Here is a 221,272-nt window from a genome sequence, read left to right as displayed (position 1 = left end):
TACGAACCATCAGGTGCCCTGGGGCTCCGGGTCCATCCCGCCGCTTTCCTTGGTGGTCGGCACCGACGGGCGACGGCCCGAGGTCGGGGTCGGCTGCTTCGGCGGGGCCGGAGAGAAACCTTCCCGCTCGTCGTTGCGGATCAGCGGCTCGCCGCGCAACAGGCGGGCAATGTCCTCACCGCTCAGGGTCTCATACTCCAGCAGGCCTTTGGCGATCGTGTGGAGCTGGTCGATGTTCTCCGTCAGGATGCGGCGGGCCTCGCCGTACGCCTCGTCGACGATCCGGCGGATTTCCTCGTCCACCGTGCGGGCCGTGGCGTCGGACATGTTCTTGTGCTGGGTGACGGAGTGGCCAAGGAAGACCTCCTGCGTCGGCTCGCCATAGAGCAGCGGGCCCAGCTTGTCGCTCATGCCCCATTCGGTGACCATGCGGCGCGACATGTCGGTCGCCATCTTGATGTCGCCCGACGCGCCCGTGGTCACGCGCTCCTTGCCGAAGATCAGCTCTTCCGCGATGCGGCCACCCATGGCGACGCGCAGGTCGGCGTGCAGCTTGGCCTGGGACAGCGAGATGCGGTCGCCTTCCGGCAGGCGCATCACCATGCCGAGCGCGCGGCCGCGCGGGATGATGGTGGCCTTGTGCACCGGATCGCTGTCCGGTTGGTGGATGGCGACGATGGCGTGACCGGCCTCGTGGTAGGCGGTCAGCTTCTTCTCGTCCTCGGTCATGACCATGGAGCGGCGTTCCGCGCCCATCATGACCTTGTCCTTGGCGGCCTCGAACTCGGCCATGCCGACGACGCGCTTGCCGATGCGGGCGGCGAGCAGCGCGGCCTCGTTGACGAGGTTGGCGAGGTCGGCGCCCGAGAAGCCCGGGGTGCCGCGCGCGATGACCTTGGCGTCGACGTCCGGGGACAGCGGCACCTTGCGCATGTGGACCTTGAGGATCTTCTCGCGGCCCAGCACGTCCGGGTTCGGCACGACGACCTGACGGTCGAAGCGGCCCGGACGCAGCAGCGCGGGGTCGAGCACGTCCGGACGGTTGGTCGCGGCGATGAGGATGACGCCCTCGTTCGCCTCGAAGCCGTCCATCTCGACCAGCAACTGGTTCAGGGTCTGCTCGCGCTCGTCGTTGCCGCCGCCCAGGCCGGCGCCACGATGGCGGCCGACGGCGTCGATTTCGTCGATGAAGATGATGCAGGGAGCGTTCTTCTTGCCCTGCTCGAACATGTCGCGGACGCGGCTGGCGCCGACACCCACGAACATCTCGACGAAGTCGGAGCCGGAGATGGTGAAGAAGGGCACGTTGGCTTCACCCGCCACGGCGCGCGCGGTCAGGGTCTTGCCGGTGCCCGGCGGGCCGACGAGCAGCACGCCCTTCGGAATCTTGCCGCCCAGACGCTGGAACTTCTGCGGGTCCTTCAGGAACTCGACGATTTCCGCCAGTTCCTGCTTGGCCTCGTCGATGCCGGCGACGTCGTCGAAGGTGACCCGGCCGACCTTCTCCGTCAGCAGGCGCGCGCGGGACTTGCCAAAGCCCATGGCCTTGCCGCCGCCCGACTGCATCTGACGCATGAAGAAGATCCAGACGCCGATCAGCAGCAGCATCGGGAACCAGGACAGCAGGACGGAGAACAGCGACGGCACGTTGCTGTCGTCCGGAACGGCGCTGATGCGCACGTTCTTCTGCGTCAGCCGCTCGACCAGCCCGGCTTCGGGCGGGACGTAGGTGCTGAAGGACCGGCCGTCGGTGAAGTGGCCGGAGACCTGGTTTCCTTTGATGGTGACGTCGGCCACTTGGCCGCGGTCCACTTCGGCGAGAAGCTCGCTGAACGGAACCGTCGTCTGCGGGCTGCGCGTGGAAGAGCTCTGGAACAGGTTGAACAGGGCCACCAGCAGCAGCCCGATGATGATCCAGAGCGCGAGATTCTTGCCGAAATTGTTCACGTCGAAAGCCTTTCTGCGAACCCTGCGCGGAAAGGTAGGCTGATGCGGAGCCACCCCTCCCGGGCTTACGGGCACGTTCCCAGATTAAATAATGCCGACACGGTCCGAAACAACCGGAAAAGCTGGGCCGGCCAACACCACCCCGGGTGCGTGCAAAGCGACCGCCGAAAGGGGGAATCCGGGCCGCGAAAAGCCCAGATGCGGCACCGCCGCCAGCCCGTTTCCGTCCCAAAGCGCCGGCAGCGTCTCGCGGACCGGTTCGGGCAGGCCGATGCGGCCCGAATCCGGGCCTGAGGACCGCACCATTTGCCACCCCTCCCGACCCAATTTTGCCACCGTGACCGCGCCTCCGGCGTCCGCCCCCAGCCGAACGGCGAATCGGCGATCCCACCAGACCTCTCCGCCAGAGGTAAGGCCCAGCCGTTCGGTCACCCCGGCCGGCTCCCGTGCGATGACCAAATGCCCCTGCCCCACAGCCCCTTTTCGCGGGACGATGCGGCAGCCGCCCAGCGTGCGTCCCCGGAAGGTTCCCCCCGCGATCTCGGCGAACAGGCGCTCCACCGCCTCGTCCTTCGGCGGGTAAGCGGCTCCCCCCGTCGCGGCGATGCAGCGGACCAGAGCGCGCAGACCAAGCTCCTCGGGCGCCGCCAGCAACGGCCTCGGGTCGAGCCGCAGCCAGCCCTCCGGGAAAACCTCCACGGCTTCGGCCAGCAGGGCGGCGGTCCCGGCCTCCAGCGCGTTGCGGGCGCGGGCGGCGCGGCGGGCAAGGTCGGCCAGACGCGGCGCGTCCAGCCCCTCGGCGGCCAACGTGTCCCCCGCCGCGCGCAGGCGGGCGCGAGCGAAACGGGGGTTGCGGTTGGAGGGGTCCTCGACCCATTCCTGACCGAAGGCGCGGCAGGTCGCCACCAGCCGCTCGTGAGGCAGGTCGAGCAGCGGCCGGATCACCCGCACCGCGCCGCCCGCGCGCACCGGCGCCATGCCGGCCAGCCCGTCGATTCCGGAGCCGCGGGCAAAGCGCAGAAGCACCGTCTCGGCCTGATCGTCGCGGTGATGGGCGAGCGCCAGATGGAGGATGCCCTCCTCGCGGCAGCGCTCGGCCAGCAGACGGTGGCGCGCCGCGCGGGCGGCCTCCTGGATGCCGGTCGCCGGCTTCTCGCCGTCCCAGCGCAGAACGGCGGGAACAACGCCGCGGGCCTGGAGCCAGCCGCCCACCCGCTCGGCTTCCGCCGCGGATTCCGCGCGCAGCCCATGATCGACGATCAGGGCGAGGACGGCGCCGCCCCGCTCCGCCGCCCACCGTTGAACGAGCAGGGCCAGCCCGAGGCTGTCGGCCCCGCCGGACACGCCCACGGCCACGCGCGGCCGCGTCTCGAAGCCGCCCAGCCGGTCCATACGGGCGGCGAACTCATTCGCGGAGATCGGCCCCGCGGAGATCGGCCCGGCCGGATCGGACGCGTTCACCGCACCCGTCAGGCGCAGTTCAGGCGGCGCCGCTCGGTGTCGGCGCGGCGCTTCACGCTGGCCGAGGCTTCGGGGAACTTGTTGATCAACTGGTTGAAGGCCGTGCAGGCGTCCTTCTTCTGGTTGAGCTGCTGCAGCGACATGCCGAGCTTCAGCAGGTTGTCGGCCGCCTTGTTGTTCTTCGGGTACCTCTGCACGCCCTCGGCGAAGGCGACGGCGGCGTCCTGGAACTTGTTGCGGACATAGTAGGTCTCACCCAGCCAGTACTGGGCGTTGCCGGCGAGCTGGTGGGTCTTGTTCTTCGCCAGGAAGTCGCTGAAGGCCTTTTCCGCCTTGTCGTAGTCGGACTGGCGCAGCAGTTCGAAGGCGTGCTCGTACTGCTTTTCCGGGGTCGAGTTGGCGGGCAGCGGCGCCACGGCGGCGGTCTGCGCCGGCTTGTCGGCCGCCTTCTCCGGCGCCTTGGCGGCGCTGGGCGCCGCGGCCGGAGCCGCCGCGCTGGGCTTGGCCGGGGCGCCGAACGGGTCGCTGGCCGCCCCGCCGCCCTTGCTCTCCAGCTCCTTCAGGCGGAAATCGATGTCGCTGTTGACCCGCTCCAGCCGGTCCTTCATCTGCGAGATCTGATAGGTCGCCTCTTCGTAGCGCCCGGTCAGCTCCGACAGCGCGCGCTCCAGCTTCTGCAGGCGCACCTCGAAGTCCGCGGCCAGGGACGGTTGGATCTCGGCCGTCTGCCCCCGCGTGTAGCCGCTGCCCGGATAGGCCTGGGCCACCTCGACGCGCCCGCCCAGCGCTTCCACCCCCGACTCCAGCCGGTCCAGACGGTCCTGCAGCGAAGCCGTCTGCGCGAGGACGGAACCGCTGCACAGCAGGCCGCCAAGCAGCAGGGCGGCGAAAGAAGTGGTCTTGGTCATGCGTCGAGGGTCCTGTCCGGGCGGGGAATGCCGTCGTGGGAGGGTGGCGGCCCAAGCGGGCGAAACTATGGCGGCTGTTTACCAGAAGCGCGTACGCCTTGCACGGTGGTGATTTGGAAATCTCCCCGCGACGGGCGCAATCTCGAAAGAGACCACAGAAAAAAGCCCCTTCCCGGTGTCCCGGAAAGGGGCCTTTCCCTCATAAGGTCCTTAAGAGCGTCTTAGGCCTTGAGGATGCCGCGGCCGGCGTAGCGGGAGGCGGTGCCGAGCATCTCCTCGATGCGGATGAGCTGGTTGTACTTGGCCAGACGGTCGGAGCGCGACAGCGAGCCGGTCTTGATCTGGCCGCAGTTGGTGGCGACCGCCAGATCGGCGATGGTGCTGTCCTCGGTCTCGCCGGATCGGTGCGACATGACCGCCGTGTAGCCGGCCTTGTGCGCCATGTCCACGGCTTCCAGCGTCTCCGACAGCGTGCCGATCTGGTTGACCTTGACCAGGATCGAGTTGCCCACGCCCTTCTTGATGCCGTCGGCCAGGCGCGCCGGGTTGGTCACGAACAGGTCGTCGCCGACCAGCTGCACCTTGTTGCCGATGGCGTCGGTCAGCGCCTTCCAGCCCTCCCAGTCGTCTTCCGACATGCCGTCCTCGATCGAGATGATCGGGTAGCGGCCGACCAGATCGGCCCAGTAGGACACCATCTGCTCCGGCGCCAGCGACTTGCCCTCGCCGGCCAGCTCGTACTTGCCGTTCTTGAAGAACTCGGTCGAGGCGGCGTCGATCGCCAGCATGACGTCGTCGCCCGGCTTGTAGCCGGCGGACTCGATGGCCTTCATGATGAAGCCCAGAGCATCCTCGGTCGAGGCGAGGTTGGGGGCGAAGCCGCCCTCGTCGCCGACGTTGGTGTTGTGGCCGGCGTCCTTGAGCTTCTTCTTGAGCGCCTGGAAGATTTCCGAGCCCATGCGGATGGCCTCGGCGCCGGTCTCGGCGCCGACCGGCATGACCATGAACTCCTGGATGTCGATCGGGTTGTCGGCGTGGGCGCCGCCGTTGATGATGTTCATCATCGGCACCGGCAACAGGTTGGCAAAGGCGCCGCCGACGTAGCGGAACAGCGGCAGGGCCGCCTCTTCCGCCGAGGCCTTGGCGACGGCGAGCGAGACGCCGAGGATGGCGTTGGCGCCGAGGCGGCCCTTGTTGGGGGTGCCGTCCAGCTCGATCATGGCGAGGTCGAGGGCGCGCTGGTTGGAGCCGTCGAGGCCGGCGATGGCGTCGAAGATCTCGCCGTTGACCGACTCCACGGCCTTCAGCACGCCCTTGCCGCCGTAGCGGTCCTTGTCGCCGTCGCGCAGCTCCACCGCCTCGTGCGCGCCGGTCGAGGCGCCCGACGGGACGGCGGCGCGGCCGAAGGCGCCGGATTCGAGCAGGACGTCCACCTCGACGGTCGGGTTCCCACGGCTGTCGAGGATCTCGCGGGCGTGGATTTCGGTAATGGCGCTCATGTTTGTCCTTCCTCCGCGTTGCGCGCGTCCACTGGATGATCTTTCCAGGTGGATGATCTTTCCAGGCGAAAAAGAAGCGCGCGGGCTTGATAGCCCTGCGTGCGGGGGGATGCAAGGCCGCTGGGGCGCAACAACGCGCGGAAGGACGCCCGGACGGTGGAGCACCCCTATCCGGTTGTGCAGCGCACCTGCTTCCAAAGTCGCATAGACCGCCCTTGTCCCGTACCCGTAGCGTTCTAACGTTCGCTAGCGGGGCCGCCCGCGGCGGGCGGCAACAGCCCCCGGGAATCATCCCAAGGCCAATCCAAGCGCGGAGGACCCACCCATGAAGACCTGGCGCAAGCCCCAGATCGTCGAAATCGCCGTCGGCACCGAAATCAACGCCTACGCCTGCGCCCGCCTCTGAGCGCCGGCCGGTTCCCATGCGTGACGACCGCCGCCTGATTCGGGCCGCCTTGATTAGGAAAGGCACCCCATGCTGACGATCCTGGTCCTTGGCTCCGCCGCGGGCGGCGGTTTTCCTCAATGGAACTGCAACTGCGCGGGCTGCCGCCGCGCCCGCTCCGGCGACCCGGCGGCCCGCCCGCGCACCCAATCCTCGCTCGCGGTCAGCGGCGACGACGGGCGCTGGCTGCTGCTGAACGCCTCGCCGGACATCGGCCAGCAGATCCTCGCCAATCCGGCGCTGCACCCGCAGACCGCCGTGCGCCACAGCCCTATCGCCGCAGCGGTGCTGACCAACGCCGACATCGACCATGTGGCGGGCCTGCTGACCCTGCGCGAATCCCAGCCGCTGGCCGTCTACGCCACCGATCGGGTTCACCGTGTGCTGGAGGCGAACGCCGTCTTCCGCGTGGTCAACCCGGAGTTGGCGCCGCGCCGCGCCATGGCGCTGGACCGGCCCTGGGTTCCCGCCGACGCCGCCGGAACCCCCTTCCCTTTCGAGATAGAAGCCTTCGCCGTACCCGGCAAGGTCGCGCTCTATCTGGAGGACCCGTCCGCCGCCGGCTTCGGTTCGGTGGCGGAGGACACGGTGGCGTTGCGCATCCGCGACCGCAACGGCGATGGGGAATTTTTCTACATCCCCGGCTGCTCGGCCATGCCGGGCTGGCTGGCCGACCGGCTGCGCGGGGCGCCGTTGGTGCTGTTCGACGGTACGACCTGGACCGACGACGAGATGATCCGCGCCGGCACCGGCAGCAAGACCGGCCAGCGCATGGGCCACATGGCGATGTCCGGTCCGGACGGCTCCATCGCCGCCTTCGCGGGGCTGGGCGTGCGGCGCAAGGTCTTTGTCCACATCAACAACACCAACCCGGCCCTGCTGGACGACTCGCCCGAACGGGCCGCCGCCGCCGCCGAAGGTTGGGAGATCGCCCACGACGGGATGGAGTTCACGCTATGACGTCAGCGCTGTCGCGCGAGGAGTTGGAACGCGAGCTGCGCGCCATCGGCGAGCGCCAGTACCACGACCTCCACCCCTTCCACAAACTGCTGCACGGCGGGAAGCTGAAGCGCGGGCAGGTCCAGGCCTGGGCGCTGAACCGCTTCTACTATCAGGTCTGCATCCCCAAGAAGGATCTGGCCCTGATGGCGCGGATGGACGATCCGGCGCTGCGCCGCATCTGGATCCAGCGCGTGCTCGACCATGACGGTTTCGGCGAGAGCCGGGAGCGCGAGGAGGGCAAGGTCGGCGGGATCGAGCGCTGGCTGCGCCTGACCGACGGGCTGGGGCTGGACCGCGATTACGTCACCTCGCTGAGGGGCATCCTGCCGGCGACCCGCTACGCCGTCGATTCCTACGTCAACTTCGTGTCGAGCAAATCGACGCTGGAGGCCGTCGCCTCGTCCCTGACCGAGCTGTTCGCCCCGGCCATCCACCGCGAGCGCATCGCCGGGTTCGAGGCCTATTACGCCTTCGCCAACGACGCCACCCTGTCCTACTTCCGCAAGCGGCTGGACGAGGCGCCGCGCGACGTCGAGTTCGGGCTCGATTACGTGCTCGACAACGCCCGCACGCCGGAGCAGCAGCAGCAGGTGATCGCCGCGCTGCGCCACAAGGCGGAGCTTCTCTGGGCGCAGTTGGACGCGCTGCACCACGCCTATGTGTCGCCCGGCCTGATCCCGCCCGGCGCCTTCGTGCCGGAGGACATGGAACCGACGGTCTACCGGCGATGACGGACGGCGTGAGCGAGGAGGACCGGGTTCGGCTGGCCCCCGGCGTCATGCTCCGCCAGGACCGGGTGCGCGGCCACTGGCAGCTTCTGGGTCCGGAGCGCGTGCTGATCCTGGACGAGGTGGCGCTGGAGGTCGTGCGGGCCGTGACCACCAAACCTCCGGCGACGGTGGGCACGGCCATTGCCGCGCTGGCCGCGCAATTCGACGCGCCGCGGGAGGAGATCGCCGCGGATGTGTTGGAACTGTTGGGCGACATGATCACGAAGGGGTTCCTGACCCGATGACCGTCTGTGGCGCCACGACCGGACTCGAACCGCCGCTGGCCCTGCTGGCGGAACTGACGCACCGCTGCCCGCTGCGCTGCGCCTACTGCTCCAACCCGCTGGCGCTCGACCCGGCCAGCCGCGAGTTGGACACCGCTGCGTGGTGCCGCGTGCTCGACGAGGCGGCGGACCTCGGCATCATCCAGGTGCATTTCTCCGGCGGCGAGCCGACGGCGCGCAAGGACCTGGAGGCGCTGATCGCCCACGCCACCACGGCCGGGCTCTACGCCAACCTCATCACCTCGGCGGTGCTGCTCGACCGGGCGCGGCTGGAGCGGCTGCGCGACGCCGGGCTCCAGCATGTGCAGATCGGCTTTCAGGACACGGTGCCAGCCAAGGCCGAACTGATCAGCGGCTTCCCCGGCGGCCAGCCGAAGAAGCTGGAGGTGGCGCGCGCGGTCACCGACGTCGGCATGGCGCTGACCGTCAACGCCATCGTGCAGCGCCACAACATCGACCGGGTGGACGATTTCATCGACATGGCGCTGGAGCTGAAGGCCGGCCGGATCGAGATCGCCAACGTCCAGTATTACGGCTGGGCGCTGAAGAACCGGGCCGCCCTGATGCCGACCCGCGAGCAGCTGATCCGCATGGACGAGCGGGTGCGCGCCCGTCTGCCGGAGCTGAAGGGCCGGCTTGTGGTCGACTATGTGGTGCCCGACTACTACGCCAAGCGCCCCAAGGCCTGCATGGGCGGCTGGGGCCGCAAGTTTCTGAACGTGACGCCCAGCGGCTCGGTCCTGCCCTGCCACGCCGCCGAGACGATTCCCGGCATGGCCTTCGACCGGGTGACGGAGCGCCCGCTGGCCGACATCTGGGCCAACTCCGCCGCCTTCCAGCGCTACCGCGGCACCGACTGGATGCCGCAACCCTGCCGGAGTTGCGACCAGAAGGAGATCGACTGGGGCGGCTGCCGCTGTCAGGCGCTGGCGCTGACCGGAAGCGCCGACAACACCGACCCGGTGTGCGATCTGTCGGAGCATCACGCCCTTTTGGGCGACATCGCCGCGACGGACGGAGGCACGGCCGAGGCGCCGATCACCTACCGGAGCTTCAGCCTGTAGAGGCCGGTTCCCAAGGGTCTGTAGCCCTCTCCCCTCCGGGGAGAGGGTGGCCCGCAGGGCCGGTGAGGGGGATGCGCTTGTGCCGAACGTAACGACACGCGCCCCCCTCACCCTAACCCTCTCCCCGGAGGGGAGAGGGAAGTGGCTCACTTCTTCGGGTGGGTCGCCGATGCGCTGGTTTTCGAACCACCGACCGCGGCGATGCGGCCCTTGATGTCGTCGTAGACGTTCTGCGGCACGATCTTCTTGCTGACCAGCTCGTCCTTGGACCGGTAAGGGCGGTTCTTGACGATCGCCTCGGACCGCGCCTCGCCGATTCCCGGCAAGGTCTGAAGCTCGTCCTTGCCGGCGGTGTTGAGGTCGATGACCTTGGCTTTCGCCGTCGACGATGACGACCCGCTGCCCATCGGCGGCGCGGTGGTGGTGCCGCTGTGGCCCGGCGGCATGGCCGGCTTCGCCTGCGGCATCGGCGTGGTCGAAGGCATTGCGGACGGCGCGGTCGATTGCGCGACGGCGGGAACGGCGATCATCGCGCCAAGGCTGGCGACGGCGGCGATGGCGCACAGGCGGATCGGCTTCATGGCGTTGCTCCATGGCTCAACCCGCGGGCGCTCCAGCGGAAGCGCGGCGCCCGCGGTGTCTGGGCAACGCCGGGACCGGTACGCCGTTCCCGAACCTGTCCTTTCGTCAGCCTTTTGCGAGCCGATCGAAGGCCTGGAGCCGCGCCAGCAGGGCCGGCATCTCCTTCAGAGGGACCATGTTCGGGCCGTCGCTGGGCGCGCAGTCCGGATTCTCATGGGTTTCCATGAAGACGGCGGCGACGCCCACGGCGATGGCGGCGCGGGCCAGCACCGGAACGAACTCGCGCTGTCCGCCGGAGGTGGTGCCCTGCCCGCCCGGCTGCTGCACGGAATGGGTGGCGTCGAAGACCACCGGGAAGCCGGTCTCGGCCATGATCGGCAGGGACCGCATGTCCGACACCAGCGTGTTGTAGCCGAAGCTGGCGCCGCGCTCGCACAACAGCACCTTGTCGTTGCCCGACGCCACCAGCTTCGCCGCGACGTTCTTCATGTCCCAAGGGGCAAGGAACTGGCCCTTCTTGACGTTGACCGCCCGGCCCGTCTTGGCGGCGGCGATCAGCAGGTCGGTCTGGCGGCACAGGAAGGCGGGAATCTGCAGGACGTCCATCACCTCGGCCACCGCGGCGCACTGGTCGGCCTCGTGGACATCGGTGATCACCGGACAGCCGAACCGCTCTTTGATCTCGGCGAAGATCGGCAGCGCCTTGTCCATGCCGAGGCCGCGCATCGTGCTGATGGAGGTGCGGTTGGCCTTGTCGAAGGACGACTTGTAGATCAGCCCGATGCCCAGCGCGCCGGTCATCTCCACCAGCGCCGCCGCCGTCTCCAGCGCGTGGTCGCGGCTTTCCATCTGGCACGGGCCGGCGATCAGGGTGAAGGGCCGGTCGTTGGCGATGGTCAGGGTGCCGATCTGGACGGTCTTGGCGGTGGTCATCCCGTGCTCTCCAAAAAGCAATGCGAGGGGACGCATGCCGAAGGCCCCCTCGCGCTGCTCCTTCCTTCCCAGATATCGGCGATCCCGGTCAACCGGAATGGCGTCAACCCAGATGCTGCTTGAAGAAGGCTGCCGTGCGCCCGTTGGCCAGCTCCGCCGTCTCGGCGTCGAAATGGGCGCCGCCGGCGCGGGCAAAGGCGTGATCGACGCCGGGGTAGACGTGGGCGGTGACGTTCGGGTTGCCCTTCACCGCGGCCAGGATGGTCTCCCGCGCCTCCGCCGGGACGAACTGGTCCTTCTCGGCGATGTGCATCAGCAGCGGCTTGGTGATGCTCGCCGCCTCGCCGGCCAGACCGTCGAGACCGACGCCGTAATAGCTGACGTTGGCGTCAGAATCGGAGCGCGCCGCCATCATGAAGGCCAGCCGCCCGCCCAGGCAGTACCCGACCGACCCCGCCTTGCCGGTGCAATCCGGATTCTGGCGCAGCCACGCGAGCGTGGCCTTGAGGTCGTCCACCGCCTTGTCCTGATCCATGCCGTTCATCAGGGCGAAGGCGCGGTTCCACTCCTCCTGGGTCTTGTCGGTGATCTGTACGCCCGGCTCCTGCCGCCAGAACAGGTCCGGGCAGACGGCCAGCCAACCCTGGGCGGCGAAGCCGTCGCACAGGTCGCGCATGACCTTGTTGACCCCGAAGATCTCTTGGATGACGACGAGTCCCGGCGCCGGCCCGCCGCCCGCCGGCTTGGCCACATAGGCGGAAAAGCTGCCGCCGTCGCCGGCGGGGATGCTGATGTCGGTCATGGTTGTGTCCCTTCCCTTGGTTTTTTCCCGGACCCGAAACGCAAAAGCGGCGGCCGTTGGCTCGGCCGCCGCTGTCACTATACCCACCGGAAACCCGGAACCGGAACACGCGGGGGAGGAATGCCCTCCCCCGTATGGTCACATCAGACCAGCCGGCTCTGCTCGATCGCCGCCTTGATGAAGGAGGTGAAGAGCGGGTGCGGGTCGAAGGGCTTGGACTTCAGCTCCGGGTGGAACTGCACGCCGATGAACCAGGGATGCTCCGGGATCTCGACGATCTCGGGCAGCTCGCCGTCCGGCGACAGGCCGGAGAACAGCAGGCCGACCTTCTCCAGGCGCTCCTTGTAGTAGACGTTCACCTCATAGCGGTGGCGGTGCCGCTCGGTGATGTCGGTGGTGCCGTAGACCTCCGCGACCTTGCTGCCGGGGACCAGCTTCGCCGGGTAGGTGCCGAGCCGCATGGTGCCGCCGAGGTCGGTGCCCTCGGTGCGCTTCTCCAGGCTGTTGCCGCGCATCCACTCGGTCATCAGGCCGACGACCGGGTTGCCCGGCTTGCCCAGCTCGGTCGAGCCGGCGTCGACGATGCCGGCCATGTTGCGGGCCGACTCGATCACCGCCATCTGCATGCCGAAGCAGATGCCGAAATACGGCACCTTGCGCTCGCGGGCGAACTGGGCGGCGCGGATCTTGCCCTCCGTGCCGCGCGATCCGAAGCCGCCCGGCACCAGGATGCCGTGGACGTTCTCCAGCCGCTGGACGGCGGTGTCGTCCTCGAAGATTTCCGAGTCGATCCAGTCCAGCTTGACCTTCACGTTGTTGGCGATGCCGCCGTGGGTCAGCGCTTCGGCCAGCGACTTGTAGCTGTCGAGCAGGCTGGTGTACTTGCCGACGACAGCGATGGTCACCTCGCCCTGCGGCTTGCGCACACGCTCGACGATGCTGGTCCAGCGCGACAGGTCCGGCTTGCCCTCGGTCGGCAGGCCGAAATAGGCCAGCACCTGGGTGTCGAAGCCTTCCTCGTGGTAGCTGACCGGCACCTGGTAGATCGAATCGACGTCCAGGGCGGCGATGACGCGCTCCGGACGGATGTTGCAGAACAGCGCGATCTTGCGGCGCTCGTTGTCCGGGATCGGGCGGTCGGCGCGGCAGAGCAGGATGTTCGCCTGGATGCCCATGCCCAGCAGCTCCTTCACGGAATGCTGGGTCGGCTTGGTCTTCAGCTCGCCCGCCGTCGGGATGTAGGGCAGCAGGGTCAGGTGGATGAACAGGGCGTTCTCCGGACCGACCTCGTTGCCGAACTGGCGGATGGCTTCCAGGAAGGGGGTCGACTCGATGTCGCCCACCGTGCCGCCGATCTCGCAGAGGATGAAGTCCTCGTCGGTCGTGTCGGCGCGGATGAAGTCCTTGATCTGGTCGGTGACGTGCGGAATCACCTGCACGGTGGCGCCCAGATAGTCGCCGCGGCGCTCCTTGGCGATCACGGTCGAATAGATGCGGCCCGTGGTGATGTTGTCGCCACGGCGCGCGGCCACGCCGGTGAAGCGCTCGTAATGGCCGAGGTCGAGGTCGGTCTCAGCGCCGTCGTCGGTCACATAGACCTCGCCGTGCTGGTACGGGCTCATCGTGCCGGGGTCCACGTTCAGGTACGGGTCCAGCTTGCGAAGCCGCACCTTGTAGCCGCGCGCCTGAAGAAGCGCCCCAAGCGCCGCCGACGCCAGACCTTTGCCCAGCGAGGAAACGACGCCACCGGTGATGAAGATGTAGCGAGTCATGTCCGTCCGAAGACCTTCAGAGCCTGATCCGTTCCCCGAATTCGGACCGTCCCCCGGGCGATGCCCAGATCGACGATCCTCAAAAGAAAGAGGCGGCTTCGGGGGAGGCCGCCTCACGTCAGACCCGGCCGGAGCCGCGTCGCGTTTTGCCGGGCCGCTGTTACTGGGCGACCGGCGGAGCGGGCTGCGCCGGCGTCGCCGGCTGGGCGGGAGCCGCCGGAGCCACGGGCTGGGCCGGCATCGTGTCGATGATCGAGGTCGGCGCCCTGTGCGCGCCCGCCAGGACCGCCAGGACCAGGCTGGTCGCCATGAAGCAGCCCGCCAGGATGCCGGTGGTCCGCGTCAGCAGGTTGGCGGTGCCGCGGGTGGACATCATGCCGCCCATGTTGCCGCCGCCGATGCCGAGACCGCCGCCTTCCGACCGCTGGATCAGGATGACCCCGACCAGCGCCAGGGCGATCAGCAGGTGAATGACCAGAAGCACCGATTCCATGCAGCCTGTTCCCTTGATCCCTTCCCGGAGCGATCCGCAGGGACCGCCCAAACCAACAGCGCGCCACGGACCTTGGCAAGGGCCCGTGGCGCGCGCCCACTGTTTTTAACGCGGTCCTGCGCGATATGCTAGCGGCAACTGGTGGCGATCGCCCAGAAATCGTCCGCCTTCAGCGCGGCCCCGCCGACCAGCGCGCCGTCCACATTCTCCACCGCCATCAGTTCCGCCGCGTTGCCCGGCTTGACCGAGCCGCCGTAGAGCACGCGCACCGCCTCGGGATCGGCGGTCTTGCCGGCCAGCTCCGCCCGGATGTGGGCGTGCATCGCCTTGACGTCGTCGGGAGTCGCGGTCTTGCCGGTGCCGATGGCCCAGACCGGCTCGTAGGCGATGACGGTGTTCGCCGCGGTGGCGCCCTCCGGGATCGAGCCCTTGAGCTGGCTGGCGACGACGCTGTTCGCCTGCCCGGCGTCGCGCTGGGCCTCCGTCTCGCCGACGCAGATGATGGCGATCAGGCCCGCCTTGTGGGCGGCGGCGGCCTTTGCGGCGACCTGCGCGTCGGATTCGGCGTGGTCGGCGCGGCGCTCCGAATGGCCCAGGATGACGTAGCGGCAGCCGGCGTCGGTCAGCATGGCCGGGCTGACGTCGCCGGTGTGCGCGCCGGAGGTCTTGGCGTGGCAATCCTGCGCGCCCAGCGCCAGCGGGCTGCCGGAAATGGCGTCGCCCACCGGGAACAGCAGCGGGAAGGGCGGGCACACCAGCATGTCGAAGGCGACCGTCCCGGCCCCCGTCAGGCGCCCGGCGAGGTCGGAGGCAAGGTCGAGCCCGTCGGCCTTCAGCCCGTTCATCTTCCAGTTCCCGGCAATCAGTTTGCGGCGTGCGGCCATGGCGTTTTCGTCCTCCGGCTCTCGTTTGTTGATGTGGGCGTTGTCGCGGGTGTTCGTTTTCAAAGTGCGCCCCCTGTCTAGCAAGGAGTGCTTGGCATTTCCACCCGTCCAACGGGTTCTTTCCGATGGGGAATCGCGAGGGAAATGGGGTGTTGCCGGGCTTTCGCGGGGTGCCTATGATGCCGCCCCGGCCGCAGGGCCGCCCTTTGCGCACTCACTTCGGGTCCCATGCTTCAGTTCATCCGCACTTACGCCGGTTCGTGGGTCGTCAAGATCCTGTTCGTGCTCCTCATCGTCAGCTTTGCGGCCTGGGGCATCGGCGACATGATCCGCACAGGCGGGATCTCCAGCACCGTGGCCTCCGTCGGCAAGGTGGACATCGACCGGGCGGAGCTGGACCAGGAGTTCCGCCGTCAGATGGAGCGGCTGCGCCCGATGATGGGCGGCAACCTGACGACGGAGCAGGCGCGCCAGTTCGGCCTGCTCGACCAGTCGCTGTCGGCGCTGGTGCAGCGCGCGCTCTACGATCAGGCGGCGCGCGACGCCGGGATCTCGGTCGGCCCGGACGTGGTGCGCCAGCGCATCGCCGAGGAGCCGGCCTTCCGCAACGCGCAGAACCAGTTCGACCCGAACCAGTTCCGCAGCGTGCTGCGCAACAACCAGCTGACCGAGGACGGCTACGTCGCCCTGCTGCGCCGCGAGACCGCGCGCGAGCTGGTGGCCGGCGCGGTCGGCGCCGGGGTAACCCCGCCGAAGCCGCTGGTCCAGGACCTCTACCGCTTCCGCGGGGAGCGCCGCGTGGCCGAGGTGGTCACCCTGCCCAACGCCGCCATCGGCGACGTCGGCGTGCCCGACGAGGCGGAACTGACCCGCTATTACGAGGACCATCAGGTCCGCTTCACCGCGCCGGAATACCGGTCGCTGAGCATCGCCCAGCTCTCCGCCGACGAGATCGCCAAGGACCTCCAGATCCCCGACAACGAGTTGCGCGCCGCCTACGACGAGCGTGCCGACGAGCTCGGCACGCCGGAGCGCCGGACGGTGGAGATGGTCCTGGCCGACGACGAGGCGAAGGCGAAGCAGATCGCCGAGGCCGCCAAGACCAAGGGCCTGACCGCCGCCGCTAAGGACGCCGGGACCGACGTCATCACCCTCGACAACGTCACCCGCAACGAGCTGCCGGAGATCGGCGACGCCGCCTTCGCCCTGGCTCAGGGCGCGGTCAGCGACGCGGTGCGCAGCGGGCTGGGCTGGCACGTCCTGACGGTCACCGCCATCCAGCCGGGCGCCACCAAGAGCTTCGAGGAGGCCCGCGACCAGCTCCTGGCCGAGCTGCGCAAGGAGAAGGCGATGGACTCGCTCTACTCCATCGCCAACCGGGTCGAGGACCAGCTCGCCAGCGGCGCCCCGCTGGAGGAGGTCGCCCAGGCCCAGTCGCTGCCCATCACCAAGATCGCCGCGGTGGACAGCAGCGGCAAGGCGCCGGACGGCAAGGACGCCGCTCCCGGCCGCCCGAACTTCGCCGCCATGGTGCAGACCGCCTTCCAGCTCGCCTCCGGCGCCACCTCGAACCTGACCGAGGCGCCCAACAACGTCTTCTACGCCGTGCGCGTCGACGGCGTGACGCCGGCCGCGCCGAAGCCGCTGGCCGAGGTGCGCGATCAGGCCGTCGCCGGCTGGCAGGACGACAAGCGCGCCACGCTGGCCGCCGAAAAGGCCCAGGACATCGCCGCCAAGCTGAAGCAGGGTTCGGAAGCCGCGGCGCAGGACGTCGCCAGCCAGTCCGGTGCCAGCTTCGCCATGACCACGCCCTTCACCCGCGACGCCCGCTCGGTCGAAGGGCTGCCGGGCGAGCTGGTGCGCAAGCTGTTCGAGGTCGCTCCCGGCGAGACGGTGACCGGCGCCACCGCCGACAGCCAGGTCGTCGCCCGCCTGAAGGAGATCATCCCGGCGGACCCGGCGGCCAGCGACGCCACGCTGGCGACCGTGGAGAGCACCGTCGCCCAGGGGCTGGAAAGCGACATCATGGCCCAGTTCGGCAACGCGCTGCGCAACAGCTACCCGGTCGAGGTTCACCGCAACCGCATCGACCAGTTCTTCGCCAGCGGCAACTAACCCCACTCAATCGCCCCACTCAGCCGAGGCCCGTCCCGTGAAGGTTCAGCCGGAATTCGCCGCCTTCCACACCGCTTATGAGGCCGGCAAGCCGCAGGTGGTGTGGACCACGCTGGTCAGCGATCTGGAGACCCCGGTCTCCGCCTACATGAAGCTGGCCGACGGGCGGCCCTTCGGCTTCCTCTTCGAGTCGGCGGAGCGCGGGGCGGGGTCGCGGCGCGACCGCTACTCGGTGATCGGCTTCAAGCCCGATCTGGTGTGGCGCTGCCGCCGCGACCGGGCGGAGGTGAACCGCAACGCCCTGCACGACCGCGACGCCTACGAGCCCATCGACGCCGCCCCGCTGGAGTCGCTGCGCGCCCTCATCAACGAGAGCCGCATCGACCTGCCGGACGCCCTGCCGCCGATGGCCGCCGGCCTGTTCGGCTACCTGACCTACGACATGGTCCGGCTGATGGAGCGGCTGCCGGACGACAACCCGGACGAGCTGGGCATCCCCGACGCCATCCTGTCGCGGCCGAGCATCGTCGCCATCTTCGACAGCCACACCGATTCGGTGACTCTGGTCACCCCGGTCTGGCCGAAGCCGGGGGTGGACGGCGCCGCCGCCTACGGCGACGCCCGCGAGCGTCTGATGGACGCGGTGGCCGATCTGGAGCGCCCCCTGCCCTACCGGCGGGAGCCGCGGACCAAGGACGGGCTGCCGCTCGCCTGGACGTCCAACACGACGCGCGAGGAGTATCACGCGATCGTCGAGCGGGCGAAGGAGTACATCCGGGCCGGCGACATCTTCCAGGTCGTGCCGTCCCAGCGCATCCGCTTCCCCTTCAAGCCGTCGCCGCTGGCGCTCTACCGCACGCTGCGCCGCCTGAACCCGTCGCCCTTCCTGTTCCACTGCGACTTCGGCGAGCTGTCGGTCGTCGGCTCCAGCCCGGAGATCCTGGTGCGCGTGCGCGACGGCAAGGTGACCGTCCGCCCCATCGCCGGCACCCGCAAGCGCGGCGCCACGGCGGCGGAGGATCAGGCGCTGGCCGAGGATCTGCTGAGCGATCCGAAGGAGCTGGCCGAGCATCTGATGCTGCTTGATCTCGGCCGCAACGACGTGGGCCGCGTGGCGCGCACCGGCACCGTCAAGGTGACGCAGAAGATGATCGTGGAGCTGTACAGCCACGTCATGCACATCGTCTCCAACGTCGAGGGCGACCTCGACCCGAAGCACGATGCGCTGGACGCCCTGGTCGCCGGTTTCCCGGCCGGCACCGTCTCCGGTGCGCCGAAGGTCCGCGCCATGCAGATCATCGACGAGCTGGAGAAGGCCCGCCGCGGCGTCTACGCCGGCTGCGTCGGTTACTTCGGCGCGTCGGGCGCCATGGACACCTGCATCGCGCTGCGCACCGCCGTCCTCAAGGACGGCATGATGTATGTCCAGGCGGGCGGCGGCGTGGTCGCCGACAGCGATCCCGAGGCCGAGTACCAGGAGACCGTCAACAAGTCGATGGCCCTGATCCGCGCCGCGGAGGAAACCGTTCGCGAGACCTCCGCCCGGTAAGGACCGCATGCCCCTCGATGCGCTGCTGCTGCCGCTGATCGTCAAGATCGCGGCGGCGGCCCTGGTCGTCGTCGCCGCCTCGCTGGCGGCGGAGAAGGCCGGCCCCTTCTATGGCGGCATGATCACCGCCCTGCCCGTCTCGACCGGCCCGGCCTTCGTGATGCTCGCGATGGAGCATGGCGACGGCTTCGTCGCCGACGCCGCCCTGTCGGGAATGGTCGGCAACGCGACGATCGTCCTCTATCTGGCGCTTCTCGTGCGGATCGCGCCACGCTGGAGCATGCCGGCGACGGTCATCACCAGCTCGGCCTTCTGGATCGTCGTGGCGGCCACCCTGCGCTCCGCCGTCGACTGGACGCTGCCGCTGGCGCTGCTGCTGACGCTGGCCTGCTACGGGATCGCCGCCTGGGCGGTGTCGGCGCCGATTCCGCAGGACGGCGTGGTCCGGGGGGCGCGGTCGCGCTGGTACGACATCCCGGCGCGCGCCGGTCTCGTCGGCCTGCTGGTCGCCACCGTGACCACGCTCAGCCACAGCATCGGACCGGCGGCCACCGGCATCGCCGCCGTGTTCCCAATCGCCCTGACCAGCCTGACGGTGATCCTGCACGGCCGCCTGGGCGGCGGCGTGGTCGCCGCGGCGATGCGCAGCGCGCTGCTGACCAACCCCGGCCTCGCCCTGGCGCTGACCACCGCCCATCTGCTGGCCGAGCCCGCCGGACGGTTCGTCGCGCTCGGCGTCGCTCTGGCGGTGTCGCTGTCCTGGGCCGGCGGCCTGCTGGTGTGGCGGCTGCGCCGACCGGCCTGAGTACTCTAACCGGCCGGACCGCCGAAGTCGAAGCCGGCGCCTTCCACGGCCTTCCTCACCGTCTCCGGGGCGACTCCGCCCTCCACCGCCACGGTGCCGGCGTCGAGGTCCACCGTCACGGCGGCGCCCGGCGCCAGCTTGCCGATGGCGTTGGTGACGGAGCGGGCGCAGCCGCCGCAGGTCATGCCGCCGACCTTGTAGGTATCAGCCATGAAACTCTCCTCAAGCCGAGCCAGCGGTCACCCGCCGGTGTGATGGGCGCGCACGACGGCGCTGACCGGAACCAGGACGAAGCCGCGTTTCTGCACCTCCGGCATCCAGGAGGCCAGTGCGTCGATTGTCGCATCGTGCGGGTGGCCGATGGCGATGGCGTAGCCCTGCTTGCGCGCCACCTGCTCCGTCTTGGCGAGCTGTCCGCGCACCGCCGACACGGTCATCTCGTTGTCGAGGAAGATGTCGCGGCCGGCGAAGGGCATCTGAAACTCCCGCGCGAGGGTCAGGCCGGCGCTCTTCGCGGTGGTCCGGCTGTCCAGCCACAACAGGCCGCGCCGCGCGATCTCCCCCAGCACGGGCGCCATGGCCGCGGAATCGGCGGTGAACCGGCTGCCCATGTGGTTGTTCACCCCGACATAGCCGTCGAAGCTGTCCAGCGCCGCCTTGGTCCGGCGCAGGATCTCCCCCTTGTCGAGCGACACGCGCAGCGCCTGTGGCCCCGGATCGGCCGAGCCGCTGGGCTCCATGGGCAGGTGCAGCATCAGCTCGTGCCCGGCGGCACGGGCAGCACGGGCCTGGGCCGGCAGCTCGTGGGCGTAGGGCAGCCACGCCAGCGTCAGCGGCGCCGGCAGCGACACAGCGCGGTTCGAGCGCTTGCGGTCCACCCCCATGTCGTCAATGACGATGGCGATGGCCGGCTTTCCCGGTGGGGCGCGGAAGGGCAGCGCGTTCTTCTTCCACAGCGGCGATCCCGGCGCCACCTTCGGCGGGTCCAGCGGGGCGACGGGAGGCGGCAGCATCGCCACCACCGGCTTCGGCGTCATGGCCGGCGGCGGGGGCGGTGCGGGAACCGGAACGGGGGCCGGGGCCTCGGTCACCTGGGGAGGCGGTGCCGGAACGGGCGCCGGAGCGGGTTCGGCCTCGCGAACCGGCGGAGGCGGAGGTGGCGCTTCGGCGACCTTGGGGGGTGGGGGCGCCTTGATCGGCGCGGCCGGGGCGATGACCGGCGCCTCCCGCTCAACCACGCTCTCCGTCTCCGGTGCATCGCGCCCGATGATGAAGCGCGCGCCGAGCGCCACCGCGAAGACCGCGATCACACCGGCCAGCGCCAGGAGGACCGGCGAGACGGCACGTCCGGACGTGGCGGCGGGCGTTTTCGGCGATGGCTTCCGTGCCGCGGCTTTCTGGGGCTTGCGCGGCGTTTTCTTGGCCATGGGAAGGAATCTCGAGCCCTGGTTTCCGGTTTGCGCGCAAGGTGGCACCCCCGCACCGTCCCTGCAACAGCGGAGCGGGGTGGAGGTGCCCGCCGGCTGGGACTATGCTGTGACCGCCATGCTCCGCGCCCTCCCCCTCCTGGCGGTCCTCGTCGCCGCCATCGCGCCCCCGGCCTTCGCCGAGGAGGTCCGCTGCCCGCCCAGCCTGAACGTGCAGGCCCAGCCGGAGGCGCCCGGCGGCTGGTCGCCCTACCCGGCGAAGGACCAGCACGCCTTCGCCGGCGCCGCGCTGGTCGAGGGCGACCGGGTGGCGCAGATGGCTTCTCCGTCCCTGGCCGCCGCCCCGCCGGCGCTGGAGCCGGACCGCAGCCTGCGGCGGGGCCGCTCGGAGGTCCGGCAATGGGACTTCCCCGCCGCCCGGCGCGGCAACGTCTTCCTGATCTGCCGCTACACCGGGACGCAGGCCACGCTGGCCATGGACCTGCCGCGCACCGTGCGGCGCTGCCAGATCACCGAGGAGACCGACGCACGCGGCGTGATCCTGGACAGGCCCGCGGCGCCGCCCCAATTCCTCTGCCGCTGACACTCCACCGGATCGAAGCTCGGACGGGCTGGAAATCCACCGCTTCAGCCGCTAGGGTACCCGCCTCGGAACGAGGCCGGAACGCGATTCCGGGACGACAGGCCGGAAGGATGCCGGGGGCGCCCCATGCTGCTGCTCATCGATAATTACGACAGCTTCACCTACAACCTCGTCCATTACCTGGGCGAACTGGGCGCCGAACTGGACGTCCGCCGCAACGACAGCCTGACGGTGGAGGAGGCCATGGCGCTCCGCCCCGAAGGGATCGTGCTGTCGCCCGGCCCCTGCGACCCGGACAAGGCGGGCATCTGTCTGCCGCTGATCGACGCCGCCGCCAAGACCGGCGTTCCGCTGATGGGCGTGTGCCTGGGCCATCAGGCCATCGGGCAGGCCTTCGGCGGGACGGTGCTGCGCGCGCCGGTGCCGATGCACGGCAAGGTCGACCGCATGTTCCACCAGGGGCGCGGCGTCCTGAAGGACCTGCCCTCGCCCTTCCGGGCCACCCGCTACCACTCGCTGATCGTCGAACGCGCCACCCTGCCCGCCTGCCTGGAGGTCACCGGCGAGACGGAGGACGGCCTGATCATGGCGCTGTCCCACCGCGAGCTGCCGATCCACGGCGTGCAGTTCCACCCGGAAAGCATCGAGAGCGAGCACGGGCACAAGATCCTGGAAAACTTCCTGAACACGACCCGCCGGCTGGAGACCGCCGCATGAGCACGCCGTCCGCGCCGCACGGCGACCTGACCGACATGAAGGCGATCCTCGCCAAGGTCGCCGCCGGCAATGCCCTGAACGAAGCGGAGGCCTCGCTGGCCTTCGACATCATCATGTCGGGCAACGCCACCCCGTCGCAGATGGGCGGCTTCCTGATGGCGCTGCGCGTGCGCGGCGAGACGGTGGATGAGATCACCGGCGCCGCCCGCGTCATGCGCGCCAAGGCGATCCCGGTGGAGGCACCGGACGGCACCATCGACACCTGCGGCACCGGCGGCGACGGCTCGGGCACCTACAACATCTCCACCGCCGCCGCGGTGGTCATCGCGGCCTGCGGCGTGCCGGTGGCCAAGCACGGCAACCGCGCCATGTCGTCCAAGTCGGGCGCCGCCGACGTGCTGGGCGCGCTGGGCGTCAACCTGGACTGCGACATGGGTCTGGTGCGCAAGGCCCTGTGGGACGCCCGCATCGGCTTCCTGATGGCGCCGCGCCACCACCTCGCCATGCGCAACGTCGGCCCGACCCGCGTCGAGCTGGGCACCCGCACCATCTTCAACCTGCTCGGCCCGCTGTCCAACCCGGCCAGCGCCAAGCGCCAGCTTCTCGGCGTCTACGCCAGGCAGTGGGTGGAGCCGCTGGCCCATGTTCTGAAGCGTCTGGGGTCGGAGGCCGCCTGGGTGGTCCATGGCTCCGACGGGCTGGACGAGATCACCACCACCGGCCCGACCACCGTCGCCCAGTTGAAGGACGGCGAGGTCACGGTGTTCGAGATCGAACCGGAGCAGGCCGGCATCTTCCGCGCCCGGCCGGAGCTGCTGAAGGGCGGCGACGCCCATGTGAACGCCGAGGCCATCCGCGCGCTGTTCGACGGGGCGCAGGGCGCCTATCGCGACATCGTGCTGCTGAACGCCGCCGCAGCGCTCCATGTGGCGGGCAAGGCCGGCGACCTGAAGGAGGGTGTCGAGCAGGCCCGCCACGCCATCGACAGCGGCGGCGCCCGCGCCGTGCTCCAGCACCTCGTCTCCATCACCAATTCGTCCATCACCAACGAACCGGTTGCCGCGCCATGAGCGACGTCCTGACCCGCATCTGCGACGACAAGCGCGCGCTGGTCCAAGCCCGCAAGTCCGCCCGCCCGCTGTCCGCGGTGGAGGATGCCGCCCGCGCCGCCGACCCGGCGCGCGGCTTCATCCGTGCGCTGCGCCGCACGGTCGACGGCGGCCGCTACGGCCTGATCGCCGAGATCAAGAAGGCCAGCCCGTCCAAGGGCCTGATCCGCCCGGATTTCGACCCGCCGTCGCTGGCCCGCGCCTACCGCGAGGGCGGCGCCACCTGCCTGTCGGTGCTGACCGACGAGCCCTATTTCCAGGGCTGCGACGATTATCTGCTGGCCGCCCGCGCCGCGGTGGACCTGCCGGTGCTGCGCAAGGACTTCATGGTCGATCCCTACCAGATCGCCGAATCCCGCGCGCTGGGCGCCGACTGCATCCTGATCATCATGGCCGCGCTGAGCGACGCGCAGGCGGCCGAGATCGAGGAAACCGCCATCGCCTGGGGCCTCGACGTGCTGGTCGAGGTGCACAACCGCGAGGAGCTGGACCGCGCGCTGGCGCTGAAGACCCCGCTTCTGGGCGTGAACAACCGGAACCTCAAGACCCTGGCGGTGGACATCGCCACGACCGAGGAACTGGCGGCCCATGTGCCCGCCGACCGGATGCTGGTCGCCGAAAGCGGACTCTACAGCCCGGCGGACCTGTCGCGCATGGCGGCGGTCGGCGCGCGTTGTTTCCTGGTCGGTGAATCGCTGATGCGGCAGGAGGATGTGAGCGCGGCCACCCGCGCCCTGCTCGCCTGACACCAAATAAAAAGCAATGGGGAGGAACGACGCCGTGCCGAACGTGACCATTGCCCGTGAAAGCCCGCTCCAGGACGAGGTGGTCCAGCTCATCGAAGAGCTGGACCGCTATCTGGGTGACCTCTACCCGGCCGAGAGCAACCATCTGCTCGACCTGCAATCGCTGGCGAAGCCGGACATCCGTTTCCTGGTCGCCCGGCGGTCGGGAACCGTGGTCGGCTGCGGCGCCATGCGCATCGACGCCGACGGCGGCTATGGCGAGGTCAAGCGGATGTTCGTCCAGCCGACCGCGCGCGGCGGCCAGATCGGTCGCCGCCTTCTGGAGCGCATCGAGGACGAGGCGCGCGCCGCCGGTCTGTCGGCGTTGTTGTTGGAAACCGGCGTCTATCAGGACGAAGCCATCGCCCTCTACCGCAAGCAGGGCTTCGCCGACCGCGGCCCGTTCGGCCCCTACGGTCCGGACCCGCTGAGCCTGTTCATGGAGAAACCCCTATGACCGACCAGCCCGCAAGCGGCTTCACCCATTTCGACGCCGAAGGCCGCGCGGTCATGGTGGACGTGTCCGGCAAGGCCGACACGGAGCGCTCGGCGACCGCCCGCGGCTCCGTGCTGATGCAGCCGGAAACGTTGGCGCTCATCCTCCAGGGCGGCGTCAAGAAGGGCGATGTCCTGTCGGTGGCCCGGCTGGCCGGCATCATGGGGGCCAAGCGCACGCCGGACCTGATCCCGCTGTGCCACCCGCTGATGCTGACCTCGGTCAAGGTCGACCTGACCTGCGATCCCGAGCGCAACGCCGTGGACATCACCGCCACCTGCAAGCTGAGGGGCCAGACGGGCGTGGAGATGGAGGCGCTGACCGCCGTGTCGGTCGCGGCGCTGACCGTCTACGACATGTGCAAGGCGGTGGACCGCGGCATGACCATCACCGAGGTGAAGCTGCTGCACAAGGCCGGCGGCAAGAGCGGCGACTGGGGGAGCGCGGTCTGATGCTGCAGGTCAGCGAAGCCCGCGCCCGCATCCTCGCCGCCTTCACCGCCCTGCCGGCGGAAACGGTGGCCCTGCCCGACGCGCTGGGACGCGTCCTGGCGGAGCCCGCGGTCGCCCGCCTGACCCAGCCGCCCTTCGCCGCCGCCGCCATGGACGGCTGGGCCGTCCGCGCCGCCGACATCGTTCAGGCGTCGGCGGAGTCGCCGGTCACCCTGCGCCGCATCGGCGAGTCCGCCGCCGGCCACGCCTTCGCCGGATCGCTCGGCGCTGGCGAGGCCGTGCGCATCTTCACCGGCGCTCCCCTGCCCGCCGGGGCCGACGCCGTTGTGATGCAGGAGGATTGCGAGGACTCCGGCGACCGCGTGCATGTCGGTCGGGCCATGCCCACCGGGCGCTTCATCCGCCCCGCCGGCCTGGACTTCACCGCGGGGGAGGATGTCCTTCCCAAGGGGCGCCTGCTCACCGCCCGCGACGTCGCCCTGGCCGCGGCGGCCAACCTGCCCTGGCTGCGCGTCCACCGCCGCCCGCGGGTCGCCGTGCTCGCCACCGGAGACGAGATCGCCCTGCCCGGCGATCCGCTGGGGCCGAGCCAGATCGTCAGCTCCAACGCGCTCGGCCTCTGCGCGCTGGTCGCCAGCCAAGGCGGCCTCGCCCACAATCTCGGCGTGGCCAAGGACGATCCGGAGCATCTCGCCGCCATGGCCGCCGGGGCGGCGGGCTGCGACCTGCTGGTGACCACGGGCGGCGCCTCGCAAGGCGAACACGATCATGTGCGCAACGTGCTGGGCGGGCTATCGCTCGACTTCCACCGGGTCGCCATGAAGCCCGGCAAACCGTTGGTTTTCGGGACGGCGAACGGCGTGCCGCTGCTCGGCCTGCCCGGCAACCCGGTGTCCACGGGCGTGGCCGCCCTGCTGTTCCTGGTGCCTGTCCTCCGCCGTCTCCAGGGACTGCCCGCCGAGAACGCCACGCTCACGGCCCGGCTCGGCGCGCCGCTGAAGGCGAACGACGACCGCACCGACTTCCTGCGCGCCACGCTGTCCACCGGACCGGTCGGCGAACCGATCGCCACCCCCTTCCCCCGCCAGGACAGCGCGATGATGTCCCGGCTGGCCCAGGCCGACGCCCTGATCGTCCGCGAGCCGCAGGACCCTGCCGCCACTGCGGGCGACCGCGTGACGGTGATCCCGCTGAGTGGCGGTGTGCTGTCGCTTTAATCCCTTCCGCACCCGCCAACCCGGTGACGATCCTTTCGGGAGTCCTGTCCGTCGATTTGCGGTTGATTTCGTCCGTAGGGCTTGACGGGGGTTAAGAACCAAACTAGAACAAGATGGAACGTTTTGCTTTTGTTCCATATCTAGTGCGGAACCGGCCGGGAGGCACAAATGCTCACGCGCAAGCAGCATGAATTGCTGCTTTTCATCAACGAGCGGCTCGGGCAGGGCGGTGTGTCCCCTTCCTTCGACGAAATGAAGGACGCTCTCAACCTGAAGTCCAAGTCGGGCATCCACCGCCTGATCACCGGATTGGAGGAGCGCGGCTTCATCCGCCGCCTGCCCCACCGCGCCCGCGCGCTGGAGGTGCTGCGTCTGCCGGAGGGGCTGGAGACCGCCCGCCCGCGGCCGCCGCGCGCCAAGTTCCAGCCCAACGTCATCAAGGGCGACTTCAGCTTCGCGGGGCGGGAGGCGAACCCGGCGTCGGAGTCGGTGCAGCTTCCGCTCTACGGCCGCATCGCCGCCGGCACGCCGATCGAGGCGCTGCGCGACGCGTCAGCCTTCGTGGACATTCCCGCCGCCATGCTCGGCATGGGTGACCACTACGCGCTGGAGGTCGCCGGCGATTCGATGGTGGAGGCCGGCATCCTCGACCATGACACGGTGGTCATCCAGCGTTGCGACAGCGCGGACAACGGCTCGATCGTCGTCGCCCTGGTCGATGACGCCGAGGTCACGCTGAAGCGCCTGCGCCGCAAGGGCAACACCGTGGCGCTTGAACCCGCCAACGCCGCCTACGAAACCCGCATCTTCGGCGCCGACCGCGTCCGGGTGCAGGGCCGCCTCGTCGGTCTGGTGCGCAAGTACTGACGGCAGGATGCTCCGGGGCGACGGTTCAGCGCGCCCCGGTCTTTTTATCGGGCAGCTTTCCCCCCATTGTCCAAGGGCGGTCGCCGCGCTGGTTGCGCACGCTCTCGACCCGGATGCCCTTGTTCGACAGGTAAAGGGCTTGCGCGCCCTCCCGACGCAGGCGCCAACGGTCGATGACCAGCGGCGCCCGGCACCCGCGCGACGGGCTCGCGATCACCACCGCATCGGCCACCGCGCAATCCTCGGGCAAGGCGTCCGGCTGGCGCAGCAGCGCCACGGTCTTTCCCTGCGCGCGGTACAGGCATCCCAGAGCGTCGCAGCGCAGCCGCCCGTCCAGGCTGACCCCGGCAAGCGGCCAGACATCCTGACCGGCCGTCTCCTCCGGCTTCTCCATGCCGTCGCGCCGCCTCCACGTGTTGGCGACCCGACCGTCGCTGGCGGTGGACAGGCTGAGAATCCCCTCAGCACCGCGCACGGCCATCAGTTTTCCGTCCTCCGACACCAGGATGTCGGGTCGCAGCGCGACGGCCGGAGCAACCAGCCCGCCCACCACCGCGACCACCCCCAACCAGCGCCAGCGCCTTGTCCAGATGGCCAGCCACAGCCCGCCCGATGTGATGGCGGCGATGGCCGCGTCCGGCATGGCTGGAAGGAACGCCGTCGCTCCGGGCAGCGCGGCGGTCCGCTCCGCCGTCTCGATGACCAGCCGGACGCCCCAGCTCATCGCCGTCACCGCCGGCCCCTCCAGCCCGAAGGGCAGCAGCAGGTAGGACAGCAGGCTGAAGGGCATGATCCACACCGTCGTGATGGGGATCGCCACCATGTTGGACAGCACGCCGTAAAAGGCGACCTGTTGGAAATGGTAGAGCCCGTAGGGCGTCGTCGCGACCGTCGCCACCACGCTGGAAAAGACGATTCCGCCCAGCGCCATCACCCCCTTGCCGAGCCAGCCCATCTCGCGCCGCCGGCTCACCGCCCAGGGCGTGAAACGTTCGAAGGCGGCGATCAGGGCGACGACCGCCGCGAAGGACATCTGGAAGCTCGGCCCCAGCATCCCCTCCGGGTCGTAGAGGACGGTGACGATGCCGGCAAAGGCGACCAGACGCATGCTGATCGGCGACCGGTCGGCGATCACCGCTCCCATGACGAGGCCGGTCATCAGCACCGACCGCAGCGTCGGCAGTGGCGCCCCCACCAGCAGCGTGTAGAGGATCGCCGACAGGATGCCGGCCAGCGCCGCGATCTTCTTGATCGGCCAGCGCAGCGCGATCCAGGGAACCAGCGCCAACAACGCCCGCACCACCCAGAAGACGATGCCCGCGGCGATGCCCACATGCAGGCCTGAAATGGACAGGAGATGCGCCAGACCGCTGTCGCGGAAGGCGTCCATCATCGGTTCGGGAATCGCCGCCGCGTCGCCGTTCAGCAAGGCGGCGGTGACGCTGGCCTCCGCGGAGTCGGCCACGATGGCGCGCACCCGCTCGGCGATGGCGGCGCGCGCGCGCTCGAAGGCCACGGTCACCCGGCGCCAGCCACTGGGCGGCGGCGCCTCCTGAGCGACGGGGGCGCCCATGACGAAGCCGACCGCGCCGAAGCCCTCGAAATAGGCGCGCCGCTGCAGGTCGAAGGCCCCCGGCTCCGCCGGAGCGGCCGGCGGGTGGAGCATGGCGCGCAGCCGGACCACCGTCCCGGCCTCCGGCGGTGCCACCTTGGCCGGCAGATGCAGGCGGACCCGCTCCGGCGTCGCCTCCGGGGCCAGCCGCTCCACCGTCGGCTCCCCGATCATCAGCCGCGTGCCGGTGGGCTGCCGCTCGACCGCCAGCACCCGCCCGGTGACCTGCACCGGCCCAAGCTCGCGCGTCAGCATCGGCGCCATCGCCGCCACGCTGTGGAGTTGCGCCGCGGCGAAGCCCAGAGCGACGCTCAACAGCGCCAGCAGCAGAACCACCGGCGCCAGACGCCGCCGCGCCAGCCAGAGCAGAGGCAGACAACCGACCGCCGCGCCCGGCCCCAGCCAGAGCGGCGGCTCGGCGGGCAGGCCGAAATACAGCGCCACGCCCGCCCCGGTCCCCACCGGCAGCCACAGCGCCCAGCGCTCCCGCTCCGCGGCGAGACACTCCACCGCCGCCGTGGAAAGGCGCGCGCCGACGCCGCGACGGACAGGGGCGGCATCGCCCTCCTCCGCCGCCAAACCTCCGGCTACGCCCTCTTCAACCCCGTGGGCCATACTGTCGCCTATGCGCGCAAGGCAAATGCCTCCGGCGCCGTTAATGTGTTACACCACCGCACCACCGCAGTCGCACCGCAGCAGCCACAGCGCGGCGGCCGCAGCACTGTAGCAGCGCCGAACCTGGAATTGAGCCACCCATGACCGTCGTCACCCGTTTCGCCCCGTCGCCCACCGGCTTTCTCCACATCGGCGGTGCCCGCACCGCGCTGTTCAACTGGCTGTACGCCCGCCGCAACGGCGGCACGTACCTGCTGCGCATCGAGGACACCGACCGCCAGCGCTCGACGGACGCCGCGGTGGACGCCATCCTCGACGGTCTGTCCTGGCTCGGCCTCGACTGGGACGGCGACGCGGTCAGCCAGTTCGCCCGCAAGGACCGCCACGCCGAGGTGGCGCAGCAGATGCTGGCCGCCGGCCGCGCCTATTACTGCTACGCGAGCCCCGAGGAGCTGGAGGAGATGCGCGCCGCCCAGAAGGCCGCCGGCCAGCCGGTGCGCTACGACGGGCGCTGGCGCGACCGCGACCCGTCGGAGGCGCCGGCGGGCGTGAAGCCGGTGATCCGCCTGAAAGCGCCGCAGGAGGGCGAAACGGTCCTGAAGGACCGCGTCCAGGGCGAGGTGACGGTGCAGAACGCCCAGCTCGACGACCTGATCCTGCTGCGCGCCGACGGCACCCCGACCTATCTGCTGGCGGTGGTGGTGGACGACCACGACATGGGCGTGACCCACGTCATCCGCGGCGACGACCATCTGACCAACACCTTCCGCCAGATCCAGATCTTCAACGCCATGGGCTGGGACCTGCCGGAGTTCGGCCACATCCCGCTGATCCACGGTCCGGACGGCGCGAAGCTGTCGAAGCGCCACGGCGCGCTCGGCGTCGACGCCTACCGCGACATGGGTTACCTGCCGGAGGCGATCCGCAACTACCTGCTGCGGCTCGGCTGGGGACACGGCGACGACGAGATCATCTCGACCGAACAGGCCGTGGAGTGGTTCAACCTGGAGGGCATCGGGCGCTCCCCCTCGCGCTTCGATTTCGCCAAGCTGGAGAACCTGAACGCCCATTACATGCGGCAGGCCGACGACGCCCGCCTCGTGGGTCTGGCCGCCCCGCGGCTGGAGGCCGAGCTTGGCCGCGCGCTGACCGAGTCGGAACGCGACCTGCTGACCCGCGCCATGAACGGGCTGAAGCAGCGCGCCCGCACCGTGGTCGATCTCGCCCAGAGCGCCCGCTTCTACCTCGCCGCGCGTCCGCTGGCGATGGACGAGAAGGCCGCGGCGCTGTTGGACGAGAAGGGCCGCGGCGTCCTGACCGACCTTGCCGCCCGCTTCGAGGCGGAGGCCGACTTCACCGCCGCCGCGCTGGAGGGTCTGGTCCGCGCCTTCGCCGAGGAGCGGGGCGAGAAGCTGGGCAAGATCGCCCAGCCGCTGCGCGCCGCGCTCACCGGTTCCACCGTGTCGCCGCCCATCTTTGAGGTGGCCGAGATCCTCGGCCGCGCGGAAACGCTGGCCCGGATGAAGGATGCCGCAACTGCAGCACGGGGATAACTTCCGTGCGTTGATATCCGCCCGGCATAGAACTATGCTGCGCGCATTCGAAAAGGGCGTTAAGCCCCAACCCTAAAGATAAGGACGTGCCGAGATGACCCAAACCGCGGACAAGGCCGATACCTTCACCCTGATCGACAACCGGACTGGCAAGCAGGTCAGCCTGCCCGTGATGAAGGGAAGCACGGGTCCGGACGTGATCGACATCCGCAAGCTCTACGCCGAGACCGGTTGTTTCACCTACGATCCGGGTTTCACTTCGACGGGCAGCTGCGAGTCCAAGATCACCTACATCGACGGTGATGAGGGTATCCTGCTGCACCGCGGTTACGCCATCGACGACCTCGCCGAGCACGCGACCTTCCCGGAGGTCTGCTTCCTCCTCCTCAACAACCACCTGCCGAACGCCGCCGAGAAGGAAGAGTTCGAGGGCATCCTGCGCGGCCACTCGATGGTGCACGAGCAGCTGACCCGCTTCTACAGCGGCTTCCGCCGCGACGCCCACCCGATGGCGGTTCTCTGCGGCGTGGTCGGCGCGCTGTCGGCCTTCTACCACGACTCGACGGACATCGAGGACCCGGTGCAGCGCAAGATCGCCGCGCACCGCCTGATCGCCAAGATCCCGGCGATCGCCGCGATGGCCTACAAGTACTCGGTCGGCCAGCCGTTCATGTACCCGCGCAACGACCTGTCCTACGCCGAGAACTTCCTCTACATGACCTTCGGCACGCCGTGCGAGCCGTACAAGGTCAACCCGGTCCTGTCCAAGGCCATGGACAAGATCTTCATCCTGCACGCCGACCACGAGCAGAACGCCTCGACCTCGACCGTCCGTCTGGCCGGTTCGTCGGGCGCCAACCCGTTCGCCTGCATCGCCGCCGGCATCGCCTCGCTGTGGGGTCCGGCCCATGGCGGCGCCAACGAGGCCGTGCTGAAGATGCTGGAGGAGATCGGCTCGGTCGATCGCATCCCGGAGATCGTCCGCCGCGCCAAGGACAAGAACGACAACTTCCGCCTGATGGGCTTCGGCCACCGGGTCTACAAGAACTACGACCCGCGCGCCCAGGTCATGCGCAAGACCTGCCATGAGGTTCTGGCCGAACTGGGCATCAAGGACGAGCCGCTCCTCGACATCGCGATGGAGCTGGAGAAGATCGCCCTCGAGGACCCGTACTTCGTCGAGAAGAAGCTGTACCCGAACGTCGACTTCTACTCGGGCATCATCCTGAAGGCGATGGGCTTCCCGACCAGCATGTTCACCGTGCTGTTCGCCGTGGCGCGCACCGTCGGCTGGATCTCCCAGTGGAAGGAGATGATCGAGGACCCGGTCCAGAAGATCGGCCGTCCGCGTCAGCTCTACACCGGTGCGACCAAGCGGGACTTCATCCCGCTGGCCGAGCGTGGCTAACCGGCCGACAGCACACATCGGGACGGGCGGCTCCGACGGAGCCGCCCGCAGCCCGGCTGCGTTCATCGTTCCGGCGCGGCGGGTCCGTCAGGGCCAGCCCGCCGCGAACGACAACAAGCCGCCGCTCTCGCGGCGGCTTCGCCGCATCGTCTTCTATGCGGTGATTGTGGCGATGATCGCCGCGGTGGTGCTGATCTGACCGTCTAGCCCTGGGTGATCGGGATGTGCGGCCCTTCCGCCGCCACACGCTCCATCCATGTGCGCACCGCCGGATAGCCGGACAGGTCGAACCCACCCTCCTCCGCCACATGCGTGTAGGCATAGAGCGCGATGTCGGCGATGCTGAAGCGATCGCCCACGAAAAAGCGGCGCTCCGCCAGATGCCCCTCCATGACGCCCAGCGCGTCGTAGCCGAGCCGGCGCTTGGTCACCAGCCCCAGCTTGCGCTCCTCCGTCATCTCCACATGGTGCGTGATCCAGAAGCGCACCGTCGCGACGTTCGGTTCGTGGCTGTACTGCTCGAAGAACATCCATTGCAGGACCCGCGCGCGTCCCTCCCGGTCGTCGGGCAGGTAAGGCGTGCCCTCCGCCAGATACCAGAGGATGGCGTTGGATTCCGGCAGATGGCTGCCGTCTTCCAATTGCAGCGTCGGAATGCGGCCGTTCGGATTGCGGGCCAGGAATTCCGGTGTGCGGGTCTCCGCCCGGTCGATGTCCAGCTCGATCCGTTCATAGGCGATGCCCAGCTTGTGCAGCAGAAGCCGGCACTTGTAGCCGTTTCCGGAAGACAGGTTGTCGTAAAGGCGCAGCATGGGGGCGTGTCTCCGCTCCAAATCCATCCGATGGCGGATATAAACACGAAACGGAATCAGGCGCCAGCGCGGCCCTGCGGAAGCGGTACGCCGAGCCGTTCCAACCGCGCCCGATCCGTTGCGGCTTCTGCCAGCAACCAGTGCCGGAAGGCGCGGAGCACGCCGCGCCCGCGCCCTTCAGCCGGGGCGGTCAGCACATAGCGGTCGCCGCAAGACACCGCCGGCCCAAAGGGGACGACGAGCCGTCCGGCCTCCAGGGCCTCCAGCACCAGCGATGGGCGCCCCAGCGCGATCCCCTGCCCGGCCATCGCCGCCTGGATCACCATCACCGATTCCGAAAAGCTCAGGCTGCCTGCTCCATCCAGACTGAGCCCACTGCCAGCGCGCCACAGACTCCAGTCCGGCGACGCCTGATAATGCAGCAGCGTCTGTCGGGACAGGTCGGCCGGGCCGGACAGCTGCTCGGCCAGCGACGGCGCGCAGACCGGGATCAGCGACTCCTCCGACAGAAGCGCCCCTTCCGGGCCCGGATCGCCGCCGCGCACGTAGCGGATGACGGCCCAGCCGGCCTCGGCTTCCGACACACGGTCGGTGTTGCCACCCTCGATGTCCAGCCGCAGGTCCGGCCGGTGGTCCAGGAAGCGCCCCAGCCGCGGCACCAGCCACAAGGCGGCCCAGGTGCGCGGAGCGGCAACGCGCAGCCGCTCCGGCCCTTGCCCGGCGATGCGGTCCCAGCTCTCCTGAACCCGGCCCAAACCGGCGGTGCAGGCCTGCGCGAGATCGCGTCCGGCGTCGGTCAAAAGAAGCCCCTGCGGGGTGCGCTCGAACAGACGGACCCTCAGCCGCTTCTCCAGATCGCCCACCTGACGGCTGATCGCCCCATGGGTCAGGCCAAGCTCGTCGGCGGCGCGGGTCATGCTGCCGTGCCGGGACGCCGCCTCGAAGGCGGCCAGGGCGGTGAAGGGAAGACGCGGCATCGGTGAGACGGCTGGGTTTCGCTGTGAGGATTCCTCACACCCCTGCCCTGCGAAGTCAATTGTGGACCGATGAAGCGGCGGGCAGGCTTGGGGCACGAACAGAACCATCCCGGCGCTTCCCATGACGACCCACTTGGCCATCACCGACGTCTCCGCCCTCGACAATCACCGCCTGCGGGTGGAGCTTGAAACCCTTCTGGAAGACGCTGTGAACAGCGGCGCCTCGGTCGGCTACCACGCCCCGCTGGAACCGCACTGGAGGCGGGCGTTCTGGGACGGGGTGGCCGCCCAGCTTTCCGGTGGCGCGCACCGTCTGCTGATCGCCCGCGGGACGGAGGGAGAGTTGCTGGGAAGCGTTCAGTTGGCGCTCTGCACCAAGCCGAATGGCGCGCACCGCGCCGAGGTGCAGAAGCTGCTCGTCTTCACCCGTCACCGGCGGAACGGAGTCGCGCGGCGGCTGATGGCGGCGGTGGAGGAGACCGCCCGCTTATTGGGGCGGTCGCTGCTGGTGCTCGACACGCTGAAGGGCGACCGTGGCGAGCCCTTTTATGAAGCGACGGGCTGGCGGCGCGCCGGGCTGATCCCGGGCTACACCGTGGAAGCGGACGGCGCCTTCCATGACACCGTCCTCTTCTACAAAACGCTGTAAGACCGCTTACTTCGTCTCGATCAGCTCAACCTTGTAGCCGTCCGGGTCCTCGATGAAGGCGATCACGGTGGTGCCATGCTTCATCGGGCCGGGCGGACGCGGAATCTTGACGCCTTCCTTGGCGAGCTGCTCACAGGTGGCATAGATGTCCGGCACGCCCAGCGCGATGTGGCCGTAGGCGGTGCCAATCTCATAGGGCTCCGCCTGGTCCCAGTTGTGGGTCAGTTCCAGGACAGCGGTGTCCTTCTCGTCGCCGTAGCCAACGAAGGCCAGCGTGAAGCGCCCGCCTTCATAGTCGTTGCGGCGCAGCAGCTTCATGCCGAGCAGGCGGGTGTAGAAGTCCAGCGACTTCTCCAGATCATAGACCCGGAGCATCGTGTGCAGCAGGCGGAATTGGCTCATGGTCTCTTCTCCCAAGCGGGTTCTTGCGCTCTCGTCTTTTCCGGATTCGTCCGGCCCGACCGACCGGCGGCAACCTCCAGCACGACCTGGGCGGCGCGTTCGCTGGGTGGCGTTCCGCCCTGCCCCAGCCAGCGCGCCACCTCCGCCACCCCGTCGATCTGCGTCGCGCGGGCGGCGGGATCGTCGAGCAGGCGGCCCAATTCGGACGCCAGCCGGTCGGGACGGCAGTCCTGCTGAAGCAGTTCCGGCACCAGCATGCGGTCGAGCATCAGATTGACCAGATTGACGTATTTGACCCGGATCAGCCGCCGGTACAAGGCCACCGTCACCGGGTTGAGGCGGTAGGCGATCACCGTCGGCAGGCGGGCCAGCGCCAGCTCCAGCGCCACCGTTCCGGATGCCGCCAGCGCGGCCTCCGCCGCCGCGAAGGCGTCGTACTTCGGACCGTCACCTTCGACGAGGATGGTGCGCAGCGGCCAACCCGCCACCTCCGACGCGACGCGGTCGCGCACCGTTGCCACGGTCGGCACAACGGCGACCAGTTCCGGATGAGACGGCAGCAAGCGCTCCAGCGTGGCGCGGAAATCGGGGAGGAGGCGGGACACCTCGCCCTTCCGGCTCCCCGGCAGGACGGCGACGATCCGCGCATCCGGTGCCAGCCCGTGGGCCTCGCGGAAGCGCCGCGCGTCGCCATGCCCGGCGCCGCTCTCCACCACCGAATGGCCGACGAAGGTGCAGGGAAGCCCCTCCTTCTCGAAATAGGGCGGCTCGAAGGGCAGGATGGCCAGCAGGTGATCGTAGATCGCCGCGTATTTGGCGGCGCGCTTCGGCTTCCACGCCCAGACGGTGGGCGCGACGTAATGGATCAGCGGGATGTCCGGCGCCTGCGCCTTGACCCGCTTGGACACCCGCACCGTGAAGCCCGGCGAATCGATGCCCACCACCGCGTCGGGCCGCAGCCGCAGGATCTCGGCGACCGTCTGGTCGATGCGGCGCAGCAGGTTCGGCAGATGGGGCAGCAGCTCGAACACGCCGAACAGGGTCAGCTCGCCCATCGGGAACAGGCTGTCCAGCCCCTCCGCGACCATCTTCTCGCCACCGATGCCGGCAAAGCGCACCCGCCCGCCGGTCAGCCGCTTGCAGGCGGCCATCAGCCGCGCGCCCAGCGCGTCGCCGGAGGGCTCCCCGGCAATCAGGAAAATCAGCGGATCGCTCACGACCGGGTCTCCGACGCAACGGTGATGCCGACGACGAAGAGACCCAGCCGGTCGGCGGTCTCGGCCACCGCGGCGCGGTCCACCAGCAGGCTGCCGCCCGCCTCGACCGCGATGCCGCGCAGACCGGCACGGGCGGCGTTCTCCACGGTCGTCACCCCCATGGTGGGCAGGTCGAGGCGGCGGTCCTGCTGCGGCTTCTTCACCTTGACCAGAACGCCGCCCGCCCCGGGGCGCGCCAGCCCGGCGCAGCGGGCCAGCATGGCGTCGGTTCCCTCGATGGCTTCCACGGCAAGCACGAGCCCCTGCTGCACCACGGCGCCCTGTCCGACGTCGAGCGCGCCGAGCGCGCGGGCGACCTCGACGGCGCGGGCGATGTCGCGCTCCGCCTCGGCGTCCGGCCGCAGCCGGCCTACCGGCCCGGACGGGGTCAGAATCTCGCCGAGCAGGTCGTGCAGACCGACGACGCGGAACCCCTCCCCTTCGAGTTCACGCGCGACGGAGCGCAGCAGCCCGTCGTCGCCGAGCGCGCGGGTGCCGACCTTGGCGAGGAACTTGGTGGTGTACCAGTCGGGCAGCAGTTCGGTGAAGGACGGCCGGCGCACCGGACCGGCGAAGACCAACTCCGTCACCTTTTCCTTCTTCAACCGGTCGATGATGCTGCCGGCGGCGCCGAAGCGGCTCCACAGATGGGGAAGGCCCGCGACGGTGGCGGGGTCGGTGTGGCCGTCGAAGGCCACGACGAAGACCTCGCGCCCCTGGCCGCGCACCGCGGCGGCGATGCGGGCCGGCAGGGTGCCGCCACCCGCCAGGATGCCGAGCTTGGGAAGAGGCTGCGACATGGCCGGGACTCTCCCAGGAAACAGAACGTAAAAAGAGGAGCGTGAAGGCCCCTCAGCCCTCGCGCGGCTGGCAGAGCGACCGCGAGGCGCGCGCGAAGGTCAGCACGTCGGCGACCAGCGTCTGCTGTCCCATGTCGCGCCCGACCTCCTCCATGCGCTCGGCAAAGGTACCCTCATTGCCGAAGAGCAGGCGATAAGCGGCGCGCAGGGCGTGGATCTCGTCCTTCTGGAAGCCGCGACGCTCCAGCCCGACGAGGTTCAGGCCGGCCAGACGGGCGCGGTCGCCCATGACGAGGCCGTAAGGGATCACGTCCTTCTCCACGCCGGACATGCCGCCGATCATGGCGTGCGAGCCGATGCGGACGAACTGGCGGACCGCCGACAGACCGCCGATGGTCACGAAGTCGCCCAGATGGACATGGCCGGCCAGCGTGGCGTTGTTCGCCAGGACCGCGTTGTTGCCGACGACGCAGTCGTGGGCGATGTGAACACCGACCATGAACAGGCCGTTGTCGCCGACCCGCGTGACCATGCCGCCGCCCTCGGTGCCGGGGCTCATGGTGACATGCTCACGGATCTGGTTGTTGCGCCCGATGATCAGCTCGGACGGCTCGCCCTTGAACTTCAGGTCCTGCGGGCGGTGACCGATGGACGCGAACGGGTAGATGACCGAGTCTCCGCCGATGAGCGTGCGGCCCTCGACCACCACGTGGGAGGTCAGGCGCACGCGGTCGCCGAGTTGGACATCCGGCCCGACCACGCAGAAGGGACCGATGGAAACGTCTTCGCCCAGCTTGGCGGCCGGATCGACGACCGCCGTCGGGTGAATGGAAACGCTCATTTCTCGTCCAGGATCATGGCGGAATAGACGGCTTCGGCGACCAGGACACCGTTGACCTTGGCCTCGCCCTTGAACTTCCACACGTTGGCGCGCTGGCGCTGCTTGCTCACATGGATGTGGATGGTGTCGCCGGGGGTGACCGGGCGACGGAAGCGCGCCTCGTCCACGGTCATGAAGTAGACCAGCTTGCCCTCGGACTCCTTGCCCAGCGTGGCGACCACCAGCACGGCGGAGGTCTGCGCCATCGCCTCGATGATCATCACGCCCGGCATCACCGGCCGCGACGGGAAGTGCCCCTGGAAGAACGGCTCGTTGATGGTGACGTTCTTCACGCCGGTGGCGCTTTCGCCCAGAGTGATGTCGATCACCCGGTCGATCATCAGAATCGGATAGCGATGCGGGATCATTTCCATGATCCGCATGATGTCGAGGTCGGCTATCTTCTTGTTGTCCGCCGTCACATCCATGGTCCGGCCGCCCGCCTTTCAAAATCCACGAGAACGCCCTGCGCCGCGCCTGCGGCGGCACGGGACGTCGCCCCTTGTGCCCCATTTCCAAGGATTTGGCAATCCCGACGCCGACGGCTTTCCGGCTCCGCCCTTCGCGCAAACAAAAAGCCGCCACGCCTCCCTGCGGAAGCGTGGCGGCTCGTTCCGACGCGCCTTACTGCTTGGGAACGGTCAGCGCGACCTGGGGCAGCTTCTTGTTCACCCGCTCCAGCACCACGTCGGTGACGTCGAGCTGGGTGTCGACCAGGACGAACTGCTGGCGGGCGAGAACCAGGTTGGCGCCGCGCTCGCGCGCGACATCGGCCACGATCTCCACCATGTTCTTGTGGACGACGGCCATCGCCTCGTTCAGCGCGTTCTCCAGGGCGCGCTTGCGGCTCTGCACCGTCTTCTGGACCTCGCCGACCTGCTTCTCGAAGTCGCGGCGCTTGGTGGCCAGCGCGTCCGGGGCCAGCACGGTCTGCTGCTTGCGCAGTTCCTCTTCGGACTTGCGAAGCTTGTCCTCCAGCGAGGCGATTTCCTTCTGGTAGGTCTCGCGCAGCGATTCGAAGGACTTCGAGACGCCCTTGGAGGCGTTCGACTCCTGCATGATCTTCTGCACGTCGACCACCGCGATGACCGGCGCCTTGAGGTTGTCGGTCGGCTTGTCTTCGGCGAAGGACGGCGTCGCCATCGCGACGCCCGCCATCACCGCACCGGCGGCGACCAGCGCCCTGAGCTTGCTGAACTGCATGTTAGAACCTGGTTCCAAAGCTGAAGCGGAAGATCTCTTTCTTGTCGTAATCTTCCTTGATAATCGGGACCGCAAAGTCAAGGCGGATCGGCCCGAAGGGCGAGCGCCAGGACAGGCCGGTGCCGACCGACAGGCGGACCGATTCGTCGTCGGGGACGAGCGGGTCATTGATGTCGACCTTGCCCAGCGTGCCGACGTCGGAGAAGGCGTGGCCCTTCAGCCCGAATTCCTCGGGCAGGCCGACCGGGAAGCTCATCTCCACCGAACCGCGGTAGTAGCGGGTGCCGCCCAGGGCGTCACCGGTGCGCAGGTCGCGCGGGCCGATGCCGGCGGTGTTGAAGCCGCGCAGCGTGTCGCCGCCCAGGAAGAAGCGGTCGGACAGGAAGACGTCCTTGCCGATGCCGACGATGTAGCCGACCTCGCCCGTGGTGCTGAGCACCCAGCTGTCGTCGAACAGCGGCAGGTAATAGCCGCCGGCGAGACGGTTGCGCAGGAAGCGGGCGTTGCCGCCCACGCCGGCGAAATCGTTCGTCAGGCGGATGTAGTAGCCTTCCGTCGGGTTCAAACGGCTGTTGCGGCGGTCGTAGGTCAGCTCCTGGCCGATCAGCGACGTCGTGCGCGCGCCCTTCTGGTCCTGGATGTAGCGGGACGCCGAGCTGGGAACGCTGGTGATGTCGGTGTTCTGCAGCTGGTAGTAGACGCGCTGGCGCAGGTTCTCGGTCAGCGGATAGCCCATGCGCAGGGCCATGCCGGTGCTCTTCTCGTCGAAGGAGCTTTCGTCCTGGTAGTCGCGGGTGATGCGGAACAGGTCGAAACCGGCCGAGAGGTCCCGGTCGAGGAAGTACGGCTCGGTGAAGGAGACGTCGTATTCCTGGCGGCTGCCCGACACGGTGGCGCCGAAGCGCAGGTCCTGGCCGCGGCCCAACAGGTTGCGCTCGCGGATCGAGAAGTCGGCCAGCGGACCGTCGGAGGTCGAGTAGCCGGCACCGATGGAAATTTCACCGGTCGACTGCTCGGTCACCTCGACGTTCATCACGGTGCGGTCGGGCGCCGAGCCCTCCGCGGTGGTGATGTTGACGCGCTCGAAATAGCCGAGATCCTTGATGCGCTGTTCGGAGCGGCGCAGCTTGGTCGTGCTGAACGGGTCGCCTTCGGACAGCAGCATCTCGCGCCGGACCACCTTGTCCAGCGTGCGGACGTTGCCGGTGACGTCGATGCGCTCCACGAAGACGCGCGGCCCCTCGACGATGTCGTAGACGATGTCGATGGTCTGGTTCTCGCGGTTGCGCGAGATGCGCGGACGGACGTCCACGAAGGCGTACTGCAGGTCGCCGACCGCGTTGGACAGCTTGGTGATGGTGTTCTCCACCTCCTGCGCGTTGTACCAGTCGCCTTCGCGCGTGCTCAGCACGCTGCGCAGCTGCTCCGGGTCCAACGCCTTCAGCGAGGTGCTGATGTCCATCTTGCCGAACTTGTAGCGCTCGCCCTCGTCCACCGTGAAGGTGATGACGAAGTCCTCGCGGTCCGGCGTCAGCTCCGCCACGGCCGAGACAACGCGGAAATCGGCGTAGCCTTCCTTGAGGTAGTAGCGGCGCAGCAGGTCGCGGTCGTAGTTCAGGCGGTCGGGATCGTAGTTGTCGTCCGACGTCATGAAGCGCCACCAGGCGCTTTCCCGCGTCTGGATCGCCTCGCGCAGCGTCCCGTCGGAGAACTTCTCGTTGCCGATGAAGGTGATGCTGCGCACGCCGGTGCGCACACCCTCGTTGATCTCGAACACCAGATCGACGCGGTTCTGGTCGAGCTGGATGATCTTCGGCTCGACGGTCGCGGCGAAGCGGCCCTGGCGGCGGTAGATGTCCAGGATGCGCTGCACATCGCTCTGGACGCGCGTGCGGGTGTAAACGACGCGGGGACGGAGCTGGATTTCCTTCTCCAGGTTCTCCCTCTCGATGCGCCGGTTCCCCTCGAAGGCGATGCGGTTGATGATCGGGTTTTCCGCCACCTGCACCACCAGCGCATCGCCGTCGCGCTTCAGCACGACGTCGGCGAACAGGCCCGTGTTGAACAGGGCCTTCAGCGACTGGTCGATGCGGTCGGGATCGAAGGGATCGCCGGGCGCCACCGCGAGGTAGGAGCGGACCGTCGTCGGCTCGATGCGCTGGACGCCCTCCACCCGGATGTCCCGGATGGTGCCGCCCGAGAACATCTGCGCCACCAGCGTCCCATCGCCGAAGGCGGCGGATTTCGCCGCCCCCGGATTGGGCGCGCCCGCCTGGGCCCAGGCTGCGTGGGAAAGGGCAAGAGAAACCGTCGTCATGGCGCAACCGGCCATCAGGCCGAACGCCAGAACCCTGCTCGACACCCGCAAAGCTCGCTCCCTGGCTTTGGGGGCATCCCTCAGGAAATCAGCCCCCTAAAGAAATCCACCACGCGAAGCTGAACGAGATCGTTCCACGTGGCGAAAACCATGAGCGTTAATACCAAAGCAAGCCCGATGCGGAAACCGTATTCTTGCGCTTTAGGTCCGAGAGGACGCCCACGGAGTCCTTCAAGGGCGTAGAACATCAGATGGCCGCCGTCAAGCAGCGGAACCGGAAACAAATTGATCATGCCGAGGTTCACCGACAGGAAGGTCATGAACCAGATCAGCGGGTACCAGCCGGATTGAGCGACCTCGCCGGACATCTGGGCGATGCGCAGCGGCCCGCCCAGCTCCTCGGTGCCGCGCGATCCCTCGATCATCTGGCCGAGCGCCACGAAGGTGCCGGACACCATGCCGACGACCTCCCGGCCCGCCTGCCACAGGGCGGTCAGCGGGTCGTGGCGCTTCGTTTCCGCCCCGCCGCGCATGATTCCGAGCTGGCCGATGCGGTGCGTGTTGCCGAGTCGGTCGGTGACTTCGCGCACGTCCGGAGTCGCCGTCAGATTGACCGAACGCCCGTCGCGCTGCACGACCATCTCCAGCGGCGCGCCCGGCTGCATGGAGACGATCTGGCGGATTTCCTCGAATCGCTGGATGCCGCTGCCGTTGATGGAAACGATCAGGTCGCCCGGCTGCAGCCCGGCGCGCTCCGCGGCGCTGTCCGGCTGCACGCCGCCGACGTCCGGCGGGGTGAAGGACTGGCCGGCGGTGGCGAACAGAATGGTCAGGGCGACGATGGCGAACAGGAAATTCGCGATGGGACCCGCCGCCACGATGGCCGCCCGCTGGCCGAGCCGCTTGTGGTGGAAGGAGACCGCCTGCTCCTCGGCGCTCATGCTCTGCGTGTGAGCGCCCGGCGTGCTCGCCGGGTCGGCGTCGCCGAACATCTTCACATAGCCGCCGAGCGGGATGGCGCTGAACTTCCAGCGCGTGCCGGAGCGGTCGGTCCAGCCGAACAGCTCGGGGCCGAAGCCGATGGAGAAAACCTCGATGCGCACACCGTTGCGGCGCGCCACGAGGTAGTGGCCGAGTTCGTGCACAAACACGAGCACGGTGAGGACCAGCAGAAAAGACAGAAGCGTGGTCCCGAAGCCGCCCATGACGTCCATCACATCCTTTGCATCCCGGAGCAGCCCCGTCGCGGTCCGCGTCCGGAAAAAGACTCTAGCGTGCCAGCGCCTCGACCCGGTCCGCCGCGACGCGGCGCGCCTCGGCGTCGGTGTCGCGCACCGCGCCCAGGTCGCGGAGCGGCCGGTGCGGCAGTGTGCCCAACACCCCCTCGACGATCCGTTCGATGTCGAGAAAGCCGATCCGGCGGTCGAGGAACGCCTGCACAGCCACCTCGTTGGCGGCACTGAGAATAGTAGGAGCGCCCCCACCGCTTTGCAAGGCGGCCCGGGCGAGCCTCAGGGCCGGGAATCGCTCGGGGTCCGGGGCCTCGAAAGTCAGGGTGGCGGCCTTGACGAGGTCCAGCCGCTCGGCGGGCGTCGGGATGCGCGCCGGCCAGCCGAGCGCGTAGGCGATCGGCGTGCGCATGTCCGGCGTGCCGAGCTGCGCCAGGACCGAGCCGTCCACATACTCGACCAGCGAATGCACGACCGATTGGGGATGGACCAGCACGTCGATCTTCACCTCGGGAATCCCGAAGAGGAAATGCGCCTCGATGATCTCCAGCCCCTTGTTCATCATGGTGGCGCTGTCGATGGAGATCTTGGCGCCCATCTCCCAGGTCGGATGGGCCACCGCCTGCTCGCGCGTCGCCACGGCCATGAAGGCGCGGTCCCTGGTCCGGAAGGGGCCGCCGGACGCCGTCAGGATCAGGCGCTGCACACTGTCCAGACGGTCGAAATCGAAGACCTGGTAGATCGCCGAATGCTCGCTGTCGACCGGCAGCAGGTTGGCGCCGTGTCGGCGCACCTCCTCCATCATCAGGGCACCGGCGCAGACCAGAACCTCCTTGTTGGCGAAGGCGACGCAGGCGCCGCGGCGCACGGCGGCCAGCGTGGGCTCCAACCCGGCGGCGCCGACGATGGCGGCCATCACCCAGTCGGCGGGGCGCTCCGCGGCCTCGGCCACCGCCTGCGGCCCGGCGGCCGCCTCGACCCCGGTGCCGGCCAGCGCCGCCTTGAGGTCGGCGTAGGCGGCGGGGTCGGCGACCACGGCCAGTCTGGGGCGGAGTTGCCGCGCCTGCTCGGCGAGGAGGGCGACGTTGCGGTTGGCGGTCAGTGCCTCCACCGGGAAGCGCTCCGGATCGCGGGCGACGAGGTCCACCGTCTGCGTGCCGACCGATCCGGTCGACCCGAAGATCGTCACGCGGCGCGGCGCGTCCACCGCCCCTTCAGCCTTCACAACCATAACCCCGTCACCACCATGCGATTGCCGTGCCGATGGTCGCGTGGAACAGGGCCAGCACCGGAGCCGCGCTGAGCAGCCCGTCGATGCGGTCCAGGATTCCCCCGTGACCAGGAATGAGATGGCCGCTGTCCTTCACGTTGTAACGGCGTTTGACCGCGGATTCGAAGAGGTCGCCCGCTTGCGCCACCACGGCGAGGACGGCGCCCACCGCAAGAGCCAGCAACGGCCGTTGCGCGCCCGCGGCCAGAGCCACCCCCCACCCCACCAGGGCGGAGGAGGCCATGCCGCCGATCAGGCCGGCCCAGGTCTTCTTGGGGCTGATGCGCGGGGCCAGCTTTGGCCCGCCGATGCTGCGGCCGGCGGCGTAGGCGCCGATGTCGGTCGCCCAGACGCCGAGCATGGTGAAGAGGAACAGGGCGAGGCCGGAGTCCGGATCGTCGCGCAGCCACATCAGGCCGGCCAGACCGGCGACGATGTAGAGGAGACCGCCGCCGGACAGGCCGCGGTCCGGTCCGCCCGACGCCAGCGCGACGCCGGCGGTGGCCAGGATGGCGACGACGACGGCCGCCCAGGGCCCGGCGGCGATCTGCGTGGCCAGCGCCAGCAGGACGCCGGCCACCGATAACGCAATGGCGGCACCCTTGCGACGGCAGGGGACGAGGTTGCCCCACTCCACGGCGGAGGCCACGGCGCCGAGCGCGATCAGGGCGTAAAACACCCAGCCGCCGGCCCAGACCGCGGCGAGGACGAGCGGGGCCAGGACGAGCGCCGAAATGGCGCGCGTCTTCAGGTCGCCGGATTTAGCGGGTGCCGGTGGTTGCGCCGAAGCGACGTTCCCGTCGGTGGAACTCTTCAATCGCCGCCTCCAGGTCGCGCTTGGAAAAGTCAGGCCAGAGCGTGTCCACGAAGACCAGCTCGGCATACGCCGCCTGCCAGAGCAGGAAGTTGCTGATGCGCTTTTCGCCGCTGGTGCGGACGATCAGGTCGGGGTCCGGGATGTCGGCGGTGAACAGGCGCTCGGACAGCCGATCCTCGGTGATGTCCGCGGGGTCGAGCGTCCCCGCCCTCACCTCCTCGGCCAGACGCCGAGCCGCCAGCGTGATCTCCTGGCGGGAGCCGTAGCTCAACGCCACCACGAGGGTCAGCTTGCGGTTGTCGCGCGTGAGGGCCTCGGCGTTGTCGATCAGGCCGACGATGTCCTTGGACAGGCGGGCCCGGTCGCCGATGACGCGCAGGCGCACGCCGTTGCGGTGGAGGTCGGCAATCTCGCTGCGCAGGTAGAAGCGCAGGAGCTGCATGAGGTCGGACACCTCCTCCTCCGGCCGACGCCAGTTCTCGGACGAGAAACTGAAGATCGTCAGATAGCCGATCCCCAGTTCGCCCGCGGCTTCGACCGTCCGGCGGACGGCGTCCACGCCCTTTTTATGGCCGGCGGTGCGGGGCAGCCCTCTGGACTTCGCCCAGCGCCCGTTGCCGTCCATGATCACGGCCACGTGCGCGGGCGGGCGCAGGGGGCGGCTGTCTTCCGCGTCGCGCATGCCGTCAGACCTGCATGATGTCCTTTTCTTTCGCCGCAAGCGCATCGTCGACCAGCTTGATGTACTGGTCGGTGAGCGCCTGGACCTTCTCGCCGAGCCCCTTGTGCTCGTCCTGCGAGATATCGCCGGCCTTCTCGGCCTTCTTCAGGCCGTCCATGCCGTCGCGGCGCACGTTGCGCACGGCGACGCGGGCCTGCTCGGCGTACTTGTGGGCGACCTTGGCGAGTTCCTTGCGGCGCTCCTGCGTCAGGTCGGGCAGCGGCACGCGGATCGACTGGCCTTCCGTCTGCGGGTTCAGGCCGAGGCCCGAATCGCGGATGCCCTTCTCCACGGCCTTGACCATGCCGCGGTCCCAGACCTGCACGACGATCAGGCGCGGCTCCGGCACGCTGACGGTGCCGACCTCCTTGAGGTGCATCCTCGCGCCGTAGGCCTCGATGGTGACGGGCTCAAGCAGGCTGGCGGAGGCGCGGCCGGTGCGCAGGCCGCTCAACTCCTTGCGAAACGCCTCAAGCGCTCCTTCCATGCGGCGCTTGAGATCCGACTGGAGGTCCGATGTATCAGGCGCAGCCACGGCTCACTCCGTTTCTTCGTTGATGATCGTAAACTTGCCCCGGCCCTGCATCACCTCGGCGAAGGCGCCGGGGGTGTGGATCGAGAACACGAGTATGGGGATGTGGCTCTCACGCGCCAAGGAGATCGCGGAGGCGTCCATCACCTGCAGGTCGTTCGCCAGAACTTCAAGATAGTTCAGGCGCTCGTAACGCTGCGCGTCCTTCACCTTCTTCGGGTCGGCGGTGTAGACGCCGTCCACCTGCGTGCCCTTCAGCAGAGCGTCGCAGCCCATCTCCGACGCGCGCAGCGCGGCGGCGGTGTCGGTGGTGAAGAAGGGGTTGCCGGTGCCGGCGGCGAAGATCACCACGCGGCCCTTTTCCATGTGCCGGATGGCGCGGCGCCGGATATAGGGCTCGCACACCGACGACATGGGGATGGCCGACTGCACGCGGGTCGCCACGCCCATCCGCTCCAGAGCGCTCTGCATCGACAGGGCGTTCATCACGGTGGCGAGCATCCCGATGTAGTCGGCCGAGGCGCGCTCCATGCCGCTCGCCGCACCCTTCACCCCGCGGAAGATGTTGCCCCCGCCGATGACCAGGCTGACCTGGACGCCCAGCTGGATCACCGCCTTCACCTCGTTGGCGACGCGGTTGACCACCTCCGGGTCGAGGCCGTAGTCGCGCTGACCCATCAACGCCTCGCCCGACACCTTCAGCAGGACTCGTTTGAAGCGGATGCCGTCAGCCGGCTCGGTGGTCCCGGTGGTCTGGGCCATGGGGGGCTTTCTCCCGGTTGGTGTGAAGAGTGCGTGCGGCGGAACGCCGGGTCCTTACTTCTGGCCGGCGGCGGCGGCGACTTCGGCGGCGAAATCGCTCTCCGCCTTCTCGATGCCCTCGCCCAGCGCGAAGCGGACGAAGCCCGTCACCTTGACCGGGGCGCCGACGTCCTTGGCGGCGTTCTCCACGACCTTGCGGACCTTGGTCTCGCCGTCGATGACGTAGGTCTGCTCCAGCAGCACCACTTCCTCGTAGTACTTGCGGATGCGGCCTTCGAGCATCTTCTCGACGATGTTCTCCGGCTTGCCCGAGGCGCGGGCCTGCTCGGCGAGCACGTTGCGCTCACGCTCCAGGGCGGAGGTGTCGACGTCGGCGATGTCCAGGGCATCCGGACGGGCGGCGGCGATGTGCATCGCGACCTGCTTGCCCAGCTCGTTCAGCTTGGCGACGTCGCCGGTCGACTCCAGGGCGACCAGAACGCCGATCTTGCCGAGGCCCGGCGCGATGGCCGAGTGGACGTAGGACACGACGACGCCCGCCGGAACCGACAGCTTGGCCGAGCGGCGGATGTTCATGTTCTCGCCGATGGTGGCGATCAGGTTGGTCAGCTCTTCCTGGACCGTGCGGCCGGCGTCCGGATAGGCGGTGCCCTTCAGACCCTCGACGTCGCCCGAACCGGACAGGACCAGCTCGGCGGCCTTCAGGGAGAAGGCCTGGAACTTGTCGTTGCGCGCGACGAAGTCGGTCTCGGCGTTCACCTCGACGACGGCGCCCGCGGTGCCGGCGGTGGCGACGGCGACCAGACCCTCGGCGGCGACGCGGCCGGACTTCTTGGCGGCGGCGGCGAGGCCCTTCTTGCGCAGCCAGTCAACGGCGCCCTCGAGGTCGCCCTGGGTCTCGGCCAGCGCCTTCTTGCAGTCCATCATGCCCGCGCCGGTCTTCTCGCGCAGTTCCTTGACGAGCGCGGCGGTAATCTCGGCCATGGTTTCGCCCTCTTCCTTCCGAACGGATCCAAGCGGATCGGGTTGATCCTAACAACTCATAAAAAAGGCAGCCGGGCCATAGGTCATAAGGCCCGGCTGCCCCGTATCACCGGGATCAGGCCTGGGCTTGCTCAGCCGGCGCGGCCTCTTCCGCTTCCTCTTCCGGCAGCTGCTCAGCCGGAGCCTCCTCGGAGGAGCCGACGTCGATGCCGGCGGCGCTCATCTCGGCCTGCAGACCGTCGAGCACGGCGCCGTTCACCAGCTCGCAGTACAGGTCGATGGCGCGCAGGGCGTCGTCGTTGCCCGGGATCGGGAAGGCCACGCCGTCCGGATCGGAGTTGCTGTCGATCACCGCGATGACCGGGATGCCGAGCTTGTTGGCTTCCTTGACCGCGATCGACTCCTTGTTGGTGTCGATGATGAAGAGGACGTCCGGCAGGCCGCCCATCTCCTTGATGCCGCCCAGCGCGCGCTCCAGCTTGTCGCGCTCGCGGGTCAGCTCGAGGATTTCGCGCTTGGTCAGGCCCGAGGTGTCGCCGCCCAGACGCTCTTCCATCTCGCGCAGGCGCTTGATCGACTGGGAGATGGTCTTCCAGTTGGTCAGCATGCCGCCGAGCCAGCGGTGGTTGACGTAGTACTGGCCGCACTTCGACGCGGCCTCGGCCACCTTCTCCTGGGCCTGGCGCTTGGTGCCGACGAACAGGACGCGGCCGCCGCCGGCGACGACGTCACGGACGGCCTGCAGGGCGCGGTGCAGCGCCGGGACGGTCTGCTCCAGGTCGATGATGTGCACACCGTTGCGCACGCCGAAGATGTACGTGCCCATCTTCGGATTCCAGCGACGGGTGTGGTGACCGAAGTGGACGCCGGCTTCGAGCAGCTGGCGCATGGTGAAAGACGGAATAGCCATTTGGAAAAGTCCTTTTCCGGTTGCTCCGCCGCGGGCACTGTCCGTTTGACAGGACACCGGATCGGGCCATCGGGGTAAAGCCGAGGGACCGCCAGCCCGCGTGAGGTTTTGACGACGGCGCTTACATAGCCCGCCGCAACCGCTTTGGCAACACCGGTTTGCCAATTCGGTCGGAAGCGCGATCCTGTTTTCTCAGCGGTTAACCGCGGTCTTGAGCGCTGTGCCAAAGCCGCAGGATCGAAACGGTTTCGTCTTCGCCGATGTCGTAGACTTCGCCGATGTCGTAGACGATGACATAGGGACGGACAACGACCAGTTCCCGCGTGCCCTCGACCAAGCCCCGGCGGCCGCGTCGCGGAAACACCTGCAGGCTGTCACCCGCAAGAACCAACTCCTGGGCCAGGCGCCGAGCGGCGACCGGATTTTCCTGCGAGACATAGTGCAGGATGCGGACGAGATCGGCACGCGCCGCCGCTCGCCAGACGACCCTCACAGGTCGCGAGTTTCCGGTGGTTCCGCACCGAACTCACCCTCAGCCACCCGCAACAGCCATTCCCGCATCTGCTCGTGCGGCACGCCGCGCCGGTCTGCGCGCGCCTTTGCCACCGCAGCCTTCAGGGCGTCGGATTCCGCGGCTTCATCGTCGATCTGGCGGGCGAGGTTCGGCATGGCTTGAATATGACATCCCGGCGCGGCCTTTTCCAGCCGTGTACCCGATTACAGCTCCACCACCTCGACCACCCCCGGCACCGCCTTCAGCGCGGCGCGGCTCTGGTTGGTGATGTTGAAGGAGCCGGGGAGCTGGATCTCCACCTCCTTCAGCGGGTCGATCTCGACCAGCAGGTGGATCTTGCCCTTGCCGCGGGTCAGCCGCTCCAGCATGCCGCGGATGCTCTCCACCGGCCCGCCGTCGCGCACCACCACCTTCAGGCCGTCCGAGACCTGGGCGACGGCGTCCTCCAGCGGCTTCACCTCCTGGCAGGTCAGGCGGATGTCCTCGCCGTTCATCTGGACGTCCACGGTCATCAGCACCGGTCGCCCGGCCTCCAGCAGGTCGCGGTTGGTCGCCAGCACCTCGGAGAAGACCGTCACCTCGTAGCCGCCGCTGCCGTCGGACAGTTCCACGAAGGCGAAGCGGTTGCCGGACTTCGCCGTCTTCTCCTTGCGGCTGACCACGATGCCGGCGACGCTGCGTCGGGTCGAGCCGCCGCCGGTCACCGCGGTGGCGAGGTCCGCCGATCGCACCACCCTCATGCGGGCCAACGGCCCGGCGAAGGCGTCCAGCGGGTGGGCGGACAGGTAGAAGCCGATGGCGCCGAACTCGTGCTTCAGCTTCTCCAACGGCTCCCATTCCTTGACCTTGGGCAGGTCCGGCTCCTTCAGCCCGCCCCCGGCGCCGCCGAACAGGTTGCCGATGCCGCTGTCGCGCTCCGCCGCCTCGGCCTGGGCGTAGCGGATCAGCGTCTCCAGCGCCGCGTGCACCTGGGCGCGGTTCGGGTTGATGCCGTCGAAGGCGCCGGCGCAGGTCAGGTTTTCGAGCTGGCGCTTGTTGATGGTCTTCAGGTCGAGGCGGCGGGCGAAGTCGAAGAGGCTCTTGTAAGGGCCGTTCTTGCGCCGCTCCTCCACCACCGCCTTCATGGCCGGCAGGCCGACGCCCTTCACCGCGGCCAGCGCGTAGCGCACCGCCTTGGTGCCGTCGGGCAGCGCCTCGACCCCGAAGATGCTGTCGGACTTGTTGATGTCCGGAGTCAGCAGCTTGATCTTCAGCCGCACCAGCTCCTGCCGGAAGACGTTCAGCTTGTCGGTGTTGCCGAGGTCGAGCGTCATCGACGCCGCCATGAACTCCACCGGGTGGTTCGCCTTCAGATAGGCGGTGTGGTAGGCGACCAGGGCATAGGCGGCGGCGTGGCTCTTGTTGAAGCCGTAGCCGGCGAACTTGGCCACCTGATCGAAGATCATGCTGGCCTGGTCGGGGTCCACGCCCTTGTCCTTTGCGCCGACGACGAACTTGTCGCGCTCCTTGTCCATCTCCTCCTTGATCTTCTTGCCCATGGCGCGGCGCAGAAGATCGGCGCCGCCCAGCGAATAGCCGGACAGCACCTGGGCGATCTGCATGACCTGTTCCTGGTAGATCATAATCCCGAAGGTCTCCTTCAGGATCGGCTCCAGGGCCGGATTCATGTAGTCGGGCTGCTCCTCCCCGTTCTTCACCTTGATGTATTTGGGGATGTTGTCCATCGGGCCGGGTCGGTAGAGCGACACCAGCGCGATGATGTCCTCCAGCCGGTTCGGCTTCAGCCGGCGCAGCACGTCGCGCATGCCCGAGCTTTCCAGCTGGAACACGCCCGTCGATTCGGCGCGGCCGAGGATCTCGTAGCTTCGGGGGTCGTCCAGCGTGACGGTGGTCAGGTCCGGCTTTTCGGGGATCAGGTCCACCGCCGTCTTCAGCACGGTCAGCGTCTTCAGGCCGAGGAAGTCGAACTTCACCAGACCGGCCTGCTCGACGAACTTCATGTTGAACTGGGTGACCGGCATGTCCGACCGCGGGTCTCGGTACAGCGGCACCAGATCGTGCAGCGGCCGGTCGGCGATCACCACGCCCGCCGCGTGGGTCGAGGCGTGGCGGTACAGACCCTCCAGCTTCAGCGCAATGTTGACGAGGCGCGCCACCGTCTCGTCGCCGTCGCGGGCTTGGCGCAGCATCTCCTCGCTGTCGAGCGCCTGCTGGAGCGTCACCGGGTTGGCCGGGTTGTTCGGCACCAGCTTGCAGATCTTGTCCACCTGCCCGTAGGGCATCTGCAGCACGCGCCCGACGTCGCGCAGCACGGCGCGGGCCTGCAGCTTACCGAAGGTGATGATCTGGGCGACGCGGTCGTAGCCGTACTTGTCCTGGACGTAGCGGATCACCTCTTCGCGGCGGTCCTGGCAGAAGTCCACGTCGAAGTCGGGCATCGACACGCGTTCGGGATTGAGGAAGCGCTCGAACAGCAGGCCGAAGCGCAGCGGGTCCAGGTCGGTGATGGTCAGCGCCCAGGCGACGACCGAGCCGGCGCCCGAACCGCGGCCCGGCCCGACCGGGATGTCGTGCGACTTGGCCCACTTGATGAAGTCCGACACGATCAGAAAGTAGCCGGGGAACTTCATCGACACGATGACGTCCAGCTCGAACTCCAGCCGCTCGAAGTAGGTCTTGCGGGTCTCCGCGCGCTGCTCCGGCGTCATGTCCGGGGTGTAGACGACGCTGTTCAGCCGCATCTCCAGACCCTCGCGGGACTGGGCGCGCAGTTCCTCCCCCTCGTCGCGGCCGCCCTCGCAGGGGAAGGGCGGCAGGATGGGCTTGATCGGCTTCAGCAGGAAGGAGCAGCGCCGGGCGATGGCGACCGTGTTGTCCACCGCCTCCGGCAGGTCCTTGAACAGCTCCCGCATCTCCTCGGCCGACTTGAAGCGGTGGTCGGGGGTGAGGCGGCGGCGCTCGGTCTGGCTGATGTACGCGCCCTCGGCGATGCAGAGCAGCGCGTCGTGCGCCTCGTACATGTCCTCGGTCGCGAAATAGCAGTCGTTGGTGGCGACCAGCGGCAGGTCGTGGGCGTAGGCGAGGTCGATCAGCGCCGGCTCGATGGCGTCCTCGATGACCGCGAAATGCTCGCGGTGGCGCTGCAGCTCGACGTAGAGCCGGCCGGGGAACAGCCGTTTCAACCGCTCCAGAACCTCCAGCGCCAGATCCTTCTGCCCCTCGCCCAGCAGCCGGCCGACCGAGCCGGCAGGGCCGCCGGTCAGCGCGATCAGCCCGGCCGAATGGCCCTCCAGAGCGTCCAGCGGGATCTGCGGTCCGGCCATCGGGTCCGATTCCAGGAAGGCCTTGGACACCAGCTTCATCAGGTTCCGGTAGCCCTCGTCGCTCTGGCAGAGCAGGACGAGCTGGTCGGGGACCGACGCCGCCTTGCCCGGCAGGCCCGGCTTGCCGTTGGCGGGGCCGACTCGGGTGATGCCCAGGACCGTGCCGATGATCGGCTGTACGCCCGAGTCCGCGGCTGCCAGCGCGAATTCCAGCGCGCCGAACAGGTTGCCGGTGTCGGTCACGGCAACCGCCGGCATCCCCTTCTTCTGGCAGAGCTTGACCAGCTCCTTCACCTTGATGGCGCCCTCGGACAGGGAATAGGCGGAGTGGACGCGCAGGTGGATGAAGTCGGCGTGGGGCATGGCGGGGATGGGCACCGGTTCCAGCGAAGGGGGGACGTCTCCCCTAGTCGTCGCGCATCCCGTCCCGCACTGCAAGGGACCAAGCGCGGGCCCGGCCATGCGGCGATGCGCCAACCCGGTCGGGGAAAGGGAAGATTCCCCGATCATGCGTGTTCGTGCTATCGAAAGAGGCAGAGACACGATCCGAGAATGACCCATTCCATGCGCCGCATCCGCTCCAGCGCCGTCCTGGCGGTGCTGGCGGCCACGCTCCTCACGGCTTGCCAGACCACCGGCGCCCCCGCGCCGTCCGCGGAGCAGACCCACCGGCCGCCGCCGACCGCCTCGCCCGCTTCCCCCCTGTCCGACGCGCCGGGGCGCGTCGTCGCGCAGAACAAGGGCTGGGTCGTGCGGGTCCATCCGGCGACCAAGACCGGCTCGGCCTATTGCTACGCCACGCGGACGGACGACTCCTCCCCCCTCTCCTTCCGTGCGACGGCGAAGGGCGCGGCGATGCTGGTCAACGCCGACCAGCACGCCCAGGCCGGCAAGGACACCGAAAGCCGCCTGACCGCCATCTTCCCCGACGGCGAGACCATGGCGCTGGACGCCAGCCCCCTGCCCGACGGCGGCGTGGTGGTGCCGGTCGAGTTGCCGAAGTACGAGGATCTCTTCGAACCCTTCATGCGGTCGCGAGCGGTGACGCTGCAGCGGGACGGCGGCGGGACGGAGATCGGCGACGTCAATCTCGGCGGCTCCTCCTGGGCGTTGGCCGCCCTGGACGAGTGCCGCATCCTGCACACGGATAAGTAAACAGATTCGACGATCGCACCCGCAGAGCGTGCCATTGCGCCGCGTTGACCGCCGGGCCCTGCGGAGCTAGCCTCGGCGCCATGCACACCGCCCACATCGCTCTGGCTCTTGCCGTCGCGGCAATCTGGGGCTTCAACTTCGTCGCCATCAAGGTCGGCCTCGCGGACTTTCCGCCGATCCTGTTTTGCGCCCTGCGCTTCGCGCTGGCGGCGCTGCCGCTTGTCGTGCTGGGCGTTCGCGGCGGTCCGCCGGTGCCCTGGCGCTTCATCCTCAGCATCGGGATGGTGCTGGGAGTGGTGAAGTTCTCGCTGCTGTTCGTCGGGATGGACATCGGCATGCCGGCGGGGCTGTCGTCGCTGGTGCTGCAGTCGCAGGCCTTCTTCACCGCCCTGTTCGCCGCGGCGGTGCTGGGCGAACGGCCCGGACCGAAGCAGATGCTGGGCATGGCGGTCGCCTTCGCCGGGATTGGCCTGATCGCGCTGGAGATGCCGGCCGGCGAATCGCTGCTCGGGCTGGGGCTGGTCATCGCCGCGGCGGCCACCTGGGGCGTGGCGAACCTGCTGATGAAGCAGGCCAAGGCGCCGGACCTGTTCCGCATGATGCTGTGGGTCAGCGTGGTGCCGCCGATCCCGTTGCTGCTGCTGTCGCTGGGGATGGAGGGGCCGGACCGGGCGTGGCAAGCCCTGACCCATCTGACTCCGCTGGGCGTCGGGGCGGTCGCCTACATCGCCTTCGGGGCGACGCTGTTCGGCTTCGCCGCCTGGGGCTTCCTGCTGCGCCATTACCCGGCGAGCCTGGTGGCGCCCTTCTCGCTGCTGGTGCCGGTCTTCGGCATGAGTTCCAGCGCGCTGGTCCTGGGGGAGAGCTTCACCCCACTGAAGATGGCCGGCGCGCTTCTGGTGCTTGCCGGGCTGGCGGTGGCCGTGCTGAAGCTGCCCTCCGCACGGCCCGCCCCCCACCGGCCCTGATTCGGGCCTGACCGCTCAGGTCAGGTTCTTCTTCAGGAACTCCACCGACCGGCCCCAGGCGAGGTCCGCCGCCTCCTTGTTGTAGCGCTCCGCCGACGTGTCGTTGTGGAAGGCGTGGTTCACGTTGTCGTACATGAAGAGTTCATAGGACTTGCCGCCCTTCTTCAGCGCCTCCTCATAAGCCGGGACCTTGGCGTTCACGTTGTTGTCCAGCCCGGCGTAGTGGAGTTGGAGCGGGGCCTTGATCGTAGTGACCAGCGCCGGGTCGGGCGCCGGGCCGTAGAAGACGACGCCCGCCTTGAGGTCCGGCGCCTTGATGGCCAGCCGGTTGGTCATGCCGCCGCCCCAGCAGAAGCCGATGGCCCCCACCTTGGCGTTTGAGTAGCGATAGGCCATCAGGTCGCTCATCGACGCGATCAGGTTGTTCACCGTCTTGTCGGGGTCGAGCTGGCCGATCATCTCGCGGGCGCGGTCGGGGTCCTGCGGGGTGCCGCCGAGCGGGGACAGCAGATCCGGGGCCATGGCGACGAAGCCGGCCACCGCCAGCCGCCGCGTCACGTCCTCGATGTAAGGGTTCAGGCCACGGTTCTCGTGGATGACCACCACCGACGGCGCCTGCTCGGCCAGCTTCGGGCGGGCCCGGTAGGCCTGAACGTCGCCGGTGGCCCCCTGAAAGGTGACGCGGTCCGTGGCGATCCGGCTGTCGTCCTCCGGAACCTCGGCGGCCAAGGCGTAGTTCGGCTCGATCTGCGAGAGGATCGCCGGAATGGCCGCCGCGCTGCCCGCCAGAACCGCCAGCCGCTCCAGGAAGACGCGGCGCGGCAGCGGCCGGTGGGTGTACTCGTCGTACAGATCGATGATCTTCTGATCCATGGACTCCGGTCCCTCCTTTTTGAGTTGCGCGAAGTCTGCCCCAGGATGCGCCGATCACCAATCCGCCGAACGGCGATGCCACTCTTACGCGGTTTGGCCGATTTCCCGCCCGCGCGGCGACGGCGGTCAGACCCTGGCGTGCTCCACGAGAAGACCGTCGCTCATCTCGAGCACCCGGTCCATGCGGCTGGCAAGCTCCAGGTTGTGGGTGGCGATCAGCGCGCCGACCCGCGCCTGCCGGACGATGGAGGTCAGCATGGCGAAGACCCCCTCCGCCGTGTGCGGGTCGAGGTTGCCGGTCGGCTCGTCGGCGATCAGCAGGCCCGGCCCGTTGGCCAGCGCGCGGGCGATGGCGACGCGCTGCTGCTCGCCGCCCGACAGGCGGGCCGGACGGTGGCCGGCGCGCGGCTCCAGCCCGACCATGCGCAGCAACTCCAGGGCGCGCTCGCGGGCGGTGCGCTTCGCCACCCCGTTGATCATCTGCGGCAGCACGATGTTCTCCAGCGCGGAGAATTCCGGCAGCAGATGGTGGAACTGGTAGACGAAGCCGACCGAGCGGCGGCGCACCTCCGTCCGCTTCCCGTCGTCCAAGGCGGACACGTCGGTCCCGGCGATCCGCACGGTGCCGGCGGTGGGGCGCTCCAGCAGGCCGGCGATGTGCAGCAGGGTCGATTTGCCGGCGCCCGACGGACCGACCAGGGCGACCAGTTCGCCCGCGTGGACGGTCAGCTCCGCCCCGCGCAGCACCTGAAGCTCGGTCCCCGCCTGCTCGAAGGTGCGGACGATCCCCGACAGTTCCAGCATCGGCTCACTCATAGCGCAGGGCCTCCACCGGGTCGAGACGGGCCGCCCGCCAGGACGGATAGACGGTGGCGGCGAAGGACAGGCCCAACGCCATCAGCGTGACCTGGACCACCTCCGACCAGTCGATCTTCGCCGGCAGCTGCGACAGGAAATAGATCTCGGCGTTGAACAGGTTGGTGCCGGTCAGCGCCTGGATGCCCTGGCGGATCGTCTCGATGTTCAGCGCGAAGGACACGCCCAGCGCCACGCCGACCAGCGTCCCCGCCACCCCCACCGAGGCGCCGGACAGGAAGAAGATGCGCATGATCATCCCGCGGGTGGCGCCCATGGTGCGCAGGATGGCGATATCCCGTCCCTTGTCCTTCACCAGCATGATCAGGCTGGAGATGATGTTGAAGGCGGCGACCGTGATGATCAGCGACAGGATCAGGAACATCACGTTGCGCTCGACCTGGAGCGCCGTGAAGAAGCTGGCGTTGGACTGCTGCCAGTCGACCACCCGCCCCACACCGGCCACCGCCGCCTGGATGGCGTCGCGCGCCGCGCGGATCTGCGTCGGGTCGCTGACGAAGACCTCCAGCGAGGTCACCGCCTCGCCCGTGCGGAAGAAGGCCTGGGCCTCCGGCAGGGGCAGGAAGATGAAGCTGTTGTCGTACTCGAACATGCCGACGTCGAACACCGCGCCGATAGTGAAGCTGCGCATCCGCGGCACGGTGCCGAAGGCGGTGACGTTGCCCTGCGGCGCGATCAGGGTGAGCTGGTCGCCGACCGCAAGACCCAGCCGCTGCGCCATGCGGATGCCGATGGCGATGTTGTCCTCACCGAAGGCGTCCGCCGTGCCGCGCACGATGTTGCGCGACAGCGTCGGCCGCACCCGGAAATCCTCCGGCCGCACCCCGCGCACCACCGCGCCGGAGGCGACCCCGCGCACCGACACCAACGCCTGCCCTTCCACCGTCGGCGTCACGCCGACGACGCCGGGCACGCCCTGGAGCCGCTGCACCAACGGGTCGTAGTCGGGCAGCGGACCGCCGCGGACGCTGTAGACGTTGAGGTGGCCGTTCAGGCCGAGCACGCGGCCCAGCAGTTCCGCCCGGAAGCCGTTCATCACCGACATCACGATGATCAGCGTCGCCACGCCGAGCGCGATGCCCAGCAGCGAGAATCCCGCGATGACCGAGATGAACCCTTCCTGGCGGCGCGCCCGCAGATAGCGCATCGCGACCATGCGTTCAAAGGCGGAGAAGATCATGCGGCTCCCGATGAGCGAAAGGCCGGCGGTCGAGGCCCGGCAAAAGCAAAGGCGGCGGACCGAAACCAGTCCGCCGCCCCGCAACATAAGTGCTTAACCGTGGCAGGAAAAGGGCGACCTTCCAAGGCGACCCCTCCCCTTCCTAAATCCCCTCTCCCCTCCGCTCACGCGCAAACGAAGTTTGCGCTGACGCGACAGGCGGACCTTCGGTCCGCCGAAAGCGGGGAGAGGGTTAGGGTGAGGAGGTTGCGCGCGGCGCCACGTTCGGCACAAGCGCAACCCCCTCACCGGCCCTCCGGGCCACCCTCTCCCCAGAGGGGAGAGGGCTAAATGGCAAAACGCGGAACTTTGATTACAGCGTCCGCTCCCCCGCCCCACGGTGTTACGCCGAGAGCTTCTCCAGCGCGCTCTCCACCGACAGCTCCTGCTTCTCGCCGGTGGCCCGGCGCTTCAGCTCGACCACGCCGTTCTTCAGGCCGCGCGGCCCGACGACGAGCTGCCACGGCAGGCCGATCAGGTCCATGTCGGCGAACTTCACGCCCGGACGCTCGTCGCGGTCGTCGTACAGCACGTCCAGCCCGTTGGCGCGGAGCTTATAGTACAGCTCCTGACAGACGCGGTCGGTCTCGGCGTCGCCGACCTTCAGGTTGACGAGGCCGACGTTGAAGGGCGCCACGGAATCCGGCCAGATGATGCCGTTGTCGTCGTGGCTGGCCTCGATGATGGCGCCCATCAGGCGCGACACGCCGATGCCGTAGGACCCCATCTCGACCGGAACCGGCTCGCCGCCCGGACCGGCGACGACGGCGTTCATCGGCTTCGAATACTTGGTGCCGAAGTTGAAGATGTGGCCGACCTCAATGCCGCGCGCCGACACCAGGTCCGACTCCGGAACCGGGCAGTTGCCGGGCTCGTGCTTCTCGTCGGTGGCGGCGTAGATCGAGGTGTAGGTGTCGAAGAAGGGCTGCAGGTCCTCGTCGAAGCCCGGCGCGTTCTGCAGCACGTCCAGGGTCAGCCAGTCCTTGTGGCAGAAGACGCCGCTCTCGCCGGTCTCGGCCAGGATGATGAACTCGTGGCTGAGGTCGCCGCCGATGGGGCCGGTGTCGGCGCGCATCGGGATCGCCTTCAGCCCCATGCGGGCGAAGGTGCGCAGATAGGCCAGGAACATCTTCTGGTAGGAGCGCCGGGCGCTGGGCGCGTCGATGTCGAAGCTGTAGGCGTCCTTCATCAGGAACTCGCGCCCGCGCATCACGCCGAAGCGGGGACGGATCTCGTCCCGGAACTTCCACTGGATGTGGTAGAGGTTCAGCGGAAGCTGACGGTAGCTCTTCACGAAGGCGCGGAAGATGTCGGTGATCATCTCCTCGTTCGTGGGACCGAACAGCATCTCGCGGTCGTGACGATCGGTGATGCGCAGCATCTCCTTGCCGTAATCGTCGTAGCGGCCGCTTTCCTTCCACAGCTCCGCCGACTGGATGGTCGGCATCAGCAGTTCCTGGGCGCCGGCGGCGTCCTGCTCCTCGCGGACGATCTGCTCGATCTTCTTCAGGACCCGATGGCCCAGCGGCAGCCAGGCGTAGATGCCGGCGCTGGTCTGGCGGATCATCCCGGCCCGCAGCATCAGGCGGTGCGAGACGATCTGCGCCTCGGTCGGGGTCTCCTTGAGGGTCGGCAGGAAGAAGGTGGACAGCCGCATGGCTCTGCTCTCGGTTTCGAGGGGATTCGTCCGGCGGTGCGCCGGTCCGCAACAGGGAGAGCGACTTTAGGAAGCCACCGCGCGCTTGTCCATCGTCACGGCGTGCAGCGACGGGCGCTTCGGCCTATCGGGCGGTGCGGCAATAGGCGTAGACCTCCGCCTCGCTCGGCGCGCCGATGGGCTGGCCGTTGAAGTAGAGACGGTTGGCGTACCAGGTCAGATAGCCGACCTCGACGCCCGGCGCCGCCCCACCCTGCGGCACCGGAAAGCCCATGCGACGGGCGAAATCGACCGTCACCGGGATGTCGAAGCGCTCCAGCGGCGGCGCAGCCCCGGCCGAGCCCGGCAGGTCGGCGGAGGCCACCGCCTTGCCCGTCACGTCCACGCCCGGCGTGTACTCCACCCCCGCCGCCGGGCGATGGGCGGTCAGGAACTGGCAGGCGGACAGGTCGATCGGCTGCGCCGACGCCCCGCCGGACAGCGTCAGCAAGGCGACGAGAAGGGGAGCGGAGCGGCGGATCATGGCGGACCTCAGCCTTGGGCGGCGGCGGACTGTTTCATGGATTTCCAGTAGGTGGCGAGATAGGGCATGCCCTTCTCCGCCTCCTCCTGGGTGCGGGCCGACTGGCGGATGTATTTGCCGAGGAAAGGCTTGTTCACGAACTCCATGTCGACCGCCGCCTTCAGCACCAGGAACTCGCCGATCCGGTCCGGCAGGTTGTAGTGCCATTTCTGAAGGCAGTCCGAGGTCACCCCCGGCTTGGCCTGATCCTGGCCCGACAGGTAGAATTCCTGGTGGTGGTACTGGTTGATTTCCTTCCAGGCCTGGAAGATGCGGGCCGGCTTCACGCGGACCAGACCCTTCAGGACCTTGATGTCGTCGTGGAACAGCGGCAGGTAGCCGCGCCGCTCCGCCTGCTCGTTCAGCATGGTGTAGAGGCCGGCCATCACGTCGCCCTCCGCACCCTGCTCGCTGGTCTTCCGTTCCGGCTTGTCCGCCTTGCGCCCGAACAGCGACGCGAAGAAGCCCTTTTTCTTGGCCGGCGCCGAGGAGCCGCTGTCCGCCCCCACCTTCCGCTCGTCCCACAGCGCGTCCCAGGCGTAATCCCAGGCGGTGAAGACGGCGTTGGAGCGGTCGTCGAGGACGGTCAGCAGATAATCGCGCCCGTCGCGTGGCCAATCCACATCGCCGACGATGGCCCGCACCGGACGGCGGCTGAGCAGAACCGGGAAAATCCCGACGCGCACCAGTTCGGCGTAGATTTCCTGAAAGGACGGAGTCAGCGCAAAGGGGAGCTTGGCCGCCGGCTGCTCTTCGGGGGTCAGCAGTTCAAGACTCTTGCGGGTGCGGTCAAGCAGTTCGGTGGTCAGAATGGCCGCGAACTGCTCGAACTTCTCGTTGTCACCCGCGGTCATCGGCGCCTCGGCATCGTTCTCCCCGCTGACGGCCGCAAAGTCCGGCTGCGAACACCGCCGCATGTGAATCCAAAGCCGGACCGGACGCTCGCCCGCCTCCTGCACAGTTGGATGAGCTATACCCGCAAAGGGTTAATTCATTCTGTACCGTAGCACAACGCTGCGTCCGCCTACAGACGAACGCCGGCGTCGGCACTGTGAGCGGGCCGGGACGAAAAAAGGACCGCGCGGCGATCGCGGCGCGGCCCGAGGTTTAGGGAGGAATCGCCACCAGGCGTCGGAAAAGAGGGAAGAACCCCTCTCGTCACACCAAATACATTGAACCCGACCCCAACCGATGACAAGACGGAATTTGGACTAAACCAAGTCGTCAGCAAAGAATTCGTAGATTTCGCCCAAGACATAGGCGGTTGATTACGTCATAGGCGCCGATATGCCCGCTTTATGAGCGTCGTATCCTGCGAACCCCTGCCGAACGGCGACCATCCAAGGAGGATCGAGCGCGGCGACCTCGGACCAGACCGGGCAGCCGGGCTGATGCGCGCCCGGCAGATAGCCGAGACTCATCAGAAATTCGCCGGTGATCTCGCCGCCGGTGAAACGGAAGGTCCGCTTGAACAACCGGACCCAGTCCGCCTTGCCCAAAGGGTGATGGGCGCGCAGCCAGCCGTCGAAAGACCCGTGCGTTCCGCGCAAGGCCACGATCCGCCGCGCGTTCTCGATGGCGGCGTCGATCTTCAGGCGGTTGCGGATGATCCCGGGATCGGCGAGCAGCCGCTCCCGCTCCGCCTCGCCATAGGCGGCGACGCGGTCGATGTCGAAGCCGTCGAAGGCGGCGCGGAAAGCCTCGCGCTTCTTCAGGATGGTCAGCCAGGACAGGCCGGCTTGATTGATTTCCAGCACCAGCCGCTCGAACAGCACTTGGTCGTCGGCGCTGGGGAATCCGTATTCGGTGTCGTGGTAGGGGCCGTGATGCGCGTGGCCCGGCGCCGCGTCGCAGTAGGTCAGGCTCACGCAGAGGCTCCTTCCGGGAGGGGGATCAGTGCGGCTTGGCCATCTCGCGGAAGGAAATCAGGTCCGACTGCACGATGCCGAAGATGACCAGCCAGACCACCGCCGCGACCAGCGTCGTGGCGGCGAATTTCAGGAGGATGCGCGGGCGTTCCGGGGCGCTGCTCGCCATGCCCGGCTCGGGCTGGGCCGGGGTGCGCACGCCCCAGGGCAGCACCGCGAACAGCACCACCCACCAGACGACCACATAGACGCTGATGCCCGTCACCCAGCCCATCGCATGCCTCCGGTCTTCGCGCCTTGGCTCAGGCCTGCTCCAGCTCCACCAGGGTGCCGCAGAAGTCCTTGGGGTGCAGGAACAGCACCGGCTTGTCGTGGGCGCCGATCTTCGGCTCGCCATCGCCCAGCACGCGGGCGCCCTGCGCCTTCAGCCGGTCGCGGGCGGCCAGGATGTCGTCCACCTCGTAGCAGATGTGGTGGATGCCGCCCGACGGGTTCTTCTGGAGGAAGCCGGCGATCGGCGACGACTCGCCGAAGGGATGGAGCAGCTCGATCTTCGTGTTGGGCAGCTCGACGAAGACGACGGTGACGCCGTGCGGCGGCAGGTCCACCGGCTGCGACACCGCCGCACCCAGCGTGTCGCGGTAGAGCGCGGTCGCCGCCGTCAGGTCCGGCACGACGATGGCGACGTGGTTCAGCTTCCCGATCATGGGTCCTCCCGAAAGGCGTAACGTCGCAAAGATTTATACACGGACCAGATGGACGTCGGTCACCGGCTTCTTGCCGTGCGTCGCGTTGAAGCAGCGGCGGACGGCGATCCGGGCGGCGGCGCGCACCTGCTCGTCGTCCGACCGCGCCGATTTCGGCATCTCGGCGACGGCCTCGCGCACCGCGTCCACCACATCGAGCAGCATGTCGCGGTCCGCCGAGTCGTCGAGCAGCCCCATCACCGCGATCTGCGGCGCGGTCACCAGCTCGCCCTTGCCGTTCATCACCAGCGTGACGACGGCGGCGCCGTTGTGGACCATCCGGTGACGCGCCCGCATCAGCCCGGTGTCGAGCGGGATCAGCCGCTTGCCGTCCAGCGCCATGCGATCGGCCCGCACCTGGGCCACCACGCGCGGCGGCGCGTCGGGCGTCAGGCGGATCAGGTCGCCGTTGCCGGGCACCAGAGCCTCCGGCACCTGACAGGCGCGGGCCAGCTTGGCGTGCTCCAGCTGGTGGCGCTGCTCGCCGTGGACCGGCATGGCGATGCGCGGGCGCACCCACTGGTACATGCGGACCAGCTCGTCCTGCGCCGGGTGGCCGGACACATGAACCGGCGCCTCGTCGGCGGTGACGATGCGGATGCCCTGCCCGACCAGCAGATTCTGCATGCGGCCGATGGCCCGTTCGTTGCCGGGAATCTCGCGGGAGGAGAAGATCACCACGTCGCCGCGCTGCAGCGACACCTGGGGATGGTCGTCCGACGCGATGCGGGCGAGCGCGGAGCGCGGCTCCCCCTGGCTGCCGGTGCAGACCAGCACCAGCTTGTCGCGCGGCACGTAGTTGGCGTCATGCTCGGTCAGGAAGGCCGGCAGGTCGGCGAGGTAGCCGTTGGAGCGCGCGGCCTCGTTGATCCGCCACATCGATCGCCCGACCAGAGCGACGTGGCGCCCGTGCGCCGCCGCCGCGTAAGCGATGCTCTCCAGCCGCGCGACGTTGGTCGCGAAGCAGCTCACCGCGACACGCACGTCGGGAAACTGTCCGATCAGCTCGGTCAGCGTCTTGCGCACGCTCCCTTCCGACCCGGAGCTGCCGGGCACCAGGGCGTTGGTGCTGTCGCCGATCAGCGCCAGCACGCCCTCGTCGCCGATGGCGCGCAGCCGCTCCTCGTCGGCGGCCTTCCCCACCAGCGGCTCTGGGTCGAGCTTCCAGTCGCCGGTGTGCAGCACCGTGCCGGCGGCGGTGCGGATCGCCAGGGCGTTGGGCTCCGGGATGGAATGGGTGACCGTCACGTATTCGACCGAGAAGGGGCCGACCTCGATGGTGCTGCCCAGCGCCACCTCGTGGACCGGGACCACCCCAGACAGCCCGCGCTCGTGCAGCTTGGCGCGCAGGACGGCCGCGGTGAAGGGCGTGCAGTAAACGGGCACGCGGAGCTGCGGCCACAGATACTGGATGGCCCCCAGGTGATCCTCGTGCGCGTGGGTGACCACGATACCCACAAGGTCGTGCCGTCGCTCCGCGATGAAGGCGGGGTCCGGCATGATGACGTCCAGCCCCGGCATCGTGTCGTCCGCGAAGGAGATGCCGAGATCCACCATCAACCACTTGCCGCGATGGCCGTAGAGGTTGAGGTTCATGCCGATCTCGCCCGAACCGCCCAGCGGCAGGAAGTAGAGCGCGTCGTCCTCGGGAGCGAACAGGTCGCCGTCTCCCTCGACCGGGTGGACGGAGGGAGCGGAGTCGGGATGGGTCATTGGGCCGTGTTGCGCTTGTGGATCAGGAGGAGGCCGCGCAGCGTGAGTTCGCCGTCGGTGTGTTCGATTACATGGGTTGCCTTGGCGAAAAGCACACCCAGCCCTCCGGTCGCGACGACCGTCATCGGCTCGCCGTACTCCGCCCGGATGCGGTTGACCAGCCCTTCGATCAGGCCGACGTAACCCCAGAAGACGCCGGACTGCATGCATTCGACGGTGTTGGTGCCGATGACGTGGCCCGGCTGCTGGATCTCCACGCGGGGCAGCTTGCTCGCCGCCATCTGCAGCGCCTCCAGCGACAGGTTCAACCCCGGCGCGATGACGCCGCCGCGGTAGTTGCCGTCGCGGTCGACCACGTCGAAGGTCGTCGCCGTCCCGAAGTCGATGACGATCAGCGGCGTCTGGTAGGTCGCCGCGGCAGCCACCGTGTTGACCAACCGGTCGGCGCCGACCTCCTCGGGGCGGTCGACCAGCGCGCGGGTGCCGAGATCGACGTCCGGCTGGCCGACCACCAGCGGTTCGCAGCCGAAATGGTCCTTGCACAGGCGCTTCAGGTTGAAGGTGGCGCCGGGCACCACGCTGGCGATGATGGTGCTGTCGATGTCCGCCGGCCCCATGCCCTTCAGCGCCATCAAGTGGGTCAGCCACACCATGTACTCATCGGCGGTGCGCTTCTTGTCGGTCGCCGTGCGCCACAGGCCGCGCTGTTCGTCGCCCTCATAGATCGCGAACACCACGTTGGTGTTTCCGGCGTCGATGGCGAGCAGCATCTCTCAGGTCTCCACCGCGGGTGGGAAAAACACGTCTCCGGCGGCGATGCGCTGGCGCCCCGCCCCGTCATCCCGATCAAGCAACAGAACGCCGTCGCTGTCCAGATCGGCGAAGGTGCCAGTCAGCGTGCGGTCCGGCAGACGGACGACGATGGGCTCGCCCAGACCCCGCGCCCGCTTCAGCCAAGCGGCGCGCACCGGGCCGAAGCCATGCTCCGTCCACAGCCCGTACCAGCGCGCCAACTGCTCGGCATAGATTTCCAGGAGCGCCGAAGGCTGGAGCGACGGGGCGCCCTCCGCCGCCAGCGAGGTGGCCGCGTAATCCGTGCCTTCGGGAAAATGCCGCAGGTTGATGCCGACGCCGAGCACCAGCCAGGAGACCCCTCCCCCGGCCGAGGCCTCCGACTCGAGCAGGATGCCGGACAGCTTGCGACCGTTCACCAGCACGTCGTTCGGCCACTTGCAGCGCACCCCATCGGGATCGGGAAGGACGGCGGCAGCGGTGTCGGCGATCGCAAGCGCCGCCACGAACGAAATCTGCGCCGCCTCGGCCGGCGGGCGCGAGGGACGCAGTATGGTGGAACTGTAGAGATTGCCTTCCGGCGAGGTCCACGCCCGGCCGCGGCGGCCGCGGCCCGACTCCTGCCGCTTGGCCCAGACGATGGTGCCTTCGGCCGCCCCTGAACGCGCAAAGGCCTTCGCCTCGTCGTTCGTGCTGCCGACGGAGTCGAAGGCCATCACCCGGAAGCCCGGAGGCAGGCGCAAACGCGCCGCCTCCGCTTCGTTGCCTGCCGTCATCCGGCGAACAGCGAGGCCGCCGCCGCCGCCGCGTAGTTCAGGATCGGCGCCGGAACCACGAAGAACAGCAGAGTGAACAGGCCGGTGGCGACCAGGATGCCCGTCATCCCGTCGTCGTTGATCTTGTCGAACGCCTCAACCGGCTCATCGAAGTACATGATCTTGATGATGCGCAGATAGTAGAAGGCGCCCACGACGCTGGTCAGCACGCCGATCACCGCCAGCGTGTAGAGCTGCGCCTCGATGGCGGCGAGGAAGACGTAAAGCTTGCTGAAGAAGCCGGCCATCGGCGGGATGCCGGCCATGGAGAACATGAACACCGCCATCGCACCCGCCAGCAGCGGGTTGGTGCGCGACAGGCCGGCGAGGTCCTTGATCTCCTCGACCATGCGGCCCTGCTGCTTCATGCACAGGATGACCGCGAAGGTGCCGATGTTCATGACGATGTAGACCGCCATGTAGATCAGCACGCCGCGCACGCCTTCCTGGGTGCCGGACGCGAGGCCGACCAGGGCGTAGCCGACGTGGCCGATGGAGCTGTAGGCCATCAGCCGCTTGATGTTGCTCTGGGTGATCGCCGCGAAGGCGCCGAGCGACATCGAGAGGATCGAGCTGACGATGATGATCTGCTGCCACTGGTGGGCCAGATGACCGAACGGCTCGATCAGCAGGCGGGTGAACAGCGCGATGGCGGCGACCTTCGGAGCGGCGGCGAAGAAGGCCGTGACCGGGGTCGGCGCGCCCTCGTAGACGTCCGGCGTCCACATGTGGAACGGAACGGCGGAAATCTTGAAGGCCAGGCCGGCGGCGACGAAGACCAGACCGATGATGACGCCCACCGACGGATGCGCGCCGCCGGCGAACAGGGCGGCGATCTTGTCGAAGGAGGTCGTGCCGGCGAAGCCGTAGACCATCGAGGCGCCGTACAGCAGCATGCCCGAGGAGAGCGAGCCGAGCACAAAGTACTTCAGGCCCGCTTCCGACGACTTGGCGCTGTCGCGGCGGAAGGCGGCGATGACGTAGAGCGCGAGGCTCTGCGTCTCCAGCCCGACATAGAGGGAGATGAGGTCGTTGGCCGACACCATCATCAGCATGCCGAGCGTGGCGAAGAGCATCAGCACCGGGAACTCGAACCGGGCCATCTTCTCGCGCTCGTTGAAGCCGAGCGCGAGAAGGACCGACAGCGAGGCGGCGACGAGGATCAGCACCTTCATGAAGACGCCGAAGGCGTCCATCACGAAGAGGCCGTTGAAGGTGACGACCCGGCCGGTGCCGTAGCCCATGGTCAATATGGCGGCCAGCAGCAGCGCCACCATCGTCATGTAGCCGATGGGGCGCGTGAAGCCGTCGCCGCGGAACACGCCGATCAGCAGCAGGGCCATGCCGGCGCAGGCGAGGAAGATTTCCGGCAGGGCCGGCCAGATGTCGGGAAACACAGCGGTCATGTCGGAACCTCTAGCGCGCGGCGACGGAGACGTCGGCCCCGCCCTGAGCGGCGGCCAGCTTGGTCTGGTAGGTCTGGATCAGCTGCCCGACCGACGCCGAAGTGACGTTCAGGAAGCTGTTCGGGTAGACGCCCATCCACAGCACCACGACGATCAGCGGCAGGAAGATGGCAACCTCGCGGGTGTTCAGGTCGAACATCGCGCGGACGTCCGCCTTGACCAGCTTGCCGTACACGACGCGGCGGAACAGCCACAGCGCGTAGGCCGGGCCCAGGATCAGGCCGGTGGCGGCCAGGAAGGCGACCCAGGTGTTGTCGCGGAAGGCGCCGAGCAGGACCAGGAACTCGCCGACGAAGCCGGAGGTGCCCGGCAGGCCGACCGAGGCCATGGTCATGAACAGGAAGACCACCGCGTATTTCGGCATGTTCTTCACCAGACCGCCGTAGCGGGCGATCTCGCGGGTGTGCAGCCGGTCATAGACGACGCCGACGCAGAGGAAGAGCGCGCCCGAGACGATGCCGTGCGACAGCATCGTGAAGATCGAGCCCTCGATGCCCTGCTGGTTCAGCGCGAACATGCCGATGGTGACGAAGCCCATGTGGGCGACGGACGAGTAGGCGATCAGCTTCTTCATATCCTCCTGCGCCAAGGCGACGAGGGAGGTGTAGATCACCGCGACGATCGACAGGGCGTAGACCATCGGGGCGAAATACTCGGTCGCCTCGGGCAGCATCGGGATGTTGAAGCGCAGGAAGCCGTAGCCGCCCATCTTCAGCAGAACGCCGGCCAGGATGACCGACCCGGCGGTCGGCGCTTCGACGTGGGCGTCGGGGAGCCAGGTGTGCACCGGCCACATCGGCACCTTCACCGCGAAGGACGCGAAGAAGGCCAGCCACAGCCAGAGCTGCATGTTGCGCGGGAAATGGGTCGCCGTGATCGTCGGGATGTCCGTCGTGCCGGCCGCGAAGTACATGGCCAGGATGGCCAGCAGCATCAGGACCGAACCGAGCAGCGTGTAGAGGAAGAACTTGAACGCCGCGTAGACGCGCCGCGCGCCGCCCCAGACACCGATGATCAGGAACATCGGGATCAGCACGCCCTCGAAGAACATGTAGAAGAGGACGAAATCCAGCGCGCAGAACATCCCCACCATGAGGGTTTCCAGCACGAGGAAGGCGATCATGTATTCCTTTACCCGGGTCTGCACCGCCTCCCAGGAGGAGAGGATGCAGAGCGGCATCAGGAAGGTGGAGAGGATGACGAACAGCATCGAAATGCCGTCCACACCCATGTGGTAGGAGATCCCGAACTCGGGAATCCACGCCGCCTTCTCCACGAGCTGGTAGCCCGGGTTGCGCGGGTCGAAGTTGAACCAGATGAACAGCGACAGGACGAAGGTGATGACCGTCGTCCAGAGCGCGACGTAACGGACGTTCCGAACCACATCCGGCGTGTTGCCCCTGCAGAAGAGCAGGATCAGCGCCACACCGGCCAGCGGCAGGAAGGTCGTGAACGACAGGAGCGGCCAGCTAGCCATTGTTCTTGTTCCCCTTCAAACCGCTCAACCGAACACAGACAGCCAGGCGACCAGCAGCACCACGCCGATCACCATCGCGAAAGCGTAGTGATAGACGTAGCCGGACTGGAGGCGGCTGGCGCGCGCCGCGACGTCGCGGGTGACGGCGGCGATCCCGTCCGGACCGACACCGTCGATCACGGCGCCATCGCCGGATTTCCACAGGCCGTAGCCCAGATACTTGGCCGTACGCACGAACAGACGGTCGTACAGCTCGTCGAAATACCACTTGTTGTACAGGAACTGGTGCACGCCACGGAACGTGCCGGCGACCTTCTCGGGCAGGCCCGGGATTGCCATGTACATGATGTAGGCGAGCGCGATGCCGATCAGGCCGACGACCAGCGGAGCCAGCTTGACCCAGCCCGGGGTGTGGTGATGGGCCGCCTCGATGCTGTTGTTGTCCGCCAACACCAGGATGGTCTTGCCCCAGAAATGCTCCATGCTGTGGCCGATGAACAGCTCGTGGAAGCCGAAGCCGGCGAACAGCGCGCCCACGGCCAGGACGCCCAGCGGGATCAGCATGACGATCGGCGATTCATGGGCGTGGTCGAAGACCGACTTCTCCATCCGCGGCTTGCCGTGGAAGGTCATGAACAGCAGGCGCCAGGAGTAGAAGGCGGTCAGCAGGGCCGCGGCGATGCCGAGCGCGAAGGCGAACTTGCCGACCGGGCTGGCCGAGGCGAAGGCCGCCTCCAGGATCATGTCCTTGGAGTAGTAGCCGGCGAAGAAAGGCAGACCGGCCAGCGCGAGGTTGCCGATCCACATCACCGCGTAGGTGAAGGGGATCTTCCGCCAGACGCCGCCCATGTTGCGCATGTCCTGCTCATGGTGCAGGGCGTGGATCACCGAGCCGGCGCCGAGGAACAGCAGGGCCTTGAAGAAGGCGTGCGTGAACAGGTGGAACATCGCCGCGCCGTAGGCGGAGACGCCCGCGGCGAAGAACATGTAGCCGAGCTGGCTCATGGTCGAATAGGCGATGACGCGCTTGATGTCGAACTGGGTGAACCCGATGGTCGCCGCGACGAAGGCCGTCAGGGCGCCGACCACGGCCACGATCTCCAGCGCCGTCGGGGCGTATTCGAAGACCGGGGACAGGCGGCAGACCATGAACACGCCGGCGGTCACCATGGTGGCCGCGTGGATGAGCGCCGACACCGGGGTCGGGCCCTCCATGGCGTCCGGCAGCCAGGTGTGCAGGCCGAGCTGGGCCGACTTGCCCATGGCGCCGATGAAGAGCAGCAGGCAGGTGATGGTCAGCGCGTCGAAGTTCCAGCTGAGGAAATGCAGCGTCTGGCCGGCCAGCTCCGGCGCCTTGGCGAAGATCGCGTCGAACTGGACGGAGCCCGTCAGCACGAAGATCGCGAAGATGCCGAGCACGAAGCCGAAGTCGCCGACGCGGTTGACCAGGAACGCCTTGATCGCCGCGTTGTTGGCCGAGGGCTTCTCGTACCAGAAGTTGATGAGCAGGTAGGAGGCGAGACCCACGCCTTCCCAGCCGAAGAAGAGCTGCACGAGGTTGTCGGCCGTCACCAGCATCAGCATGGCGAAGGTGAACAGCGACAGGTAGCCCATGAAGCGCGGCTTCTGCGGGTCCTCGGCCATGTAGCCGATGGAGTAGAGGTGGACCATCGACGAGACGGTGTTGACCACCACCAGCATGACCGCGGTGAGCTGGTCGACGCGCAGCGCCCAGGACAGGTCCAGGCCGCCGCTGCGAATCCAGCTCATCAGCTCGATCGTGCGGGGATGGCCGCCGACGGCGACGTCGAAGAACAGCACCCAGGACAGGACCGCGGAGAGCAGGACGGCACCGGTGGTGACGAACTGTGCGGCGCGGTCGCCCACGGTGTGCGGCCCGGCGACGACGTGATGGTCGTCGTGCCCATCGTCATGATGCGCATCATCGTGATGCTCGTCGTGAGCGTGCGCACCGTGCCCATGGGCGTCGTGGCCATGACCGTGGTCATGCCCATGGTGATCGTGGCCGCCGGCATGCGCCGGCTCCGCCTTCGGCCCGCCGAACAGGGCGATGGAACCCGCGACGAGGAACGCCAGGAGCGGGAGGAATACGACAAGGACTTCCATGGCGCTGCCTTAGCCCCTCATCAGATTGATGTCTTCGACCCGGATGGAGCCGCGGTTGCGGAAGTACACCACCAGGATGGCGAGACCGATGGCCGCCTCGGCGGCGGCGACGGTCAGGATGATCATGGAGAAGACCTGCCCGACCAGATCGTTCAGGAAGACCGAGAACGAGACCAGATTCAGGTTCACGGCGAGCAGCATCATCTCGATCGACATCAGGATGATGATGACGTTCTTCCGGTTGAGGAAGATGCCGAGGACGCCGAGCGTGAAGATGATGGCCGAGACCGTCAGATAATGCCCGAGACCGATTTCCATGATCACACGCCCTCCCCGGTCGGCACCTTGCGGATGGCGACCACGTCCTCGCGCCGACGGGCGAGCTGGGAGCCGATGTTCTGCTTCCGGACACCCTCGCGCTGACGCAGGGTCAGGACGATGGCGCCGATCATGGCGATCAGCAGCACGATGCCCGACGCCTGGAACAGATAGACGTAGTGGGTGTAGATCAGCTGACCGAGCTGCTCGGTGTTGGTCGCACCGGGCATCGCCGCAACCGGCGCCGAGGCGGCCTTCTCCGCGGCCGGCGCGATGATCCAGCCGCCGAGAACGGCGGCCAGTTCGGCCAGCAGGATGAGACCGATCAGCCCGCCGATCGGCAGGTACTGGAGCGCGCCCGCCCGCAGCTCGCGGAAGTTGATGTCGAGCATCATCACCACGAACAGGAACAGCACCGCGACCGCGCCCACATAGACGATCACCAGGATCATCGCGATGAACTCGGCCCCGAGCAGCACGCACAGGCCGGCGGCCTGGAAAAAGGCCAGGACCAGATAAAGGACCGAATGAACCGGATTCCGCGCCGAGATGACCATCACACCGGAGGCCACCAGCAGCGCAGCAAAGACGTAGAAGGCGATGCCTTGAACAATCATCGTTATCCCCGTTTCCGCTTACCGCACTGCAAAGACTTACCGGTACGGCGCCTCGGCCGCGAGGTTCTGGGCGATTTCCGCTTCCCAGCGGTCGCCGTTCGCCAGCAGCTTCTGCTTGTTGTAGAAAAGCTCTTCACGGTTCTCGGTGGAGAACTCGAAGTTCGGCCCCATCACGATGGCGTCCACCGGGCAAGCCTCCTGGCAATAGCCGCAGTAGATACACTTCGTCATGTCGATGTCGTAACGCGTGGTGCGGCGGCTGCCGTCCTCACGCGGTTCGGCCTCGATGGTGATGGCCAGGGCCGGACACACCGCCTCGCACAGCTTGCAGGCGATGCAGCGTTCCTCGCCGCCGGGATACCGGCGCAGGACGTGCTCGCCGCGGAAGCGGGGGCTGATGGGGCCCTTTTCGAACGGGTAGTTCAGGGTCACCTTGGGCTTGAACATGTAGCGCAGGGTGAGCCCGAGGCCGCCCAAAAGTTCGGTCAGGAACAGGCTGCGCGCCGCACGATCGAGGAACGCCATGGCCTCTTCGTCTCCTTCCTAGCGGGCGCCCCGTTCCGGGTAGCGCCCGCGCTTTCTCTTTGAAACTCGATCCGATGGTCCGTTCAGGCGCCGGTCATTTCGGCAGCCAGCCGAACGTCACCAGCACGCCGGCCGTCAGCACGACCCACAGCAGCGAGAACGGCAGGAACACCTTCCAACCCAGACGCATCAGCTGGTCGTAGCGGTAGCGCGGCATGGTCGCGCGGACCCACACATAGACGAACAGGCAGAAGGCGATCTTCAGGGCGAACCAGATCGGGCCGGGGATCCACGTGAAGGGCGCGAACGGCAGCGGCGGCAGCCAGCCTCCCAGGAACAGGATGCTGGTCATCGCGCTCATCAGGATCATGTTGGCGTATTCGCCAAGGAAGAAGAGCGCGAAGGGGGCCGAGCTGTATTCCACCATGAAGCCGGCCACCAGCTCCGACTCGCCTTCCGGCAGGTCGAAGGGCGACCGGTTGGTTTCCGCCAGCGCCGAGATGAAGAAGATGACGAACATCGGCAGCAGCGGGATGGCGAACCAGATCGTCTCCTGCGCCTCGACGATCTTCGTCAGGTTCAGCGAGCCGACGCAGAGCAGGACGGAGATGATGACGAGGCCCATCGAGACCTCGTAGGACACCATCTGCGCCGCCGAGCGCAGCGCGCCGAGGAAGGCGTAGCGCGAGTTCGACGCCCATCCGGCCATCACGATGCCGTACACGCCCAGCGACGAGATCGCGAACAGGTACAGGATGCCGACGTTGATGTCGGCCAGCACCATGCCGTAGTCGAAGGGAATGACCGCCCAGGCGACCAGCGCCAGGAAGAAGGTCAGCATCGGCGCCAGATAGAACACGAAGCGGTTCGCGCCGACCGGCAGGATCTGCTCCTTCGCGAACAGCTTCAGGCCGTCCGCGAACGGCTGCAGAAGCCCGAACGGGCCGACGATGTTCGGTCCCTGGCGGAGCTGCATGGCGCCCATGATCTTACGCTCGGCGTAGGTCATGAAGGCCACGGCCACCAGGAGCGGCACGACGATCGCCAGGATCTTGAGGACGATGATGATCAGCGGCAGAAGGAAGCCGCTCCAGAACTCAGCCATGGGTACCGGTCCTCTCCTGAGCGCTCTCGGCGGGCTTCACAAACGTCTCGGCGCAACGAGCCATGGTCACCGAGGCGCGGCTGATCGGATCGGTCATGTAGTAGTTCGCGACCGACGAGAAGAAGGGCGAGTCGTCGACCAGTCCTTCCACGCCGAACGGCGCCCAGGGGGCCGGCGTGACCGTGCCGACCGCCGCGAAGACCGGGTTGACCTCGGCCAGACGGCGACGGATCTGCGTCAGGCTGTCGTAGGGCAGCTTTTGGCCGAGCTGTTCCGACAGGGCGCGCAGGATCTTCCAGTCCTCCCGCGCCTCGCCGGGCGGGAAGGTGGCGAGACGCGCCTGCTGCGGGCGGCCCTCGGTGTTGACGTAGAGGGCGTTCTTCTCGGTGTAGGCTGCACCCGGCAGGATGACGTCGGCGCGGTGGGCGCCCTTGTCGCCGTGGTGGCCCTGGTAGACCACGAAGGCGTTGCCGAGCGCGGCGGTGTCGATCTCGTCGGCGCCCAGCAGGTACACCACGTCGATCTCGCCCTTCCCTGCCCCCTCGACGATGCCGGCGGTGCCGCGACCGCCCTCGCCCGGCAGGAAGCCGATGTCGAGACCGCCAACGCGGGACGCCGCCGTGTGCAGCACGTTGAAGCCGTTCCAGCCGTCCTGAACCACGTTGAAGGTCTCGGCCAGCTTGCGCACCGCGGCCTGGACGGCGGCGCCGTCCTTGCGGCGGAAGGCACCGGCGCCGAGGATGACCATCGGGTTCTTGGCGCCGCGCAGCGCGTCGGCGAAGGCGTGCGTGCCGTCGACGAGCTGCTGCAGGGCTTCGGTGCCCGTGCCGAGATGGCTATACGGGTAGGTCAGCTCGCGGGCCTCGCCGATCACCGCGACCTTCAGGCCACCCATCAGGTAGCGCTTGCGGATGCGGGCGTTGACGATGGTGGCTTCCCAACGCGGGTTGGTGCCGACCAGCAGGATGACGTCCGCCCGCTCGATCCCGGCGATGCCGCTGTTGAACAGGTAGCCCGCACGGGACGACGTGTCGAACAGGGCGCCGTCCTGGCGGCAGTCGATGTTGGCGGAGCCGAGGCCCGCCATCAGCTCCTTGAGCGCCAGCATGGACTCGGTGTCGGCCAGATCGCCGGCGATCGCGGCGATGCGGTTGCCCGGAACACCCTTGACCTTGGCGGCGACGGCCTGGAAGGCCTCGGCCCAGGTTGCCGGCTGGAGCTTGCCGTCCTTGCGGACGTAGGGGCGGTCGAGACGCTGGCGCTTCAGCCCGTCATAGGCGAAGCGGGTCTTGTCGGCGATCCACTCCTCGTTGACGTCCTCGTTGACGCGCGGCAGGACGCGCATCACCTCGGGGCCGCGGGTGTCGACCCGGATGTTCGAGCCGACCGCGTCCAGCACGTCGACCGTCTCGGTCTTGCGCAGCTCCCACGGACGGGCCGTGAAGGCGTAGGGCTTGGACAGCAGCGCGCCCACCGGACAGACGTCGGCGAGGTTGCCCGACAGCTCCGACCCGATGGCCTTCTCGACGAAGGTGGTGATTTCCATGTGCTCGCCGCGGTTCACCGCGCCGAGGTCGGGAACGCCGGCGATCTCGTTCACGAAGCGGATGCAGCGCGTGCAGTGGATGCAGCGCGTCATCTCGGTCCGGATCAGCGGCCCCATGTACTTGTCCTGGACGGCGCGCTTGTTCTCGCCGTAGCGGCCACGGTCGAAGCCGTAGGCCATCGCCTGGTCCTGGAGATCGCACTCGCCGCCCTGGTCGCAGATCGGACAGTCCAGCGGGTGGTTGATCAGCAGGAACTCCATGACGCCCTTGCGGGCCTTGTGCACGAGCTCGGTGTTGGTCTTGACGACCATCCCGTCGCCGCAGGGCATGGCGCAGGCGGCCACCGGCTTCGGCGCGCGCTCCATCTCCACGAGGCACATGCGGCAGTTCGCCGGCACGCTCAGACGTTCGTGGTAGCAGAAGCGCGGGATCTCGATGCCCAGCTGTTCGCAGGCCTGCAGGATCGAGGTGCCCGGCTCGACTTCGATCTCGATCCCGTCGATGGTGAGTTTCGGCATGGGAAACCGGGCTCCTTACTCGGCCGCCAAGGACTTGGCGGCGTTGCGATAGTCGAGGATGCGGCGCTCGACCTCCGGCCGGAAATGCCGGAACAGGCCCTGGATCGGCCAGGCCGCGGCATCGCCGAGCGCGCAGATGGTGTGCCCCTCGATCTGCTTGGTGACCTCCAGCAGCATGTCGATTTCCTCGACCCGCGCGTTGCCGGTCACCATGCGCTGCATGATGCGGTTCATCCAGCCGGTGCCCTCGCGGCACGGCGTGCACTGGCCGCAGCTCTCATGGGCGTAGAACTGGGACAGGCGGGCGATGGCCTTCACCACGTCGGTGGACTTGTCCATCACGATCACCGCCGCGGTGCCCAGGCCGGACCGCACGTCGCGCAGGCTGTCGAAGTCCATCAGGACCGTGTCGCAGATCGACTTCGGCAGCAGCGGCACCGACGAGCCGCCGGGGATGATCGCCAGCAGGTTGTCCCACCCGCCGCGCACGCCGCCGGCGTGCTTCTCGATCAGCTCCTTCAGCGGAATACCCATCTCCTCTTCCACGTTGCACGGCTTGTTGACGTGCCCGGAGATGCAGAAGAGCTTGGTGCCGGTGTTCTTCGGACGGCCGAGACCGGCAAACCACGCCGCACCGCGGCGCAGGATGGTCGGAACCACCGCGATGGACTCGACGTTGTTCACCGTGGTCGGGCAGGAATAGAGACCGGCCTGGGCGGGGAACGGCGGCTTGTTGCGCGGCTGGCCCTTCTTGCCCTCGATGGACTCGATGAGCGCCGTCTCCTCGCCGCAGATGTACGCGCCCGCGCCGCGGTGGATGTAGATGTCGTAGTCGTAACCGGTACCGCAGGCGTTCTTGCCGATCAGCCCCGCCTCGTACGCCTCGTCGATGGCGCGCTGGACGTTGGAGCCTTCGTTGTAGAACTCGCCGCGGATGTAGATGTAGCAGGCGGACGCGCCGATGGCGAAACCGGCGATCAGGCAGCCTTCGATCAGCTTGTGCGGATCGTGGCGCAGGATGTCGCGGTCCTTGCAGGTGCCCGGCTCGCCCTCGTCGGCGTTGATGACGAGGTAGACCGGCTTGTCCGTCACGTTCTTCGGCATGAAGGACCACTTCATGCCGGTCGAGAAGCCGGCGCCGCCGCGCCCGCGCAGGCCGGACTCCTTGACCTGCTCAATGATCCATTCCTTGCCCTGGGCGATCAGGGCCTTGGTGTTGTCCCAGTCACCACGCTTCCGGGCGGCGTCCAGGCCGAAGCTCTGGTAGCCGTACAGGTTGGTGAAAATGCGGTCCTCGTCGCGAAGCATCGCATCCCCCTCAATCGGCCGTGGTGGTGAAGGCCTTCAGAGTCGTCGGGCCGCCCACCGGTTCGGAGGACTGCCGGCCGATCTGCGAGCCGTGCTTGGGGACCTCGCCGCCCTTGAGGGCGTCGATGATCTTTTCCATGTGTTCCGGGCTGACGTCTTCATAGTAGTCGTCGCCGATCTGGACCACCGGCGCGTTGACGCAGGCGCCCGAGCATTCGACCTCGCGCAGCGTGAACTGGCCGTCGGCCGTCGTCTCGCCGACACCGATGCCCAGCTTGCGCTCGCAGGTGTGCACGATGTCGTCCGACCCGCGCAGCCAGCACGGCGTGGTCGTGCAGACCTGGATGACGTGCTTGCCGACCGGGGTCTTGTTGTACATCGTGTAGAAGGTCGCGACCTCGTACACGCGGATGCGCGGCATGCCGAGCAGGTCGGCCACGGCGTCCATGGCGACGCGCGGCAGCCAGCCCTCGCTCTGGCGCTGGGCCAGATCGAGCAGCGGCATGCAGGCGCTGGCCTGCTTGCCCGCCGGGTACTTCGCGATGATGGCCTTTGCCCGTTCCAGATTTTCCGGAGTGAAGGCGAAGGAGGCCGGCTCCTTGGCCGGGTCGTGAGCCGGGGCGCTCATCGGTCAATTTCTCCGAACACGATGTCCATGGACGCGATGTTGGCCACCGCGTCGGCCAGCATGTGGCCCTTCGACATGAAGTCGAGGCCCTGCAGGTGGGCGAAGCCCGGCGCGCGGATCTTGCAGCGGTACGGCTTGTTCGTGCCGTCCGAGACCAGATACACGCCGAACTCGCCCTTCGGCGCCTCGATGGCGGTGTAGGTTTCGCCCGCCGGGACGTGGAAGCCCTCGGTGAAGAGCTTGAAGTGATGGATCAGCGCTTCCATCGACCGCTTCATCTCGCCGCGCGGCGGCGGGGAGACCTTGCGCTCCTCCGCGCGCACCGGGCCTTCGGGAAGCTCCTTCAGGCACTGGCGGATCATGCGGTTGGACTGGCGCATCTCCTCCATGCGGACGAGGTAGCGCGCCCAGCAGTCGCCGGTCAGGCCGACCGGCACGTCGAAGTCCATGCGGTCGTAGACTTCGTAGGGCTGCGACTTGCGCAGGTCCCAGGCGACGCCCGAACCGCGCAGCATCGGGCCGGTGAAGCCCCAGTTGAACGCCTCTTCCTTGGTGACGACGCCGATGTCGACGGTCCGCTGCTTGAAAATGCGATTGTTCGTCAGCAGATTGTCAATGTCGTCAACAAACTTCGGGAAGCGCTCCGTGAACTCCCAGATGTCGTCGGTCAGGCCAGCGGGCAGATCCCAGGCGACGCCGCCGGGACGGAAGTAGTTCGCATGCAGGCGCGCACCGCACACACGCTCGTAGAACTCCATGAGGATCTCGCGTTCCTCGAAGCCCCACAGCGCCGGCGTGATCGCGCCGACGTCGAGCGCGCCGGTGGTGATCGACAGGATGTGGTTCAGGATGCGCGTGATCTCGGAGAAGAGGACGCGGATGTACTGGGCGCGCAGCGGCGCCTTGATCTGCAGCAGGTTCTCGATGCCGAGCACATAGGCGTGCTCCATGCACATCGGGCTGACGTAGTCCAGGCGGTCGAAATACGGAACGGCCTGCAGATAGGTCTTGTACTCGATCAGCTTCTCGGTGCCGCGGTGCAGCAGGCCGATGTGCGGGTCGCAGCGCTCGACGACCTCGCCGTTCAGCTCCATCACCAGACGCAACACGCCGTGGGCCGCAGGGTGCTGCGGCCCGAAGTTCATGGTGTAGGGCTTGATCTGGGTCTTGCCGCCGGACTGGCCGGCGGAGGGGTGTGCGGACGTGGCGATGGTCACGGCTTGCTCCCGGTGTCAGGGGCCTGGGCCTTCTCGTCGCCGGGCAGCATCACGTTCGTCATGCCTTCCCAGGGCGACAGGAAGTCGAAGCTGCGGAAATCCTGCGTCAGGCGGACGGGTTCGTAGACGACGCGCTTCTGGTCCTCGTCGTAGCGGCACTCGACATAGCCCGTCATCGGGAAGTCTTTGCGCAACGGGTGACCTTCGAAACCGTAATCGGTCAGGATGCGGCGCAGGTCCGGATGGTCGGAGAAGAAGATCCCGAACATGTCCCAGGTTTCACGCTCGAACCAGCCCGCCGCGTTGTACACCGGCACGGCCGAAGCCACCGGGGTGTCCTCGTCGGTCGTGACCTTCACGCGGAGGCGCCGATTGTGCTTGTAGCTCAAAAGGATGTAGACGACCTCGAAGCGTTCCTCCCGCTCCGGCCAATCCACAGCGGTGACGTCGAGCAGCTGCTCGAACGAGCAGGTCGGATCGTCGCGCAGGAAGGTGAGCGACTTGATGAGCGAGGGCCGGCGGACGGTCACCATCAGCTCGCCAAGCTTCAGCTCGACCTTCAGGACGTCATCGCCGAGCGTCGCGGCGATATGGTCCCCAAGTTCCTTCAACGCCTGTTCGGACATGGCCAGGACCTGCCTTTTTCTTATTCAGCGAGCGATGCGGTTGCCGCGCCGGATCTTCTTTTGGAGTTGCAGAATGCCGTAGACCAGCGCTTCCGCGGTCGGAGGACAGCCCGGCACATAGATATCGACCGGAACGATCCGGTCGCAGCCGCGCACCACCGAGTAGGAATAGTGATAGTAGCCGCCGCCGTTGGCGCAGGAGCCCATCGAGATCACCCAGCGCGGTTCCGGCATCTGGTCATAGACCTTGCGCAGCGCGGGGGCCATCTTGTTGGTCAGCGTGCCGGCCACGATCATGCAGTCGGACTGGCGTGGGCTGGGGCGCGGAATGACGCCGAAGCGGTCCAGGTCGTACCGGCTCATGTAGGCGTGGATCATCTCCACCGCGCAGCAGGCCAGACCGAAGGTCATCGGCCACAGGGAACCGGTGCGGGCCCAGGCGAGCACGTCCTCGTACTTCGCCGTGATGAAGCCCTTTTCCTGGATCTCCTCGGTGACCGCGCGGAGATAGGCGTCCTGTTCCGGTCCGGGCGGAATCGGCGCCAGCTTGGCAGCCTCTACTCCCATTCCAGAGCTCCTTTCTTCCACTCGTAAATGAAGCCGATGGTCAGGATCCCCAGGAACACAATCATCGACCAGAAGCCGAACAGGCCGATGTCCCCGAGCGCCACGGCCCACGGGAACAGGAAGGCGACCTCGAGGTCGAAGATGATGAAGAGGATGGAGACCAGGTAAAACCGCACGTCGAACTTCGTGCGGGCGTCCTCGAACGGCTCGAAGCCGCACTCGTAGGGGGAGAGCTTCTCCGAATCCGGATTCTTCGGGCTGATGACGTAAGACGCGCCAACCATCACCACGGCCAGCGCGATACCGATCAACAGGAACACCAGGATCGGAAGGTACTCAATGATCAGCGGGTTGGTCACCGCGGTCCTCCCATAAGCCCACGCCACGATCGCCGGTACGGCCCGTAATCGGCCGACGCGCGGTGTCGTGGCTGGAATGCCTTGGATTAGCCCATCAGACGGGCCGGAATATATGACGAGAGCGTGATCAAGGAAAGCGCTTTGAATCGCTTTCGGCCAACGAATCCACTCTGCGGAAATGAGCGGATGTCCTTGGTATTACCAAACTTTTTAAATGACCCTTCTCTCTATCCGGCTTATCGGATATGCGGGTCGAGCTAACCGGATATAGGGATCACGAGCCCGTCGGTAAAGCCGCGAACGCTTCGTTTTCAATACGAAAAGGAGAGAGGAGATGATGGGAGAATGGCGCGAGTGACGGGACTTGAACCCGCGGCCTCCGGCGTGACAGGCCGGCGCTCTAACCAACTGAGCTACACCCGCGCAACGCGGCGACATCAACTGCGCAGAACAAGCGTCCGTGTCAGGGGGCGCAGCGCAGTGTCCAGGGCAGTCGCCCATCGCCGATGGGCGGTTTCTATCCGCCCGACGCATCGCCTGTCAATCACGAATTTGAAAAGTGCCGGTCCGGATGGCCGGGCGCGCTGGTGGGCGATGAGGGTTTCGAACCCCCGACCCTCTCGGTGTAAACGAGATGCTCTACCGCTGAGCTAATCGCCCGCGCCGCGCCAATGCCCGAACGTTCCGCTCAGACAAAAGCAAAGCCGGCCAGCGGGTGCTGACCGGCGCGCACTATGCCCGGATTGACTCGGCCGTTCAAGACGTCATCACTTCAGACCGTCCTTCAGCGTCTTGCCCGGCTTGAACTTGGGCTGTTTCGACGCGGGGATGGCGATCTTCTCGCCGGTGCGCGGGTTCCGGCCCTCGCTGGCGGCGCGCTCGGACACCGCGAAGGTGCCGAAGCCGACCAGGCGGACCTCCTCGCCGTTCTTCAACGAGTCGGCGATGCCATCAAAAACCGCATCGACCGCCTTGGTCGCATCAGTTTTAGACAAACCCACAGCATCGGCGACGTGCGCCACCAGATCGTTTTTGTTCACTTACTTCCCCCCTTCCCGCTTCGGCAAAGAAAATGGAAGCAAAGCCGCCCAATGACTTCGCGCTTTCAAACGATAAACGCGACATCGCCCGCCCGTCAATTGCAGACGGGCGGGCGATGCGACGCGCGATGGCGCTTTAACGGCGCTTTAAACGCCGGACGGGATCAGTGACGCAGCACCTCGCCGCCGCCGTCGGGCTGCGGCTTGGCGACCGCCGGCTCGACCGCTTCCGGCTCCTTCCACTCGATCGGCTCGACTGCGCGGACCAGGGCGTGCTTCAGGACGTCGTCCACCGTGCTGACCGGGATGATCTCCAGCCCGCGCTTCACGTTGTCCGGGATCTCAGCGAGATCCTTCTCGTTGTCCTTCGGGATCAGCACATGCTTGAGGCCGCCGCGCAGAGCGGCCAGCAGCTTCTCCTTCAGGCCGCCGATCGGCAGCACACGGCCGCGCAGGGTGATCTCACCGGTCATCGCCACATCCTTGCGGACCGCGATGCCGGTGAGGACCGACACGATCGAGGTGATCATCGCCACGCCGGCCGACGGACCGTCCTTCGGGGTGGCGCCTTCGGGCACGTGGACGTGGATGTCCCGCTTCTCGAAGAGCGTCGGCTTGATGCCGAAGGCGGTGGCGCGCGACTTGACGTAGCTCTCGGCCGCCTGCACCGACTCCTTCATGACGTCGCCGAGCTTGCCGGTGGTGGTCACCCGGCCCTTGCCGGGCAGGGCAACCGCCTCGATGGAGAGCAGCTCGCCGCCGACTTCCGTCCAGGCCAGACCGGTGGTCACGCCCACCAAGTCCTCAAGCTCCGCCTCGCCGAAGTGGAAGCGGCGGACACCGGCGTACTTGTCGAGGTTCCGGCGGGTGACCGAGACCTTGGCGCCGGCGGAGCCCTTCATCAGGATCTCCTTCACGGCCTTGCGGCAGAGGTTGGCGATCTCGCGTTCCAGGCTCCGGACGCCGGCTTCCCGCGTGTAGTAGCGGATCAGGTCACGCAGCGCGTCGTCGGAGATGGCGAACTCGCCCTTCTTGAGGCCGTTGGCCTCCACCTGCTTCTCGATCAGGTGGCGCTTGGAAATCTCGACCTTCTCATCCTCGGTGTAGCCGGCGACTCGGATGATCTCCATGCGGTCCAGCAGCGGCTGCGGCATGCGCATCGTGTTGGCCGTGCAGACGAACATCACGTCCGACAGATCGTAGTCGACCTCCAGGTAATGGTCGTTGAAGGTGCCGTTCTGCTCGGGGTCGAGGACCTCCAGCAGGGCCGACGACGGGTCGCCGCGCCAGTCGGCGCCGAGCTTGTCGATCTCGTCCAGCAGGAACAGCGGGTTGGACGACTTCGCCTTCTTCATGCCCTGGATGACCTTGCCGGGCATCGAGCCGATGTAGGTGCGCCGGTGGCCGCGGACCTCGGCCTCGTCCCGCACGCCGCCGAGCGACATGCGCACGAAGTTGCGGCCCGTGGACTTGGCGATCGACTTGCCGAGCGAGGTCTTGCCGACGCCGGGCGGCCCGACGAGGCAGAGGATCGGCCCCTTCACCTTGTTCATACGGTTCTGGACCGCGAGATACTCGAGGATGCGTTCCTTGACCTTCTCCAGGCCGTAATGGTCGGCGTCGAGGATCTTCTGCGCGAGCTTCAGGTCCTTCTTCACCTTGGTGCGCTTCTTCCACGGAATGGACAGCATCCAGTCCAGGTAGTTGCGCACCACCGTCGCCTCGGCCGACATCGGGCTCATGGAACGCAGCTTCTTCAGCTCGGCCAGGGCCTTGTCGCGGGCTTCCTTGGAGAAGCGGGTCTTGTTGATCTTCTCTTCCAGCTCGGCCGACTCGTCGCGGCCGTCCTCGGTCTCGCCGAGTTCCTTCTGGATCGCCTTGAGCTGTTCGTTGAGGTAGTACTCGCGCTGGGTCTTCTCCATCTGCCGCTTGACGCGGTTGCGGATGCGCTTTTCCACCTGCAGGACGCCGATCTCGCCTTCCATGAAGGCATAGACCCGCTCCAGCCGCTCCGACACCGTGGCGCATTCCAGGAGCTGCTGCTTCTCCGGAATCTTCAGCGCGAGGTGGGAGGCGACGGTGTCCGCCAGCTTGCCCGGCTCCTCGATCTGGTTGATCGAGACCAGGACCTCCGGCGGGATTTTCTTGTTGAGCTTGATGTACTGCTCGAACTGCGAGACGACGGCCCGTCCCAGCGCCTCAAGCTCCTGGCTTTCCCCGACCTTCTCCTCGACGAGGTCGGCGTGGGCCTGGAAGAAATCCTCGTTCTCGGCGAACTTGGTGATGGACGCGCGCTGGCCGCCCTCCACGAGCACCTTCACCGTTCCGTCGGGCAGCTTCAGCAGCTGCAACACGGTCCCAACGGTGCCGACGCTGTAGATATCGGCCGGCGTCGGATCGTCCTGCGCGGCGTTCTTCTGGGTGACGAGAAGGATCTGCTTGTCGTCCTTCATCACGTCTTCCAGGGCGCGCACGGATTTCTCGCGGCCGACGAAAAGAGGCACGATCATGTGGGGGAAAACCACGATGTCGCGGAGCGGCAGGACCGGATAGAGGGCACCACGAGGGATTTCGAACATTGATTGGGCCTCTTTCATTGGGACGCCGTCAGCCCGGGATGGGCCTGGGAAGACCCCCGCCTCGGGGGATGAGCACAGGGATCGAAAACCGGCACTTTTTCTAACGTGGCACAGCCATAGCCCCCCTTCAAGGGCCAGAACCCCAATTCCGTATGGCGGTGCGGCATGCCGGTCCGGCCGCGCCGCGGCCCGGCCGGCGCCCCAAATGTCCGCAAATGCCGGAAACGACGAAGGGCGCCCAAAGGCGCCCTTCCCCGTATCCGATGCTGATCGGCCGTGACAACCTCAGGCACCCGGTGCCTGCTGCTCCCCGCGGCGCTCGGCGTGGACGTAGAGCGGCTTGGCCCGCCCCTCGACCACCTCCTTGTTGACCAGGATGCTCTCCACCCCGGACAGGCCGGGCAGGTCGAACATCGGGTCGAGCAGGATCGACTCCATGATCGACCGCAGGCCGCGCGCGCCGGTCTTCCGCTGGATCGCCTTGTGGGAGATCGTGCGCAGGGCGTCGTCGGAGAATTCCAGACGGACGTCTTCCATCTCGAACAGGCGCTGGTACTGCTTGACCAGGGCGTTCTTCGGCTTGGTGAGGATCTCGACCAGGGCCGACTCGTCCAGATCGGCCAGCGTGGCAACCACCGGCAGACGGCCGATGAACTCGGGGATCAGGCCGAACTTCAGCAGATCCTCGGGCTCGACCTCGCGCAGGATGTCACCGGTCGAGCGCTCGTCCGGACCACGGACGTCGGCGCCGAAGCCAATCGACGTGCCCTTGCCGCGCTGCGCGATGATCTTGTCCAGCCCGGCGAAGGCGCCGCCGCAGATGAACAGGATGTTGCTGGTGTCGACCTGCAGGAACTCCTGCTGCGGGTGCTTGCGGCCGCCCTGCGGGGGCACGGAGGCGACGGTGCCTTCCATGATCTTCAGCAGGGCCTGCTGCACGCCCTCGCCCGACACGTCGCGGGTGATCGACGGATTGTCGGACTTCCGGCTGATCTTGTCGACCTCGTCGATGTAGACGATGCCGCGCTGCGCCCGCTCGACGTTGTAGTCGGCGGCCTGGAGCAGCTTGAGGATGATGTTTTCGACGTCCTCACCGACATAGCCCGCCTCGGTCAGGGTCGTGGCGTCGGCCATGGTGAAGGGAACGTCGATGATCCGGGCGAGCGTCTGGGCGAGCAGCGTCTTGCCGCAGCCGGTAGGGCCGACCAGCAGGATGTTGGACTTCGCCAGTTCGACGTCGTTGTGCTTCGTGCCGTGCGCCAACCGCTTGTAATGGTTGTGCACCGCAACAGAAAGGACCCGTTTCGCGTGATGCTGGCCGATCACGTAATCGTCCAGTACCGCATGGATGTCGCGCGGGGTCGGCACGCCGTCGCGGGACTTCACGAGGGTCGTCTTGTTCTCCTCGCGAATGATGTCCATGCACAGCTCGACGCATTCATCGCAGATGAACACCGTCGGACCGGCAATCAGCTTGCGGACCTCGTGCTGGCTCTTGCCGCAAAAGGAGCAGTAGAGCGTGTTCTTCGAATCGCCGCTGCTGGACTTGCTCATCGGTACTCCGTCATCTCGCGGGGGACTGATCCGTATACCCTGTCAACCGCCTTCGGCGTCCCCCGACGCCGGTCCTTTCAAAGGTTGTCACGGGGAAGGCCCGCGACAAGGTTAACGCATCCGCTCACTCATCCTTCGAACCCGATCCATCGGACCGGTTCCCCATCATTCAACAACAGGGAACCGGCGCAATCAATCATTAGTTCGCGCGTGCCCTCAGGCGGCGCTGCCGTCGCCGACCGAGCCGGGGCGCTTTTCCACGACCTCGTCGATCAGGCCGAAGGCCTTGGCCTCTTCCGGCGACATGAACTTGTCACGCTCCATGGCCGCCTCGATGGTGTCGAGCGACTGGCCGGTGTGCTTGACGTAGATGTCGTTGAGGCGCGAACGCAGCTTCAGGATCTCCTGGGCCTGGATCTCGATGTCCGAGGCCTGGCCCTGGGCGCCGCCCGACGGCTGGTGGATCATGATCCGGCTGTTGGGCAGCGAGAAGCGCTTGCCCGGCGCGCCGGCGGCGAGCAGGAGCGAGCCCATCGAGGCCGCCTGCCCCATGCACACCGTCGACACCTGCGGACGGATGTACTGCATGGTGTCGTAGATGGCGAGGCCGGCCGAGACGTAGCCGCCCGGCGAGTTGATGTAGAGCGCGATGTCCTTGCTCGGGTTTTCCGATTCCAGGAACAGCAGCTGCGAGCAGATCAGGCTGGCGACGGCGTCGTTCACGCCACCGATCAAGAAGATGATCCGTTCCTTCAGCAGGCGCGAGTAAATATCGTACGCTCGTTCGCCCCGGTTGGTCTGCTCGATGACCATCGGGACCAGAGCATTCATCTTCGGTTCGAAGTCGTACATGGTGGTCTTCCCTGCTCCCGCAGCTCGGTTAGTCGTCTGAGCAGTCTACATATAGGAATGGAAAGGGGCGACCGGTAGGCCGCCCCTCAACCTTTCTGACGTCAGGCCGCCTCGGCCTCCTCGTCGGGGTCCTTCATAAGCTCTTCGGCGGACACCGGCTTCTCGCTGACCTTGGCCTGGTCCAGGATGTAGTCGACGACCTTGTCCTCGAAGATCGGGGCGCGGAGGTTTTCCAGCGCTTCCCGGTTCTGCTTGAAGAACTCGAACACCTGACGCTCCTGGCCGGGGAAGCGGCGGGCTTCCGCGATCAGGGCGCGGTTGATCTCGTCCTGGGTCACCTGGATGTCGTTGCGGCGGCCGATCTCCGACAGCAGCAGGCCCAGGCGCACGCGGCGCTCGGCGATGCCACGGTACTCGGTCTTCAGCTCCTCTTCCGGCTTGCCGGCGTCCTCACCGGCGGTGCCGTTCTTCAGCTCCTGCTGAAGGCGCTGCCAGATGCCCTCGAACTCAACGTCCACCATGCCCGGCGGGACCTCGAAGGAGTGGGCCTCGGCCAGCTTGTCGAGGAGCTGGCGCTTGACGCGCAGGCGCGACACGTTGGCGTACTCGCTCTTGATGCGGTCGCCGACGGCCTCGCGCAGCTTCTCCAGGCTCTCCATACCGAACTCCTTGGCGAGGTCGTCGTTGACCTCGGCCGGGACGTTCTTGCGGAGTTCCTTGACGTCCACCTCGAACACGGTGTCCGCGCCCTTCAGGCGGTCGTGCGGGTAGTCGGCCGGGAAGGTGACCTTCACCGTGCGGTGCTCGCCGGCCTTGGCGCCGACCAGCTGGTCCTCGAAGCCCGGAACGAACTGGTTGGCGCCCAGTTCCAGCGGGTAGTCCTTGCCGTCCATGCCCGGCAGGGCCTCGCCATCGACCGAACCGGCGAAGTCGATCACGGCGATGTCGCCCTTCTCGGCCGCGCGGTCCTCGGTGACCGGGGCCTGCACCGAATGGGCGGAGGCCAGACGGGTCAGCGCCTCGTCGACGGCCGAGTCCTCGACCGTGGCGACCGGCTTCTCAAGCTCCAGGCCGCTGAGGTCGCCCGGCTCGATGTCCGGCAGAAGCTCGACGCCCATGGTGTAGGACAGGTCGCCGCCGTCCTCGTACTTCTCGACGTTGATCTTCGGCTGCATGGCGATGCGCAGGCCACGCTCGTTCAGCGCCTGGCGCGAGCTGTCGGCGATCGCATCCTCCAGAGCCTCGGCCAGCACGCTGCCGCCGTAGCGCTGCTTGATCACGGCAACCGGCACCTTGCCCGGACGGAAGCCGGGGAGCTGCACCGTCCGGCGCAGCTCTTCGAGCCGGCCCTGCACCTTCTGTTCGATATCCTGGGCGGAAATGACGACCTTGTACTCGCGCTTCAGGCCGTCGGCGCTGGTCTCGGTGATGTTCATCGGAACGAAAGCCTATCTCGTTGTCCGGCCCGGCGGCGCCCGTCCGGGCGGCCCGAAACCGTGTGTTCCCATGCGGTCCAAGCTGTTGCCATGGTGCGGGCGAAGGGACTCGAACCCCCACGACCGAAGTCACCGGAACCTAAATCCGGCGCGTCTACCAGTTCCGCCACGCCCGCAATGGCATAGACAGCCCGCGACGGGTGCGGAACACCCGACGGACTGCCGGCGAAGTCCGCTCTATAGCACAGGGTTCGCGCCGCAAACAGGCAAAATGGGCGCCGTTCCGCACGCCATTGGAGGGTGCGGCGCGAGGGAGCGGGTGCAGGGGCGGATCGACTCACGCGCCCCCCTTGCCCAACGACCGGATCGCGGAGGAGGCGTTGACCCTGCCCTCCCCCCGGTAAGCCTCGTGGTTGGCGTCGATTTCGCCCAGCTTGTAGCGGTAGTTGATCATCATCCCGCAGGACTGCCGAACCCCCTTGGGCGAGCGGTCGCCCAGCCAGTTCAGCCGTTCCATGCGGGCACCGTTGCTGAGGTGGAAGTGGGCGACCGGGTCGAGCGCCCGTGCCGGCGCTGCGCCCGGCCGTTCGCTGCGACGGTCCGACGCGCGCGCGGTCGTCAGGTAATGCGCGCACAGCCGCGTCAGCGGGCCGCGCAGCGACTTCTGAAGCTCCTCGTCGGTGTGCCACTCGGGCAGAGCCAAAGCGCCGGCCAGAACCGGGCGCTCGTCCGCCTCGGTGTCCATGTCCGATTCGCCGGCGCCCGGACGGCCGGCCATGACCTCCGCGATGCGTTCCGCCTCGGGCGGGGTGAGCAGCGAATCACCGCGCTCGGCCAATTCCCGGTCCAGCCAGCGGCGAAAGCCGGGAATCGGCGACAGGGTGGCAAAGCATTTGATGTTGGGAAACTCTCCGGCCAACCCGTCCACCACCCGCTTGATCAGGAAGTTGCCGAAGCTGATTCCCGCCAGCCCGACCTGGGCGTTGGAAATGGAATAGAAGATGGCGCTGTCGGCGCTCTTCGGGTCGCAGACCGGGGCGGAGGGATCGAGCAGCGCCTGGACGTTGTCCGACATACCCTGGACCAGCGCGACCTCGACGAAGATCAGCGGCTCGTTCGGCATGCGCGGGTGGAAGAAGGCGAAGCAGCGGCGGTCGGAATCGAGGCGGTCCTTCAAATCCCGCCAGCCGCTGATCTCGTGCACCGCCTCGTACTTGATGAGCTTTTCCAGCAGCGAGGCCGGGCTGTCCCAGGTGATGCGGCGCATCTCCAGGAAGCCGACGTCGAACCAGTTGCGCAGCAGGCTCTTGAGATCGTCCTCCAGCGCCTGGAGCAGCGGCTCGCCACGGGCCATCTCCATCAGCTCGGCGCGCAGGTCGACCAGGAACTTCACGCCTTCCGGCAGGCCGTTGAACTGGGTCAGCAGCCGCAGCCGGGGCGGCTCCAGCGCGCGGCGCAGGGCGCGCTCGGCATGGCCGCGCGACACCGGGTCGCCCGCCGTCTGAAAGGTCGCCATCGCCTGGTCGACGGCGGCGCGGTCCACGTCGAAGTCACGCGCCAGCATCATCAGGAAGTTGCGCCGCCCCTGCCCGTCCAGCGCCAGATAGGTGCGGCCGAGCTGCGCCGCCCGCGCCCGCGCCGACACCTCGCCGCCGCGGCCCTCCAGGCAGGCTTCGATCTGCTCCTTCAGCCGCTCCGCGTCCTCCTTGGGCAGATTGGCGCGCGGCGCGGCGCCGACCACCCCGCGGGCGGAGGCGGCGATCTCGCGCCAGCCAGCGCGCAGCGTATCCAGGGTGCGGTCAAGCAAGCCCGGCGGCGTTCCCGCCCCGACGACGGGGGGCTGGGCCGGGATGGACCCCATGGGCTTGGTCCCGGCGGGTTTGGTTTCGGGCGTCTCGCTCATACCCAGAGTCTGGCGTGTGGACGCGCTCTCGGCAAGCCATAGCTTGAGCCCGGCCTTAAGAGTAGGTCCCCTGTCCAGGCGTATGTATGCCCCGGGGACGGCCGGTCAGTGCCCGCCCGCCTTCAACCGCTTCAGCACCGCCGGCAGAGCGTCCGGCAGATCCTCGGCGATCAGACCCGGCCCGAACGCGGTCGCCGCCTCGCCGTGCAGCCAGACCGCGGCGCAGGCGGCGTCAAACGCGTCCATCCCCTGGGCGATCAGCCCGAGCGCGATGCCCGCCAACACATCCCCCGACCCGGCGGTCGCCAGATCGGCCGGAGCGTTGGCGTTGACGACGGCCCGCCCATCCGGCGCCGCGACCACCGTGTCGGCGCCCTTCAGAAGAACGACGGCCCCGCTGCGCGCCGCCGCGGCGCGGGCACGCGTCAGCTTGCCGCCCTCCGCCGCCGCAAGGTCTGGGAAGAGGCGCGCGAACTCGCCCTCGTGCGGGGTCAGCAGGCAGCGCCGGTTCAGCCGGTCAAGCAGGTCGGCGGGCGACTCGGCGAAGCTGGTCAGCGCGTCGGCGTCCAGCACGCAGGCCTTTCCCGCGGCCAACGCGGCGAGGACATGGTCCCGCGTGCCCTGCCCGACTCCGGCGCCCGGCCCCAGCAGCACCGCGTTCCTGCGCGGGTCCGCCAGCAGCGCCGCGAAGGCGGCGCCGTCCGCCACGTCGGTCACGATCAGGCTGGGCGACCCGGCGGCGTAGATCGGCACCGAGTCGGGCGGACAGGCCACCGTGACCAGCCCCGCCCCGGCGCGCAGCGCGCCCCGCGCCGACAGCCGCGCCGCTCCGGTCATCCGCGCCCCGCCCAGCACCAGCGCGTGCCCCCGCGCGTATTTGTGCGCGTCGAGCCGCGGCCAGGGGTAGCGCTGCCGCCACAGGTCGGGGCCGTTCACCAGGATTTGTGGTGCGAGGGCGTCCAGCACGGTGTCGGGAATGCCGATGTCGGCGACCACCACCTCCCCGCAGAGGACCCGGCCGGGCAGCAGCAGATGGCCGGGCTTGCGGCGGAAGAAGGTGACGGTCAGCGCCGCCTGCGGGGCCGCTCCCATCACTTGGCCGCTGTCGCCGTGCAGGCCGCTCGGCACGTCCACGGCGACGACGGTGCGTCCCGCCATCGCCTCGACCACCTCTTTCGCCATTCCGTCGAGCGGGCGGGCCAGCCCGGCTCCGAACAGCGCGTCGATGACCAGGGGATTGCCCTCCAGCAGCCAGGGGTCGGCGGCTTCCACCGGCCCGGTCCAGCGCCCGGCGGCCACCGCCGCGTCGCCGCGCAGGGCGGAGCGCGATCCCAGCAGGGCCAGCCGCACCGGCCAGCCCGCTTCAAGAAGAAGACGCGCGATGACGAAGCCGTCGCCGCCGTTGTTGCCCGGCCCGCACAGCACGACGGTCGGGTGCGGCGCCCAGCGCTCGCAGACCGCACGCACCACCGCGGCCCCCGCCGCCTCCATCAGCACGGGTCCCGGCACGCCGCCCGCCATGGTCAGCGCGTCGGCGCGATACATCTCCGCCACGGAAAGCAGTTCGTCCATCGCCACACCCGCCGCAAAACCGCGTGATCGTCACCCGGCACAATAAGCGCCGCGACGGCCGCAGGATAGCCGGGCACACGGGGAATGGAAGGGTTGGCCGGTCTGGCACGGGACTTGGAAAGGGAGGATGGGGCGATGGATGGGACTCGAACCCACGACCGCTCGGACCACAACCGAGAGCTCTACCAACTGAGCTACCACCGCCACCGGAGGACGGAACGACCCGTCCGAAAAACCCCTGCCACCGTTTCGGTCGATGCAACGCCGGCGAGAATCACCGACGAGACACGCGCATCCGCCGTCTAAGGAGGACTGGGGCGATGGATGGGACTCGAACCCACGACCGCTCGGACCACAACCGAGAGCTCTACCAACTGAGCTACCACCGCCACCGGGGTCGCCTATTTGCCTCAAGGGACGGGGCGGGTCAAGCTCTATTTTCCACCGAAATCATCAATGTGAAAAGACCGCCTTACCCCCTCCGAAAGGGGATGGCTGCGCGGATTGCTTGCAGCGTGTGCACAAATATTGTTCACTTCGCCCTATCCGTTGGCAGTCGCGTGCCGCCCGCGGTGGCATCGGCCCGCTGCGGCCCGGCATCCCACGCAGCTGGATCGCAACCGCTCCGATTGGCACGCAACGTGCTTTACATCGGATTGTCGGCAGAGCCGTGGACGGTGCCTGTCGACGTTGGCACCTCGTACACGAGAGACCCATGAAGAAGATCGAAGCCATCATTAAGCCGTTCAAACTCGACGAAGTGAAGGAAGCCCTTCACGAGGTCGGCATCAAGGGCATCACCGTCACCGAGGCCAAGGGCTTCGGCCGTCAGAAGGGGCACACCGAGCTGTACCGCGGCGCGGAGTATGTGGTCGACTTCCTGCCGAAGGTGAAGATCGAGGTGGTGATGGAGGACTCCCTGGTGGAGCGGGCGATCGAGGCGATCCAGCAGGCCGCCCACACCGGCCGCATCGGCGACGGCAAGATCTTCGTCACCCCCGTGGAAGAAGTTGTCCGCATCCGGACCGGCGAGAAGGGAGGCGACGCGATCTGATCGCGTCCCGAAAACCCGACCACCGGCCAACATGAACCAGCCCCGCCCACAACCGACGCAAAGCCGGCCGACACCGATCGGGCCGACGCAGACCGTCGCAACCGCGAGCGGAACGATCCGTGCGTGGAGGCCCATCCGGGCGCGACTTTTTGTGCTGTCACGTTGTGTGCTTGGGAAAGGCATGACATAACGTCCGCCGCGAGCGCCGTCACCCGCCCCTTGGTCGGTTTGACGCAGCGGGACCCAAACCTCTTAAGCGTGGAAAAAGAGATATGTCCGACATCAGCAAGGTCTTCGACCTGATCAAGGAACACGACGTCAAGTACGTGGACCTCCGCTTCACCGACCCGCGCGGCAAGCTGCACCACACCGCTCAGCACGTCTCGACCATCGACGAGGACGTGTTCGAGGACGGCATCATGTTCGACGGCTCCTCGATCGCCGGTTGGAAGGCGATCAACGAGTCGGACATGATCCTCCAGCTCGACCCGACCACCGCCGTCATGGACCCGTTCTCGGCCCAGCCGACGCTGAACATCCTCTGCGACGTGTACGAGCCGTCGACCGGCCAGCCCTACGCCCGCTGCCCGCGCGGCATCGCGAAGGCCGCCGAGAAGTACATGGCGTCGGCCGGCATCGGCGACACCGCCTACTTCGGCCCGGAAGCCGAGTTCTTCGTCTTCGACGACGTCAAGTTCAAGGTCGAGATGAACAAGGTGTCCTACGAGTTCGACTCGGAGGAAGGCCCGTACACCTCGGACAAGGACTATGAGGACGGCAACCTGGGCCACCGCCCGGGCGTCAAGGGCGGCTACTTCCCGGTCGCTCCGGTCGACAGCGGCTCGGACCTGCGCGCCGAGATGCTGAGCGTTCTCGCCGAGATGGGCGTGCCGGTCGAGAAGCACCACCACGAGGTGGCCGCTTCGCAGCATGAGCTGGGCATCAAGTTCGACACGCTGGTCCGCACCGGCGACAACATGCAGTACTACAAGTACGTCGTGCACAACGTCGCCCACGCCTACGGCAAGACCGCGACCTTCATGCCGAAGCCCGTCTTCGGCGACAACGGCTCGGGCATGCACATGCACCAGTCGATCTGGAAGGAAGGCCAGCCGCTGTTCGCCGGCAACCAGTACGCCGACCTGTCGGAGCTGGCGCTGTACTACATCGGCGGCATCATCAAGCACGCCAAGGCGCTGAACGCCTTCACCAACCCGACGACCAACTCCTACAAGCGTCTGGTCCCGGGCTATGAGGCTCCGGTTCTGCTGGCCTACTCGGCCCGCAACCGTTCGGCCTCCTGCCGCATCCCGTACGTCGCCTCGCCGAAGGGCAAGCGCGTCGAGGTCCGCTTCCCGGATCCGTCGGCCAACCCGTACCTGGCCTTCGCCGCCCTGCTGATGGCCGGTCTGGACGGCATCCAGAACAAGATCCATCCGGGCGAGGCGATGGACAAGAACCTGTACGACCTGCCGGCCGAAGAGCTGGCCAAGGTTCCGACGGTTTGCGGCTCGCTGCGCGAGGCCCTGGACAGCCTGAAGGCCGACAGCGCCTTCCTGCAGAAGGGCGATGTGTTCACCAAGGACATGATCGAGTCCTACATCGACCTGCGCACCGAGGAGCTGCTGGCCTTCGAGACCATGCCGCACCCGATCGAGTACAAGATGTACTACAGCGTTTGATCTAGGCTCTGAAAACACTGGGCTTGTCGCCTCTTCGGCAACGAAGGTGTACCGGCCCGGTGTACCTAGTCAAGAGGCCCCTTAGGGAAACCTGAGGGGTCCTTTTGGTGTTTCTGATACCGTTACGGGTGGAGGGGTGTTCTGCACTCACAGCGACTCGCTGAGAGGCTTCTACGCTTCCCGGCTACATGGGTAGCACCCCATCCCCAGACCGAACCCAGCGACTCTGCAACGGGCTTCCTGAGGCTCTTGCCGGGACTGAGTGGCGAACGCTTCGCCTCGCCCCCATTGGAAGCTGAGGCAACCGCAGATGCAGGGCAGCGCGATTGCCGCAGGAGTCCCTAACTTCCCTACATGGAACCAAGGCCCTCCCGCCCTTTCTGAATGGTCGCTTCAAGAATACCGACTTTTGGGCCGTGTTGTGGTTGATGGTCCGACCTTTCCAAACGGAGTGACCCCCTAAGTTTTTCTATAACGTCCCTGACGGGGGCGGGGGTTCAGCATCACGCTTATTGGAGGCCGCCATGCCTTGTTCCAAAAGGTATGCCGGGGTACTGGGGGCGGCGCTTGTGGGTGCTGGGGGTTTCTGAGGGCGCGTCCAAGCTTCCTTCTTTTGTTGCGCAGGGAGGTCTCACACAGCAATAATCCCTCTGGTCATCGGTGATTGAAGAGGGTTGCCCATAGGGCCCTTCACAAGGCCATACAGCGCGTCTGTGGAATTCGGCTGCTGGTAGCTGAAAGGCCCAAGCGGGCATCCAGAGCGCAGGAAACAAGCCCCAGCGATGACGGCTGGCCGTAACGCTACCTGTTAGTAACGGCGCTATGATCCCATGCATAGACTGACATCAATATGGTTGTGAATGCTGCCCATCTGATACAACCATAGAATACCACCACCCTGAGAGAAGCGAGGCCGCCGAAGGACCAGAGGAAGCCAACAGACCGAAGATCGGACAACCATACAGACCAATACCACCACCCTGAGAGAAGGGGGAAAGGGGGCCTATAGAGGACTATGGATACCTTAAGACAACCAACCACATATAATAACGTTATAACCGTAGATGGCCCTAAGGACCTTAGGACCTTAGGACCTTTAGTCGCTATAGAAGCTATATACCAGACAGCCCAACCACTACCACTCTACAGCCTCGAAGAGCGGGGCTGCAGGACGTTTTCTATGAATGTGTTCGAATACAATTTTTGCGTAGAGCAATCGGAAATATGGATATGAAAGGTACTAAAGCATATGGGAAGGGAGGAAGGCCAATCTTCCTTCGCTTAGGAGGCCGTGAGCGCGAAGCGTGGAGCAAGGCCCTCAAGATAGCAGAAGAGGCAGTAGGCAAGCGCCTCAGCTACAGTGTGTTTGCCCATACTCTTGCTGAGAGTTTCCTTAGGGATGCCGAAGATATAGGCTACCACCACCATGTTTGACTCATTTCCTCTTCCCCCAGAGCCGTCCGAGGACAAGCTGCGGACCCTCTCCAAAGTTGATTGGCTCAGGCAGGCAGGGGCGGCGCTGATGAACGCTCCAGATGCGCCGCTCATGCAGGCCCCAATGCCCCAGCGGGTTCCATAGAATAACTCGACAGGTTGGAAGCCCGGCCCACCGATAGGGGGCAGTACCCTTCAGTGGCTACAGGCACGTTACCCCAGCTTCCCGGCTCCTGCGCTGTCTGGGGGTTCCCAAGCGCCTTATCGGTTCTAACCACCATCTGCCTTGTGGAAATCGACGGTGCCCCGTGGTTCGTGGCCCAGGATGCCGCGGCGGCCCTGGGGCTTTACACAGCCGGGGGAGCGGGCGGTTACACGCGCCACCTTGCCGCCGATGAAAAAATGGTGGTCAAGCGGTCAAACATGGATCGGATGCATGATTGGCCCACGCGGGGCTTTGTGTGCGTCTCTGAGGCCGGTCTTTACAAGCTGGTGATGCGCTCCGACCGTCCCGAAGCCAAGCGGTTCCGCGATTGGGTGGCGCGTGACGTGCTGCCCGCGCCTCAGGCTGACCTCACATGTTGGTATCCGCTTGATAGGTCAGAGGCCCAAGACCATGAACGCTCTGATTACCCTTTCCGCCGTTGAAGGTGAACCCCGCGTACTCGATACCGATCTTGCGGCGGCCCTGGGCCTGTTGAACCCCCGCAAAATACGCACGGACATTATCGAAGCGAACCGGGCCGAACTCGAAGGCTTTGGCCCCCTTTGGAGTGAACGCCTCCAAACCGGCGGACGGCCAGCTACGGCCTTCTATCTGAACGAAGAACAAGCCTTGTTGGTGGCCATGTTCTCCCGCACCGAGAGGGCTAAGGAGGTTCGGGCCGCCTTGGTCCGTGTGTTCGCCGCTTGGCGGAAACGAGGAAGAAAGCAACTAGGCGCACCGGGCGGGAGTGGTTCCCAACCCGGTGCAATCTAAAAAAACAAGCAACCTAGGAGGCAAGTATGAAGGGTAAAAAAGGCCCTCACTTCTTCCTTGTGCTGCGGTTCTGGCGATGGGAAGTGACCATCATCATTAGCCGCTACCCACAAGGGGGCCGCTAGGTTGCTCGAACAGCCTAGCGGTTCCCCTCTAACCTAATACTGAGGGGGGCCGAATGCAAGACACCCTGAAACTCCCTGCCTGGGGGCCTGAAGACCTGAAGGCATGGCGCGGGCGGCTGAAGCTCAAACAGGAAGAGGCCGCCGCGTTGCTGGGTATATCCCGCCGTGCCTATGGTTCACGGGAGCAACCTGGGGCGACCATCAGCCGGGAAACCGTAATGGCCTGCCTCTACATCGAACAGCAACGCAAGGAGGTCGCATGACGCTGAGGGGCCTGCCCCGCTCCGTTGCGCCGTCCCGTTACGGTATACCCAAGCGAGTCGCTTCAGTGAGACAGCCACGCCCAGGCTTTCCGTGTCTTATTTGGGTTGTCTTCTATTCCGATACACTGTATTAAGAGAGGGTCTAGAGGCAAATGAGACACTGAGGCGGGTATCATGGCGGTCTACGGTTATGCGCGGGTCAGCACCTACGATCAGGATTTGACCGTTCAGGTAGAGGCCCTTCGGAATGCGGGCTGCGATGTGATCCGTAAGGAGAAGATCAGCGGCACAAGCCGGAACGGACGGGCCGAACTGGAAACCCTCCTTCAGTTCCTACGCGCTGGCGATACGCTCATGGTTACCCGTATAGACCGTCTCGCCCGCTCCATCGGTGACCTTCAGGATATCGTGCGGGAACTGAGGGCCAAGGGCGGTACACTGAAGGCAACCGATCAACCCATCGACACAAGCACCGCAGCCGGGAAAGCCTTCCTCGATATGCTGGGTGTGTTTGCCGAGTTCGAAACCAACATCCGCCGTGAACGCCAACTGGAAGGCATCGCCAAGGCCAAGGCTGAAGGTGTCTATAAGGGCCGTAAGCCGTCCATTGATGCTGAAGAGGTGCTGTCCCTGAAAGCCCAGGGTGTCGGTGCGTCGGAGATCGCCAAGCGACTCGGGATCGGCCGTGCCAGCGTCTACCGCATCCTTGGTGCCGAGGCGTGATCCAGGGACGGCAGGGGGGTTTAGGAGTCCTAAGGGACCGGAAGATACTCTCGCCCTCCCCTGGCCCCTCTGGAAATAGCACTTCGCAGAATGGGGTTAAAGTGCTGTTGTTTAATTGTTGTTCCGGCCTTTCTTCACGCGGGGAGGTTGTAAACTCCTCCCTCCCTTGTCACCCAGCGGGTTCCAGATGCGAGAGGTCAACGCCGAAATCCAGCCTCTCGATCAGCGCCAAGCGTTCGGGTGCGGAGAGTAGCTTTCCGCCATAGACGCCGTAGGTGATGCCGACGTTGACCACATGACCGGCAAGCTGCCCGTAGAGTGATTTGACAAACGGACGCGCTATCGCCTCTTGGCTTGCGGCTTGCGCTGGGCTTTCTGCCAGTTCAGCCATCTCATCCCGCGCCGAGTGGCTAGAACTGAAGCTTTCGCGAGCCTAATGGTCTGGTCAGCCGTAAGCCGATCAACCCCTCCCGGCCCCGCTGCCGGTAGTGTATCCGGCTCCACATAGAAGCATTGCTTCTTCACCTCATTGAAGTACCCACTAAACAATTTGCTGATTAGCTCGATGTATCTGTATCGCTTTAAGTTTTTCCGCAACTCATCGTCAACGCCATTATCCGCCAAATGCGCAAAAGCACTGACCATTATTGTGTTAATGGAAACGTAATCACTTTTGTCATCACCCTCACCATCCGAATCAATTTTGAACCCGCGCGACTTTTCTATCGCCCTAAGTTCTCCTAGCAGTATGTTTCCACCTACTATATCAGCAGCAACGCGGTGCTTTTCTTTGTGGTCCTTGGGATTGCTGAGCGATCTATAGCGCAACTTACCACTATTTAGAGAAGCAAACTTTGACACTTCCTCTAGGCAGAGAACCGCAATTGCCGTAGCCGACGGGTACCTACGGTGGGAGCGCAGTAGTTGAGCGTCTTGAAGCAGCCTCTCAGCGTTTTCTAATATACCAATACCGACAAGGCCCAGGCTGTCGCCGTCGCTCTGGTCATCGTTTGCCGCCATTGCCGCTCTCCGTTGCCGATAGGACTAGCCCAGGATTAGCCCTACGGCGCCTCTAGGTGGCTCAGATCCGCCCCAAACGTAATATGCTGGATAGCATCAAACTTGTCCTGAGCAGTCAGCAACTTCCCAGCGTAGATGCCGGTTACGCCGGGTATGGCATGGCCCGCAATCTGTTGCACAGTCGTCTGCGGAACCCCGGCATTCAGTAGCGAGGAAATGAAGGTGTGGCGGAAGCTGTGGAACACCAAGCTTTCCCTATCAAGCCCGATCAGATGCCGGAACTGTGACCACCACTGTACGAAGGACTGACTAAATCGTCCCTCGCTACCCTTCTTCAGTTCAGGCCAAAGCTGAGCCTCGCCCCGCTCAACTACCTTTTGCCGATGCACCAACAGCCCCATACGGATCAAGCGAGGATGCACGGGAACAACGCGGTTCCCCGCCTTGGTTTTCGCGTCCGACACATGGAAGCACCAGACCCCCTCGCTCTCGCGAAGATCCGTGACGGTCAGTTTGGCCACTTCCTCGACTCGCAAGCCTGAATGCAGCGCCACCGAGGGTAACCAGAACTTATGGTCCTTCACCAATATCCCGCCGGGCCGCTCTCGCCTATCAGCCCGCCAATGGCCCATATAAAGTGGTGAATGGAAGAGGGCCTGTAGATCCTGAGGCGTAAAAGCTTCACGGGTCTGAGTGTCTGCCTTAGGGGCAAGACCCCTCGTCGGATTGTCTAGGGAAGCCTTGCCCTCTTGCTTGGCCCAATTGAACATTGATCCAATTACGCTGAAGTGCTGACGGATCGAATTGGACGCCAGATCCATATCATCTAGCGCATCCCGCCAATCACGAATATCGTCTCGCGTGACCATATCAACAGGCTTATTGCCCAACGTCTCCGCAAAAAGCCGAAGTTTACGGGGGCTATTCCTTGCTGTTGCCTCCTTCCATACGCCGTCTCGAATTTTTGTCTGTATAAACACTTCCGCCAACTCGGAGAGAGGCATGGACTTGGCACGGGGGTCCTCCGGAGCATGGGAGGGCAGGGCATCGGTCTGGGGCACAAACAAAGGGTCACGGGTAGGCTCGCTGTAGTCCCCTGCCCTGCGGGCCTTGGTCTGCCGCAGAAGCTCAACCTGTGCCCTAAGCAGCACCCGACAAAAGCGTCCGAATGAGGGGCTTGCGCGGTCAACGGACAATCCAGCGGCCCCGATCAAATCATCCGCTACCACTTCAATCTGGCGATAGTCATTAACCGCCAGAGCTTCACGGCTATCGGCTGCAAGCTCGGATAAGAGCCGAAGGTCTGTATCAACCGCGTCCTCATGGGGATCAGGAGCCGAGTAGAGGGCTTGCCCTGCCCTTACCTGCTCCAGTTCCCTTTCCGCCCTCTCCAACTCGGCGGACAGCCAGCCGCGGGCAATGGCGTTGATACGGTCGGTGGTGAGGCTGGTATCGGTCATGGCACGAGCAAACAGCTTATCGGCAACCGTACTCAGCCTCCGCCCTCTGGCGATGGCAACAGCACGGTCTGGGGTTCTAAGGGACACCACCAGTTCGCGCTTAATGAACCGTGAACGCAGCCCCAGCGGCACCCTACGCCGCCAGCAGAAGCCATTCCCCCTACGCTGCACATGAAGCACCGGAACACCTCTTCAACAGGCTCCGTCAGGTAGCCGGGTGTACCTACCGGGTGTACCTAGCGAAGCAGTCTAAGCCGTTGAAAAGGCAGCAGCCCTTGCAATTCCTTACCGCCTCAGTCGCCGAGTCCAATCCAAGATGTACTACTCGGTCTGATCCATCGGACTTCGGTCCTCCGGTGTCCGCCCTGCCCTCGCGGCGCGGCGGGCACGACCGGAGGACCGATCCGCGGAACAGAGCACGAAAAAGCCCACCGGCAACACCGTCGGTGGGCTTTTTCGTGTCTGGGACTTGAAGGACGCCTCAGGCGGTGCCGCCGAAGCGCCGGGCCGCCTCGATGGTCAGGCCGGTGCCGACCGAGCCGAAGATGTTGCCCTCCACCACGCGGGCACCGGGCAGTTCGGCCAGGATGGCCGCCCGCACCTGCGGCAGCAACGTGGAGCCGCCGGTCAGGAACACCGCGTCGATCTCCGCCGGCAGCGTGCCGGCCTCGGCCAGACAGGCGCGCACCCGCCCGCCGATGCGTCCGGCCAGGATCGCCGTCGCCTCGTTCAACTCGTCCACCGACACCGGGCGCGTCAGGCCACCCCCGCCCCAATCCAGCAACAGGCCGGCCTCCGGCCCGTCGGACAGCGCGATCTTGGTGCGCTCCACCGCCATGGCCAGGGCGTGGCCCAGCCGGTGCTCGACCACGCCGATCAGCCGCTCGATGCGGTCCGGAGTCGCGGAATCGCGCTTCAGGCGCTCCAGGTCGGCCATCGCCTTGGCGGTGTAGAGAAAGTTGATCTTCGACCAGGTCGCCAGATCGAAGAACAGATGCTTGGGGGCCAGCAGACCGGGACGCTTCATGGCGCTGCCGTGGCCGAGCAGCGGCATGGCCGTCGCCAGCGACAGGTCGCGGTCGAAGTCGGTGCCGCCGACGCGGATGCCGTCGTTGGCCAGGATGTCGGCGCTGCGGTCGGCCCGCCCGCGCCGCTCCGGCCCGATGCGGACGATGGAGAAGTCCGACGTGCCGCCGCCGATGTCGGCGATCAGGGCCAGTTCCTCGCGCTCCACCTGCTGCTCGTAGTCGAGCGCGGCGGCGATCGGCTCGTATTGGAAGGAAATGCCGCGGAAACCGACGGAGCGGGCGATCTCGCCCAGCACCTCCTCCGCCGCGGCGTCGCCCGCCGGGTCGCCGTCGACGAAATGCACCGGGCGCCCGAGCACCACGTCGGTCAGCTCGCCACCGAGCGCGGTTTCCGCCCGCTCCTTGACCGCGGCCAGGAAGGTGGCGATGACCGCGCGGAAGGTGATGCGCCCCTTGCGCAGCGCGGTGTCGGCGTCGATCAGGTCGGTGCCCAGCATCGACTTGATCGAGCGCATCAAACGCCCCTCGACGCCCGAGGCATAGGAGTCGATGGCCGCCTGCCCGACCGTCACCGCGTCGGCTTCGAAATCGAAGAAAACGGCGCTGGGCAGGGTCGTCCGCGCGCCGTCGAGGGCAAGCAGTCCGTAACCGCCCCCTCCCATGCCGGCAGCCGCGGACGCCGTCCGCACGCCGAGCGTCGTGTTGGACGTGCCGAAATCGAGGCCGCAAGCCGTCATGGGAACCCCCGCCGTGATGGAAGGGGCGAGGCTATACAGGGGCCGGGGCTGCGGATCAAGACGCGCGACGGAACAGGCCGCGCTTGTCCTTCTTATTCGGCCGGCCTACTCGGCGGGAATGCTGCGGGTGGCCACGATGTGGTTCAAGGTGACGGTCATCACCGCCTCGCCATGCTGGTTCAGCGTGGTGTAGGCCAGCCGGACCGTGCCGCGGTCGCCGCGGCGGGACGGGATGGCCTCCACCACCTCGACCCGGACGCGCAGCGTGTCGCCGGGCCGCACCGGGCGCAGCCAGCGCAGTTCGTCGCCGCCCGAGCCGCCCAGGCTGGTGCCGGTGATGGCCCCGGTGTCGCGGAACAGCCGGAAGGTCAGGGACAGGGTGTGGAAGCCGCTGGCGATCAGCCCGCCGAACGGCCCCTCCGCGGCGGCCACCGCGTCCATGTGGAAAGGCTGCGGGTCGAAGCGCTGGGCGAAATCCATGATCTGGCTGTCGGTGACCGTCGCCCCTTCGGTCTCGATCACGTCACCGACGCGGAAATCCTCGAAGTAACGCCCCGCCATTCCCGCTGCCCTCCCGTTCCGTCGGTCCTCGTATGGACGGCGCTAAATGTAGATGGCGCCATCCATATAGAGAACCGCTTTCCCGGCGATCTTCACACGGTCGCCCACCAGTTCACAGGACAGGGAACCGCCGCGGGCCGAGACCTGCCGGGCCTTGAGCCGCTCCTTGCCCAGCCGCCGCGCCCAATAGGGGATCAGCGTGCAATGGGCGGAGCCGGTCACCGGGTCTTCGGGAATCCCCTGGGCCGGCGCGAAGAAGCGGGAGACGAAGTCCACGCCGCCGCCGCCCGGCGCCGTCACGATGACCGCGTAAAAATCCTCCAGCCGGGCCAGGGCGCTCATGTCGGGGGTCAGGGCGCGCACCGTCGCCTCGTCGTCATAGACGACCACGAGGTCGCGCGCCTTCAGCAGCGCTGTCGGCGGCGGTCCGCCCAGCGCGTCGAGCAGGCCGGCCGGCGGCCCGGCCAGCGGCTCCGGCGGGCGGCTGGGGAAATCCAGCGTGTAGAGGTCGCCGTTGCGGGTGACGCTGAGGGTCCCGGCTTCCCGGGTGGCGAAGTCGATGCGCGGGCAGCCCCACTCCAGCATCGTCGCGATGACGAAGGCCGAGGCCAGCGTGGCGTGGCCGCACAGGTCCACCTCGACCGTCGGGGTGAACCAGCGAATCTCGTAACCGTCGCCGCGGCGGACGAGGAAAGCGGTCTCCGCCAGGTTGTTTTCCGCCGCGATGGCCTGGAGCGTCGCGTCGGGAAGCCAGTCCTCCAGCGGCACGACCGCCGCCGGGTTGCCCGCGAACACCGCGTCCGCGAAGGCATCAACCTGATACAGGGGAAGGCGCACGGTGCCTCCTTACGGTTTCTCGGTGAACAGGAACGCCTGGGGGTGCCGCTCCATCCCCGCCGCCTCATAGAAGCCGATCGCCTTGGGCGCCGACAGGAGAAGGCAGGTGACGCCCTCCCCCACCGCGGCGCGGGTGCGGCGCATCAGCTCCTTGCCGATGCCGCGCCCCTGACGGGCGCGGTCGACGGCGAGATCGGACAGGTAGCAGCAGAAGGCGAAATCGGTGATGGACCGGGCGACGCCGACCAGTTGCCCGTCCGCGTCGCGGGCGGTGACGATCAGGCCGGCGTTGCGCAGCATTGCCTCCACCCGCGGGCGGTCCGCCACGGGCCGGCGCTCGGCCAGCCCGGAGCGGTGGAGCACGTCGATGAAGGCGTCGGCGGTCAGGTCGGGCTCGACGGCGTAGAGGATCGCATCGGCGCTCATCGGCTCAACCCCGCCAGAAGGGCTTGTTGACCTCGCTGTCCACATCGGCGCGGGACACGCCAATGTCCTTCAGCAGATGGTCGTCCAGCCGCATCAGCGCCTGCCGCTGCCGCCACCGCTCGTAGCCGTTCAGGCCGGCCTCCATCACGAACCAGACGGGGCGGATGCCGACGGTGAGGGCGCGCGCGATGACCTTGAAGACGGTCGTGAACGAGGACGATCCGGACGAGCGGGTCGCTTCCGTGGTGCGCATAATGTGCCTCCTTCATCAAAACATTCGGCCCCGAACAATCGAGACAATGGTGATTATGTCCGCGCAATCGCCCCGGTCAATGTCGTTATTGTCACCATTACATTTCCGATATCGGATGTATCCCGACGGCCACACTCACCCGTGACACACACCCTGGACGAGCCCACTCTCCTTCGACCTCACCGTCCGGGCATGAAAAAGGCCGGCCGCGGAAAGCGGCCGGCCCGGAAGAGCGCCTTGGATGGCGCTGGATGCGGTCCCGTTACTCGCGGTTGCCCATGAGCTGGAGGAGCATCTGGAAGAGGTTGATGAAGTTGAGGTAGAGAGAGAGGGCACCCATGACGGCGAGCTTGGTGTTGGCCTCATGGCCGTAGCCCTCGGCGTACTCCTCCTTGATGCGCTGGGTGTCGTAGGCGGTCAGGCCGGTGAAGATCACCACGCCGATCACCGAGACGGCGAACTGCAGGGCGCTGGAACCGATGAAGATGTTGACCAGGCTGGCGATGACGATGCCGATCAGGCCCATCATCAGGAACGAGCCCATCTTCGACAGGTCGGCCTTGGTGGTGTAGCCCCACAGGCTCATCGCCGCGAACATCGCCGCGGTGATGAAGAACACCCGCGCCACGCTGGCCCCGGTGAAGACCAGGAAGATCGACGCCATCGACACGCCCATCACCGCGCAGAAGGCCCAGAACAGCCCCTGCAGCGCGCTAGCCGACATCGCGTGGAAGCGGAAGGACAGCACCATGATGAAGGCCAGCGGCGCCAGCATCACCACCCACTTCAGCGGGGTCGTGAAGATCGGCACATACAGCGCCGGCGTGCTCGCCACGAACAGCGCCACCAGACCGGTCACGCCAAGGCCGAGCATCATGAAATTGTAGACCCGCAGCATGTGCTTGCGCAGGCCCTCGTCGAACGCCGCACGGTCCACGCCCGCGGCACCGGCGCCCCACCGATTCTGGTTGGGATACTGGTCGAACATTGCGAAAACTCCCTCGTTCAAGCCTCTGACCGGCGGGCCTTCGACCGGCATGACTCTGACCGGCAGGCCTCTGACCGGCGGTGGGCGCATAGCGGCAACTCGGCCGCCAGAGGGGCCCGGACCCTGGTTGCCCTAATAGTTGGCCGTGTGGCCGGCGCCTTTCAAGAGACCCGCCCCCTCGCGGGAGCCGCGCGAACGGGAGCTTGGAACGCGCCCGGCTGTTCCCATATGGCGGCTTGGGAGCGGCCGGTCCGGCAAGCTGGAGCGCCGCGTCACGCATCAACAACTGAGAGCCGGATCAACAACATGGAGAGTGCCGCGTTGAGCGACCAGCACCACAGACGCCTCGAACGGCGGGTGGATCGCATCCAGGAGAAGCTTCCCGACTCCATGGCGCGCGTGCTGGCCTGGCTCCGCGAGCCGCGGGCGACCTGGGTGCGCGTCCCGGCCGGGCTGCTGCTGATTCTCGGCGGGCTGCTCAGCTTCCTGCCCGTGCTGGGAATCTGGATGCTGCCTCTCGGCCTCGTGCTGCTCGCCTACGACGTTCCGTTCCTTCGCCCGCCGATCAACCGCGCGTTGGTGCGGGGCGAGCGGCGCTGGAAGGAGTGGAAGCGGCGCCGCCGCCCCGCTTCCTCATCCTCGTGACCGTCATCCCCTGACTGGCCCGTTCCGTCAGGAAAAAGCCCCGGTGCGGGCCGGCGTGCGCTCCAGCGGCCCTTCGCCGGGGCTGTAGCGCTCCGACCGCGGGCCGGACAGGCGGTCGTGGTCCTCGTCGGCCACCATGGCCTTCAGCGGGCAGTGTCCGCTCATGCCGCGGGCCACCAGGGCGGCGCCGGCCAGCCCCATGATGGCGCCCCGCACGTCGGCGCCGCGGCGCACGCCGCCCGCCGCCATGACGAGGCCGAGGCCGGTGGACACGGCGCGTTCCAGCGGCCCGAGATTCCGCGCGCCCCCAAAGACGCGGTCGTAGGTGTGTCGGATGGCGTTTTCGGCGCTCATGCCTGAATTCTCCCGGCTGTGCCCGGCGCGAAAGGGATGCCGAAGCGGCGCCGGGCGGTCCTGACTGCAACGCCCGCTTGGCCGTCCGGGTTCCCGCGTGCTCGGCGCAACCCGACACGTACAATCGCGACAATGCGGTGACACTTGCCTGCGGATCGGTACAATGTCATCATTGTCCCCATGACACAGTGGGTTCCTGATCTGGAGGGGCGGCAAGGCCCCCGTTACCGCGCCATCGCCGACGCCCTGTCCGACGACATCGCCAACGGACGTCTCGCCCCCGGCACCCGGCTTCCCACCCACCGCGACCTCGCCTACCGCCTCGGCGTCACCGTCGGGACCATCACCCGCGCCTATACGGAGGCGGAGAAGCGCGGGCTGATCGGCGGCGAGGTTGGGCGCGGCACCTTCGTGCAGGGGCAGCGCCACATGCCTCCGTCCGACCCCTTCACCTGGACGCCCCGGCCGGAACCGTCGGTCATCAACATGACCGTCGTGACGCCGGAACACCCGATGTCGGTGCCGATGATGGGCGCCACGTTGGCCGCCATCGGCGCCTCGCCGAACCTGGGCGCGCTGCTGGAATACGCGCCGCACGCCGGCCTGCCCGCCCACCGCGCCGCCGGGGCGCAGTGGCTGACGCGGCAGCACCGGGCGGCGGCGACGCCGGACACGGTCCTGCTGACCACCGGCGCGCAGAACGCCATGGCGGTGGCGATGGCCGCGGTGGCCCGCCCCGGCGACGTGGTGCTGACGGAGCGGCTGACCAACTACGGCATGAAGACGCTGAGCGCCGTCGAGGGCTATCACCTGGAGGGCATCGCCATCGACGAGCATGGCGTGGTCCCGGACAGTTTCGACAGCGCCTGCCGCCGTCTGGCGCCCAAGGCGCTGTATCTGGTGCCGACCCTGCACAACCCCACGGCCTCCGTCATGCCGCAGGCCCGGCGCGTGGAGATCGCCGCCATCGCCCGCCGCTACGGGGTGGTGCTGGTCGAGGACGACGTGTTCGGCTTCCTGGTCCATGACGCGAAGCCCATCCAGGCCATCGCCCCGGACGTCACGATCTACGTCAACAGCCTGTCCAAGAGCGTCTCGGCCGGGCTGCGCGTCGGCTACGTGGTCGCTCCGCCGGCCCTGGTGCCGCGGGTGGAGGCGGTCATCCGCGCCCTGCAATACTCCTCCCCGCCCCTGCCGCCGGAGGTCGCGACGCGCTGGATCACCGACGGCGGCGCCGACCGCATTGCCGAGGCCCAGCGCGGCGAAGCCATGGCGCGCCAGCAGATCGCCCGCTCCATCCTACCCGCCAGCGCCGTCTGCGGGCACGCCTCGGCACAGCATCTCTGGCTGGTCCTGCCCGAGCCCTGGCGGCGCGACGATTTCATCGCGGAGGCGCTGCGGCGCGGCGTGAAGGTGACGGGCGGCGACGTGTTCGCCGTGGGCCGGGCCAGCGCCCCCCACGCCGTGCGGCTGGGCCTTTGCCACCCGCACAGCCGGGACGAGCTGGCGCGAGGCCTGCGCACGCTGGCCGACCTGCTGGAGAATCCGCAGACGGCGATGCTGTCGATCGTGTGATTGAGGAGAAGCGGAAAGGCCGCGCCCTTACGGGAACGGCCGGACCGTGTGCAGATGGTTCAGCGGGCCGTGGCCATGGCCGAAACCGGGGGCGGAGCGGATGGCCTCGTCCACATAGGCACGGGCGCGGGCCACCGAATCACGCACGGTCAATCCCTGGGCGATGCCGGCGGCGATGGCCGAGGCCAGGGTGCAGCCGGTGCCGTGGGTGTGCGGGGTGTGGATGCGCCGCCCTTCGAACACCTCCTCGCCGTCCTCGGTGAGCAGCAGGTCGCACAGCCGCTCGTCCTCCAGATGGCCGCCCTTCAGCAGGACGGCCTTCGGCCCGAAGGTGCGGATCAGCTCGGCGGCGCGGCGCATGTCGTCCAGGTTGCGCACCGGGATGTCGGTCAGCGCCTCGGCCTCCGGCAGGTTGGGGGTGACCAGCTCCGCATGGGGCAGCAGGCGCTTGCGCAGGGTCTGCACGGCGTCCGGCTCCAGCAGGAAATGGCCGCTCTTCGAAACCATCACCGGATCGACGACCAGCGGAACGTTGATGGCCCGCGCCTCATACTCGCCGGCCACCGCCTCGATGACGGCGGCGGTGGCGAGCATGCCGATCTTGATGCTGTCGGCCCCGAGATCCTCCAGCACCACCTTCATCTGCAGGGCGACGAAGGCCGGGTCCACCGGCAGCACACCATAGACCCCCGTCGTGTTCTGCGCGGTCAGCGCCGCGATGGCGGTCATGGCGAAGGCGTTCAGCGCGCTGACCGCCTTGATGTCCGCCTGGATGCCGGCACCGCCGCCGGAATCGGATCCGGCGACGATGAGAACACGGCCGTTGATCGGGTGGGCCTGCATCGGGATTGCTTCCGTCTGGTCGTCTGGTTGGAGGGTTGGCCTTAGGAGGCGGTCTCCAGCCGGGCGGCGTCCATGATGGCGCCGGCAATATCGGCCACCACCGCGTGCACCAGCCCTTCGTCGTCGCCTTCCGCCATGACGCGGATCACCGGCTCGGTCCCCGACTTGCGGATCAGGATGCGTCCCGACCCGTTCAGCCGCGCCTCGCCGTCGCGGATCGCCGCCTGGACGGAGGCGATCTCCAACGGCTTCGACCCGGCGGCGAAGCGGACGTTGGTCAGCTTCTGCGGAACCGGGGCGAAGACCTGGCAGACCTCGCTGGCCGCCCGGCCGCCGGACTGGATCAGCACCGCCAGGACCTGGAGTGCGGCGATCAGCCCGTCGCCGGTCGTGGAGTAATCGGACAGCACGACGTGCCCCGACTGCTCCCCACCGACGTTGTAGCCGTGCTCGCGCATATGTTCCACCACATAGCGGTCGCCGACCGGCGTGCGGACCAGAGCGATGCCCAGCCCCTGGAGATGGCGCTCCATGCCCAGGTTGGACATCACCGTGGCGACCACGCCGCCGCCCTTCAGCGTCTGCGCCTGCGCCCAGGAGGAGGCGATGAGCGCCATCACCTGGTCGCCGTCGACGACGCGCCCGGCCTCGTCGACCATGATCAGGCGGTCGGCGTCGCCGTCCAGCGCGATGCCCAGATGGGCGCCGTGCGCCACCACCTGCTCCTGCAGGGTGCGGGTGGCGGTGGCGCCGCAATCCTTGTTGATGTTCAGGCCGTCCGGGTTGACCCCGACCGGGATCACGTCGGCCCCCAGCTCGTACAGCACCTTCGGGGCGACGCGGTAGGCGGCGCCGTTGGCGCAGTCCACAACGATCTTCAGCCCGTCGAGCCGCAGGCCGCGTGGGAAGGTGTTCTTCACATACTCGATGTAGCGGCCCGTCGAATCCTCCAGGCGGGAGGCGCGGCCGAGATCGGCGGAACCGGCGAGGTCCGGCGCGAAGGGCTGGCCCATGCGCGTCTCGATGGCGATCTCCACCGCGTCCGACAGCTTGTAGCCGTCCGGTCCGAACAGCTTGATGCCGTTGTCCTGGTACGGGTTGTGCGAGGCGGAGATCATCACGCCGAGATCGGCGCGCAGCGAGCGCGTCAGCATGGCGACGGCGGGCGTCGGCACCGGGCCGAGCAGCACCACGTCCATGCCCATGGAGATGAAGCCCGCGGTCAGCGCCGGCTCCAGCAGATAACCCGACAGGCGGGTGTCCTTGCCGATCACCACGCGGTGCCGGTGGTCGCCCCGGCGGAACTGCAGGGCGGACGCCATCGCGACGCGCAGGGCGGTTTCCGCCGTCATCGGATCGATGTTGGCGGTGCCGCGGATGCCGTCGGTGCCGAACAGGTGTCGCGTCATGAAAACCCTCGGGAATGGCCCAGTCACTGTACCGCAATCGCGGATGTGTGAAAATGTCATCGCTTGGCGCGGGGGGCACGGTCAAGAACCCTTCCGCGCAGACGCCAAAGGGTTACACGGGCCATGCGATCACGGCACCCGTGCGGGATGCAGCCCCTCCCAGACGGCGCGCGCCTGGACCGTTTGGGGAACGTCATGCACACGCAGGATCTGCGCGCCCTGATTCAGCGTTTCCAGACCGGCGGCCAGCGATCCGGGCAGCCGTTCCTTGGGCGGCTCGTTCCGCGACAGCTTGCCGATCAGCGTCTTGCGCGACAGCCCGATCAGCAGGGCGCAGCCCAGCCCATGATACAGGGCGGTGTGGCGCAGGATGGCGAGATTGTGCTCCACCGTCTTGCCGAAGCCGATCCCGGGATCGACGGCGATGCGCTCCAGCGCCACCCCGGCGGCGCGGCAGGCCTCCACCCGCTCCTCCAGCCAATCGAAGACGTCGAGCGCCGCGTCCTCATAGACCGGGTTCTGCTGCATGGTGCCGGGTTCGCCCCGCATGTGCATGACCACCACGGGGGCCGCCTTCTCCGCCACCAGCGGCAGCGCGCCGGGGTCGCGCAGCCCGGCCACGTCGTTGATCAGCGCCGCCCCGGCGTCAAGCGCCGCGCGCATCACCCGCGCGTGCCGCGTGTCCACCGAGACCACGGCGCCCTTGGCCGCGAAGTGGCGGACCACCGGCAGGACGCGGGCCTCCTCCTCCTCCGGCGACACGGGGGCGGAACCGGGACGGGTGGATTCGCCGCCGACGTCCAGCAGGTCGGCCCCGGCCTCCAGCATCGCTTCGCCATGGGCGATGGCCGCCTTGGCGTCGAAGAAGTCGCCGCCGTCGGAGAAGCTGTCGGGCGTCACGTTGACGATGGCCATGATCTGCGGGCGCCCAAGGTCCAGACCCCCGAACGGCACCCGCCCACGGGTCAGCGCGCCCAGCCGCTGGTCGAGGCTCTGCGCGACGGCGGTCCCGCGCTCCCACCCCCAGGCCATGATCTCGGTCAGCGGCGCGAAGGCCCGCTCGATCCGCGCACCATGCCGGACGATCAGTTCGGCGGTGGCGAAGGCGAAGCGCCCGCCAGCCAGCGGCACCGCCGCCCCGGCGCTCCAGGCGGCGATGGGCAGCAGCCCGACCGGCCGCAGATAGACGCGGACGCCGCCCTCCCCCGCCCAGGGCGCGAAGGAGGCGAGCGAGCCGGCGGCGGACTTCGGGGCGGGTTTGGCGATCGGGGTCTTTGCGATCGGTGGCATGGCGACGGTTCGTGCAGCGGAACGGAAGACCGCAGCCTGTCACGCCGGGAAGCCCCGGCGCAAGAGACTGCGGTCCATTGTTTCACCGTAACGCCGTCGCGTTTGGCGTTATGCGCTTGTCACGCGCTCTTGGGCAGCGGGGCCAGGGCGGCCAGCATCTGCTTCTTGCGCTCGCCGTAGATGCTGCCGAGTTCCTCGGCGCGCTTGTCGTCGAGCGCCTTCTTGGCCTCCTCGAACAGCTCTTCCTCCTCCTCGTCGAGGTGGTGGCGGGTGACCTCGCCCAGCACCTGGAGCTTCGCCTTCCAGGCGGTGCTGTCGGCGGGCATGGCATTCAGCTCGTCGAGGAAGCCGTTGATGATGTGGTGCTCGTTCAGGCCCTCGGTGGTCTCCTGCTTGGTGTTCTTGGCCTTGGACAGCGACTGGTAGAAGACGGCCTCCTCGATCTTGCCATGGGCCCACAGCTCGCGCTGCAGGTCCTCGTAGGCAGCGCGCCCGTCGCCGTCCGCCTTCTCGGCCGCGTCGAGCAGGCGGCGGATGGTGTCGTGGTCCTGCTTGATCCGGTCGAAGATGCTGGTCATCGGTCCTGTCCCGTTGTTGCGGTGTTTCGACCGGACTCAACCCTGGCCCGGATATGGTGTTCCCGGTGCCAAACGGGGTCAGCCATGCCGAACCATCCAGTGCAGGCTGAACAGGCTCCGCTCGTCGGTCCAGCTCTGCTCCGTGCGCCAGCCGGCGCGGGCGGCGAGGCGGCGGAAGCCGGGCACCGAGTATTTGTAGGAGTTCTCGGTGTGGATCGTCTCGCCGCGGGCGAAGCGGATGGGATGGCCGGCGATGCGGACGGTCTGGTCGTCCAGGCTGCGCAGATGCATCTCGATCCGCCCGCGTCCCGTGTCGTAGCGGGCGACATGGGCGAAGCGGTCGAGGTCGAAGGTGCCGTCCAGCTCGCGGTTGATGCGGGCGAGCAGGTTCATGTTGAAGGCGGCCGTCACCCCGCGCGCGTCGTCGTAGGCGGCCTCCAGCACCGCCGGGTCCTTGCGCAGGTCCACCCCGATCAGCAGCCGGGCGCCGGCCCCAAGCCGCCGCCCGAGCGTGTCCAGGAAGGCCATCGCCTCGGCGGGCCGGAAATTGCCGATGGTGCTGCCGGGGAAAAAGGCCATCGTCCGTTCCGGCGCGACGCCCCTCGGCAGCGCGAAGCCCCGCACATAATCGGCGGCCACCGGCACCACCGTCACCGCCGGATAGTCGCCGGCCAGGCGGGCGGCGGCGGCGATCAGATGGTCGCGGCTGATGTCCACCGGCACATACATGGCCGGCGCGTCCAGCGCGTCGAGCAGGATGCGCACCTTGACGCTCGACCCGCTGCCCAGTTCCACCAGGGTGGCGCCGCGCCCGGCGAGAGCGGCGATCTCGTCCGCGCGGTCGTGCAGCAGTGCGGTCTCGGTCCGCGTCGGGTAATACTCGTCGAGCGTGCAGATCGCGTCGAACAGGGCCGAGCCCTCGGCGTCGTAGAAGTACTTGCAGGGGAGGCTCTTGGCCGGGCGGGACAGGCCGTCCAGCACGTCGGCCAGGAACACGTCGTCCGGCGCCGGGGCCTGCGCCGGCCCCTGGGCCAGATGGGCGCGGGCGGCGGAAATTGCGGTCATCAAGCGTCCTCCGCGAGGCGCACGCCGCTGAACATCCAGCGTTGGTGCGGATAGAAGAAATTCCGGTAGGTGGAGCGGACATGGCCGTCCGGCGTGGCGCAGCATCCGCCGCGCAGCACATACTGGTTGGCCATGAACTTGCCGTTGTATTCGCCGACGGCCCCGGCGGCGGGGCGGAAGCCCGGGTAGCCGCTGTAGGCGCTGGCCGTCCATTCCCAGGCGTCGCCGAACATCTGCACGAGGCCCTCCCCCGCCGCGGCGGCGACCGGGCGCAGCAGCCCGCTGCCCAGCGTGTTGCCGGTGGGGGATAGCCCGGCGGCGGCAGTTTCCCATTCGGCCTCGGTCGGCAGGCGCTTGCCGGCCCAGCGGGCGAAGGCGTCCGCCTCGTAAAAGCCGACGTGGCAGACCGGGGCGTCCTCGTCCAGCGGGTGCTCGCCGAGCAGGGTGAACTCCCGCCAGCCGCCATCCTCGCCGCGCCGCCAGTAGGCCGGCACCTCCCAGCCCTCGGCGTTGACCGTGGCCCAGCCGTCGGACAGCCAGAGCGCCGGGTTGCGGTAGCCGCCGTCCTCGACGAAGGCCCGCCACTCCCCGTTGGTCACCAAGCGGGAGAACAGGCGGAAGGGGCGCAGCAGCACCTCGTGCCGCGGCCCCTCGTTGTCGAAGGCGAAGCCCTCGCCCTCATGCCCGACTGCGACGATCCCGCCGTCCACCGCAATCCAGCGCCCCTCATGGGCGCCGCCGCGCAAGGCCGGGCGGTAGGGCCGGTAGGCCGGCGCGACCGGGTTGCAGGAGAACAGGTGCAGCAGGTCCATCAGGATCAGCTCCTGATGCTGCTCCTCATGGGACAGGCCGAGCGTCACCAGCGGAGCCAGCCGTTCGGCGTCGGGCCGCTCCAGCAGGGTCAGCATGGCGGCGTCGACATGGTCGCGGTAGGCCGCCACCTCGGCCACGCCGGGCCGCGTCACCAGACCGCGCCGGGGCCGCGGATGCCGGGCCCCGACGGTTTCGTAATAGGAGTTGAAGAGATAGCCGAAGGCCGGGTCGAAGGCCCGGTAGCCCGGCAGATTCGGGATCAGCAGAAAGGTTTCGAAGAACCACGTCGTGTGGGCCAGATGCCATTTGACCGGGCTGGCGTCCGGCATGGACTGCACCACCTGATCCTCCGGCGACAGCCCGACGGCCAGTTCCGCCGAGGTGGCGCGCACCCGGCGGAATCGGTCGGCGAGTCCGCCGGCTTTGGCGGCTGTTTTGAGCATGGGCGCTGGGTCCTCCCCGCCTGACAGGTCCCGGTAAAGCTGTGCCGCTTCGCCGGCCCGCCAACCCTCCTTTTGGAGTGGCCCGGACGCACCAGCCGTCGGCAACGCTCCGCCGCACCGCCTGTTCACAGCGGATGAGGCACGGATTCCGACGATCGAACGATGGAGGAACGGCACCCATGCAAGCGCGGCTCAAACCCATTGACGAGCAGGTGATCGTCATCACCGGCGCGTCGAGCGGCATCGGGCTGGTCACCGCCCGCATGGCCGCAAGCCAGGGCGCGAAGGTCGTCCTGGCCGCCCGCGACCGCGACGCGCTCGCCCAGGTGGCGGAAGAGATCCGCGCGGAAGGCGGGGACGCGATCCACTGCGTCGCCGATGTGGCCGACGCCGACGCCCTGCGGCGGGTGGCCGACGCAGCGGTCCGCAGCTACGGCCGGATCGACACCTGGGTGAACAACGCCGGCGTGGCGATCATCGGCAAACTTCTGGACACCGCCCCGGACGACCACCGCCGCCTGTTCGAGACGAACTATTGGGGCGTGGTCAACGGCTCGCTGGCGGCCATACCCCACCTGCGTCAGAACGGCGGGGCGCTGATCAACATCGGCAGCGTGCTGTCCGACCGCGCCATCCCGCTCCAGGGCGCCTATGTCGCCACAAAGCACGCCGTGAAGGGCTTCACCGACGCGCTGCGCATGGAGCTGGAGTCGGAGGGCCTGCCCATCTCAGTCAGCCTGATCAAGCCGGCGGCCGTCGACAGCCTGTACGAGGACCACGCCCTGAACCTGCTGGACGCGGAGCCGAGCAACCCGCCCCCGGTATACGCGCCGGAGGTCGTGGCGAAGGCCATCCTGCATTGCGCCCGCCGGCCGATGCGCGACCTTTATGTCGGCGGCGGCGCCAAGCTGTTCGCGCTGGCGGAAACCTTCGCGCCGCGGCTCACCGACCGGATCATGGAGCGGACCCTGCCGCGGGTCATCCGCTCCGGCGGGCTGCTCCGCCCGCGCAACGACGCCCTGCACAGCCACGGCGACGACGGGCGGGAACGCGCCGGCCGGCATCGCTTCGTGCGGGAAACCAGCCTCTACACCGAGGCCAGGATGCATCCCTGGGTCACCGCCGCGGTGGTCGCCGGTTTCGGCGTGCTGGCCGGGGCGGCGCTGGCTCGGGGCTGGGTGCGGAACGAGGAGGCAGCGTCGGGGCTGAACCGGCACCGCCGGTCGATGCGTCGGCATCGGGACCGGATGGACGAGGAAGGGCGAACCATCGGCCACAACGCCAAGCCGGCATGGCAGGCCGCGGAAGAAGGCATGGTCACCTTTCCCCGCTGACCGCCGGTCTACACCGACTCCCTCGCCGCCTCCGTCACGGGAGCGTGGTGGCGCCCGCGGGTGGCGCGCAGCGCCAGGATCGGCTCCAACTCCTCCGCCAGGACGGGGCGGCTGAACAGGTAGCCCTGGAAGCTCTCGCATCTCAGGCTGCGCAGAAGCTGGAGCTGCGCCTCCGTCTCCACGCCCTCGGCGACCACCGACAGGCCCAGGCTGCGGCCCAGCCCGACGATGGCGCGCGGGATGGAGTCGCCGGTTCCATCCTGCTCCAAATCGTGGATGAAGGACCGGTCGATCTTCAGCTTGTCGATCGGGAAACGGTGCAGATAGCTGAGAGACGAATAGCCGGTGCCGAAATCGTCCAGCGCGATCAGGCAGCCGCGCTGCTTCAGCGCGCGCAGCGTCGCGATGGCCGAGGGGATGTCGTCGATCAGGGTGCCCTCGGTGACCTCGATCTCCAGCTCCCAGCCCTGGAGGCCGTTGCGGTCCAGCGCGGCGCCCACCTTGGCGGGAAGCTGCCCGTCGCGGAACTGCTGGGCGGAGACGTTGACGGCGACCGGCACCGTCAGGCCGATCTGGTCGTGCCAGCGGCGGATCTGGGCGCACACCTCGTCCAGCACCCAATCGCCGATGGCCTGGATCAGGCCGGTCTCCTCGGCCACGGGCAGGAAGCGGTTCGGCATGATGAGGCCGGCTTCCGGATGGCGCCAGCGCAGCAGAGCCTCCACTCCGACCACGAGGTCGTCGGAAATGCGCAGCTGCGGCTGGTAGACCAGGAACAGCTCGCGGTTCTGCAGGGCGTGGCGGAGCGCCGCCTCCAGGTCCAGGCGTTCGCGGGACCGCGCCCCCATCTCGCGCGTCACGAAGCGGTAGGCGTTCCGCCCGGCGTCCTTGGCGTTGTACATGGCGATGTCGGCGCAGCGGATCAGCCCCTCGGCATCCTCGGCGTCGTCGGGAAACAGGCTGATGCCGATGCTGGGCGACACCACGAAGTTCCGCCCGCCGATGGCGAAGGGGGTGGCGAGCTGGGCCATCACCTTTTCCGCCACCGCGGCGGCGACGCCCGGCGTCGGGATGTTCGGGACGACGATCAGGAACTCGTCGCCGCCCAACCGGCCCACCGTGTCCGACGGGCGCATCGCCCCGTGCAGCCGCCGCGCCACCGACCGCAGCACCTCGTCGCCAAAGGAATGGCCCAGGCTGTCGTTGATGATCTTGAAGCGGTCCAGATCGATGAACAGCACGGCGACCCGCGCACCGTCGCGTCGCGCCTCGCGGGCCGCCTGGGCGATACGGTCGAACAGCAGGACGCGGTTGGGCAGGCCGGTCAGCGGGTCGTAATGGGCCAGATAGTGGACGTGCTGCTCGGCCCGCCGCTTGTCGCCGACATCCTCGACGAAGGCCATGACGAAGGGCGGATCGCCGGGGGTGGACACCGGCTGGAGATGGAGGGAAAAGTGGCTGTGCCGCCCCCCGGCCATCAGCAGGCGGTCGACCTCCAGCCGCAGGCTCTCCCCGGCGATCGCGGAGTCGATGGCGGCGGTCACCGCCGGGTCCGGCGCGCGCAGCCTCATGTCCGTTCCGACCAGCGCGTCGCGCGCCACCCCGACCGTGCGGGCGAAGGCGGGGTTGCAGTCGGTGATCCGGCCGTCCGGCCCGACGAGGGCGATGCCCAGCGGCGCCTGGTTGAACAGCAGGTCCAGTTCCGTCTCGCGGCGGCGCAACGAGGCGGTGATGCGCCTTGCGATCACCAGCGCCCGGTGCCGCGTCGCCGCCAGCGCCCACAGCAGGGCCGACAACAGCAGGCTGAGCGACAGCCCGGCCGCCAGGACCAGCGTCGGCTTCCAAGGATCCAGCCCCTCCTCGAAACTCGACCGGCTTTCGTACTGGACCGCCCAGACGCGGTTGAGCAGGGCAAGGTCGCGGCTTGTGCTCAGCAACGGCCGGTCCGGCGACTCCGGGCGGCTGCGGTAGAGCGGGAACTCCCCCCGCCCTTCGAACACCGTCGCCGCGACGTCGCCCATCCGGCCGAACACGGACTCGGCCAGCGGAGCCACCTGGATCGGCGTCATCACCAGACCGGCGAAGCTCGCCCGCCGCTGCTCCAGCGTGGCCGGGCTGCGCCCGTCGCGGTAGACGGCCTGGAAGACGATGACGGCCGGCGGTGACGGCTCACCCTCGTCGAGCTTCAGGCCGGCGGTGCGGACGATTGTCGGCTCGCCGCTGTCCCGCGCCTGCTCGGCGGCGGCGCGACGCACCGGCTCCGCCAGCAGATCGTAGCCGAGCGTGCGCAGCGTGCGTTCGTTGACCGGGGCGGCGTACAGCGTGACGAGCCGCATCGGACCGGCCGTGTCCGGCCAGATGCGGAAACCGCGCAGCCCGTCCATCCGGGCCTCCGTCACCAGCTCCGGTCCGGTCCATTGGTCGGCGACCCGCGCGAAGGCGACGGCACCGATCGCGGGAAAACGCTCGGCCAGATGCAGCCCGTCGACGAAGCGGTTCCATTCGGCGCGCTTCACCTCCGGGTAGGCGGTGAACAGGGCGGCCGCGGAGCGCGTCACCTGCACGTAGGCCTGGATCTGACTCTCGAAACGGCGATGCAGCTCCTCCACCCGCAAGGCGAACCGGCCCTCGGCCTCCGCGGCGACGCGCTGGCGGCTGTCCTGCCAGACCAGAGCGGTCAGAAGAAGTGCCGCCAGCAGAACCAGAAGGGGGAGGCGCTTGGGAATGGCCACCGCACCGGCGGTGGAAGCGGCCATGGAATCGGTGATGGTCTCGCCCGGCGCAAGGTCAATCGGATCGGGGCTGGAAGACCTCTGCATGGGGCCGTACCGAAGCTGCCTGTGACGCCGCGCCCCGGATTCCGACCGTCGGGACAACGCGCGCCGGTAGACCTTAACCAGATTGGGCCCGTGCGAGAAGCGTATAAATCAGGGCGAAATCGCCCGAAGCGTGCGATGGCCTTCAAAACTCCTGCAACACCTTGGGGCTGTTCTGCAAAAGCGTGTCGATCATGCGCAGGATCTGCTCGATCTTGGTGCGCGTGGCGTCCAACTCGTCGGCGGTCTTGTCGTCGATGCCCGCCTCCATCAGCATCATGTCGAAGGCGTTCAGCGTCTCCGAAAAGGCCTTCTGTTCCGCCTGGAGCACGTCGAAGGCGCCGAGCGAGCTGGTCAGCGCCAGCGGCGGATCGCTGACGAAGGCGTAGCTGATGTCGGTGAAATGGGCGATGGCCGTCAGCTTCTGCCGGATCACCCATTGCGGGAAGTTCGGCGGCAGGTCGTTCCCCGTCTCGGGCAGGCGCTCCTGGATGGAGAAGACCAGCCCCTGGATGTCCAGATAGGCGTTCCGGATCTCGCGGAAATGGGGAAAGGTCTTGGGCTTGCCGGCGTTGCGGACGCGGCCCAGCCGGGCGTTGTCGTCGGTCAGCTTGCGCGCCATCTGGACCACGATGTTCGCCACCTTCCCCATCGCCCCGTCATCCTTTTGTTTCGCGGCTGTCATCGATCTATAGCACGCGCCGCCCGGCCCGGGGCAGGACGTTCACGTCGCCGGCCGCTCCGGCGCCTGCGGCAGGCGGTCGCCCATTCCGCGGAGCAGCGCCTCGCGCGCCGCGTCGTCGGGGGCGGCGTCGAGCGCCCGGTGCAGGTCGAGCAGGAAGGCGGCGTAGCGGTTGTGCCAGTCCCGTTTGGCGGCCACCGCCTCCGGCTCCAGCCGTGGTGGACCGCCCTGGGCCTCGGCCGGCTCCCGGACCGGGACGGCGGCGCTCAGGTCGGCCACCTCGTCCAGCTCGGGCAGGCGGATCAGCGCCGGATCCCAGCCGCGGCGGACCAGCGCGTCGCGCAGGCCGGCGCGGGCGTCCTCCTCGCCATGCACCAGGAACAGGCCGCGCTTCACGCCCTGCCGCGCCGCCACCCAGGCCAGCAGGCTGCTGCGGTCGGCGTGGCCGGAATAGACGTCCAGCGACCGGATGCGGGCGCGCACCGCGATCTCCTCCCCATGGATGCGGACGGTGGCCGCCCCCTGCTGCAACAGGTGGCCCAGCGTACCCGGCGCCTGATAGCCGACCAGCAGGACCGTGGCCTCCGGGCGCCACAAGTGGTTCTTCAGGTGATGGCGGATGCGCCCGGCGTCGCACATGCCGCTGGCCGCCATGATGATGGCGCCACCCTTGATCGCGTTGAGCTTTTGGCTCTCCACGACGGAGCGCACACGGTGCAGGTTGGGCCGGGCGAAGGGATCGCCCCCGGTGCCGAGATCGGCCAGATGGCGGCGGAACACCCCGGTGACGGAGTCGGCCAGCGGCGAGTCGAGAAACACGTCGACCAGCGGAATTTCGCCACGGTCGAACAGCCGGTGCAGGTCGTAGAGCAGCTCCTGCGTGCGTTCCACCGCGAAGGCCGGGATCAGCAGCGGGCCGCCCGCGGCGAGCGCCGCACGCACCTCGTCGCGCAGCAGGGCCTGCCGCTCGGCCTCGCCCACCTCGACCCGCTCGCGGTTGCCGTAGGTGGTCTCCAGCACCATCCAGTCGGGCCGCGGCGGCCCCTCCGCGTCGGCGTGGAAGGATTTGCCGCCCGGCCCGAGGTCGCCGGAGAACAGGATCGTCTCCGCCGTCCCGCCGCGCGTCACCTCCAGCTCCACCGATGCCGAGCCGAGGATGTGGCCGGCCTGCCAGAAGCGGGCGCGGATGCCGGGCAGCACCTTCACCCACTCCCCGTAATCGACCGCGTGCAGATGGCGGATGGCCGCCTGGGCGTCGGCCTGGGTGTAGATCGGCTCCACCGCCGGGCGCCCGCGCTGGCGGTTGCGGCGGTTCAGCCGCTCGACTTCCGTCTCCTGGATGTAGCCGCTGTCGGGCAGCATGTAGGCCAGCAGGTCGGCGGTGCCGGCGGTGGTGTGCACCCGCCCCTTGAAGCCCTGGCGGACCAGCTTCGGCAGCAGGCCGGAATGGTCGATGTGCGCGTGGGTCAGCAGCACCGCCTTCACGGCGGACGGCTTGAAGGGGAAGGGCCGGTAATTCAGCTCCTTGACCGTCTTGGTGCCCTGGAACAGGCCGCAGTCGATCAGCAGGTCGCCGTCGCCGGTCCGGATGCGGAAGCAGGAGCCGGTGACCGTGCCGACGGCGCCGTGGAAGGTGAGGGACAGTGTCATGGCGAAACCCCGCCTTGTTGTGCCCTGTCCCTCTATCCTGCCCGACGAAGGGTTACCGGCCCGTCAACAGGGGGCCATCAACAGGAGGCTGCCAGAGCGTCGGCGATCAGCCGGGCGAGCGGCAGGGCGTTGCTGGGGTGCGGAACCCCGTCGCAGGACAACGGCGCTCCCAGACCTTCGGATTGGAAACGGGCGGCCACCGCCGCGTCGAACAGAGCGTGGACCCCGAACACGCGGACCGATGCCGCGCCCGCAGCCCGTGCGGCCCGCGCGCAGGAGAAGATGGTCTCGCCGGAGCTGATGACGTCGTCGACGATCACCACCGGCCGCCCGGCCAGGGGCGCATCGGCGGGCAGGGTCACCGTCACGTCACGGTCGCCGCGACGCTCCTTGCGCCCGACCAGGGCGGTGAGGCTGAGCGGCCCGGCCACCGCCTCGACCAGCGGAGCGGCCTCCTCGTCCGGGCCGACGATCACGGTGTCGGGCGCGGCCCCGTCCTGGCGCAGCCGCTCGGCGATGGCCCCGGCGCCGCTGAGGCAGACGGACGGACGCCCGACGAACACCTCGTCCAGCGTGTGGGTGCGGTGCAGGTGCGGCTCCACGCAGACGAAGCGGTCGTACAACCGGCCCAGCCAGTCGCCCACCACCGTCTGGCTGACCGGCTCGCCGGGGCGGAACACCGCGTCCTGGCGCATGTAGGCCATGTAGGGGGCGACGAGGCACAGCTCCGTGGCGCCCTGGCGGCGCAGGACGGAGGCGGCCAGCGTCAGTTCCACCAGCTTGTCGTTCGGGCGATCAAGCGAGCGGTAGACCACCGCCCGTTCCACGGCTTCGGGAAGGCGGACGAGGCTTTCGCCGTCGGGAAAGCGGTGCAGTTCGGCGATGTGGCAGGGAACGTTCAGAGCCTCGGCCAGACGCCGCGCGCCGTCGGCCGACTCCGGAAATCCGTAGACGCCCGTGTAGCGGGCCATGCTGTCCCCTCTCGCGTTGCGCGCCCGGACTTGGGCGCCCCGTTTCGGCCCGTACTATGCCGCAAGGGGCGCAGCGCCGCGACCACGACCTTAGGCGCAACGTTACCGTGAAGGCGATAGGACGGCAGAGGTGAACACCCACAAATGACACCGTGGACGCCCGCCAATCATTGACCGCAGACGAAGGTATGAGGCAGTTTCCCGCCATGCGCGTGCTCATTGCCGACGATACGGTCCTGATGCGCACCATGCTCTCGGAGCAGGTGGCGTCCTACGGGCATGAGGTCATCCTGGCCAGGGATGGCCGGGAAGCGCTGAATCTTGCCCAGGCCGAACCCTTCGACATCGCCATCATCGATTGGGAAATGCCTCGGCTGTCGGGGCTGGAGGTGTGCTGGCTTCTGAAGGCCGATCCGCGCACCGCCTACAGCTACCTGATCCTGATGACGTCCCATGATGAACCCTTCTATGAGATGAAGGCGCTGGACGCCGGAGCGGACGACTTCATCCACAAGCCGGTCAACCGCGCCCACCTCAAGGCGCGGCTGAAGGCGGGCGGCCGCATCACCGAAATGCACCGTTTGCTGGTTGCTCAGGCGCAGACCGACCCGCTGACCGGCGTCGCCAACCGGCGGGCCCTTCTGGACCGTGCGGGTGAGGAGATCCGACGGGCGCAACGGTCACGGCAACCTCTGTGCCTGCTGATCGCCGACATCGACCATTTCAAACGCATCAACGACAGCCGCGGCCACGCCGCCGGCGACGAGGCCTTGCAGCGCTTCGTCCGGACACTGGACGGCGCCCTGCGCCCCGGCGACCTGATCGGGCGCTACGGCGGGGAGGAGTTCGTGGTTCTGCTTCCCAACACCGCGCTGGCGGATGCGTCGGCCGTGGCGGAGCGCTTGCGCCAGCGCGTCGCCGCGCAGGAGATGGGGCCGGACGGCGATTCGTTCCACATGACCGCCAGCTTCGGCGTCGCGCCCGTCGCGCCGGACGCCCCCGGCGGCATCGACGACGCGCTCCGGGTGGCCGACGCCGCGCTGTATCGGGCGAAGGCCGAAGGGCGGAACCGCGTGGTCCCTTCTCCTTAGACCGTTCACGCCGTGCCTCTCCCGCCCGTCTCCGGCAGCGAAGCCAACGGGATGCGGAGAAGAGGCGATGCGCCATGTCCATGTGGCGTTTCTGGAGGGGACGAAGGTCCTGATCGTCCGGCGGCGCGAGGTCAGCACGTGGTGGGGGCGCAGCCCGGCGGAGCCGCGCGTCGTCGACGCCGCGGGCCAATGGGCGGTTCCCGGCGGCGGCTACGAGAGCGTCACCAGCCCGCTCGCAGCGCTCCAACGCCTGTTCCACGAGCAGACCGGCCTCGCTTTCCCCGACTCCCGCTCGGCGGAACCCTGGCGGCCCACCTCGCGGAGCTTCACGCTGTATTTCGTCCCGGTGACCGGGCTGGAGTCGCTGGCCTCGGCGATCACCCTGCGGGCCGCACAATCCGCCGTCACACCCGGACGCCCGGCGGGCGGCGCCATCGTGAACTGGGAGTTGGCCTCCGCCCACGTCGTGCCGCTCGCCAAGGTGGTCGCCCATCTGGGGGTGCGCCAGCCGGTCTCGCACGAGAATCAGCTCGCCATCACCCGACAGGCGATGCGCTCGCCCTCCTCCCAGTCGATCGAGCGCTACGCGACCATGGCCGCGATCATCGCCCTGCAGTGAGCCCGCCGCCGCGGTCTCAGCTTTTGCTGTCGCCAGGCGGGGTGCGGACGGCGGTGGCGGCGAGATACTGGGCCGCCGTGCGCAGCAGGAATTCCGCCACCGCCATGTCGCCGAGGTCGCGGTCGGGGCCGCCCAGCCGGTGGCGGCGGTCCGCGTCGATCAAACCGGTGGCGATCACCTGCGCGGTCAGCCACGCGCGCTGCTCCTCATCCGGCACCCCGGCCATGCGCTCCAGCATCGCGTTGCAGGCGTGGTCGATCGTTCCCAGGCCGGGCCGGTCGGACGACAGGTAGCTGGTCTCGTTGCGCGGCGCCGGCTCCCCGACGTAGGAACGGGCGAGCAGCGCCGTCTCCAGGGTCAGCCGGAAGGCCGTGCGGCGCGGTCGCCCCTTCCGCCGCAGGCGCAGCGCCATCATGGTGAAGAGTTGGGCAACGGCCTCCACCCGCTCCGGCGGCACCTCGTCGAGGATGTCGACGATCTCGGCGCTGACGGCGTTGCGCGGCGCCGACTCGCCGGGCCGCACCACCGCGGTGGCGAAAACGGCGATCAGGGTGCGCAGGGCGTCGGCCTGCTCCACGGGAGAGATGCGGCCGATCTGGGCGGGGTCGAACATGGGGGCGCTCCGCTCTGGCTGGGAGGAATCAACAACTCCTTCCAGACATGTTGGAACGCGGGGGACGGTCAGGAATCCCCCTCCTTCGGATCGATGGTCTCCGCCCGACGGCTGATCAGCTGGTAGAGCCCGAGCCCAAGCACCATGAAGACGATGACCATCAGGAGGATGGCCGGATACACCATGTCGCTCATCTGCGAGGTCCGCGCCTCGAACACCAGCACCAGCCCTTCCAGGCTGGCGGCGATGATGATGGTGGTCAGGAACTTGGTCAGGGTGCGCCGCGCCTCGTCGGCGTGGCGCAACTCGCGGTCGTGCTCCAGCTCCTCCTCATAGAGATACTTGGCGATCTCGAAGACGGCGATGGCCAGCACGATCATGCCGACGCCGTCCAGCAGCCCGTGGGTCGTCGCCTCGATGTCGAGGAGCAGAAGGCTGTGGAACACCGAATAGGCGGCCACGCCGATGAACACCAGGGCGAACAGCATCAACACGCCGGTCGCCAGGAAATACATGACCCGCGACGCCTTCCGGAATCCGTTCCCCACGATGCGCTTCCCTTTCCGACGCGAGAGCCTGTCCTGCGGCTGTCAACGCGTCGTCCCGGCTTTCGGACCGCAGCCTTGCGGGTCACCCCGGAAGGGAAGGTGGAACCGCAGGGCCGGCGGTGTGTTTGAATTTAGGCAGCACAGGGGATTGTGCCTCCTCGACAGGCTCCGCCGCGCTCCCTGAAGCGGCGGAGCCTTTCTTTTCCTGCCCCTTGTCTTCTCCCGCCCCTTGCGTTTATGGCTGCGGTGCCGGACCACGCCGACCACGGAACCGCCCCATGCCCGAGACGCCGCCCCCTTCCGCCGAGTCCCTGCACGCCCTGCTGGACCGTTATCTGCGTTGCCCGTCCGAGCCGCTGCGCGGCGAGTTGAACGCGGCGCTGACCGCCTTCCAGACGGCCTGGATACACGCCCGCGCCGGGCAGGATGCCCCGACGGCGCCCCCGCCCACCCCCGCCGCACCCAAACGTGCCCCGGCGAAGCCGAAATTCCCGATCGCCGCCGCCGATCTGGCGGTGCTGGAAAAGATGGCCGAGGGCTGGGTCCCCACCGCGGCCGAGGTCCCCCGCTGGGTCTGGTTCGAGAACCGGGAGCTGGTGACGATGGAGCCCAACCCCGCCGGAAGCGGGCCGGAGGTGATGCGTCTCGCCCCCGCCGGCTGGGCCGCGCTGGGCCGCCCGCCGGGCTGAGCAGCCGCCCATAAAAAGCGGGCAACAAAAAAAGGGAGGCCGGAGCCTCCCTTTTCTCACTTGGTGACCGGTTCCGGCTTACTTCGGAACCTTGCCCTGCACACCCTCGACGTACCAGTCCATCTTCAGGATCTGCTCGTCGGTGGCCTGCTTGCCCTCGGCGATCACGACCTTGCCGGACTGGTCCTTCACCGGGCCCTGGAAGGAGTGGCGCTTGCCTTCCATGATGTCGGTGCGGGTCTTCTCGGCCGCCGCGACGACGTCCGCCGGGAGAGCCGGGTTGTAGGGGGCCAGGAACAGCATGTGGTCCTTGAAGCCGCCCCAGGTGTCCTGCGACTTCCAGGAGCCGTCCAGCGCCGCCTTGACGCGGTTCACGTAATACTCGCGCCAGTCGTCGACGATGGCGGTCAGGTGCGCCTTCGGGCCGAAGCGGGTCATGTCCGACGACTGGCCGAACACCCACAGGCCGCGCTCCTGCGCGACCTGGATGGCCGCCGGGCTGTCGGTGTGCAACGAGATCACGTCGGCGCCCTGGTCGATCAGCGCCTTGGCGGCCTCGGCTTCCTTGCCGGGGTCGTACCAGCTGTTCACCCAGACGACGCGCACCTCGGCCTTCGGGTTCACCTCGCGCATGGCGATGGTGAAGGCGTTGATGCCGCTGACGACCTCGGGGATCGGGAAGGAGCCGATGTAGCCGATGATGTTCGACTTGGTCATCTGGCCGGCGATCTGGCCGATGACCGTGCGGGCCTCGTAGAAGCGCGCGGAATAGGTGGCGACGTTGGCCGAGCGCTTGTAGCCGGTGGCGTGCTCGAACTTCACGTCGGGATGGCGCTGCGCGACCTTCAGCGTCGGGTTCATGAAGCCGAAGGAGGTCGTGAAGATCAGCTTGTGGCCGGAGGAGGCCAGCTGCTCGATCACGCGCTCGGCGTCGGCGCCCTCGGGGACGTTCTCGACGAAGGTGGTGGTGACCTTGTCGCCCAGCTCCTTCTCCACGGCCAGACGGCCCTGGTCGTGCTGGTAGCTGTAGCCGTGGTCGCTGATCGGACCGACATAGACGAAGCCGACCTTCATCTTCTCCTGCGCGTCGGCCGCGCCGACGCCCAGCGCCAGCATGGCGGCGCCGGTGGCCAGACCCATCAGGGCCTTGCCCATGGTCCTTCTGTTCACGTGTTTGCTCCCTGATCCATTTGATTGAGCACGAACGTAAGACTTGCGAACATCCCGGAGCCTGTCAGGCATCGGCCCATCAGGCGTCCGGATGGAAAACCTTGCCGAGGCTGGCCGGCGCGTTCAGCCGGATACGGGCGACATCCCGTGAAATCACCACCAGGACGATGACGGTAGCCAGATAAGGCAGCATCGACAAGAGTTGTGACGGAATGTCGATTCCCAGCCCCTGGACGTGGAGCTGCGCGATGGTCACCCCGCCGAACAGCCAGGCGCCGAGCAGCACGCGGCCCGGCTTCCAGGTGGCGAAGACCACCAGCGCCAGCGCGATCCAGCCGCGCCCGGAGGAGATGCCCTCCGCCCACATCGGCGTGTAGTCGAGCGACAGGAAGGCCCCGCCCATGCCGCTCATGGCGCCGCCGAACAGCACGGCGAGGAAGCGGATGCGGATGACCTTGTAGCCGAGCGCGTGGGCCGCCGCGTGGTTCTCGCCGACCGCGCGCAGGATCAGCCCCTTGCGCGTGGCGTAGAGGAACCAGTGCACCGCCGGCACCGCCGCCAGCGCCAGATAGACCAGCGCGTCCTGCCCGAACAGCGCCTTGCCGATCACCGGCAGGTCGGTCAAGCCGGGGATGTAGAGCTCCGGCACGTCGGCGATGGGGATGCCGACGAAGCCCTGGCCGATCAGCGCCGACAGGCCGACGCCGAACAGCGTCAGCGCGAGGCCGGTCGCCACTTGGTTGGCCAGCAGGAGCAGGGTCAGCACGCCGAACAGCGCCGCCATGCCCGCCCCCGCCGCCGCACCCGCGACGAAGCCCAGCGTGGAGCTGCCGGTCTGCACCGCCACGGCGAAGCCGCAGACGGCGCCCACCAGCATCATGCCCTCGACGCCCAGATTCAGGACGCCGGATTTCTCCACCACCAGCTCGCCGAGGGCTGCGAACAGCAGCGGCGTGGCGGCGGCCAGCATGGCCGCCAGGATCGGGCCGAGAAGGGCGAGTTCGGCGCTCATGCCGCGGCCCTCCCCACCCCAGACCCGGCAGCGCCTTTCGCGCCGAAGCGCACGCGGTAACGGATCAGCACGTCGGTCGCCAGCAGGAAGAACAGCAGCATGCCCTGGAACACGCCGGTGATGGCCTTGGGCAGGCCAAGCGCGATCTGCGCCGCCTCGCCGCCGATGAAGGACAGCGCCATCAGGAAGCCGGCCAGCAGGATGCCCACCGGGTGCAGCCGCCCCAGGAAGGCGACGATGATGGCGGTGTAGCCGTAGCCGGGGGAGATGGTCGGGTTCATCTGCCCGATCGGCCCGGCGACCTCGCCCAGACCGGCCAGACCGGCCAGCGCGCCGGACAACAGCAGCGTCAGCCAGATGATCTTCTTCTGGTTGAAGCCGGCATAGCCCGCCGCCGTCGGAGTCAAGCCGATGACCTTGATCTGGAAGCCGATGAAGGTCCGCGCCATCAGGAACCAGCCCGCCGCCACCGCCAGCAGGGCGAACAGCGACCCCAGATGCACGCGCGTCCCGGCGACCAGCAGCGGCAGCACCGCGTCGGCCTCGAACAGGCGGGATTCCGGGAAGGCGAAGCCGTCGGGATCGCGGTAGGGGCCGTGCATCAGGTAGTTCAGCAGATGCAGCGCCACATAGTTCAGCATCAGGCTGGTCAGGATCTCGCTGGCGTTGAAGCGCACCCGCAGGAAGGCGGGGATCGCCGCCCACAGAGCGCCGCCGGCCATGCCCGCGACGATCATCAGCGGCAGCAACCACCAGCCGCCCTCGCCGTAGAAGGCCAGCGCCAGACCGCCGCCGGTGATGGCGCCGAGCGTGAGCTGCCCCTCGGCACCGATGTTCCAGACGTTGGCGCGGAAGCCGATGGCCAGCCCGATGGCGCAGAGCACCAGCGGGGTCGCCTTGACCGCCAGCTCACCCAGGCCGCGCAGCGACATCAGCGGCGCGATGAAGAAGGCGTGCAGCGCCTTCACCGGGTCGAAGCCCATGGCCCAGAACAGCAGGAAGCCGCTGACGAGCGTGAGCGCGACCGCCAGCAGCGGCGTGGCGTAGACCATCGCGCGCGACGCCTCGCCGCGGGGTTCGAGACGGAGGAGGGTCATGCCCCGGCCCCCTCCCCAACCCTCCCCCGCCGTTGGCGGGAGAGGGAGCAGGTGCCGTGGCGGCGCAATCCCCTCTCCCGCGCCAGCGGGGGAGGGTTAGGGAGGGGGCTCGCAAGCGTCATCACATCCTCACACCGCACGGTCCACCTCATCCTCGTCGGGCGGGTGGTTGAACAGGCCGCCCATCAGCAGGCCGATCTCCTCCACGCTGGTGTGGTGGGTGGGGCGGCTCTCCGACAAATGGCCGTGGAACAGCACCGCGATGCGGTCGCTCAGCACGAACAGCTCGTCCAGGTCCTGGCTGATGACCAGGACGGCGGCTCCGGAGCGCGCCAGATCGATCAGCGCCCGGTGGATCGCCGCCGCGGCCCCCGCGTCCACGCCCCAGGTCGGCTGGCCAACCACCAGCAGGCGCGGCTTCTGAAGAATCTCGCGGCCGATGATGAATTTCTGGAGGTTGCCGCCCGACAGCGACCGCGCCTCTGCCCGGTGGCCGTGGGTGACCACGTTGAAGGCGCCGATGATCCGCTCGGCGTAGGAGCGCGCGCGCCCGAAATGGACCAGCCCGCTGCGCACCAGCGGCTCGCGGGCGTAGCCGGAGAGCAGCGCGTTCTCCGACAGGCTCAATTCCGGCACGGCGCCGCGGCCCAGCCGCTCCTCCGGCACGAAGGCGAGGCCGAGCAGGCGCCGCTCGCGCGGGCCGAGATGGCCGGCGGGCCGCCCCTCGATGGCGACGGACGCCGGGTCCGGCACCAGCGCCTCGCCGCTCAGCGCGGCCATCAGCTCCGCCTGGCCGTTGCCGGCCACACCGGCAATGCCCATGATCTCGCCGGCCCGCACCTCGAAGGACACGTCCTTCAGGTTGGTGGCGAAGGGGTTGTCGGAGGTGGTGGAGAGGTTCCGCACCTGCAGCTTCGGCGCCCCGGCCTCGCCCTGCGGCAGCCGCTCCGGAGTCGACAGCTCGGTGCCGATCATCATTTCGGCGAGGCTGCGCGCGGTTTCCTTGCGCGGGTCGCAGCTTCCCACGACGCGCCCACCGCGCAGCACCGTGGCGGTGTCGCAGAGCGCGCGGATCTCCTCCAGCTTGTGGCTGATGTAGAGGATCGTGCAGCCCTCCGCCGCCAGCCGGCGCAGCGTCTCGAACAGGCGGGTCGCCTCCTGCGGCGTCAGGACCGACGTCGGCTCGTCCATGATGAGCAGCTTGGGGTCCTGCAGCAGGCAGCGCACGATCTCCACCCGCTGCCGCTCGCCGACCGACAGGTTGTGGACGTGGCGGCGCGGGTCCAGCGACAGGCCGTAGCGCTCCGACACCTCGGCGATGCGCGCCGACAGCGCGTCCATCGGGCCGGGCTGGTCGAGGCCGAGCGAGATGTTCTCGGCGACCGTCAGCGTGTCGAACAGCGAGAAATGCTGGAACACCATGCCGATGCCCAGCCGGCGGGCGCCCGCCGGATCGGGAATGTGCGTGTCCTGCCCGTTCCACAAAATCCGGCCGGCGTCGGCGTGCAGCACGCCGTAGATGATCTTCACCAGCGTCGACTTGCCGGCGCCGTTCTCGCCCAGCAGCGCGTGGATCTCGCCCGGCCGGAGGACGAGATCGACCTGATCGTTCGCCAGACAGCCCGGAAAGCGCTTGGTGATGCCGCGCAGTTCGAGCCGGTGCGGAGGGGATGACACGGATGGGGAATCCAAGGAGACGGACCGGGTAGGGGTGAAGTCGGCAGGGCATTGCCAAAGCCATGCCACTTTCGGAGAGTCTTGCCCGTCAAGGCTGTTCGCCGTCAACAGGGGAAGCGGTTGCCCAGCCTGCGGTCATTCGCCCCGTTTCGGGCGCCTGTCGCAGCCCAACAAAGCGGCAGATGACCCAACAAATCAGCAGTTGCTTCGCACACGGACAGATGCCACGCCGCCGCACGGTTGACAAGAGGCCGCCGTCGTCCTCAGCTATGGGAAGGGCCGCCATTTCCGGCGGCCTTTGCTTATGGAGCTTTTGGAATGAACCGCAAGTCGATGCTCGGCGATCCGCCGCCGATCCGAATCACCCCCCACGACCTCGGGCGCCTCGACGTCCTTCTCGCCCATCTCAGCCAGCCCGCCGGCGTCATCGACTTCCTCCAGCGCGAGGTCGACCGCGCCGATGTCGCGGACACACCCGACGACGGCGGCGCGCCCTTCGTCCGGCTCGGCAGCCGGGTCACCTTCGCGGACGACCGGGGCACGCGGCACACCGCCACACTCATCACACCGGACGAAGCGGCCCGGCGCCAGGACGGCATCTCGATCCTGACCCCGGTGGGCGCCGCCCTGCTCGGCCTGTCCGAGGGGCAATCCATCGCCTACGGCACGCTCGACGGCCGCACCAAGTCGGTGCAGGTCCTGCGGATCGAACCTCCGGCCGGCTGACCGCCCGCCAGACGGTCCATCGACCACGGCTTGCACCGTGGCGCGTCCGCGGAAAAGGCGGACGCGCCATGCAAGGGCATCCCCCTCGCCACTCTTGCCTCCCCCGCCCGCTTCGCCCAACTATCGGGGACTTGAACGGGACAATCGGAGCACGGGCATGACGGCGGAACAGGCAGGCTACGCGATCCTGGAGGACCGGGGCGTCATCGCGGTCGCGGGCGAGGACCGGGCGGCCTTCCTGCAAGGGCTGGTCTCCAACGACGTGCGCCGCGTCGCAGCGGACCGCGCCGTCTACGCCCTGTTCCTGACCCCGCAGGGCAAGTTCCTGCACGACTTCCGCATCGCCGAATCGGAGGGCGCCCTTCTGCTCGACCCCGAGACGGACCGGCGCGAGGAATTCCTCCGCCGCCTGAAGATGTACAAGCTGCGCTCCAAGATCACGCTGGAGGACCGCGCCGGCACCTTGGTGGCGGTCGTCCTGTTCGGCGGCGACGCGCTCGCCCGGCTGGGCCTGCCGGAGGAGGCCGGCGCGGCGGTTCCCTTCGCGGGCGGAGTCGCCTTCACCGATCCGCGCCTGCCGGCGCTGGGCGCCCGCGCCTTCCTGCCGCGCGACGGCGCCGCGGCGGCGCTGGAGGCGGCGGACTTCGCTCCGCGCAGTGCCGAGGACTATGACCGGCTGCGCCTCTCGCTCGGCGTTCCGGAGGGCAGCCGCGACCTCACGCCCGACAAGGCGCTGCCCCTGGAGAACGATCTGGACGACCTCAACGCCATTTCCTGGGACAAGGGCTGCTACATGGGGCAGGAACTGACCGCCCGCACCAAGTACCGCGCCCTGATCAAGAAGAAGCTGTTCCCGGTGACGGTGGACGGTCCCCTGCCCGCCCCCGGCACGCCGGTGACGCTGGAGGGCAAGGAGGTGGGCGAGATCCGCAGCGGTCAGGGCTCCTCCGCCCTGGCCTTGTTGCGGCTGGAAGACCTCACCCGAGCGGGGCAAGACGGACTGGTCTTGACAGCCGGAGAGGCCACAGTCACGCCGACAAAGCCAGTCTGGGCAAGCTATTGAGTTCTTCGCGACTTTTATTCCCGAAACTTGCACGGACTAGCCGAAAGATTTTTTCGATTTTCCGCGTGACCATTCCCGCCGAGGCGCTGTTGTCGAACTGCCTTACCGAGACAAACCAAGGCACTCGACAGAAACGCCGAAACACGGAGAGGAGTGAGTTATGCGTAGGGAAATCATCGCGGCTGCGTCCGTCCTGGCGCTGATGACCGGCACGGCGATGGCGCAGACCACGTCACCGACCACCGGCAGCCCCACCACCGGCGCCCCGACCGCGACCGAGATGAACAAGAGCGGCAGCGCCCCGGGTAGCGCCGCGACCGGCAGTGCCGCGGGCCTGACCGGCGGCCAGATGGCCAGCGCCGAGAACATGATGGGCAAGAACGTCTACGGCTCCGACAACGAGAAGGTTGGCGAGGTCGAAGACGTGATCCTCGACAGCAACGGGCAGGCGCGCCAGCTCGTGATCTCCTCGGGCGGCTTCCTCGGCATCGGTGAGAAGCAGATCGCCGTGGACATCGGCAACGCCACCTGGGACGCCCAGCAGGAGCGCGTCCAGCTCTCGGGCATGACCCGCGACCAGGTGAAGGACATGGCGGAGTTCGAATACTCCGACACCACCACCTCGCTGAACCGCAACAAGGACAAAGCCGGCGACACGGTGAACGGCGCGGCCAGCCGCTCTTCCACCGGCACCTCCGGCACCATGACCGCCCCGGGCGGCGCCACCGGCACCCCGCCGGCCGCTCCGTCGGGCACCGGCCAGTAATCGCCGGCACCGTCACACAAAGCCCCCGCGGCCAAGCGCCGCGGGGGCTTTTCCCTGTTCGGGGCCGCCTTTACGGGCGGGCGACATGCCAGACGTTGTTCACCCCGTCGCCGGTGGTGTCGCCCGGCTTCCCGTCCTTCGCCCAGCCATAGAGCGGCTTGCCCTTGTAGGCCCACTGCATGGAACCGTCGTCGCGGGTGACGACCGAATAGTCGCCCATCGCCTTGGCGCCCGCCGGGGCCATCAGCGGCGGCCAATTGCTGGCGCATTGGCCGTTGCAGGCGGACTTGCCGCCCGCATCGCGGTCGAAGACGTACAGCGTCATGCCCTTGCTGTCGGTCAGCACGGGACCGCCGGCCGACTGGCCGGTCTTGGCGGGCATGGCGCCCTGCGCGAAGGCGGACGGCGCGAAGGCGGACGGCGCCACGAGGCCGAGCGCCAGCGCGATCGCCGCGGCGGCGGTGAAACGGGTGAAGCGGTGCATGAACGGAACCTCCCTGTCGTGACGGGGCGGGTGATGGAACCCGACCCTCACTGACAGGACGCCCGCCGCGCCGCTTTATTCCGTCCCCACCCGATCGATGATCACGCCCGCAGCAGATCGACGAAGCGGCGGCAGGCGGCGATGTCGATGCGCAGGGCGGCGCGGCGCTTGGTCGTCTCCGGGTCCTCGCCCCAGGCTTCGATCTGGAAGGTCTCGTCAAGCTGCGACACCGCGAAGGCCTCCTCGGCGTCGATGTGCCCCTCGACCAGCGCCAGCGCGACGATCAGCGAGCCGCAGGAGCCGGTCGCGGTCTGGAGCGCCGACAGCGTCCAGTCGTCGTAGGCCTCGACCGCGTTGCGCAGGGCGCGCAGCGCCTCGGGCGGCTGCGGCTTGGGCATCAGCCCGGCGTTGACGTGCAGCGGCGCGTCGTAGCGCAGCGTCGCCCAGTCGAGCAGCGGTTGCCAGCGCTGCGCCTGCAACTCCACCAGGTTCCGGGGATGCTCCGCGCGGTAGCAGAGCAGGTCCGTCTCCGCATAGGCGGCCACGCCGTCGACAATGGCGGCGCGGCCCTTGCCGATCAGGTCCACCGCCGTGCTGGCGAGCTGCATCAGCGGCATGCTGTCCGGGGCGATGTCCTCGGGCTGCGCATCCCATTCGGCGGCGACGGCCTGGGCCAGCGGCCAGCTCGCGAAGACCAACGGCGCCTTGGCCGGGCTGCGGATCGGACGGTTGTCCAGGCGCACCTCGAAGCCGCCGCCGGCGGCCTCGTCGACGGAGGCGGTCTTGTAGAAGCGCTTCATCAGGGTCCTTCGAATGCTCTCTTATCGGTGCAACAGGTCCAGAACAGCGCCGGCCACCGCGCGCCCGCGATGGACGATGCGGTCCGCCCCGGCGGCCTCCAGCTCGGCCGCCGCGTGATAGCCCCAGGAGACGCCGACCGACGCGACCCGCGCGTTGCGGGCCATTTGAATGTCGTAGGTGGTGTCGCCGATCACAACCGTGCGCGCCGCCTCCACCCCGGTTTCGGCCAGGGCGCGGTAGACCATGTCGGGGTGCGGCTTGCCGGGTCCGATGTCGCTGGTCTGGAGCGTGACGAAGCGCTCGGTCAGCCCGTGGTGGGCCAGCATGGCGTCCAGCCCGCGGCGCGACTTGCCGGTCGCCACGCCGAGCAGCACGCCCTCCGCCTCCAGCGCGTCCAGTGTGTCGCGCAGGCCGGGGAACAGCGGCTCGTGCAGGTCGCCGCGGTGGCGCAGCGCCGCGAAGGCGTCCTTGTAGCTTTCCGCGATGGCCACATGACGCTCGGTGTCCAGGTCGGGCAGCAGTTGCGACACCGCCTGCACCAGCGGCAGCCCGACCAGGCGGCGCACCTCCAGCGGGTCCGGCTCGCCCAGCCCGTGGGCGGCCCAGGCGGTGGTCATGGCGTCGATGATGGCGAACTGGCTGTCCACCAGCGTGCCGTCGCAATCGAACAGGGCCAGCCGCAGCGGACGGGCATTCTCTGAGCTGCTCACGGGCATCGCCTCCGGGACGCGGGTCGTACCGGACTTATGCGGGCCGCGTCGGCAAAGCGCAACTCACTTTCCGGGTTGCCGCGGCTCCGGGCGCCAGTGGAGCAGATGGACCGCCCCGCCCAGCAGCAGGCCCCAGAAGGCCGAGCCGACCCCGGCGAAGGACAGGCCGGAGGCGGTGACCAGCATGGTGACCAGCGCGGCGGTGCGGTTCGCCTCCACCTGCACGGCGCCCATCAGGGCGGAACCGAAGGCGCCGACCAGGGCCAGCCCGGCCACCGCCTCGATCAGGATCGGCGGGGAGCGGGTGACCATCACCGCCGTCACCCCGGCCAGCCCGGCGAACAGGATGTAGCCGATGCCGCTGACGAAGGCGGCCTGCCAGCGCCGCGCCGGGTTCGGGTCGGCGTCCGGGCTGGCGCAGAGCGCCGCGGTGATCGCCGCGAGGTTGACGGTCGGAGCACCACCCAGCGCCGTCAGGGCGGAGGCCGCCCCCGTCGCCAGGAAGATCGGACGGGTCGGCGGCGCGTAGTTGTAGGTCGCCAGAACGGCGAGGCCGGGGATGTTCTGCGAGGCCATGGTGACGACGAACAGCGGCAGGGCGATGCCGACCATTGCTTCCCAGGTGAACACCGGCTGGACGAAGGTCACGCCCGGCCACAGCGCGCCGGACAGCGCCGCCCCGCCGGCCAAACCGCCGGATGAGTCGAGCGCCATCGCCCCCAGCGCCACCGCCACCGCGGCGGGCACGGCGTAGAGCCGCGCCACCCGCCCCACCACCGCCCAGGTCGCCAGCACCAGCAGCGCCATTCCCGGCGCCTGCGACACCGCCAGGAAGGGGGCCAGACACAGCTTCAGCAGGATGCCGGCCAGCATGCCGTTGGCCAGCGGCTTGGGAATCGCGGCGATCCAGCGGCCGAGCGGCGACCACAGCCCGGCCAGGACGATCAGCAGGCCGGTCGCCACGAAGGCCCCCACCGCGGCGGGGAACCCACCCTCCACCGCGCCGGTGGCGGCGAGCAGGGCCATGCCCGGCGTCGTCCAGGCGATGCTGATCGGCTTGCGCCGGTGCAGGCTGAGGCCCATCGCCGTCAGACCCATGGCGAAGCCCAGCAGGACGAGGCCCGACACCACCTGCTCCGTGCTGGCGCCCACGGCGGTCAGGCCATGGATGACCACCGCCACCGAACTGGCGTAGCCGACCAGGGCCGCCAGCAGGCCGGCGCCGACCGCGCGCAGGGAAAGCCCCGTCGAAAGGCCCGTCGCCGGGACGGTGTCGGAAGAGGACATGGCTTGGGACCCTCCATCGGGCGTGCAGGATGATGAGACTGGTGATAGATTGGATCCAATATCCTGGCAAGGGGAGATCACGCATGGCGGTCAACGACGGGCTGTCGCGCCTCGTGGCGCGCGCGCAGCCGCGCCACCGCACCACCACGGAGTTCGTGGAGGCGACGCTGCGCGAGGCGATCCTCAGCGGGGTCATCGCGCCGGGCACGCCGCTGCGGCAGGAGGAACTGGCGGAGACCTTCGGGGTCAGCCGCATGCCGGTGCGCGAGGCGCTGCGCCAGCTGGAGGCGCGGGCGCTGGCCGAATTCCACCCGCACCGCGGGGCCGTCGTCGCGGAAATCTCCGCGGCGGATGGCGCCGACATCGGGGCGATCCGCATGGCGCTGGAGCCGATGGCGTTGCGCCTGTCATTGCCCGGCCTGACGGCGGCGGACCTCGATCAGGCGGAGGAGCTGATCGCGGAGATGGATGGAGAGGCCGATCCCGGCCGCATGGGAGAGCTGAACCGGCGCTTCCACATGACGCTCTACGCGCGGGCCGGGCGGCCCCGTCTGCTGGCGCTGACGGAGCAGCATCTGCTGGCCGCCGACCGCTACCTGCGCTTCCAATTCGCGGCGCTGGGCTATCGGCCGCGGTCGCAGGACGAGCACCGCGCGCTGTTGGCGGCCTGCCGGGCGGGCGATGCGGATGCGGCCTGCCGGCTCGTCGAAGAGCATGTCGGGGAGGCCGCGGAGCAGCTTACGGCGTTTCTGGAGGGGCGCGAAGCGGGGTAAACCCCCGCTTCTACTCGACCCCCTCGAACGGGTCGCCCTTCAGGCTGGCGCTGAAGCCCAGATATTTCCAGGTCGTCAGCATGTGGTCGGGCAGCGGCGCCGTCACGTCGATCATCCGGTTGCCGCCGCGCGGGTGCGGCAGGATCAGCCGGCGGGCGTGCAGGTGCAGCTTCTTCTGGACCTCGGCGCCCGGCAGATAGGCCCCCTGCCCGGCATACTTGCCGTCGCCCAGGATCGGCGTGCCGATGGCGTTCATGTGGACGCGGAGCTGGTGGGTGCGCCCCGTGCGCGGCCACATGGCGACGAAGGCCGCCTGCTTGCCCAGGTTTTCCAGCACCGAGTAGTAGGTGACGGCACGCTTGCCGTCGTCCTCGTCGCCGGCCACCCGCTCGCCCTGCGGCCCGCCTTCCTTGGCCAGCGCGAGGTCGATCTTGCCCTGGTAGGGCTTCGGAACGCCGACCGTGGCGGCCCAGTAGATCTTGCGCACGTCGCGGCCGCGGAACTGCTCCGTCAGCTTGGACGCCGCGAAGGTGTTGCGCGCCAGCAGCAGGACGCCCGAGGTGTCCTTGTCCAGCCGGTGGACCAGCTTGGGCCGCTCCTTCGCGTCGAAGCGCAGGGCGTCCAGCATGGCGTCGAGATGCTTGGTGGTGTTGGTGCCGCCCTGGACGGCGAGGCCCGCCGGCTTGTTCAGCGCGATGACGTCGCCGTCCTTGAAGAGAACCAGCGCCTGGAGCGCCGCGATGTCCTTGTCCGACATGGCCGGCTTCTTCGGCGCGGGGGCCGCCGCGGCGCCCTCCGGCTTGGCCCAGTCGGCCAGCGGCGGGATGCGGATGGACTGGCCGGCGGCGAGCCGGGTCGAGGTCTCCGCCCGCTTGCCGTCCACGCGGATCTGGCCGGTGCGCAGCAGCTTCTGCAGATAGCCGTGCCCCACGTCGGGGAAATGGCGCTTGAACCAGCGGTCGAGGCGGACGTCGGCCTCGTCGGACGTCACGGTCCGGGTTTCCACGCTGGGGGACTTGTTCTCACTCATCAAACGGGCACCGAAACAAGAGAACGCACGACCGCGAGGCCGGCAAAGAAACCCGCGATGGTCAGCACCATCGAGGCCAGGATGTAACCCGCCGCCGCCGGCAGGGCGTTCCGCTCCACCAGCAGACCGACGTCGAGCGTGAAGGAGGAGAAGGTCGTGAATCCCCCCAGCACCCCGACCATCAGCAGCGCCCGCAGCTCCGGCGACGGCGACCACACCAGCGCGGCCAGCTCCGCCAGCGCGCCCATGGTGAAGCAACCGAGGGCATTCACGACCAGCGTCCCGTAGGGAAACTGCGTGCCCAGCCAGTGGCCGACCGCCGTCATCAGCAGATAGCGCGCCATGGAACCGACAGCGCCGCCGACGGCGACCGCGGCGAGCGTGGACGGTGATGCGATCACGGAACCTCCGGAACGGACGGGACGACGGGCATCCCGCGCGGATTAGAGCCAGAAATACGGCGGTTTGTCACGCGCCGGGCGCGGCGCCCCCGCCATCCCGCTCGCCCACACCGAAGATCCAGCCCTCCTGCCGCCGCGCCCGCGCGTCCATGGCCGGCGGACTCCACACCGCCTCCCGCCCGGCCAGCCGGCGCAGCCCCGCCGCGGAGACCAGCGCGTCCGCGTCATGGTCGCTCACCGACCCGGACAGGCCGGCGGGCGGCGCGCCGAGGGCGGCCAGCGCGGCGTCGACCGCCGCCCCGTCGCGGATCTTGCGCAGCCCGAAGCCGGCGCGGATGAGGAACAGGCGCGGGTAGATCTCGCAGAAGACGGTATGGCCCGGCCCCGGCGCGTCGAAGGGCCAGACCGCCACCTGGTCCGGCGCCGCCCGCTTCAGCGCGCGCAGCATCCGCATCCCGGCCAGCCCGCCCTTCCCCACCTGCTTGGCGCCGATCAACTTGTAGGGGCTCTGCGGGCTGCCGTAGCCGTCGGCGCGGCACACCCGCTCGGTCAGCCGGTGCGGGTCGCGGTACCAGTCCGGCTGCGTCCCGGCGCGCCAGAAATCGGCGCCGTAGTCCGGGTGCGCCGCGAAGCCGCCCCCGGCGAAGTCCGGCTCCGCCCCGGCCACCGCTTCCACCCGGTCCCACAGGTCGAAGGCTGTCACCGCGTCGGGGTCGGGGAAATAGCGCCGAGCCACGTCGAAGGGCAGCGAGAAGGCGCAATCGATCCCAACCAGCGCCGGCCCCCGCTCCAGCCCGTCAAGCAGCCAGTCGAACACGGCGGTGCGCGACCATTGCCGCTCCGTGGGCGCGACGGTCCGCGGCGGCCCTTCCACGCCGCATTCGGCGACCGCGACGCCGGCGTAGCGCTTGCCGGCGGCGCCCGACCAGTCGATGGCGATGAAGCGTGAGAACGCCGGAACCGCGTCATCCGTCGTCATGCGCACGCTTCTCCCGCCATTTCACGAACCCTGATTCCGAGCGTCCGGATTTCAACACGCGGGAATTGCATACGGACCCTCCAATGACCATTCGCTCAATCTCAGGTCTTCTCACCGCCCTCCTCGCCTTCACCGCCGCCCCGGCCCGAAGCGATCCGTGCCTAGACATCCCAAGCGTCCTGCGCTCCGCCGAGCCCGCGCTCAACACGGCGTTCGGCGGGCGCCTCACCCGGCACATCTTCGGCGCGCCGCCGCCGCCGAACGCCGTGCAGGAGGTCGGTATGCCTCTGTTCGCGGATCTCTGGGCGTGGCGGGCGGCGTGGAACGCGGTGACCGGCCATCCGGGCGAGGTCCTGTGCGGCGAGGAGCTTGGCGGCACCCAGTTCGGCAAGACGCTGAGCGTGCGGGTCCCCGCGCTGTGGTGCGGGGAAACGGATGACATCGGCCGCTGCACCGACGCCAAACCCTTCACCAGCGCCACCGTGACCTACGTGTTCGAACGCGCCGGCCCGCCGCACGCCCCGGTCTGGATCCTCGGAGTCGCTTACCCGAAGCCGTGATGCGCCCTATTCGTCCCCGTCAGCGGCCTTGCGGTCGCGCAGGCGCGCCCAGTAGTCCTGGCGCTTCTTGATCTCGCGCTCGAATCCGCGCTCGACCGGCTGGTAGAAGGCGCGCCGCGCCATGCCCTCCGGGAAGTAGTTCTGGCCGGAGAAGCCGTCCGCCGTGTCGTGGTCGTACTCGTAGCCCTTGCCGTAGCCAATCTGCTTCATCAGCTTGGTCGGGGCGTTCAGGATGTGCTTGGGCGGCATCAGGCTGCCGGTTTCCTTGGCGGCGCGCACCGCGCTCTTGTAGGCGGTGTAGCCGGCGTTCGACTTCGGCGCCGTCCCCAGATAGATCACCAGTTGCGCGATGGCCAATTCCCCCTCCGGGCTGCCCAGCCGCTCGTAGGCCTCCCAGGCGGCGGTGGCCTGGGCGAGCGCGTTGGGGTCGGCCATGCCGATGTCCTCCACCGCGAAGCGGGTCAGCCGGCGGGCGATGTAGCGCGGGTCCTCCCCGCCCTCCAGCATGCGGGCGTACCAGTAGAGCGCCGCGTCGGTGTCCGACCCGCGCAGCGACTTGTGCAGCGCGCTGATGAGGTTGTAATGCCCCTCCTGCGCCTTGTCGTAGAGCGGGGCGCGGCGCTGGATGGCGGTGGCGAGCGCGTTGTTGTCGAGACGCGCGCCGTCCTCCGGCACCGGCAGGGCGAACAGCTCCTCACAGAGATTCAGGCAGAAGCGCCCGTCGCCGTCGGCCATCGCCTTCAGCGCGGCCCGCGCGTCCGGCGTCAGCGGCAGCGGACGGCCCATCTCCGCCTCGGCCCGCGACAGCAGCTTCTCCAGCGCCGCGTCGTCGAGCCGGTTCAGCACGAAGACCTGGGCGCGCGACAGAAGCGCCGCGTTCAACTCGAAGGACGGATTCTCGGTGGTGGCGCCGACCAGCGTGACGGTGCCGTCCTCCACATAGGGCAGGAAGCCGTCCTGCTGGGAACGGTTGAAGCGGTGGATCTCGTCGATGAACAGCAGCGTGCCCTGCCCGGCCGCACGCCGCGCCCGGGCGGCGTCGAAGACCTTGCGCAGGTCGGCCACGCCGGAGAAGACCGCCGACAGCGGCTCGAAATGCAGGTCGGTGGACAGGGCCAGCAGCCGCGCGATGGTCGTCTTGCCGCAGCCGGGCGGCCCCCACAGGATCATGGAGGCCAGCCGGCGCGCGGCGACCATGCGGCCCAGCGGGCCGTCGGGCTTCAGCAGATGCTCCTGCCCGACCACCTCGCCCAGGCTGCGCGGGCGCAGCCGATCGGCCAGCGGGCGGGGGGCGCCCGCCTCGAACATGCCGCCGGTGGCTCCGGAGTCGCCGCGCTTGCTCATCGCCGATCCACCGATCGCACCGGACCGGTCACTGGTTGGTGGGCGCGCCGCAGCGCTGGTAGCACATGCGCAGCGAATGCTGGCAGTTGTCGGTCGGCGAGAAGATGCCGCCGCGGTCCGGACGGTCGAGCCCGCTCTGCGCGCGCGCGGCGACCGAGTCCATGCAGGAGTTGTTGCTGCGCTCACACTGGGAGCGGCAGGAATCGTCGCTGCCGACGCCGCCGTCGAGGCGAAGCGACGGATCTTCGACCCCGCGGGCCGGGCGCGAGGACGCCGGTGCCCCGGCGGGAGCCGTTGTGGGGGCCGTGGTGGAGGCCGCCGGAGCACCGCCCACGGCGGCGCCGGACGAACGCCCCGGCGCGTCCGCGCAGGCGGCGAGCGCAACCAGGGCGAGGGCCAGCACCGGCCCCAGAATGAGTTTCGGACGGAACATCGCGGCTTTGACTCCCATTGTTCTTGCGTGACCCCGGACGTTGGCGGATGGTCCCCCGCATTGGACCATGCCGCGGGCTCGGCGCCCACTATGCCGGGAACGCAAGCGATAAGGGAATGCCTCAAATGAGTCCCAACAATCCCGGCCCGTCGCCGCGCCGCCGGACATCGACCACCGTCTTCGTGGCGCTGCTGATCGGCGGGCTGCTGCTGCTCATCGTGCGCATGCTCTCCATGCCCACCGTCAGCGCCGGCGAGGTCGTCCTGCCCCTGCTGGCCGGCATCGCCATGGCGCTGGCCATCGGCGTGATGGTCATGCGCGACCGCCGCGAGCGCAACGCCCTGCCCCCGTCGGAGCGCAACCGCCAGGACCGCGGGATGCCCGATTGATGTTTGCCGGGAAGTAAAGGTGACGCGCGGGGCCGGGCCCCGCGCCGCTCACACGAACTTGAAGCTGAGCAATCCGCCGATGATGATGACCAGCAGAACGGTCGTCACCAGCATCAGCCGCTTCTCGATGATGTCGCGCACCTGCGGCCCGTAGAAATGCAGCAGGATCGCGATCATGTAGAATCGCGAGAATCGTGCGACGATCGAGCACAGGATGAACACCGTCAGGTCGAGGTGCGCGAATCCCGCGGTGATCGTCAGCAATTTGTAGGGAATGGGCGTGATGCCCTTGAGGATCAGGAACCAGGGGCCGAATTCGGCGAACATGTCCTGAAAGCGCTGGAACGACTCTTGCGCGTTGTAGAGGTCGATGATCAGCCGTCCGATGCTTTCGAACAGGTAGAACCCGACCGCGTAGCCGAACATCCCGCCGATCAGCGAGGCCAGCGCGCAAATGTTGGTGTAGCGCCAGAGCTTCCTGGGCTCCGCCAGACACATCGGCACCAGCATGATGTCGGGCGGCAGAGGGAAGAAGGAGCTTTCCGCGAAGGAGACGGCGGACATCCACCAGACGGCGTCCTTGCGGGCGGAGAGCTTGAGAATCCGGTTGTAGAGAGGTTTCAGCATACCGCGCGCGCGGCGCCCTCCCGAAGTGACGGAACCCGAAAACCGGAAACCCTCCCTCCGGGGATGAACCCGAAGGGAGGGCCGGTCGGTCACCTATATCGTCGTCCGGCGCCCAGGGGCAACGGCGGCGACAAGATTTCACGAACGCTCAACCGTGGGCTCAGCCCTCGGCCTCGACCTCGTCCTTGATCTCCACCGGGCCCGAATCCTGGCCCTTGGCGGCGACGTCGCGGTCGACCAGCTCGATCACGCCCATGGCGGCGGCGTCGCCGTAGCGGAAGCCGGCCTTCAGGACGCGGCTGTAGCCACCCTGGCGGTCCTTGTAGCGGTCGGCCAGAACGGTGAACAGCTTGGTCACCATCGCGTCGTCACGCAGCTGCGCGAAGGCGAGACGGCGGTTGGCGAGGCCACCCTTCTTGCCGAGCGTGATCAGACGCTCGACGATCGGGCGCAGATCCTTGGCCTTCGGCAGGGTCGTCTTGATCTGCTCGTGCTTGATCAGCGCATTCGCCATGTTCGAGAACATGGCCTTGCGGTGGCTGGTGGTCTTGCTGAACTTACGTCCGGAAACGCCGTGACGCATGACGGTCCTCCTTCATGGCGTGGCCCCCCTCGGGGAGCCGGTGGTGAACCCGACCGCCCAGTCGTTAGAGCTGGTACGGCGCGGGGCGGGCCGGTTGGTGGCCCTGGGAAACATGCTGCCCCCTCCCCGGCCCTCCCCCGCTCGCGCGAGAGAGGGAACTTGTCCCCTCCCTCGCCGAAGGCGGGGGAGGGCCGGGGAAGGGGCAATGGAACGTGCGAGACTTAGTACGGCTCTTCCAGACGCTTGGCCAGCTCTTCGATGTTCTCGGGCGGCCAGTTCGGGATTTCCATACCGAGGTGCAGACCCATCTGGGCCAGCACTTCCTTGATCTCGTTCAGCGACTTGCGGCCGAAGTTCGGCGTGCGGAGCATCTCCGCCTCGGTCTTCTGCACCAGATCGCCGATGTAGACGATGTTGTCGTTCTTGAGGCAGTTGGCCGAACGGACCGACAGTTCCAGCTCGTCCACCTTGCGGAGCAGGTTCTTGTTGAACGGAACCTCCTCGTGCTTCTCCTCGGCGACCGCGTGGGTCGGCTCCTCGAAGTTGATGAACAGCTGCAGCTGGTCCTGGAGGATGCGGGCGGCCAGAGCCACCGCGTCGTCCGGCTTCACGGCGCCGTTGGTCTCGACGACCATCGACAGGCGGTCATAGTCAGTGACCTGCCCGACGCGGGCGTTGTCGACCTTGTAGGAGATCTTGCGGACCGGCGAGAACAGCGCGTCGACCGGGATCAGGCCGATCGGGGCGTCTTCCGGACGGTTCTGGCTGGCCGGGACGTAGCCCTTGCCGGTCTCGACCGTCAGTTCCATGTTCAGGCGCGCGCCGTTGTCCAGCGTGCAGATCACGAGGTCCGGGTCCATCACCTGGATGTCCGCGCCGGTCTCGATCATGCCGGCCTTCACCTCGCCGGGGCCTTCGGCGCGCAGGCGCATGCGCTTCGGGCCGTCGCCGCCCATGCGCAGACCCATCGACTTGATGTTGAGGACGATGTCGGTCACGTCCTCGCGCACGCCGGGGATCGACGAGAACTCGTGCAGCACGCCGTCGATGTGGATCGCCGTGACGGCCGCACCCTGCAGCGAGGAGAGCAGCACGCGGCGCAGCGCGTTGCCGAGCGTCAGACCGAAGCCACGCTCCAGCGGCTCGGCCACGACGGTCGCCGTGCGGTCGGCGTCGTCACCGGGCTGGATGTCCAGCTTGTTCGGCTTGATCAGTTCCTGCCAGTTCTTCTGAAGAGCCACGGTATTACCTCATGCCATCGGGGTGGACACACGTCCGCGGGGACCGGCCGTTCCCATCCGATGGCGCCGCGATGGCTGCGGCGCCTGTCCCGGAACGGCGGATCCCCGTGGGTGCGGAGTAGCGATGCTTCTTAGACGCGACGCTTCTTCGGCGGACGGACGCCGTTGTGCGGAATCGGCGTGACGTCGCGGATCGAGGTGATCTGGAAGCCGATCGACTGCAGAGCGCGCAGCGCCGACTCACGCCCCGAACCCGGACCCTTCACCTCGACCTCGAGGGTCTTCATGCCGTGCTCCTGGGCCTTGCGGCCCGCGTCCTCGGCGGCGACCTGAGCGGCGTAGGGGGTCGACTTGCGCGAACCCTTGAAGCCCATCGTGCCCGACGACGACCAGGCAATGGTGTTGCCCTGCGCGTCGGTGATGGTGATCATCGTGTTGTTGAAGGAGGCGTTCACGTGAGCGACGCCGGCGGTGATGTTCTTGCGCTCGCGACGACGAAGACGCTGCGAAGCGGCTGAGGGCTTGGCCATGGTCCGTGCGTCCTCTTACTTCTTCTTGCCGGCGATCGGCTTGGCCGGACCCTTGCGGGTGCGGGCGTTCGTGTGGGTGCGCTGGCCGCGGACCGGCAGGCCCTTGCGGTGACGCAGGCCACGGTAGCAGGCCATGTCCATCAGACGCTTGATGTTCATGGCGACCGAACGGCGCAGGTCGCCCTCGACGCGGTAGTCGGCGTCGATGGTCTCGCGGATCTTGAGGATCTCGTCGTCCGTGAGCTGGTTCACACGGCGCTCCGCCGGGATCTCCAGCTTCGTGCAGATTTCCTTGGCCTTGAAGGGGCCGATGCCATGAATGTAGGTCAACGCAATCTCCACGCGCTTCTGCGCGGGGATGTTGACGCCAGCGATACGCGCCACGCCTGCTCTCCTCGATATCTCAACGGCAGCCCTCATGGGCCGCCTACACACCGATTGATCCCCGATCCGGACGCCAGAGGCCCGAAGGCCCGAGGCGGGTCCCGGATACGGGACGCACAATGTCTCCCGCCAGGCCCGGTGGGCCGCGAGAGGGTGCGACTATAGAAAAAGCCGGAAATCTGTCAAGGCCGTTCTGCGGCGTTACCGTGCTTTTCCCGGTGCCTGTCCATTGTGGGGAGGATGGCCGCGGTTGACAAGCCGGACGGCAGCTCTTGAGATGAACGGCCCGCCCCGAACGGAACAACCCGAACGGCACATATCAGAAGGCAGACCCATGACCCGCAAAGGCATCCCCTTCCGGCGCTTCCGCCTGACCAAGATCGTCGCCACGCTGGGGCCGGCCACCGCGACGCCGGAGAAGATCCGCGCGCTGTTCGAGGCGGGCGTGGACGTCTTCCGCCTGAACTTCAGCCACGGCACGCACGAAGACCACGGCCAGCGCCTCGCCACGCTGCGCGCGCTGGAGGCGGAACTCGACCACCCCATCGCGGTGATGGCCGACCTCCAGGGACCGAAGCTGCGGCTGGGAACCTTCGCCGATGGCCCGGTCACCGTCGAGCCGGGGCACCGCATCCGCCTCGACCTCTCCACCGAGCCGGGCGACGCGACCCGCGTCGGCCTGCCCCACCCGGAAATCTTCGCCGCCCTGGAGCCGGAGGCGGAGCTGCTGGTGGATGATGGGAAGGTCCGCCTGCGCGTCGTCGGCTGCAGCCCCGACCACGCCGACTGCGTCGTGCTGTCCGGCAGCCGCCTGTCCGACCGCAAGGGCGTGAACGTGCCGGGCGTCGTCCTGCCGCTGACGCCGCTGACGCCGAAGGACCACGAGGATCTCGCCTTCGCGCTCGACCAGGGAGTGGACTGGGTGGCCCTGTCCTTCGTGCAGCGGCCCGAGGACGTGGCCGAGGCGCGCAAGCTGGTCGCCGGGCGAGCCGCCCTGTTGTCGAAGATGGAGAAGCCGCAGGCCATCCAGCATCTGGAGCGCATCGTCGAGCTGTCGGACGGCGTCATGGTCGCCCGCGGCGACCTCGGCGTCGAGATGCCGGCGGAGGACGTGCCGAGCATCCAGAAGCGCATCATCCGCGAATCGCGCAAGGCCGGCAAGCCGGTGATCGTCGCCACGCAGATGCTCGAGTCGATGATCGGCTCCCCCGCCCCGACCCGCGCCGAGGCGTCGGACGTGGCGACCGCGGTCTATGACGGGGCGGACGCCGTGATGCTCTCGGCCGAGACGGCGGCGGGCACCTACCCCATCGAGGCGGTGTCGATGATGGACCGCATCGCCCGCCGGGTCGAACAGGACCCGCTCTACCGCACCATCACCGACGCCCAGCATCCCGACCCGCAGCAGACCTCCACCGACGCCGTCACCGCGGCGGCGCGTCAGGTCGCCCACACCATCCAGGCCGCGGCCATCGTCACCTACACCACCAGCGGCTCGACCACCCTGCGCGCCGCCCGTGAACGGCCGGAGGTGCCGATCATGTGCCTGACCTCCAGCCTGGAGACGGCGCGGCGGCTCCAGCTCGCCTACGGGGTGCACAGCGTGCATTCCGCCGACGTCGCCGACTTCAACGAGATGGTTCAGAAGGCCGCCCGCTGCGCCTACGAGGACGGGCTGGCGGTGGAGGGGCAGCGGCTGGTCATCACCGCCGGCGTGCCCTTCGGCACCCCCGGCAACACCAACATCCTGCGCATCGCCTGGGTGGACGCCCAGTAACGAGTCGCCCGACGAGGCTCCGCGGCGCCGTCAGGCCGGGGCACGGTCCGCCGGCGCGACGCGGGGGAAGCGCAAGGTGAAGGCGGTGCCGCGGCCCGGCGCGCTGTCCAGCGCGATGCGGCCCCTCAGCTTGCGGGTGACGATGTTGTAGACGATGTTCAGCCCCAGCCCGCTGCCCCCCGTGCCGCGGCTGGTGGTGAAGAAGGGTTCGAACACCTTGCCGTGCAGTTCGGCCGGGATGCCCCGTCCGTCGTCGGCGTAGATCAGCTCCACCTCGTCAGCGCCCACCCCGCGCGCGGAGACGCGCAGCAGGCCGTGCTGCCCCGGGGCGTAGCCGTGGATGATCGAGTTCATCACCAGGTTGGTCAACACCTGGCTGAGCGCCCCCGGATAGCCGTCGATCAGCAGGTCCGCCGGGCAATCCACCTCCACGCCGTGGGCCGCCCGCTTGATGCGGACGCCCAGGCTGCGCAGGACCTCGTCGATGTAGTCGCGCAGGTCGAAGACGCGGCGCTCCTCGCTCGCCTGATCCACGGCGATCTGCTTGAAGCTCTGGATGAGCTGGGCGGCGCGGTCGATGTTCAGCAGCATCAGCTGCGCCGCCTCCCCCGCCATCTCAAGGAAGTCGGCGAAATCGGGCCGGCGCAGCGTTCCCGCCTCGAAATCGCGCCGGATGAGGCGGGTGCGCTCCGCCACCAGCGAGGCGCCGGTCAGGGCGATGCCGATGGGCGTGTTGATCTCGTGCGCCACCCCGGCCACCAGGGATCCCAGCGCCGCCATCTTCTCGGACTGGATCAGATGGGCCTGGGCCTCCTTCAGGTCGCGGAGCGCGCGTTCGGCTTCCTCCCGCGCGGCGTGGACGCGCTCCTCCGCGTGGACCCGGTCCGACACGTCGGTGTGCGAACCGACGATGCGGAAGAGCGCTCCGTCCGGACCGAGGACGCGGATGGCCCGGGTCAGCATATGGACCACGGTCCCGCGCTTGTGGCGGAAGCGCTGGACGAACTGGCACTCGTTCACCACCCCGTTGACGAGATCGCGGGCCATATGCATCGACAACTCGCGGTCCTCGGGCAGGATCAGCTCGGTCCAGCGGGCGGCGGTGTTGACCATCTCGCTCTCGCCGTAGCCGAGCATTCCCCACCAGTAGGGCGACAGCCACAGTTGCCCCGTGCGCAGGTCCCATTGCGAAATGCCTTCGCGCGCCGCCCGGATGGCCAGCTCGAACAGCTCCCGGCTGGCAATGATCTCCCGCTCGGCGTTCCGCCGCTCGGTCACGTCGGTGTAGGTGACGACGAATCCGCCGTCCGGCAGGGGCCGGATCAGGAATTCCAGAACCTGCCCGTCGGACCGGGTGCATTCCCAGGCCCGATCGTCCGGAGCGGGCCGGACGGGAAGCGGCACGCCGAGGGCCGCGGACGCGCCGGCCCCGGCGCCGGCCCCTTCCATGGGCTGATCGTCGGGCACGGCGGCGGGGCACACGCTCCCCGGCCCGAAGGCCAGCCCCTGCGCGACCCGCCGGGCAATGGCGGCGTAGGGTGTGTGGTAGCCGAGGGCTTCCGGTTCCAGCCCCAGCAGTTCCGTGACGCGTCCGTTCCAGGCGACCAGGCGCAGCGCCCGGTCGAACGCCATCACGCCCTGGCCCAGCCCGTTGAGAACCGCCCGGGTCTGGTCCCACTGGGCTTCGAGCGCCTGTTCGGTGCGCTTGCGGGCGGAGATGTCGCTGATGCAGGCCAGCATGGCGCTCTCGCCACGGAAGCGGAAGCGCCGGGCGGACACCATCGCCCAGAGGTCGCTGCCGTCGGGCCGGCACAGCCGCGTCTCGAAACCGTCCACACTGCCGGCCCCGTCGCGCAGGGCGGTGAGCAGCCGCTCCCGCTCCGCCGGGTCGGTGTAGTAATCGCTGGCGAAGCTGCGCCCCACCACCGCGTCGAGCGGCACACCGAACAGCAGGCCGGCGGGCTGGTTGACCGCCATCACCAGTCCGTCGGACAGCCGCGTCACCACCAGGGGAACGGCGATGGCCTGCATGATCGCCCGCTCCGCCTCGCCGGCCCGGTCGCCCAGCAGGTCCTCCAGACCGATGAACCCGGTCTCGTCCGGCGGGACCGCCAGGGCGCCGTCATCGGCAAGGGTCAGCACCAGTTCGCCGCCCTCGCCTTCCGCCGGGATCAGCGTCGGACGCCCGCCGCCGGGCGACGCCGCGAGCGCCACTGGCCGGCCGGCGCGCAGCCGATCCGCCGCCGACGCCGCGTCCCCACAGGCCGGATGCGCGGCCAAAAGGGCATCGAGGCGGTCACCTGGACAACCGCCCAGCGACGCCCGGAACACGGCGTTGGCCCAGATCAGGTGCCCGTCGGCATCGAAGCGGGCAAGCCCGGCAGCGGCCATCCGCGAACACTCCCCTTCATTCCCTAAGACAGCCCTGCGAGTCCCCAAGACGGCGCCCACCGCGCGAGACGGGTTGGGCATTCCGCGTCGATCCGCTGCGAATTCACGCAAAATGAATCTACACCAGATCACCGCACCTGCACCATGGCGCCTCCCGCAATCCTGTATGCGCACCCATGTTCTAGCCTCCGCCGCCCCCTCGCCCGGAAGGACCGCCCGCCGCATGCCCGAAATCGCCGCCTACGGCGGGCTGTTCCTGACCGCGTTCCTCGCCGCGACCATCTTCCCGGCGCAATCGGAAATCCTGCTGGTCGGCATGCACGCCTCCGGCAACTACGATCATCTGGCGCTTCTGCTGTTCGCCACGGCGGGCAACGTGCTGGGATCGGTCGTCAATTGGGCGCTCGGCCGCTACCTGATGCATTTCCAGGACCGCCGCTGGTTTCCGGTTCCCGCCACGATGGTCGCGCGGGCCACCCGCTGGTACCAGCGCTTCGGCGTGTGGTCGCTGCTGCTCGCCTGGATGCCCGTGATCGGCGATCCGCTGACGCTGGTGGCCGGCATCCTGCGGGTGGACATCCGGATTTTCCTGCTGCTGGTCACGGCGGGCAAAGCCGCCCGCTACGCGGCGCTGGTCCTGGCCCTGTGAGCGTCCTACATTCACCCCATGGATGACCAGACCGCCCCTCCGGAGGACGACCCCATCTGCGCCTCGCCCCTGCGGCGCCGGATGTGGCTGGCGCTGGGCTACGCCGCGGTCGGGCTTGGCATCGCCGGCACGGTGCTGCCGCTCCTGCCGACCACCCCGTTCCTGCTGCTGGCCGCCGGGGCTTTCGCCAAGAGCAGCCCGGCGCTCCGCGACCGGCTGTACCGCGACCCGCGCTTCGGCCCGCTGCTGCGCGATTGGCAGTCCGAAGGGGCGATCCCCCGCAAGGCCAAGGCGGCGGCGCTGATCGGCATGGGGGTGAGCTGGGCGATCGTCGCGCTGACCGCCAGCCGCCCGCTGGTCCCCATCCTGGCCGGAACCTGCATGGCGGCGGTTGCCGCGTACATCGTCACCCGCCCCTCGCCGTCCCGCCCGGAGCCGCAGGACGCGGCGCCCGGCGCCGTGGCCGCGGAGGGCGGAAACGTTTCCGCATTGCGAAACGAAGCTTGAGCCAATCGGCCGATGGACGTATTACAGCCGGTAATCCCGGCCGGTCACCAGCGCCGCTGAAAAATCCTTATAATTTCTAGGGGTTTTTCGAATCCGTTCACGTCTTGATCCCGATCAAGAGGCGATCGGGTCATGTCCGCTATTGTCCGGTCTTGCGTCCCTATCCGGAGCCAAGGCAGACGATATGCCCGACGGAAGCGCTGTCACGCCGGCGAAAATCCAGTTTTTCGAGAGCCAGAAGAAGATCCACCCAAAGGCCGTCTCCGGACGCTACCGGCGGTGGAAGACCATCCTGACCTGGATGCTTCTGGCGGTCTTCTTCATCGCCCCCTGGATTCGCTGGGAACGCGGCCCCGACGCGCCGGCCCAGGCGGTGCTGTTCGACCTGACGACGCCGCGCTTCTTCATCTTCTGGATCGAGATCTGGCCGCAGGAGATCTACTACCTCACCGGCGTCCTGATCGTGGCCGCGCTGGGGCTGTTCCTGGCGACGGCGCTGGCCGGGCGCGTGTGGTGCGGATTCACCTGCCCGCAGACGGTGTGGACCGACCTGTTCGTCTGGATCGAGCGCGCCTTCGAAGGCGACCGGGCGGAGCGCATCCGCCTGGACAAGGCCCCGTGGAGCGCGAAGAAGGTCCTGCGCAAGACCGGCAAGCACGCCGGCTGGCTGGCGCTGTCCGTCATCACCGGCTTCGGCTTCGTCGCCTTCTTCACCGACGCGCCGCGCTTGGCCGTCGATCTGCTGACCTTCAACGTGACCTACGAGGCGGCGGGCTTCTTCGCGCTGTTCGCGGGCATGACCTACGTCATGGCCGGCTGGACCCGCGAGCAGATGTGCTACTATATGTGCCCGTGGCCGCGCATCCAGACCGCGATGCTCGATGAGCACAGCCTCGTCGTCACCTACGACACGCTGCGCGGCGACACCCGCGGCCCGAAGCGCAAGTCGCAGAGCTGGGACGAGCGCCGGACCAAGGGCTTCGGCGATTGCATCGACTGCGGCCAGTGCGTGCAGGTCTGCCCGGTCGGGGTCGACATCCGCACCGGCGAGCAGGCGGACTGCATCAATTGCGGCCTGTGCGCCGACGCCTGCGACAACATCATGGTGTCGCAGGACCTGCCGAAGGGCCTGATCCGCTTCGACAGCCTGGCCGCCCAGGACACCCGCGCCCAGGGCAAGCCCTACCAATGGCGGCTGATCCGCCCGCGCACCATCGTCTACGGCCTGCTGATGCTGGTGATCACCGGCGCCATGGCCTGGAGCTACGCGCTGCGGCCGCGGCTGGACATCGCCGTGCAGCGCGACCGCGCCCCACTGTTCGTCACGCTGCAGGACGGCACCATCCGCAACGCCTACACCTTCAAGGTGTCCAACAAGACCCGCCAGGACCGCTCCTACACGCTGGCCGCCGCCGGCATCACCGGCGCCGAGGTGAAGGTGGTGGGCGAGCGCGACGAGGACAGCGGCAGCGCGGTCAGCCACATCTCCGCCTCGCCGGACAGCGTGGCGACCTACCGCGTCTACGTCACGGTGCCGCGTGAGTCGGTGCCGGACGCCTCCACCCCGGTCACCTTCCAGCTGACCGACACCAACAACGGCGACCGGGACAGCTACAAGAGCGTGTTCCTGGCGCCGGGCAGCAAGTAAGCCTGCCGCACGCACCGCAAGGACCGCCGCCCATGACCTCCGCACAGCCCGCCCGCATCGGCATCGTCACCGTGTCCGACCGCGCCAGCCAGGGCATCTACGAGGACAAGGGCGGCCCGGCCATCCGGGAGGAACTGGAGCGCATCGTCGCCTCCCCCTGGGAGCCGGTGGCCCGGGTCATCCCCGACGACCGCGAGGGCATCGTCGCCACCCTGATCGAGCTGGCCGACCGGGAACGTTGCGACCTGATCGTGACCACCGGCGGCACCGGTCCCGCCCCGCGCGACGTGACGCCGGAGGCGACGGAGCAGGTCTGCGAAAAGATGATGCCCGGCTTCGGGGAGCTGATGCGCTCGGTCAGCCTGACCGTGGTGCCCACCGCCATCCTGTCGCGCCAGACCGCGGGAATCCGCGGCTCCAGCCTGATCGTGAACCTTCCGGGCAAGCCTTCCGCCATTCACGACTGCCTGATGGCGGTCTTCCCGGCAATTCCGTACTGCCTCGATCTGATCGGCGCGGCGCGCATCGACACTGACCCATTGGTCTGCAAGGCATTCCGCCCGAAGTCCTGAGCTTTTGCCTATACCCTTTTTGCGCGTGCGGAGAGGAATACCATACGCATGGCCATGTTGCCTTGCGGGAACCCGTGCTCACCTTTTTCGTTCGAGGGGAGCGGGGTCCCCGATCAAGGTGAGCCAGCCATGCTGTTCGATTTCGAGCCTTCGGGCATCAACGACACCTATCTGCGCCTGACCCGGCGCGGTGTTTCCTGCATCGTCGCTCCGGCCGGGGCGTGGAACGGGTTGCTTCGGGTCAACTACATCGTCGCCGGGTCGCCCGGCGGCGCCGATCCGCACATGATCTACCGCTGCCTGGACATCGGGTGGGACGACGGGCGCTTCTGCTGGAAGGGCCGCGCCGCGCCGGTGATGACAACGTCCGCCATGGTGGACATCCTGCAGGAACGCGGGCTCGTCACCAGCGGCGAGGCCGAACGGCTGCTGTTCGGCATCAACAGCCCGGCGTCGGGCGGCTCCTCGGACGAGGCGTTGATCGCCCGCGCCATGCTTCTGGGCTGCACCTTCTCGCCGATCTACGAGGACGCGCCGCTGAGCAGCGGCCCGCCGCGCGTGGGCGGTTTCGCCCTGCGCACCCTGGCCGATCCCGGCGCCTTCGTGCTGACCGCCCGCGACGGCCTGCCCGTGCTGGACGCGCCCGCCCGCGACGCGCTGAAGCGCCTGATGGCCGAGAACGGCATCACGGTCTGACCTCGGCTTTTTCTCCGACGCGCCAGATTTTTGTTTGGAGGGTTTCTGTTTGACGGCGGTCAAAGAAGGGTGACCGCCCCCGGCGCAGTGTGACGGCATGACCGATGCCTCCAACGCGCGGGGAACGCCATGACCAGTTCCGTTGCCGACCAGCCCGACCGACCGCCGGTCCCCCTGATCTTCGCCTATGGGTTCCGGCCCTTCTTCCTGCTCTCGGGCCTTGCCGCACCCGTCCTGCTCGCGGCCTGGATCGCCGTGCTGGCGACCGGGTCCTGGCCGGACGGCGCCGTCCCGGCGGCCTCCTGGCACGCGCACGAGATGCTGTTCGCCTTCGTGGTCGCCGCGGTGGCCGGTTTCCTGCTTACCGCAGTGCCGAGTTGGACGGGCACCAAGGCGCTGTCCGGCCTGCCGCTCGCCGGCCTGACGGCGCTGTGGCTGGCCGGGCGGGTGGCGCTGCTGCCCGTCCTCGGCGTGCCGCTGCCGGTTGCGGCCATCCTCGACCTCGCCTTCCTGCCGGCGCTCGGCGTGGCGCTGGCCGGGCCGCTGGTGGCGGCGGGCAAGATCCGCAACACCGCCTTCCTCGCCCTGCTGGGCCTGCTGACCACCGCCAACCTGCTGTTCCATCTCGACTGGCTGGGCGTGCTGACGGGCGGCACCGCGCTGGGCGAGACGCTGGCCATCGGCGTCGTGCTGATGATGGTCGCCGTGATCGGCGGGCGCATCGTGCCGGCCTTCACCCGCAACGCCCTGCGGCTGCGCGGGCTGGACGGCACCGTCGTCTCCCGGCCCTGGGTGGAGAAGGTGACGCTCGTCTCGACCCTGCTGATGATCCCTGCCGATCTCGCCCTGCCGGGCACCGCCGTCGCCGGTCTGCTGGCGCTCGTCGCGGCGCTCGCCCACGCCCTGCGGCTGGGCGGTTGGCAGCCGGCGAAGACACTCGACCAGCCGATCCTGTGGGTGCTGCACCTCGGCTACGCCTGGGTGCCGGCGGCGCTGGCGCTGAAGGCCGCGCATCTGCTGGGAGCGGGCGTGGAAAGCTCCGCCTGGGTCCATGCCCTGACCGCGGGGGCCTTCGCCACGATGATCCTGGCGGTGATGACGCGGGCCACGCTCGGCCACACCGGGCGGATGCTGGTGGTGACCCGCCCGACCGTGGCCGGCTACATCCTGCTGACCGCCGCAGCATTGCTGCGGGTGCTGGCGCCTGAGCTGCCGGGCGGCCTCTACTGGACCGCCCTGGAGGGCGCCGGTGCAGCCTGGATCGCGGCCTTCGCCTGCTACCTGTACGTCTACGCGCCCATCCTGCTCGCGCCGCGGGCCGACGGCCGGCCCGGCTGAGGCCCACCGGGCTGAGAGAGACCCATGGCGCGTGGGCTGCGTTTCCCGATGAGGCTGGTGGCGAAGCGGCGCTGGAGGTCTTCCGGATCACGGAAGATCTCCGCGCAGCCGGCCTTGCGCAGATCCTGTTCGGCAAAACCCCCGCACAGAACCCCCACCACGGTCAGACCGGCGCGTCCCGCGGCCTTGGCGTCCCAGGGGCTGTCGCCGACCACCACAGCCTCCTCCGCCGGCAGGCCAAGCCGCTCCAACGCCGCCTCGAAAATGTCCGGATGCGGTTTCGACCGCTCGGCGTCGTCGGAGGAGGTCTCCACGTCCACCAAATCCTCGATCTCCGCCGCGCGCTTGTATCGCTCCAGTTCGTCCCCCTTGGCGGAGGAGGCGAGCGCGATGCGCAGCCCCTCGGCGTGGAGATGCTGGAACAGGCCGCGCACCCGGCGGAAGCCGCGGACCTTCGGCATGTATTTGCGGGCGAACAGCTCGTGCCGGAAATGGTCCAGCTCGTCCTCGATGCGGTCCAGGTCCTCCTCCGGCACGAAGACCGGCATCAACTGGTCGCCGCCCTTGCCGATCTGGGAACGCACCGCGTCGAACTCCGCGTGGTAGCCGAAATGCCGGATCGCCTCCACCCAGGCGTGGGCGTGCAGGTCCACCGAGTCGACCAGGGTGCCGTCCACGTCGAAAATGACGGCCTTCAGAACGCCGCTCATCGCCGCCTCCTCACCATGCTTCACGCGAGTTTTTCGGGGTATTCCTTCTCGAACAGGTGGCGCCGCCCGGCGTTCCTCGGGCCGGTGTGCAGTGCGATAGAATTTGTCACATGGACCCGTCATAGCTGTGATCCGTTCACCCCTTACACAGATTGGGAAGAACGGACATGCCCAAGACGTTGAAGAGCTACGCCGCCCTCATCGGTCGCGCCCGTCACGCCGTCCAGCGCTTCAGCCGCCGCCGCGCCCGCCGTGTTCCGATGGAACATCTCGACCTCGGCCTGTTCCAGAGCGACATCCGGCTGTAGTGCCTTCATAAGGATAGGAGCCCACCAACCGGAGGTGCTCCCTTTCACGCCACGCGATCGCGCTCCGCAATAGGACTCCTCCTCCGTCCTAGGCGGGCAAGCTGAATGTTTCCGCCGGAACCGGCGCGCTATCGTCGCGTGGTCCATTCAGCGGAGCGCCAGCCCCCATGACCGCCACGTTTGAGTCCGCCAGCTTCGAGACCGCCAGTTTCGAGGAACGGTATTTCTCCGGCGCCGCCCTCTACGGCGACGACTTCGATGCGGCCCGTATCGCCGGCTGGTACGGCGTCGCGGCGCGGAACCCGGAGGAGGAATTCGCGCGCACGGCGCCGGAGCGGCCCGGCTACCGCTACGAATACCACGCGCTGAACCACCGCCATGCCTTCCGCTTTCTGGCCGGACGGCGGTTTCGGCAGGCGCTGGCCTTCGGCTGCGCCGCAGGGGACGACGTGGCGCCGATCGCCGGGCAGGTGGACCGCTTCCTGGCCGTCGAGCCCATCGAGCGTTTCTGGCGGACCGACATCGCCGGCACCCCCGCCGAGTACCGCCGTCCGACGCTGGGCGGGCGCATCGACTGCGCGGACGGGGCCAACGACCTGACCGTCTGCCTGCACACGCTGCACCACATCCCCAACGCCGGAGCCCTGCTCGCCGAGTTCGCCCGCATCACCGCCCCCGGCGGCCTGTTCATTCTGCGCGAACCGATCAGCACCATGGGCGACTGGCGCCAGCCCCGCCGCGGCCTGACCGCCAACGAGCGCGGCTTCCCCGTGGCGTGGTTGGAGGAGCGCTTCGCCCGGCTGGGCTTCATGGTGCAGCAGCGCCGCTTCTGCTCCTTCCCGCTGACCGAGCGGCTGGGGCCGCTGCTTGGCGTCCCCCTGCCCTACGGCAACCCGCTGCTGGTGCGGCTGGACGAGGCGGCCTGCGCGCTGACGCGGTGGAACATCGCCTACCACCGCGACTCGCTGCGCCGGAAGTTCGCCCCCGGCGCCGCCTATTACGTGTTGGAGCGCACTACGACGACGCCAGCGCGTCCGTGAAGGTCGCCGCCTCGACGTTGCCGCCACTCAGCACCACCACGACGGTGCGGCCCGCCGCCGGCAGCTTGCCGGTCAGCACGGCGGCCAGCCCGACCGCCCCGCCCGGCTCGACCACCAGCTTCAGCACGGTGAAGGCGTAGGCCATGGCGGCCTTCACCTCGGCGTCGGTGACGGCGAGGCTGCCGGACAGCAGGCCCTTCATCACCGGGAAGGTCAGGGCGCCCGGCGTCGGGGTCAGCAGCGCGTCGCAGATGGAGCGTTGCCCGGCGGTGTTCTCAACCCGCTCCCCGGCGGCCAGCGAGCGCGCCACGTCGTCGAAGCCCGCCGGCTCCGCCGCCCACAGGCGGGTGTCGGGGAAGTTGTGGCGGACCGCCGTGGCGACGCCGGACATAAGCCCGCCGCCGCTGCACGGCGCGATCACGTCGTCGGGAACCGCGCCGATGGCCTGCGCCTGCGCGGCGATCTCCAGGCCGACCGTGCCCTGCCCGGCCATGATGTGCGGGTCGTCATAGGGCGGCACCGTCGTCGCCCCCCGCTCCGCCGCGATGGCCGTGGCGATGGCTTCGCGGCTCTCGGTCCAGCGGTCGTAGAGCACCACCTCGGCGCCGTAGCCGCGGGTGTTGGCGATCTTCAGGGCCGGCGCGTCGCTGGGCATGACGATGACCGCGGGCATGCCCAGCAGCGCCGCCGCCGCCGCGACGCCCTGGGCGTGGTTGCCCGACGACCAGGCGACCACCCCGCCCCGGCGCTCCTCCGGCGTCAGTTGGGACAGCCGGTTGAAGGCGCCGCGGAACTTGAAGGAGCCGCTGCGCTGCAGGACCTCCGGCTTCAGCAGGACGCGCCCGCCGACCCGCTCGTTCAGCAGGGCGTTCTCCAGCAGCGGCGTGCGCACGGCGACGCCCTCCAGCCGCGCCGCGGCCTCCACGATGTCCTGGTGGCCGATGGCAAAGGAATTCGACGCGGGCATGGCTCAGCGGCCTCCGGAGACGTTGAGAAGGGCGCCGGTCACATAGGACGCGGCGTCGGACAGCAGCCACAGCACGGTTTCGGCGACCTCGTCCGCCGTCCCGGCGCGCCCGGCGGGCGGGATCAAGGCGGGGTTGTCGAGCCGGTTGCCGATGCCGGGGATGATCTGGATGTCGGTGTCGATCAGGCCGGGCCGCACGCAGTTCACGCGGATCCCCTCCTTCGCGACCTCGCGGGCGAGGCCGACGGTCAGGCTGTCCACCGCGCCCTTGCTGGCCGCGTAGCCCACATACTCGTTGGGCGAGCCCAGCACGGCGGCGATGGAGCCGATGTTGACGATGCCGCCGCCTTTCCCGCCGTGGCGGGTGGACATCCGGCGCACCGCCTCCCGCGCGCAGAGCACGGCGCCGGTCACGTTGATGTCCAGCATGCGGCGCAGGTCGTCCGGCGCGGCCTCGTCGAGCCGTCCGTAGGGGCCGATGATGCCGGCGTTGTTGACCAGGCCGGCGGTGGGGCCAAAGCGGTCCTCCGCCGCGTCGAACAGGGCGCGGATGTCGTCTTCGCGGGCGGCGTCGCCCTTCACCGCCTGGGCCTGCCCGCCGGTCTCGCGGATCGCCACCAGCGTGGTCTCGGCTGCCGCCGCGTTGCCGATGTAGGAGAAGGTGACGGCGTAGCCGCGCTGCGCGGCCATGCGGGCGACCGCCGCCCCGATGCCCCGGCCGCCACCAGTGACAACCAGGGATTTGTGTGTCGATGACATGGTTTCTCAGCTCTCCTGCGGGTTGCCGGCCAGCCGGTCAAAAATCCGGGCAAGCGCGCCGTCGCCCTCACGCCCCAGCCCGACCGCGGCGGCCATGGTGAAGAGTTGCAGGGCGGAGGCGGCCAGCGGGGTCGGCACGGTCATCCGCCGCGCGGCGTCCATTACGTTGCCCAGGTCCGCCCCGACGATGCCCAGCGGCCGTTGCGACGGGATGTGGAAGGGGCCAGCGGCGAGGATCTCGGCCAACCGCTGCGGATCGACCCCGGCGCGCACGCCGAAGGCCGTGGCCTCCGCCACCGCGGCGGCGTGGATGCCGGTCAGCATCTGCTCCACCGCCTTCACGGCGGAGCCCTGCCCGTGCTCGGTGCCGACGCGGTGCAGCGTGCCCGACGCGGCGGCGATCAGATCGGCCGCCCGTGCGAAGGCGTCCTCGGGGCCGGAGGCCATCACCACCATACGCCCCTCCGCCGCCCGCACCGGGCCGCCGCCGACCGGCGCGTCGAGCATCAGCAGGTCCCGCTCGGCGAGGCGGCGGCCGATGGCGGCGGCCATGTCCGGCGGGACGCTGGTGGACAGGACGACCACGCCGCCCTTCGGCAGGGTGCCGGCCACGCCCTCGGCGCCGAACAGCACCTCCTCCGCCTGCTCCGCCGTGGCGACCAGGACGATGACGCGGTCCACCCGGCGCCCGACGTCGGCGGGCGATCCCGCGGCCTCCCCGCCATGGGTGACGAGGCTCATGCATTTGGCGGCGTCGAGGTCGCAGCCGACGACCCGGAAGCCGGCGCGGAGCAGCGACAGCGCCACCCCCATGCCCATGGAGCCGAGCCCGACGACGCCCGCGCTGCGGGCCGGTTCCAACGCGTCGCTCATGATCCCCCCTTGCGGGTTTGCCCGCCTCTCATGGCCCTCGGTGGAGGCCGTTGCCCCGGAGTGTCGGGGGTTGGGGCGGCGACCGTCAAGCCGTTGCACAAGGTCCGGCGGTCAGCCGACCTGGGCATGGGGAGCCGCCAAGTGCGCGATGCCCTCCAGATAGCGCCCCCCGTCGTAGAGCAGCCCGAGCGGCTGGTAGCGCTCCAATTTGTCCGTGCCGGTCAGGTGCAGCAGGTCGATCGCCGTGTGGGGGTAGACGGGCGAGCGCCACAGCCCGTCCGCGCCGCGCATGGGCGTGGCCATGTTGCACATCCAATTGGCCGTCGCCGGCAGCAGCAGCGTGGTCCTCACTTGGAACATCACGATGTTGAGGACGATCTGTTCGCACAGGAAATGAAAGGTGGTCCGCGTCGCGTCGCGCAGGCTGTCCCGGAACAGGTCCCAGTGGGGCGCGTCGTGGCGGAGCCCGTAGAAGCCCAGATTGTAATAGGGCAGCGAACCGGCCAGAGCGGCGATCTCCTCGCCGAAGAAGCGCGTAATCAGCTTGGCGCGCTCCGCCACGGACTGGGCGTTGGCGGTGTGCGAGGCCAGGAAGGGATAGGCCGCGTCGGCCTCCGGGACGATCACGGCGCGCCCGCCGCGCACCCCCTCGACCGCGGCATCCAGCGCGGCGGAACTCTGAACCCAGATGTCGGCGTCCAGATGCAGGTAGCATTGGAAACCGGGAAAGTAGTCGCGCAGGAACGGGCGGCAGAGCATCGCCTTCCAGAAGGGAATCTGCCGGTCCAATTGCGCCACCAGTTGCGGGTGCGGCCAGACAACCAGATCGTCCCGCACCGGCGCGATGCGGTCGCAGAGCGGCGCCACATGGTCGCGCTGCGCGGCGGTCAGCCCGACATCGATCAGACAGACCCGGTAGCGCCGGCGGTCCAGCGGGCGCAGCGACAGCAGAAGCCCGACCAGAAGCTCGAACACGCCGCGATCGGCGCAGATGACGACGGCGGTCTCGGCCTCGAACGGCAAGGTTTCCATGGAACGCGCCGACCTCAGTTGCACCCTGTGCACCATAGCGATGGCGCTGCGCGAAGACCAGAACCGGAACGCCAAAAATCAGGGCGCCGAAATCACGCCCGGATCCGCTTCGGCACACGCAGCAGCACCCACAGCACCAGAAGATGCGCCGCCATCCAGGCCAGCGCGGCCGCGGGCATCAGCAGGTCCGGCGCCGTGCTGGCCGCGGCGACGCGCAGCGCGGCGGCCAGCCCGACCAGGGCTATGGCGGCGGTGGCGGGCCGGGAAAAGTCCGGCGGCAGCGCCTCGCGCTGCAGGGTCGCGCGCACCATCATCGAAGCCGCCAGCGTGCCGAGCGCGCCCGCCCCGATGACGTGCCAGCCCGCCCCGCCGGCCAGCGGGGCCAGCCGCTCCATCCCAAGGAACAGCCAGCCAAGCCCGAGCCAGCCGTAGCCCAGATGCAGGCTCCATAGGTCGGGACGCTTCAGCACGGCACCGGTCCGCCAGCGCGCCAGACGCGCCCAGGCGGTCACCCCGGCCAGCGCCGCGCCCGCCGCCCCGATCCAGGCCGGCGGACCGCTCGTCGCTCCGGCGGCCACGGTCAGGGCGGCCAGCACCGCCCCGGCGACGCCGGCCCATTCCAGGCGCGGCTGCACCCGCTCGACCAGCGTCCCGCCCTGCTTGCGGACCTCTCCCGCCGTGGCCGACGGGATGATGCGCCCGCCCATCACCAGCATCAGGATGCCGACGAGATGAAGCGCGAACAGGGCGCCCGTCCGCCCGCCGTCGCCGCCCCACCAGACCAGCGCCTCGGCCAGCGCGAAGGCGCCGATCACCGGGCCGAACAGCAGGTTATGACCGCTCTTGGCGGCGCGCAGGAAAGGCACGCCGGCGATCACGAACAGCGCCACCGGATAGGCCAGCGCCAGCGGCGCCGCGATCTCCGGCGGCAGGCCGGCCAGCACCGCCAGCCGCCCGGCCAGCCACGCGGCGAAGGCGACGCCCAGCGCCATCCCGGACGGCCGCGTCAGCAGGAAGCCGCCGACCACCGCCAGCGCATAGCCCATCAGCATCTCGTGCGCGTGGAGCGCCGGGGTCCAGCCGATGCCGAGCCAGCCGACATAGCCGGCCACCCACAGGGGCACGCTGAGCGCCCCATAGAGCGCGGCGGCGGGGAAGAACAGGCGGTGCCCCCACGGACGCTGCGGCGGGGGCGGGACGAAGCCGCTCATGCCGCGACGACGGCTTTCGGGATGGCTGGGCGCAGATGCTCCTCACCCCAGGCCTTCAGCGCTAGGATGATCGGCTCCAGGCTCCGCCCGCGCGGCGACAGGCTGTATTCGACACGCGGCGGCACCTCCGCGTAGACGGTGCGGACCAGCAGCCCGTCCGCCTCCAACTCGCGGAGCTGGGTGGTCAGCATGCGCTGGGTGACGTTCGGCACGCGGCGGCGGATCTCGTTGAAGCGCAGCGTGCCGGCCAGCAGATGGTAGAGGATCAGCCCCTTCCACTTGCCGCCGATGATGGCGAGGACACCCTCCACCGGGCAGCCCGGCGAGCAGTCCAGGTTGGCGTGGGGAACGCGGGCCATGACGGTATCCTTTTCGACACTATGTGCGTTTCATGTGCATTCTTGCGCCCCAGTGCTGCAAGGCGCAAGTCTGTCGGCAGAGCACACCACGCCGCAACAAGCATAAGGACTTGAGGCCATGCGCGCCGTCGCCTTCACCCAATCCCTGCCCATCGACGCCCCCGACGCCCTGATCGATGTCGAGCGGCCCCGCCCCGAGCCCCAGGGCCGCGACCTGCTGGTCAAGATCGAGGCCGTCTCGGTCAATCCCGTGGACACCAAGGTCCGCCGCAACATGCCGCCGGCACCGGGCGCCATGAAGGTGCTGGGCTGGGACGCCGCCGGCACCGTGGTCGCCGCCGGGCCGCAGGCCACGCTGTTCAAGCCGGGCGACGCCGTCTTCTACGCCGGAGCCATCGACCGCGACGGCACCAACGCCGAGTTCCATCTGGTGGACGAGCGCATCGTCGGGCCGAAGCCGGCCAGCCTCGACTTCGCCCAGGCCGCCGCTCTGCCGCTGACCAGCATCACCGCGTGGGAAGCCATGTTCGACCGGCTGGACGTGCGGCGCCCGGTGCCGGGGGCGGCGAACGCCATCCTGATCGTCGGCGGGGCCGGCGGCGTCGGTTCCATCGCCATCCAGCTCGCCCGGCAACTGACCGACCTGACGGTCATCGCCACCGCCTCCCGCGAGGAGACGCAGGCTTGGTGCCGGGACCTGGGCGCCCACCATGTCGTCGACCACCGCAAGCCGCTGGCCGCCCAGGTGGAGGCGTTGGGCATCGGCGCCCCGGCCTTCGTCTTCTCGACCAACGACACCGGCGCCCACCTGCCGGAGATCGCTACCCTGATCGCCCCGCAGGGCCGCGTCGCGCTGATCGACGATCCGGCGGGGCTGGACGTCATGGTGCTGAAGCGCAAGAGCGTGTCGCTGCATTGGGAGTTCATGTTCACCCGGCCCGTGTTCGGCACCGCCGACATCGACGCCCAGCACGCTCTGCTCAGCGAGGTGTCGCGCCTCGTCGACGCCGGCACCGTCCGCACGACGCTGGCCGAGACGTTCGGCACCATCAACGCCGCCAACCTGACGCGCGCCCACGCCCTGCTGGAAAGCGGGCGGGCCAAGGGCAAGATCGTGCTGGCCGGCTTCTGAACCGCGCCTTGCCTTTTGGGCGGGGGACGGTCAGTCTCCTGCTCCAAGGGAGCGGAGCGGAGAAGCGCGCATGGTTGGGGTGAACGGGGGCAAAGGCCGGGCGCGGTCCGCCGCGGCGACCACGTCCTGGGCGGCGCCATGACCCGCCTGCGCATCCGCATCGACTTCGACACCGGCGGCTCGGTCGGGCCGGGCAAGATCATGCTGCTGGAGCGGATCCGGGAGACCGGTTCCATCTCCGCCGCCGCGCGGACGCTGGGCATGTCCTACCGCCGCGCCTGGCTGCTGGTCGACGACCTCAACCGCATCTTCGCCGAGCCGGTGGTCTCCGCCGCGGTAGGGGGCAAGCACGGCGGCGGAACCGCGCTGACCGCCTTCGGCGAACGGGTGATCGGGCATTACCGTGCCGTCGAGCGCGACGCCTTCGCCGCCGCCACCCCCCGGCTGGAGGCGCTGGAAGGGATGCTCAACGCCGACTACGGCGCGGGAAGCGACCCGGCGGACGACGGCAGCTTCTCCGGCGATCCTGGGCTGAAGCCCGGCTGCAAGCCAGCCTGACAGTTCCTTCCAGACGGCGAGAGGGGTTGGGGCGGCGGGGGAGCCGTGGTATGGGAAGGCGGATTTTCCACCGCCCTTTCCCGCATCGCTCACGCCAAGGATTTCCGCCATGCGCCCGGTCAAGATCGCCCCGTCCATCCTCTCCGCCGATTTCGCCCGGCTGGGCGAGGAAGTGCGCGCCATCGATGCGGCGGGCGCCGACTACATCCACATCGACGTGATGGACGGCCATTTCGTCCCCAACATCACCATCGGCCCGGCGGTGGTCAAGGCGCTGCGCCCGCACACGGCGAAGCCCTTCGACGTGCATCTGATGATCGCCCCGGTGGATCCCTACATCGCCGCCTTCGCGGACGCCGGCGCCGACATCATCACCGTCCACGCGGAGGCCGGCGCCCACGTCCACCGCACCATCCAGCTCATCAAGTCGCTGGGCAAGAAGGCCGGCCTGTCGCTGAATCCGGCCACCCCGCTGGAGGCCGTCGACTATCTGCTCGAAGACCTCGACCTCATCCTGGTCATGACGGTCAACCCGGGCTTCGGCGGGCAGAGCTTCATCGCCAGCCAGCTTCCCAAGATCCACGAGCTGCGCCGCCGCATCGACGCGCTGGGCAAGCCCATCGACCTGCAAGTGGACGGCGGGATCAACGGCGAGACCGCGCGCATCGCCATCGAGGCTGGGGCCGACGTTCTGGTCGCCGGAACCGCCACCTTCACCGGCGGGCCGGACCGCTACGCCGCCAACATCCGCGCCTTGCGGAGCTGATTCCACCCCTAACCCTTCTCCCTCCCGGCCATGCTCCAGGTGGGTTTATCCGCAAGGGGGTCCTCCTTCGGGCAGAACCAAACGCCGTTTTGGGCGTTATGGCTGCGTGGGATCGAGGACACCGATACTGGAGGGAGAGAGGTTATGGGTATTCTGTGGACGATCATCATCGGCTTCCTGGCCGGCATCGTCGCGAAGTTCCTGATGCCGGGCCGTGATCCGGGCGGCTTCATTATCACCACGCTGCTCGGCATTGCGGGTGCCTTCGTCGCCACCTATCTGGGCGAGGCCGTGGGCTGGTACCGGGCGGGCGAAGGGGCCGGCTTCATCGGCGCCATCGTCGGGGCCATCATCATCCTGGCCATCTACCGCATGATCGCCGGGCGCCGCACCACCGTCTGACCGGCGGGAACACGGCAACGCACATGCAAAGGGCGGCCCGACGGGGCCGCCCTTTTCGCATGTCCGAACCGAACCTCGGGCTACGCCAGCGCCGCTTGCGCCACCTATGCCAACGCCACCGGGCTCGGCATGAAGACCGCGCGGGAGATGGCTGCCTGGATCGCCTCGTTGGTGAAAGGCTTGCGGACGATCTGGCCGAGATGGCGGGCGTCCGCCTCCTCCAGGTCGCCGTCGAAGGCCGTGACAAAAATCGTCCGCATGGCGCGCTTCTGGCGCAGCCGGCGGGCGACCTCCACCCCGCTGCCGCCGTCGGCCAGCCGGACGTCGAGCAGAGCCAGCGTCGGCTTCTCGGCCTCCAGCAGTTCCAGGGCCTCCTGCTCGTTGTTGGCGGTGCCGCAGACGACGTGGCCCATGTCGGTGACCAGCGAACCGATCTCCATCGCCAGGATCGGGTTGTCCTCGACCACCAGCACCCGCTGGGTCAGGGCGTTGCGCACCTTGTCGCGGGCGATGGTCAGCCGTTCGTGGGCCTCCGGCGCGGGAACCTGCAGCACCTGGGCGGCCTCGGGGACCGTCAGCCCTTCCAGCGTAATCAGCAGATACATGCGCCGCTCGCCTTCCGGCAGGGACGCCAGCGCCCGTTCGATGGGGTGCGGCGACGGGGTCGGCTGCCCGTCCCCGTCCTCGTCGAACAGCAGATGCAGCAGGGCGTAGAGCGGTACCCGCACCCCGGCTTCCAGACCGAAGCGGGAGGGAGCCATCACGGCGACTTCGACGCAGCGCGTCACGAGATCGTCACCGCGTTCGGTCGCTCCGGTCAGCGCACGCGCGTAGCGGCGCAGGTAAGGGAGATGATCGTAAAGCTGGCGTGCGTAGACTCGCATGACCCGTTCTTCCGCGCCGGTGGGTGGGTCCGTCCGGCCTTCGGCACCGAGGGGCGCTGGCCGGTCGGCTTGATTCATAACTTGTTAACACTCTGAAACACTATCACGCCCCCCAAGGAGGGCGAACCGAAAAAAAGGCCGAGTCCCCCTTCCTCCGTTGGCAGAGTCCGCATGGCCGATGCCGACCGGCAGATCTACCGCGCCTGCTCACGCTGCTGGCGCGACCGCCATTGCCAGGGCTTCTCCACCTGACCAGCCCACAGGCCCAGCCGGCGGCTCTGCGCGAAGGCTTCGCTGGAGGCGTAGGCCGGCGACAGGCTGCGATAGGCGAAGGCCCAGCCGCGCGCCACCATGGCCGCCCCCAGATCGACGCCGAGCACCCGGCATTCGCCCAATTGCTGGCCGTTGCGGTCGCGTTCGGCGATGGTGCAGGTCACCTCCTGGTCCTTGATCAGGCTCGCCAGCACCGCGGTGGCGATGCGGAAGCAGTCCAACTCATGCCCGTAACGGTTCCGGCATTTCTGCCCGACGTCGGGCGCGTCGATGCCCATGAGGCGAACCGGCGCGCCCTTGATGGACAGGGTATCGCCCTCCATGGCGACACCCTGTCCTTTTAACGTTTCATTGGGGGTGTTGGCGACCTTGCCTTTGGTCGTCCCTCCCTGGGCATACGCCGTTCCGGTTGAGCCAATGAGAAGAATCGCCACCAAAGGAGCAAGCCACTCAGAACAGGGTCGGCGCGTCATCGGGCCAAGCATCATCGGGCGGTGCATCGTCGAAGGGAGCCGCGCACGCCTCATCGTCGTTGCGCACGTTGTTGACGCGCGGCCCCACCGGATGGGTCTCCAGCAGCGCGTCGGGCGCCGGCTTCAGAAGCCCATCCAGCACCGGCAGCGGGGCGGCGGGGTCCAGCCACAGGTCCCAGTCCGTCTCGTCGAGGATCACCGGCATGCGCTCGTGCAGCGGCTTCAGCACCGCGTTCGCCGTGGTGGTGACGATGGTCAGCGTCTCCAAGGGCTCCGCAAGGGCCGGGCCGCCCTTCGGACCGTTCCAGCGCTCCCACAGGCCGGCGAAGGCGAAGGGCGCGCGGTCGCGGCGGCGGATGGCATAGCCCTGCTTGCGCTTGCCCTCGGCCTTCCACTCATAGAATCCGTCCACCGGGACGAGGCAGCGCCGCTTTCGGAACGCCTCCAGGAAGGACGGTTTCTCGGCCAGCGTCTCCCCGCGCGCGTTGATCAGCCGCGCCCCGATGGACGGGTCGTCCGCCCAAAAAGGCACGAGGCCCCAACGCAGGGTGACCAGATGGCGCCCATCCTCCTCCCGCCGCACGGCGGGCACCGGCTGGGTGGGAGCCACGTTCCAGCGGGGCTGGAGGTTCGGCAGTTCGGGGAAGCCGAACAGCCGCTGAACCTCCGCGGCCGGCGTGGCGAGTATCATGCGTCCGCACATGGCCTAAGAATAGGTGGCCCGGAGCCCCCACGCCACCGCCGGCTTATGCCCAACCGAGGGTTTTCGCCGGCCAAGGCTCCGCCTATCTTCTCCGGGTGCATCTCCACGCCACAGGCCCACGCGATAGGAAAGCCCCGCCCCATGATGAAGTTCGGCATCGGCCAGCCGGTCCCCCGCACCGAAGACGCGCGCCTGCTGACCGGCGGCGGGCGCTACACCGACGACGTGTCGCTTCCCGGCCAGACCTTCGCGGTCTTCGTGCGCTCCCCCCACGCCCACGCCGACATCCGCGGAATCGACGCGGCGGAGGCGGCGCAGCAGCCGGGGGTGCTCGGCGTCTTCACCGTGGCCGACCTGGAGGCGGACGGCGTCCAGCCGATCCCCTGCGCCGCGGCGCTGACCCAGCGCGACGGCTCTCCCTACGTCGCCCCGCCCCGCCCGGCGCTGGCCAAGGGACGGGTGCGCCACGTCGGCGATCCGGTCGCCGTGGTGGTGGCCGAAACGCTGGACGCCGCCCGCGATGCGGCGGAGCTGGTGATGGTCGATTACGACGACCGGCCCGCCATCGCCGGCACGGCGAAGGCTCTGGAGGCGGGCCGCCCGCAGGTGTGGGACGAGGCGCCGGGCAACCTCTGCTTCGACTGGGAGCAAGGCGAGGAGGCGGCGGTGGAGTCGGCGATTGCCAAGGCCGCCCGCGTGGTGGAGTTGGAGATCGTCAACAACCGCGTCGTCGCCAACCCGATGGAGGGTCGCGCCTGCCTCGCCGCGGTGGAGGCGGAGACCGGACGGCTGGTCATCTACGTCACCAGCCAGGGCGTGCACGGGCTGCGCAAGCAGTTCGCCCAGCTCTTCGGCCTGCCGGAGGAGAAATTCCGCGTCGTCACCACCGACGTCGGCGGCGGCTTCGGCATGAAGCTGTTCAACTACCCGGAATACATGGTCTGCCTGTTCGCCGCGCGCCGCCTGAACCGGCCGGTGAAATGGGCGGCGGAGCGGACCGAGGGCTTCCTCAGCGACGACCACGGGCGTGACCATGTCAGCCGCGCCCGGCTGGCGCTGGACGGCGACGGGCGCTTCCTCGGGTTGCGGGTGGACACGGTCGCCAATCTGGGGGCCTACCTGTCGAACTACGGCCCCTTCATCCCGACCGACGCCGGATCGGCGATGCTCGTCGGCTCCTACACCACCCCGGCGGTCTATGTGCGGGTGAAGGGCGTCTTCACCAACACCCAGCCGGTGGACGCCTACCGCGGCGCCGGCCGGCCGGAGGCGGCCTATCTGCTGGAGCGGCTGATCGACCATGCCGGGCGCGTCACCGGCCTCGGCCCGGCGGAGATCCGGCGGCGCAACTTCATCCCGCCCGCCGCCATGCCCTACGCCACGCCGATGGGCCAGACCTACGACACCGGCGAGTTCGAGCAGAATCTGCGCGACGGGCTGGAGCTGTCCGACCACGCCGGCCTGCCCGCCCGCAAGGTGGCGGCAAAGGCGCGCGGGAAGCTGCGCGGGGCGGGCATCGCCACCTACATCGAGGCCTGCGCGGGCGGCGGTGCGGAGCAGGCCACCGTGCAGGTCAACGGCGACGGACGCATCGTCCTGATGATCGGCACCCAGACCAACGGCCAGGGCCACGAGACCGCCTACAAGCAGATCATCGCCGACCGGCTGGGCGTCCCGCCGGAGGATGTGGAGGTCGTGCAGGGCGACACCGACCGCGTGTCCTGGGGGGCCGGCACCGGCGGCTCACGCTCGGTCCCGGTGGGCGGAGCGGCCCTGGCCGAGGGTGCCGCGCGTGTGGTGACCAAGGCGACCGAAGTCGCCGCCGACCTGCTGGAGACCGCCGCGGTGGACGTTGAGTTCGTCGAGGGCCGCTTCAGCGTCGTCGGCACCGACCGGAGCGTCTCCTTCAAGGAGGTGGCCGCCAAGGCCGCTGCGCAAGGCCCCATCGCCTTCACCGAGGTGGCCCGCTGGACCCCGCCGGCCAACACATTCCCCAACGGCTGCCACGTTGCGGAGGTCGAGGTCGATCCCGACACCGGGGTGGTCGAGGTCGTCGCTTACACCGTGGTCGACGATTTCGGAACGGTGGTGAACCCGCTGCTGGTCATGGGTCAGGTCCATGGCGGCGTCGCCCAGGGCATCGGGCAGGCGCTTCAGGAACGGGTGGTGTTCGACCCGGACAGCGGGCAGCTGCTCAGCGGCTCCTTCATGGACTACCAGATGCCGCGCGCGGTGGACGTGCCGGACATCCGCATCAAGCTGAACTGCGTGCCCAGCACCACCAACGCGCTGGGCATGAAGGGCGCCGGCGAGGCCGGGGCCATCGGCGCGCCGCCCGCGGTCATCAACGCTCTGGTGGACGCGCTGTCGGAGTATGGAATCGACCACATCGACATGCCGGCGACCCCGCTGTCCGTATGGAACGCGATCCAGACGCATAGTAAAGCCGCTGCGGAATGACGAAGAACGGAGTAACGACGTCATAGGCCCTATTTCCAGACCCGATGTCACACCTTGCGTCGAATAAATTTGAGACAATATACGTGCTATAATGAATTAACATAGAATCACCCCAAGAGAGAAACGGGCATGACGGCGGAGCGTATCAGGGGCGGCGGGTGCGGCGGGCAGTGCACCGAGGGTTTGGGGTTCGATTTCACCATGGCCTTCCAGCCGATTGTCGATGTTGGCGGCGGCGGGCGGCCCTGGGCGCACGAGGCGCTGGTGCGCGGCCTCGACGGCCAGGGTGCCGGTTGGGTGCTGAGCCAAGTAACCGAGGCCAACCGCTACGCCTTCGACCAGGCCTGCCGGGTCAAGGCCATCGAGCTGGCCGCCAGCCTGGGCATGGGCCAGCAGCCCGACACCCGGCTGTCGATCAACTTCCTGCCCAACGCCGTCTATCAGCCCGAAGCCTGCATCCGCGCCACGCTCGCCGCCGCCAGGCGCACCGGCTTCCCGCCGGAGCGCATCATCTTCGAGGTGACGGAGAACGAGCGGGTCGTCGACGGCGCCCATCTGAAGTCGATCTTCACCGAATACAAGCGCCAGGGCTTCCACACCGCCATCGACGATTTCGGGTCGGGCTATTCCGGTTTGAACCTGCTCGCCGAGTTCCAGCCGGACATCATCAAGCTGGACATGGAGCTGACCCGCTCCATCGACACCGACCGCGCCCGCCGCAGCATCGTCAGCGCCATCCTCACCGTGTGCCGCGATCTCGGCATCACCCCGGTGGCGGAGGGCATCGAAACGCCCGGCGAGGCGACGGCGCTGCGCGACCTGGGCATCACGCTGATGCAGGGCTACCTGTTCGCCCGCCCGGCGGTGGAGACGCTGGTGGTGCCCACCATGGAATTTGCGCCGGCGTTGGCCTGAGCGGGCTACAGCATCCGCGGGCGGCGCACCGCCCGCGGCCGGGGGGCGGCGTAGCGGCCCCGCTGCTCGGCCGCCAGGGTCAGCGCCTCGTGCGCGATCAGGCGGCGGTAGTCACCGTCCACCCGCGAGAACATGGCGAAAGCGAACTTGACCGCGTCCGGGGTCGGGCTGGTGGCGGCCTCGCGGAGCGCGTTGCGCAGCATGCGCAGCTCCAGCACGCCTTTGACGCAGATGCGCTCGACCGCCTGAGCCAGGATGTCGATCGAACACAGGGACGCCTCGTCGTCGAGTCGGTACTGCACCCGTCCCCCGCCAGGAAGAACCGTCACGGACCGGCGCGGTTCTAGCTTGAGCGGGGCGGGAACGCCAGCGTTTCGGTGAGGCGGTGGTGTGGGGAGTGGTTGAGACGGGCCCCCACCCAACCCTCCCCCGCTTCGCAGGGGAGGGCTTAACTCCTCCCCCTGCGTCAGCGGGGGGAGGCCGGGTGGGGGGCTATACGCGCGCCCCCTTCCCTCACCGCCCCGGCGGACGGATGCGCCAGATCGCCGCCGGGTTCTGCTGCGGGTCCAGCCAGACATGCTGGAACTTGCCGATCCAGGTGAAGCGCTGGCCGGTGAACAAATCCTCCACCTGGACATGCGCGCCGTCGTCCAACCCCAGTTCCCACAGCGGAACCTCGATGGTGCCGCCATGGCCGTTGTGCGGGTCGAGGTTCACCGCGATCAGGATGACGTTGTCCTTGCTCTCGGTCATCTTGCCGTAGAGCAGGATGTTGTCGTCGTAGGCGTTGTAGAACTTCAGGTTCGTGAATGTGTGGAGTGCCGGATTCTCCGCGCGGATCTTGTTCAGCCGCGTCACGTAGTCGACGATGTTGCCGGGCTTGTCCCAATCCCAGTGCCGGATCTCGTATTTTTCGGAGTGGTTGTACTCCTCCTTGCCCGGATAGGGGTCGGCCTCGCAGACGAAATACGGAGCGTAGAGGCCGTAGACGCCCGACAAGGTCCCGGCCAGCACGGCGCGCATCATGTGGGCGGGCCGCCCGCCATGGACCAGGATCGGCGGCAGGATGTCCGGCGTGTTGGCGAAGAAGTTGGGCTGCATGTAGTCCTTGGACTCGCCCTGGGTCAGCTCCGTCAGATACTCGGTCAGTTCCGCCTTGGTGTTGCGCCACGTGAAGTAGCTGTAGGACTGGGTGAAACCGATCTTCGCCAGCCGCCGCATCAGCTTGGGCCGGGTGAAGGCCTCGGCCAGGAACAGCGCGTCGGGGAAGCGGTCCTGCACCTCGCGGATCATCCATTCCCAGAAGGGGAAGGGCTTGGTGTGCGGGTTGTCGACGCGGAAGATGCGCACCCCCTCGTCGCACCAGAACAGCACCACGTCGCGCAGCGCGTACCACAGGTCCGGGTAGGATTCGCGGTAGAAGCTGACGTTGACGATGTCCTGGTACTTCTTCGGCGGGTTCTCGGCGTAGCGGATCGTGCCGTCGGGGCGCCAGTAGAACCACTGCGGGTGTGACTTGATCCAGGGATGGTCGGGAGAGCACTGGACGGCGAAGTCCAGCGCGATCTCGATGCCGTGGCGGCGCGCCTCCTTGACCAGCCGGCGGAAGCCCTCGAAGTCGCCGATCATCGGGTCGATGTCAGCGTGTCCGCCCTCCGAGGCGCCGATGGCGTAGGGCACGCCGGGGTCGTTCGGGCCGGGGTTCAGCGTGTTGTTGCGCCCCTTGCGGAAGCTGCGCCCGATCGGGTGGATCGGCGGGAAATACAGCACGTCGAAGCCCATGCCCCGGATGAAGGGCAGCATGTTGGACACGTCGTCGAAGGTGCCGGGCCGCGACGGGTCCGGCGAGGCCGAGCGCGGGAAGATCTCGAACCACGCGGAGTAGCGGGCCGCGGTGCGGTCCACATAGACCTCCAGGTCGCAGCCGTAGCGGGACAGATACTGCCGCTCGCCGTATCTCGCCATGGCCTGCCGCGGCTCGTCCGACAGGGCGTAGGCGGTCAGTTCCGCCCCCTGCAGGCTGGTCATCCGCTCCACCACCCGCTCCAGCGCGGCGCGGCCCTCGCCCTCATTCAGCCCGACCGCGTGTTCGACGAAGCGGCGCCCCTCGATAAGCTCCAGACCGACGTCCAGCCCGGCGTCGTTCTTCTTCTTGAAGTCGGCGCGCCAGCTTTCCCACACGTCGCGCCACGCCAGGATGCTGTACTGGTAGCGCGTGTTGCGGGTCAGCGGCAGCTTGCCCATCCAGCGGTCGTTGTCGACGAAGGTCATGGGCACCTCGCGCCACTCCTCCTCGTCGACCGGGCGGTAGGTGACGGCGGCGCCGAGGACGAAGGTGCCGTCGGTGTAGATGTCCGCCCACACCTCCATGACGTCGCCGACCACCCGCTTGACCGGGAAACGCCCGCCGTCCAGCTCCGGATAGACGTTCTCGATGGTGACGCGGCGCGACGCCAGCTCATCCATCCAGGCGCGGGTGCCGGCGTCGTGCTCCGCCCCGCGCTCGCCCAGATGGTTCAGCTCGATGGGGCGGCTCTGCGCCGGGCGGGCGCGGAAGACGCGCATTTCCAGCGGGCGCAGGCGCAGGTCGCGGCCCGGTTCGAAGGGCAGCGGCGGCGCCTCCGGAGTCACGTCCTCGAAGTCGGCGAAGCCGCCGCCGGTGCTGGCCAGCAGCGGTCCGGGGTCGATGGCGTGGGGCTGGGTCTCGTCGGGGTTGATGAGCAGGACGGAACAGCTCTCCCCGCTCCCGTTGGCCCAGCCGCTGGTCTCACGGATCAGCCCGATCACCGGGTTGTGTGGCGAGGTCACGCGGCGCTGCGGCCCTTCGACGTTCAGCGCCGGGCTGTCCGCCTTCATGGCGTTGACCGCCCCGATGAAGCCGGTCAGGTCGAGCTTCGGCTGTTCCCAGTCGTCCGGCGTCGTGTTCACCACGTCGAGCTTGCGGGTGAAGCCGTACTCGTAGCCCACCGGCATCATCACGCCGGTCGAGAAGGAGGCGGCGAACAGGTAATGCATCTTCAACTGGGCGGCCAGCCGCTCGCTGTCCTGGCTGCCGACCTCCGCCGCCAGACGGTCGGTGTCGTGACTCTCCGGGAAGGCGATGGACGGGGCGATCCAGCGGAACTCGTCATACTGGTCGAGCAGCCAGTCGGACTTGAAGTCCCACCATTTGGCGCTGTTGAACAGGAAGTCGAAGCCCGCGCCGCAGAGGTCGCGCACCTGCTCCACCGTGCAGCCCAGCGTCTCGGCGAAGAACTTGACCTCCGGATCGGCCTCGCGGGAGCGCTCGATCAGCGTCTTCCACACCTCCGCCGGGATCTGGTAGGCGGCGTCGCAGCGGAAGCCCTTCACGCCGAGCCCGATGTAATGGCGCAGGTACCGCGTCCAATAGTCGGTCAGCCCCACCCGGACCTCGGCCCGCTCGTAGTCGAGCATGGCGAGGTCGCCCCAGATGGTCACCCGCGACGGGTCCACCGGGTCGACGGCGCGCGGGCTGTACAGCTCGCCGTTGCCATCGCGCCGGTACCAGTCCGGATGCTCGCCGACCAGGATCGCGTCCTTGGCGGTGTGGTTGATGACGAGGTCGAGCATGACCGACTGGCCGTGCCGTCCCGCCTCGGCGATGAAGCCGCGCAGCAGTTCGTCCGGATGCTCCGGCGCGCCGCCCTGGATGCGGTCGTGCAGCCGGTAATAGTCCTTCACGGCGTAGAGGCTGCCGGAGAAGCCGGGATAATGGATCGGGTTCAGGAACAGCCAGTCGAAGCCCATGCCCTGGATGCGGGGCAGATGCCCCGCCCAGTCGCGCATCGGGCCGACGAGCGTGGGAAACAGGTTGTAGATGCGCGGTCCGGCGGTGGCCATCGGGGACATCCTCCTGGTCGGCAGCGGCACGCCAGCCGGTCGCCGCTGGTTGACAAGCGTGGCGCCTCCCGTAAATCGTCCAGCAGACCGTCACCGGCCAAAGGGCGTCACCGGAAGGACCATCGCGAGGTTGCAACGCGCGCCCTGCGGGGCGCACGCGCTCAACCCCTGCGAAACGCGAAGGTTCCGAAACCTGACATTTGGGCCAGACATTTCGAAAGGTGCGTGCATGGGCAACGGAAACGGCAAGATCCGTCTCGACAAGCTCGATATGACGGCGGAGGGCATCGGCAGCAAGGACGACTACGAACGCCGCCTCGCCAAACTCCAGAAGGACCTGCTGCACATCCAGCAGACCTACTGGCACGAGAAGCGCCGCGCCATCCTGGTGTTCGAGGGCTGGGACGCCGCCGGCAAGGGCGGCTGCATCCGCCGCCTGACCGAGCCGCTCGACCCCCGCGGCTTCCACGTCTGGCCGATCGGCGCTCCGGCGGCGGACGAGCAGGGCAAGCACTACCTCTACCGCTTCTGGACCAAGCTGCCCGCCCCCGGCACCTTCGCCATCTTCGACCGCTCCTGGTACGGCCGCGTGCTGGTGGAGCGGGTCGAGGGCTTCGCCGAAAAGGAGCAGTGGAAGCGCGCCTACGACGAGATCAATCAGTTCGAGAAAATGCTGACCGACGACGGGGCCCGCATCATCAAGATCTTCATGCACATTACCCCCGACGAACAGCTCAACCGCTTCCGCGAGCGGCTGAGCAATCCCTACAAGCGCTGGAAGCTGACCGAGGAGGACCTGCGCAACCGCGCCCGCTGGGACGACTACAGCAAGGCCATCGAGGCGATGTTCGACAAGACCTCGACCGAGGCGGCGCCCTGGCAGGTCGTCCCGGCCAACTCAAAATGGCACGCCCGCCTGAAGGTGATGGAGATCGTCACCGAGGCGCTGAGCCGCGGCGTCAACGTCGCACCGCCGCCCATCGACCTGACCGTCGCCCGGATCGCCGCGGAGGTTCTGGGCGTCCATCTGACCTTCGACGGCAATGGGAAGGACTGAAAACAGGCCCCACCCCCGGTCACTTCGTCGCGGTGTGCGCGCGGGCGGTTGCCTGATGCGCCAGCATCTCCTAGCGTTGGTTGGCGGGTAAAACAATAAGCAAGGGTGCGTTCGATGGACGAGGTCAAGACGGGTGCCGTGGCCGGGACGGAGGAGAAGCCGCGGAAGAAGCGCAAGGCGCTGAAGCTGAAGGACCTCGGGCTCGGCGTTCCGGCCACCGGCGGCGAGGTGCTGCGCAACGCCAAGGAGGCCGCGGCCATCGAATCCCACTGGCGCGACCTCGGCGGCGGCAAGGGCGGCGGCAAGCCGGCGAAGGGCGGCAAGAAGGTGAAGTACATCGACGAGCTGGCCCGGCTGCAGTTCGAGCTGATCAAGCTGCAGGAATGGGTGCGGGTCAACGGGCTGAAGGTCTGCGTGCTGTTCGAGGGGCGCGATGCCGCCGGCAAGGGCGGCGTCATCAAGCGCATCACCGAAAGCCTCAACCCCCGCGTCTGCCGGATCGTGGCGCTCGGCACACCGACCGAGAAGGAGCGCGGGCAATGGTACTTCCAGCGCTACGTGGCGCAGCTTCCCGCCAAGGGTGAGATCGTCCTGTTCGACCGCAGCTGGTACAACCGCGCCGGCGTCGAGCATGTCATGGGCTTCTGCACCGACGCGGAGTACCAGGAGTTCCTGCGCGCCTGCCCACTGTTCGAGGAGATGCTGGTCCAGTCGGGCATCATCCTGATCAAATACTGGTTCTCGGTCAGCGACGAGGAGCAGGAGAAGCGCTTCACCGAGCGGATGCGCAACCCGATCAAGCGCTGGAAGCTCAGCCCGATGGACCTCGAATCGCGCAAGCACTGGGTCGAGTACTCCAAGGCCAAGGACGCCATGCTGGAGCACACCGACAAGAAACTGACGCCCTGGTACATCGTCGACGCCGACGACAAGAAGAAGGCCCGGCTGAACTGCATCAGCCACCTGCTGCAGCAGATCCCCTACCAGGACATCGCCCCGGTCGAGCTGGACCTGCCGCCGCGGCAGAGCGACGACGGCTACAAGCGGCCGAAGAAGTCGAAGCAGAACTGGGTCCCGGAGGTCTACTGACGAGGCCACCTCCGCCAGCCGTCTCAACCCTCTCTCCTTTTCGGGGAGGGGGACCTTACGCGATGCTCCCGAAAGCGCGGCTTTCCGGAACGGCGTTCCCCCAACGCCGCCGTTCCCCCTTGCCCCCTTGCCCCTTGAACAGCTCGCTGCCACCCCCATTTACCATCCCTGTGGATGGTAGAAGGATGGTATTGGGATGTCCGCCAACGAACTCGATCCGAAGCCGAAGTCCGGGGACAGCGAAAAGATCACGATCAACCTCGGCTACATCGACCTCGGTCACATCGACCTGCTGGTGCAGGAAGGTTTCTATGCGAATCGCACGGACCTCATCCGCACCGCCATCCGCAACCAGATCGACCGGCATGGCGACGCCTTGCGACAGGCCGTGACGCGCAAGAGCGTCGACCTCGGCCTGCGCCACTACTCCCGCGACGACCTCGAAGCGGCGCGGGAGGCCGGACGGATGCTCCACATCCGCGTCCTCGGGCTGGCCACCATCGCCCGGGACGTCACCCCCGAACTTGCCCGCGCCACCATCGCCTCGGTCGCCGTGCTGGGGGCGCTGCACGCCAGCAGCGCCGTCAAGGCGGCTCTCGCCGACCGCATGGGCTAAGGGCGCGGGCCGCCTTCCTGAAAGACGACGGACAGGGCTTTTCCGCCTGCCTTGTCCGAGCCCGGAAAGCTTCCGACATGAACAACCGTGTCCCCACTGGAATGGCCGAGGCGCTGCGCCGCACCCAGGCCGGCGACCTCGCCGGGGCGACCGCTCACCTGCAACGCCTGTTGCGGGGTACCGCGCCGGTGCCGCCCGGCGCCGACCCAACCATCATCGATGTCGAGCCGGTCACGGTGAACGACACGCCGGACCCGGTGCCGCCGCACCGCGCCACGGCGTTCAAACCCGCCGGCGCGTTTGCCGGCCGCTTCCACCCCGGACCGCGGGCGGGCCTGGGCAAGACCCTGCGCGGCCTTGCCGCCGGGGTCCTGCCGACCGGTGCCGGTTTCGGGGGGAACGGCACCCTCCGTCCCGCCGCCGACCCGCTGCCGGACGGCGCCGCCTTCACGACGGCCTCTTTCACCAACAATGCCGGCACGCGCTCCTACAAGCTCTATGTCCCCGCCAACCGCGGTGACGGCCGGCCGCGTCCCCTGCTGGTGATGCTGCACGGCTGCACCCAATCGCCGGACGATTTCGCCGCCGGCACCCGCATGAACGCGCTGGCGGAGGAACATGGCTGTCTGGTCGTCTACCCGGCACAGCCCTCCTCGGCCAACGCTCAGAAATGCTGGAACTGGTTCAACCCGCTCGACCAACGGCGCGGCGACGGAGAACCCTCGCTGATCGCGGGGATCACCCGGCAGGTCATGCGCGACCACGCCGTCGACCCGGACCGCGTCTTCGTCGCGGGCCTCTCGGCCGGCGGGGCGGCTGCGGCCATCATGGGGGCCGCCTATCCTGATCTCTACGCCGCCGTTGGGGTGCATTCCGGCCTTCCCCGGGGTGCCGCCTCCGACATTCCCTCCGCCTTCGTCGCCATGCGCCAGGGCGGGGGTCCGGCGGAACGGCCATCCGGGCCCGCCGCGCCCGTCGTACCAACGATCGTCTTTCACGGCGACCGGGACACCACGGTTCACCCGCGCAATGGCGACGACGTCGCCGCGCAGTCCAGGATGGGGGCGGCGGGAGCGCGGGTCTCGGTGGAGCACGGTCAGGTGCCGGGCGGGCATGGCTACAGGCGCCACATCCACACCGACGCCGCCGGTCGTGCGCTGTGCGAGCAGTGGACGATCCGGGGCGCGGGGCACGCCTGGGCCGGCGGCAGCCCGTCCGGCTCCTACACCGACCCGCGCGGGCCGGACGCCTCGCGGGAGATGCTGCGCTTCTTCCTCGCGAACCCGCGGCGCCGGCCATCCGCGCCGTAACCGTCGCCGGAAAAGGGCGTCGGTCAGTCCCGCCCGTAGAGGCTGCGTTCGCCCAGCTCCTCGCCGCGCTGCCGCTCCAGCTCCTGGCTGTAGCGGCGCAGGGCGTAGGCCTCGGTGACGTAGCCGACGATCCGGCGGTCGGTGGGCGACGTCACGACCGGCAGGGCCTCCACCTCGGCGCTGCTGAAGCGATGGAGCACGCTGCGCACATCGTCGCCCGGCCGCAGGAAGTCGTCGGCGTGCTTGGCCAGTTCACCGACCGGCGTCTTCGCGTCCTCCTCGCCGAGCGACGGGTCATGGACGGCGCCCATGTCGATGATGCCGGCGTAGGACCCGTCCGGCTCCACCGCGAAGACGGTCTTGGCGGCGCCCAGCGGGTGCAGGCGGCGCAGCGTGTCGAGCGTCTGGGTGGTCAGGATCGTCTTCACGTCGCCGCGCATCAGCCGCATCGCCGTCAGCTCCGACACCCAGCCGACGTCGTAGGCGCCGCGGATCGGCACGCCGCGCAGGTGGAAGCGCCACGTCGCGAAGGAATAGCCGAAGGCCTGCCGGACCACGGTGGTCGACACCACCACGCCGATCAGCACGCCGGACGCCGCCCAGAAATCCTGCGTCGCCTCCAGCACGAGAAGCACCATGGTGACCGGCGCGCCGATGATGCCGGCGGCCACCGCCCCCATGCCGGCCAGCACCAGCAGCATCCGGTCGAGCCCCAGCCCCGGCACCAGCAGCTCGATCACCCCGTAGGCCAGCCCGCCGAACAACCCGCCCAGAAGAAGCGAGGCGCTGAACAGCCCGCCGCGGAAGCCGGAGCCGAGCGACAGGGCCGACGCGATGATCTTCGCGGCCAGCAGCACCGCCATGGCCTCCAGCCCGCGGGCAAGCTGCGACGGGTCGGCGCCGGGTCCGGCCCCCAGAACCTGCGGCACCGCCAGGGCCAGCGCGCCGAGCGCAAGCCCGCCCAGCGCCGGGCGCCCCCAGACGGGAATCGGCAGCGCGCGGAAGCCGCGCTCGGCCACCGTCACCGCCTGCATGGCGAGGATGCTCAGCCAGCCCGCCAGAAAGCCGAGGACTCCGCAGGCCACATAATCCCAGCCCTCCACCGCCGCCGGCCGGCCGAAGAACAGGGCCGGCGACGGGTCGGTCAGCCAGTGAGCCACCGCGACAGCGGCAACCGATGCCGCCCCGATCGGGGCCAGCGTGGCGATGGTGTAGCCGCCCATGACCAGTTCGAAGGCGTAGAAGGCGCCGGCCAGCGGCGCGCCGTAGGCGGCGGAGATCGCCGCAGCCGCACCGCAGCCGACCAGCGTGCGCAAATCCGCCCGCCGCAGGCGGAGCTTCTGGCCGAGCGTCGAGGCGAGGCCCGACCCCGCCTGGGTGTAGGCCGCCTCCATCCCCACCGACGCGCCGGAGCCGTTGGACAGCAGGGTCGCCAGGGTCAGGCGCAGGCTGTCGATCAGGGACATCTTGCCGCCGTAGAGGGCGTTCGCCTCGACGGGGTCGACGATGTCGTTGGGCCGCCAGCGCCGCACCAGCTTCACCATCACGCCGAGCAGCAGGCCGCCGAGGGTCGGCACCAGCACCGTCCGCCAGGGATCGGACAGCGCGGCCTCGCCCAGATCCTGGCCGTGGGCCACCGAGAAGACGAAGGACTGTGTCCAGACCACGAGTTCGTGGAGCAGAGCGACGGCGAGCCCGACCCCGGCGCCGATCGCCCCGGCGAGCATCAGCACGCCCAGCACGCTGTCGCGCAGGCTCCGCCGTGTCAGCACCCTGAGGAACCGCCGGCCGGGGTTTCGTGCTCTGGTCAGGGCGCCGGCCGCATCCCCCGCGGCGCCCCGGATTCCCGTCATGTCGTCCGGCATGCCGGTCAATGTGTGCCCTGCCTCCGCCCCGTCAACCGCAGGGCGCCGACCTCCCCCCTTAGGGCTTGCCCGTCTGGGCCGGCGCCGGAGCGGCGGGCGACTGCCCGGAGGACGGCTGGGCCGTCGGCGGGTTGACGGCAAGGCGGCGCAGCACCTCCGCCAGATTGTCGCGCACCTTGTCGGCCAGCCCGATGTCGGCCTCCTGCGCCTCGTGGAACAGGATCGTGAAGAGGCGGCCCGGCGACAGGAAGAAGGTCAGCGAGACGTGCATCTTGCCCTCCTTCAGCGCGCAATCCACCGAACCGGTGCGCAGCATCAGGCCGGGCAGGTCCTCGACGGCGCTCAGCGACGCGGTCGGCGTGCCGCCCTCGCAGCGCTTCTTCATCGCGTCGACGTAGCCGGCGGACAGATCCTCCAGCTTGGAACCCTCCTCGACCATCCGCTCGCGGATGCCGCCGACGATCGGACCGATGCGCCACGCCATGTCGGCGGGACGCTCGCCCTTCGGCACATTCTCCAGCGACACGCGCTTGACGTCGCGCACGCCGGCCGCCTTCAGCAGGTCGGCCAGCCCTTCCGGCAACTCGTCGGGGCGGGCCGCGACCTTCTTGGTGCGGGTATCGATGGGCGGAACGGCGCCGGCCTTGTCCACGCAGGTCTTCAGGTCGGTGAGCACCTTCTTGGTGCCCTTCAGCGCGAAGGCCATGCGGTCGGCGTCGGAGGCGAAGACCACCTCCTTGCCGTTCATCAGGGCGGTGTAAAGTTCCTCGTCCTTGCCGTTGGGGATGACCAGCATGTCCGGCTTCGGCGCCAGCGCGCGCCGCTCGCGCGTCAGCTTGCCGTCCACCACGACCTTGACCTTCCACTGCTCGCCGTTCGGCAGCTCGGCGCCCGGGATGCCCATGCCGAGATTGACCTCGCCCTTGACGTTGCGCGCGATCATCAGGACATGGCCGGTGTCGAAGCGGCCCTCGATGGCGCAATAGGCGAACTTGCCGTCCCGGTCACGCGACGGGCCGCCTTCCCAGCCGTCCTCAAGCTCGGCCGGCCCGGTCTTCTCGGTCGGATCGGCGGCCGCCGCCGGCGCCGCGGGTGCCGAGGGCGCGACGGTGCGGGGCGCCGGTGCCGGTCCGGAGGACGGCGCCGGGTAATACATGGTCGGCGGGTTCACGGGGACCAGCTCCGCCACCTGCGCCCCATCGGCGTGGGCAGCGGCGGCGCCCAGCAGAAGAAGGGAGGAAAGTGCAGCAGCGACGGCTTTGTCCAACATGGCAGAGGTAATCCTTACGGGCGGTGCGACGCCGGAAGCTAGCCCCGCCGTTGGGGATCGGCAAGCGCAAGACGAGAAAGTCACGACAAAGATCCCGGCCTGTTGCCGCAATGCCGAATTGCGTCCGGCGCCACCCTCCGCAACGCGATCAGCCGCCCAGAAAGGCGTCCCGCAGCGCCTCGGCGGGAAGGGTGTCCACCGGCCCGTCGTGCACCGCCCGACCAAGGCGCAGCAGCACGACACGCCCGGCGGCGGACAGGGCGCGGGCGGCGCTCTGCTCGGCGACCAGAACCGCCGTCCCGGTGGCGGCGATGGCGCAGACGGCGGCAAAGACCTCCCCGGCCAGCTTGGGCGACAGGCCGAGCGACGGTTCGTCGAGCAGCAGGACGCGCGGGCGGCCCATCAGCGCGCGGCCGACCGCCAGCATCTGCTGCTGCCCGCCGGACAGGCGCCACGCCCGCTCCTCCGCCTTGCCCGCCAGCGCCGGAAACAGGGCGAAGACGCGCTCCAGGTCCTGGGCGCGCCCGGCGCGGTCCAGCCAGCTCGCCACCTCCAGATTGTCGCGCACGCTCATGCCGGGAAAGACGCGCCGCCCCTCCGGCACATAGCCCAGGCCAAGGCGCACCCGCCGCTCCGGGGCGAGGGCGCCAATCTCCGCGCCCTCCAGCCGGACCCGCCCGCCCGTCGCCGGGACGAGACCGAGGATGGCCTTCAGCAACGTCGACTTGCCGGCCCCGTTGGCGCCCAGTAGGGCCACCGCCTCCCCCGCCGCCACCGACAGCGACAGGCGGTCCACCGCCAACGCCCCGCCATAGCCGGCGGTCAGCCCCTCGACCTGCAACAGGGGTTCGCTCATCACGCGCCCTCCCCCAGATAGGCGGCGACCACGGCGGGGTCGCTGCGCACCCCCTCCGGCGGACCGGCGTAGAGCGGGCGCCCCTGGTCCAGGCACAGCACATGGCCGGCGAGCGGCAGCAGGAACCCCATGTCGTGCTCCACCACCAGCAGCGCGGTGCCGGTGGCGGCGATGGCGCGCAGGTGACCAGCCAACTCCGCCTTCTCCCCGTCGGTCAACCCCGCCGCCGGTTCGTCGAGCAGCAGGACGGCGGGCTGGCGGGCCAGCGCGCGGGCCAATTCCACCCGACGGCGCAGCGCGGCGGGCAGACCGGCGCAGGGCTTCGCGGCGAGGTCCGCCGCATCCAGCCGCTCCAGCGCCCACAGGGCGTGGGCCTCGGCCTGGGCGATCGAGCCGTCGCGCTCCAGCCGCGCCGCCGCCACGGCGGCCAGAACGCTGGCGCCCTCCGGCAGGCTGACCGCTTGGAAGGTGCGGGCGATCCCGGCGCGGGCGATGCGGTCGGGCCGCTTTCCCGCCAAATCCACGTCACCCATCAGCACCCGCCCGCCATCCGGAGTCTCAAGGCCGGAGATCAGGTTGACCAGCGTCGTCTTGCCGGAGCCGTTGGGGCCGATAAGCCCGGTGATGGCCCCGGCCTCCAGAGTCAGCGACACACCGTCCACCGCCCGCACCCCGCCGAAGCCCTTGGTCAGCCCTTCCACCCGCAGCAAAGGTCCATTCGGAATGGCCATTTCCGGCGGAGCTTCGGGCTTCGGCAGGAGTGCCGGGCGGGCCGGGAACAGCCGGTCGAGCAGGCCGGTCAGCCCGTGCGGCGCCAGCACGATGGTGGCGAGCAGGGCCACGCCATAGACGATCAGATAGCTGCGCTCCAGGAAGCGGAACCACTCCGGCAGGTGGAGCAGCAGCACCGCCCCCAGGATCGCCCCGGCCACCCGCCCCCGCCCGCCGACCACGGCGATGGTCAGGACGGAGACCATGATGGGAAACTCCAAAACCTCCGGTGAGACGACGCGCTGGGTGTGCACCGCCAAGGCCCCCGCCGCCCCGGCATAGACGGCGCTCAGCGCGAAGGCGGCCAGCCTCAGCCCCCCGACGTCCAGACCCAGCGTGCCGGCGGCCAGCGGGTCGTCGCGCACCAGCGTCAGCGCCCGCCCCCAGCGCCCGCGCGCCAATCTCCAGGCCAGCAGCCCGCCCAGCGCCACGAAGCCCCAGACCACCGCCGCCAGCGGCAGGCCGCGCGGCACCGCCCAGCCGAACAGGACGATTCCCGGCACCCCCGGCAAACCGTTGGCGCCGCCGGTCAGGCCGGGGCTGTTGACCGCCAGCAGATGGACGACTTGCGCGATGCCCAGCGTCGCCAGCGCGAAGTAATGGGATTCCAGCCGCAGCACCGGCAATCCGACGAGCAGGGCCAGCAGCAGAGGCACCAGCAGCGAGACCGGGAAGGTCGCGGCGAAGCCCCACCCCCACTGGCTGCCCAGAATGCCCGTCGCGTAGGCCCCGATCCCGAAGAAGGCGCCATGGGCCAGCGACAGCGCACCGCCCAGCCCGAAGACGATCTGGAACCCGATGGCGGCCAGCGCGTACACCCCCGCCACGGTCAGCACGCGCAGCCCGTAGGGCGACGCGTACAGCAGCGCGTACGCCAGCAGCACCGCGACCCCAATCCCCTCCCCCGCCCAGCGGGGGAGGGTCAGGGTGGGGGCCAGCGCCCACAACTTGCGCACGCCCTTACGCACGGCGCCGCGCCGCCTCGCCGAACAGCCCCTGCGGGCGGGCGACCAGAATGACCAGCAGCGTGGCGTAGAGCAGCCCCAGCGCCACCGGATAGGACAGCACCGACGACACCCCGACCTCGAACAGCGCGATCAGCAGCGCGCCGGCCACCGCGCCCGGAACCGAGCCCCAGCCGCCGATGGTCACCGCGATGTAGGCTTTCAGGATCAGGTCGCCGCCCGCCGTGGGCGTGACGAAGTAGCGGTTGGCCAGCAGCAGCCCCGCCGCCCCGGCGAAGGCGGTGCCCAGCGCGAAGGTGATCAGGATCATCGCCGTCACCGGCACGCCGCAAGCCCGTGCCATCTCCGGGTCCTGGGCCGTGGCGCGCAAGCGGCGGCCGAGTTGGGTCCGCCCGAACAGCCATTGCTGCCCGGCGATCAGCAGAGCGGCGACGGCGATGATCGCCAGCGACTGCTCCGCCACCACCAGCCCGCCGAGGTCGAGCGTTCCCCCACCCAGGAGCGGCGGTGCCGCGCGCGGCTCCGGTCCGAACAGGACGGAGGCGCCGTTCTGCAGGATGATCCCCGCTGCGATGGTGCTGATGAAGACCGCCACCGGCGGACGGCGGCGCAGCGGCAGATAGGCCGCCGCTGCCAGCAGCAGCCCCAGCCCGGCCATCAGCACCAGCACCACCGGCAGCAGGAGCAGCCCGGGCAGCGGCAGATACCCCGGCAGATGCGGCGCCAGCGCCACGCCGAGCAGCCCGCCGGCCATCACGAGGTCACCCTGCGCGAAATTCACCGCCGCCGTGGCGTTCAGCACCAGCACGAAGCCCAGCGCGACCAGCGCGTAGGCCGCACCCAGGGCCAGACCGTTGACGAGAAGCTGCAGGGTGATCAAGACATGCTCACTTCACCATGCCGGTCACCACGCCGGTCAGGTTGTCGTAGCGCTTGGCGATCGCCGGCACGCGCGAGGCGCCGTCGTAGCAGACGATCACGGCGGAGTGCGCCATGTTGCCCTTGCCGTCCGACTTGTAGGTCATGGCGAGACCCTGGTGGGTCCCGGTGGACAGGGCCTTGCGCACGGCCTCCGCGTTCCCCGCCCCATCCTGCACCGCCGCCAGCACCATGCGGATGCCGTCATACTGGCCGAGCGCGAAGGCGTCCGGCTCCGCGTTGAAGGCGGTGCGGTAGGCCGTGGTGAAGGCTTCCACCTCCGGGCTGCCGCCGGAGATCGGCGAGGCCGCCGTCTCGGCGCACACGCCCTTCAGTTCGGCCGGTTCCAGAAGCGCCGCGGTGCTCGGCTGGTGCATGGCGGAACCGGCGACGATGGGCACCGCCACCCCGTTGGCGGCCGCCTGCCGGATGAACAGGGCGGTCGGGCCGGAATGCAGGTGCAGCACCAGCACGTCGGGCTTGGCCGCCAACGCCTTGGTCAGGACCGGCAGCAGATCCTTGGCGGCGGGGTCCACCCCCTCCTCGAACACCGGCTCGACGCCGAGCTTTTTGAAGGCCTGCTCCAGATGGGCCTTGCCGCTCTGGCCGTAGGCCGTCGTCTGGTAGATCACCGCCGGGCGCTTCCTGCCCAACTCCTCCGTCACGTAGCGGGCGTGAGCCTCCTTGGTCACGGCGTCGCCGGGGAAGAAGCGGAAGACCCAGGGGTTGCCCTGCTCGGTGATGCTCGCCGTGCCCGACACGGTGACCAGCGGAATCTTGTAATCCTGGGCCAGCGGCAGCATCGCCAGCATCTGCGTGCCCAGCATGCTGGCCGCCACCGCCGTGACCGTGCCGCCCGCCGCGCGCTCCAGCGCCGTGACCGCAGCCTCCGGCGAGGTGCCGGTGTCGATCACCTCCGACCGCACCGTCACACCCGCGGGCGCGTCCTTCAGCGCCAGGACGGCGCCGTTGCGCTGGCTCGTCCCCTCCAGCGACAGGAAGCCGGTCAGCGGCACCAGCACGGGGACCGAGGCATCGCCCGCCCGCGCCGCGCCGGACAGGAGGGACGCCGTAAAGACGGTTGCCGAGAGGATGGAAAGGAAGCGCCGCATGGATGTGTCTCCTCCTGCCCGGCGAAGAACCGCGCGAGGACGAGGAGGCCAGGGGTGTAGCGGCGGCACAGCCTCGAACGCTTGGCTCCCTTCGCTGGCATGACCCAGATCAGGTTCGATGGGTGTGGTCTCAGCCCGCCTTGCGGCAGGCACCCCAGCCGTTCGTGTGCACAGTGTGAGCCCGGCGCCCGGCTGTCAAGCGGCGGCCCGGCGCCTTTTCACAATTTCGCAACGCAACAGACACCGGAGAGTCGCGCTTCCCGTGGTTCCTTCCGCCGCCCCCGGCCCACGCCGGATCGTCGCCCCAACCGGAAAGTCGTCACGCAGCATGCGGCCCACCCCGTCGCACGGCACCGTCACCCTCCACCGCTTCGCCGCCGCGCCGGACGGCTGCGGGCTGCGGGCCGTCCTGTCGGGGCGCATCGACCACGCCGCCCTGCCGGGGCTGACGCCCCTGCTCCGCCGCGCCGCGGATGCGCGGACCCTGACCCTGCGCGTCGATCTGGGACGGGTGGAGTTCCTCGATTCCTGCGGCATCGGGATATTGCTGGCTCTGCGCAAGGCCGTGCTTGAGCGCGGCGGCGTCATCGCCTTCGAGAACCACCCGCCGCGCATCCGGCGCGTGCTGGAGCGCAGCCGGATCGTCGCGCTGACCGACCCGCCACGCGTCGCGGACAGCGGCTTGACCTTCTCCGCCGCGGCCTGACCGATCAGTCGCCGCGGCGCCGCGTTTCCCGGTAGAGGATGTAGAGCCCGCTGGCGATGATGATCCCAGCCCCGGCCAGGACCGTAGGGGTCGGCACGTCGCCGAAGACCAGGAAGCCGAGCAGGGTCGCCCAGATCATCCCCGTGTATTCGAAGGGCGCCACCACCGCGGCGCGGCCCAGGCGGAAGGCCTGGGTCATCAGCACCTGCGCCGCCCCGCCCAGCGTGCCGACCAGAAGCATCAGCCACAGGTCGAACCCGCCCGGCTGCACCCAGTCGGGGATCGCCGCCACGCCGCTCACCACCGTGGTGGTCAGCAGCAGATAGACGACGATGGCGGTGTTGCTCTCCGTCCGCGACAGGCCGCGCACCGCGATCATCGCCAGCGCGTAGAAGAAGGCCGCTGCCACGCCCACGAGAATCGGCAGGAGCGGCGCGTCGGCCTCCGGGCGGGCCATCACCACCACGCCGCCGAACCCGACCAGCACCGCCGCCCAGCGCCGCCACCCCACCGGCTCGCCGAGCAGCGGCATGGACAGCGCCGTGATGAACAGGGGGCCGGCGAAGCTCAGCACATAGACCTCAGCCAACGGCAAGTGCTTGAAGGCATAGAAGAAGCAGCCCATCGACAGCAGCCCGGCCAGCGAGCGGAGGACGTGGGCGACCGGGCGCTGCGTGCGCATCCCGCCCCAGCCGCCGCGCGCCACCGAAATGCCGCCGACCAGCACCACCGCCACCACCGACCGCGCGAACATGAGCTGCGCCACCGGGTAGCCGCTGCTCAGATATTTGATGAGCGTGTCCATGCCCGCGAACAGGAAGATGGCCAGCACGAAGCAGCCGATGGCACGGCGGGTGTCATCGCTGGCGGCAGCGGCGGGAAGAGCGGCGGTTTGGGTCATGATTGCACAGTATCTGAGCAACCATGACGCTGCCCAATGCCGCAACCGCAGGTCTGGCCCGCGCCGCATCGCCTCGGGGGGCGTCGGCAATTCACGCTTCGTGAATCGCCGGGCGGACGTTTGGCGAAGCGAACCCGGCTTTTCGCGGATCGGCGCTGGTCCCATCCGGCGCATCGGACAGTCTGGCGGACGTTTCATCACCCCAAGGGTCCGCCATGCTCCTGTCCAAGCCGATGCCCCAATCGATCCGCATCCTCGTCGGATTTTCGCCCTGGATCGCCTTCGGCGTTCTGCAGCCGGCGGGCCATGCGGCGGCCGTGCTGGCGGCGCTGCTGCTCAGCCTGACGCTCTGCGCCCAGGATTGGCGGCGCGGTTCGCCGAAGGCGCCGGAACTGGTCGCCACCGCCTTCTTCGCCGCGCTGCTCCTCAGCGGGCCGTTCGAGCACACCGGATTGGCCGTCCATCTCGCCCTGGCCGGCATGGCCTTCGCCTCGCTCGCGCTGGGCCGCCCCTTCACCCTGCCCTATGCCCGCGAAACGACTCCGCCCGGCCTGTGGCATCTGCCGCAGTTCGTCGCCATCAACAAGGCGGTCACCGCGCTGTGGGGTGTGGTCTTCCTGGCCGGCGCCGCCGGCTTCGCCATCGCGACCGAGGTCGGCGTCGTCACCTCGACCCTCGCCACCCTGGCCGGTATGCTGGCGACCCGTCGATTGCCGGACTGGCTGGTCGACCGGACCGTCGCCCGCCGTCTGGCCGAGCGGGAGCCCCACCGCTGGCCCGCCCCCGCCGTGCTCGGGCAGAAGGACGGTGTCGTCGTGGTGGGCGCCGGCATCGGCGGGCTGACCGCGGCGGCCCTGCTGGCGGAGGCCGGGGTCCGCGTCACCGTTCTGGAGGCGCACGACCGTCCGGGCGGCTATTGCTCCTCCTGGGACCGCAAGGTCTGGCTGCGCGACGGGTCGATGGGGCGATTCACCTTCGACGCCGGGGTGCATGACGTCAGCGGCACCCGTCCGGATGGCCCGGTCGGGCATCTGCTGCGCACGGTCGGCGTGGCGGACCGCGTGCGCTGGCAGCCGGTGACCCGCGGCATCGTCCGGAACGGCGCCCTTCAGCCGCTGCCCGGCAACGCCGAGGGTCTGGCCGCCCTGATCGCGCGGGAGCATCCCGGCAGCGCCGCCGGGGCCACCGCCTTTCTGGAGGAGATGCGCGGGGTTTACCGCGACCTCTACCGCGGCTGCGCCGACACCGGCCTTCCCCACATCCCGCGCGACGTCGCAGCGATGCGCGCCTATCCGCTGGAGTGCCCGCAGGCCTTCCGTTGGCAGGACCGCGGCTTTCTGGAGATGCTGGCGCATTATGTGCCCGACGCCGGGGCTCGCGCCCTGCTGTCCAGCCTGACCGGCTACCTGTCCGACCGGCCGGAGCGGCTGGGCGCCACCCAGATGGCGCCGATCTTCGGCTATGTCTTCGATGGCGGCGCCTACCCGGAGGGCGGATCGCAGCGGCTCGCCGACGCTCTGGTCGAGGCGATCCGCGCCAAGGGCGGCGAGGTCCGGCTGCGCACCCCCGTCCGCCGCATCCTGGTCGAGAACGGCCGGGCCGCCGGGGTCGAGACCTTGGATGGAGAGCGCATCGCCGCCGCCGCGGTGATCTCCAACGCCGACGCCCGGCGGACCCTGCTGGAACTGGTGGGGGAGGAGCATCTGCCCGCCGGGAGCGCGGACCAATACCGCGCGCTGCGCCCCACGACCTCGGCCTTTCTGGTCACGCTGGCCCTGGACATACGCCCGGACCTGCCGGCGATGACCTTTCTGAGGGAGACCGGCTTGGCGCTGGCCCTGCCTTCCGCCCATGACGCAAGTCTGGCTCCGCCGAGCTGCGCGGCGCTGACGCTGATGCGGCTCGACCCGGCGGGCGCCGCCTGGGACCGCTCCGCCCCCGACTACCGCGCGCGGAAGACACGGGAGGGCGACGCGATGATCGCTGCGGCCGCGGCCGTGATCCCGGATCTGGAGCGCCACATCCTGCACCGGCAGGACGCCAGCGCCGCCACCTTCGCCCGCTACGCCCACACGACGGAGGGGGCGATCTACGGCACCGATCCGGCGCTTCCCGCCAAGTCGCCGGTGGTCGGCCTGCTGTTGGCCGGCGGCGGGGTCTTCCCCGGCCCGGGGGTCGAGGCCTGCGTCATCTCGGGCCGCCGCGCCGCCGAGGCTCTGGTGGGGCCGGTGCGGGCGCGGCAGGCTGAGGACGGACGCCGTGCCGCGTGAAGCCGCCTCTTACAGCCGGATGCGGTCGGCGATCAGCGGTCCGGCCGGCGGAGCGCTGTCGGCCAAGGTGAAGGCGCGGCGGAGCAGCGCCGCCGCGTCCTCCGCCTGCGCCGCGCTGCGGGCGTGGACGACGGCGAGCGGGCGCTCCGCCGGCCCCACCGAAGCGCCCAGCCCGGCGACGTCGGCAAGCCCGACCGCAAAGTCGATGGGATCGGTCGTCTTGGTCCGCCCGCCGCCCAGGGCCACCACGGCGATGCCGACCGCCCGCACGTCGATGGCCGCCACCACGCCCGCCCGCTCGGCGAAGACCGGCTGGACGACGGGGGCGGCGTCGAGATAGCGGTCCGGCGCGTCCAGCAGGTCCGCCGGGCCGCCCAGCGCGTGGACCATGCGGGCGAAGCGCTCGGCGGCCTGCCCGCTCGCCATCGCCTGGTCGAAGCGGGTGCGGCCGGCGGCGGCGTCGGGGACCAGCCCGGCCAGCACCAGCAGCTCGGCGGCCTGGGCCGCGGTGACCTCGTAGAGCCGGGAGTCGGCCGCGCCGCTGCGCAGGATGTCGATGCACTCCCGCATCTCCAGCGCGTTGCCGGCGGTCAGGCCCAGCACCTCGTTCATGTCGGTCAGCAGCGCGACGGTGGGCAGCCCGGCGCCCTCGGCCACGGTGACGAGGCTGTCGGCCAGCTCCCGCGCCTTGGCGATGTCGGGCAGGAAGGCGCCGGAGCCGAACTTCACGTCCATCACCAGCGCGTCCAGCCCGGCCGCCAGCTTCTTCGACAGGATCGAGGAGGTCAGCAGGTCGATGGTCTCCACCGTCGCCGTCACGTCGCGGATGGCGTAGAGGCGGCGGTCGGCGGGGGCGATGTCGTCGGTGGCGCCGATCACCGCGCAGCCGACCTCCTTCACCACCCGCTCCAGCGTCGCCCGGTCGGGCTTGGCGCGGTAGCCGGGGATGCTCTCGAACTTGTCGAGCGTGCCGCCGGTGTGGCCCAGCCCGCGCCCCGAGACCATCGGCACGAAGCCGCCGCAGGCGGCCAGCGCCGGAGCGAGGATCAGGCTGACCTTGTCGCCGACGCCGCCGGTCGAATGCTTGTCGACCACCGGACCGGGCAGGTCGAGATGGTCCCAGCGCATCACCGTCCCGGAATCCCGCATGGCCAGCGTTAGGGCCACCCGCTCCTCCAGTGTCATGCCGCGGAAGAAGACGGCCATGGCGAAGGCCGCCGCCTGCCCTTCGGTGACGGAGCCGTCGGTGATGCCGCGCACGAAGGCGCCGATCTCCGCCGCGTCCAGGCGTGCGCCGTCGCGCTTCTTGCGAATCAGTTCCTGGGGAAGCATCCGTGCGTCCGTTCCGTGGTCTGGTCTGTCGCGCGGATCAATAGCCGGCGGCGGCCGGCTGGGCAACCGCCCCACCGCCCTTGCCGTCGCCCTTGCCGTCCTTCCCATCCTTGCCCTCGCCCTTTCCCTCACCCTTGCCGCCGCCATGGCCGGCGGTGGCGAGCAGCGAGTCGAGCAGCGCCGACGCGCCGAAGCGGAAAGTCTCCGGCTTGGCCCAGCCCTTGCCCTGGATCGCGGTGGCAAGCGCCAGGAAGGCCGCCGCCCCATCGGCGTCGCGGATGCCGCCCGCCGCCTTGAAGCCCACCGGCTTGCCCGATTCATGGATGACGTGCAGCAGCAGCGCCGCCGCCTCCAGCGTCGCGGCCGGCTGCACCTTGCCGGTGGAGGTTTTCAGGAAATCCGCCCCAGCGGCGATGGAGTCGCGAGCGGCCCAGGCCAACAGCTCCGGATCGGGGAAGCAGCCGGACTCCAGGATCACCTTCATGGTCACGTCGGTCCCGCAGGCCTCGCGGCAGGCGCGGATCACGTTCATCGGCTGGGTGCGGGCGCCGTCGATGAAGGCGCGGTAGGGAAGCACCACGTCGATCTCCTGCGCGCCGTCCTTGATGGCCGCCTTGGTCTCCGCCGCCACCGTCGCGGCGTCGGCCTCCCCCGAGGGGAAGTTGACGACGGTGGCGATCTTCACGCCGCTGCCCTTCAGCGCCTTGCGCGCGGTCTTGACGAAGCGGGGCCAGACGCACACCGCGGCGACCTTGCCGGCGGGGGTGACGGCGCGTTTGCACAGCGCCTCCACCGCCTGCTCGGTGTCGTCGTCGTTCAGGCTGGTCAGGTCGAGCAGGCCGACGGCGCGGCCGGCCCCCTTGGCGTCGGCCTTGACGGCGGTCGCGCTGTCGAGCGCCCGTTGCAGATCGGCGGGAAGTTTCATGACCGGCGTCCTTCGTCTATGTGCAGCCCGTCGAGAAAGCCGGTCAGCAGCCGCTCCAGGTCGGAGGCGGCGGCCGAGGCGGCGCGCAGGGTCTGGTCATGGTCCACCGGCCCGTCGCCGAGTCCCACCCCCAGGTTGGTGATGACCGCGCAGCCCACGACCCGAAGGCCGCAATGCCGCGCGACGATGCATTCGGGCACCGTGGACATGCCGACCGCGTCCGCCCCCAGGACCTTCAACATCCGGACCTCGGCCGGCGTCTCGAAGGAGGGGCCGGGATAGGCGGCGTACACGCCCTCGACCAGATCGATGTTCAGCTCCAGCGCCCGGCGCCGCATCAGCGCGCGCAGGGCCGGGTCCCAGGCGTCGGTCATGCTGGGAAAGCGCGGGCCGAAGCTGTCCTCGTTGGGGCCGGTCAGCGGGTTGGCGCCCAGCATGTTGATGTGATCGGAAATCGCCATCAGCCGCCCCGGCCCGACCTCCACCCGCAGCGAGCCGGCGGCGCAAGTCAGCACCAGCGTGTCGCAGCCGGCCAGTTTCAGCGCGCGGACCGCCGTCTTCAGCGCGTCGAAGCCGTTGCCCTCGTAGGCGTGGACCCGGCCCTGCATGCAGGCGACGGGCTGGCCGCCGAGATGGCCCAGCACCAGCCGGCCCATGTGCCCCTCCACGCTGGGCAGCGGGAAGCCGGGCAGGTCGCCGTAGGGCATGACGGTCGCCCCCTCAATGCGGTCGGCGACCCCGCCCAGGCCGGAGCCGAGCACGATCCCCACCCGCGGGCGGAATCCGGGGACCCGGTGCAGGATTTCCGCGGCGGCGCGTGCGGCGGTCATGGCGGTCAGTTCCCTCAGAAGTCAAGATTGTCGGGGCCGAAGGAGTGCGGCAGCAACTCGTCCAACCGAAACGTTTGGCGAAGCCCTTCCGGTCCACAGACATGAATCGGCGTGTCGGGTTTGGCGAACTCGCGCAACCGCTGGCGGCAGCCGCCGCAGGGCGTGCACAGCCGGCCATCGCCGGTCTGGCCGCCCATCACGACGATCGCCCGGATGCTCCGATCCCCGGCCAGGATCATCGCCCCGATGGCCGAGGCCTCGGCGCACTGCCCCTGCGGGTAGGCGGCGTTCTCCACATTCGCCCCGGCGTGGATGCGCCCGGATTCGCCCAAGATGGCCGCACCGACCGAAAAATGAGAATAGGGCGCGTAGGCCTGCGCCATCGCGTCGCGGGCGGCAGCAATCAGGGAGTCGGGGACGTTTTGCGGGTCTCTCATCACCGTTCCTTCACATAGGGGACGCCGCTGGCCTTGGGCGCCACCGCCCGCCCGACGAAGCCGGCGAGCAGAAGCACGGTCAGCACATAGGGCAGCATCTGGATGAACTGCACCGGGATCACCCCCACCACCGGCAGCGGCACGCCTTGCAGGCGCACCTGCACCGCGTCGGTGAAGGCGAAGAGCAGGCAGGCGAACAGCGTCGGCCAGGGCCGCCATTTCCCGAAGATCAGCGCGGCCAGCGCCAGATAGCCCTTGCCCGCCGTCATGTCGCGCACGAATCCGGCGCCGTGCGCGGTGGACAGGTAGGCGCCGGCGATGCCGGTCAGCACCCCGGTGATGATGACCGCCTGATAGCGCAGCCGCGTGACCGACAGGCCCGCCGTGTCGACCGCCGACGGGTTCTCCCCCACCGCGCGCAGCCGCAGCCCGAAGCGCGAGCGGGTGAACAGCCAGTGGGTCGCCACCACCAGAAGGACGGTCAGCCAGATCAGCACGTTGGCGTCGTCGATCAGCTCCCGGTAGACGGGGCCGAGGATCGGAATCCCGGACAATGCCTCCACCCCCGGCAGATGGATTTGTGGCAACCGCGCCTCCCCCGGCAGCAGAGGGGTCTGGCCGCCCTGGCGGAACCAGGCGTAGGCCAGCGTCGGCGCCAGCCCGGCGACCAGGATGTTGATCGCCATGCCCGACACCACTTGGTTGCCCTTGTGGGTGATGCAGGCGAAGCCATGGACCAGCGCCAGCGCCACCGAGGCCGCGATGGCGGCGCCCAGGCCCAGCCAGGGGTTTCCGGTGGAGGAGGCGACGGCGGCGGCGAAGAAGGCGCCGGCCAGCATCTTGCCCTCCAGCCCGATGTCCACCACCCCCGCCCGCTCGCTGTACAGCGCCGCGAAGGCGGCGAGCACCAGCGGGGTCGCCACGCGGATGGTGGCGTCGGCCAGCAGCAGGACGACGAGCAGGGCGTCATCCATGCGCTGTTCCCCCGTCATGGCCCCCGCCGCGCCACTCGCGACGACGGCGGAACAGCGCCTCGACTCGCGGCTTGAACAGGTTCTCCAGCGCCCCGGCGAACAGGATGACGAGTCCCTGGATAACCATCACCAGCTCCCGGTTCACGGTGGGGTATTCGAAGGACACCTGTCCGCCCCCCTGCGCCAGCACGCCGAACAGCAGCGCCGCCAGGATGATCCCCACCGGATGGTTGCGCCCCATCAGCGCCACGGCGATGCCGACGAAGCCCACCCCGCCGGTGAAGTTCAGCAGGATGCGGTGCTGCACCCCCATGATTTCGTTCACGCCGACGAAGCCGGCAAGCGCCCCGGAGATCGCCATGGCGAGGATGATGTTCCGCGCCGGCGAGATGCCGGCGTAGACCGCCGCCCGCTCGTTCCGCCCGACGGTGCGGATCTCGTAGCCCCAGCGGGTCCGCCACAGGAACAGGTAAAACAGCGCGCAGCAGGCCAGCGCCCACAGGAAGGACAGATTCAGCGGCGAGGCCGGGATGGCGACGCCGAACCAGCCGAGCGCCCGGTCCATGGTCGGCAGCCAGACGCCGGGATCGAACTCCCGCGTTTCCGGCGACTGCGATCCGGGGCGGATCAGCACGTCGACCAGCAGATAGGTCATGATCGCCGCAGCGATGAAGTTGAACATGATCGTCGTGATGACGATGTGGCTGCCGCGTTTGGCCTGGAGCCAGCCGGGAACCGCCCCCCAGACCGCCCCGAACAGAGCCGACAGGACCACCGCGCCCAGCGCCGCCACCGGCCAGGGCCAGCCGGTCAGAGCCAGCCCGACCAGCCCGGCCCCCAGCCCGCCGAGATAGGCCTGCCCCTCCCCGCCGATGTTGAACAGCCCGCAATGGAAGGCGATGGCGACCGCCAGCCCGGTGAAGATGTAGCTGGTCGTGTAGTAGAGGGTGTAGCCGATGGCCTCGGGGTAGCCGACCGCTTCGGTCACCAGCAGCGCCAGCACGTCCAGCGGATTCTCGCCGATCACCAGGATGACCAGCCCGGACAGGACGAGGGCGGCCAGCAGGTTCAGCAGCGGCAGAAGCGCGTAGCCGACCCAACCGGGAACTTCGCCCGGCCGGCCGAAGCCCCGGCCCGTCACCCCCTGCGCCGCGTCCTGCGCCATCCCGGCTCCATCCGTGGTGATTTCCATTCACGAGCGGGACGGTTCGAGCGTCCCGGCGTCAAGGAAAGTGCCCCGCGCACCGGGCCAGCGCAAGCGGGAGCGTTCGGGGATAGCCTTAGGCAGCCTCCGCCACCCCGGCCATCATCAGGCCGAGACGCCGCTCGTCCGCCTCGTCCGGGGCGACCTCACCCACCAGCCGGCCATCGAACATGACGAGGATGCGGTCGGACAGGGCGCGGATCTCGTCCAGTTCCACCGACACCAGCAGAATCGCCTTGCCCTGGTCGCGCAGCGCCACCAGACGGCGGTGGATGAACTCGATGGCGCCGATGTCCACGCCGCGGGTGGGTTGGCCAACCAGCAGCAGGTCGGGATTCCGCTCCATCTCGCGGGCCAGCACGATCTTCTGCTGGTTGCCGCCGGAGAAGTTGGCGGCGGGCAGGCGCGGGTCGCGCGGGCGCACGTCGTAGGCGTCCATCTCCGCCGCACAGCGGTCGAACAGGGCGCGGCGGTCCATCAGCAGCCGCCCGTTGAAGGCCGGATCGCCCTGATGGCCGAGGATCGCGCATTCCTGCGCCTCGAAACTCGTGACGAGGCCGACCCTCTGCCGGTCCTCCGGCACATGGCCGACGCCGAGGGCGCGCAGCCCCCGCGCGGTGAAACGGTCGGGCCGGTCGGCCAGTTCCTGCCCGCGCAGGCGGACCGAGCCCCCCGCCGGCGGGCGCATCCCGGCCAGCGCTTCCAGCAGTTCGGACTGGCCGTTGCCGGAGACACCGGCGATGCCGACGATCTCCCCGGCGCGCACGGTCAGCCCGACGCCCTTCACCCGCTCCACCCCGGCGCCGTCGCGCACGCGCAGGCCGGAGACCTCCAGCACCGCCGGGCCGGGCATGGCCGGCGCCTTCTCCACCCGCAGCAGCACCTTGCGCCCGACCATCAGTTCGGCCAGCGCCTCGCGGCTGGTGTCGGCGGTGGCGACGTTCGCCACCACCTGCCCGCGGCGCATGACCGTCACGTTGTCGGTCAGCTCCATGATCTCGCGCAGCTTGTGGGTGATGATGACGACCGTCTTTCCCTGCCCGCGCAAGGCGCGGAGGATGCGGAAGAGGTGGTCGGTCTCCTGCGGGGTCAGGACGCCCGTGGGCTCGTCGAGGATCAGGAGGTCGGCGCCGCGGTAGAGCGCCTTGAGGATCTCCACCCGCTGCTGCGCCCCCACCGGCAGCTCGCCGACCGGACGGTCGAGGTCCACCTCCAGCCCGTAGTCGCGGGCGAGCCGGGTCAGCTCCGCCCGCGCCCGCGCCATTCCGGCGGCCAGGGTGACGCCACCCTCCGCCCCCAGCAGCACGTTCTCCAGCACGGAGAAGGAATCGACGAGCATGAAATGCTGGTGGACCATGCCGATCCCGGCGGCCAGGGCGTCGCGCGGGCTGCGCACCGCCACCGGGCGGCCGTCCACCAGGATCGTGCCGCCGTCGGCGGGCAGATAGCCGTAGACGATGCTCATGATCGTCGACTTGCCGGCGCCGTTCTCGCCGATCACGCCGTGGATGGTGCCCTTCGGCACAGCCAGCGACACGTCGCGATTGGCGTGGTTGGCGCCGAACCACTTGTTGACGCCGCGGGTTTCCAAAGCGGGAGGGTGTTGGGGCATGGGGACTTTCATGATTGGAAGGTCCTTGCCCCCACCCTTCCCACGGCTTCGCCGCGGGCCCCTTCCCTCCCCCGCTTCGCAGGAGAGGGCCGATTTCCCTCCCCCGCCCAGCGGGGGAGGGTCAGGGAGGGGGCAATGCTCGGCAACGCGGAAACTCAGCTCACGGCTGATACGGCTTCACCACCAGCTCGCCCGCGATGATCTTGCGCTTGGCGTCCTCGACGGCCGTCTCCATCTCCGCCGTGACCAGCTTGCGGTTGTTCTCGTCGAGCGCGTAGCCGACGCCTTCCTCCTTCAGCCCGACGACGCGGTGCCCAGCCGTCCAGCTGCCGTCCCTGGCCGACTTCATGCAGTCGTAGACGGTCACGTCCACCCGCTTGACCATGGATGTCAGGATCTTGCCCGGGTGGATCCAGTTCTGGTTGCTGTCCACCCCGACGCCCAGCTTGCCGGCGTCCGCCGCGGCCTGGAGAACGCCCAGCCCGGTCGCCCCGGCCGCCGCGAAGACCACGTCGGCGCCGCGCCCGAACTGGCTCTTGGCCAGCTCCGCCCCGCGGGTTGGGTCGTTCCAGGCGGCGGGCGTGGTGCCGGTCATGTTGGTGAAGACCTCGCCGTCCGCCTTCACATGGCGAACGCCCTGCTCGTAGCCGGTCAGGAAGTTGCGGATCAGCGGGATGTCCATGCCCCCGATGAAGCCCACCTTGCCGCTCTGCGAGGCCAGCGCCGCCAGCATGCCGACGAGGAACGAGCCCTCATGCTCCTTGAAGGTCACCGATTGGACGTTGGGCAGGTCCAGCTTGTCGTCGATCAGGCAGAATTTCGTGTTGGGATACTCCCGCGACACCTTGTCCACGGCGGCGGACTGGGAGAAGCCGACCGCCGTGATGACGGTGGCGCCGCGCCGCGCCATGTTGCGCAGCGCCTGCTCGCGCTGGCTCTCGCTGGTGACCTCGAACTCGCGGTAGACGATCCCGGTCTCCTTCTTGAAGCGCTCCGCCCCGTTGTAGGCCGCCTCGTTGAAGGACTTGTCGAACTTGCCGCCCTGGTCGAACACCACCGCCGGCATGAATTCGTCCGCTGCCAGGGCGGGCCCCGCGGCGGGAACGGTCGCCGCCGTCAGCGACAGGGCCAGGATGGTCAGAATGCGCGTCATCGTCATCGTTCCGCTTCCCCGTTCCGGTGCGCCCGCTTGCCGGGGCGTGGCGGCCAGGATAGCCGCTCCTCCCGCCCGGTGACAGGGGGCACATGGCGGGAGGGATTTCCGCCGCAGGCCACAGCCCTTTGCGGGACCTCCCCCCGCGACGCCGGTTGACGGAAGGGCGGTGGCCCGCTATCACGCCCGCCATTGCCCGGAGGAGGGGAATCCCATATTGGACGAAGTGATCGGCGTGCATGGTCTGGTGGTGCTGCTGCAGGGCATCGTCCTTGGAATCGCCATCGCCGCCCCCGTCGGTCCCATCGGTCTGCTGTGCATCCGGCGCACGCTGCAGCACGGGCCGCTGATGGGTTTCTTCACCGGCTTCGGCGCCGCCGTGGCCGACACCATCTACGGCGCCATCGCCGCCTTCGGCGTGTCCGCCGCCCTGGACTTCCTGCAGGGGCACGAGATCGCCTTCCAGCTCGTCGGCGGCATCTTCCTGATCGTGGTGGCCATCCGCACCTTCCGCCAGAAACCGGAGGACGAGGAGCGCGAGGCGGCCAGCGCGCCCGACACGCCGTCCTTCCTCGGCGGCTTCATGACGGGCCTGTCGCTGACCCTGACCAACCCGGCGACCATCATGGCCTTCATCGCTATCTTCGCCGGCTTCGGGCTGGGCGGCAATCTGGGGCGGGTGGACGCTTCCACGCTGGTGGCCGGCGTCTTCATCGGAGCGTCGCTGTGGTGGCTCGCCCTGTCGATGGGTGTTGCCGCGGTGCGCCACCGCATTTCCGACCGCGGGCTGACCCGGCTGAACCATTGCACGGGAGTGGCGCTGGCGGCCTTCGGCATTTGGGCGCTGGGCATGGCCTTCACCGGCATGGCCTCCTGGGCCATGGGTTGATCCTTACGGGCTGAACTCAGGGACTGAGCGGGGCCCCGGCCACCGGCGGGTCGCCGCCGGGGGATTTTTGGGCGCGGCGGATGCCGTGGAAATGGCTGACCAGCCTGTACAGATAGAGCCCGACCAGAACCACCAGCAGACCCACGGTGAAATAGCCCACCAGGCTGTGCGCGAATGGCCAGCGGGAGAGCATGTAGCCCGTCCAGGCGAGCAGCAGCGTCCACAGGATCGACCCGGCCCCGGAATAGAGGCAGTAGAGCGGGATCGACATCCGGCAGGCCCCCGCCGGGATCGAGATCAGCGTCCGCACCCCGGGCACCGGCTGGGTCAGCAAGACGGCGATCCCGCCATGCTTTCCAAACCACTCCGTGCTTCGTCGGACCTTCCTGGGGTGGATCGTCAGCCAGTGGCCGTAGCGTTTTAGAAACGCCTCCAGCCGGTCGCGGCCCATCAGGCGGCTGGGCAGGAACCACACCAGTTGCCCGGCCAGCGAGCCCAACCCACCGGCCAAGGCAACGCCGAGCAGGTTGTACTCACCCTGCGCCGCCGCGATGCCAGCCAATGGAATGACCGATTCCGCGGGAACGGGCGGGATCACCCGCGCCAGAACCAGCAGCAGGAAAATGCCCACGTAATTCATCGTGTGCATCACATCCACCAGCCAATTGGTCAGTCCGCCGGCCATATCTGCTCACCCAGATTTTAATCCCTCAAAAAACAGCGCGGACGGCGGTCGGTTCCTGGCGGTTATCGCGGCGCAAAACCGCATGTCACATTCAGCTGACAAATGTTTAGATATAAAATAGGTAAGAGACGTACACACTTATGTGTGCAAACAAGCCCCTCCCCTCGAGTCCTGCCACGGCATACCCAGAGAGTCGGGGCTCCAAAAGAGAGTCCTCCCCATGCTCCTAGGCAACCTGAAAATATCCACAAAAATTTTGTCAATCATTGTTCTGCTGGCCACAATCTGTGGCGGCATCACCGCCACTTCCATTTCCGGTTTGGATGCCTTGAATCGCGCGACCGACGAGATCAAGGTGTCGGGTGAGGAGATGAGGATCGGCGCGCGCTTGAACCGCTTGGTGGTCGAGTTGATCCGCGACGAGTACCGGCTGGCTGCCAATCCCAACGACCTTGAACAGGTCACCTCCAGCATCGCCAAAACCCGCGACACCATCGTCACCCATCTCGGCAAGATCATCGAATCCGGCGATCCCGAGCAGAAGCGCCTGTTGGGCGAGTTCTCGACGTTGCTGACGTCCTATTACAACCGGGAACTTCAAGAGACACTGACCGTGGCGCGCCGGATCGGGGCGAACGGAAACGTCAGCGTCCAACGCGAGATTCTCGCCTCGGTGGAGAAGAGCGCCGAGGTTGCGAATAAGCTTCAGCAGATGACTATGGCCTACACCGCCTACACGGACGAGGAGGCGTCCCGCCTGTCGGACGACGCCACCCAACTGGCGGAGCGGCGGACCACCCAGCTCATCGCCGCCGCGTCGGTCGGCATCCTGGCCGGCCTGCTGCTGGGCTGGCTGATGTCGCAGTTCGGCATTGTCCGGCCGGTCAACGCCATCGTCGCCTGCCTGCGCGGCCTCGCCGACGGCAAGCTCGACACCGAGGTCTACGGCACCGACCGCAAGGACGAGGTCGGCGCCATCGCCGCCACCGCGGACGTGTTCAAGCGCAACCTGCTGCACAGCCGCGCCATGGAACGCGAGGCTAAGGAGGCCGAGGCCCGCTCCCAGGCCGAAAAGCGCGCCGCGATGCTCGCCCTGGCCGGCCGCTTCGAGTCGCAGGTCGGCGTCATCGTGAACGACGTCGGCGGCGCCGCCACCGAGCTGCAAGCCACCGCCGCCCAGCTGGCCTCCGCGGTCGAGGAGGTCGGCGCCCAGTGCAACGCCGTCGCCGGCGCCTCGGAGGAGGCCAGCGCCAACGTCCAGACCGTCGCCTCGGCGTCGGAGGAGATGTCCGCCTCCATCCATGAGCTGGCCGAACGCGTCACCCGCTCCGCCGCCCGCTCCAAGGCCGCCGCCGAGGGGGCCAATCAGGCCCAGGCCCAGCTCGACGCCCTGGCCGCCGCCATCGAACAGGTCGACCAGATCGTCGCCTCGATCAACGCCGTCGCCTCGCAAACCAACCTGCTGGCGCTGAACGCCACCATCGAGGCCGCCCGCGCCGGGGAGGCCGGCAAGGGTTTCGCCGTGGTGGCCAGCGAGGTGAAGAACCTCGCCAACCAGACCCACGCGATGACCGAGCAGATCGGCAACCAGATCGCCGCGGTAAAGAGCGCCTCCGGACGGACGGTGGAGGCGATGCGCGCCATCATTACCCAGGTCGAGGACATCGACCGCTCCACCGCCGAGATGGCCGCCTCGGTCGAGCAGCAGAGCGCCGCGACCGGCGAGATCAGCCGCAACGCCCAGCAGGCCGCCGGCGGCACCGCCGAGGTGTCGAGCAACGTCGCCGGCATCCAGCAGGCGGAGGCGGAGACCAGCGCCGCCACCCACAGCGTGAAGACCGCCGCCGACCAGCTGGCCGAGCGTGCCTCAAGCCTCAAGCATCAGGTGGAGCAGTTCCTCGCCGAGGTCCGCGCGGCGTAAGCGGCCGCGCGGCTCCGAAGCCCCTAGCCCCGGGTGCCCCCCGGCGGCGGGGGCGGCGGAGCGCTCTCCGCCACGGCGGCGCGGCCCGGATCGCGCTTCTGGCATTCCAGCAGGATGTCGCGCGCGATCGGCGCCGCCGCGGTGGACCCGCCGCCGCCATGCTCCACGAACACCGCGCAGGCGTAGCGCGGGGAGCTGACCGGCGCGTAGGAGATGAACAGCGCGTGGTCGCGCTCCCGCCAGGGCAGGTCCTCGTTCTTCTTCACGCCGGTGCTGCGCTCCGCCATGGTGATGCGGCGGACCTGGGCGGAGCCGGTCTTGCCGGCCATCTCATAGCCGGGCTCGGTGATGCGCGACTTGTAGGCGGTGCCGTTCGGCGCGTTGGTCACCTCGTAGAGGCCGCGCAGGACGAGGTCGAGGTTCTCCTTCTTGACCCCGATCGGCGGCCAGCTCGTCTGCTCGCCGGACAGCGCCTTGATCTGCTTGGTCAGGTGGGGCTTCACCGCGAAACCGCCGTTGGCCAGCCGCGCCGTCATGGCGACGAGCTGCATCGGCGTGGACAGCACATAGCCCTGCCCGATCGCCGCGATCAGCGTCTCGCCCTGCGCCCAGGGCTTGCCGAGCGCGCCCTTCTTCCAGTCGATGGACGGGATCAGGCCCGGCCGCTCGTGCGGCAGGTCCAGCCCGGTCAGCTGCCCCATGTCGAAGCGGTTGGCCATCTCGGCGATGCGGTCGATGCCGATGCGCCGCGACACGTCGTAGAACCAGACGTCGCAGGAATGGCGCAGCGCGCCGACCACGTCCACCGTGCCGTGCCCGCCCTTCTTCCAGCAATGGAAGCGGTGGTCGCCGAGGTCCATGTGGCCGGGGCAGAAGACCGAGTGGTTGCGGCTGATCAAGCCGGACTCCAGCGCCGCCAGGGCCACCACCGGCTTGAAGGTCGAGCCCGGCGGGTACTGCCCGGCCACCGCCTTGTTGTTCAGCGGGGTTGCCTGGTTGGACAGCAGCTCCTCCCACAGCTCGGCGCTGATGCCCATGGTGAACTGGTTGGGGTCGTAGCTGGGGTGGGAGCACAGGGCGTAGATGCCGCCGGTGTGCACGTCCATCACCACGCAGGAGGCGCTGACCTCCTGCGCCAGCCGCTGCTGCACGAACTTCTGCAGGCCGATGTCGATGGTCAGCTGGACCTCGCGGCCCGGCTGCCCCTCGTCGCGCGACAGCTCGCGGATGACGCGCCCGACCGCGTTGACCTCGAGCTGGCTGGTGCCCGCCGTGCCGCGCAGCGCCTTCTCGTGATACTTCTCCATCCCCGCCTTGCCGATGCGGAAGCCGGGCAGCGACAGAACGGGGTCGCCGTTCAGCTCCGCCTCCGACACGGCGCCGACATAGCCCAGGATGTGGGCGGTCGCCTCCGCCTCCGGGTAGTGGCGGATCTCGCCGACCTCGATGGCGACGCCGGGCAGGTCCGGCGTGTTCATCTCGATGGTGGCGACCTGCTCCCAGGTCAGGTTCTCGCGCACGGTGACCGGCACGAAGCGGCGTTTGCGGTGCAGCTCGCGCATGACGCGGCGGCGGTCGCCGTCGGTCAGCGGGACGATCTTCGAGATCTTGTCGAGCGTGTCCTGGATGTTGCGCGTGCGCTCCGACACCACGACGACGCGGTAATTCTGCTGGTTCACCGCCAGCGGCGCGCCGAACCGGTCGACGATGGTGCCGCGCGACGGGGCGACCAGGCGCAGGCTGATGCGGTTCTCCTCCGCCAGCATGGTGTAGCGCGCGGATTCCACCACCTGCAGGTAATAGAGCCGCCCGACCAGAGCGGACAGACCGGCAAGCTTCAGCCCACCCAGCACGGCGGCGCGGCGGGTCAGCAGGCGGTAGCGGTCGGTGTCGCGGTCCATCGCAGTCAAAGGCTCACATCCCCTGCCAGATCATCCTTGCCCTCACGCCCGCCGATCACCCCTGCAGAAACGCCCGATGGACGCGGATCAGCATCCAGGCGATCGCCGGGAAGAAGGCCATGGTCAGCAGCGCCTGGAACAGCGCCGGCCGGAACGGCAGCACCGTCGCCTGAAGCGCCGAAAAGGCCAGCCACTGGATGCAGGCCACGCCCATCATGACCAAGCCGAAGCCGAACCACATCAGGGCGAAGGTGCTGGACACCAGCACGCGCCGCTGGCTGGACACCGCCCAATGGACCAGCACCAGCACCAGAGCGTTCACCCCCAGCGGTCCGCCGGTCAGCAGGTCCTGCAGCAAACCGATCAGAAAGGCGGTGCCCGGCCCCATCAGATCGGGCCGGTGGATCGCCCAATAATAGACGACGACGGCGGTCAGGAAAGGCGCCACCGACGCATAGCCGGGCAGCGGCACCGGGATCATCCCGGCCAGCGCCAGCATGACCGTCACCGCGAACGGAGCGAGATTCCGCCCCGTCTTGTCCAGCCGCTGCCACAGGGTCAGCGTCATTTCGACTCGGACGACGGTTCCGTCTCGCTTCCCGGCAGGGTGAACTCGACCAGCTGCAGGTGCTCCACCCGCGACAGGTCGACGTTCGGCTGCACACGGACGCCACGTTCACCGGCCGAGGACACCACGCCCACCGGCAGGCCCGGCGGGAACTGCCCGCCGTGACCGGAGGTCACCACCCGCTCGCCCACCTGCACCGGCGCTTCCGGCGGCAGGTAGAGAAGCCGGGTCTGGTCGGAATTGTCGCCCGCCATCACCGCCCGCTGGCGCGAGCGCTCCAGAACGACGGGGATGCGCGTGTTGATGTCGGTCAGCAGGAGGACGCGGGACGACCATTCCCCGACCTCGATCACCCGGCCGACCAGCCCGCTGCCGGCGATGGCCGCCTGCCCCTTGCGCACCCCGTCGCGGCGGCCGGCGGTGACCACCAGCGTGCGCAGGAAAGAGCTGCCCGGAGCGGCGATGACCCGCGCCGTGATGAAGGAGGAGGACGGCTCCGGCGTCGCCTTCAGCAGCGAGCGGAGGCTGATGTTCTCCGCCTCCAGCCGCAGCGCCGCCTGCTTCCACTGCAGCAGCCGCGCGTTCTCCGCCTTCAGCCGCTGGTTCTCCTCGAAGGCGTTCTGCACCTCGACCACCGACTCCACGACATGGGCGGCGGTGGCGGCGGGGCGCGAGATCGCGTCGAGGATCGGGGCGAAGGCGTCGGTCACCCGGGCGCGCGCGCTGTCCACCGACAGCGCGTCGATCCGGCCCACCATCATCAGGGCGATCGAGGCGAGCACCAGCAACAGGAAGGAGAAGCGCTGGGCGAGCGCCCGCAGCGGGGCGGCAAGGCGCACGACGGAACCGGAATTGCGAGGCTTCACAGGATCATCCCGTCCAGGTACGCGATCCGCCCCCGGCTACGCCGGCGAATGGACGAACCACCGGGGGAACCCAAGCGAGCAATACACCAATCAGTAGGCGCTGACCAAGACGTTTCGCAACGTCTTCATCTCTTCGAGCGCCCGCCCGGTGCCCAGCGCGACGCAGGACAGCGGGTCGTCGGCGATCGACACCGGCAGGCCGGTGGCGTGGCGCAGGACGAAGTCCAGGTTGCCCAGCAGGGCGCCGCCGCCGGTCAGCACGATGCCCTTGTCCACGATGTCCGCGGCCAGTTCCGGCGCCGTGTGCTCCAGCGCGACCTTCACCGCCTCGACGATGGCCGACACCGGCTCCGCCAGGGACTCCGCGATCTGCCGCTCGGAGATGATGAGTTCCTTGGGCACGCCGTTCATCAGGTCGCGGCCCTTGATCTCCAGGATGCGGCCCTCGCCGTCTTCCGGCGGGCAGGCCGAGCCGATTTCCTTCTTGATCCGCTCCGCCGAGCCTTCGCCGACCAGGAGGTTGTGGGTGCGGCGGATGTAGCCGATGATGGCCTCGTCCATCTTGTCGCCGCCCACGCGGACCGAGCGGGAATAGACGATGCCGCCCAGCGACAGCACGGCCACCTCGGTGGTGCCGCCGCCGATGTCGACGACCATGGAGCCGGTCGGCTCCGTCACCGGAAGCCCGGCGCCGATCGCGGCGGCCATCGGCTCCTCGATCAGGAAGACGCGGCGGGCGCCGGCGGCCTCCGCCGATTCCTGGATCGCGCGGCGCTCCACGGCGGTGGAGCCCGACGGCACGCAGATGATGACCTGCGGGCTGGCGAAGCTGCGCCGGTTGTGCACCTTGCGGATGAAGTGCTTGATCATCTCCTCGGCGACTTCGAAGTCGGCGATGACGCCGTCGCGGAGGGGGCGGATGGCCTGGATGTTGCCGGGCGTGCGGCCCAGCATCATCTTCGCCTCGTCGCCGACGGCCAGCACCTGCTTCTTGCCGCGGACGTTGGCGATGGCCACGACCGAGGGTTCGTTCAGAACGATGCCGCGGCCCTTGACATAGACCAGGGTGTTGGCCGTCCCCAAATCGATCGCCATGTCGGCGGAAAGCACGCCGAGGAGTTTGGAAAGCATGGACCCGACTAACTCTTCAATGCGGTTGAGACGGCCTTGCCGGCGATGTGCCCGCTCCGGTGCGGAGGGCCACGCCCGCCAACGGTTCCATAGACGAATGCCCCTTCGCGCTCAAGCGGAGAGTGCAGACGGCACGCCTTGCCGAACCCTGTTTCCGGCGCCCGTGGGGCGGATGCCGGCGCCGGTCCGGCGCTCTGGTCGATGGGAGGCGGTCCTTGAGGCAAGGCCGGTCCCGGCGGAATGTCCAATCCCCGAAGTCCTGGCGGAACGCCGTCCTCCGGTGTTCGCCACACTGCCGCGTCAGGGTTAATTTTCCGTCAACAGGAGGCGGAAGCCTCCGGCATCCGGGCCACCGCCCCGCTCGCGCCGGGGGGTATCCTTAGGCTGATTCCCCACCCGCCGCAACGGCTTTGTGTCGGGTTTGAAACCGCTCCGGCGGCCTCAATGATGGTCGGATTTCGCAGCGGCCGCGGCCGTGCCGTGCGCTCCGTGATGACTCCCCTCCAGCCGGTCCATCAGCGCCAGCAGCACGCCGGACAGCACGAAGGTCATGTGGACGACGACCATCCACATCAGGTTCTCCTTGCTGATGTGGTCGATGTTCATGAAGGCCTTCAGCAGGTGGATGCCGGAGATCGCCACGATGGAAGCGATCAGCTTCAGCTTCAGCCCGCCGAAGTCGACCTTGCCCATCCAGTCCGGCCGGTCCTTGTGGTCGGCCACGTCGATCTTCGACACGAAGTTCTCGTATCCCGAAAAGATCACCATCAGCAGCAGGTTGCCGGCCAGCGACAGGTCGATCAGGGTCAGCACGGCCAGCAGCACGTCCTTTTCCTGCATCTCCAGCACATGCGGGACGATGTGGAAGATCTCCTGCGTGAACTTCGCCAGCAGGAGCACCAGCGACACGACGAGCCCGAGATAGAAGGGGGCGAGCAGCCAGCGGCTGGCGAAGATGATCTGTTCGAAACGGCGTTCGATCATGACGGTTGGCGTCCGCGCTCGGTCAAAAGGGGTAGGAGCGACGGACTCTTGCCACTTCGCACATGCGAAATCAACCGTTCCCATGCGGCGCCCGCCGCGCGCCCCGCGGTGACGGCGCTGGCCTGCCGGGCCGCGAACCGGTAAGGTTTCCGGCCGTCCGCCGCACCGATAAGGCCAGTCCCATGAAGCACCCCGCCCCGCACATCGTCACCGCGTTCGAAGACGCCATGAAGCGGCTGAAGGCCAGCATCGTGCAGATGGCGGGCGCCGCGGAAACCCAGCTGGACGGCGCGCTGACCTGCCTGACCCAGCGCAACCCGGAGCAGGCCCGCGCCATCGTCGAGTCCGACGCGCGCCTCGACAGCTATGAGCACGAGATCGAGGCGAACTGCATGCGCATGCTGGTGCTGCGCCAGCCGGTGGCCGACGACCTGCGCGAGGTGATCGCCGCCCTGAAAATCGCCGGCAACCTGGAGCGCGTCGGCGACCACGCCGCCAACACCGCCCGCCGCGCCGTCTCCGTGGCCGAATTCCCCGAATCCCCGGCGATGAGCACCCTGCCCAACCTGGGCCGTCTGGTGCGCCAGCGCCTGACCACCGCGGTGGACGCCTATGTGGACGGCGACGTCGAACTGGCGTTGCGCGTCTGGCGCACCGACGACGAGGTCGACGCGCTCTACACCAGCCTGTGCGAGAGCATCAACCAGTCGGCCGCCCGCCTGCCGGAGATGTTCACCGCCCACATGCACCTGCTGTTCATCGCCAAAAGTCTGGAGCGCATCGGCGACCACGCCACCAACATCGCGGAGGTGGTGCATTTCGTGCAGACCGGCCGGCCGCTGCTCGACGAGCGTCCGCGGGCGGACCGGTCGCGGGGGGATGTGTGAGGGGAATCCTCCGGCTGCCCCCTCCCCGGCCCTCCCCCGCTTCGCGGTGGAGGGAGTTTGGTCCTCTCCCTCGCGAAGCGGGGGAGGGTTAGGGAGGGGGCACAGATCGTCCCAATCCTCCCTCCACAAACGAAAAAGCGCGCCTTACGGCGCGCTTTTCCATGTCCAGTCCAGGAACCGATCAGTTCTTGGACTTGTCGACCAGACGGCGCTCGGCGATCCACGGCATCATGGCGCGCAGCTTCTCGCCGACCTGCTCGATCGAATGCTCGGCGTTGCGGCGGCGGGTCGCCTTGAAGGACGGCTGGCCGGCTTTGCACTCCAGCATCCAGTCGCGGACGAAGCGGCCGGTCTGGATGTCCTCCAGAACGCGCTTCATCTCGGCCTTGGTCTCCGGGGTGATGATGCGCGGGCCGGTCTTGTAGTCGCCGTATTCGGCGGTGTTGGAGATCGAGTAGCGCATGTTGGCCATGCCGCCCTCATACATGAGGTCGACGATCAGCTTCACCTCGTGCAGGCACTCGAAATAGGCCATCTCCGGGGCGTAGCCGGCCTCGGTCAGCGTCTCGTAGCCGGCCTTGATCAGCTCGGTCAGGCCGCCGCAGAGCACGGCCTGCTCGCCGAACAGATCGGTCTCGCACTCTTCCTTGAAGGTGGTCTCGATGATGCCGGCACGGCCGCCGCCGATGGCCGAGGCGTAGGACAGGGCGATGTCCAGCCCGTTGCCCGAAGCGTTCTGGTGCACGGCCACGAGGCAGGGCACGCCGCCGCCACGCTGGTACTCGCCGCGGACGGTGTGGCCGGGGCCCTTCGGCGCGATCATGAACACGTCGAGGTCGGCGCGCGGCTCGATCAGGTTGAAGTGCACGTTCAGGCCGTGCGCGAAGGCCAGAGCGGCGCCTTCCTTCAGGTTCTTGGCGAGGTCGTCGCGGTACAGGTCGGCCTGCAGCTCGTCCGGGGTGAGGATCATCACCACGTCGGCCCAGGCGGCGGCCTCGCCCGGAGCCATGACCGTGAAGCCGGCGGCCTCAGCCTTCTTGATGGTGGCCGAGCCGGGGCGGAGGGCGATGCGCACGTCCTTCACACCGCTGTCACGCAGGTTGTTGGCGTGGGCGTGGCCCTGGCTGCCGTAGCCGACGATGACGACCTTCTTCCCCTTGATCAGGTTCACGTCGGCATCACGATCATAATAGACGCGCATGGTGGTCTTCCTTGGATTTTTCGATCTGGTGGTGCGAGTTTTGCGCAGCGGAATTACTCCACCGGCGAAAGGGCCGCGTCAAGCACAAGACTGTTCGGCAGACCTGCAAAAGGACGGCGGGCTGGGTCGTCTCCCTGTCATGGGTAGCTTCATGGCCCGCCGTTAAGGGCCGGGATCAGAACCCGGTGGCTCCCTTCGACATGGCGACGACGCCGGTCCGGCTGGCCTCGACGAGGCCGAGCTGGGCCATCAGCCCGACGAAGTCGTCGACCTCCGCCGTCGTGCCGGTCAGTTCGAACACGAAGGAGGTCAGGGTGGCGTCCACGACCTTCGCCTTGAAGATGTCGGCCAGGCGCAGCGCCTCGATGCGGCGCTCGCCGGTGCCGGCGACCTTGACCAGCGCCAGCTCGCGCTCCACCGACGGCCCCTCGTCCGTCAGGTCGTGCACCTTGTGCACCGGCACGAGGCGGTCGAGTTGGGCCTTGATCTGCTCCACCACCATGCGGGTGCCGGAGGTGACCAGGGTGATGCGTGACAGGTGGTCGGCGTTGTTCACCTCCGCCACCGTCAGGCTTTCGATGTTGTAGCCGCGGCCCGAGAACAGGCCGATGACGCGGGCCAGCACGCCCGGCTCGTTGTCCACCAGCACGGCGATGGTGTGCTTCTCGATCTTCTCTTCCACGATCCGTACTCCGCCAGAGGGCCTTCAACCGTTCGTCTTGGTCGCCGCGATCAGACCAGCACCATGCCGTCTTCCGGCGTGGCGTCGGACGGGCTGTCCTCCGGACCGAACAGGATTTCGTTGTGGGCCTTGCCGCCGGGGATCATCGGGAAGCAGTTCTCCTTTGGGTCCACGGCGATGTCGATGATGCAGGGGCGGTCGGTGACGGCCAGCATCTTCTCGATGACCTCGTCCACCTCGGCCACCGTGGTCGCGCGCAGGCCGACGCAGCCCCAGCTTTCCGCCAGCTTCACGAAGTCGGGCAGCGCTTCGGAGTAGCTGTTGGAGTAGCGGGAGCCGTGCAGCAGCTCCTGCCACTGGCGCACCATGCCCATGTACTTGTTGTTCAGGATGAAGATCTTGACCGGGGCGCGGTACTGCACCGCCGTGCCGATCTCCTGCATGTTCATCAGGAAGGAGGCCTCGCCCGACACGTCCACGACGATGGCGTCGGGGTGGGCGAGCTGGGCGCCGATGGCCGCCGGCAGGCCGTAGCCCATGGTGCCCAGGCCGCCGGAGGTCATCCAGCGGTTCGGCTCGTCGAAGGGCAGGAACTGGGCGGCCCACATCTGGTGCTGGCCGACCTCGGTCGTCACGTAATGGTTCTTGCCGCGCAGCGCCTCGCGCAGCCGCTCCAGCGCATACTGCGGCTTGATGACCGCCTCGGTGCGGTTGTAGTTCAGGCAGTTGCGGGCGCGCCAGCCCTCGACCTGACCCCACCACTCCTTCAGGGCGCTTTGGTCGGCGCGCTTCTGGCGGGCCTTCCAGATGCGGATCATGTCCTCCAGAACGGCGCCGGCGTCGCCGACGATGGGGATGTCCACCGCGACGTTCTTGTTGATCGAACTGGGGTCGATGTCGACGTGGATCTTCTTCGAGCCCGGCGCGAACTCCGACAGCTTGCCGGTCACGCGGTCGTCGAAACGGGCGCCGATGTTGATCATGACGTCGCAGTTGTACATGGCGAGGTTCGCCTCGTACGTCCCATGCATGCCCAGCATGCCCAGCCACTGCGGGTCCGACGCCGGGAAGGCGCCCAGCCCCATCAGGGTCGAGGTGATCGGGAAGCCGGTCATCTTCACGAACTGGGTCAGCAGCTTCGCCGCGATCGGGCCGGCGTTCACCACGCCGCCACCGGTGTAGAAGATCGGGCGCTTGGCGGTGGCGATCAGCTCGATGGCCTCCTCCACGCGGGCGATCTCGGGCTTCACCTGCGGGCGGTAGGTCTTGTGCTTGACCTCGGTCGGCGGGATGTAGGTGCCGTCGGCGAACTGCACGTCCTTCGGGATGTCGACCAGCACCGGGCCGGGACGGCCGCTGCGCGCCACGTAGAAGGCCTCGTGCATCGTGCGGGCCAGTTGGTTGACGTCCTTCACCAGGTAATTGTGCTTGGTGCAGGGGCGCGTGATGCCGGTGGTGTCGGCCTCCTGGAAGGCGTCGTTGCCGATCAGGTGGGTCGGCACCTGCCCCGACAGGCAGACCAGCGGAATGCTGTCGCACAGCGCGTCGAGCAGGCCCGTCACGGCGTTGGTGGCGCCGGGGCCGGAGGTCACCAGCACGCAGCCCACCTTGCCGGTGGAGCGGGCGTAGCCCTCCGCGGCGTGCACGGCGGCCTGCTCATGCCGGACGAGGATGTGCTTGATGTCGTTCTGCTGGAAGATGGCGTCGTAGATCGGAAGTACCGCGCCGCCCGGATAACCGAAGATGATGTCTACGCCCTGATCCTTCAGGGCCTTGATGACGATCTGCGCGCCGGTCAGCTTCTGTTCGGGCATAGCTCACGACCTTCCAATGGGGGCCCCTCTTTTCACGGGCGGCCCTGTTCCTTCTCAAACCCCGGCGATGGCCTGCTGGGAAAACAAGGGGTTATCCCCAAAGGCGAAGGCCGGGACCGGCAAACTAGACAATTCGTCCATCTTCGGTCAACCCATTTTGCGAATGATCGAAAAGATTTTTTGCCGCAGTTTTTCCAAATATTTCGCAAGCTGGAAAGACCGCCCTCCCCGCAAAGCCGTCCGCAAACGCGAACGGCCTGCCCCGCGGGTGCGAGGCAAGCCGTTGCGCGACGACGGGCGGAGGTTACGCCGCGACGGTCTGAAGCAGCCCGCAGAGGCGGCGGATGCCTTCGCGGATGCGTTCCGGGTTGTTGTTGGAGAAGCTGAGGCGCAGCGTGTTCTTGCCCGAGCGGTCGGCGTGGAAGGCCGAGCCGGGGACGAAGGCGACGTTGGCCTCCTTGATGGCGCGAGCCAGCAGGTCCACCCCGTCGGTGCCCTCCGGCAGCTCGATCCAGACGAACATGCCGCCTTCCGGCTTGGTCCAGGTCACCCCGGCCGGGGCGAACTCGTCCAGCGCGGTCAGCATGGCGTCGCGGCGCTCCTTGTAGCCGGCGCGCAGGCGGCGGATGTGGCTGTCGAAGTTCTGCGACACCACGTCGTGCAGCACGATCTGGTTGATGGTGCTGGTGTGCAGGTCGCCGGCCTGCTTCATCAGGACCAGCCGGTTGATGACCTCGGCCGGGCCGTTGATCCAGCCCACGCGCAGCGCCGGCACCATCGTCTTGGAGAAGGAGCCGCAGAAGAGCACGTTGGTGATCTTCCCGCCGTTGCGGGCGGCATCCAGCGCGACGAGGGACGGGATCGGCTCGCCCTCGTAGCGCAGCTCGGTGTAGGCGGCGTCCTCGACGATCGGCACGCCGTGCTTGGCGCAGAGGTCGAGCAGCGCCTCGCGGCGGGCCAGCGAGATCGTCGTGCCGTTGGGGTTCTGGAAGTCGGGGACGAGGTAGAAGAACTTCGGCTTCTGCTCCAGCGCCGCCTCAACCGCGGCGAGGTCCGGCCCCTCGGCGTCGCCGGGAACCGAAAGATACTGCGGCTCGTAGGGCGAGAAGGCCTGGAGCGCGCCGAGATAGGTCGGGCGGGTCACCAGGATCTTTTCGCCCGGCCCGATCAGCAGCTTGCCGACGAACTCCAGCGCCTGCTGCGAGCCGCTGGTCACCAGCACCTCGTCCAGCCCGGCCTGGATGCCGCGGCGGCCCAGATAGGCGCAGATCCACTCGCGCAGCGGCGTGAAGCCCTCGCTGATGGTGTACTGAAGCGCGCCGCCGGCCCCGCTGTTGGACTGGAAGATCTTCTCATAGGCGCGGGCGATGGCCGCGGTCGGGAAGAAATCGGGGTCCGGGATGCCTCCGGCGAAGGAGATAATTTCCGGCCGTTCGAGCAGCTTCAGCAACTCCCGGATTTCCGAAGCTCCCATACCGGCGACGCGACCGGCAAACACGTTTCCCCAATCGACCGTCACTTTCAATCCTCCTGAGGGTCAACGACGCAACGTCGTTTCAAGATAGGTCAGTATTGCTTCACTAAGTGGTCTTGTGTAGAGCGAATTGATCGTATGGCAGCCATGCAGCGCGGAGGCCGGAGGCCGCGCCGCGAGCTGGTGGCGGAACCATGTGACCTGCCGCTTCGCGTAGCGGCGCGTCGATTGCTGAGCCAGCGCAATGGCTTCGTCGAGGGTCAGCGCGCCGCGCAGATGGTCGCGCAGTTCCGGCACGCCCAGCGCCTTCATCGCCGGCAGGTCGGGGGCGAGGCCAAGCGCGTCGAGCCGCCGCACCTCCTCCAGCGCCCCCTGCCCCATCATCACGCGGAAGCGGCGATCGCAGTTGGCGTAAAGCGCGTCGCGCGGCGGGTCGATCACCAGCACGGAGAACAACAGCCCCTCCGGCGCGCCCTCGGCGCGCTGGGTCTGCCAGTGGGACAGCGGATGGCCGGTGGCCTCCAGCACTTCCCAGGCGCGGGTCAGGCGGGTGGTGTCGCCGGGGTTCAGCTTGGCCGAGGTCGGGTCGCGGCTCACCAGCTCCGCACGGAACGCCTCGCCCCCCAGCTTTTGGAGCCGGGCGTGGGCGGCCTTGCGGACCTCGTCCGGGACGGCGGGAACGGCGCTCAAGCCCTCCATCAGAGTGCGCAGGTAGAGACCGGTGCCACCGACGACGATGGGCAGGCGCCCGGCGGCGTGGACCGCGGCGATCTCGGCCAGCGCCATGTCGCGCCAGCGCGCCGCGGACCCGCGCTCCGCCGCGGAAAGCACGCCGTAGAGGCGGTGCGGGGCCTGCGCCAGATCCTCCGCCCCCGGACGGGCGGTCAGCACGTCCAACTCGGCGTAGAGTTGCATGCTGTCGGCGTTGATGACCGTGCCGTTGCGCGCCAGGGCGATGTCGAGCGCCATGCCCGACTTGCCCGAGGCTGTCGGGCCGCCGATCACCACCACATGCCGGTGCTGCACATCCCGGTTGCGCGGGCTGTCCTCTGCCATGTCGCCTTGCCTGACGTTCCTCCGGCTACAGCGTATGGCAGGGGAAGGCTCGGCTTGGCAAGAACGACCAGTGCGGGACCTCAGCGAACCGTGATCGTCCCGGTCATGCCGAAGCCGCTGTGCAGCGGTTCGTGGCAGGCCAGGTCGTAGGTTCCGGCCTCGACCGGAACGAACTCCACCACGTCGGTCTGGCCGGCGGGAATCTCCAGATTCACCAGGGCCGGCGTCTCCACGGCGCCTTGCGCGGTGGTGACCCGGCGCACCGCGATGGCCTTGAAGAAGCCTTCGGAGGTGAAGGTGTGCGCGACGTTGCCACGGTTCTCCAGCGTCAGGCGGTACGGGGTTCCCCGCTCGAAGGCCAGACGGTCGGGCTGGAACCGGAACTCGTCCAACTGAACCGTCACGGGGCGGGCCTGCGCCCAATCCACCGCGGAGACGCGCGCCGCCACGTCGCCGACATAGCCGGGCGGAGGTCGCTGCGCCAGATCGGTCCCGGCGCCGCATCCGGCCAACAGCAGAGTGAAAGCGAATATGGACGGGGTGAGAAGGGTGGCAGGCCGCTGGATCATGGACGAACCCTCCCGCGATTTGAGCGGAAACGCGACGGGAGGCGCGCGGGTCCCCGGCGCGGAATGTCTACGACGCTTGGCGGAGTGGGTTGGCGCAAACTCCCGGCTGTGCTAGGGAGCGCGCGCGCCCTTCCCCACGGCTCTTCCAGGATCGCCCCGCCATGAGCGCTGTCGTTACGCTGATCGCCGCCGCCTCCGCCGTTCTCGACGAGCAGGCCGTGCAGGCCGCCCGCGCGTCCCTGACCGCGCTGGGAGCCGACACCGCCAAGCCGGACTGGCTGGCGCTGGACCGCGCCTGCGACATCGCCGAGGAAGGGCTGGTGCCCGAGCAGGCCGAAGCCGCCGTCCGCCGCGCGCTGGACGGCCTTGCCATCGACGTGATCGCCCAGAAGCCGAGCAACCGGAAGAAGCGCCTGCTGGTCGCCGACATGGAATCGACGATCATCGAGCAGGAGATGCTGGACGAGTTGGGCGATTACGTCGGGCTGAAGGACCACATCGCCGCGATCACCGCCCGCGCCATGAATGGTGAGATCGACTTCAAGGGCGCGGTGCGCGAGCGGGTCGCCCTGCTCAAGGGCCTGAACGAGAGCGTCGTCGACGAGGTGTGGCAGCGCGCCACCCTGATGCCCGGCGCCAGGACTTTGGTGTCCACCATGCGCGCCAACGGGGCGACCTGCGTTCTGGTCTCCGGCGGCTTCCGCTGCTTCACGGAGCGGGTGCGCCAGTGGGTCGGCTTCGACGACGACCGCGGCAACGTGCTGGAGGTGGTGGACGGCGTCATGACCGGCGCGGTGGTCGAGCCGATCCTCGACAAGGACAGCAAGCTGGAGGCCCTGCTCGCCTACGCCGGGGAGCGCCACGTCCCGACCGTCGAGACGATGGCCGTCGGCGACGGCGCCAACGACCTGCCGATGCTGCTGGCCGCCGGGCTGGGCGTCGCCTTCCACGCCAAACCGACGGTGGCCGCCCAGGCCCGCGCCCGTGTGGACCATGGCGATCTCACCGCCCTGCTGTTCGCCCAGGGCTACCGGATCGGGGAGTTCGTGGAGGGCTGACCGTCCACCAACGCACCTCACAAAGCGAAAGGGCACCGGCGGTCTCCCGCCGGTGCCCTTTTCGTTTGGGGACAGCCCCCGGATCAGCCCTGGCTGAGCGGGATGGCGACGAAGCGCAGGTCGCCGTGACGGTCCACCAGCAGCAGGATGGACTTCTTGCCCTGCTCCTTGGCCTTCTGGATCTTGGACGTCACGTCCTCCGGCTTGCGGACCTCCTCCTGGCCGACCTCGATGATGACGTCGCCGGCGCGGATGCCCTTCTCCGACGCGGTGGAGTTGCCGGCCACCTCGGTCACCACGACGCCCTTCAACTCGGGCTTGATCTCGAACTGCTGGCGCAGCTCGGGCGTGATGTTGGTAAGCTTCAGGCCCAGCGTCTCGGTCGGCTTCTGGGCCGGGGCCTGCTGCGGCTGGCGGCGCTGCTCCTCCGGGTTGGCGGCGAGAAGGCCCGATTCCTCGGCGGCCTCAAGCTCGCCCACCTTCACCTGGAGCTGCTGCGACTTGCCTTTGCGCCACACCTCGATCGGGACGGCCTTGTCGATCGGCGTTTCGGCAACGACGCGCGGCAGGCGGCGCATCTCGTTGATTTCCTTGCCGTCGAACTTGGTCACCACGTCGCCCGCCTGGATGCCGGCCTTGGCCGCCGGGCCGTTCGGGGTGATCGAGGCGACCAGCGCGCCCTTGTGGCCCTGCAGGCCCAGGCTCTCGGCGATCTCCGGGGTCACGCCCTGGATGCGCACGCCCAGCCAGCCGCGGCGGGTCTTGCCGTACTCGCGGAGCTGCGCGACCACCTGCTTGGCGAGGTTGGACGGGATGGCGAAGCCGATGCCGACCGAACCGCCCGACGGCGAGAAGATCGCCGTGTTGATGCCGATGACCTCGCCGTTCAGGTTGAACATCGGGCCGCCGGAGTTGCCGCGGTTGATCGAGGCGTCGGTCTGCAGGAAGTCGTCGTAGGGGCCGGCGTTGATGTCGCGCTGGCGGGCCGAGATGATGCCGGCGGTGACCGAGCCGCCCAGGCCGAACGGGTTGCCGATGGCCAGCACCCAGTCGCCCACGCGCATGGCGTCCGAATCGCCGAAAGGAACGGCGACCAGCGGGTGGCTGGTGGTGATCTTCAGCAGGGCGACGTCCGTCTTCGGGTCCTTGCCGATCAGCTCCGCCTTGATGTTGGTGTCGTCCTGCAGGATGACGGTGATCTCGTCGGCGTCCTGGATGACGTGGTTGTTGGTGACCACGTAGCCGTTCTTGGCGTCGATGATGAAGCCGGAGCCGAGCGAGGTCGACTTGCGCGGCTGCTGCGGCTGGTCCTGCTGCTGACGGTCGAAGAAGTCGCGGAAGAACTCCTCGAACGGCGAGCCCGGAGGGAACTGCGGCATCTCGGGACGGGCGCCCTGCTGGCGCTGCGGCACCGCCTGGCTGGTGGAGATGTTGACCACGGCGGGCAGCAGCTTTTCCGACAGGTCGGCGAAGCTGGTCGGCGCCGGGCGCGACTGGGCCATGGCGGGGGTGCCGACGGCGGCGGACAGCCCCAACAGGAGAGCGGCGATCAGCGGCACGACGCGCAGCCGGCGGCCGGATTCGGCGCGGTGGATGGGGTGGTTCGGGTTCAACTCAGCTCTCCCTGCCGGACATCCGGCACCTTCTTGTTCCAATCGGCCATCTGTTCCAATCGGCCCGCGGCGTCCTGCGACTCGCGGCCCGAGGGGGCGCTTCACCGATCCGTGTGCCGGATGTAATCCCCGCGCGTCATCGCTTCAAGCAAAGGCGCACGGAGCCCATCCGCCACGGAGGACGCGCGAGTATAGAAGTCGGAGTATGGCCGGAAAATGGCGGCGGGGTCCAGCGACGCGCGCGCGGCAAAAGGGTGTCAGGCGCCGCGCAGAAGCCAGACGAATCCGACGCCTGCCATCGCCGTCACCAGCCCGACGGTACGCAGCCGGTTCTCCGGCATCGTCAGCGCTTCGACGATCAGACGCCGCATCGCGGACGGGAACAGCGCGTAGAGCACGCCCTCGATCACCAGGACCAGGGCCAGCGCGGTGAGAAAATCCGTCATCGGTCGAGCGGCATTTCCGAGAAGGAAGGCTGGGCGGGAAGACAAAATCGGGGTGGGAGAACGGGAGCCCCCACCCCACCCCCTCCCCCGGGACGGGGGGAGGGGGAGACGAGCGCGACGTCTTACTGCTGCTGGGCGGTCGCCGGGGCCGGGGCCCGCTGCGGCACGGCACCATTGCCCGAAGCCGGCGCCGGCTGGCCGTTGCCGCCGCCGGTGATGTCGCCGAAGTAGCGGAAGAACTCGCCGCTCGGGGACAGCACCATGGTGGTGTCGTCCTTGTTCAGCGACTTCCGGTAGGCTTCGAGCGTCCGGTAGAAGCTGTAGAACTGCGGGTCCTGCGACGTCGCCTCGGCGATCATCTTCAGCGCCTGGTTGTCGCCCTCACCGCGCAGGATCTGCGAATCGCGCTGCGCTTCGGCCAGGATGACGGTGCGCTCGCGGTCCGCGCGGGAGCGGATCTGCTGCGACTGCTCCTGACCCTGGGCGCGGGCCTCGGCGGCTTCGCGCTCACGCTCCGACCGCATGCGGGCGAAGATCGACTGGCTGGTCTCCTCCGGCAGGTCGGCGCGGCGGATGCGGACATCGACGATCTCGATGCCGAAGCGCTTCGCCTCGTCGTTCACCTGCCCGCGGATGTCGTTCATCACGCGCGGACGCTCGTCCGACAGGATGGCGAGCAGCGTCACGCTGCCGAGAACGCGGCGGAGCGCCGAGTTCACGATGGCGTTCATCCGCGTCTCGGCCACCGCCTCGTTGCCGGCGGTCTGGTAGAAGCGCAGCGGGTCCAGGATGCGGTAGCGCGCGAAGGCGTCCACATCCAGGCGCTTCTGGTCGGCCAGGATGACCTGCTCCACCGGCGGGTCGAGGTCGAGCACGCGTCGGTCGAGGATGCGGACTTCCTGGATGAAGGGAACCTTGGCCTTCAGGCCGGGTTCGCGGATGACGCGCATCGGCTCGCCGAACTGGAGGACGAGCGCCTGCTGCGCCTCGTTCACCGTGAACAGCGAGGCCGAGGCGAGCACGCCCGCGGCGAGGATGCCGATGCCGGCGACCAACAAAGTGCGGTTCATGGCATCCCTCCTCAACGGGCCGGCTGCTGGCCGGCGGGCCGCGCCGGAGCAGGCTGGAGCTGGTTGAGCGGCAGATAGGGAACCACGCCCTGGGCACCCTGCGCGTTGCCGTCGATGATGACCTTGTTGGCGCCGCTCAGGATCTCTTCCATGGTCTCCAGATACATGCGCTTGGCGGTCACGTCCTTGGCGGTCGAGTAGGCGTCGAACACCTTGCGGAAGCGGTCGGCGTCACCCTGGGCCAGGTTCACGACCTGCTCGCGGTAGGCGGACGCTTCCTGGATCAGCCGCTCCGCGTCGCCTCGGGCGCGCGGGATCACGTCGTTCCGGTAGGCCTCGGCCTCGTTGCGGGCGCGCTCGCGGTCGGCGCGGGCGCGCTGCACGTCGTTGAAGGCGTCGATGACGGGCGACGGCGGGTCGGCCTTCTGCAGCTGCACCTGCGTCACCTCGATGCCGCCCTCATAGTCGTCCAGCATGGCCTGGAGGAGCTGGCGGGTGGAGGTTTCGATCTGCTGGCGGGCCTCGGTCAGGGCCGGCTGCAGGTCGGTGCGGCCGATGACCTCGCGCATCGCGCTTTCCGCCGCCTTCTTCACGGTGGCCTCGGGGTCGCGGATCTTGAACAGATACTCGCCCGCGTCCTTGATGACCCAGAAGACGGTGAAGTCGATGTCGATGATGTTCTCGTCGCCGGTCAGCATCAGCGACTCGTCGGGAACGTCACGGTCGCCGCGACGCCCGTCGCCGGCCGAGCGGTAGCCGACCTCGATGCGGTTGACGCGCGTCACCTTGGGCATCAGCACCGTCTCGATGGGCGACGGCAGGTGGTAGCGCAGGCCGGGCTGCTCGGTGCGCACCCACTGGCCGAAGCGCAGCACGACGCCCTGCTCGTCCGCCTCGACGCGGTAGATGCCGCTGGCCAGCCAGACCACGGCCAGCAGGCCGACGACGAGCGCGATGCCCCGGCCGCTGCCGACGCCGCCCGGCATCACCCGCTTCAGGCGGTCCTGGCCGCGGCGCAGCAGATCCTCCAGGTCCGGCGGCTGCGGCCCTCCGCCGCCGCCACCACCGCCGCCTCCACCGCCACCCGGCGGACGGCCCCACGGATTCTGACCGCCGCCACCCGGCGGAGGACCCCAGGGGCCGCCACCGCCGCCCCCTCCCTGATTGCTCCACGGCATTCCGTTCGTTCCCCTTCGCGCTCTCTCAATTCTTGGGACGGAAATTCCGGAAAACAAATCGTTTCCGGACCGTCCGATCCCTTTACCATTATTGTCCGCCGGCCCTATAGTGCCCATCCCATTCGGGGAAGGATTTCACCGACGGATATCCGCCAATATCGGGAAGGAAGCGGAGTTTTCAACCATGGCGCAGGTCAGCGAAGCTCAAGTCCTTGAAGCTCTGAGGACGGTTGTCGATCCGGAACGGGGCAAGGACGTCGTCAGCCTCGGCATGCTTTCCGGCCTTGTCGTGCGTGACGGGCACGTCGCCTTTTCGATCGAAGTGGACCCCAAACGCGGCGCCCAGGCCGAGCCGGTGCGCCACGCCGCCGAGAAAGCGGTGGAGGCCCTGCCGGGCGTCCTGTCGGTCACCGCGGTCCTGACGGCGCACCGCCCCGCCGGGCAGGGTGCCGCTCCGCAGCAGGGTCACGGGCACGATCACGGGCATTCCCATGGCGGGCATGGCCACTCCCACGGCGGCCACTCCCATGGGCAGCCGGCGGAGCAGAAGCCGCTGGTGCCGGGCGTGAAGGCCATCGTCGCCGTCGCGTCGGGCAAGGGCGGCGTCGGCAAGTCCACCACGGCCAGCAACCTCGCCCTCGCCATGGCGGCGAACGGGTTGAAGGTCGGGCTTCTGGACGCCGACATCTACGGCCCGTCCATGCCGCGCATGCTGGGCATCTCCGGCCGGCCGACCAGCCGCGACGGCAAGATCCTCGAGCCGATGGAGAACTACGGCATCAAGGTGATGTCGATGGGCTTCCTGGTCGCCGAGGACACGCCGATGATCTGGCGCGGCCCGATGGTGATGAGCGCGCTCCAGCAGATGCTGCGCGACGTGAACTGGGGCACGCTCGACGTTCTGGTGGTCGACATGCCGCCGGGCACCGGCGACGCCCAGCTCACCATGGCGCAGCAGGTGCCGCTGGCCGGCGCGGTGATCGTCTCGACCCCGCAGGACATCGCGCTGCTCGACGCCCGCAAGGGGCTGAACATGTTCCGCCGCGTGGACGTGCCCGTCCTCGGCATCATCGAGAAC

At 68.6% G+C, this 221,272-nt stretch carries 216 protein-coding genes, 5 tRNA genes, 1 pseudogene and 1 riboswitch (1 of these 223 only partly in view); of the genes and pseudogenes, 66 read left to right on the top strand and 156 right to left on the bottom strand.

Annotated features, from left to right (window positions below; genetic code table 11):
• Positions 1–9: 9 nt before the first annotated feature.
• The 4 genes from ftsH to eno form a co-directional block, all read right to left on the bottom strand.
• Positions 10–1,947 carry an ATP-dependent zinc metalloprotease FtsH gene (gene ftsH, locus FBZ83_RS16765; RefSeq protein ID WP_145685286.1) on the bottom strand — a complete coding sequence of 646 codons (1,938 nt, stop codon included), beginning with the start codon at positions 1,945–1,947 and terminating at the stop codon, positions 10–12.
• A gap of 84 nt (positions 1,948–2,031) precedes the next feature.
• Positions 2,032–3,408: a tRNA lysidine(34) synthetase TilS gene (tilS, locus tag FBZ83_RS16760; RefSeq protein ID WP_247888327.1), complete on the bottom strand. Its 1,377-nt coding sequence runs from the start codon at positions 3,406–3,408 to the stop codon at positions 2,032–2,034.
• Positions 3,409–3,416: 8 nt separating this feature from the next.
• The gene (gene ybgF, locus FBZ83_RS16755) at positions 3,417–4,316 is read right to left on the bottom strand and encodes a tol-pal system protein YbgF (RefSeq protein ID WP_145685283.1); all 900 of its coding nucleotides are present in this window, start codon (positions 4,314–4,316) and stop codon (positions 3,417–3,419) included.
• Between the two features lie 221 nt (positions 4,317–4,537).
• The gene (gene eno, locus FBZ83_RS16750) at positions 4,538–5,815 is read right to left on the bottom strand and encodes a phosphopyruvate hydratase (protein ID WP_145685280.1); all 1,278 of its coding nucleotides are present in this window, start codon (positions 5,813–5,815) and stop codon (positions 4,538–4,540) included.
• Between the two features lie 325 nt (positions 5,816–6,140).
• Here eno and pqqA point away from each other — a divergent pair, with 325 nt between their 5' ends.
• The 5 genes from pqqA (at position 6,141) to pqqE (ending at position 9,380) form a co-directional block, all read left to right on the top strand.
• Complete coding sequence (gene pqqA / locus FBZ83_RS32475; RefSeq protein WP_014240199.1) at positions 6,141–6,221, top strand: pyrroloquinoline quinone precursor peptide PqqA; 81 nt, start codon at positions 6,141–6,143, stop codon at positions 6,219–6,221.
• Between the two features lie 69 nt (positions 6,222–6,290).
• A complete protein-coding gene (gene pqqB / locus FBZ83_RS16740; protein ID WP_145685271.1) occupies positions 6,291–7,220 on the top strand; it encodes a pyrroloquinoline quinone biosynthesis protein PqqB in 930 nt (309 codons plus the stop codon).
• Positions 7,217–7,993 (top strand): pyrroloquinoline-quinone synthase PqqC, encoded by a 777-nt coding sequence (pqqC, locus tag FBZ83_RS16735; protein ID WP_035673171.1) that lies wholly within the window; start codon positions 7,217–7,219, stop codon positions 7,991–7,993. Before pqqB ends, pqqC begins: the two co-directional genes overlap by 4 nt.
• Positions 7,990–8,277, top strand: coding sequence for a pyrroloquinoline quinone biosynthesis peptide chaperone PqqD (gene pqqD, locus FBZ83_RS16730; RefSeq protein ID WP_145685257.1), 288 nt, complete (start codon positions 7,990–7,992; stop codon positions 8,275–8,277). The genes pqqC and pqqD overlap by 4 nt, the downstream gene beginning before the upstream one ends.
• Positions 8,274–9,380: a pyrroloquinoline quinone biosynthesis protein PqqE gene (pqqE, locus tag FBZ83_RS16725; protein WP_145685241.1), complete on the top strand. Its 1,107-nt coding sequence runs from the start codon at positions 8,274–8,276 to the stop codon at positions 9,378–9,380. The genes pqqD and pqqE overlap by 4 nt, the downstream gene beginning before the upstream one ends.
• Before the next feature lie 146 nt (positions 9,381–9,526).
• Here pqqE and FBZ83_RS16720 read toward each other — a convergent pair whose 3' ends face one another.
• The 6 genes from FBZ83_RS16720 to tpiA all read right to left on the bottom strand — a co-directional run bounded on the left by FBZ83_RS16720 (position 9,527) and on the right by tpiA (position 14,846).
• Entirely contained in the window at positions 9,527–9,961 is a 435-nt protein-coding gene (locus FBZ83_RS16720) for a ComEA family DNA-binding protein (protein WP_145685226.1), read from the bottom strand.
• A gap of 106 nt (positions 9,962–10,067) precedes the next feature.
• Complete coding sequence (gene kdsA / locus FBZ83_RS16715) at positions 10,068–10,895, bottom strand: 3-deoxy-8-phosphooctulonate synthase (RefSeq protein WP_145685212.1); 828 nt, start codon at positions 10,893–10,895, stop codon at positions 10,068–10,070.
• A 103-nt stretch (positions 10,896–10,998) separates the two neighbouring features.
• Positions 10,999–11,697 (bottom strand): dienelactone hydrolase family protein, encoded by a 699-nt coding sequence (locus FBZ83_RS16710; protein WP_145685208.1) that lies wholly within the window; start codon positions 11,695–11,697, stop codon positions 10,999–11,001.
• 143 nt (positions 11,698–11,840) lie between these two features.
• Complete coding sequence (locus tag FBZ83_RS16705; RefSeq protein ID WP_145685201.1) at positions 11,841–13,469, bottom strand: CTP synthase; 1,629 nt, start codon at positions 13,467–13,469, stop codon at positions 11,841–11,843.
• Between the two features lie 160 nt (positions 13,470–13,629).
• Positions 13,630–13,962, bottom strand: a complete 333-nt coding sequence (gene secG / locus FBZ83_RS16700) for a preprotein translocase subunit SecG (protein WP_059398736.1) — start codon at positions 13,960–13,962, stop codon at positions 13,630–13,632.
• 128 nt (positions 13,963–14,090) lie between these two features.
• Entirely contained in the window at positions 14,091–14,846 is a 756-nt protein-coding gene (gene tpiA / locus FBZ83_RS16695) for a triose-phosphate isomerase (protein WP_038530980.1), read from the bottom strand.
• A gap of 228 nt (positions 14,847–15,074) precedes the next feature.
• Here tpiA and FBZ83_RS16690 point away from each other — a divergent pair, with 228 nt between their 5' ends.
• The 3 genes from FBZ83_RS16690 to FBZ83_RS16680 are packed head-to-tail and all read left to right on the top strand — an operon-like array spanning position 15,075 to position 19,315.
• Positions 15,075–16,961 carry a SurA N-terminal domain-containing protein gene (locus FBZ83_RS16690; protein ID WP_145685192.1) on the top strand — a complete coding sequence of 629 codons (1,887 nt, stop codon included), beginning with the start codon at positions 15,075–15,077 and terminating at the stop codon, positions 16,959–16,961.
• Between the two features lie 37 nt (positions 16,962–16,998).
• On the top strand, positions 16,999–18,510 hold the full coding sequence (trpE, locus tag FBZ83_RS16685) for an anthranilate synthase component I (RefSeq protein ID WP_145685184.1): 1,512 nt from the start codon (positions 16,999–17,001) through the stop codon (positions 18,508–18,510).
• A gap of 7 nt (positions 18,511–18,517) precedes the next feature.
• A complete protein-coding gene (locus tag FBZ83_RS16680; RefSeq protein WP_145685177.1) occupies positions 18,518–19,315 on the top strand; it encodes a hypothetical protein in 798 nt (265 codons plus the stop codon).
• A gap of 5 nt (positions 19,316–19,320) precedes the next feature.
• Here the strand turns inward: FBZ83_RS16680 and FBZ83_RS16675 are convergent, their stop codons facing one another.
• A complete protein-coding gene (locus tag FBZ83_RS16675) occupies positions 19,321–19,527 on the bottom strand; it encodes a heavy-metal-associated domain-containing protein (RefSeq protein ID WP_145685170.1) in 207 nt (68 codons plus the stop codon).
• Positions 19,528–19,554: 27 nt separating this feature from the next.
• Entirely contained in the window at positions 19,555–20,742 is a 1,188-nt protein-coding gene (locus FBZ83_RS16670; protein ID WP_247888326.1) for a divergent polysaccharide deacetylase family protein, read from the bottom strand.
• 118 nt (positions 20,743–20,860) lie between these two features.
• On the opposite strand from FBZ83_RS16670, the gene FBZ83_RS16665 reads away from it, so the two are divergent.
• The 8 genes from FBZ83_RS16665 to lexA all read left to right on the top strand — a co-directional run bounded on the left by FBZ83_RS16665 (position 20,861) and on the right by lexA (position 26,968).
• Positions 20,861–21,325 (top strand): STY0301 family protein, encoded by a 465-nt coding sequence (locus tag FBZ83_RS16665; RefSeq protein WP_145686053.1) that lies wholly within the window; start codon positions 20,861–20,863, stop codon positions 21,323–21,325.
• 126 nt (positions 21,326–21,451) lie between these two features.
• The gene (locus FBZ83_RS16660) at positions 21,452–22,042 is read left to right on the top strand and encodes an anthranilate synthase component II (RefSeq protein WP_145685164.1); all 591 of its coding nucleotides are present in this window, start codon (positions 21,452–21,454) and stop codon (positions 22,040–22,042) included.
• Positions 22,039–23,112, top strand: a complete 1,074-nt coding sequence (trpD, locus tag FBZ83_RS16655; protein WP_145685157.1) for an anthranilate phosphoribosyltransferase — start codon at positions 22,039–22,041, stop codon at positions 23,110–23,112. Before FBZ83_RS16660 ends, trpD begins: the two co-directional genes overlap by 4 nt.
• On the top strand, positions 23,109–23,897 hold the full coding sequence (gene trpC, locus FBZ83_RS16650; protein WP_145685149.1) for an indole-3-glycerol phosphate synthase TrpC: 789 nt from the start codon (positions 23,109–23,111) through the stop codon (positions 23,895–23,897). The genes trpD and trpC overlap by 4 nt, the downstream gene beginning before the upstream one ends.
• A 34-nt stretch (positions 23,898–23,931) precedes the next feature.
• Entirely contained in the window at positions 23,932–24,393 is a 462-nt protein-coding gene (locus tag FBZ83_RS16645; protein ID WP_145685140.1) for a GNAT family N-acetyltransferase, read from the top strand.
• Positions 24,390–24,884: a cyclic pyranopterin monophosphate synthase MoaC gene (gene moaC, locus FBZ83_RS16640; RefSeq protein WP_145685130.1), complete on the top strand. Its 495-nt coding sequence runs from the start codon at positions 24,390–24,392 to the stop codon at positions 24,882–24,884. The genes FBZ83_RS16645 and moaC overlap by 4 nt, the downstream gene beginning before the upstream one ends.
• Positions 24,884–26,101 (top strand): molybdopterin molybdotransferase MoeA, encoded by a 1,218-nt coding sequence (locus FBZ83_RS16635; RefSeq protein WP_145685122.1) that lies wholly within the window; start codon positions 24,884–24,886, stop codon positions 26,099–26,101. The genes moaC and FBZ83_RS16635 overlap by 1 nt, the downstream gene beginning before the upstream one ends.
• 168 nt (positions 26,102–26,269) lie before the next feature.
• A complete protein-coding gene (gene lexA, locus FBZ83_RS16630) occupies positions 26,270–26,968 on the top strand; it encodes a transcriptional repressor LexA (protein ID WP_145678203.1) in 699 nt (232 codons plus the stop codon).
• Positions 26,969–26,993: 25 nt separating this feature from the next.
• Here the strand turns inward: lexA and FBZ83_RS16625 are convergent, their stop codons facing one another.
• Entirely contained in the window at positions 26,994–29,195 is a 2,202-nt protein-coding gene (locus FBZ83_RS16625) for a ComEC/Rec2 family competence protein (RefSeq protein WP_145685115.1), read from the bottom strand.
• 140 nt (positions 29,196–29,335) lie between these two features.
• Here FBZ83_RS16625 and gltX point away from each other — a divergent pair, with 140 nt between their 5' ends.
• The 3 genes from gltX to FBZ83_RS16610 all read left to right on the top strand — a co-directional run bounded on the left by gltX (position 29,336) and on the right by FBZ83_RS16610 (position 32,355).
• Complete coding sequence (gene gltX, locus FBZ83_RS16620; protein ID WP_137102777.1) at positions 29,336–30,748, top strand: glutamate--tRNA ligase; 1,413 nt, start codon at positions 29,336–29,338, stop codon at positions 30,746–30,748.
• A 94-nt stretch (positions 30,749–30,842) separates the two neighbouring features.
• Positions 30,843–32,156 (top strand): citrate synthase, encoded by a 1,314-nt coding sequence (gene gltA / locus FBZ83_RS16615; RefSeq protein ID WP_059398731.1) that lies wholly within the window; start codon positions 30,843–30,845, stop codon positions 32,154–32,156.
• On the top strand, positions 32,149–32,355 hold the full coding sequence (locus FBZ83_RS16610) for a hypothetical protein (protein ID WP_014240168.1): 207 nt from the start codon (positions 32,149–32,151) through the stop codon (positions 32,353–32,355). The genes gltA and FBZ83_RS16610 overlap by 8 nt, the downstream gene beginning before the upstream one ends.
• A gap of 4 nt (positions 32,356–32,359) precedes the next feature.
• Here the strand turns inward: FBZ83_RS16610 and FBZ83_RS16605 are convergent, their stop codons facing one another.
• Both FBZ83_RS16605 and FBZ83_RS16600 read right to left on the bottom strand, forming a co-directional pair.
• Positions 32,360–32,968 carry a glutathione S-transferase family protein gene (locus tag FBZ83_RS16605; RefSeq protein ID WP_145685109.1) on the bottom strand — a complete coding sequence of 203 codons (609 nt, stop codon included), beginning with the start codon at positions 32,966–32,968 and terminating at the stop codon, positions 32,360–32,362.
• 56 nt (positions 32,969–33,024) lie between these two features.
• Positions 33,025–33,945 carry a LysR substrate-binding domain-containing protein gene (locus FBZ83_RS16600; RefSeq protein ID WP_186466110.1) on the bottom strand — a complete coding sequence of 307 codons (921 nt, stop codon included), beginning with the start codon at positions 33,943–33,945 and terminating at the stop codon, positions 33,025–33,027.
• A gap of 121 nt (positions 33,946–34,066) precedes the next feature.
• Between FBZ83_RS16600 and FBZ83_RS16595 the strand changes: the two genes are divergently transcribed.
• Positions 34,067–34,594, top strand: coding sequence for a GNAT family N-acetyltransferase (locus FBZ83_RS16595; protein WP_145685066.1), 528 nt, complete (start codon positions 34,067–34,069; stop codon positions 34,592–34,594).
• 6 nt (positions 34,595–34,600) lie between these two features.
• Here FBZ83_RS16595 and gloA read toward each other — a convergent pair whose 3' ends face one another.
• From gloA to dnaE, 18 genes are all read right to left on the bottom strand, one after another.
• The gene (gloA, locus tag FBZ83_RS16590; protein ID WP_094305990.1) at positions 34,601–34,996 is read right to left on the bottom strand and encodes a lactoylglutathione lyase; all 396 of its coding nucleotides are present in this window, start codon (positions 34,994–34,996) and stop codon (positions 34,601–34,603) included.
• Positions 34,993–36,213 carry a lipid-A-disaccharide synthase gene (gene lpxB, locus FBZ83_RS16585; protein ID WP_145685058.1) on the bottom strand — a complete coding sequence of 407 codons (1,221 nt, stop codon included), beginning with the start codon at positions 36,211–36,213 and terminating at the stop codon, positions 34,993–34,995. The genes gloA and lpxB overlap by 4 nt, the downstream gene beginning before the upstream one ends.
• Positions 36,210–37,052: an LpxI family protein gene (locus FBZ83_RS16580; RefSeq protein ID WP_145685046.1), complete on the bottom strand. Its 843-nt coding sequence runs from the start codon at positions 37,050–37,052 to the stop codon at positions 36,210–36,212. The genes lpxB and FBZ83_RS16580 overlap by 4 nt, the downstream gene beginning before the upstream one ends.
• 52 nt (positions 37,053–37,104) lie before the next feature.
• Positions 37,105–37,893, bottom strand: coding sequence for an acyl-ACP--UDP-N-acetylglucosamine O-acyltransferase (gene lpxA, locus FBZ83_RS16575; RefSeq protein WP_145685033.1), 789 nt, complete (start codon positions 37,891–37,893; stop codon positions 37,105–37,107).
• Positions 37,890–38,360, bottom strand: coding sequence for a 3-hydroxyacyl-ACP dehydratase FabZ (gene fabZ / locus FBZ83_RS16570; protein ID WP_014240160.1), 471 nt, complete (start codon positions 38,358–38,360; stop codon positions 37,890–37,892). The genes lpxA and fabZ overlap by 4 nt, the downstream gene beginning before the upstream one ends.
• 196 nt (positions 38,361–38,556) lie before the next feature.
• The gene (locus FBZ83_RS16565; protein WP_145685021.1) at positions 38,557–39,135 is read right to left on the bottom strand and encodes an OmpH family outer membrane protein; all 579 of its coding nucleotides are present in this window, start codon (positions 39,133–39,135) and stop codon (positions 38,557–38,559) included.
• 1 nt (position 39,136) lies between these two features.
• Positions 39,137–41,503 (bottom strand): outer membrane protein assembly factor BamA, encoded by a 2,367-nt coding sequence (bamA, locus tag FBZ83_RS16560; RefSeq protein ID WP_145678213.1) that lies wholly within the window; start codon positions 41,501–41,503, stop codon positions 39,137–39,139.
• Between the two features lie 29 nt (positions 41,504–41,532).
• Entirely contained in the window at positions 41,533–42,666 is a 1,134-nt protein-coding gene (gene rseP, locus FBZ83_RS16555; protein ID WP_145685007.1) for an RIP metalloprotease RseP, read from the bottom strand.
• Positions 42,667–42,721: 55 nt separating this feature from the next.
• Positions 42,722–43,912 carry a 1-deoxy-D-xylulose-5-phosphate reductoisomerase gene (locus FBZ83_RS16550; protein WP_145684995.1) on the bottom strand — a complete coding sequence of 397 codons (1,191 nt, stop codon included), beginning with the start codon at positions 43,910–43,912 and terminating at the stop codon, positions 42,722–42,724.
• A 7-nt stretch (positions 43,913–43,919) separates the two neighbouring features.
• Positions 43,920–44,768, bottom strand: a complete 849-nt coding sequence (locus FBZ83_RS16545; RefSeq protein ID WP_145684982.1) for a phosphatidate cytidylyltransferase — start codon at positions 44,766–44,768, stop codon at positions 43,920–43,922.
• The gene (locus FBZ83_RS16540) at positions 44,713–45,450 is read right to left on the bottom strand and encodes an isoprenyl transferase (protein ID WP_145678216.1); all 738 of its coding nucleotides are present in this window, start codon (positions 45,448–45,450) and stop codon (positions 44,713–44,715) included. Before FBZ83_RS16540 ends, FBZ83_RS16545 begins: the two co-directional genes overlap by 56 nt.
• Before the next feature lie 4 nt (positions 45,451–45,454).
• Entirely contained in the window at positions 45,455–46,024 is a 570-nt protein-coding gene (gene frr, locus FBZ83_RS16535) for a ribosome recycling factor (protein WP_114858465.1), read from the bottom strand.
• 3 nt (positions 46,025–46,027) lie between these two features.
• On the bottom strand, positions 46,028–46,783 hold the full coding sequence (gene pyrH / locus FBZ83_RS16530; protein ID WP_145678217.1) for a UMP kinase: 756 nt from the start codon (positions 46,781–46,783) through the stop codon (positions 46,028–46,030).
• A gap of 54 nt (positions 46,784–46,837) precedes the next feature.
• Entirely contained in the window at positions 46,838–47,767 is a 930-nt protein-coding gene (gene tsf, locus FBZ83_RS16525; RefSeq protein WP_035673097.1) for a translation elongation factor Ts, read from the bottom strand.
• 115 nt (positions 47,768–47,882) lie between these two features.
• Positions 47,883–48,677, bottom strand: a complete 795-nt coding sequence (gene rpsB, locus FBZ83_RS16520; protein ID WP_145684970.1) for a 30S ribosomal protein S2 — start codon at positions 48,675–48,677, stop codon at positions 47,883–47,885.
• 199 nt (positions 48,678–48,876) lie between these two features.
• Positions 48,877–49,170 (bottom strand): type II toxin-antitoxin system RelE/ParE family toxin, encoded by a 294-nt coding sequence (locus FBZ83_RS16515; RefSeq protein ID WP_145684960.1) that lies wholly within the window; start codon positions 49,168–49,170, stop codon positions 48,877–48,879.
• Entirely contained in the window at positions 49,167–49,346 is a 180-nt protein-coding gene (locus FBZ83_RS16510) for a hypothetical protein (protein ID WP_114858461.1), read from the bottom strand. Before FBZ83_RS16510 ends, FBZ83_RS16515 begins: the two co-directional genes overlap by 4 nt.
• Positions 49,347–49,394: 48 nt before the next feature.
• Entirely contained in the window at positions 49,395–52,877 is a 3,483-nt protein-coding gene (dnaE, locus tag FBZ83_RS16505) for a DNA polymerase III subunit alpha (protein WP_145686051.1), read from the bottom strand.
• A 189-nt stretch (positions 52,878–53,066) separates the two neighbouring features.
• On the opposite strand from dnaE, the gene FBZ83_RS16500 reads away from it, so the two are divergent.
• Together FBZ83_RS16500 and FBZ83_RS16495 are read left to right on the top strand one after the other, a co-directional pair.
• Positions 53,067–53,669: a hypothetical protein gene (locus tag FBZ83_RS16500; RefSeq protein WP_145684947.1), complete on the top strand. Its 603-nt coding sequence runs from the start codon at positions 53,067–53,069 to the stop codon at positions 53,667–53,669.
• Positions 53,670–53,749: 80 nt separating this feature from the next.
• Positions 53,750–54,637: an EamA family transporter gene (locus tag FBZ83_RS16495; protein WP_145684934.1), complete on the top strand. Its 888-nt coding sequence runs from the start codon at positions 53,750–53,752 to the stop codon at positions 54,635–54,637.
• A gap of 15 nt (positions 54,638–54,652) precedes the next feature.
• Here FBZ83_RS16495 and FBZ83_RS16490 read toward each other — a convergent pair whose 3' ends face one another.
• The 38 genes from FBZ83_RS16490 to FBZ83_RS16300 all read right to left on the bottom strand — a co-directional run bounded on the left by FBZ83_RS16490 (position 54,653) and on the right by FBZ83_RS16300 (position 91,488).
• Positions 54,653–55,510: a dienelactone hydrolase family protein gene (locus tag FBZ83_RS16490; RefSeq protein WP_145684920.1), complete on the bottom strand. Its 858-nt coding sequence runs from the start codon at positions 55,508–55,510 to the stop codon at positions 54,653–54,655.
• A 126-nt stretch (positions 55,511–55,636) separates the two neighbouring features.
• A complete protein-coding gene (locus FBZ83_RS16485; RefSeq protein WP_186466109.1) occupies positions 55,637–56,326 on the bottom strand; it encodes an ABC transporter ATP-binding protein in 690 nt (229 codons plus the stop codon).
• Positions 56,319–57,566 (bottom strand): lipoprotein-releasing ABC transporter permease subunit, encoded by a 1,248-nt coding sequence (locus tag FBZ83_RS16480; protein ID WP_145684910.1) that lies wholly within the window; start codon positions 57,564–57,566, stop codon positions 56,319–56,321. The genes FBZ83_RS16485 and FBZ83_RS16480 overlap by 8 nt, the downstream gene beginning before the upstream one ends.
• A gap of 382 nt (positions 57,567–57,948) precedes the next feature.
• Entirely contained in the window at positions 57,949–59,262 is a 1,314-nt protein-coding gene (proS, locus tag FBZ83_RS16470) for a proline--tRNA ligase (RefSeq protein WP_145684897.1), read from the bottom strand.
• Between the two features lie 124 nt (positions 59,263–59,386).
• The gene (locus FBZ83_RS16465) at positions 59,387–59,785 is read right to left on the bottom strand and encodes a hypothetical protein (protein WP_145684889.1); all 399 of its coding nucleotides are present in this window, start codon (positions 59,783–59,785) and stop codon (positions 59,387–59,389) included.
• A gap of 8 nt (positions 59,786–59,793) precedes the next feature.
• Positions 59,794–60,678 (bottom strand): hypothetical protein, encoded by an 885-nt coding sequence (locus FBZ83_RS16460; RefSeq protein ID WP_145684881.1) that lies wholly within the window; start codon positions 60,676–60,678, stop codon positions 59,794–59,796.
• A gap of 414 nt (positions 60,679–61,092) precedes the next feature.
• On the bottom strand, positions 61,093–61,692 hold the full coding sequence (locus tag FBZ83_RS16455; RefSeq protein WP_145684874.1) for a DNA-3-methyladenine glycosylase I: 600 nt from the start codon (positions 61,690–61,692) through the stop codon (positions 61,093–61,095).
• Between the two features lie 25 nt (positions 61,693–61,717).
• Positions 61,718–61,966 carry a DUF1467 family protein gene (locus FBZ83_RS16450; RefSeq protein ID WP_014240138.1) on the bottom strand — a complete coding sequence of 83 codons (249 nt, stop codon included), beginning with the start codon at positions 61,964–61,966 and terminating at the stop codon, positions 61,718–61,720.
• Positions 61,967–61,994: 28 nt separating this feature from the next.
• On the bottom strand, positions 61,995–62,399 hold the full coding sequence (gene mce / locus FBZ83_RS16445; protein WP_145684866.1) for a methylmalonyl-CoA epimerase: 405 nt from the start codon (positions 62,397–62,399) through the stop codon (positions 61,995–61,997).
• 33 nt (positions 62,400–62,432) lie between these two features.
• Positions 62,433–64,151: a ribonuclease J gene (locus FBZ83_RS16440; protein WP_145684860.1), complete on the bottom strand. Its 1,719-nt coding sequence runs from the start codon at positions 64,149–64,151 to the stop codon at positions 62,433–62,435.
• Positions 64,148–64,921 carry a type III pantothenate kinase gene (locus tag FBZ83_RS16435; protein ID WP_145684855.1) on the bottom strand — a complete coding sequence of 258 codons (774 nt, stop codon included), beginning with the start codon at positions 64,919–64,921 and terminating at the stop codon, positions 64,148–64,150. Before FBZ83_RS16435 ends, FBZ83_RS16440 begins: the two co-directional genes overlap by 4 nt.
• Positions 64,922–64,924: 3 nt before the next feature.
• A complete protein-coding gene (locus FBZ83_RS16430) occupies positions 64,925–65,719 on the bottom strand; it encodes a biotin--[acetyl-CoA-carboxylase] ligase (RefSeq protein ID WP_145684853.1) in 795 nt (264 codons plus the stop codon).
• Complete coding sequence (nuoN, locus tag FBZ83_RS16425) at positions 65,716–67,164, bottom strand: NADH-quinone oxidoreductase subunit NuoN (RefSeq protein WP_145684850.1); 1,449 nt, start codon at positions 67,162–67,164, stop codon at positions 65,716–65,718. The genes FBZ83_RS16430 and nuoN overlap by 4 nt, the downstream gene beginning before the upstream one ends.
• A gap of 10 nt (positions 67,165–67,174) precedes the next feature.
• Complete coding sequence (locus FBZ83_RS16420) at positions 67,175–68,701, bottom strand: NADH-quinone oxidoreductase subunit M (protein WP_014240132.1); 1,527 nt, start codon at positions 68,699–68,701, stop codon at positions 67,175–67,177.
• 24 nt (positions 68,702–68,725) lie between these two features.
• Complete coding sequence (gene nuoL, locus FBZ83_RS16415) at positions 68,726–70,828, bottom strand: NADH-quinone oxidoreductase subunit L (RefSeq protein ID WP_145684847.1); 2,103 nt, start codon at positions 70,826–70,828, stop codon at positions 68,726–68,728.
• A gap of 9 nt (positions 70,829–70,837) precedes the next feature.
• A complete protein-coding gene (nuoK, locus tag FBZ83_RS16410; RefSeq protein ID WP_014240130.1) occupies positions 70,838–71,146 on the bottom strand; it encodes an NADH-quinone oxidoreductase subunit NuoK in 309 nt (102 codons plus the stop codon).
• 2 nt (positions 71,147–71,148) lie between these two features.
• Complete coding sequence (locus tag FBZ83_RS16405) at positions 71,149–71,763, bottom strand: NADH-quinone oxidoreductase subunit J (protein ID WP_114858448.1); 615 nt, start codon at positions 71,761–71,763, stop codon at positions 71,149–71,151.
• A gap of 36 nt (positions 71,764–71,799) precedes the next feature.
• Positions 71,800–72,288, bottom strand: coding sequence for an NADH-quinone oxidoreductase subunit NuoI (gene nuoI / locus FBZ83_RS16400; protein ID WP_014240128.1), 489 nt, complete (start codon positions 72,286–72,288; stop codon positions 71,800–71,802).
• A gap of 94 nt (positions 72,289–72,382) precedes the next feature.
• Entirely contained in the window at positions 72,383–73,393 is a 1,011-nt protein-coding gene (nuoH, locus tag FBZ83_RS16395; protein WP_014240127.1) for an NADH-quinone oxidoreductase subunit NuoH, read from the bottom strand.
• Positions 73,386–75,458, bottom strand: coding sequence for an NADH-quinone oxidoreductase subunit NuoG (gene nuoG / locus FBZ83_RS16390; protein WP_145684845.1), 2,073 nt, complete (start codon positions 75,456–75,458; stop codon positions 73,386–73,388). Before nuoG ends, nuoH begins: the two co-directional genes overlap by 8 nt.
• Before the next feature lie 15 nt (positions 75,459–75,473).
• Positions 75,474–76,766, bottom strand: a complete 1,293-nt coding sequence (gene nuoF / locus FBZ83_RS16385; protein ID WP_014240125.1) for an NADH-quinone oxidoreductase subunit NuoF — start codon at positions 76,764–76,766, stop codon at positions 75,474–75,476.
• 10 nt (positions 76,767–76,776) lie between these two features.
• On the bottom strand, positions 76,777–77,394 hold the full coding sequence (gene nuoE / locus FBZ83_RS16380; RefSeq protein WP_145684843.1) for an NADH-quinone oxidoreductase subunit NuoE: 618 nt from the start codon (positions 77,392–77,394) through the stop codon (positions 76,777–76,779).
• A complete protein-coding gene (locus FBZ83_RS16375) occupies positions 77,391–78,539 on the bottom strand; it encodes an NADH-quinone oxidoreductase subunit D (protein WP_035673062.1) in 1,149 nt (382 codons plus the stop codon). Before FBZ83_RS16375 ends, nuoE begins: the two co-directional genes overlap by 4 nt.
• A gap of 68 nt (positions 78,540–78,607) precedes the next feature.
• The gene (locus FBZ83_RS16370) at positions 78,608–79,237 is read right to left on the bottom strand and encodes an NADH-quinone oxidoreductase subunit C (RefSeq protein WP_014240122.1); all 630 of its coding nucleotides are present in this window, start codon (positions 79,235–79,237) and stop codon (positions 78,608–78,610) included.
• A gap of 24 nt (positions 79,238–79,261) precedes the next feature.
• Complete coding sequence (locus tag FBZ83_RS16365) at positions 79,262–79,804, bottom strand: NuoB/complex I 20 kDa subunit family protein (RefSeq protein ID WP_014240121.1); 543 nt, start codon at positions 79,802–79,804, stop codon at positions 79,262–79,264.
• Positions 79,795–80,163: an NADH-quinone oxidoreductase subunit A gene (locus tag FBZ83_RS16360; RefSeq protein ID WP_014240120.1), complete on the bottom strand. Its 369-nt coding sequence runs from the start codon at positions 80,161–80,163 to the stop codon at positions 79,795–79,797. Before FBZ83_RS16360 ends, FBZ83_RS16365 begins: the two co-directional genes overlap by 10 nt.
• A 346-nt stretch (positions 80,164–80,509) precedes the next feature.
• Positions 80,510–80,586: transfer RNA gene (locus tag FBZ83_RS16355), tRNA-Asp, on the bottom strand.
• Positions 80,587–80,748: 162 nt separating this feature from the next.
• Positions 80,749–80,823, bottom strand: a tRNA-Val gene (locus FBZ83_RS16350).
• 107 nt (positions 80,824–80,930) lie between these two features.
• On the bottom strand, positions 80,931–81,203 hold the full coding sequence (locus FBZ83_RS16345) for an HU family DNA-binding protein (protein WP_038528397.1): 273 nt from the start codon (positions 81,201–81,203) through the stop codon (positions 80,931–80,933).
• A gap of 164 nt (positions 81,204–81,367) precedes the next feature.
• Positions 81,368–83,782 carry an endopeptidase La gene (gene lon / locus FBZ83_RS16340; protein ID WP_145684841.1) on the bottom strand — a complete coding sequence of 805 codons (2,415 nt, stop codon included), beginning with the start codon at positions 83,780–83,782 and terminating at the stop codon, positions 81,368–81,370.
• Between the two features lie 285 nt (positions 83,783–84,067).
• The gene (gene clpX / locus FBZ83_RS16335) at positions 84,068–85,336 is read right to left on the bottom strand and encodes an ATP-dependent Clp protease ATP-binding subunit ClpX (protein ID WP_014240114.1); all 1,269 of its coding nucleotides are present in this window, start codon (positions 85,334–85,336) and stop codon (positions 84,068–84,070) included.
• A 216-nt stretch (positions 85,337–85,552) separates the two neighbouring features.
• Positions 85,553–86,188 carry an ATP-dependent Clp endopeptidase proteolytic subunit ClpP gene (gene clpP, locus FBZ83_RS16330; RefSeq protein WP_145684838.1) on the bottom strand — a complete coding sequence of 212 codons (636 nt, stop codon included), beginning with the start codon at positions 86,186–86,188 and terminating at the stop codon, positions 85,553–85,555.
• A 101-nt stretch (positions 86,189–86,289) separates the two neighbouring features.
• Positions 86,290–87,624: a trigger factor gene (tig, locus tag FBZ83_RS16325; protein WP_145684836.1), complete on the bottom strand. Its 1,335-nt coding sequence runs from the start codon at positions 87,622–87,624 to the stop codon at positions 86,290–86,292.
• Between the two features lie 91 nt (positions 87,625–87,715).
• Positions 87,716–87,800: transfer RNA gene (locus FBZ83_RS16320), tRNA-Leu, on the bottom strand.
• A 161-nt stretch (positions 87,801–87,961) separates the two neighbouring features.
• Positions 87,962–89,485, bottom strand: a complete 1,524-nt coding sequence (locus FBZ83_RS16315) for a malonyl-CoA decarboxylase (protein ID WP_247888325.1) — start codon at positions 89,483–89,485, stop codon at positions 87,962–87,964.
• A 147-nt stretch (positions 89,486–89,632) separates the two neighbouring features.
• Positions 89,633–91,099 carry an NAD(P)H-hydrate dehydratase gene (locus tag FBZ83_RS16310; protein ID WP_145684832.1) on the bottom strand — a complete coding sequence of 489 codons (1,467 nt, stop codon included), beginning with the start codon at positions 91,097–91,099 and terminating at the stop codon, positions 89,633–89,635.
• A gap of 128 nt (positions 91,100–91,227) precedes the next feature.
• Positions 91,228–91,303 (bottom strand) — tRNA-His (locus FBZ83_RS16305).
• A 109-nt stretch (positions 91,304–91,412) separates the two neighbouring features.
• A tRNA-His gene (locus FBZ83_RS16300) sits at positions 91,413–91,488 on the bottom strand.
• Positions 91,489–91,814: 326 nt separating this feature from the next.
• Between FBZ83_RS16300 and FBZ83_RS16295 the strand changes: the two genes are divergently transcribed.
• The 6 genes from FBZ83_RS16295 (at position 91,815) to FBZ83_RS16270 (ending at position 97,359) form a co-directional block, all read left to right on the top strand.
• Positions 91,815–92,153 (top strand): P-II family nitrogen regulator, encoded by a 339-nt coding sequence (locus tag FBZ83_RS16295; protein ID WP_014240107.1) that lies wholly within the window; start codon positions 91,815–91,817, stop codon positions 92,151–92,153.
• Positions 92,154–92,425: 272 nt separating this feature from the next.
• Entirely contained in the window at positions 92,426–93,835 is a 1,410-nt protein-coding gene (glnA, locus tag FBZ83_RS16290; protein WP_014240105.1) for a type I glutamate--ammonia ligase, read from the top strand.
• Between the two features lie 1,632 nt (positions 93,836–95,467).
• Positions 95,468–95,917 carry a BRO-N domain-containing protein gene (locus tag FBZ83_RS16285; RefSeq protein ID WP_348982509.1) on the top strand — a complete coding sequence of 150 codons (450 nt, stop codon included), beginning with the start codon at positions 95,468–95,470 and terminating at the stop codon, positions 95,915–95,917.
• Complete coding sequence (locus FBZ83_RS16280; protein ID WP_145684828.1) at positions 95,886–96,248, top strand: hypothetical protein; 363 nt, start codon at positions 95,886–95,888, stop codon at positions 96,246–96,248. The genes FBZ83_RS16285 and FBZ83_RS16280 overlap by 32 nt, the downstream gene beginning before the upstream one ends.
• A gap of 178 nt (positions 96,249–96,426) precedes the next feature.
• The gene (locus FBZ83_RS16275) at positions 96,427–96,636 is read left to right on the top strand and encodes a helix-turn-helix domain-containing protein (RefSeq protein ID WP_145684826.1); all 210 of its coding nucleotides are present in this window, start codon (positions 96,427–96,429) and stop codon (positions 96,634–96,636) included.
• 174 nt (positions 96,637–96,810) lie between these two features.
• Positions 96,811–97,359, top strand: coding sequence for a recombinase family protein (locus FBZ83_RS16270; RefSeq protein ID WP_145684824.1), 549 nt, complete (start codon positions 96,811–96,813; stop codon positions 97,357–97,359).
• Positions 97,360–97,528: 169 nt separating this feature from the next.
• Here the strand turns inward: FBZ83_RS16270 and FBZ83_RS16265 are convergent, their stop codons facing one another.
• From FBZ83_RS16265 to FBZ83_RS16225, 10 genes and pseudogenes are all read right to left on the bottom strand, one after another.
• Positions 97,529–97,750: a hypothetical protein gene (locus FBZ83_RS16265; protein WP_145684822.1), complete on the bottom strand. Its 222-nt coding sequence runs from the start codon at positions 97,748–97,750 to the stop codon at positions 97,529–97,531.
• Positions 97,699–98,379, bottom strand: coding sequence for an AbiV family abortive infection protein (locus tag FBZ83_RS32545; protein ID WP_145684820.1), 681 nt, complete (start codon positions 98,377–98,379; stop codon positions 97,699–97,701). Before FBZ83_RS32545 ends, FBZ83_RS16265 begins: the two co-directional genes overlap by 52 nt.
• Before the next feature lie 41 nt (positions 98,380–98,420).
• Entirely contained in the window at positions 98,421–99,839 is a 1,419-nt protein-coding gene (locus FBZ83_RS16255; protein WP_145684818.1) for a site-specific integrase, read from the bottom strand.
• A gap of 12 nt (positions 99,840–99,851) precedes the next feature.
• Positions 99,852–100,010: pseudogene (locus tag FBZ83_RS32540) on the bottom strand (DUF6538 domain-containing protein); the annotation flags it as partial.
• Between the two features lie 310 nt (positions 100,011–100,320).
• Positions 100,321–101,604, bottom strand: a complete 1,284-nt coding sequence (locus FBZ83_RS32350) for an Hsp70 family protein (RefSeq protein WP_145684816.1) — start codon at positions 101,602–101,604, stop codon at positions 100,321–100,323.
• A 105-nt stretch (positions 101,605–101,709) separates the two neighbouring features.
• Positions 101,710–102,165 (bottom strand): MaoC family dehydratase, encoded by a 456-nt coding sequence (locus tag FBZ83_RS16245; protein WP_145684813.1) that lies wholly within the window; start codon positions 102,163–102,165, stop codon positions 101,710–101,712.
• A 42-nt stretch (positions 102,166–102,207) separates the two neighbouring features.
• On the bottom strand, positions 102,208–103,002 hold the full coding sequence (locus tag FBZ83_RS16240; RefSeq protein WP_145684811.1) for a PhzF family phenazine biosynthesis protein: 795 nt from the start codon (positions 103,000–103,002) through the stop codon (positions 102,208–102,210).
• Positions 103,003–103,011: 9 nt separating this feature from the next.
• Positions 103,012–103,428, bottom strand: a complete 417-nt coding sequence (locus FBZ83_RS16235; protein ID WP_145684809.1) for a GNAT family N-acetyltransferase — start codon at positions 103,426–103,428, stop codon at positions 103,012–103,014.
• A 4-nt stretch (positions 103,429–103,432) separates the two neighbouring features.
• Entirely contained in the window at positions 103,433–103,681 is a 249-nt protein-coding gene (locus FBZ83_RS16230) for a DUF1127 domain-containing protein (RefSeq protein WP_109469165.1), read from the bottom strand.
• 262 nt (positions 103,682–103,943) lie between these two features.
• The gene (locus FBZ83_RS16225; protein ID WP_145678252.1) at positions 103,944–104,669 is read right to left on the bottom strand and encodes a Bax inhibitor-1/YccA family protein; all 726 of its coding nucleotides are present in this window, start codon (positions 104,667–104,669) and stop codon (positions 103,944–103,946) included.
• Between the two features lie 306 nt (positions 104,670–104,975).
• On the opposite strand from FBZ83_RS16225, the gene FBZ83_RS16220 reads away from it, so the two are divergent.
• Positions 104,976–105,314: a hypothetical protein gene (locus tag FBZ83_RS16220; RefSeq protein ID WP_145684808.1), complete on the top strand. Its 339-nt coding sequence runs from the start codon at positions 104,976–104,978 to the stop codon at positions 105,312–105,314.
• A gap of 27 nt (positions 105,315–105,341) precedes the next feature.
• Here the strand turns inward: FBZ83_RS16220 and FBZ83_RS16215 are convergent, their stop codons facing one another.
• Positions 105,342–105,668 carry a YgaP family membrane protein gene (locus tag FBZ83_RS16215; RefSeq protein ID WP_145684806.1) on the bottom strand — a complete coding sequence of 109 codons (327 nt, stop codon included), beginning with the start codon at positions 105,666–105,668 and terminating at the stop codon, positions 105,342–105,344.
• Positions 105,669–105,848: 180 nt separating this feature from the next.
• Between FBZ83_RS16215 and FBZ83_RS16210 the strand changes: the two genes are divergently transcribed.
• Positions 105,849–107,243 carry a PLP-dependent aminotransferase family protein gene (locus tag FBZ83_RS16210; RefSeq protein WP_145684804.1) on the top strand — a complete coding sequence of 465 codons (1,395 nt, stop codon included), beginning with the start codon at positions 105,849–105,851 and terminating at the stop codon, positions 107,241–107,243.
• Positions 107,244–107,270: 27 nt separating this feature from the next.
• On the opposite strand, the gene thiD is transcribed toward FBZ83_RS16210, so the two are convergent.
• From thiD to egtB, 6 genes are all read right to left on the bottom strand, one after another.
• Positions 107,271–108,086 carry a bifunctional hydroxymethylpyrimidine kinase/phosphomethylpyrimidine kinase gene (gene thiD, locus FBZ83_RS16205; protein ID WP_186466107.1) on the bottom strand — a complete coding sequence of 272 codons (816 nt, stop codon included), beginning with the start codon at positions 108,084–108,086 and terminating at the stop codon, positions 107,271–107,273.
• A 41-nt stretch (positions 108,087–108,127) separates the two neighbouring features.
• Positions 108,128–109,495 (bottom strand): phosphoglucosamine mutase, encoded by a 1,368-nt coding sequence (gene glmM / locus FBZ83_RS16200; RefSeq protein ID WP_145684802.1) that lies wholly within the window; start codon positions 109,493–109,495, stop codon positions 108,128–108,130.
• A 129-nt stretch (positions 109,496–109,624) separates the two neighbouring features.
• Complete coding sequence (folP, locus tag FBZ83_RS16195; RefSeq protein ID WP_145684799.1) at positions 109,625–110,785, bottom strand: dihydropteroate synthase; 1,161 nt, start codon at positions 110,783–110,785, stop codon at positions 109,625–109,627.
• A 119-nt stretch (positions 110,786–110,904) separates the two neighbouring features.
• Entirely contained in the window at positions 110,905–111,363 is a 459-nt protein-coding gene (locus FBZ83_RS16190; protein ID WP_014240091.1) for a hemerythrin domain-containing protein, read from the bottom strand.
• A gap of 78 nt (positions 111,364–111,441) precedes the next feature.
• Complete coding sequence (gene egtD / locus FBZ83_RS31475) at positions 111,442–112,428, bottom strand: L-histidine N(alpha)-methyltransferase (RefSeq protein ID WP_186466106.1); 987 nt, start codon at positions 112,426–112,428, stop codon at positions 111,442–111,444.
• Complete coding sequence (gene egtB, locus FBZ83_RS31470; protein ID WP_186466105.1) at positions 112,428–113,684, bottom strand: ergothioneine biosynthesis protein EgtB; 1,257 nt, start codon at positions 113,682–113,684, stop codon at positions 112,428–112,430. Before egtB ends, egtD begins: the two co-directional genes overlap by 1 nt.
• A 179-nt stretch (positions 113,685–113,863) precedes the next feature.
• On the opposite strand from egtB, the gene FBZ83_RS16180 reads away from it, so the two are divergent.
• Entirely contained in the window at positions 113,864–115,018 is a 1,155-nt protein-coding gene (locus FBZ83_RS16180; protein WP_145684791.1) for an SDR family oxidoreductase, read from the top strand.
• A gap of 8 nt (positions 115,019–115,026) precedes the next feature.
• Here the strand turns inward: FBZ83_RS16180 and FBZ83_RS16175 are convergent, their stop codons facing one another.
• The 4 genes from FBZ83_RS16175 to FBZ83_RS16160 form a co-directional block, all read right to left on the bottom strand.
• Positions 115,027–117,837, bottom strand: a complete 2,811-nt coding sequence (locus tag FBZ83_RS16175) for a bifunctional diguanylate cyclase/phosphodiesterase (RefSeq protein ID WP_247888324.1) — start codon at positions 117,835–117,837, stop codon at positions 115,027–115,029.
• Positions 117,838–117,979: 142 nt separating this feature from the next.
• Positions 117,980–118,486, bottom strand: coding sequence for a hypothetical protein (locus tag FBZ83_RS16170; protein WP_145684789.1), 507 nt, complete (start codon positions 118,484–118,486; stop codon positions 117,980–117,982).
• Positions 118,487–118,558: 72 nt separating this feature from the next.
• Positions 118,559–120,166, bottom strand: coding sequence for an MBL fold metallo-hydrolase (locus tag FBZ83_RS16165; protein ID WP_145684787.1), 1,608 nt, complete (start codon positions 120,164–120,166; stop codon positions 118,559–118,561).
• A 77-nt stretch (positions 120,167–120,243) separates the two neighbouring features.
• The gene (locus FBZ83_RS16160; protein ID WP_145684785.1) at positions 120,244–121,137 is read right to left on the bottom strand and encodes a ribose-phosphate diphosphokinase; all 894 of its coding nucleotides are present in this window, start codon (positions 121,135–121,137) and stop codon (positions 120,244–120,246) included.
• Positions 121,138–121,343: 206 nt separating this feature from the next.
• On the opposite strand from FBZ83_RS16160, the gene FBZ83_RS16155 reads away from it, so the two are divergent.
• Positions 121,344–122,228, top strand: a complete 885-nt coding sequence (locus FBZ83_RS16155; protein ID WP_186466104.1) for a GGDEF domain-containing protein — start codon at positions 121,344–121,346, stop codon at positions 122,226–122,228.
• A 67-nt stretch (positions 122,229–122,295) separates the two neighbouring features.
• Positions 122,296–122,847, top strand: a complete 552-nt coding sequence (locus tag FBZ83_RS16150) for an NUDIX domain-containing protein (RefSeq protein ID WP_145684781.1) — start codon at positions 122,296–122,298, stop codon at positions 122,845–122,847.
• A gap of 16 nt (positions 122,848–122,863) precedes the next feature.
• On the opposite strand, the gene FBZ83_RS16145 is transcribed toward FBZ83_RS16150, so the two are convergent.
• Positions 122,864–123,460, bottom strand: coding sequence for a hypothetical protein (locus FBZ83_RS16145; protein ID WP_145684779.1), 597 nt, complete (start codon positions 123,458–123,460; stop codon positions 122,864–122,866).
• 68 nt (positions 123,461–123,528) lie between these two features.
• Positions 123,529–124,008: a hypothetical protein gene (locus tag FBZ83_RS16140; RefSeq protein WP_145684777.1), complete on the bottom strand. Its 480-nt coding sequence runs from the start codon at positions 124,006–124,008 to the stop codon at positions 123,529–123,531.
• Between the two features lie 278 nt (positions 124,009–124,286).
• Between FBZ83_RS16140 and FBZ83_RS16135 the strand changes: the two genes are divergently transcribed.
• Positions 124,287–124,697, top strand: coding sequence for a hypothetical protein (locus tag FBZ83_RS16135; protein WP_145684775.1), 411 nt, complete (start codon positions 124,287–124,289; stop codon positions 124,695–124,697).
• A gap of 78 nt (positions 124,698–124,775) precedes the next feature.
• Here the strand turns inward: FBZ83_RS16135 and FBZ83_RS16130 are convergent, their stop codons facing one another.
• The 4 genes from FBZ83_RS16130 to FBZ83_RS16115 all read right to left on the bottom strand — a co-directional run bounded on the left by FBZ83_RS16130 (position 124,776) and on the right by FBZ83_RS16115 (position 129,653).
• On the bottom strand, positions 124,776–125,852 hold the full coding sequence (locus FBZ83_RS16130; RefSeq protein WP_137115912.1) for a BMP family ABC transporter substrate-binding protein: 1,077 nt from the start codon (positions 125,850–125,852) through the stop codon (positions 124,776–124,778).
• 94 nt (positions 125,853–125,946) lie between these two features.
• Complete coding sequence (locus tag FBZ83_RS16125) at positions 125,947–126,879, bottom strand: ABC transporter permease (protein WP_109072739.1); 933 nt, start codon at positions 126,877–126,879, stop codon at positions 125,947–125,949.
• Complete coding sequence (locus tag FBZ83_RS16120; protein WP_038528467.1) at positions 126,876–127,976, bottom strand: ABC transporter permease; 1,101 nt, start codon at positions 127,974–127,976, stop codon at positions 126,876–126,878. Before FBZ83_RS16120 ends, FBZ83_RS16125 begins: the two co-directional genes overlap by 4 nt.
• 129 nt (positions 127,977–128,105) lie before the next feature.
• A complete protein-coding gene (locus tag FBZ83_RS16115) occupies positions 128,106–129,653 on the bottom strand; it encodes an ABC transporter ATP-binding protein (protein ID WP_145684773.1) in 1,548 nt (515 codons plus the stop codon).
• A gap of 318 nt (positions 129,654–129,971) precedes the next feature.
• Between FBZ83_RS16115 and FBZ83_RS16110 the strand changes: the two genes are divergently transcribed.
• The 3 genes from FBZ83_RS16110 to FBZ83_RS16100 all read left to right on the top strand — a co-directional run bounded on the left by FBZ83_RS16110 (position 129,972) and on the right by FBZ83_RS16100 (position 132,208).
• Complete coding sequence (locus FBZ83_RS16110; protein ID WP_145684771.1) at positions 129,972–130,379, top strand: GreA/GreB family elongation factor; 408 nt, start codon at positions 129,972–129,974, stop codon at positions 130,377–130,379.
• Positions 130,380–130,536: 157 nt separating this feature from the next.
• Positions 130,537–131,442: a YgfZ/GcvT domain-containing protein gene (locus FBZ83_RS16105; protein WP_145684769.1), complete on the top strand. Its 906-nt coding sequence runs from the start codon at positions 130,537–130,539 to the stop codon at positions 131,440–131,442.
• A gap of 160 nt (positions 131,443–131,602) precedes the next feature.
• A complete protein-coding gene (locus tag FBZ83_RS16100; protein ID WP_145684760.1) occupies positions 131,603–132,208 on the top strand; it encodes a PRC-barrel domain-containing protein in 606 nt (201 codons plus the stop codon).
• Positions 132,209–132,278: 70 nt separating this feature from the next.
• Here the strand turns inward: FBZ83_RS16100 and FBZ83_RS16095 are convergent, their stop codons facing one another.
• The 4 genes from FBZ83_RS16095 to FBZ83_RS16080 all read right to left on the bottom strand — a co-directional run bounded on the left by FBZ83_RS16095 (position 132,279) and on the right by FBZ83_RS16080 (position 135,490).
• Complete coding sequence (locus FBZ83_RS16095) at positions 132,279–132,692, bottom strand: COG4315 family predicted lipoprotein (RefSeq protein WP_186466103.1); 414 nt, start codon at positions 132,690–132,692, stop codon at positions 132,279–132,281.
• Between the two features lie 101 nt (positions 132,693–132,793).
• Positions 132,794–133,492, bottom strand: a complete 699-nt coding sequence (locus tag FBZ83_RS16090) for an ATP12 family chaperone protein (RefSeq protein WP_145684753.1) — start codon at positions 133,490–133,492, stop codon at positions 132,794–132,796.
• Positions 133,493–133,513: 21 nt separating this feature from the next.
• Complete coding sequence (locus FBZ83_RS16085) at positions 133,514–134,209, bottom strand: HAD-IA family hydrolase (protein WP_186466102.1); 696 nt, start codon at positions 134,207–134,209, stop codon at positions 133,514–133,516.
• Between the two features lie 57 nt (positions 134,210–134,266).
• Positions 134,267–135,490 carry a benzoate/H(+) symporter BenE family transporter gene (locus FBZ83_RS16080; RefSeq protein WP_145684738.1) on the bottom strand — a complete coding sequence of 408 codons (1,224 nt, stop codon included), beginning with the start codon at positions 135,488–135,490 and terminating at the stop codon, positions 134,267–134,269.
• Between the two features lie 83 nt (positions 135,491–135,573).
• Between FBZ83_RS16080 and FBZ83_RS16075 the strand changes: the two genes are divergently transcribed.
• Positions 135,574–136,263: a GntR family transcriptional regulator gene (locus FBZ83_RS16075; RefSeq protein ID WP_145684730.1), complete on the top strand. Its 690-nt coding sequence runs from the start codon at positions 135,574–135,576 to the stop codon at positions 136,261–136,263.
• Between the two features lie 10 nt (positions 136,264–136,273).
• Here the strand turns inward: FBZ83_RS16075 and FBZ83_RS16070 are convergent, their stop codons facing one another.
• From FBZ83_RS16070 to FBZ83_RS16060, 3 genes are all read right to left on the bottom strand, one after another.
• Entirely contained in the window at positions 136,274–137,293 is a 1,020-nt protein-coding gene (locus FBZ83_RS16070) for an RluA family pseudouridine synthase (RefSeq protein ID WP_145684723.1), read from the bottom strand.
• Positions 137,293–137,694, bottom strand: a complete 402-nt coding sequence (gene crcB / locus FBZ83_RS16065) for a fluoride efflux transporter CrcB (protein ID WP_145678276.1) — start codon at positions 137,692–137,694, stop codon at positions 137,293–137,295. The genes FBZ83_RS16070 and crcB overlap by 1 nt, the downstream gene beginning before the upstream one ends.
• A gap of 67 nt (positions 137,695–137,761) precedes the next feature.
• Positions 137,762–138,673: a hypothetical protein gene (locus FBZ83_RS16060; protein ID WP_145684721.1), complete on the bottom strand. Its 912-nt coding sequence runs from the start codon at positions 138,671–138,673 to the stop codon at positions 137,762–137,764.
• 83 nt (positions 138,674–138,756) lie between these two features.
• Between FBZ83_RS16060 and FBZ83_RS16055 the strand changes: the two genes are divergently transcribed.
• Positions 138,757–139,233: a hypothetical protein gene (locus FBZ83_RS16055; protein WP_145684719.1), complete on the top strand. Its 477-nt coding sequence runs from the start codon at positions 138,757–138,759 to the stop codon at positions 139,231–139,233.
• Between the two features lie 6 nt (positions 139,234–139,239).
• On the opposite strand, the gene FBZ83_RS16050 is transcribed toward FBZ83_RS16055, so the two are convergent.
• Both FBZ83_RS16050 and FBZ83_RS16045 read right to left on the bottom strand, forming a co-directional pair.
• The gene (locus FBZ83_RS16050) at positions 139,240–140,577 is read right to left on the bottom strand and encodes a replication-associated recombination protein A (RefSeq protein ID WP_145684717.1); all 1,338 of its coding nucleotides are present in this window, start codon (positions 140,575–140,577) and stop codon (positions 139,240–139,242) included.
• 28 nt (positions 140,578–140,605) lie between these two features.
• Entirely contained in the window at positions 140,606–141,010 is a 405-nt protein-coding gene (locus tag FBZ83_RS16045) for a hypothetical protein (protein ID WP_145684715.1), read from the bottom strand.
• 125 nt (positions 141,011–141,135) lie between these two features.
• Between FBZ83_RS16045 and FBZ83_RS16040 the strand changes: the two genes are divergently transcribed.
• A complete protein-coding gene (locus FBZ83_RS16040) occupies positions 141,136–141,399 on the top strand; it encodes a hypothetical protein (protein WP_145684712.1) in 264 nt (87 codons plus the stop codon).
• 48 nt (positions 141,400–141,447) lie between these two features.
• Here FBZ83_RS16040 and FBZ83_RS16035 read toward each other — a convergent pair whose 3' ends face one another.
• From FBZ83_RS16035 to rpsM, 5 genes are all read right to left on the bottom strand, one after another.
• A complete protein-coding gene (locus tag FBZ83_RS16035) occupies positions 141,448–142,026 on the bottom strand; it encodes a YqaA family protein (protein ID WP_145684704.1) in 579 nt (192 codons plus the stop codon).
• Between the two features lie 160 nt (positions 142,027–142,186).
• Complete coding sequence (rplQ, locus tag FBZ83_RS16030) at positions 142,187–142,609, bottom strand: 50S ribosomal protein L17 (RefSeq protein ID WP_094304321.1); 423 nt, start codon at positions 142,607–142,609, stop codon at positions 142,187–142,189.
• Positions 142,610–142,830: 221 nt separating this feature from the next.
• Positions 142,831–143,850, bottom strand: a complete 1,020-nt coding sequence (locus FBZ83_RS16025; protein ID WP_014240055.1) for a DNA-directed RNA polymerase subunit alpha — start codon at positions 143,848–143,850, stop codon at positions 142,831–142,833.
• A 131-nt stretch (positions 143,851–143,981) separates the two neighbouring features.
• Positions 143,982–144,380, bottom strand: a complete 399-nt coding sequence (rpsK, locus tag FBZ83_RS16020; RefSeq protein ID WP_012974490.1) for a 30S ribosomal protein S11 — start codon at positions 144,378–144,380, stop codon at positions 143,982–143,984.
• A 15-nt stretch (positions 144,381–144,395) separates the two neighbouring features.
• The gene (gene rpsM, locus FBZ83_RS16015; RefSeq protein WP_014240054.1) at positions 144,396–144,764 is read right to left on the bottom strand and encodes a 30S ribosomal protein S13; all 369 of its coding nucleotides are present in this window, start codon (positions 144,762–144,764) and stop codon (positions 144,396–144,398) included.
• A 334-nt stretch (positions 144,765–145,098) separates the two neighbouring features.
• Here rpsM and pyk point away from each other — a divergent pair, with 334 nt between their 5' ends.
• The gene (gene pyk / locus FBZ83_RS16010; RefSeq protein WP_145684696.1) at positions 145,099–146,541 is read left to right on the top strand and encodes a pyruvate kinase; all 1,443 of its coding nucleotides are present in this window, start codon (positions 145,099–145,101) and stop codon (positions 146,539–146,541) included.
• Positions 146,542–146,571: 30 nt separating this feature from the next.
• Here pyk and FBZ83_RS16005 read toward each other — a convergent pair whose 3' ends face one another.
• A complete protein-coding gene (locus FBZ83_RS16005; RefSeq protein WP_247888323.1) occupies positions 146,572–148,932 on the bottom strand; it encodes an ATP-binding protein in 2,361 nt (786 codons plus the stop codon).
• 223 nt (positions 148,933–149,155) lie between these two features.
• Between FBZ83_RS16005 and FBZ83_RS16000 the strand changes: the two genes are divergently transcribed.
• The 6 genes from FBZ83_RS16000 (at position 149,156) to FBZ83_RS15975 (ending at position 154,342) form a co-directional block, all read left to right on the top strand.
• Positions 149,156–149,581 (top strand): YqaA family protein, encoded by a 426-nt coding sequence (locus tag FBZ83_RS16000; protein ID WP_145684691.1) that lies wholly within the window; start codon positions 149,156–149,158, stop codon positions 149,579–149,581.
• An 18-nt stretch (positions 149,582–149,599) separates the two neighbouring features.
• On the top strand, positions 149,600–150,088 hold the full coding sequence (locus FBZ83_RS15995; RefSeq protein ID WP_145684688.1) for a YbaN family protein: 489 nt from the start codon (positions 149,600–149,602) through the stop codon (positions 150,086–150,088).
• Positions 150,089–150,272: 184 nt separating this feature from the next.
• The gene (gene ccoG, locus FBZ83_RS15990) at positions 150,273–151,736 is read left to right on the top strand and encodes a cytochrome c oxidase accessory protein CcoG (RefSeq protein ID WP_145684686.1); all 1,464 of its coding nucleotides are present in this window, start codon (positions 150,273–150,275) and stop codon (positions 151,734–151,736) included.
• Positions 151,737–151,768: 32 nt separating this feature from the next.
• Complete coding sequence (gene mog / locus FBZ83_RS15985; protein ID WP_145684684.1) at positions 151,769–152,308, top strand: molybdopterin adenylyltransferase; 540 nt, start codon at positions 151,769–151,771, stop codon at positions 152,306–152,308.
• A gap of 129 nt (positions 152,309–152,437) precedes the next feature.
• Complete coding sequence (locus FBZ83_RS15980; RefSeq protein WP_038528507.1) at positions 152,438–153,004, top strand: hypothetical protein; 567 nt, start codon at positions 152,438–152,440, stop codon at positions 153,002–153,004.
• Positions 153,005–153,133: 129 nt separating this feature from the next.
• Positions 153,134–154,342 (top strand): NnrS family protein, encoded by a 1,209-nt coding sequence (locus tag FBZ83_RS15975; RefSeq protein ID WP_145684682.1) that lies wholly within the window; start codon positions 153,134–153,136, stop codon positions 154,340–154,342.
• Here the strand turns inward: FBZ83_RS15975 and FBZ83_RS15970 are convergent.
• On the bottom strand, positions 154,294–155,052 hold the full coding sequence (locus tag FBZ83_RS15970; protein ID WP_145684680.1) for an HAD family hydrolase: 759 nt from the start codon (positions 155,050–155,052) through the stop codon (positions 154,294–154,296). The genes FBZ83_RS15975 and FBZ83_RS15970 overlap by 49 nt on opposite strands.
• A 167-nt stretch (positions 155,053–155,219) precedes the next feature.
• Here FBZ83_RS15970 and FBZ83_RS31465 point away from each other — a divergent pair, with 167 nt between their 5' ends.
• Together FBZ83_RS31465 and FBZ83_RS15965 are read left to right on the top strand one after the other, a co-directional pair.
• A complete protein-coding gene (locus tag FBZ83_RS31465; RefSeq protein WP_160174807.1) occupies positions 155,220–155,360 on the top strand; it encodes a hypothetical protein in 141 nt (46 codons plus the stop codon).
• 167 nt (positions 155,361–155,527) lie between these two features.
• Positions 155,528–156,400 carry a class I SAM-dependent methyltransferase gene (locus FBZ83_RS15965; protein WP_145684678.1) on the top strand — a complete coding sequence of 291 codons (873 nt, stop codon included), beginning with the start codon at positions 155,528–155,530 and terminating at the stop codon, positions 156,398–156,400.
• Here the strand turns inward: FBZ83_RS15965 and FBZ83_RS15960 are convergent.
• From FBZ83_RS15960 to FBZ83_RS15935, 6 genes are all read right to left on the bottom strand, one after another.
• Positions 156,375–157,367 carry a threonine/serine dehydratase gene (locus FBZ83_RS15960; protein WP_145684676.1) on the bottom strand — a complete coding sequence of 331 codons (993 nt, stop codon included), beginning with the start codon at positions 157,365–157,367 and terminating at the stop codon, positions 156,375–156,377. The genes FBZ83_RS15965 and FBZ83_RS15960 overlap by 26 nt on opposite strands.
• 3 nt (positions 157,368–157,370) lie before the next feature.
• Positions 157,371–158,126, bottom strand: coding sequence for an SDR family oxidoreductase (locus tag FBZ83_RS15955; RefSeq protein WP_186466101.1), 756 nt, complete (start codon positions 158,124–158,126; stop codon positions 157,371–157,373).
• Between the two features lie 6 nt (positions 158,127–158,132).
• Positions 158,133–158,999, bottom strand: a complete 867-nt coding sequence (locus FBZ83_RS15950; protein WP_145684674.1) for an NAD(P)-dependent oxidoreductase — start codon at positions 158,997–158,999, stop codon at positions 158,133–158,135.
• 111 nt (positions 159,000–159,110) lie between these two features.
• Complete coding sequence (locus FBZ83_RS15945; protein WP_145684672.1) at positions 159,111–160,031, bottom strand: hypothetical protein; 921 nt, start codon at positions 160,029–160,031, stop codon at positions 159,111–159,113.
• Between the two features lie 92 nt (positions 160,032–160,123).
• Positions 160,124–161,242 (bottom strand): NnrS family protein, encoded by a 1,119-nt coding sequence (locus tag FBZ83_RS15940; protein ID WP_145684669.1) that lies wholly within the window; start codon positions 161,240–161,242, stop codon positions 160,124–160,126.
• Positions 161,239–161,601: a winged helix-turn-helix transcriptional regulator gene (locus tag FBZ83_RS15935; protein WP_145684667.1), complete on the bottom strand. Its 363-nt coding sequence runs from the start codon at positions 161,599–161,601 to the stop codon at positions 161,239–161,241. Before FBZ83_RS15935 ends, FBZ83_RS15940 begins: the two co-directional genes overlap by 4 nt.
• Positions 161,602–161,719: 118 nt before the next feature.
• Here FBZ83_RS15935 and FBZ83_RS15930 point away from each other — a divergent pair, with 118 nt between their 5' ends.
• The 4 genes from FBZ83_RS15930 to FBZ83_RS15915 all read left to right on the top strand — a co-directional run bounded on the left by FBZ83_RS15930 (position 161,720) and on the right by FBZ83_RS15915 (position 164,459).
• Positions 161,720–162,733: a zinc-binding alcohol dehydrogenase family protein gene (locus FBZ83_RS15930; protein ID WP_145684665.1), complete on the top strand. Its 1,014-nt coding sequence runs from the start codon at positions 161,720–161,722 to the stop codon at positions 162,731–162,733.
• Between the two features lie 138 nt (positions 162,734–162,871).
• The gene (locus tag FBZ83_RS15925) at positions 162,872–163,291 is read left to right on the top strand and encodes a winged helix-turn-helix domain-containing protein (RefSeq protein ID WP_145684663.1); all 420 of its coding nucleotides are present in this window, start codon (positions 162,872–162,874) and stop codon (positions 163,289–163,291) included.
• 109 nt (positions 163,292–163,400) lie between these two features.
• Positions 163,401–164,057 (top strand): ribulose-phosphate 3-epimerase, encoded by a 657-nt coding sequence (rpe, locus tag FBZ83_RS15920; RefSeq protein ID WP_145684661.1) that lies wholly within the window; start codon positions 163,401–163,403, stop codon positions 164,055–164,057.
• 144 nt (positions 164,058–164,201) lie between these two features.
• On the top strand, positions 164,202–164,459 hold the full coding sequence (locus tag FBZ83_RS15915; protein WP_014240033.1) for a GlsB/YeaQ/YmgE family stress response membrane protein: 258 nt from the start codon (positions 164,202–164,204) through the stop codon (positions 164,457–164,459).
• 104 nt (positions 164,460–164,563) lie between these two features.
• On the opposite strand, the gene FBZ83_RS15910 is transcribed toward FBZ83_RS15915, so the two are convergent.
• The 3 genes from FBZ83_RS15910 to FBZ83_RS15900 form a co-directional block, all read right to left on the bottom strand.
• The gene (locus tag FBZ83_RS15910; protein WP_145684659.1) at positions 164,564–165,343 is read right to left on the bottom strand and encodes a response regulator; all 780 of its coding nucleotides are present in this window, start codon (positions 165,341–165,343) and stop codon (positions 164,564–164,566) included.
• 194 nt (positions 165,344–165,537) lie between these two features.
• On the bottom strand, positions 165,538–165,939 hold the full coding sequence (locus FBZ83_RS15905; protein ID WP_038528531.1) for a thermonuclease family protein: 402 nt from the start codon (positions 165,937–165,939) through the stop codon (positions 165,538–165,540).
• Positions 165,940–166,066: 127 nt separating this feature from the next.
• Positions 166,067–166,780: an SOS response-associated peptidase gene (locus FBZ83_RS15900; RefSeq protein ID WP_145684656.1), complete on the bottom strand. Its 714-nt coding sequence runs from the start codon at positions 166,778–166,780 to the stop codon at positions 166,067–166,069.
• Positions 166,781–166,933: 153 nt separating this feature from the next.
• Between FBZ83_RS15900 and FBZ83_RS15895 the strand changes: the two genes are divergently transcribed.
• Complete coding sequence (locus tag FBZ83_RS15895; RefSeq protein WP_145684654.1) at positions 166,934–169,252, top strand: xanthine dehydrogenase family protein molybdopterin-binding subunit; 2,319 nt, start codon at positions 166,934–166,936, stop codon at positions 169,250–169,252.
• A gap of 129 nt (positions 169,253–169,381) precedes the next feature.
• On the top strand, positions 169,382–170,167 hold the full coding sequence (locus tag FBZ83_RS15890; RefSeq protein ID WP_145684652.1) for an EAL domain-containing protein: 786 nt from the start codon (positions 169,382–169,384) through the stop codon (positions 170,165–170,167).
• A gap of 5 nt (positions 170,168–170,172) precedes the next feature.
• On the opposite strand, the gene FBZ83_RS15885 is transcribed toward FBZ83_RS15890, so the two are convergent.
• Both FBZ83_RS15885 and FBZ83_RS15880 read right to left on the bottom strand, forming a co-directional pair.
• Positions 170,173–170,496: a hypothetical protein gene (locus tag FBZ83_RS15885; RefSeq protein ID WP_145684650.1), complete on the bottom strand. Its 324-nt coding sequence runs from the start codon at positions 170,494–170,496 to the stop codon at positions 170,173–170,175.
• A 184-nt stretch (positions 170,497–170,680) separates the two neighbouring features.
• Positions 170,681–174,028 carry a maltotransferase domain-containing protein gene (locus tag FBZ83_RS15880; protein ID WP_145684637.1) on the bottom strand — a complete coding sequence of 1,116 codons (3,348 nt, stop codon included), beginning with the start codon at positions 174,026–174,028 and terminating at the stop codon, positions 170,681–170,683.
• Positions 174,029–174,257: 229 nt separating this feature from the next.
• On the opposite strand from FBZ83_RS15880, the gene FBZ83_RS15875 reads away from it, so the two are divergent.
• From FBZ83_RS15875 to FBZ83_RS15860, 4 genes are all read left to right on the top strand, one after another.
• On the top strand, positions 174,258–175,085 hold the full coding sequence (locus tag FBZ83_RS15875; RefSeq protein ID WP_145684634.1) for a polyphosphate kinase 2 family protein: 828 nt from the start codon (positions 174,258–174,260) through the stop codon (positions 175,083–175,085).
• Between the two features lie 114 nt (positions 175,086–175,199).
• A complete protein-coding gene (gene ppk2, locus FBZ83_RS15870; RefSeq protein WP_211101671.1) occupies positions 175,200–176,174 on the top strand; it encodes a polyphosphate kinase 2 in 975 nt (324 codons plus the stop codon).
• A 196-nt stretch (positions 176,175–176,370) separates the two neighbouring features.
• Positions 176,371–176,790 (top strand): CopG family transcriptional regulator, encoded by a 420-nt coding sequence (locus FBZ83_RS15865; RefSeq protein ID WP_145684632.1) that lies wholly within the window; start codon positions 176,371–176,373, stop codon positions 176,788–176,790.
• Between the two features lie 77 nt (positions 176,791–176,867).
• Positions 176,868–178,100 carry an extracellular catalytic domain type 1 short-chain-length polyhydroxyalkanoate depolymerase gene (locus FBZ83_RS15860; RefSeq protein WP_145684630.1) on the top strand — a complete coding sequence of 411 codons (1,233 nt, stop codon included), beginning with the start codon at positions 176,868–176,870 and terminating at the stop codon, positions 178,098–178,100.
• Positions 178,101–178,123: 23 nt separating this feature from the next.
• Here the strand turns inward: FBZ83_RS15860 and FBZ83_RS15855 are convergent, their stop codons facing one another.
• The 6 genes from FBZ83_RS15855 to FBZ83_RS15830 form a co-directional block, all read right to left on the bottom strand.
• On the bottom strand, positions 178,124–179,872 hold the full coding sequence (locus FBZ83_RS15855) for a chloride channel protein (protein ID WP_247888322.1): 1,749 nt from the start codon (positions 179,870–179,872) through the stop codon (positions 178,124–178,126).
• 151 nt (positions 179,873–180,023) lie between these two features.
• The gene (locus FBZ83_RS15850) at positions 180,024–181,235 is read right to left on the bottom strand and encodes a hypothetical protein (protein WP_145684621.1); all 1,212 of its coding nucleotides are present in this window, start codon (positions 181,233–181,235) and stop codon (positions 180,024–180,026) included.
• Positions 181,236–181,383: 148 nt separating this feature from the next.
• Positions 181,384–182,091, bottom strand: coding sequence for an ABC transporter ATP-binding protein (locus tag FBZ83_RS15845; protein ID WP_145684613.1), 708 nt, complete (start codon positions 182,089–182,091; stop codon positions 181,384–181,386).
• Positions 182,091–183,818, bottom strand: a complete 1,728-nt coding sequence (locus tag FBZ83_RS15840; RefSeq protein ID WP_145684606.1) for a branched-chain amino acid ABC transporter ATP-binding protein/permease — start codon at positions 183,816–183,818, stop codon at positions 182,091–182,093. Before FBZ83_RS15840 ends, FBZ83_RS15845 begins: the two co-directional genes overlap by 1 nt.
• Positions 183,819–183,822: 4 nt before the next feature.
• Positions 183,823–184,707 carry a branched-chain amino acid ABC transporter permease gene (locus tag FBZ83_RS15835; RefSeq protein WP_094304366.1) on the bottom strand — a complete coding sequence of 295 codons (885 nt, stop codon included), beginning with the start codon at positions 184,705–184,707 and terminating at the stop codon, positions 183,823–183,825.
• A gap of 7 nt (positions 184,708–184,714) precedes the next feature.
• Positions 184,715–185,857 carry an ABC transporter substrate-binding protein gene (locus FBZ83_RS15830; protein ID WP_145684598.1) on the bottom strand — a complete coding sequence of 381 codons (1,143 nt, stop codon included), beginning with the start codon at positions 185,855–185,857 and terminating at the stop codon, positions 184,715–184,717.
• 69 nt (positions 185,858–185,926) lie between these two features.
• Positions 185,927–186,024: riboswitch (TPP riboswitch) on the bottom strand.
• A gap of 161 nt (positions 186,025–186,185) precedes the next feature.
• On the opposite strand from FBZ83_RS15830, the gene FBZ83_RS15825 reads away from it, so the two are divergent.
• Positions 186,186–186,563: an STAS domain-containing protein gene (locus FBZ83_RS15825; protein ID WP_145684591.1), complete on the top strand. Its 378-nt coding sequence runs from the start codon at positions 186,186–186,188 to the stop codon at positions 186,561–186,563.
• Positions 186,564–186,567: 4 nt separating this feature from the next.
• On the opposite strand, the gene FBZ83_RS15820 is transcribed toward FBZ83_RS15825, so the two are convergent.
• Positions 186,568–187,464, bottom strand: coding sequence for a DMT family transporter (locus FBZ83_RS15820; RefSeq protein ID WP_145684584.1), 897 nt, complete (start codon positions 187,462–187,464; stop codon positions 186,568–186,570).
• 215 nt (positions 187,465–187,679) lie between these two features.
• Between FBZ83_RS15820 and FBZ83_RS15815 the strand changes: the two genes are divergently transcribed.
• Positions 187,680–189,734: a phytoene desaturase family protein gene (locus FBZ83_RS15815; protein WP_145684576.1), complete on the top strand. Its 2,055-nt coding sequence runs from the start codon at positions 187,680–187,682 to the stop codon at positions 189,732–189,734.
• Between the two features lie 9 nt (positions 189,735–189,743).
• On the opposite strand, the gene deoA is transcribed toward FBZ83_RS15815, so the two are convergent.
• The 8 genes from deoA to FBZ83_RS15775 all read right to left on the bottom strand — a co-directional run bounded on the left by deoA (position 189,744) and on the right by FBZ83_RS15775 (position 198,207).
• Positions 189,744–191,066 (bottom strand): thymidine phosphorylase, encoded by a 1,323-nt coding sequence (gene deoA, locus FBZ83_RS15810; protein ID WP_145684568.1) that lies wholly within the window; start codon positions 191,064–191,066, stop codon positions 189,744–189,746.
• A gap of 37 nt (positions 191,067–191,103) precedes the next feature.
• Positions 191,104–191,991, bottom strand: coding sequence for a deoxyribose-phosphate aldolase (deoC, locus tag FBZ83_RS15805; protein ID WP_145684561.1), 888 nt, complete (start codon positions 191,989–191,991; stop codon positions 191,104–191,106).
• Positions 191,988–192,821: a purine-nucleoside phosphorylase gene (locus FBZ83_RS15800; protein WP_103040743.1), complete on the bottom strand. Its 834-nt coding sequence runs from the start codon at positions 192,819–192,821 to the stop codon at positions 191,988–191,990. The genes deoC and FBZ83_RS15800 overlap by 4 nt, the downstream gene beginning before the upstream one ends.
• A gap of 14 nt (positions 192,822–192,835) precedes the next feature.
• Complete coding sequence (cdd, locus tag FBZ83_RS15795) at positions 192,836–193,258, bottom strand: cytidine deaminase (RefSeq protein ID WP_145684559.1); 423 nt, start codon at positions 193,256–193,258, stop codon at positions 192,836–192,838.
• Entirely contained in the window at positions 193,258–194,232 is a 975-nt protein-coding gene (locus FBZ83_RS15790) for an ABC transporter permease (protein ID WP_145684557.1), read from the bottom strand. The genes cdd and FBZ83_RS15790 overlap by 1 nt, the downstream gene beginning before the upstream one ends.
• Positions 194,225–195,397 carry an ABC transporter permease gene (locus tag FBZ83_RS15785; RefSeq protein ID WP_145684555.1) on the bottom strand — a complete coding sequence of 391 codons (1,173 nt, stop codon included), beginning with the start codon at positions 195,395–195,397 and terminating at the stop codon, positions 194,225–194,227. Before FBZ83_RS15785 ends, FBZ83_RS15790 begins: the two co-directional genes overlap by 8 nt.
• A gap of 115 nt (positions 195,398–195,512) precedes the next feature.
• The gene (locus tag FBZ83_RS15780; RefSeq protein ID WP_145686006.1) at positions 195,513–197,048 is read right to left on the bottom strand and encodes an ABC transporter ATP-binding protein; all 1,536 of its coding nucleotides are present in this window, start codon (positions 197,046–197,048) and stop codon (positions 195,513–195,515) included.
• A 160-nt stretch (positions 197,049–197,208) separates the two neighbouring features.
• Positions 197,209–198,207, bottom strand: coding sequence for a BMP family lipoprotein (locus FBZ83_RS15775; protein ID WP_145684553.1), 999 nt, complete (start codon positions 198,205–198,207; stop codon positions 197,209–197,211).
• Positions 198,208–198,427: 220 nt separating this feature from the next.
• On the opposite strand from FBZ83_RS15775, the gene FBZ83_RS15770 reads away from it, so the two are divergent.
• A complete protein-coding gene (locus FBZ83_RS15770) occupies positions 198,428–199,090 on the top strand; it encodes a LysE family translocator (RefSeq protein WP_247888336.1) in 663 nt (220 codons plus the stop codon).
• 16 nt (positions 199,091–199,106) lie between these two features.
• Here the strand turns inward: FBZ83_RS15770 and FBZ83_RS15765 are convergent, their stop codons facing one another.
• Positions 199,107–199,775, bottom strand: coding sequence for a DedA family protein (locus tag FBZ83_RS15765; protein WP_145684549.1), 669 nt, complete (start codon positions 199,773–199,775; stop codon positions 199,107–199,109).
• A gap of 328 nt (positions 199,776–200,103) precedes the next feature.
• Here FBZ83_RS15765 and FBZ83_RS15760 point away from each other — a divergent pair, with 328 nt between their 5' ends.
• Complete coding sequence (locus FBZ83_RS15760; RefSeq protein WP_186466099.1) at positions 200,104–201,696, top strand: methyl-accepting chemotaxis protein; 1,593 nt, start codon at positions 200,104–200,106, stop codon at positions 201,694–201,696.
• Between the two features lie 23 nt (positions 201,697–201,719).
• Here FBZ83_RS15760 and mrdA read toward each other — a convergent pair whose 3' ends face one another.
• The 5 genes from mrdA to FBZ83_RS15735 all read right to left on the bottom strand — a co-directional run bounded on the left by mrdA (position 201,720) and on the right by FBZ83_RS15735 (position 207,146).
• On the bottom strand, positions 201,720–203,597 hold the full coding sequence (gene mrdA / locus FBZ83_RS15755) for a penicillin-binding protein 2 (RefSeq protein WP_137114267.1): 1,878 nt from the start codon (positions 203,595–203,597) through the stop codon (positions 201,720–201,722).
• A 55-nt stretch (positions 203,598–203,652) separates the two neighbouring features.
• Positions 203,653–204,165, bottom strand: a complete 513-nt coding sequence (gene mreD, locus FBZ83_RS15750; protein WP_145684544.1) for a rod shape-determining protein MreD — start codon at positions 204,163–204,165, stop codon at positions 203,653–203,655.
• Positions 204,162–205,031 (bottom strand): rod shape-determining protein MreC, encoded by an 870-nt coding sequence (mreC, locus tag FBZ83_RS15745; RefSeq protein WP_145678326.1) that lies wholly within the window; start codon positions 205,029–205,031, stop codon positions 204,162–204,164. Before mreC ends, mreD begins: the two co-directional genes overlap by 4 nt.
• Positions 205,032–205,121: 90 nt before the next feature.
• Positions 205,122–206,162 carry a rod shape-determining protein gene (locus tag FBZ83_RS15740; protein ID WP_014240000.1) on the bottom strand — a complete coding sequence of 347 codons (1,041 nt, stop codon included), beginning with the start codon at positions 206,160–206,162 and terminating at the stop codon, positions 205,122–205,124.
• Between the two features lie 441 nt (positions 206,163–206,603).
• Positions 206,604–207,146, bottom strand: a complete 543-nt coding sequence (locus tag FBZ83_RS15735) for a TIGR00645 family protein (protein WP_145684542.1) — start codon at positions 207,144–207,146, stop codon at positions 206,604–206,606.
• 182 nt (positions 207,147–207,328) lie between these two features.
• On the opposite strand from FBZ83_RS15735, the gene phoU reads away from it, so the two are divergent.
• On the top strand, positions 207,329–208,033 hold the full coding sequence (phoU, locus tag FBZ83_RS15730) for a phosphate signaling complex protein PhoU (protein ID WP_145684539.1): 705 nt from the start codon (positions 207,329–207,331) through the stop codon (positions 208,031–208,033).
• Positions 208,034–208,214: 181 nt separating this feature from the next.
• On the opposite strand, the gene ilvC is transcribed toward phoU, so the two are convergent.
• From ilvC to FBZ83_RS15700, 6 genes are all read right to left on the bottom strand, one after another.
• Positions 208,215–209,234, bottom strand: a complete 1,020-nt coding sequence (ilvC, locus tag FBZ83_RS15725; protein ID WP_014239996.1) for a ketol-acid reductoisomerase — start codon at positions 209,232–209,234, stop codon at positions 208,215–208,217.
• A 175-nt stretch (positions 209,235–209,409) separates the two neighbouring features.
• Complete coding sequence (ilvN, locus tag FBZ83_RS15720; RefSeq protein WP_014239995.1) at positions 209,410–209,916, bottom strand: acetolactate synthase small subunit; 507 nt, start codon at positions 209,914–209,916, stop codon at positions 209,410–209,412.
• 50 nt (positions 209,917–209,966) lie between these two features.
• Complete coding sequence (locus tag FBZ83_RS15715) at positions 209,967–211,730, bottom strand: acetolactate synthase 3 large subunit (RefSeq protein WP_145684536.1); 1,764 nt, start codon at positions 211,728–211,730, stop codon at positions 209,967–209,969.
• Between the two features lie 304 nt (positions 211,731–212,034).
• Positions 212,035–213,180, bottom strand: coding sequence for a PLP-dependent aminotransferase family protein (locus FBZ83_RS15710; RefSeq protein WP_348982508.1), 1,146 nt, complete (start codon positions 213,178–213,180; stop codon positions 212,035–212,037).
• An 87-nt stretch (positions 213,181–213,267) separates the two neighbouring features.
• Positions 213,268–214,260, bottom strand: coding sequence for a tRNA (adenosine(37)-N6)-dimethylallyltransferase MiaA (miaA, locus tag FBZ83_RS15705; RefSeq protein WP_145684531.1), 993 nt, complete (start codon positions 214,258–214,260; stop codon positions 213,268–213,270).
• An 80-nt stretch (positions 214,261–214,340) separates the two neighbouring features.
• The gene (locus FBZ83_RS15700; RefSeq protein ID WP_145684529.1) at positions 214,341–214,829 is read right to left on the bottom strand and encodes a cupredoxin domain-containing protein; all 489 of its coding nucleotides are present in this window, start codon (positions 214,827–214,829) and stop codon (positions 214,341–214,343) included.
• A gap of 161 nt (positions 214,830–214,990) precedes the next feature.
• On the opposite strand from FBZ83_RS15700, the gene serB reads away from it, so the two are divergent.
• On the top strand, positions 214,991–215,887 hold the full coding sequence (gene serB, locus FBZ83_RS15695; RefSeq protein ID WP_145684526.1) for a phosphoserine phosphatase SerB: 897 nt from the start codon (positions 214,991–214,993) through the stop codon (positions 215,885–215,887).
• 83 nt (positions 215,888–215,970) lie between these two features.
• Here serB and FBZ83_RS15690 read toward each other — a convergent pair whose 3' ends face one another.
• The 4 genes from FBZ83_RS15690 to hflK form a co-directional block, all read right to left on the bottom strand.
• Positions 215,971–217,500 carry a DegQ family serine endoprotease gene (locus FBZ83_RS15690; RefSeq protein ID WP_014239989.1) on the bottom strand — a complete coding sequence of 510 codons (1,530 nt, stop codon included), beginning with the start codon at positions 217,498–217,500 and terminating at the stop codon, positions 215,971–215,973.
• A 257-nt stretch (positions 217,501–217,757) separates the two neighbouring features.
• Positions 217,758–217,946: a DUF2065 domain-containing protein gene (locus FBZ83_RS15685; protein ID WP_014239988.1), complete on the bottom strand. Its 189-nt coding sequence runs from the start codon at positions 217,944–217,946 to the stop codon at positions 217,758–217,760.
• A 122-nt stretch (positions 217,947–218,068) separates the two neighbouring features.
• Entirely contained in the window at positions 218,069–219,016 is a 948-nt protein-coding gene (hflC, locus tag FBZ83_RS15680; protein WP_145684524.1) for a protease modulator HflC, read from the bottom strand.
• 11 nt (positions 219,017–219,027) lie between these two features.
• Entirely contained in the window at positions 219,028–220,194 is a 1,167-nt protein-coding gene (gene hflK / locus FBZ83_RS15675) for an FtsH protease activity modulator HflK (RefSeq protein WP_038528604.1), read from the bottom strand.
• 184 nt (positions 220,195–220,378) lie between these two features.
• Between hflK and apbC the strand changes: the two genes are divergently transcribed.
• Positions 220,379–221,272: the 5' portion of an iron-sulfur cluster carrier protein ApbC gene (gene apbC / locus FBZ83_RS15670; RefSeq protein ID WP_145678336.1), read on the top strand. The gene runs 279 nt beyond the window's last position; only the first 894 of its 1,173 coding nucleotides appear in the window; the start codon lies at positions 220,379–220,381; its stop codon lies off the right edge, out of view.

Source organism: Azospirillum brasilense, assembly GCF_007827815.1.
Taxonomy (GTDB): Bacteria; Pseudomonadota; Alphaproteobacteria; order Azospirillales; family Azospirillaceae; genus Azospirillum; species Azospirillum brasilense_C.
Note: the sequence above shows the minus strand (reverse complement) of the source record. Positions and strands in the feature narration are given on the sequence as shown.

Bases quoted from the DNA above. Each gene is read 5' to 3' on its own strand.
- nuoK (WP_014240130.1), bottom strand. From the start codon at position 71,146: ATGGAAATCGGTCTCGGGCATTATCTGACGGTCTCGGCCATCATCTTC.
- rpe (WP_145684661.1), top strand. From the start codon at position 163,401: ATGCGCCCGGTCAAGATCGCCCCGTCCATCCTCTCCGCCGATTTCGCC.
- rseP (WP_145685007.1), bottom strand. From the start codon at position 42,666: ATGGACGTCATGGGCGGCTTCGGGACCACGCTTCTGTCTTTTCTGCTG.
- FBZ83_RS16710 (WP_145685208.1), bottom strand. From the start codon at position 11,697: ATGACCGACATCAGCATCCCCGCCGGCGACGGCGGCAGCTTTTCCGCC.
- FBZ83_RS15845 (WP_145684613.1), bottom strand. From the start codon at position 182,091: ATGAGCGAACCCCTGTTGCAGGTCGAGGGGCTGACCGCCGGCTATGGC.
- hflK (WP_038528604.1), bottom strand. From the start codon at position 220,194: ATGCCGTGGAGCAATCAGGGAGGGGGCGGCGGTGGCGGCCCCTGGGGT.
- FBZ83_RS15945 (WP_145684672.1), bottom strand. From the start codon at position 160,031: ATGGAAACCTTGCCGTTCGAGGCCGAGACCGCCGTCGTCATCTGCGCC.
- nuoH (WP_014240127.1), bottom strand. From the start codon at position 73,393: ATGGCTGAGTTCTGGAGCGGCTTCCTTCTGCCGCTGATCATCATCGTC.
- gltA (WP_059398731.1), top strand. From the start codon at position 30,843: ATGACCCAAACCGCGGACAAGGCCGATACCTTCACCCTGATCGACAAC.
- FBZ83_RS16550 (WP_145684995.1), bottom strand. From the start codon at position 43,912: ATGGTTGTGAAGGCTGAAGGGGCGGTGGACGCGCCGCGCCGCGTGACG.
- FBZ83_RS16625 (WP_145685115.1), bottom strand. From the start codon at position 29,195: ATGGCCCACGGGGTTGAAGAGGGCGTAGCCGGAGGTTTGGCGGCGGAG.
- serB (WP_145684526.1), top strand. From the start codon at position 214,991: ATGAGCGCTGTCGTTACGCTGATCGCCGCCGCCTCCGCCGTTCTCGAC.
- FBZ83_RS16005 (WP_247888323.1), bottom strand. From the start codon at position 148,932: ATGGCCGCTGCCGGGCTTGCCCGCTTCGATGCCGACGGGCACCTGATC.
- lexA (WP_145678203.1), top strand. From the start codon at position 26,270: ATGCTCACGCGCAAGCAGCATGAATTGCTGCTTTTCATCAACGAGCGG.
- ybgF (WP_145685283.1), bottom strand. From the start codon at position 4,316: ATGACCAAGACCACTTCTTTCGCCGCCCTGCTGCTTGGCGGCCTGCTG.
- pqqA (WP_014240199.1), top strand. From the start codon at position 6,141: ATGAAGACCTGGCGCAAGCCCCAGATCGTCGAAATCGCCGTCGGCACC.
- mce (WP_145684866.1), bottom strand. From the start codon at position 62,399: ATGATCGGGAAGCTGAACCACGTCGCCATCGTCGTGCCGGACCTGACG.
- FBZ83_RS16435 (WP_145684855.1), bottom strand. From the start codon at position 64,921: ATGCTGCTCGCCATCGACGCCGGAAACACCAACGTGGTGTTCGCGATC.
- FBZ83_RS15780 (WP_145686006.1), bottom strand. From the start codon at position 197,048: ATGCCCCAACACCCTCCCGCTTTGGAAACCCGCGGCGTCAACAAGTGG.
- FBZ83_RS16265 (WP_145684822.1), bottom strand. From the start codon at position 97,750: ATGGCTGAACTGGCAGAAAGCCCAGCGCAAGCCGCAAGCCAAGAGGCG.
- FBZ83_RS16145 (WP_145684779.1), bottom strand. From the start codon at position 123,460: ATGTTCGACCCCGCCCAGATCGGCCGCATCTCTCCCGTGGAGCAGGCC.
- mreD (WP_145684544.1), bottom strand. From the start codon at position 204,165: ATGACGCTGACCCTGTGGCAGCGGCTGGACAAGACGGGGCGGAATCTC.
- FBZ83_RS16460 (WP_145684881.1), bottom strand. From the start codon at position 60,678: ATGACCGCGGGTGACAACGAGAAGTTCGAGCAGTTCGCGGCCATTCTG.
- rpsK (WP_012974490.1), bottom strand. From the start codon at position 144,380: ATGGCCAAGCCCTCAGCCGCTTCGCAGCGTCTTCGTCGTCGCGAGCGC.
- FBZ83_RS16270 (WP_145684824.1), top strand. From the start codon at position 96,811: ATGGCGGTCTACGGTTATGCGCGGGTCAGCACCTACGATCAGGATTTG.
- deoA (WP_145684568.1), bottom strand. From the start codon at position 191,066: ATGCTTCCCCAGGAACTGATTCGCAAGAAGCGCGACGGCGCACGCCTG.
- FBZ83_RS16000 (WP_145684691.1), top strand. From the start codon at position 149,156: ATGCCCGAAATCGCCGCCTACGGCGGGCTGTTCCTGACCGCGTTCCTC.
- clpX (WP_014240114.1), bottom strand. From the start codon at position 85,336: ATGAGCAAGTCCAGCAGCGGCGATTCGAAGAACACGCTCTACTGCTCC.
- lon (WP_145684841.1), bottom strand. From the start codon at position 83,782: ATGTTCGAAATCCCTCGTGGTGCCCTCTATCCGGTCCTGCCGCTCCGC.
- FBZ83_RS15700 (WP_145684529.1), bottom strand. From the start codon at position 214,829: ATGATCCAGCGGCCTGCCACCCTTCTCACCCCGTCCATATTCGCTTTC.
- FBZ83_RS16660 (WP_145685164.1), top strand. From the start codon at position 21,452: ATGCTGCTGCTCATCGATAATTACGACAGCTTCACCTACAACCTCGTC.
- FBZ83_RS16165 (WP_145684787.1), bottom strand. From the start codon at position 120,166: ATGACACTGTCCCTCACCTTCCACGGCGCCGTCGGCACGGTCACCGGC.
- FBZ83_RS16565 (WP_145685021.1), bottom strand. From the start codon at position 39,135: ATGCAGTTCAGCAAGCTCAGGGCGCTGGTCGCCGCCGGTGCGGTGATG.
- gltX (WP_137102777.1), top strand. From the start codon at position 29,336: ATGACCGTCGTCACCCGTTTCGCCCCGTCGCCCACCGGCTTTCTCCAC.
- nuoE (WP_145684843.1), bottom strand. From the start codon at position 77,394: ATGAGCGCCCCGGCTCACGACCCGGCCAAGGAGCCGGCCTCCTTCGCC.
- FBZ83_RS15815 (WP_145684576.1), top strand. From the start codon at position 187,680: ATGCTCCTGTCCAAGCCGATGCCCCAATCGATCCGCATCCTCGTCGGA.
- FBZ83_RS16050 (WP_145684717.1), bottom strand. From the start codon at position 140,577: ATGAGCAAGCGCGGCGACTCCGGAGCCACCGGCGGCATGTTCGAGGCG.
- FBZ83_RS16080 (WP_145684738.1), bottom strand. From the start codon at position 135,490: ATGTCCTCTTCCGACACCGTCCCGGCGACGGGCCTTTCGACGGGGCTT.
- nuoN (WP_145684850.1), bottom strand. From the start codon at position 67,164: ATGACCGCTGTGTTTCCCGACATCTGGCCGGCCCTGCCGGAAATCTTC.
- FBZ83_RS15775 (WP_145684553.1), bottom strand. From the start codon at position 198,207: ATGACGATGACGCGCATTCTGACCATCCTGGCCCTGTCGCTGACGGCG.
- FBZ83_RS16255 (WP_145684818.1), bottom strand. From the start codon at position 99,839: ATGACCGATACCAGCCTCACCACCGACCGTATCAACGCCATTGCCCGC.
- FBZ83_RS15900 (WP_145684656.1), bottom strand. From the start codon at position 166,780: ATGATACTCGCCACGCCGGCCGCGGAGGTTCAGCGGCTGTTCGGCTTC.
- FBZ83_RS16675 (WP_145685170.1), bottom strand. From the start codon at position 19,527: ATGGCTGATACCTACAAGGTCGGCGGCATGACCTGCGGCGGCTGCGCC.
- FBZ83_RS16135 (WP_145684775.1), top strand. From the start codon at position 124,287: ATGCCCGAGACGCCGCCCCCTTCCGCCGAGTCCCTGCACGCCCTGCTG.
- FBZ83_RS16665 (WP_145686053.1), top strand. From the start codon at position 20,861: ATGCTCCGCGCCCTCCCCCTCCTGGCGGTCCTCGTCGCCGCCATCGCG.
- FBZ83_RS15910 (WP_145684659.1), bottom strand. From the start codon at position 165,343: ATGCGAGTCTACGCACGCCAGCTTTACGATCATCTCCCTTACCTGCGC.
- FBZ83_RS15880 (WP_145684637.1), bottom strand. From the start codon at position 174,028: ATGGCCACCGCCGGACCGCGCATCTACAACCTGTTTCCCACGCTCGTC.
- FBZ83_RS16485 (WP_186466109.1), bottom strand. From the start codon at position 56,326: ATGAGTGAGCCGATGCTGGAACTGTCGGGGATCGTCCGCACCTTCGAG.
- FBZ83_RS16100 (WP_145684760.1), top strand. From the start codon at position 131,603: ATGCGTAGGGAAATCATCGCGGCTGCGTCCGTCCTGGCGCTGATGACC.
- FBZ83_RS16130 (WP_137115912.1), bottom strand. From the start codon at position 125,852: ATGGGCAAGGCCCTGATGGGTCTGGCCACCGGCGCCGCCATGCTGGCG.
- FBZ83_RS15915 (WP_014240033.1), top strand. From the start codon at position 164,202: ATGGGTATTCTGTGGACGATCATCATCGGCTTCCTGGCCGGCATCGTC.
- FBZ83_RS16600 (WP_186466110.1), bottom strand. From the start codon at position 33,945: ATGCCGCGTCTTCCCTTCACCGCCCTGGCCGCCTTCGAGGCGGCGTCC.
- trpD (WP_145685157.1), top strand. From the start codon at position 22,039: ATGAGCACGCCGTCCGCGCCGCACGGCGACCTGACCGACATGAAGGCG.
- FBZ83_RS16705 (WP_145685201.1), bottom strand. From the start codon at position 13,469: ATGACTCGCTACATCTTCATCACCGGTGGCGTCGTTTCCTCGCTGGGC.
- FBZ83_RS16170 (WP_145684789.1), bottom strand. From the start codon at position 118,486: ATGGGGAAGGTGGCGAACATCGTGGTCCAGATGGCGCGCAAGCTGACC.
- pqqD (WP_145685257.1), top strand. From the start codon at position 7,990: ATGACGGACGGCGTGAGCGAGGAGGACCGGGTTCGGCTGGCCCCCGGC.
- FBZ83_RS16540 (WP_145678216.1), bottom strand. From the start codon at position 45,450: ATGCGCGACGCGGAAGACAGCCGCCCCCTGCGCCCGCCCGCGCACGTG.
- FBZ83_RS16595 (WP_145685066.1), top strand. From the start codon at position 34,067: ATGACGACCCACTTGGCCATCACCGACGTCTCCGCCCTCGACAATCAC.
- FBZ83_RS15825 (WP_145684591.1), top strand. From the start codon at position 186,186: ATGCGGCCCACCCCGTCGCACGGCACCGTCACCCTCCACCGCTTCGCC.
- mrdA (WP_137114267.1), bottom strand. From the start codon at position 203,597: ATGGACCGCGACACCGACCGCTACCGCCTGCTGACCCGCCGCGCCGCC.
- FBZ83_RS16375 (WP_035673062.1), bottom strand. From the start codon at position 78,539: ATGAACTTCGGGCCGCAGCACCCTGCGGCCCACGGCGTGTTGCGTCTG.
- nuoG (WP_145684845.1), bottom strand. From the start codon at position 75,458: ATGCCGAAACTCACCATCGACGGGATCGAGATCGAAGTCGAGCCGGGC.
- FBZ83_RS16275 (WP_145684826.1), top strand. From the start codon at position 96,427: ATGCAAGACACCCTGAAACTCCCTGCCTGGGGGCCTGAAGACCTGAAG.
- FBZ83_RS16070 (WP_145684723.1), bottom strand. From the start codon at position 137,293: ATGAGTGAGAACAAGTCCCCCAGCGTGGAAACCCGGACCGTGACGTCC.
- folP (WP_145684799.1), bottom strand. From the start codon at position 110,785: ATGCCACCGATCGCAAAGACCCCGATCGCCAAACCCGCCCCGAAGTCC.
- glmM (WP_145684802.1), bottom strand. From the start codon at position 109,495: ATGACGCGACACCTGTTCGGCACCGACGGCATCCGCGGCACCGCCAAC.
- clpP (WP_145684838.1), bottom strand. From the start codon at position 86,188: ATGTACGACTTCGAACCGAAGATGAATGCTCTGGTCCCGATGGTCATC.
- FBZ83_RS16440 (WP_145684860.1), bottom strand. From the start codon at position 64,151: ATGACCCATCCCGACTCCGCTCCCTCCGTCCACCCGGTCGAGGGAGAC.
- egtB (WP_186466105.1), bottom strand. From the start codon at position 113,684: ATGCTCAAAACAGCCGCCAAAGCCGGCGGACTCGCCGACCGATTCCGC.
- nuoF (WP_014240125.1), bottom strand. From the start codon at position 76,766: ATGCTTCGCGACGAGGACCGCATTTTCACCAACCTGTACGGCTACCAG.
- lpxA (WP_145685033.1), bottom strand. From the start codon at position 37,893: ATGAGCGTTTCCATTCACCCGACGGCGGTCGTCGATCCGGCCGCCAAG.
- FBZ83_RS16225 (WP_145678252.1), bottom strand. From the start codon at position 104,669: ATGTTCGACCAGTATCCCAACCAGAATCGGTGGGGCGCCGGTGCCGCG.
- FBZ83_RS16490 (WP_145684920.1), bottom strand. From the start codon at position 55,510: ATGGATCAGAAGATCATCGATCTGTACGACGAGTACACCCACCGGCCG.
- FBZ83_RS16155 (WP_186466104.1), top strand. From the start codon at position 121,344: ATGCGCGTGCTCATTGCCGACGATACGGTCCTGATGCGCACCATGCTC.
- FBZ83_RS15785 (WP_145684555.1), bottom strand. From the start codon at position 195,397: ATGGCGCAGGACGCGGCGCAGGGGGTGACGGGCCGGGGCTTCGGCCGG.
- FBZ83_RS16465 (WP_145684889.1), bottom strand. From the start codon at position 59,785: ATGATCCGCCGCTCCGCTCCCCTTCTCGTCGCCTTGCTGACGCTGTCC.
- FBZ83_RS16110 (WP_145684771.1), top strand. From the start codon at position 129,972: ATGAACCGCAAGTCGATGCTCGGCGATCCGCCGCCGATCCGAATCACC.
- FBZ83_RS16085 (WP_186466102.1), bottom strand. From the start codon at position 134,209: ATGCCCGTGAGCAGCTCAGAGAATGCCCGTCCGCTGCGGCTGGCCCTG.
- deoC (WP_145684561.1), bottom strand. From the start codon at position 191,991: ATGAAACTTCCCGCCGATCTGCAACGGGCGCTCGACAGCGCGACCGCC.
- FBZ83_RS16580 (WP_145685046.1), bottom strand. From the start codon at position 37,052: ATGTCGCAGCCTCTTCCCAAGCTCGGCATCCTGGCGGGTGGCGGCACC.
- FBZ83_RS16365 (WP_014240121.1), bottom strand. From the start codon at position 79,804: ATGGGAGTAGAGGCTGCCAAGCTGGCGCCGATTCCGCCCGGACCGGAA.
- FBZ83_RS16500 (WP_145684947.1), top strand. From the start codon at position 53,067: ATGACCCATTCCATGCGCCGCATCCGCTCCAGCGCCGTCCTGGCGGTG.
- FBZ83_RS15960 (WP_145684676.1), bottom strand. From the start codon at position 157,367: ATGCCCGCGTCGAATTCCTTTGCCATCGGCCACCAGGACATCGTGGAG.
- FBZ83_RS15940 (WP_145684669.1), bottom strand. From the start codon at position 161,242: ATGAGCGGCTTCGTCCCGCCCCCGCCGCAGCGTCCGTGGGGGCACCGC.
- FBZ83_RS15790 (WP_145684557.1), bottom strand. From the start codon at position 194,232: ATGGATGACGCCCTGCTCGTCGTCCTGCTGCTGGCCGACGCCACCATC.
- eno (WP_145685280.1), bottom strand. From the start codon at position 5,815: ATGAGCGCCATTACCGAAATCCACGCCCGCGAGATCCTCGACAGCCGT.
- FBZ83_RS16605 (WP_145685109.1), bottom strand. From the start codon at position 32,968: ATGCTGCGCCTTTACGACAACCTGTCTTCCGGAAACGGCTACAAGTGC.
- FBZ83_RS15965 (WP_145684678.1), top strand. From the start codon at position 155,528: ATGACCGCCACGTTTGAGTCCGCCAGCTTCGAGACCGCCAGTTTCGAG.
- FBZ83_RS16220 (WP_145684808.1), top strand. From the start codon at position 104,976: ATGGAGAGTGCCGCGTTGAGCGACCAGCACCACAGACGCCTCGAACGG.
- rplQ (WP_094304321.1), bottom strand. From the start codon at position 142,609: ATGCGTCACGGCGTTTCCGGACGTAAGTTCAGCAAGACCACCAGCCAC.
- FBZ83_RS16075 (WP_145684730.1), top strand. From the start codon at position 135,574: ATGGCGGTCAACGACGGGCTGTCGCGCCTCGTGGCGCGCGCGCAGCCG.
- pqqC (WP_035673171.1), top strand. From the start codon at position 7,217: ATGACGTCAGCGCTGTCGCGCGAGGAGTTGGAACGCGAGCTGCGCGCC.
- FBZ83_RS16055 (WP_145684719.1), top strand. From the start codon at position 138,757: ATGACCATTCGCTCAATCTCAGGTCTTCTCACCGCCCTCCTCGCCTTC.
- thiD (WP_186466107.1), bottom strand. From the start codon at position 108,086: ATGCAGGCCCACCCGATCAACGGCCGTGTTCTCATCGTCGCCGGATCC.
- FBZ83_RS16040 (WP_145684712.1), top strand. From the start codon at position 141,136: ATGAGTCCCAACAATCCCGGCCCGTCGCCGCGCCGCCGGACATCGACC.
- FBZ83_RS16105 (WP_145684769.1), top strand. From the start codon at position 130,537: ATGACGGCGGAACAGGCAGGCTACGCGATCCTGGAGGACCGGGGCGTC.
- cdd (WP_145684559.1), bottom strand. From the start codon at position 193,258: ATGAGAGACCCGCAAAACGTCCCCGACTCCCTGATTGCTGCCGCCCGC.
- gloA (WP_094305990.1), bottom strand. From the start codon at position 34,996: ATGAGCCAATTCCGCCTGCTGCACACGATGCTCCGGGTCTATGATCTG.
- moaC (WP_145685130.1), top strand. From the start codon at position 24,390: ATGACCGACCAGCCCGCAAGCGGCTTCACCCATTTCGACGCCGAAGGC.
- FBZ83_RS16215 (WP_145684806.1), bottom strand. From the start codon at position 105,668: ATGAGCGCCGAAAACGCCATCCGACACACCTACGACCGCGTCTTTGGG.
- FBZ83_RS15820 (WP_145684584.1), bottom strand. From the start codon at position 187,464: ATGACCCAAACCGCCGCTCTTCCCGCCGCTGCCGCCAGCGATGACACC.
- FBZ83_RS16230 (WP_109469165.1), bottom strand. From the start codon at position 103,681: ATGCGCACCACGGAAGCGACCCGCTCGTCCGGATCGTCCTCGTTCACG.
- FBZ83_RS15955 (WP_186466101.1), bottom strand. From the start codon at position 158,126: ATGTCATCGACACACAAATCCCTGGTTGTCACTGGTGGCGGCCGGGGC.
- secG (WP_059398736.1), bottom strand. From the start codon at position 13,962: ATGGAATCGGTGCTTCTGGTCATTCACCTGCTGATCGCCCTGGCGCTG.
- FBZ83_RS16720 (WP_145685226.1), bottom strand. From the start codon at position 9,961: ATGAAGCCGATCCGCCTGTGCGCCATCGCCGCCGTCGCCAGCCTTGGC.
- FBZ83_RS16210 (WP_145684804.1), top strand. From the start codon at position 105,849: ATGACACAGTGGGTTCCTGATCTGGAGGGGCGGCAAGGCCCCCGTTAC.
- FBZ83_RS15930 (WP_145684665.1), top strand. From the start codon at position 161,720: ATGCGCGCCGTCGCCTTCACCCAATCCCTGCCCATCGACGCCCCCGAC.
- FBZ83_RS15735 (WP_145684542.1), bottom strand. From the start codon at position 207,146: ATGATCGAACGCCGTTTCGAACAGATCATCTTCGCCAGCCGCTGGCTG.
- FBZ83_RS15925 (WP_145684663.1), top strand. From the start codon at position 162,872: ATGACCCGCCTGCGCATCCGCATCGACTTCGACACCGGCGGCTCGGTC.
- FBZ83_RS16370 (WP_014240122.1), bottom strand. From the start codon at position 79,237: ATGTCCGAACAGGCGTTGAAGGAACTTGGGGACCATATCGCCGCGACG.
- FBZ83_RS15765 (WP_145684549.1), bottom strand. From the start codon at position 199,775: ATGGCCGGCGGACTGACCAATTGGCTGGTGGATGTGATGCACACGATG.
- rpsB (WP_145684970.1), bottom strand. From the start codon at position 48,677: ATGGCTATTCCGTCTTTCACCATGCGCCAGCTGCTCGAAGCCGGCGTC.
- FBZ83_RS16405 (WP_114858448.1), bottom strand. From the start codon at position 71,763: ATGATTGTTCAAGGCATCGCCTTCTACGTCTTTGCTGCGCTGCTGGTG.
- tpiA (WP_038530980.1), bottom strand. From the start codon at position 14,846: ATGGCCGCACGCCGCAAACTGATTGCCGGGAACTGGAAGATGAACGGG.
- fabZ (WP_014240160.1), bottom strand. From the start codon at position 38,360: ATGGATGTGACGGCGGACAACAAGAAGATAGCCGACCTCGACATCATG.
- nuoI (WP_014240128.1), bottom strand. From the start codon at position 72,288: ATGGCGTTCCTCGATCGTGCGGCGCGCAGCCTGTTCCTGACCGAACTT.
- FBZ83_RS16280 (WP_145684828.1), top strand. From the start codon at position 95,886: ATGAACGCTCTGATTACCCTTTCCGCCGTTGAAGGTGAACCCCGCGTA.
- FBZ83_RS16235 (WP_145684809.1), bottom strand. From the start codon at position 103,428: ATGAGCGCCGATGCGATCCTCTACGCCGTCGAGCCCGACCTGACCGCC.
- FBZ83_RS16295 (WP_014240107.1), top strand. From the start codon at position 91,815: ATGAAGAAGATCGAAGCCATCATTAAGCCGTTCAAACTCGACGAAGTG.
- FBZ83_RS15905 (WP_038528531.1), bottom strand. From the start codon at position 165,939: ATGGAGGGCGATACCCTGTCCATCAAGGGCGCGCCGGTTCGCCTCATG.
- FBZ83_RS16420 (WP_014240132.1), bottom strand. From the start codon at position 68,701: ATGGCTAGCTGGCCGCTCCTGTCGTTCACGACCTTCCTGCCGCTGGCC.
- tsf (WP_035673097.1), bottom strand. From the start codon at position 47,767: ATGGCCGAGATTACCGCCGCGCTCGTCAAGGAACTGCGCGAGAAGACC.
- FBZ83_RS15995 (WP_145684688.1), top strand. From the start codon at position 149,600: ATGGATGACCAGACCGCCCCTCCGGAGGACGACCCCATCTGCGCCTCG.
- FBZ83_RS15970 (WP_145684680.1), bottom strand. From the start codon at position 155,052: ATGAGCGGCGTTCTGAAGGCCGTCATTTTCGACGTGGACGGCACCCTG.
- hflC (WP_145684524.1), bottom strand. From the start codon at position 219,016: ATGAACCGCACTTTGTTGGTCGCCGGCATCGGCATCCTCGCCGCGGGC.
- FBZ83_RS16245 (WP_145684813.1), bottom strand. From the start codon at position 102,165: ATGGCGGGGCGTTACTTCGAGGATTTCCGCGTCGGTGACGTGATCGAG.
- pqqB (WP_145685271.1), top strand. From the start codon at position 6,291: ATGCTGACGATCCTGGTCCTTGGCTCCGCCGCGGGCGGCGGTTTTCCT.
- kdsA (WP_145685212.1), bottom strand. From the start codon at position 10,895: ATGACCACCGCCAAGACCGTCCAGATCGGCACCCTGACCATCGCCAAC.
- FBZ83_RS16125 (WP_109072739.1), bottom strand. From the start codon at position 126,879: ATGAGCGCCGAACTCGCCCTTCTCGGCCCGATCCTGGCGGCCATGCTG.
- ppk2 (WP_211101671.1), top strand. From the start codon at position 175,200: ATGGACGAGGTCAAGACGGGTGCCGTGGCCGGGACGGAGGAGAAGCCG.
- FBZ83_RS16045 (WP_145684715.1), bottom strand. From the start codon at position 141,010: ATGTTCCGTCCGAAACTCATTCTGGGGCCGGTGCTGGCCCTCGCCCTG.
- FBZ83_RS16495 (WP_145684934.1), top strand. From the start codon at position 53,750: ATGCACACCGCCCACATCGCTCTGGCTCTTGCCGTCGCGGCAATCTGG.
- FBZ83_RS16635 (WP_145685122.1), top strand. From the start codon at position 24,884: ATGCTGCAGGTCAGCGAAGCCCGCGCCCGCATCCTCGCCGCCTTCACC.
- phoU (WP_145684539.1), top strand. From the start codon at position 207,329: ATGAAGCACCCCGCCCCGCACATCGTCACCGCGTTCGAAGACGCCATG.
- ilvC (WP_014239996.1), bottom strand. From the start codon at position 209,234: ATGCGCGTCTATTATGATCGTGATGCCGACGTGAACCTGATCAAGGGG.
- nuoL (WP_145684847.1), bottom strand. From the start codon at position 70,828: ATGGAAGTCCTTGTCGTATTCCTCCCGCTCCTGGCGTTCCTCGTCGCG.
- FBZ83_RS16450 (WP_014240138.1), bottom strand. From the start codon at position 61,966: ATGGGCTGGGTGACGGGCATCAGCGTCTATGTGGTCGTCTGGTGGGTG.
- FBZ83_RS16315 (WP_247888325.1), bottom strand. From the start codon at position 89,485: ATGGGGTCCATCCCGGCCCAGCCCCCCGTCGTCGGGGCGGGAACGCCG.
- FBZ83_RS16180 (WP_145684791.1), top strand. From the start codon at position 113,864: ATGCAAGCGCGGCTCAAACCCATTGACGAGCAGGTGATCGTCATCACC.
- glnA (WP_014240105.1), top strand. From the start codon at position 92,426: ATGTCCGACATCAGCAAGGTCTTCGACCTGATCAAGGAACACGACGTC.
- FBZ83_RS31465 (WP_160174807.1), top strand. From the start codon at position 155,220: ATGCCCAAGACGTTGAAGAGCTACGCCGCCCTCATCGGTCGCGCCCGT.
- FBZ83_RS16690 (WP_145685192.1), top strand. From the start codon at position 15,075: ATGCTTCAGTTCATCCGCACTTACGCCGGTTCGTGGGTCGTCAAGATC.
- pqqE (WP_145685241.1), top strand. From the start codon at position 8,274: ATGACCGTCTGTGGCGCCACGACCGGACTCGAACCGCCGCTGGCCCTG.
- FBZ83_RS16310 (WP_145684832.1), bottom strand. From the start codon at position 91,099: ATGGACGAACTGCTTTCCGTGGCGGAGATGTATCGCGCCGACGCGCTG.
- mog (WP_145684684.1), top strand. From the start codon at position 151,769: ATGACCTCCGCACAGCCCGCCCGCATCGGCATCGTCACCGTGTCCGAC.
- FBZ83_RS16510 (WP_114858461.1), bottom strand. From the start codon at position 49,346: ATGCCGAACCTCGCCCGCCAGATCGACGATGAAGCCGCGGAATCCGAC.
- FBZ83_RS15980 (WP_038528507.1), top strand. From the start codon at position 152,438: ATGCTGTTCGATTTCGAGCCTTCGGGCATCAACGACACCTATCTGCGC.
- FBZ83_RS15875 (WP_145684634.1), top strand. From the start codon at position 174,258: ATGGGCAACGGAAACGGCAAGATCCGTCTCGACAAGCTCGATATGACG.
- FBZ83_RS16035 (WP_145684704.1), bottom strand. From the start codon at position 142,026: ATGCTGAAACCTCTCTACAACCGGATTCTCAAGCTCTCCGCCCGCAAG.
- FBZ83_RS15850 (WP_145684621.1), bottom strand. From the start codon at position 181,235: ATGTTGGACAAAGCCGTCGCTGCTGCACTTTCCTCCCTTCTTCTGCTG.
- FBZ83_RS15895 (WP_145684654.1), top strand. From the start codon at position 166,934: ATGATGAAGTTCGGCATCGGCCAGCCGGTCCCCCGCACCGAAGACGCG.
- FBZ83_RS15950 (WP_145684674.1), bottom strand. From the start codon at position 158,999: ATGAGCGACGCGTTGGAACCGGCCCGCAGCGCGGGCGTCGTCGGGCTC.
- pyk (WP_145684696.1), top strand. From the start codon at position 145,099: ATGACCCGCAAAGGCATCCCCTTCCGGCGCTTCCGCCTGACCAAGATC.
- FBZ83_RS15715 (WP_145684536.1), bottom strand. From the start codon at position 211,730: ATGCCCGAACAGAAGCTGACCGGCGCGCAGATCGTCATCAAGGCCCTG.
- trpC (WP_145685149.1), top strand. From the start codon at position 23,109: ATGAGCGACGTCCTGACCCGCATCTGCGACGACAAGCGCGCGCTGGTC.
- FBZ83_RS15890 (WP_145684652.1), top strand. From the start codon at position 169,382: ATGACGGCGGAGCGTATCAGGGGCGGCGGGTGCGGCGGGCAGTGCACC.
- pyrH (WP_145678217.1), bottom strand. From the start codon at position 46,783: ATGGCCCAGACCACCGGGACCACCGAGCCGGCTGACGGCATCCGCTTC.
- FBZ83_RS15860 (WP_145684630.1), top strand. From the start codon at position 176,868: ATGAACAACCGTGTCCCCACTGGAATGGCCGAGGCGCTGCGCCGCACC.
- ccoG (WP_145684686.1), top strand. From the start codon at position 150,273: ATGCCCGACGGAAGCGCTGTCACGCCGGCGAAAATCCAGTTTTTCGAG.
- FBZ83_RS16670 (WP_247888326.1), bottom strand. From the start codon at position 20,742: ATGGCCAAGAAAACGCCGCGCAAGCCCCAGAAAGCCGCGGCACGGAAG.
- FBZ83_RS15935 (WP_145684667.1), bottom strand. From the start codon at position 161,601: ATGGCCCGCGTTCCCCACGCCAACCTGGACTGCTCGCCGGGCTGCCCG.
- FBZ83_RS15975 (WP_145684682.1), top strand. From the start codon at position 153,134: ATGACCAGTTCCGTTGCCGACCAGCCCGACCGACCGCCGGTCCCCCTG.
- FBZ83_RS15685 (WP_014239988.1), bottom strand. From the start codon at position 217,946: ATGACGGATTTTCTCACCGCGCTGGCCCTGGTCCTGGTGATCGAGGGC.
- FBZ83_RS16175 (WP_247888324.1), bottom strand. From the start codon at position 117,837: ATGCAGAGGTCTTCCAGCCCCGATCCGATTGACCTTGCGCCGGGCGAG.
- FBZ83_RS16150 (WP_145684781.1), top strand. From the start codon at position 122,296: ATGCGCCATGTCCATGTGGCGTTTCTGGAGGGGACGAAGGTCCTGATC.
- FBZ83_RS16090 (WP_145684753.1), bottom strand. From the start codon at position 133,492: ATGAAGCGCTTCTACAAGACCGCCTCCGTCGACGAGGCCGCCGGCGGC.
- FBZ83_RS16060 (WP_145684721.1), bottom strand. From the start codon at position 138,673: ATGACGACGGATGACGCGGTTCCGGCGTTCTCACGCTTCATCGCCATC.
- FBZ83_RS16480 (WP_145684910.1), bottom strand. From the start codon at position 57,566: ATGATCTTCTCCGCCTTTGAACGCATGGTCGCGATGCGCTATCTGCGG.
- miaA (WP_145684531.1), bottom strand. From the start codon at position 214,260: ATGGCAGAGGACAGCCCGCGCAACCGGGATGTGCAGCACCGGCATGTG.
- egtD (WP_186466106.1), bottom strand. From the start codon at position 112,428: ATGACCGCAATTTCCGCCGCCCGCGCCCATCTGGCCCAGGGGCCGGCG.
- FBZ83_RS16160 (WP_145684785.1), bottom strand. From the start codon at position 121,137: ATGGCCCGCTACACGGGCGTCTACGGATTTCCGGAGTCGGCCGACGGC.
- FBZ83_RS15740 (WP_014240000.1), bottom strand. From the start codon at position 206,162: ATGCTTTCCAAACTCCTCGGCGTGCTTTCCGCCGACATGGCGATCGAT.
- FBZ83_RS15865 (WP_145684632.1), top strand. From the start codon at position 176,371: ATGTCCGCCAACGAACTCGATCCGAAGCCGAAGTCCGGGGACAGCGAA.
- dnaE (WP_145686051.1), bottom strand. From the start codon at position 52,877: ATGCCCCACGCCGACTTCATCCACCTGCGCGTCCACTCCGCCTATTCC.
- tig (WP_145684836.1), bottom strand. From the start codon at position 87,624: ATGAACATCACCGAGACCAGCGCCGACGGCCTGAAGCGCGAGTACAAG.
- FBZ83_RS16095 (WP_186466103.1), bottom strand. From the start codon at position 132,692: ATGCACCGCTTCACCCGTTTCACCGCCGCCGCGGCGATCGCGCTGGCG.
- FBZ83_RS16680 (WP_145685177.1), top strand. From the start codon at position 18,518: ATGCCCCTCGATGCGCTGCTGCTGCCGCTGATCGTCAAGATCGCGGCG.
- FBZ83_RS32545 (WP_145684820.1), bottom strand. From the start codon at position 98,379: ATGGCGGCAAACGATGACCAGAGCGACGGCGACAGCCTGGGCCTTGTC.
- proS (WP_145684897.1), bottom strand. From the start codon at position 59,262: ATGCGGCTGTCCACCTTCTTCCTGCCGACCCTCAAGGAGACCCCGACC.
- FBZ83_RS16190 (WP_014240091.1), bottom strand. From the start codon at position 111,363: ATGACCAGCATCTTCGACCGGATCAAGCAGGACCACGACACCATCCGC.
- FBZ83_RS16430 (WP_145684853.1), bottom strand. From the start codon at position 65,719: ATGACGGCAGGCAACGAAGCGGAGGCGGCGCGTTTGCGCCTGCCTCCG.
- FBZ83_RS15800 (WP_103040743.1), bottom strand. From the start codon at position 192,821: ATGACCGCCGCACGCGCCGCCGCGGAAATCCTGCACCGGGTCCCCGGA.
- FBZ83_RS32350 (WP_145684816.1), bottom strand. From the start codon at position 101,604: ATGACGGCTTGCGGCCTCGATTTCGGCACGTCCAACACGACGCTCGGC.
- FBZ83_RS15830 (WP_145684598.1), bottom strand. From the start codon at position 185,857: ATGCGGCGCTTCCTTTCCATCCTCTCGGCAACCGTCTTTACGGCGTCC.
- FBZ83_RS16120 (WP_038528467.1), bottom strand. From the start codon at position 127,976: ATGACCCTCCTCCGTCTCGAACCCCGCGGCGAGGCGTCGCGCGCGATG.